Origin of the sequence: Leeuwenhoekiella sp. LLG6367-2.1 (assembly GCF_045055775.1) — a bacterium.
GTDB classification, from domain to species: domain Bacteria; phylum Bacteroidota; class Bacteroidia; order Flavobacteriales; family Flavobacteriaceae; genus Leeuwenhoekiella; species Leeuwenhoekiella aequorea.
Genome location: NZ_CP159331.1, coordinates 370,172 through 600,857, shown reverse-complemented (window position 1 = coordinate 600,857; position 230,686 = coordinate 370,172). Strand labels below are relative to the sequence as shown.

Annotated in this window: 179 protein-coding genes, 2 tRNA genes, 2 other RNA genes and 2 pseudogenes (1 of these 185 only partly in view); 96 read left to right on the top strand and 89 right to left on the bottom strand. The window is 35.8% G+C overall.

Features of this window, described 5'->3' with window-relative positions; translation table 11 throughout:
* The 4 genes from ABVM53_RS02635 to ABVM53_RS02620 all read right to left on the bottom strand — a co-directional run.
* On the bottom strand, positions 1-195 hold the beginning of the coding sequence (locus tag ABVM53_RS02635) for a Na(+)-translocating NADH-quinone reductase subunit F (RefSeq protein ID WP_405329171.1). 258 nt of this gene lie to the left of the window's left edge; 195 of the gene's 453 nt are visible here — the first part of the coding sequence; its start codon is at positions 193-195; its stop codon lies beyond the left edge, outside the window.
* Between the two features lie 54 nt (positions 196-249).
* Positions 250-2,676, bottom strand: a complete 2,427-nt coding sequence (locus ABVM53_RS02630; RefSeq protein ID WP_405329169.1) for a DUF4982 domain-containing protein — start codon at positions 2,674-2,676, stop codon at positions 250-252.
* A gap of 79 nt (positions 2,677-2,755) precedes the next feature.
* The gene (locus ABVM53_RS02625) at positions 2,756-2,986 is read right to left on the bottom strand and encodes a hypothetical protein (RefSeq protein ID WP_405329166.1); all 231 of its coding nucleotides are present in this window, start codon (positions 2,984-2,986) and stop codon (positions 2,756-2,758) included.
* Positions 2,987-3,001: 15 nt separating this feature from the next.
* Positions 3,002-4,633 carry a dihydroxyacetone kinase subunit DhaK gene (locus ABVM53_RS02620; RefSeq protein ID WP_405329163.1) on the bottom strand — a complete coding sequence of 544 codons (1,632 nt, stop codon included), beginning with the start codon at positions 4,631-4,633 and terminating at the stop codon, positions 3,002-3,004.
* Between the two features lie 224 nt (positions 4,634-4,857).
* Between ABVM53_RS02620 and ABVM53_RS02615 the strand changes: the two genes are divergently transcribed.
* From ABVM53_RS02615 to ABVM53_RS02590, 6 genes are all read left to right on the top strand, one after another.
* Positions 4,858-5,382, top strand: coding sequence for an RNA polymerase sigma factor (locus ABVM53_RS02615; protein WP_405329160.1), 525 nt, complete (start codon positions 4,858-4,860; stop codon positions 5,380-5,382).
* 102 nt (positions 5,383-5,484) lie between these two features.
* Positions 5,485-6,648 (top strand): FecR family protein, encoded by a 1,164-nt coding sequence (locus ABVM53_RS02610; RefSeq protein WP_405329157.1) that lies wholly within the window; start codon positions 5,485-5,487, stop codon positions 6,646-6,648.
* 87 nt (positions 6,649-6,735) lie between these two features.
* Positions 6,736-10,203 carry a TonB-dependent receptor gene (locus ABVM53_RS02605; protein WP_405329154.1) on the top strand — a complete coding sequence of 1,156 codons (3,468 nt, stop codon included), beginning with the start codon at positions 6,736-6,738 and terminating at the stop codon, positions 10,201-10,203.
* Positions 10,204-10,213: 10 nt separating this feature from the next.
* Entirely contained in the window at positions 10,214-11,560 is a 1,347-nt protein-coding gene (locus tag ABVM53_RS02600) for a RagB/SusD family nutrient uptake outer membrane protein (protein WP_405329151.1), read from the top strand.
* Positions 11,561-11,644: 84 nt separating this feature from the next.
* Complete coding sequence (locus ABVM53_RS02595; protein ID WP_405329148.1) at positions 11,645-14,464, top strand: M16 family metallopeptidase; 2,820 nt, start codon at positions 11,645-11,647, stop codon at positions 14,462-14,464.
* 183 nt (positions 14,465-14,647) lie between these two features.
* Positions 14,648-16,384: an ABC transporter ATP-binding protein gene (locus ABVM53_RS02590; protein WP_405329145.1), complete on the top strand. Its 1,737-nt coding sequence runs from the start codon at positions 14,648-14,650 to the stop codon at positions 16,382-16,384.
* 13 nt (positions 16,385-16,397) lie between these two features.
* Here ABVM53_RS02590 and ABVM53_RS02585 read toward each other — a convergent pair whose 3' ends face one another.
* The 9 genes from ABVM53_RS02585 to ABVM53_RS02545 all read right to left on the bottom strand — a co-directional run bounded on the left by ABVM53_RS02585 (position 16,398) and on the right by ABVM53_RS02545 (position 24,493).
* Positions 16,398-17,552 (bottom strand): porin, encoded by a 1,155-nt coding sequence (locus ABVM53_RS02585; protein WP_405329142.1) that lies wholly within the window; start codon positions 17,550-17,552, stop codon positions 16,398-16,400.
* 250 nt (positions 17,553-17,802) lie between these two features.
* A tRNA-Arg gene (locus ABVM53_RS02580) sits at positions 17,803-17,876 on the bottom strand.
* Positions 17,877-18,014: 138 nt separating this feature from the next.
* Positions 18,015-18,884, bottom strand: coding sequence for a M57 family metalloprotease (locus ABVM53_RS02575; RefSeq protein WP_405329139.1), 870 nt, complete (start codon positions 18,882-18,884; stop codon positions 18,015-18,017).
* 174 nt (positions 18,885-19,058) lie between these two features.
* Positions 19,059-19,334: an ATP-dependent Clp protease adaptor ClpS gene (locus ABVM53_RS02570; RefSeq protein ID WP_128757579.1), complete on the bottom strand. Its 276-nt coding sequence runs from the start codon at positions 19,332-19,334 to the stop codon at positions 19,059-19,061.
* Positions 19,335-19,359: 25 nt separating this feature from the next.
* Positions 19,360-20,196 (bottom strand): 50S ribosomal protein L11 methyltransferase, encoded by an 837-nt coding sequence (prmA, locus tag ABVM53_RS02565; RefSeq protein WP_128757578.1) that lies wholly within the window; start codon positions 20,194-20,196, stop codon positions 19,360-19,362.
* A gap of 9 nt (positions 20,197-20,205) precedes the next feature.
* Positions 20,206-20,955, bottom strand: coding sequence for a triose-phosphate isomerase (tpiA, locus tag ABVM53_RS02560; protein ID WP_371456997.1), 750 nt, complete (start codon positions 20,953-20,955; stop codon positions 20,206-20,208).
* A gap of 195 nt (positions 20,956-21,150) precedes the next feature.
* Positions 21,151-22,227: an ABC transporter permease gene (locus tag ABVM53_RS02555; RefSeq protein WP_405330841.1), complete on the bottom strand. Its 1,077-nt coding sequence runs from the start codon at positions 22,225-22,227 to the stop codon at positions 21,151-21,153.
* The gene (locus tag ABVM53_RS02550; RefSeq protein WP_405329134.1) at positions 22,224-23,936 is read right to left on the bottom strand and encodes a BT_3928 family protein; all 1,713 of its coding nucleotides are present in this window, start codon (positions 23,934-23,936) and stop codon (positions 22,224-22,226) included. Before ABVM53_RS02550 ends, ABVM53_RS02555 begins: the two co-directional genes overlap by 4 nt.
* An 8-nt stretch (positions 23,937-23,944) precedes the next feature.
* The gene (locus ABVM53_RS02545) at positions 23,945-24,493 is read right to left on the bottom strand and encodes a DUF1599 domain-containing protein (RefSeq protein ID WP_405329131.1); all 549 of its coding nucleotides are present in this window, start codon (positions 24,491-24,493) and stop codon (positions 23,945-23,947) included.
* A 149-nt stretch (positions 24,494-24,642) separates the two neighbouring features.
* Between ABVM53_RS02545 and folP the strand changes: the two genes are divergently transcribed.
* Complete coding sequence (folP, locus tag ABVM53_RS02540) at positions 24,643-25,470, top strand: dihydropteroate synthase (RefSeq protein ID WP_405329128.1); 828 nt, start codon at positions 24,643-24,645, stop codon at positions 25,468-25,470.
* 92 nt (positions 25,471-25,562) lie between these two features.
* Positions 25,563-26,516, top strand: a complete 954-nt coding sequence (locus ABVM53_RS02535) for a calcium/sodium antiporter (protein ID WP_371457001.1) — start codon at positions 25,563-25,565, stop codon at positions 26,514-26,516.
* Positions 26,517-26,576: 60 nt separating this feature from the next.
* On the opposite strand, the gene ABVM53_RS02530 is transcribed toward ABVM53_RS02535, so the two are convergent.
* Entirely contained in the window at positions 26,577-27,593 is a 1,017-nt protein-coding gene (locus ABVM53_RS02530; protein WP_128757571.1) for a glutamine synthetase beta-grasp domain-containing protein, read from the bottom strand.
* A 201-nt stretch (positions 27,594-27,794) separates the two neighbouring features.
* Between ABVM53_RS02530 and ABVM53_RS02525 the strand changes: the two genes are divergently transcribed.
* From ABVM53_RS02525 to ABVM53_RS02475, 11 genes are all read left to right on the top strand, one after another.
* A complete protein-coding gene (locus ABVM53_RS02525) occupies positions 27,795-29,978 on the top strand; it encodes a glutamine synthetase III (protein WP_405329123.1) in 2,184 nt (727 codons plus the stop codon).
* A gap of 420 nt (positions 29,979-30,398) precedes the next feature.
* Positions 30,399-31,640, top strand: a complete 1,242-nt coding sequence (locus ABVM53_RS02520; RefSeq protein ID WP_405329120.1) for a hypothetical protein — start codon at positions 30,399-30,401, stop codon at positions 31,638-31,640.
* A gap of 89 nt (positions 31,641-31,729) precedes the next feature.
* Positions 31,730-32,266 carry a hypothetical protein gene (locus ABVM53_RS02515; RefSeq protein ID WP_405329117.1) on the top strand — a complete coding sequence of 179 codons (537 nt, stop codon included), beginning with the start codon at positions 31,730-31,732 and terminating at the stop codon, positions 32,264-32,266.
* Positions 32,267-32,275: 9 nt separating this feature from the next.
* Positions 32,276-33,052, top strand: a complete 777-nt coding sequence (locus ABVM53_RS02510) for a CsgE family curli-type amyloid fiber assembly protein (protein ID WP_405329114.1) — start codon at positions 32,276-32,278, stop codon at positions 33,050-33,052.
* A 1-nt stretch (position 33,053) separates the two neighbouring features.
* Positions 33,054-33,461: a curli assembly protein CsgF gene (locus ABVM53_RS02505; protein ID WP_405329111.1), complete on the top strand. Its 408-nt coding sequence runs from the start codon at positions 33,054-33,056 to the stop codon at positions 33,459-33,461.
* A 6-nt stretch (positions 33,462-33,467) separates the two neighbouring features.
* The gene (locus ABVM53_RS02500; protein ID WP_405329108.1) at positions 33,468-34,904 is read left to right on the top strand and encodes a CsgG/HfaB family protein; all 1,437 of its coding nucleotides are present in this window, start codon (positions 33,468-33,470) and stop codon (positions 34,902-34,904) included.
* A 4-nt stretch (positions 34,905-34,908) separates the two neighbouring features.
* Positions 34,909-36,432, top strand: a complete 1,524-nt coding sequence (locus tag ABVM53_RS02495; RefSeq protein WP_405329105.1) for a carboxypeptidase regulatory-like domain-containing protein — start codon at positions 34,909-34,911, stop codon at positions 36,430-36,432.
* Between the two features lie 84 nt (positions 36,433-36,516).
* Positions 36,517-37,695 carry an AIR synthase related protein gene (locus ABVM53_RS02490; protein WP_405329102.1) on the top strand — a complete coding sequence of 393 codons (1,179 nt, stop codon included), beginning with the start codon at positions 36,517-36,519 and terminating at the stop codon, positions 37,693-37,695.
* Between the two features lie 21 nt (positions 37,696-37,716).
* Entirely contained in the window at positions 37,717-38,715 is a 999-nt protein-coding gene (locus tag ABVM53_RS02485) for a DUF3078 domain-containing protein (protein WP_405329099.1), read from the top strand.
* A gap of 81 nt (positions 38,716-38,796) precedes the next feature.
* The gene (locus ABVM53_RS02480; protein ID WP_405329097.1) at positions 38,797-39,537 is read left to right on the top strand and encodes a hypothetical protein; all 741 of its coding nucleotides are present in this window, start codon (positions 38,797-38,799) and stop codon (positions 39,535-39,537) included.
* Between the two features lie 77 nt (positions 39,538-39,614).
* The gene (locus ABVM53_RS02475; RefSeq protein ID WP_405329094.1) at positions 39,615-40,151 is read left to right on the top strand and encodes a hypothetical protein; all 537 of its coding nucleotides are present in this window, start codon (positions 39,615-39,617) and stop codon (positions 40,149-40,151) included.
* Between the two features lie 87 nt (positions 40,152-40,238).
* On the opposite strand, the gene rhaM is transcribed toward ABVM53_RS02475, so the two are convergent.
* The 10 genes from rhaM to ABVM53_RS02425 form a co-directional block, all read right to left on the bottom strand.
* Complete coding sequence (rhaM, locus tag ABVM53_RS02470) at positions 40,239-40,559, bottom strand: L-rhamnose mutarotase (RefSeq protein WP_405329091.1); 321 nt, start codon at positions 40,557-40,559, stop codon at positions 40,239-40,241.
* Between the two features lie 93 nt (positions 40,560-40,652).
* The gene (locus tag ABVM53_RS02465; RefSeq protein WP_405329088.1) at positions 40,653-42,053 is read right to left on the bottom strand and encodes a sulfatase-like hydrolase/transferase; all 1,401 of its coding nucleotides are present in this window, start codon (positions 42,051-42,053) and stop codon (positions 40,653-40,655) included.
* 20 nt (positions 42,054-42,073) lie between these two features.
* On the bottom strand, positions 42,074-43,456 hold the full coding sequence (locus ABVM53_RS02460; protein ID WP_405329085.1) for a DUF4998 domain-containing protein: 1,383 nt from the start codon (positions 43,454-43,456) through the stop codon (positions 42,074-42,076).
* Positions 43,457-43,493: 37 nt separating this feature from the next.
* Positions 43,494-45,245 (bottom strand): RagB/SusD family nutrient uptake outer membrane protein, encoded by a 1,752-nt coding sequence (locus tag ABVM53_RS02455; protein WP_405329082.1) that lies wholly within the window; start codon positions 45,243-45,245, stop codon positions 43,494-43,496.
* A gap of 34 nt (positions 45,246-45,279) precedes the next feature.
* On the bottom strand, positions 45,280-48,471 hold the full coding sequence (locus tag ABVM53_RS02450) for a SusC/RagA family TonB-linked outer membrane protein (protein WP_405329079.1): 3,192 nt from the start codon (positions 48,469-48,471) through the stop codon (positions 45,280-45,282).
* 20 nt (positions 48,472-48,491) lie between these two features.
* The gene (locus ABVM53_RS02445) at positions 48,492-49,976 is read right to left on the bottom strand and encodes a fasciclin domain-containing protein (protein WP_405329076.1); all 1,485 of its coding nucleotides are present in this window, start codon (positions 49,974-49,976) and stop codon (positions 48,492-48,494) included.
* A 15-nt stretch (positions 49,977-49,991) separates the two neighbouring features.
* The gene (locus ABVM53_RS02440) at positions 49,992-51,680 is read right to left on the bottom strand and encodes a fasciclin domain-containing protein (protein WP_405329073.1); all 1,689 of its coding nucleotides are present in this window, start codon (positions 51,678-51,680) and stop codon (positions 49,992-49,994) included.
* 9 nt (positions 51,681-51,689) lie between these two features.
* The gene (locus ABVM53_RS02435; RefSeq protein ID WP_405329070.1) at positions 51,690-53,183 is read right to left on the bottom strand and encodes a RagB/SusD family nutrient uptake outer membrane protein; all 1,494 of its coding nucleotides are present in this window, start codon (positions 53,181-53,183) and stop codon (positions 51,690-51,692) included.
* A gap of 10 nt (positions 53,184-53,193) precedes the next feature.
* Positions 53,194-56,478, bottom strand: a complete 3,285-nt coding sequence (locus tag ABVM53_RS02430) for a SusC/RagA family TonB-linked outer membrane protein (RefSeq protein ID WP_405329067.1) — start codon at positions 56,476-56,478, stop codon at positions 53,194-53,196.
* A 1-nt stretch (position 56,479) separates the two neighbouring features.
* Positions 56,480-58,711, bottom strand: coding sequence for a fasciclin domain-containing protein (locus ABVM53_RS02425; protein WP_405329064.1), 2,232 nt, complete (start codon positions 58,709-58,711; stop codon positions 56,480-56,482).
* 612 nt (positions 58,712-59,323) lie between these two features.
* Here ABVM53_RS02425 and ABVM53_RS02420 point away from each other — a divergent pair.
* The 12 genes from ABVM53_RS02420 to ABVM53_RS02365 all read left to right on the top strand — a co-directional run bounded on the left by ABVM53_RS02420 (position 59,324) and on the right by ABVM53_RS02365 (position 72,370).
* Entirely contained in the window at positions 59,324-60,547 is a 1,224-nt protein-coding gene (locus tag ABVM53_RS02420; protein ID WP_405329061.1) for a glycoside hydrolase family 105 protein, read from the top strand.
* A gap of 22 nt (positions 60,548-60,569) precedes the next feature.
* Positions 60,570-61,577, top strand: a complete 1,008-nt coding sequence (locus tag ABVM53_RS02415; RefSeq protein WP_405329059.1) for a DUF4861 family protein — start codon at positions 60,570-60,572, stop codon at positions 61,575-61,577.
* 168 nt (positions 61,578-61,745) lie between these two features.
* A complete protein-coding gene (kduI, locus tag ABVM53_RS02410) occupies positions 61,746-62,579 on the top strand; it encodes a 5-dehydro-4-deoxy-D-glucuronate isomerase (RefSeq protein WP_405329056.1) in 834 nt (277 codons plus the stop codon).
* 1 nt (position 62,580) lies between these two features.
* Positions 62,581-63,342 carry an SDR family NAD(P)-dependent oxidoreductase gene (locus ABVM53_RS02405; RefSeq protein WP_405329053.1) on the top strand — a complete coding sequence of 254 codons (762 nt, stop codon included), beginning with the start codon at positions 62,581-62,583 and terminating at the stop codon, positions 63,340-63,342.
* A 52-nt stretch (positions 63,343-63,394) separates the two neighbouring features.
* Positions 63,395-64,822, top strand: coding sequence for a glucuronate isomerase (gene uxaC, locus ABVM53_RS02400; RefSeq protein WP_405329050.1), 1,428 nt, complete (start codon positions 63,395-63,397; stop codon positions 64,820-64,822).
* A gap of 5 nt (positions 64,823-64,827) precedes the next feature.
* Positions 64,828-65,835, top strand: a complete 1,008-nt coding sequence (locus ABVM53_RS02395; RefSeq protein WP_405329047.1) for a sugar kinase — start codon at positions 64,828-64,830, stop codon at positions 65,833-65,835.
* Positions 65,836-65,845: 10 nt separating this feature from the next.
* Positions 65,846-66,517 (top strand): bifunctional 4-hydroxy-2-oxoglutarate aldolase/2-dehydro-3-deoxy-phosphogluconate aldolase, encoded by a 672-nt coding sequence (locus ABVM53_RS02390; protein WP_405329044.1) that lies wholly within the window; start codon positions 65,846-65,848, stop codon positions 66,515-66,517.
* On the top strand, positions 66,514-67,506 hold the full coding sequence (locus ABVM53_RS02385) for a TRAP transporter substrate-binding protein (protein ID WP_405329041.1): 993 nt from the start codon (positions 66,514-66,516) through the stop codon (positions 67,504-67,506). Before ABVM53_RS02390 ends, ABVM53_RS02385 begins: the two co-directional genes overlap by 4 nt.
* Before the next feature lies 1 nt (position 67,507).
* Positions 67,508-67,978: a TRAP transporter small permease gene (locus tag ABVM53_RS02380; protein WP_405329038.1), complete on the top strand. Its 471-nt coding sequence runs from the start codon at positions 67,508-67,510 to the stop codon at positions 67,976-67,978.
* The gene (locus tag ABVM53_RS02375) at positions 67,975-69,261 is read left to right on the top strand and encodes a TRAP transporter large permease (protein WP_405329035.1); all 1,287 of its coding nucleotides are present in this window, start codon (positions 67,975-67,977) and stop codon (positions 69,259-69,261) included. Before ABVM53_RS02380 ends, ABVM53_RS02375 begins: the two co-directional genes overlap by 4 nt.
* 25 nt (positions 69,262-69,286) lie before the next feature.
* Positions 69,287-70,729: a tagaturonate reductase gene (locus ABVM53_RS02370; RefSeq protein WP_405329032.1), complete on the top strand. Its 1,443-nt coding sequence runs from the start codon at positions 69,287-69,289 to the stop codon at positions 70,727-70,729.
* Between the two features lie 24 nt (positions 70,730-70,753).
* Entirely contained in the window at positions 70,754-72,370 is a 1,617-nt protein-coding gene (locus ABVM53_RS02365; protein ID WP_405329029.1) for a UxaA family hydrolase, read from the top strand.
* Between the two features lie 30 nt (positions 72,371-72,400).
* Here ABVM53_RS02365 and ABVM53_RS02360 read toward each other — a convergent pair whose 3' ends face one another.
* Positions 72,401-73,447, bottom strand: coding sequence for a LacI family DNA-binding transcriptional regulator (locus ABVM53_RS02360; RefSeq protein ID WP_405329026.1), 1,047 nt, complete (start codon positions 73,445-73,447; stop codon positions 72,401-72,403).
* A 238-nt stretch (positions 73,448-73,685) separates the two neighbouring features.
* On the opposite strand from ABVM53_RS02360, the gene ABVM53_RS02355 reads away from it, so the two are divergent.
* The 18 genes from ABVM53_RS02355 (at position 73,686) to ABVM53_RS02270 (ending at position 100,829) form a co-directional block, all read left to right on the top strand.
* Positions 73,686-76,973: a SusC/RagA family TonB-linked outer membrane protein gene (locus ABVM53_RS02355; RefSeq protein WP_405329023.1), complete on the top strand. Its 3,288-nt coding sequence runs from the start codon at positions 73,686-73,688 to the stop codon at positions 76,971-76,973.
* A gap of 41 nt (positions 76,974-77,014) precedes the next feature.
* Positions 77,015-78,838, top strand: a complete 1,824-nt coding sequence (locus tag ABVM53_RS02350) for a RagB/SusD family nutrient uptake outer membrane protein (RefSeq protein ID WP_405329020.1) — start codon at positions 77,015-77,017, stop codon at positions 78,836-78,838.
* 30 nt (positions 78,839-78,868) lie between these two features.
* Positions 78,869-80,545 (top strand): DUF4957 domain-containing protein, encoded by a 1,677-nt coding sequence (locus ABVM53_RS02345; RefSeq protein WP_405329017.1) that lies wholly within the window; start codon positions 78,869-78,871, stop codon positions 80,543-80,545.
* 64 nt (positions 80,546-80,609) lie between these two features.
* The gene (locus ABVM53_RS02340; protein ID WP_405329015.1) at positions 80,610-82,859 is read left to right on the top strand and encodes a pectinesterase family protein; all 2,250 of its coding nucleotides are present in this window, start codon (positions 80,610-80,612) and stop codon (positions 82,857-82,859) included.
* Between the two features lie 233 nt (positions 82,860-83,092).
* Positions 83,093-84,490, top strand: a complete 1,398-nt coding sequence (locus tag ABVM53_RS02335) for a glycoside hydrolase family 28 protein (RefSeq protein ID WP_405329012.1) — start codon at positions 83,093-83,095, stop codon at positions 84,488-84,490.
* Positions 84,491-84,539: 49 nt separating this feature from the next.
* Positions 84,540-87,647 (top strand): SusC/RagA family TonB-linked outer membrane protein, encoded by a 3,108-nt coding sequence (locus tag ABVM53_RS02330; protein WP_405329009.1) that lies wholly within the window; start codon positions 84,540-84,542, stop codon positions 87,645-87,647.
* A gap of 3 nt (positions 87,648-87,650) precedes the next feature.
* Positions 87,651-89,279 carry a RagB/SusD family nutrient uptake outer membrane protein gene (locus ABVM53_RS02325; RefSeq protein ID WP_405329006.1) on the top strand — a complete coding sequence of 543 codons (1,629 nt, stop codon included), beginning with the start codon at positions 87,651-87,653 and terminating at the stop codon, positions 89,277-89,279.
* 88 nt (positions 89,280-89,367) lie between these two features.
* Entirely contained in the window at positions 89,368-90,999 is a 1,632-nt protein-coding gene (locus ABVM53_RS02320) for a glycoside hydrolase 43 family protein (protein WP_405329003.1), read from the top strand.
* Between the two features lie 7 nt (positions 91,000-91,006).
* Positions 91,007-92,905 (top strand): pectinesterase family protein, encoded by a 1,899-nt coding sequence (locus ABVM53_RS02315; protein ID WP_405329001.1) that lies wholly within the window; start codon positions 91,007-91,009, stop codon positions 92,903-92,905.
* A complete protein-coding gene (locus ABVM53_RS02310) occupies positions 92,902-93,684 on the top strand; it encodes a rhamnogalacturonan acetylesterase (protein ID WP_405328998.1) in 783 nt (260 codons plus the stop codon). The genes ABVM53_RS02315 and ABVM53_RS02310 overlap by 4 nt, the downstream gene beginning before the upstream one ends.
* 22 nt (positions 93,685-93,706) lie before the next feature.
* Positions 93,707-94,522, top strand: coding sequence for an SDR family oxidoreductase (locus tag ABVM53_RS02305; protein ID WP_405328995.1), 816 nt, complete (start codon positions 93,707-93,709; stop codon positions 94,520-94,522).
* Between the two features lie 74 nt (positions 94,523-94,596).
* Positions 94,597-95,763, top strand: a complete 1,167-nt coding sequence (gene uxuA, locus ABVM53_RS02300; protein ID WP_405328993.1) for a mannonate dehydratase — start codon at positions 94,597-94,599, stop codon at positions 95,761-95,763.
* 138 nt (positions 95,764-95,901) lie between these two features.
* Positions 95,902-96,951 carry a flavin monoamine oxidase family protein gene (locus tag ABVM53_RS02295; protein ID WP_405328990.1) on the top strand — a complete coding sequence of 350 codons (1,050 nt, stop codon included), beginning with the start codon at positions 95,902-95,904 and terminating at the stop codon, positions 96,949-96,951.
* A 229-nt stretch (positions 96,952-97,180) separates the two neighbouring features.
* Positions 97,181-97,903, top strand: a complete 723-nt coding sequence (locus tag ABVM53_RS02290) for a DsbA family oxidoreductase (protein WP_405328988.1) — start codon at positions 97,181-97,183, stop codon at positions 97,901-97,903.
* A gap of 215 nt (positions 97,904-98,118) precedes the next feature.
* Entirely contained in the window at positions 98,119-98,889 is a 771-nt protein-coding gene (gene modA, locus ABVM53_RS02285; protein ID WP_405328985.1) for a molybdate ABC transporter substrate-binding protein, read from the top strand.
* The gene (locus tag ABVM53_RS02280; RefSeq protein ID WP_405328982.1) at positions 98,882-99,286 is read left to right on the top strand and encodes a molybdopterin-binding protein; all 405 of its coding nucleotides are present in this window, start codon (positions 98,882-98,884) and stop codon (positions 99,284-99,286) included. The genes modA and ABVM53_RS02280 overlap by 8 nt, the downstream gene beginning before the upstream one ends.
* Positions 99,283-99,954, top strand: coding sequence for a molybdate ABC transporter permease subunit (gene modB / locus ABVM53_RS02275; protein WP_405328979.1), 672 nt, complete (start codon positions 99,283-99,285; stop codon positions 99,952-99,954). Before ABVM53_RS02280 ends, modB begins: the two co-directional genes overlap by 4 nt.
* Positions 99,951-100,829: a sulfate/molybdate ABC transporter ATP-binding protein gene (locus tag ABVM53_RS02270; protein ID WP_405328976.1), complete on the top strand. Its 879-nt coding sequence runs from the start codon at positions 99,951-99,953 to the stop codon at positions 100,827-100,829. Before modB ends, ABVM53_RS02270 begins: the two co-directional genes overlap by 4 nt.
* Before the next feature lie 147 nt (positions 100,830-100,976).
* Here the strand turns inward: ABVM53_RS02270 and ABVM53_RS02265 are convergent, their stop codons facing one another.
* Together ABVM53_RS02265 and ABVM53_RS02260 are read right to left on the bottom strand one after the other, a co-directional pair.
* Positions 100,977-104,582, bottom strand: coding sequence for a ShlB/FhaC/HecB family hemolysin secretion/activation protein (locus ABVM53_RS02265; protein ID WP_405328973.1), 3,606 nt, complete (start codon positions 104,580-104,582; stop codon positions 100,977-100,979).
* 175 nt (positions 104,583-104,757) lie between these two features.
* On the bottom strand, positions 104,758-105,618 hold the full coding sequence (locus ABVM53_RS02260) for an SdiA-regulated domain-containing protein (RefSeq protein ID WP_371457020.1): 861 nt from the start codon (positions 105,616-105,618) through the stop codon (positions 104,758-104,760).
* A gap of 201 nt (positions 105,619-105,819) precedes the next feature.
* Between ABVM53_RS02260 and ABVM53_RS02255 the strand changes: the two genes are divergently transcribed.
* The 6 genes from ABVM53_RS02255 to ABVM53_RS02230 all read left to right on the top strand — a co-directional run bounded on the left by ABVM53_RS02255 (position 105,820) and on the right by ABVM53_RS02230 (position 114,251).
* Positions 105,820-106,695: a DUF808 domain-containing protein gene (locus tag ABVM53_RS02255; protein WP_371457021.1), complete on the top strand. Its 876-nt coding sequence runs from the start codon at positions 105,820-105,822 to the stop codon at positions 106,693-106,695.
* 25 nt (positions 106,696-106,720) lie between these two features.
* Positions 106,721-106,945, top strand: a complete 225-nt coding sequence (locus ABVM53_RS02250) for a hypothetical protein (protein ID WP_371457022.1) — start codon at positions 106,721-106,723, stop codon at positions 106,943-106,945.
* A gap of 118 nt (positions 106,946-107,063) precedes the next feature.
* Positions 107,064-107,261 carry a cadherin-like domain-containing protein gene (locus ABVM53_RS02245; protein ID WP_405330840.1) on the top strand — a complete coding sequence of 66 codons (198 nt, stop codon included), beginning with the start codon at positions 107,064-107,066 and terminating at the stop codon, positions 107,259-107,261.
* 312 nt (positions 107,262-107,573) lie between these two features.
* Positions 107,574-109,394, top strand: a complete 1,821-nt coding sequence (locus tag ABVM53_RS02240) for a sodium:solute symporter family protein (RefSeq protein ID WP_405328968.1) — start codon at positions 107,574-107,576, stop codon at positions 109,392-109,394.
* A 253-nt stretch (positions 109,395-109,647) separates the two neighbouring features.
* Positions 109,648-112,839 carry a carboxypeptidase regulatory-like domain-containing protein gene (locus ABVM53_RS02235; RefSeq protein WP_405328965.1) on the top strand — a complete coding sequence of 1,064 codons (3,192 nt, stop codon included), beginning with the start codon at positions 109,648-109,650 and terminating at the stop codon, positions 112,837-112,839.
* Positions 112,840-112,892: 53 nt separating this feature from the next.
* Complete coding sequence (locus tag ABVM53_RS02230; protein WP_405328963.1) at positions 112,893-114,251, top strand: alkaline phosphatase family protein; 1,359 nt, start codon at positions 112,893-112,895, stop codon at positions 114,249-114,251.
* A gap of 11 nt (positions 114,252-114,262) precedes the next feature.
* Here the strand turns inward: ABVM53_RS02230 and ABVM53_RS02225 are convergent, their stop codons facing one another.
* Both ABVM53_RS02225 and ABVM53_RS02220 read right to left on the bottom strand, forming a co-directional pair.
* Positions 114,263-114,883 carry a Crp/Fnr family transcriptional regulator gene (locus tag ABVM53_RS02225; RefSeq protein ID WP_405328961.1) on the bottom strand — a complete coding sequence of 207 codons (621 nt, stop codon included), beginning with the start codon at positions 114,881-114,883 and terminating at the stop codon, positions 114,263-114,265.
* A 99-nt stretch (positions 114,884-114,982) separates the two neighbouring features.
* Entirely contained in the window at positions 114,983-115,825 is an 843-nt protein-coding gene (locus ABVM53_RS02220) for a helix-turn-helix domain-containing protein (RefSeq protein WP_371457030.1), read from the bottom strand.
* Between the two features lie 185 nt (positions 115,826-116,010).
* Between ABVM53_RS02220 and hxlB the strand changes: the two genes are divergently transcribed.
* The 5 genes and pseudogenes from hxlB (at position 116,011) to ABVM53_RS02195 (ending at position 120,505) form a co-directional block, all read left to right on the top strand.
* The gene (gene hxlB, locus ABVM53_RS02215; RefSeq protein WP_405328957.1) at positions 116,011-116,592 is read left to right on the top strand and encodes a 6-phospho-3-hexuloisomerase; all 582 of its coding nucleotides are present in this window, start codon (positions 116,011-116,013) and stop codon (positions 116,590-116,592) included.
* A gap of 33 nt (positions 116,593-116,625) precedes the next feature.
* Positions 116,626-117,255: a 3-hexulose-6-phosphate synthase gene (gene hxlA, locus ABVM53_RS02210; RefSeq protein ID WP_405328954.1), complete on the top strand. Its 630-nt coding sequence runs from the start codon at positions 116,626-116,628 to the stop codon at positions 117,253-117,255.
* A 436-nt stretch (positions 117,256-117,691) separates the two neighbouring features.
* Positions 117,692-118,447 carry a hypothetical protein gene (locus ABVM53_RS02205; RefSeq protein WP_371457033.1) on the top strand — a complete coding sequence of 252 codons (756 nt, stop codon included), beginning with the start codon at positions 117,692-117,694 and terminating at the stop codon, positions 118,445-118,447.
* A 5-nt stretch (positions 118,448-118,452) separates the two neighbouring features.
* A complete protein-coding gene (locus ABVM53_RS02200; protein ID WP_405328951.1) occupies positions 118,453-119,544 on the top strand; it encodes a cadherin repeat domain-containing protein in 1,092 nt (363 codons plus the stop codon).
* Positions 119,545-119,872: 328 nt separating this feature from the next.
* Positions 119,873-120,505 (top strand): annotated as a pseudogene (locus ABVM53_RS02195) (5-methylcytosine restriction system specificity protein McrC).
* On the opposite strand, the gene ABVM53_RS02190 reads toward ABVM53_RS02195, so the two are convergent.
* The 6 genes from ABVM53_RS02190 to ABVM53_RS02165 are packed head-to-tail and all read right to left on the bottom strand — an operon-like array spanning position 120,476 to position 128,575.
* On the bottom strand, positions 120,476-120,856 hold the full coding sequence (locus ABVM53_RS02190) for a response regulator (RefSeq protein ID WP_405328948.1): 381 nt from the start codon (positions 120,854-120,856) through the stop codon (positions 120,476-120,478). The pseudogene ABVM53_RS02195 and the gene ABVM53_RS02190 sit on opposite strands and share 30 nt — an antisense overlap.
* A gap of 5 nt (positions 120,857-120,861) precedes the next feature.
* The gene (locus tag ABVM53_RS02185) at positions 120,862-122,409 is read right to left on the bottom strand and encodes a hypothetical protein (protein WP_405328946.1); all 1,548 of its coding nucleotides are present in this window, start codon (positions 122,407-122,409) and stop codon (positions 120,862-120,864) included.
* Positions 122,406-124,301 carry a glycosyltransferase family 2 protein gene (locus ABVM53_RS02180; protein WP_405328944.1) on the bottom strand — a complete coding sequence of 632 codons (1,896 nt, stop codon included), beginning with the start codon at positions 124,299-124,301 and terminating at the stop codon, positions 122,406-122,408. The genes ABVM53_RS02185 and ABVM53_RS02180 overlap by 4 nt, the downstream gene beginning before the upstream one ends.
* A gap of 2 nt (positions 124,302-124,303) precedes the next feature.
* The gene (locus tag ABVM53_RS02175) at positions 124,304-125,188 is read right to left on the bottom strand and encodes a hypothetical protein (protein WP_405328941.1); all 885 of its coding nucleotides are present in this window, start codon (positions 125,186-125,188) and stop codon (positions 124,304-124,306) included.
* Positions 125,178-127,214 (bottom strand): cellulose biosynthesis cyclic di-GMP-binding regulatory protein BcsB, encoded by a 2,037-nt coding sequence (locus ABVM53_RS02170; RefSeq protein WP_405328939.1) that lies wholly within the window; start codon positions 127,212-127,214, stop codon positions 125,178-125,180. Before ABVM53_RS02170 ends, ABVM53_RS02175 begins: the two co-directional genes overlap by 11 nt.
* A 35-nt stretch (positions 127,215-127,249) precedes the next feature.
* Entirely contained in the window at positions 127,250-128,575 is a 1,326-nt protein-coding gene (locus ABVM53_RS02165; RefSeq protein WP_371457040.1) for a sensor histidine kinase, read from the bottom strand.
* A gap of 29 nt (positions 128,576-128,604) precedes the next feature.
* Between ABVM53_RS02165 and ABVM53_RS02160 the strand changes: the two genes are divergently transcribed.
* Positions 128,605-129,642 carry a glycoside hydrolase family 5 protein gene (locus ABVM53_RS02160; protein ID WP_405328935.1) on the top strand — a complete coding sequence of 346 codons (1,038 nt, stop codon included), beginning with the start codon at positions 128,605-128,607 and terminating at the stop codon, positions 129,640-129,642.
* Between the two features lie 83 nt (positions 129,643-129,725).
* Complete coding sequence (locus ABVM53_RS02155; protein ID WP_405328933.1) at positions 129,726-131,540, top strand: ChbG/HpnK family deacetylase; 1,815 nt, start codon at positions 129,726-129,728, stop codon at positions 131,538-131,540.
* 23 nt (positions 131,541-131,563) lie between these two features.
* Here ABVM53_RS02155 and ABVM53_RS02150 read toward each other — a convergent pair whose 3' ends face one another.
* Complete coding sequence (locus ABVM53_RS02150; protein ID WP_405328931.1) at positions 131,564-132,451, bottom strand: AraC family transcriptional regulator; 888 nt, start codon at positions 132,449-132,451, stop codon at positions 131,564-131,566.
* Between the two features lie 170 nt (positions 132,452-132,621).
* On the opposite strand from ABVM53_RS02150, the gene ABVM53_RS02145 reads away from it, so the two are divergent.
* From ABVM53_RS02145 to ABVM53_RS02125, 5 genes are read left to right on the top strand one after another with little or no spacing between them, the layout of a single operon-like run.
* Complete coding sequence (locus tag ABVM53_RS02145) at positions 132,622-133,608, top strand: zinc-dependent alcohol dehydrogenase family protein (protein ID WP_405328929.1); 987 nt, start codon at positions 132,622-132,624, stop codon at positions 133,606-133,608.
* Between the two features lie 16 nt (positions 133,609-133,624).
* Entirely contained in the window at positions 133,625-134,158 is a 534-nt protein-coding gene (locus ABVM53_RS02140; protein WP_405328927.1) for an LLM class flavin-dependent oxidoreductase, read from the top strand.
* A 9-nt stretch (positions 134,159-134,167) separates the two neighbouring features.
* Positions 134,168-134,578, top strand: a complete 411-nt coding sequence (locus ABVM53_RS02135; RefSeq protein WP_405328924.1) for a hypothetical protein — start codon at positions 134,168-134,170, stop codon at positions 134,576-134,578.
* 5 nt (positions 134,579-134,583) lie between these two features.
* Positions 134,584-135,387, top strand: a complete 804-nt coding sequence (locus ABVM53_RS02130; RefSeq protein WP_405328921.1) for an SDR family NAD(P)-dependent oxidoreductase — start codon at positions 134,584-134,586, stop codon at positions 135,385-135,387.
* Positions 135,388-135,424: 37 nt separating this feature from the next.
* A complete protein-coding gene (locus ABVM53_RS02125) occupies positions 135,425-136,294 on the top strand; it encodes a DUF4437 domain-containing protein (RefSeq protein ID WP_405328918.1) in 870 nt (289 codons plus the stop codon).
* Positions 136,295-136,676: 382 nt separating this feature from the next.
* Here the strand turns inward: ABVM53_RS02125 and ABVM53_RS02120 are convergent, their stop codons facing one another.
* Genes ABVM53_RS02120 through ABVM53_RS02110 form a run of 3 tightly spaced genes read right to left on the bottom strand, consistent with a single transcriptional unit; the run spans position 136,677 to position 138,264 of the window.
* Positions 136,677-136,976 carry a hypothetical protein gene (locus tag ABVM53_RS02120; RefSeq protein WP_405328915.1) on the bottom strand — a complete coding sequence of 100 codons (300 nt, stop codon included), beginning with the start codon at positions 136,974-136,976 and terminating at the stop codon, positions 136,677-136,679.
* A gap of 38 nt (positions 136,977-137,014) precedes the next feature.
* A complete protein-coding gene (locus ABVM53_RS02115) occupies positions 137,015-137,923 on the bottom strand; it encodes an NAD(P)/FAD-dependent oxidoreductase (RefSeq protein ID WP_405328912.1) in 909 nt (302 codons plus the stop codon).
* A complete protein-coding gene (locus ABVM53_RS02110; protein WP_405328909.1) occupies positions 137,920-138,264 on the bottom strand; it encodes a MerC domain-containing protein in 345 nt (114 codons plus the stop codon). The genes ABVM53_RS02115 and ABVM53_RS02110 overlap by 4 nt, the downstream gene beginning before the upstream one ends.
* A gap of 79 nt (positions 138,265-138,343) precedes the next feature.
* On the opposite strand from ABVM53_RS02110, the gene ABVM53_RS02105 reads away from it, so the two are divergent.
* Positions 138,344-138,721 (top strand): Fur family transcriptional regulator, encoded by a 378-nt coding sequence (locus ABVM53_RS02105; protein ID WP_405328906.1) that lies wholly within the window; start codon positions 138,344-138,346, stop codon positions 138,719-138,721.
* Between the two features lie 192 nt (positions 138,722-138,913).
* Entirely contained in the window at positions 138,914-140,761 is a 1,848-nt protein-coding gene (locus ABVM53_RS02100) for a metallophosphoesterase (RefSeq protein ID WP_405328903.1), read from the top strand.
* A gap of 199 nt (positions 140,762-140,960) precedes the next feature.
* Here ABVM53_RS02100 and ABVM53_RS02095 read toward each other — a convergent pair whose 3' ends face one another.
* Both ABVM53_RS02095 and ABVM53_RS02090 read right to left on the bottom strand, forming a co-directional pair.
* Positions 140,961-142,730, bottom strand: coding sequence for a RagB/SusD family nutrient uptake outer membrane protein (locus ABVM53_RS02095; RefSeq protein WP_405328900.1), 1,770 nt, complete (start codon positions 142,728-142,730; stop codon positions 140,961-140,963).
* 3 nt (positions 142,731-142,733) lie between these two features.
* Positions 142,734-145,781, bottom strand: coding sequence for a SusC/RagA family TonB-linked outer membrane protein (locus tag ABVM53_RS02090; protein ID WP_405328897.1), 3,048 nt, complete (start codon positions 145,779-145,781; stop codon positions 142,734-142,736).
* A 401-nt stretch (positions 145,782-146,182) separates the two neighbouring features.
* Here ABVM53_RS02090 and ABVM53_RS02085 point away from each other — a divergent pair, with 401 nt between their 5' ends.
* Positions 146,183-147,253, top strand: a complete 1,071-nt coding sequence (locus ABVM53_RS02085; RefSeq protein WP_405328894.1) for a phosphatidylinositol-specific phospholipase C1-like protein — start codon at positions 146,183-146,185, stop codon at positions 147,251-147,253.
* Between the two features lie 373 nt (positions 147,254-147,626).
* Here ABVM53_RS02085 and ABVM53_RS02080 read toward each other — a convergent pair whose 3' ends face one another.
* From ABVM53_RS02080 to ABVM53_RS02060, 5 genes are all read right to left on the bottom strand, one after another.
* Positions 147,627-148,028 (bottom strand): response regulator, encoded by a 402-nt coding sequence (locus tag ABVM53_RS02080; RefSeq protein ID WP_405328891.1) that lies wholly within the window; start codon positions 148,026-148,028, stop codon positions 147,627-147,629.
* Positions 148,025-151,159: a PAS domain S-box protein gene (locus ABVM53_RS02075; protein ID WP_405328888.1), complete on the bottom strand. Its 3,135-nt coding sequence runs from the start codon at positions 151,157-151,159 to the stop codon at positions 148,025-148,027. Before ABVM53_RS02075 ends, ABVM53_RS02080 begins: the two co-directional genes overlap by 4 nt.
* Before the next feature lie 633 nt (positions 151,160-151,792).
* On the bottom strand, positions 151,793-151,966 hold the full coding sequence (locus ABVM53_RS02070) for a relaxase/mobilization nuclease domain-containing protein (protein WP_405330839.1): 174 nt from the start codon (positions 151,964-151,966) through the stop codon (positions 151,793-151,795).
* 992 nt (positions 151,967-152,958) lie between these two features.
* Positions 152,959-153,360: a transfer-messenger RNA gene (gene ssrA, locus ABVM53_RS02065) on the bottom strand.
* Positions 153,361-153,439: 79 nt separating this feature from the next.
* A complete protein-coding gene (locus tag ABVM53_RS02060) occupies positions 153,440-154,261 on the bottom strand; it encodes a GIN domain-containing protein (RefSeq protein ID WP_405328885.1) in 822 nt (273 codons plus the stop codon).
* Positions 154,262-154,420: 159 nt separating this feature from the next.
* On the opposite strand from ABVM53_RS02060, the gene ABVM53_RS02055 reads away from it, so the two are divergent.
* Complete coding sequence (locus ABVM53_RS02055; RefSeq protein WP_405330838.1) at positions 154,421-155,626, top strand: NAD(P)-dependent oxidoreductase; 1,206 nt, start codon at positions 154,421-154,423, stop codon at positions 155,624-155,626.
* 95 nt (positions 155,627-155,721) lie between these two features.
* Here ABVM53_RS02055 and ABVM53_RS02050 read toward each other — a convergent pair whose 3' ends face one another.
* Genes ABVM53_RS02050 through ABVM53_RS02035 form a run of 4 tightly spaced genes read right to left on the bottom strand, consistent with a single transcriptional unit; the run spans position 155,722 to position 159,791 of the window.
* Positions 155,722-156,105, bottom strand: coding sequence for a DUF2809 domain-containing protein (locus tag ABVM53_RS02050; RefSeq protein ID WP_405328883.1), 384 nt, complete (start codon positions 156,103-156,105; stop codon positions 155,722-155,724).
* A 46-nt stretch (positions 156,106-156,151) separates the two neighbouring features.
* On the bottom strand, positions 156,152-157,009 hold the full coding sequence (locus tag ABVM53_RS02045; RefSeq protein ID WP_371457061.1) for a universal stress protein: 858 nt from the start codon (positions 157,007-157,009) through the stop codon (positions 156,152-156,154).
* A gap of 2 nt (positions 157,010-157,011) precedes the next feature.
* Positions 157,012-158,622 carry a BCCT family transporter gene (locus ABVM53_RS02040; protein ID WP_405328880.1) on the bottom strand — a complete coding sequence of 537 codons (1,611 nt, stop codon included), beginning with the start codon at positions 158,620-158,622 and terminating at the stop codon, positions 157,012-157,014.
* 23 nt (positions 158,623-158,645) lie between these two features.
* The gene (locus ABVM53_RS02035; protein ID WP_405328877.1) at positions 158,646-159,791 is read right to left on the bottom strand and encodes a hypothetical protein; all 1,146 of its coding nucleotides are present in this window, start codon (positions 159,789-159,791) and stop codon (positions 158,646-158,648) included.
* 138 nt (positions 159,792-159,929) lie between these two features.
* On the opposite strand from ABVM53_RS02035, the gene ABVM53_RS02030 reads away from it, so the two are divergent.
* Entirely contained in the window at positions 159,930-160,274 is a 345-nt protein-coding gene (locus ABVM53_RS02030) for a DUF1801 domain-containing protein (RefSeq protein ID WP_405328874.1), read from the top strand.
* 132 nt (positions 160,275-160,406) lie between these two features.
* On the opposite strand, the gene kdsA is transcribed toward ABVM53_RS02030, so the two are convergent.
* The gene (gene kdsA / locus ABVM53_RS02025) at positions 160,407-161,222 is read right to left on the bottom strand and encodes a 3-deoxy-8-phosphooctulonate synthase (protein ID WP_405328871.1); all 816 of its coding nucleotides are present in this window, start codon (positions 161,220-161,222) and stop codon (positions 160,407-160,409) included.
* Between the two features lie 383 nt (positions 161,223-161,605).
* On the opposite strand from kdsA, the gene typA reads away from it, so the two are divergent.
* From typA to ABVM53_RS02000, 5 genes are all read left to right on the top strand, one after another.
* A complete protein-coding gene (gene typA / locus ABVM53_RS02020) occupies positions 161,606-163,399 on the top strand; it encodes a translational GTPase TypA (RefSeq protein ID WP_371457066.1) in 1,794 nt (597 codons plus the stop codon).
* A gap of 127 nt (positions 163,400-163,526) precedes the next feature.
* Positions 163,527-163,871: a hypothetical protein gene (locus ABVM53_RS02015; protein WP_128757514.1), complete on the top strand. Its 345-nt coding sequence runs from the start codon at positions 163,527-163,529 to the stop codon at positions 163,869-163,871.
* A gap of 133 nt (positions 163,872-164,004) precedes the next feature.
* Positions 164,005-165,006: a GNAT family N-acetyltransferase gene (locus tag ABVM53_RS02010; protein WP_405328867.1), complete on the top strand. Its 1,002-nt coding sequence runs from the start codon at positions 164,005-164,007 to the stop codon at positions 165,004-165,006.
* On the top strand, positions 165,003-166,103 hold the full coding sequence (locus ABVM53_RS02005; RefSeq protein WP_405328865.1) for a DegT/DnrJ/EryC1/StrS family aminotransferase: 1,101 nt from the start codon (positions 165,003-165,005) through the stop codon (positions 166,101-166,103). Before ABVM53_RS02010 ends, ABVM53_RS02005 begins: the two co-directional genes overlap by 4 nt.
* A complete protein-coding gene (locus ABVM53_RS02000) occupies positions 166,093-167,394 on the top strand; it encodes an O-antigen translocase (RefSeq protein ID WP_405328862.1) in 1,302 nt (433 codons plus the stop codon). Before ABVM53_RS02005 ends, ABVM53_RS02000 begins: the two co-directional genes overlap by 11 nt.
* On the opposite strand, the gene ABVM53_RS01995 is transcribed toward ABVM53_RS02000, so the two are convergent.
* Positions 167,391-168,527 carry a glycosyltransferase gene (locus ABVM53_RS01995; protein ID WP_405328859.1) on the bottom strand — a complete coding sequence of 379 codons (1,137 nt, stop codon included), beginning with the start codon at positions 168,525-168,527 and terminating at the stop codon, positions 167,391-167,393. The two genes, ABVM53_RS02000 and ABVM53_RS01995, sit on opposite strands and share 4 nt — an antisense overlap.
* Between ABVM53_RS01995 and ABVM53_RS01990 the strand changes: the two genes are divergently transcribed.
* Complete coding sequence (locus tag ABVM53_RS01990) at positions 168,503-169,669, top strand: glycosyltransferase (RefSeq protein WP_405330837.1); 1,167 nt, start codon at positions 168,503-168,505, stop codon at positions 169,667-169,669. The genes ABVM53_RS01995 and ABVM53_RS01990 overlap by 25 nt on opposite strands.
* The gene (locus ABVM53_RS01985) at positions 169,656-170,054 is read left to right on the top strand and encodes an FdtA/QdtA family cupin domain-containing protein (RefSeq protein ID WP_371457073.1); all 399 of its coding nucleotides are present in this window, start codon (positions 169,656-169,658) and stop codon (positions 170,052-170,054) included. The genes ABVM53_RS01990 and ABVM53_RS01985 overlap by 14 nt, the downstream gene beginning before the upstream one ends.
* Here ABVM53_RS01985 and ABVM53_RS01980 read toward each other — a convergent pair.
* From ABVM53_RS01980 to ABVM53_RS01965, 4 genes are read right to left on the bottom strand one after another with little or no spacing between them, the layout of a single operon-like run.
* Positions 170,041-170,976 carry a glycosyltransferase family 2 protein gene (locus ABVM53_RS01980; protein WP_405328856.1) on the bottom strand — a complete coding sequence of 312 codons (936 nt, stop codon included), beginning with the start codon at positions 170,974-170,976 and terminating at the stop codon, positions 170,041-170,043. The genes ABVM53_RS01985 and ABVM53_RS01980 overlap by 14 nt on opposite strands.
* The gene (locus tag ABVM53_RS01975; RefSeq protein ID WP_405328853.1) at positions 170,969-171,859 is read right to left on the bottom strand and encodes a glycosyltransferase family 2 protein; all 891 of its coding nucleotides are present in this window, start codon (positions 171,857-171,859) and stop codon (positions 170,969-170,971) included. The genes ABVM53_RS01980 and ABVM53_RS01975 overlap by 8 nt, the downstream gene beginning before the upstream one ends.
* Positions 171,860-171,874: 15 nt before the next feature.
* Complete coding sequence (locus tag ABVM53_RS01970; RefSeq protein ID WP_128757506.1) at positions 171,875-172,558, bottom strand: cell division ATP-binding protein FtsE; 684 nt, start codon at positions 172,556-172,558, stop codon at positions 171,875-171,877.
* 35 nt (positions 172,559-172,593) lie between these two features.
* On the bottom strand, positions 172,594-172,734 hold the full coding sequence (locus ABVM53_RS01965; protein WP_405328849.1) for a hypothetical protein: 141 nt from the start codon (positions 172,732-172,734) through the stop codon (positions 172,594-172,596).
* Between the two features lie 165 nt (positions 172,735-172,899).
* On the opposite strand from ABVM53_RS01965, the gene ABVM53_RS01960 reads away from it, so the two are divergent.
* The 3 genes from ABVM53_RS01960 to ABVM53_RS01950 all read left to right on the top strand — a co-directional run bounded on the left by ABVM53_RS01960 (position 172,900) and on the right by ABVM53_RS01950 (position 179,464).
* Positions 172,900-175,917: a tetratricopeptide repeat protein gene (locus ABVM53_RS01960; protein ID WP_405328846.1), complete on the top strand. Its 3,018-nt coding sequence runs from the start codon at positions 172,900-172,902 to the stop codon at positions 175,915-175,917.
* 50 nt (positions 175,918-175,967) lie between these two features.
* The gene (locus ABVM53_RS01955; protein ID WP_405328843.1) at positions 175,968-177,716 is read left to right on the top strand and encodes a TonB-dependent receptor; all 1,749 of its coding nucleotides are present in this window, start codon (positions 175,968-175,970) and stop codon (positions 177,714-177,716) included.
* 113 nt (positions 177,717-177,829) lie between these two features.
* Positions 177,830-179,464, top strand: coding sequence for an amidohydrolase (locus ABVM53_RS01950; RefSeq protein ID WP_405328840.1), 1,635 nt, complete (start codon positions 177,830-177,832; stop codon positions 179,462-179,464).
* 117 nt (positions 179,465-179,581) lie between these two features.
* Here the strand turns inward: ABVM53_RS01950 and ABVM53_RS01945 are convergent, their stop codons facing one another.
* The 3 genes from ABVM53_RS01945 to ABVM53_RS01935 all read right to left on the bottom strand — a co-directional run bounded on the left by ABVM53_RS01945 (position 179,582) and on the right by ABVM53_RS01935 (position 182,169).
* Complete coding sequence (locus ABVM53_RS01945) at positions 179,582-180,706, bottom strand: lactonase family protein (protein ID WP_405328837.1); 1,125 nt, start codon at positions 180,704-180,706, stop codon at positions 179,582-179,584.
* A 134-nt stretch (positions 180,707-180,840) separates the two neighbouring features.
* Positions 180,841-181,638: an MBL fold metallo-hydrolase gene (locus tag ABVM53_RS01940; protein WP_405328834.1), complete on the bottom strand. Its 798-nt coding sequence runs from the start codon at positions 181,636-181,638 to the stop codon at positions 180,841-180,843.
* Positions 181,639-181,713: 75 nt separating this feature from the next.
* Positions 181,714-182,169, bottom strand: a complete 456-nt coding sequence (locus tag ABVM53_RS01935) for a GNAT family N-acetyltransferase (RefSeq protein ID WP_405328831.1) — start codon at positions 182,167-182,169, stop codon at positions 181,714-181,716.
* Positions 182,170-182,309: 140 nt separating this feature from the next.
* Between ABVM53_RS01935 and ABVM53_RS01930 the strand changes: the two genes are divergently transcribed.
* The 3 genes from ABVM53_RS01930 (at position 182,310) to ABVM53_RS01920 (ending at position 184,519) form a co-directional block, all read left to right on the top strand.
* Positions 182,310-183,485: a PLP-dependent aspartate aminotransferase family protein gene (locus ABVM53_RS01930; protein ID WP_371457083.1), complete on the top strand. Its 1,176-nt coding sequence runs from the start codon at positions 182,310-182,312 to the stop codon at positions 183,483-183,485.
* Positions 183,486-183,640: 155 nt separating this feature from the next.
* Positions 183,641-184,357 carry a bacillithiol biosynthesis deacetylase BshB1 gene (bshB1, locus tag ABVM53_RS01925; protein WP_405328827.1) on the top strand — a complete coding sequence of 239 codons (717 nt, stop codon included), beginning with the start codon at positions 183,641-183,643 and terminating at the stop codon, positions 184,355-184,357.
* A gap of 86 nt (positions 184,358-184,443) precedes the next feature.
* A tRNA-His gene (locus ABVM53_RS01920) sits at positions 184,444-184,519 on the top strand.
* Positions 184,520-184,665: 146 nt separating this feature from the next.
* On the opposite strand, the gene ABVM53_RS01915 is transcribed toward ABVM53_RS01920, so the two are convergent.
* The 12 genes from ABVM53_RS01915 to ABVM53_RS01860 form a co-directional block, all read right to left on the bottom strand.
* Positions 184,666-184,902 carry a hypothetical protein gene (locus tag ABVM53_RS01915; RefSeq protein ID WP_371457085.1) on the bottom strand — a complete coding sequence of 79 codons (237 nt, stop codon included), beginning with the start codon at positions 184,900-184,902 and terminating at the stop codon, positions 184,666-184,668.
* A 209-nt stretch (positions 184,903-185,111) separates the two neighbouring features.
* Positions 185,112-185,993 (bottom strand): DUF5694 domain-containing protein, encoded by an 882-nt coding sequence (locus tag ABVM53_RS01910; protein WP_405328824.1) that lies wholly within the window; start codon positions 185,991-185,993, stop codon positions 185,112-185,114.
* Positions 185,994-186,195: 202 nt separating this feature from the next.
* A complete protein-coding gene (locus ABVM53_RS01905) occupies positions 186,196-186,753 on the bottom strand; it encodes a hypothetical protein (RefSeq protein ID WP_371457087.1) in 558 nt (185 codons plus the stop codon).
* Positions 186,754-186,910: 157 nt separating this feature from the next.
* Positions 186,911-187,414 carry a hypothetical protein gene (locus ABVM53_RS01900; protein ID WP_405328821.1) on the bottom strand — a complete coding sequence of 168 codons (504 nt, stop codon included), beginning with the start codon at positions 187,412-187,414 and terminating at the stop codon, positions 186,911-186,913.
* A 1-nt stretch (position 187,415) separates the two neighbouring features.
* Positions 187,416-188,327, bottom strand: coding sequence for a helix-turn-helix domain-containing protein (locus ABVM53_RS01895; protein WP_405328818.1), 912 nt, complete (start codon positions 188,325-188,327; stop codon positions 187,416-187,418).
* Positions 188,328-188,336: 9 nt separating this feature from the next.
* Positions 188,337-189,290 carry an SDR family oxidoreductase gene (locus tag ABVM53_RS01890; protein WP_405328815.1) on the bottom strand — a complete coding sequence of 318 codons (954 nt, stop codon included), beginning with the start codon at positions 189,288-189,290 and terminating at the stop codon, positions 188,337-188,339.
* Positions 189,291-189,508: 218 nt separating this feature from the next.
* Positions 189,509-190,231, bottom strand: a complete 723-nt coding sequence (locus ABVM53_RS01885; RefSeq protein ID WP_405328812.1) for a DUF2490 domain-containing protein — start codon at positions 190,229-190,231, stop codon at positions 189,509-189,511.
* A 199-nt stretch (positions 190,232-190,430) separates the two neighbouring features.
* The gene (locus ABVM53_RS01880; RefSeq protein ID WP_405328809.1) at positions 190,431-191,477 is read right to left on the bottom strand and encodes a M28 family metallopeptidase; all 1,047 of its coding nucleotides are present in this window, start codon (positions 191,475-191,477) and stop codon (positions 190,431-190,433) included.
* Positions 191,478-191,576: 99 nt separating this feature from the next.
* A complete protein-coding gene (locus ABVM53_RS01875; RefSeq protein ID WP_405328807.1) occupies positions 191,577-192,281 on the bottom strand; it encodes an HAD family hydrolase in 705 nt (234 codons plus the stop codon).
* Between the two features lie 144 nt (positions 192,282-192,425).
* Positions 192,426-193,757, bottom strand: a complete 1,332-nt coding sequence (locus ABVM53_RS01870; RefSeq protein ID WP_405328804.1) for a hypothetical protein — start codon at positions 193,755-193,757, stop codon at positions 192,426-192,428.
* Between the two features lie 441 nt (positions 193,758-194,198).
* Complete coding sequence (locus ABVM53_RS01865; protein WP_405328802.1) at positions 194,199-195,743, bottom strand: hypothetical protein; 1,545 nt, start codon at positions 195,741-195,743, stop codon at positions 194,199-194,201.
* Between the two features lie 6 nt (positions 195,744-195,749).
* Positions 195,750-196,808 carry a glutaminyl-peptide cyclotransferase gene (locus tag ABVM53_RS01860; RefSeq protein ID WP_405328799.1) on the bottom strand — a complete coding sequence of 353 codons (1,059 nt, stop codon included), beginning with the start codon at positions 196,806-196,808 and terminating at the stop codon, positions 195,750-195,752.
* Positions 196,809-196,897: 89 nt separating this feature from the next.
* Here ABVM53_RS01860 and ffs point away from each other — a divergent pair.
* The 3 genes from ffs (at position 196,898) to fsa (ending at position 198,626) form a co-directional block, all read left to right on the top strand.
* An RNA gene (gene ffs, locus ABVM53_RS01855) (signal recognition particle sRNA small type) lies at positions 196,898-196,997 on the top strand.
* Positions 196,998-197,042: 45 nt separating this feature from the next.
* Positions 197,043-197,846: an SDR family oxidoreductase gene (locus ABVM53_RS01850; RefSeq protein WP_405328797.1), complete on the top strand. Its 804-nt coding sequence runs from the start codon at positions 197,043-197,045 to the stop codon at positions 197,844-197,846.
* A gap of 123 nt (positions 197,847-197,969) precedes the next feature.
* Complete coding sequence (fsa, locus tag ABVM53_RS01845) at positions 197,970-198,626, top strand: fructose-6-phosphate aldolase (protein WP_371457098.1); 657 nt, start codon at positions 197,970-197,972, stop codon at positions 198,624-198,626.
* An 80-nt stretch (positions 198,627-198,706) separates the two neighbouring features.
* On the opposite strand, the gene ABVM53_RS01840 is transcribed toward fsa, so the two are convergent.
* On the bottom strand, positions 198,707-200,122 hold the full coding sequence (locus tag ABVM53_RS01840) for a TlpA family protein disulfide reductase (protein WP_405328795.1): 1,416 nt from the start codon (positions 200,120-200,122) through the stop codon (positions 198,707-198,709).
* A gap of 171 nt (positions 200,123-200,293) precedes the next feature.
* Here ABVM53_RS01840 and ABVM53_RS01835 point away from each other — a divergent pair, with 171 nt between their 5' ends.
* A complete protein-coding gene (locus ABVM53_RS01835; RefSeq protein ID WP_371457100.1) occupies positions 200,294-201,919 on the top strand; it encodes an ABC-F family ATP-binding cassette domain-containing protein in 1,626 nt (541 codons plus the stop codon).
* A gap of 56 nt (positions 201,920-201,975) precedes the next feature.
* On the opposite strand, the gene ABVM53_RS01830 is transcribed toward ABVM53_RS01835, so the two are convergent.
* The 5 genes from ABVM53_RS01830 to recG form a co-directional block, all read right to left on the bottom strand.
* Positions 201,976-202,566 carry a hypothetical protein gene (locus ABVM53_RS01830; RefSeq protein WP_405328792.1) on the bottom strand — a complete coding sequence of 197 codons (591 nt, stop codon included), beginning with the start codon at positions 202,564-202,566 and terminating at the stop codon, positions 201,976-201,978.
* Between the two features lie 145 nt (positions 202,567-202,711).
* The gene (locus tag ABVM53_RS01825) at positions 202,712-203,218 is read right to left on the bottom strand and encodes a hypothetical protein (RefSeq protein ID WP_405328790.1); all 507 of its coding nucleotides are present in this window, start codon (positions 203,216-203,218) and stop codon (positions 202,712-202,714) included.
* Entirely contained in the window at positions 203,215-203,937 is a 723-nt protein-coding gene (locus tag ABVM53_RS01820) for a hypothetical protein (RefSeq protein WP_405328788.1), read from the bottom strand. Before ABVM53_RS01820 ends, ABVM53_RS01825 begins: the two co-directional genes overlap by 4 nt.
* A 70-nt stretch (positions 203,938-204,007) precedes the next feature.
* Positions 204,008-206,434, bottom strand: coding sequence for a phenylalanine--tRNA ligase subunit beta (gene pheT, locus ABVM53_RS01815; RefSeq protein WP_405328786.1), 2,427 nt, complete (start codon positions 206,432-206,434; stop codon positions 204,008-204,010).
* Between the two features lie 166 nt (positions 206,435-206,600).
* On the bottom strand, positions 206,601-208,706 hold the full coding sequence (gene recG, locus ABVM53_RS01810; protein ID WP_405328785.1) for an ATP-dependent DNA helicase RecG: 2,106 nt from the start codon (positions 208,704-208,706) through the stop codon (positions 206,601-206,603).
* 111 nt (positions 208,707-208,817) lie between these two features.
* Between recG and ABVM53_RS01805 the strand changes: the two genes are divergently transcribed.
* Both ABVM53_RS01805 and ABVM53_RS01800 read left to right on the top strand, forming a co-directional pair.
* Positions 208,818-210,887 (top strand): M1 family metallopeptidase, encoded by a 2,070-nt coding sequence (locus tag ABVM53_RS01805; RefSeq protein ID WP_405328783.1) that lies wholly within the window; start codon positions 208,818-208,820, stop codon positions 210,885-210,887.
* Complete coding sequence (locus tag ABVM53_RS01800; RefSeq protein WP_405328781.1) at positions 210,887-211,810, top strand: patatin family protein; 924 nt, start codon at positions 210,887-210,889, stop codon at positions 211,808-211,810. Before ABVM53_RS01805 ends, ABVM53_RS01800 begins: the two co-directional genes overlap by 1 nt.
* Positions 211,811-211,815: 5 nt before the next feature.
* On the opposite strand, the gene ABVM53_RS01795 is transcribed toward ABVM53_RS01800, so the two are convergent.
* From ABVM53_RS01795 to ABVM53_RS01765, 7 genes are all read right to left on the bottom strand, one after another.
* Entirely contained in the window at positions 211,816-212,214 is a 399-nt protein-coding gene (locus tag ABVM53_RS01795; protein WP_405328779.1) for a hypothetical protein, read from the bottom strand.
* 100 nt (positions 212,215-212,314) lie between these two features.
* Complete coding sequence (locus ABVM53_RS01790) at positions 212,315-213,775, bottom strand: potassium/proton antiporter (protein ID WP_371457109.1); 1,461 nt, start codon at positions 213,773-213,775, stop codon at positions 212,315-212,317.
* A gap of 87 nt (positions 213,776-213,862) precedes the next feature.
* Positions 213,863-214,381 carry a DUF3124 domain-containing protein gene (locus ABVM53_RS01785; RefSeq protein ID WP_405328777.1) on the bottom strand — a complete coding sequence of 173 codons (519 nt, stop codon included), beginning with the start codon at positions 214,379-214,381 and terminating at the stop codon, positions 213,863-213,865.
* Between the two features lie 135 nt (positions 214,382-214,516).
* Positions 214,517-215,035, bottom strand: a complete 519-nt coding sequence (locus tag ABVM53_RS01780; protein ID WP_405328774.1) for a hypothetical protein — start codon at positions 215,033-215,035, stop codon at positions 214,517-214,519.
* A gap of 3 nt (positions 215,036-215,038) precedes the next feature.
* Positions 215,039-216,652: an FMN-binding glutamate synthase family protein gene (locus ABVM53_RS01775; RefSeq protein WP_405328771.1), complete on the bottom strand. Its 1,614-nt coding sequence runs from the start codon at positions 216,650-216,652 to the stop codon at positions 215,039-215,041.
* 169 nt (positions 216,653-216,821) lie between these two features.
* The gene (locus tag ABVM53_RS01770; protein WP_405328769.1) at positions 216,822-218,102 is read right to left on the bottom strand and encodes an amidohydrolase; all 1,281 of its coding nucleotides are present in this window, start codon (positions 218,100-218,102) and stop codon (positions 216,822-216,824) included.
* Between the two features lie 9 nt (positions 218,103-218,111).
* The gene (locus ABVM53_RS01765; RefSeq protein WP_405328766.1) at positions 218,112-218,657 is read right to left on the bottom strand and encodes a DsrE family protein; all 546 of its coding nucleotides are present in this window, start codon (positions 218,655-218,657) and stop codon (positions 218,112-218,114) included.
* A gap of 197 nt (positions 218,658-218,854) precedes the next feature.
* Here ABVM53_RS01765 and ABVM53_RS01760 point away from each other — a divergent pair, with 197 nt between their 5' ends.
* Entirely contained in the window at positions 218,855-221,182 is a 2,328-nt protein-coding gene (locus ABVM53_RS01760; protein ID WP_405328763.1) for an ATP-dependent helicase, read from the top strand.
* Between the two features lie 90 nt (positions 221,183-221,272).
* Here ABVM53_RS01760 and ABVM53_RS01755 read toward each other — a convergent pair whose 3' ends face one another.
* Positions 221,273-222,097: a UDP-2,3-diacylglucosamine diphosphatase gene (locus ABVM53_RS01755; RefSeq protein ID WP_371457115.1), complete on the bottom strand. Its 825-nt coding sequence runs from the start codon at positions 222,095-222,097 to the stop codon at positions 221,273-221,275.
* 158 nt (positions 222,098-222,255) lie between these two features.
* On the opposite strand from ABVM53_RS01755, the gene aroC reads away from it, so the two are divergent.
* From aroC to ABVM53_RS01740, 3 genes are all read left to right on the top strand, one after another.
* A complete protein-coding gene (gene aroC, locus ABVM53_RS01750) occupies positions 222,256-223,320 on the top strand; it encodes a chorismate synthase (protein ID WP_405328761.1) in 1,065 nt (354 codons plus the stop codon).
* 226 nt (positions 223,321-223,546) lie between these two features.
* Positions 223,547-224,992, top strand: a complete 1,446-nt coding sequence (locus tag ABVM53_RS01745; protein ID WP_371457117.1) for a dicarboxylate/amino acid:cation symporter — start codon at positions 223,547-223,549, stop codon at positions 224,990-224,992.
* 139 nt (positions 224,993-225,131) lie between these two features.
* Positions 225,132-226,256, top strand: a complete 1,125-nt coding sequence (locus ABVM53_RS01740) for a lamin tail domain-containing protein (RefSeq protein ID WP_405328757.1) — start codon at positions 225,132-225,134, stop codon at positions 226,254-226,256.
* On the opposite strand, the gene ABVM53_RS01735 is transcribed toward ABVM53_RS01740, so the two are convergent.
* The 3 genes and pseudogenes from ABVM53_RS01735 to ABVM53_RS01725 form a co-directional block, all read right to left on the bottom strand.
* Complete coding sequence (locus ABVM53_RS01735; RefSeq protein WP_371457119.1) at positions 226,236-226,898, bottom strand: haloacid dehalogenase type II; 663 nt, start codon at positions 226,896-226,898, stop codon at positions 226,236-226,238. The two genes, ABVM53_RS01740 and ABVM53_RS01735, sit on opposite strands and share 21 nt — an antisense overlap.
* Positions 226,899-227,011: 113 nt before the next feature.
* Positions 227,012-227,410: pseudogene (locus tag ABVM53_RS01730) on the bottom strand (thiol-disulfide oxidoreductase DCC family protein).
* On the bottom strand, positions 227,411-229,585 hold the full coding sequence (locus ABVM53_RS01725; RefSeq protein ID WP_405328754.1) for an endonuclease MutS2: 2,175 nt from the start codon (positions 229,583-229,585) through the stop codon (positions 227,411-227,413).
* 140 nt (positions 229,586-229,725) lie between these two features.
* Between ABVM53_RS01725 and ung the strand changes: the two genes are divergently transcribed.
* Positions 229,726-230,391: a uracil-DNA glycosylase gene (ung, locus tag ABVM53_RS01720; RefSeq protein ID WP_371457122.1), complete on the top strand. Its 666-nt coding sequence runs from the start codon at positions 229,726-229,728 to the stop codon at positions 230,389-230,391.
* 72 nt (positions 230,392-230,463) lie between these two features.
* On the opposite strand, the gene ABVM53_RS01715 is transcribed toward ung, so the two are convergent.
* Positions 230,464-230,625, bottom strand: a complete 162-nt coding sequence (locus ABVM53_RS01715) for a hypothetical protein (RefSeq protein WP_164916310.1) — start codon at positions 230,623-230,625, stop codon at positions 230,464-230,466.
* Positions 230,626-230,686 lie beyond the last annotated feature (61 nt).

Here is a 230,686-nt window from a genome sequence, read left to right as displayed (position 1 = left end):
AAAAGCCTCATTTACTTTACCCACATAGGTGAGATTTAAAGATCCGTGTCCTTCGGTAAGATGTTTCCAGGTATCTGTATTATCAAGTATATTACCTACAGCACAACTTTTACAACACTCAGGATTAAGTGTATTGTTGTGAAATGCCGTATAAAGCTTACTAATAGCTTGTTCTAAGCGTGCAGATGTTTTCATAGCTTACTTTTTTTCTTTTTTATAAAGTTACAAAAAAGGAGTTAAGCTCACTTATTAATTGATAGGTGTACTTTTGAGTTTTAACACCGCAGATTTTAAACTTGTTCCACTAACCTTTAGGCGTATGTCACCACTGGTAGTGTCACTTTGAACTAGAACTACTAGTTTACCGCTAAATAATTTCATAGTAGGTTTATAAAATGCTTCTAGTGAAGTAGGATCGCCATTGGCAACTGCTTTGAATTCTCCGTTGCCGGTAACTTTAAAGTTTAAGCGATTAGTCGCGGTAGGGCAGATGTTGCCCTCTTTATCAACGACAGAAACTGTTACAAATGATAGATCATTACCATCGGCAGTGATAGTCTTACGGTCAGCTTCTAATTGTATAGCGTAAGGTTTTCCGGCAGTTTCAACTTTTTTTTCAGCAGCTACAGATCCATCTTGAGTATATGCAATGACTTTTAATGTGCCGGGCTCATAAATCACATCATTCCACATAAGGCGATAACGCGTTTGTGATGTAGAATTATTTTTAATCTGAATTCCCTGACTTTTACCATTTACAAATAATTCTGCGCGATCATAGTTTGTGTAAACAAAAACAGGCGTTTTCTCGCCTTCACGTCCTTCCCAGTTCCAATGTGGTAAGATATGTAAAGTTTCCTTTTCTGTATTCCAGCGGCTGCGATATAGATAGTAACGATCTTTAGGAATACCCGCAAGATCAACCATCCCAAAGTAAGAACTTCGTGCAGGCCAACTTGTATCATAGGGTGTAGGTTCGCCTAAGTAGTCAAATCCTGTCCATACAAATTCACCTATAACCCAGGGCTTATCATCTTGCAAAATAAAATCATCTTCGGGTAAATTTGACCAACTGCAATACTCCAGATCGTAAGATGAACTTTGGAAATCTGGATATTCTTTCATACTCGCTTTTTTAACCGGAAACTTATAAATTCCGCGCGAACTCACGGTAGATGCGGTTTCTGAACCAAGTATAAATCCCTGCGGAAACTTATCATAAGCTTCTTCATACAAATGCACACGGTAATTAAGTCCCGGAATATCCAAGATAGCTCCAAAGCCAGATTCCATAGTAGCTTTTACCTGATCCATACCTACGGTAACCGGTCGTGTAGGATCTTCTCTATGAAAGATGTCCTGCAACCATTTTGCCCGCTTTACGCCTTCACTTCCATATTGATCTGGCACTTCATTGCCCGCACTCCACATTACAATTGATGGGTGATTGCGAGTAGCTCGTACTAGATTTGTAATATCTTTTTCTGCATAATCATCAAAAAATCGATTATACCCATTTTCAACTTTCGGCTTTTTCCATTCATCAAAACTTTCAGCTAAAAATAAAAATCCCATTTCATCGGCGAGTTCAAGTTGCTCAAAAGAAGGCATATTGTGCGCGCTGCGTATGGCATCACAACCTAAATCTTTTAATATTGTCATTTGTCTTCTTAAAGCCGCTTTATTAACTGCAGTGCCCAACGGACCTAAATCGTGATGCAGACAAACGCCTTTAAATTTGCGCGTTTTGCCATTAAGCTGAAAACCGTTTTCAGAAGAATAGGAAATACTGCGTATTCCAAATGTAGTTTTTACTTCGTCTGTGAGTTTATTTCCGGCATATAAGCGAGAAACTGATGTGTATAAATACGGATTCTCAGGACTCCATAAGTTGGGATTATTCACTTTAATATTCTGTTCAAATTCAGAATTATATAGTGTAGAAGTAGAATCACTGGCTATCTTTTTTCCAGTTTTATCATAAATACTGGTGACCATTCTGAGATCACTACCCGTTACAGCTGTTTTAATATTGACTTTAGCTTCCTTTTCAGTTACTAAAGGAGTAGTAATAAAGGTTCCCCATTGATCTATGCTCTGAGCATTTTTTGTAATCAAACTTACTTTGCGATAAAGTCCCGCTCCAGGATACCATCGTGAAGAGAATGACTCATTAGAAAGTTTAACTGAGAGTGTATTTTTACCTGGTTTAAGATGTTTAGAAATGTCAAAATAAAAATAAGAATAACCATAAGCCCACTCTCCAATTTTTACACCGTTGAGGTAGACTTGAGGTTCACTCATAGCTCCCTCAAAAAGGAGCAGCGTTTTCTTATTTTCTGTGTGCTCAGGAATTTCAAATGTATTGCGATACCAGGCGTTGCCAATAAATGGTAATGATCCAGTACGACCTGTTTTTTCAGTAGCGCTGGTCTCACCATTTTGTGAGATAGCCACAGTTTGCTTATCAATTTCCTTATCAAATGGTCCATAAATAGCCCAATCATGAGGTACGGTTACATTTTGCCAACCAGTATCATTAAAGTCTATTTGGTATGCATTTTCAAAATCACCTTTTTTAAATTTCCATCCAGTGTGAAGTTCGATAATAGATCGTGACTGAGCCAGAACCGTAGTAGATATTACTAAAAGGATGAATAAAAATGGAGTTCGCATAATGACTGTATTTTTAGCAAATGATAATGCTAAAAATACAGTATTAAATGTAAATATTACGCTTTATAATTTAAAAGCATTACTGCGGAAACATATCACATCGACACGCATACCATTGTTTTGTAAAGCTTTCTAAATCGTCGAGATAATTATTTATCGCATCTACGCCAGAAATCAACTTATTATTATCAAGCACCTGCGGAACTGTCAAGGAGTTATCTCTACAAATTTCTGAAGGTATGAGAAGGGAGTTAACCCGATCTTCTAGAACCTGATAATCTTGAGAATTATCAATCTTTAATTGCAGCATAGCAAAAGTTTTTAATTAGTTGGTACTTGTCAAGCGCTCAAAAACACGTGCAACAGCTTCAGCACCGGGATCAGGAATTCCTTTTAGTGAATTTTCACCTAAATAAGACGAACGACCAAATTCAGTTTTAGTGATTTCTTTAGTCTTATCGGCTCCATCTCGTGCAGCTTTCGTAGCCTCTTTTAAAGAGCCACCATCGCTCAACACGTTAAAAGCAGGTTGCATTGCATCGATCATAGTACGTTGACCTTCTGATGCGCCACCAAACTCTTTCATTTTCTCGAGTCCGGCAACTAAAGATTTACCCAGGTCACTATTCTCTTTATAGGCGTTACCGGCGCGTGTAAAAAGTATAGATAGAAGTACACCGCTAGATCCACCGGTTTCTCGAGCCAAAATGCGACCTATTGTTATTAATAACTTCCCGGGATCATCTAGTGGAAGTTTGTCTAATAACTCTTTAATTTTCTTTGCACCTGTAGCGAAGGTTGAGCCGGCATCACCGTCACCTACTTTTTCATCAATGGCGTTGAGTTCTTTTTCGGTGCTAATTAACTCATCTAAGATATTCTCTAAAGATTTTAATGTTACAGCATTAGAAGAAGAATCAAACTGAAGCATTTTTGGCAATTCTGGAGATTCAACAGCTTTTTGATTTTCATATGATACAATAGACCAGGAAACCGGGGCAGCATTTTCTAGAAGCGCTTCTGTAATTTCATCATCTAATTCTAACACTGTTACCGAAAATCCTTTCATATTAAGCGAAGTCATTAATGCTGCCGGACCCACTAAATACGATACTTTTTTTGCTAAATCAGAATTATTGAAAGCACGCAATAAAATATTCATTTCTAATGGCGTAACGCTTCCTAAATTATTAAGCAGCAGTGCATAGTTTTGGGATTGTTTTTCGGGTAAATATTCTAATAATTTGTCGAGAGCCTGATTCATTAATTCATCTGCAGCAGCCATTTTTATTTTATCTACTCCGGGCTCTCCGTGTATTCCCAAGCCTAATTCTGCTTCATCTTCTGCAAAACGCGATTCTTCGGCATCTTGAAATTTTTGACCTTCTTCAAGTGATAATCCTATAGAATAGGTGTTATCTGCCACTTTGCGAGCGATAGCTGTTACTTCCGATAAAGATTTACCAGCTTGTGCAAGAGCACCAGCAGCTTTATGTACAAAAAGCGTTCCTGCCAGACCACGTTGTTCTACATCCTCACCAAGAGAAATATCGTCACCCACAATCACAGTTTCAACTTGAATGCCCATATCCCGAGCTTGTTCTGCTGCAAGTCCGAAATTAAGTCGGTCTCCGGTGTAGTTTTTGATTACCAATAAACAGCCGGCATCACCAGTGGTAGCAAGAATTGCTGCTAATACGGCATCTACTGAAGGAGATGCAAATATATCTCCGCATACAGCAGCACTTAACATACCATCCCCTACAAATCCTGCATGAGCAGGTTCATGACCAGAACCGCCACCAGATATGACTGAGACTTTAGATTTATCAATATTCGTTTTTAAAATTACACGTATCTCAGGAAAGCTATCAAGATAGGTAAGATTAGCATTTGTAAGCAGGCCTTCCAGGCCTTGATTAACTACTTCTTTTGGATTATTTATAAAGGATTTCATCAGATTATATTTTAAAATAGAAGTTACCAAATGTGAAATGATATTATTTCAAATAAAATGTTAAGCCTGTTATTTATGATTTAAAGGTATTGGCTGTTTTAAAAATGTAAACGCTCATTACTTTGCGGTATTCATTGCATTCCTCGTAAAAATTCGAATAGAGATCTACTTTTTGCGAGAACTAAACTATATTTAGCCTTTAACATAAAGAAGCCCTAACTTTTTTGAATACCTCAACGCGAGAAATAAAATCTGTTTTTCAAGAGAATTACACGAGCCTTTGCATCTTTGCTTACAGTTATGTTCTAGATAAAGACAATGCAAAAGATGTTGTGCAGGATGTTTTTGTAAAACTTCTAGAGGCTGATTCGCTTGCTCACATCAATAATCTGGAGGCATATATAAAGACAAGTGTTTACCACAGTTGCTTAAAATTTTTGAAGCAAAATGCCGTTACAGACTCACTTACCAAGGCTGAAGAACGCTTAGCTTCTAAAAATCTATCCCAAGAGTCACAACTAATTAAAGAAGAAGAATCTGTACTAGTTTTAAAAGAACTGAATTTGCTTCCTAGCGAATGTCGAAAGGCATTTGAACTGTGTGTTATACACGGCTACAAATATTCTGAAGCTGCAGAAAGTTTAGAAATTTCCAAGAACACATTAAAAAGTCAGATAAAAAAGGCGTACAGAATTTTGCGTGAATCAATGAATTATGTTCAGATATTATGGATATTGTTTGATGTTTAAATGTTAAATTTTACTTTTTTATAAATTTTTTCGCAATTCACGTCACCCCAAAGAAACATTTAAGACTCTTACTAGTAGAACCTGATTTTAATTGGTGCTGCTATGAAGAAAGAAATACGCTTACTCTTAAAGAATCTCAACGGAAGGATTAGTCCGGAAGATCGTATTTGGATTGAAGAGTGGATAAATAAAACTCCAGAGAACAGAGCGTTTTATAATAAGCTGAAAGAATTAAAAGCAGCAGGAACAGATTTGCATACATTGCAAAATCTAGATGTTGATTCTGCATGGGAAGAAGTTTTAGCTAAAGTCGAAGACCGAAAAGCGGTCATTCCATTACAAACCTCACGCAGAAAATCTTTTTATCGTTATGCTGCCGTCGCTGCAGTTGCAGGTATTTGTATACTCCTCAATTTTTATTATCAGCCATTTGCATCAGATTTTGATTCTTCAAGTACAGTGAATTCACTAAGTGTAGAAACGGGTGATGGAAAAGTCGAATTTATAAAAACCGAATCTACTAAACAGCTCTTTAACTCGGCAGGAGAAGCAATTGCTTTGCAAAATGCAGACACACTTATTTATAAGCCAATACTTAATTCTGATGCCATTACTTACAACACATTAAACGTTCCGCACGGTAAAATGTTCACACTTAAGCTTGGAGATGGATCTTCTATAAGACTTAATGCTGGCAGTCGTATTACCTATCCTATTGCTTTTAAACGTGGAGAGAAACGATTAATCACCTTACGTGGTGAAGCCTATTTTAATGTAAGTAAGCGGGAAGATCAGCCCTTTGTTATAAATACACAGGGTGTAAATGTTGAGGTATTGGGTACTTCTTTTAATGTGAATTCTTATACTGAAAATGCAGAGGTAACAGTAGCTCTAGTAGAGGGTTCTGTAAAAATGTATAATGAGAAATCTACTCAAAATCCTTCGGTTTATTTAAAACCTAATCAATTAGGGTCGTTTAATATTAAAGCAGGTTCTCTACAGGTAGCTGATGCGAATATCTGGGAACATATCGCCTGGTTAGAAGGAAGATTAATAATTAGAGAAGCCACATTTACTGAAATTCTTCAGAAGTTAGAACGTAAATATAATGTGACAATCATTAATAAAAATACCAGTATTAAGACAGATCAATTTAATGCAAGTTTTGATGTAGAAACTATTGATGAGGTCCTAGAAGCTTTTGCTCTGGATGCACCTTTTAAATTTACACGCACCGATACTTTAATTACGATAACGAATAAATAAAAAAAATCAGGAAATGCGCCAACATTCCCTGATCTAATAAATGCAAAGTCAACTAGTTCAAATTAATTAACCTAACAACGTAAATGTATGAAAATCCCTATTTGTACGAGGCATATAATGTCTCGTTTACACAAACATTCTCTAGCGATGAAAATCACTACGCTATTACTTTTTGTATCCTTATTCAGTTTGCAGGCAAATTCTTATTCCCAGCGGAATAAAGTTACGCTCCATCTCAGCAATGCCAGCGTTGAGCAGGTACTACAAAAAATAGAATCGATCACCGATTTTAAATTTATCTATAATGTGAAAACATTAAGCGCAGATAAATTGCTGAATATAAATGTGAATGAAGAAAACATTCAAGTAGTTCTTGATAAAATTCTAGCATCTTCAAACACAGATTATATTATAAGAAAGAATCTTATTGTACTCAAGCCATCGGCAGATGTTGCTATAAGTACACGTATAGAATCTGCTAGTTCTACAGTGCAATCACAAATTACCGGTGTTATTAAAGATGGCAAAGGTGTGCCGCTTCCAGGCGTGACTGTAAAGATAAAGGGATCTAATACCGGTAGCGCATCAGATTTTGATGGTAGATATCGTATTAATGCTGGTAGTGAAAGCACCTTAGTATTTACCTATGTGGGTTTTGAGAAATTTGAAACCCAAGTAGGAAATCGCACCCAGATAGATGTGACTTTAAAAGAATCACTTGAAGAGATGAGTGAGGTGGTAGTCATAGGTTATGGAGAAGTTAAAAAAGAAAACATCACCGGCTCTGTAGGAGTCGTTGATATGGAAAGTTTTCAGAATCAATCTCCTACTATAAATGTAGATCAGGGTTTACAAGGCTTAGTTGCTGGTGTAAATGTAAGTTCGCCTAATGGCCAACCTGGATCGGCATCAAAAATTCGTATTCGAGGAACCACTTCTTTATTTGGATCTAACCAACCCTTATATGTGATTGATGGTATTCCCGTTGTATCTGAAAGTAATATTCCTATTGGAGGAACTGAAGGTAGTAATCTGGGGCAAGAATTAGATAATCAAGGCTTAAGTACCCCAATAGGAAATATTAATCCTAGTGATATTAAATCTATAACAGTCTTAAAAGATGCATCTGCAGCAGCAATCTATGGTTCCAGAGCTGCAAACGGAGTTATCGTAATAACGACTAAGCAGGGAGGCAAAGACGGCAAAACTCAGTTTGAGTTTAATGCTTCAACCACTGTACAAAATACACCAACATTAGATGTTTTAAATGCAGAACAATTTAAAGCAGTTTGGCTTACTGCGGTGAATAACAGCTCAAGCACAGATGCTTTTTCGCAAAGTGTGAGAGATGGATCATATTTTGGAACAGCAGATACAAACTGGGAAGAAGAATTAAATCCTTCTAATCAGGTTTCAACAAACTATAATTTAAGTATTCGCGGTGGTAATGGAACGACTCAATATTCGTCATCATTATCTGCTTTAAATGAGCAAGGAGCCCTTGAAGGATCTAATAGAAAGCGATATACGTTAAATTTAAATTTAAATACAAAAGCGACAGATAAATGGACTTTTGGTACACGTCTGCAAACCACTTACTCAGATCAGGACGCTACAGACTCGGGACTCTTTGATCGTATTTATATTTACAGACCAGATTTGCCTGTACTGGATGAAGATGGAAATTATTCATTTTCAACAGGGAGTAACTTTGAAAATCCTGTAGCATTATCTCAAGCTATTAATACCAATAAAACCTTTTTATTTTTAGGAACATTCTTTACTCAACTAGAATTAATAGATGGTTTGAAGGCTGAAACCAGACTTTCTGTAAATTATAATACAGGAAATCAAAATAGCTACTATCCAGAATATCTAGGACGTGGAGGCTGGAGCCGTTTACAAGGTGATGGTGATGGATATGCTCAAGACAGTAGAACACAGTCTTCTGTTATACAATGGAATTCTAATCTTACTTATTCTAAAACCTTTAATGATGTACACAGTATTGAAAGTGTTTTAGGTACCACTTTTGAAAAAGTGAGTTCGTCTTATAATAAAGCCTTTGGTGAAGGTTTTAGCAATGGCGTTTTAAGCAATGTAAGTAGTGCAACCTCGAGCAATGGTGGTTTATCTACAAGTCAGGGATCTGGATTGCATTCTTATTTTGGAAGAGTTCATTATGATTATGACGATCGTTATTTATTAACCGTTTTAGGTCGAGTAGATGGATCTTCTAAATTTGCGGTGGAGAATAAATATGCATTTTTCCCTGCTGCTGCAGTTGCTTGGAGAGTTTCCGAAGAAGCCTTTTTACAAGGTAATAAAACACTTAACAACTTAAAGTTCAAAGCTAGTTTAGGTACTACCGGGCAACAAGATTTTGGCGCATATCAATGGCGTACACTCTATGAGACATATACCTATGGAGGTAACAGTAGTGTGATTTTGACGCAATTAGGAAATGATAAATTAAAGTGGGAAACTACCCAGCAACTTGATTTTGGTGTTGAATTCGGATTTTTAAATGATCGTATTTCAGGAGAGTTTGGATATTATGAGAAAAATACTAAAGATGCTATTTTCCCGGTAATTCCTCCAGGTAATACAGGTGCCGGTTCAATACTTGCAAATGTGGGTGAAACTAAGAATACCGGTCTTGAACTTTTGTTAAACCTAGCGGTAATAAGATCAAAAGATTTTAGCTGGGATCTGCGTATTAACGCTACAAAAAATAAAAATCAGTTAACAAAAATCGCCGACGACTACAAAGATGATGAAGGTTTTGTAACTGGTATACCCGGTAATGGTGGACGCCTTAGAGAAGGAAGTCCTATCGGTTTAATTTACGGATATAGAGCAGATGGTATTTTTCAAGATCAGGCTGTGATCGATGCGCTTAATGCAAGTGCCCCTGCAGGTGTATATCAAGATGATGAGACTGCTCCTGGTGACATTAGATTCAGAGACATTTCTGGACCAGATGGAGTTCCAGATGGTATAATTTCTTCATTTGATCAGGAGGTTATAGGAGATGCGCAACCAGACCTATATGGTGGTTTTTCAAGTACATTTAGATACAAGCAATTTTCTCTAGCTGCACAATTTAGTTATTCAATAGGAAATGATTTATTGTGGTTTGCACAGACACGAAATGTGAATTTCCAAAGTTCGTTTTTTGCTGAAAACAAAATAACAGATGTTCTTAATGCGTGGACACCAGAAAACCCTACTAATGTACCGAGATCAGTTTATCGTGATCCCAATGGTAATGGCAGTATCTCTAGTTTTTATGTTCACGATGGCTCGTATTTGAGGTTAAATACGCTTAATCTACGGTACGAGTTTTCAAAAGAATTTTTAAACCGTTTTTCGTTTATAAATGGCTTAGCTATTTACGGAGTTGCTCAAAATCTGTTTACAATAACTAATTATCCCGGAGCAAATCCGCAGGGCGGAACCTTATTTAATAATGATATCTCAGGGTCTGGTAGAGATACAAACAGATATCCATTACAAAGTGCATATACCTTAGGTATTAACTTAAGATTCTAAAATATAAATCATGAAAAAATATATAATATATAGTTTATTGGCTTTGCTTACGGTCTCTTGTGAGATTGTAGATGCAATAGATCAAGATCCACCTAACAATCTGGTTCCAGATAATGTTATTGAAAATAGTGATGATGCAGAAGCACTCCTTAATGGAGCATATGGACAAATGGTTTCCTATACAGTTTCTCATTATTATATGTATTCAGAATTAATACCAAGTGCTCTTATAGGTACGATGAGTACAGCCGGAGGAGGTACAGCAAATGGAGAGTTTGCAGAAAATGATTTGCAATCTGATAATTCTAATGTAAATAATTTCTGGAAAATTATTTACGCTGTAATGGATGCTTCAAATAATAGTATAGACCTTACTCAAAAGCTTCCGGATACTGAAATTAGTGACGCACTAAGATCAGAAATTATAGGTGAAGCTCATTTTTTAAGAGCGATGACTACATTTGATGTACTTCGTTATTTTGGTCAGTTTTACGATAGATCAAGTGAATTAGGTATTGTTTTAAGAACAGAGCCTGTAAATTTTGTTACGCGAAGTAAAGCCCGAAACACTGTAGAAGAATGTTATACGCAGATTCTTTCAGATTTAGATTTTGCTATTGCAAATGCTCCGGATTTTAATGTGAACTACAGAGCGTCTAAAGTAGCAGCTCAAGCATTGAAAGCACGAGTTTTACTTTATATGGGCGAATATGAAGCCGCTGCTGCCGCTGCAGATCTTGTTATAAATAATAGTGCAAGATCTTTAGAGCCTACTTTTTCCGAAGCTTTTAGTAAAGGTAATTCTTCATCAGAAATAATTTTACAATTATATCGGGATGAAAATTCTGATACAGATCAAAACAACAGAAAGCGTTTTTATACTGGTAGAGCTGGTACAACCTGGTTTCCAGAATTAATGACTGGCGATCCCAGACAACCCATTACCTATTCCGGATTGACGGTTCTGAAAACCAATAATACGGCTACCTATAGACCCACGTATTTTATGAGACTTTCAGAAATATATCTAATTAAATCTGAAGCACTTGCCAGAAGTGGTGCTAGTGTTGAAGCGAGCCTTACACCCCTAAATGTAATACGCAACAGAGCCGGTAATGATGATGCTACTGCGACCACCACAGCAGAAGTACTGGATTTAATTTTTGAAGAAACCATAAAAGAACTGGCTTTTGAAAATGGTGCAGATTGGTTTGCAGCAATTCGTTTTGATAAAGCAATGGAGTTAAAACCTACAATTACAAGTGTAGATCAATACATACTTCCTATACCACTTCCTGAAATTGAAGGAAATGAGTTTATAAACTTTGAAAACCAAAACCCAGGTTACAATTTTTAATAATTAAGGATTAGCCAACTATATTCCTAATTACAGGATTGCTTGCAATTGCTGTGAGCAATCCTTTTACCCTAAAAAATAAATATGATTCGATTAGTAAAGACACTTAGTGTCGCGTTATTATCACTTTGCGGTACAGTAGCTACTCAAGCGCAAACCAATTTTTCTAACCTGGAGCAACAGCTGCCTCTGGATCCTTCTGTTATAAAAGGGACTTTAGATAATGGGTTAACCTATTATATTAAAGAAAATTCAAGACCAGAAGATAAAGCAGAATTACGACTTGTAATAAATGCGGGTTCAATCTTAGAAGATGAAGATCAATTGGGATTAGCCCATTTTGTGGAACATATGGCCTTTAATGGTACAGACAGTTTCAAAAAAAATGAGCTTATCGATTACCTGCAGAGTATAGGAGTGGAGTTTGGTGCAGATTTAAACGCACATACAGGATTTGACGAGACTGTATACAAACTTACCGTACCTACAGATGACCAGGAGATTTTTGATACCAGCATGCAAATATTAAAAGACTGGGCAGGAGGTATTACATTTTCTAATGAGGAGATCGATAATGAGCGTGGAGTAGTAGCAGAAGAATTAAGAGCGCGTAGTGGTGCAGGATCTAGAATGTATGATCAATCTATACCGGTTATTACAAATAATGCACGATATGCAAGTAGGCTTCCTATAGGTAGTCTCGATGTAATAATGAATTCAGATTACGATGCGATGAAGCGCTTTTATAGAGACTGGTACAGGCCAGATTTAATGGCTCTTGTTCTTGTTGGAGATTTTGATGCAAAAGAGGCAGAAGCTCAAGTCAAAGAATTATTTAGTGATCTTGACGTAGTTTCAGAGGCAAAAGATCGTACCGTTTATAAAATTGAAACGTCAAAAAAACCGGTTGCAAAAGTAATTACAGATGAGGAAACTCAAAAAACTACTGTAGCCTTTTACTTTAAAAAAGAGCACGAGAAGACGTTGAGTTATAAGGATTATAAAACGTCCCTTTTAGAAATATTATACTCCGGAATGTTACGGGAGCGTTTAAGTGAGATAACCCAGGATAGTGATGCGCCATTTTTAAGTGCAACTGCAGGAATAGGATTTTTCTTAGGAAATAAGGACAGCTACTATTTGAGAGCAGACTTAAAAGAAAACGGCATAGAAAAAGGTATTAAAGCGGTAATTGCTGAAAGCGAGCGTGCAAAACGATTTGGGTTTACAGCATCAGAGCTGGAGCGATATAAAGCAAAAGTTCTTCAGAATGCAACTCTGTTTAAAACCGAATCTGATAAAATACCTAATCGCGTATATGTTGAAGCATTAATAGATAACTTCACTTTTGAAGATCCCGTTGTTAGTGAAGATTTCAGATTTGATTTTTATGAGCAAATCTTACCTACAATTACATTAGAAGAAGTAAATGCAATTGCTAATACTTGGGTAAATTCTACTGATGTCGCTATTATATTAAATGCGGCTGATAAGAATGCTAGCAAACTTCCTTCAGAAGCTCAACTTCTAGACATTCTCGATGAAGCCGGAACATTAAAATTACAGCCTTATGTAGATAATATGGCGAATGTGGCTTTAATGAAAACTAAACCTCAAGCAGGTAAATTGAGTAAAACATCCTATAATAAGAAAGTTGATGTTACTACCTGGAAATTTGAAAATGGTGTAACGGTTATTGTAAAACCTACAACCTTTCAAAATGATATGATTGCTGTGCGTGGTTTTAGACCGGGAGGTAGCTCTGTAGCTCCAGATGAGATGTATGTATCTGCACGTGAAGCTGGACGAATTATTTCTGAAAGTGGTGTAAATGGAATTTCGAATGTACAGCTACAGAAATTAAATATGGGTAAGGACGTATCTGTAACTCCATATATAAACTATTACGATGAGCTAATTTCTGCAAGTAGTAACCGTGAGGATTTAGAACGAATGTTTCAAATGATTCACCTATACTTTACAGCGCCTAATAAGGATGCTAATACTTTTGGTTCTCATAAAAAGCGATTAATGTCGCTTTACAAAGATTCTGATGACAATCCTGGTTCTTACTTTGAAAAAGTAATTGCAAAAACAATGATGAATAATCATTTAAGAGCAATTCCTCTTGAGGAAGAGCAGATAGAAGCAGAGCTTAATCTCGATGAGGTATTTGCATTTTACAAAGAACGTTTTTCTAATGCAAATGAATTTACGTTTATACTTTCAGGAAATTTTGATCCTGATCAAATTAAGGAATTAGCAACTACTTATCTCGCTAGCTTGCCTTCTAACGTAGAAGAAAAAAGTAATTGGAGAGATATAGGATTACGTCGTGCCACCGGTAAGATAGAAAAAACGGTTAAAAAAGGAATAGATGATAAAGCTCAGGTAGATATGCGTTTTACCGGAACTCTCGATTATTCTCCAGAAAAATTGAAAAAGCTTAACCTTCTTGCAAAGGTTTTAAAAATAAGGCTTACTGAAGAATTACGTGAAAATATGGGTGGTGTTTATGGTGTGCGCGTAAGTGGTTTTACAACAGACAGACCTTATGACTGGTACAGAATGGAAGTACGTTTTACGTGTGCACCAGAAAATGTTGAAGCGCTAAAACAGAAGGTTTTTGAGGAGATTAATGCGATGAAGAAAAACGGAGTCTCTCAAGAAAATGTAGCTAAAATTAAAGAAGCAGAATTAAGCAATACAGAAGAGTTTTTAAAATATGATTCATTCTGGATTTCAAAAATTAGAGAAGCATATGAGCTAGGTCTTGAGTATGACAGCTTTTTAAATTATGAGGAAGAAATTGCTAAGATTGATTCTGACTTTTTTAAGCAAGCAGCTCGCACCTATTTTGACGAATCAAATTATGCGGAGTTTATTTTACTACCAGAAGAATAGGCTAAGATCCTACTAGAATTAAACCCCTACGATAACGTGGGGGTTTCTTTTTTTTAATAGTTCTCTTGAATCTGATAATATTCATCAAGTATAACGACTATTAAGTAGACGTTCTACGTAACATCAAATACTTGTAGGATGGAAATAAAATTATAAAGCCCTTTTGCTCCAAATAATAGCTATATGTCAAAAGAAAAAGTAAGCATTTTAAGTGCTTTTAAAACGATTATCTGGCCCAGAAGAAAGCTGGTATTTATTGGTTTACTCTTAATCGTGATTAGCAAAGCAGCTAGTTTTGTTGCTCCGTTATCTTTAAAATATCTAATGGATGATATCATCCCCAATAAAAATGTAGATCTACTTAAACTACTTGTGGCTGCTGTAGGTTTTGCAATTTTAATACAGGCTATCACCTCGTTTCTTTTAACAAAAATTCTCAGCGTACAAGCTCAGTATATGATTTCAGAGTTGCGCGCTCAAGTTCAAAAAAAGGTGCTGTCTCTTCCTATTCGCTTTTTTGATAATACAAAATCAGGAGAATTAGTCTCTCGTATAATGAGTGATGTAGAGGGTGTACGTAATTTAATAGGTACAGGCTTAGTGCAACTGGTAGGAGGTACGGTTACCGCAGTCGTTTCACTCCTCTTATTATTGCGTATTAGTTGGACAATGACGCTTTTTACTCTAGTACCATTAGCGGTGTTTGCATTGATTGCACTAAAGGCATTTAAAAAGATACGTCCCATTTTTAGAAATAGAGGGGTGATAAATGCGGAAGTCACCGGTAGACTTACCGAAACTTTAGGAGGTGTACGTGTTATTAAAGGATTTAATGCTGAAGAGCAAGAAAACAAAATATTTGAGGAGGGTGTAGAACGTCTTTTTCAGAATGTAAAGAAAAGTCTAACCGCAACTGCATTAATGACCAGTTCATCTACTTTTTTATTGGGTCTTGCAACGACTGGAATTATGGGAATAGGTGGTTATCAAATTATGACAGACCAGCTTACGATAGGTGATTTTCTTACGTTTACTTTTCTATTGGGATTAATGATTGCTCCCATTGTACAAATGAGTAATATAGGAAGCCAATTAACGGAAGCCTTGGCAGGTCTTGATCGCACCGAGGAACTCATGAATATGACTCCGGAAGCTGATGCGGATCTGCGTACAGAGGTTTTGGAAAACTTTAAAGGTCATATAGTTTTTGAGAATGTTCGGTTTTCTTACGAGGAAAATAAAGAGGTTTTACATAATATAAGTTTTGAAGCAAAACCGGGAGAAGTAGTGGCATTAGTAGGTAGTTCTGGTTCGGGAAAAAGTACAATAGCAGGTTTAGCAGCAACATTTCTAAATCCGCAAGAGGGTATAATTTCTGTAGATGGTCACGATATTACTAAAATAGATTTAAATAGTTTCAGAAAAAACCTAGGTGTGGTTTTACAAGATGAGTTTCTTTTTGAAGGAAGTATTAAGCAAAATATTTTATTTCCAAGACCTCAAGCGACCGAAGAGGAGTTACAGGCTGCGGTACGTGCAGCTTACGTTAATGAATTTACAGATCGTTTTGAAGATGGCCTAGACACCTTAATAGGGGAGCGCGGAGTTAAACTTTCTGGCGGTCAGCGACAACGTATTGCCATTGCCAGAGCCGTTTTAGCAAATCCTAAAATTTTAATTCTGGATGAAGCCACTTCAAATCTGGATACTGAAAGTGAAGCGTTAATTCAAAAAAGTCTTACAACACTTACAAAAGGTAGAACTACATTTGTAATTGCTCACCGCTTGAGTACTATTAAAAAAGCAGATCAGATTCTGGTAATTGAAAATGGTCAAATTGCAGAACGCGGTACACACGACGAACTTATCGCTTCTGAGGGGCGTTATCATAATTTGTTTACCTATCAGGCTCGCATTTAATAAATTCTATCTTTTATAGCAGAAGTAGCGGTGCTATAAAACCTATACGCACTTCATTCTTATTAAAACTAGAAGCTCCGAGTTCGTTTATAGCGTAATCAGAATAATCGTAATATCTTCCGATATAGGCAAAGTAAAATTTGACGTTGAGGTCTTTAAACGGACTGTAATAAACGGTTGGGATTATTCCATAGCTTGTTCTTATATGGTCTTTTCCCGTTTCGGCATTGTCGTAGGCGCTACTTGTCATTAAGGTCAGCAAACCTTCAAACTTAGGATTTATACGATATTTTCCTCTAAACCAGTTTTCGATATACGTCACATTTTCAGCAATTATTTCATCGCTGGTTACGCTTGTTACGATGCCTTTTGTATCAATTTCTTCATAACTGTAATGAAAATCATACATAAGTGTCAGGTTCTTATTCTCATACTTATTACCTAAAGTGAAAAACGTTGTGCCACGATCTTTTACTTCCGTAGAATGACTTAAACTGTAAATAGTTTCAAGTTTTCCGTCAAAGAAACTTCCGCCCCAGTTTCCCACAAATGATACCGGCCAGTCTGGTTCTTGTATATTTTCTGCGATTACATCTCCGTAGAGGTCTTCATAAAGTGCTGTGCGGGAGTTTAATATTTGTACCCCAAATTTATGGTTGTCAAAAGCCTTGTACGACAAGCCGGCTCCAGTAACAAAGGCGAGTGCATTACCATATATATCATTATATTCAAGAACATCACGTGCTATAAACTCATACTCATAACCTCCGTAAAAAGCGGTCATTTTACCCAGATACATATTAAGCGAGTTGCTTAATTTGACATCTATGTAGGCAAGTTCGATGTTACTTCCTAATCGATCGAGACTTTGTACATCACTATCTTTATTGAATCGGTTTCTGAAATTAATTTTTAGCTTATCATTTATTTTAGCAGCAATTCCGAGAGCAGTAAATCCGTTTTCAAACTGAAAACCGTTGTAATAATTATCGCCACCCCTAAACGTGTAAGCTTGAAAATCCATACGCATATCAAATGTGATATCTATATTTTTTAGTAAACCCGCTTTATTAATAGGGATTATAGGCTCATCCGGACTATCATCTTCTTGAGCAACCATTACCGAAACTGTAAATAGTAATAAAAGACTGAATACGATTTTTAACATAGTATTTTTTAAGGATTTGCTCTTTCTGATTTGTATACGGAAACTGATGCATTCTTGCCCCAATGTATAGTGTTTAAGGCATTTTGAGGAAAATACTAAAATTTATTGAAAGCAATACTTACAATACTCTGAAGGATAAAAAATTTTAATTGGAAATAATAACCGAACAGAGAGTAAGCAAATATTCAGATATCTTGTGATATGAAGTATATATAGCAAAAAAAACCACACTTAGAAAGTGTGGTTTTTGTGACCTTGCCAGGATTCAAACCTGGAACCTCCTGAGCCGTAATCAGGTGCGCTATTCAGTTGCGCCACAAGGCCTTTATTTTTGCAAAATAGAAACATATATTTGTCTCATTTTGCGGGTGCAAATATAAGTCTTTTTTAGATATCTACAAGGATAAATTAAAAAAAAGCCATTTAATTTTTAAATGGCTTTTCTAGGGGAATTAAGTATTTCTAGTACATGTTATTTAATGCCGTAATATCATTAGCATTAAATTCTCCACTAGCATTTGAGCTAAAGCAAGATAACATTATAGAAGTTGCGTCATAACCGGTTGGGGTTCCCGAAATATGATTTGCATCTCCACCTTCATTTACGTTGTCTCCACAACTTTGTCTGCTAAACCAGTCTGTATGTCTAAATCCTACAGAATGACCAATTTCATGAGTAAGTACATGCTCTACAACGTCTGTGCTATAATTTGCAAGACCATAAATCTGTACATATTTATAAGGTAATCCATTACTTGGGAAACCGGCACTACCACCAGTTCCAGAAGGATTATTTACGGTATTGTTATAAACAACCATATCACGGCTCTGGTAGCTCGTACCAAAGGTTAGGTTGAATGTTATAGATACACCACTCAAATTATTGTAATTATCTACCGCCATTTGTAGTGCTGTACGTTCTTTAGAACTTAGAGCCTGGCTACCGCCGGTGTAACCCACAATTGTAATTGTGCGGCCTTGACTAACCAGTGCAGATGTTCTGTACTGCTTGTCTGTGCCTTTTGCACCTTTCTCTGCGCTTTCAAGATTTACCATAGCTGTCAACTCTTCTGGAGTAACTACAATGTCATCTTCTAAAAATAAGCGCATTTCTGAAGTACCGTCGGGGAAAAAGAACGAATCCCACTTTACATATCTGGTATTCATTCCCAAAGTTTCTACTTGATCAAGGATCGCTTGTGATACTTCGAGGTCTGCAGCGGTTTCAGTAACAGCTACACCTTCTTCGGTTTTATCTTCAGAGCAAGAGGCAAGCACTAAAGAACAACCTAACCCAAAAAGGGCTACTTTTTTAAATGTGTTTGATAACATAGATTTGATATTTTATTAATGATTTCTGAAAACTATTAAAAAATACCTGATAAACAATACCGTTAAACGTTAAATAATTACATTTAATCGACTAAATCCATTTATCTACCGAATTATCTATAAGAAAAAAGCCTCCTGAATAAGGAGGCTTTTTGTGTAAAAATTCTGTTTTTTCTAAATAATTTCTGCGCTAAGTCCGGCATCTAATAGTGCACTACATCTTGGCTCGAGGTATTCATAGCTACCGGTTTTTACCGTACACTTACCTTTATAGTGAACAATAAGTGAGCATTGTTCTGCTTGTATAGGAGTATGCTCACACACGTGTATTAATGTTTCTATAACGTGATCAAATGTATTTACATCATCATTGTAAACAATGATTTCGTTATTTCTATCTTCCGCTTCGAGGACATCAACTTCTTCTTGTACCTTTTCTTTAGTGCTCATATGCAAAAAGCTTAAATTCAGTATATTAATTTTTTACAAATTTACAAGCTACCCAATTATTTTTTTCAAAATTCATGATAAAATTTAGACCGTGTTGATTACAAACTTCTGTAATTGCCGGAATATCCTGAGTGTAAAAACCGCTGAGTAATAGAGTTCCTGATTCAGTGAGGCAACTTGCGTAGGTAGGAATATCTGCTAAAAGTATATTTCTATTGATGTTAGCAATGAGTAAGTCGTATTGTTTACCATCAATTAGTTTAACATCACCTTCAAATGCTTCAATAAATTCAACTCCGTTGCGGGCTACATTTTCCATCGTGTTTTCGTAACACCAGGGATCAATGTCTATAGCTTCTACAGGCCGTGCACCTTTTAGAGCTGCCAAGATTGCCAGAATACCGGTGCCACATCCCATATCGAGCGTTTTTAATCCTTCTACATCCAGTTTAAGCAAATGCTTAATCATTAAATGTGTGGTCTCGTGATGACCAGTACCAAAGGACATTTTTGGTTCAATAACAATATCAAACTCGGTATCGGGTTTAGGGTGAAAAGGAGCTCTTACAGAGCAAATACCATCAACTTCAATAGGTTCGAAGTTCTTTTCCCATTCTTCGTTCCAGTTAACCGGCTCTATAAGATTCACCGAGTAACTGATTTCGAATTCCGGATTTTGAAGTAAATAAATATCTTTTAATAAATCAGTTTTATCTAATGCAGAAAGAATATAGGCTTTCACGCCATCTTCAGTCTCATCAAAACTTTCAAAATCAAGTTCACTTAGTTCGGCAATGAGAATTTCTGCCCCGGGATTTACGGGATTTACTTTAAACTCGTATTCAGAATATGCTTCAGCCATTTATATATATTAAAATGCGTTTACAATAGCCATAAAGTCTTCAGCCTTAAGAGAAGCACCACCTATTAAACCACCATCTACATCTGGTTTAGAAAAAATTTCTTCAGCATTATTAGGTTTAACACTTCCTCCATAAAGAATGGTAACTTCCTCAGCAACATCTTCAGAATACTCATCTGCAATTGTTTTGCGTATATACGCGTGCATTTCCTGAGCTTGATCGGGACTTGCTGTTTCTCCAGTTCCTATAGCCCAAACTGGTTCATAGGCTAATACAATATTTTCCCAGGCAGAAGCATCTAGATGAAATAATGCATTACTAATTTGCTTGTGTACAACCTCAAAGTGCTCGCTAAACTTTCTATCTTTTAGTTCTTCACCAAAACAATAGATAACTGTCATATCGTTTTCTAGTGCAGTATTTACTTTTTCAGCAAGCAAATCTTCTTTTTCGTGAAAAAAGGCTCTACGTTCACTATGTCCTAAAATTACCGTGTTAACGCCTATACTTTTCAACATACTAGCACTTATCTCACCAGTAAAAGCTCCTGAGTCTGATTGATGCATATTTTGTGCTGCAACTGTAATGTCTAAGCCTTTTACAGACTCAAATGCGCTGTATAGATTAACAAAAGGAGGGGCAATAATAACCTCTGCGTTAGAAGTTTTTGCTATTTTTTTTAATCCTGAAATCAGATCTTGTGTTTCGGCGAGATCGGTATTCATTTTCCAGTTACCGGCTACGATATTTTTTCTCATGGTATATAGGTTTGTAGTTGTTGTATTTATTTATATCTATTTTAATTATTGTTCGTCAACCTCATCCTGTCTTTTATCTGCAAAATGATAAAGTACTTTTGAATAGGGGAATTTTTCTCGAAATAAGAGATTAAAATATAGAAAAATGATAAGATATAAAAATAACGTTAGTCTATCTATTCTACAACATTTGCATTACTTAATGCGGACTTTAGGATCTAAAAGACCATAAATAAGATCGACAAGGATATTAATCAGAATAAACATTGTCGCAATAACTAAAACAGATCCCATTATTATAGGAAGGTCTAAGGTGTTTAACGCATCTACAATTTCTTTTCCTAATCCATTCCAGCCAAAAATATACTCTACAAATACAGCTCCGGCTAACATTGAAGCAAACCATCCAGAGACTGCTGTTACCACAGGATTTAATGCATTTTTTATAGCGTGGCGCCAGACTATTTGCCATTTACTTAATCCTTTTGCTTGTGCAGTACGTATATATTCTTGATTATAAACCTCCAGAAGTGAATTGCGCATAAGCTGGATTACTACTGCCAGCGGACGTATACCTAGAACAATGGCCGGTAAAATTATATTTTTCCATTGTATGGTTATTGCTTCACCAAAATCATCCATCTCGTATAAACTACCCGTCATATTAAGATTTGTAAACTTGTGAAGTACATACCCAAATAGCCACGCAAAAAGAATAGCGCTAAAGAAGCTGGGAACGCTCATTCCCAAAGTACTAATTACTTGTATTATTTTGTCTAGCCAGGTATCTCTAGCATTTGCAGATACGATACCTAAAAATATACCTAGAAAAATAGCGAGACTAATTGCGCTTAAAGCAAGTACAATCGTATTTGGTAAGGTTTCTGAAATAACATCTACAACCGTTTTGCCGGTTTTCTGAAAAGATTCTCTTAAGTAGGGTTCTTTAATAACAAGATTGTATTTATTTACTGTGATTAGAGGGGTGTAAGTGTACTTTCCTGTTTTAAGACTTGTATAGTTTTTGGAATTTGTTGAATGCAATGAAAGCGGAGACAGATCATTGAGATAATAGATGTATTGCGTAATTACGGGTTTGTCAAAACCGTATTTGTGTTTAATAATTGCAAGCTGCTCAGGATCTTCATTTTGATCAAGCATCATACGCGCGGGATCTCCGGGAAGGACTGTAAATAATAGAAAAACGACTGTTATCACCCCAAAAAGGGTCAACAGGGCATACCATACTTTATTTAAGAAAAAAGAAATCAGAGTGTTTTAATATCAGATAATTTTAAAACTTTGTAGGCAGTTTTTTCACCCATTAATTCGGCTGCGTATTCCTCGATAGTACGATCAAAACCAGCATCTGCACGTCTCCTATTTACCCCCTCAGGATCTTTAATAGGCCATATGAAAAAACCATTTGCTGCGGTTATCTGTGCTTGCGTACCATATATTTGTTCTTTATGTTGCTGCATAAGATACTTGTCTTCTAAGGCCGCGACACGCGTCATTGGCAGCTCTCCCTTAGCCGCGGCTTCTTTAAATAAGTCGATGTACTGATCTATGTGAATGGGATTATGTTCAATAACATCTAAGGCTATAAGATTTGTAGGTTCGCCTACAATTGATTTACCCGGATACCCATAGTTATCTAATATATTTTTGACGACTTTTAAATTACTCGTATCGAGTAGCAATTGTTTTTTCCATAGATCACCGGTGTAATCCTCTTTAGCCAGCCCTAATTTTTGAGCGAGTGCTTCGCGTTTTTCGAGGTCTGTTTCTTGAAGTAAAGGGCGATACAATTGATCGTATTTTGCAATACTATCAAGTCGGTTTTTTAAATCAAAGTCGATAGCAGCATTAGTAGAAGATATAGTTTGGAGTTCAATTTCTTCCGCATCGTTCCAATGTTTTTTCTGAAGAATTGTACCCTTATTTAACTTCAGAATTCCAGGATTGCTGCGTACAATCGTTTTTAAAACAGTAGCATCTGTAAAGTAAAATTCAAAGTTTAGATTTTGTTTTTCTAATAGATCATTAACTTCTGCTTCACCCGAAGAGGTAAGGCCAATTACTTTATATCCCTTTTTAATAGCTTCATTGGTCAGTTTTTTGATAACAGGCCAGCCATTCCATTCGGTTTTATTTAAATCGTAGGCGATTACTACTATAACATTAGGAGTGCTTAAAAACTCTTCAGCATAATCTTCACCGTCTCTTTCAATAGTGAAATCGTGAATAGGAGGGGCGTAACCTTGAGATACTACTTCGGTATCTACTTCTATAAATGTACCTTCAGAAGCAGGATATTCTCCTTGAGTTGTGATTATTTTCTCTGTACCGTTTACATCAAATTTCCAATTATAATTAAAAATGGCTTTCTCGGCATCCTCAGGAACAGTCATTCCTTCTTTAATGTTTATTCCTACTTTATAGGCCCTAAAGTCAAATACAGGAAGGTGCATCAACACGTAATACCCAAAGCTTAAACAACCTATGAAAGTAGCAAAGATCACAATTGATCTGCCAAAATTTGTAAAGAATGGCTGGATGTATTTTAAATTAAAAAATAAGATAAGAATTAAAATAAGTAAGACTACATCTTTAGAAAATGATTGCCAGGGAGTAAGTGGTAGTGCATCACCAAAACAACCGCAATCTGTAACCTTATTAAAGTACGCCGAATAAAATGTGAGAAACGTAAAAAAGAGAATCATTAATAGCAAAAGCCACATAGTAGCTTTTTTATAATACCCAATAATTAAGGCAACCCCTAAAACCAATTCTACAATAACCAGGATTATGGCCAGACCCAATGCAAACGGACTCATAAACTCGATGTTTAAAACATCTGGAGAGAAATATTCCTGTAGCTTAAATGAGAAACCTACAGGATCATTGAGTTTAATAAACCCTGATATTATGAAAAGAATACCTACAAAAATTCGAATTACTCCAATTAGTTTTTTCAATGTTTTCTTTATTTAGCGGAATCTTCCTCCATTAATATCAACGCAAAAACGGCATAGTTTACCATATCTTGATAATTTGCATCTATACCTTCAGAAACTAGGGTTTTACCTTCGTTATTTTCAATTTGTTTTACACGCAGTAACTTCTGTAAAATAAGATCTGTTAAAGAGCTAATGCGCATATCACGCCAGGCTTCACCATAGTCGTGATTCTTATTCTCCATAAGATTTTTTGTTATGGCCACTTGCTGATCATAACTTGCTAAGGCTTCATCAAGGCTTAGATCTGGCTGTTCTACCACACCTTTATCGAGTTGAATTAAAGCCATAATAGAATAGTTAATTATGCCTATAAATTCTGAAGCTTCTCCTTCATTAACTTTATGCACTTCGTTTTGCTGAAGTCCGCGTATGCGCTGTGCTTTTATAAAAATCTGATCGGTAAGTGATGGTAATCGCAATATGCGCCAGGCACTTCCGTAGTCACTCATTTTTTTTGAAAATAGATTACGACAAGCGGTTATAACATTATCGTATTGCGCTGAAGTTTGCTTCATTTATATAGATTAAATCCTTAAGGATACTAATTGATAAGGAATAAAGCCTGCAAATTTTAATTCTGAAACATTCCTCAGGAATTAGGCTCATTCATTTTCCGTAAATTTCGCTTAAAATACGCAATCTAAAAAAAACATAGTTCTAATTCATGAAAAGCATTAATTGTAAAGGCAAACTCATAGATCTTTCTATACCTCGCGTTATGGGTATTTTAAATATAACACCAGATTCTTTTTATGACGGCGGAAACCTTAAAAATGACTCAGAAATTTTAAGTCTAGCGGAAAAAATGCTTACCGATGGAGCGACATTTATAGATATAGGTGGATATAGTTCTCGGCCCGGCGCGACAGATATATCGGTAAATGAAGAGCTTGAGCGTGTACTTCCGGTAGTAACGCTATTATTAAAGAATTTTCCAGAAGTCTTATTGTCTATAGATACTTTTAGAGCTGAAGTAGCGAAAAAAGCTATTGAAGCAGGTGCGGCAATCATAAATGATATATCTGCAGGAATTCTTGATGATCAAATGCTCAAAACAATTGCAGATTATCAAGTTCCTTACATTATGATGCATATGAAAGGTTCTCCTCAAACAATGAAAGAATTTGCAGATTACAAGGATGTGGTGCGAGAGGTACTCTTGTATTTTAGCGAGCGCATAGCTACTGCCCGATCTTGTGGCATTAACGATCTCATTATCGATCCGGGATTTGGATTTGCTAAGACAATCTCTCATAATTTTGAATTATTAAGAAATACCGAAAAGTTGCAAATTGCAGATTTGCCAATTTTAATAGGAGTTTCTAGAAAATCTATGATTTACAAAACGCTTGACACTTCAGCAGCAGAAGCCCTTAACGGAACCACTGTTTTAAATACAATAGCATTACAAAAAGGAGCTTCTATATTAAGAGTTCACGATGTGAAGGAAGCGGTTGAAACTGTAAAACTTTTAGATGCATTAAATGGTTAAAAATATAAGTAAGCTAGTTATTTAAAAACCATCGCAGATCAAAAAAAATGTTAGTAAGCGGTTATGTATCTTCGCGATTTTAAAAATTGTAAATGAGTATTGTATTTATTTTATTAGGTCTTACACTTCTAGTAATCGGAGGTGAGTTTCTTGTTCGTGCATCGGTAGGTTTATCTTTTAAACTTAACCTTTCAAAAATGGTAATCGGACTTACGGTAGTTTCTTTTGCAACATCTGCTCCAGAACTACTGGTAAGTTTACAGGCTGCTTTAGAAGGCTATTCAGACATTGCCCTGGGGAATGTTATAGGGAGTAATATTGCAAATATTGGTTTAGTACTAGGTCTTACAGCAATTATTTCTACTTTGGGAATTGACCGCGATTTTTTTAGGTTTAATTGGCCGGTGATGGTTTTGTATTCTTTAGGCCTTTATCTCGCTCTGGTAAATGATAATCAAATTTCAAGAATTGAAGGTGTTGTCTTGTTAGCTTCTCTGGTAATATATCTCATAGTCCTTATACGCAGAGCTAAAAACGCTAAACCCACAGAAGAAGGTCAAAACGACGAAATTGATGCAGGCCTCTCAACCACTTCCTATTTTAAAATTACGGTATGGCTACTTATAGGAGCCTTAGCATTATATTTTGGATCTGAATGGCTGGTGCGTGGAGCAAAAGACCTTGCGGAAATGGCAGGTGTGAGTGATTATGCGATTTCGGTAACGGTGATAGCTATAGGAACCAGTGTTCCAGAATTAGCTGCATCTATCATTGCGGCTCTCAAAAAAGAAAAAGCAATATCACTTGGGAATCTTATAGGCTCTAACATCTTTAATATAGCCTCGGTATTAGGACTCACTGCTTTAATAACACCTATACAGGTTATTGATCCTCAAATACTGGATACAAATATGTTTTGGTTACTAGGGTTTGCTTTATTATTACTGCCGTTAGGATTACTTCCCCTGAAATTAGAACTAAACAGGTGGAAGGGATTTATATTATTTGCAGCATACTGTGTATTTATAGGAATGGCTTTTAGTTAAGGTCTTAAAAATAAAAATGCCCGCATAAAGCGGGCATTTTTTATATTTTCAGAACGTAAATTATAGATGCTTTTCTGCTCCTTTTACAGTTTTTACAATTCTACCTGCAATACGGTAAGGATCACCATTAGAAGCTGGACGACGATCTTCTAACCATCCTTTCCATCCTTTTTCTACAGCGATAATTGGAATACGTATTGAAGCACCACGGTCTGATACTCCGTAAGAGAAATCACTTATAGATGCAGTCTCGTGTTTACCAGTTAAACGTTGATCATTGAACTCACCATAAACTTCGATGTGTTCTTTAACAAGAGGTCTAAAAGATTCACAAATTGTGTCGTAAACATCTTTTGAGCCAGCAGTACGTAACGTTGTATTTGAGAAGTTAGCGTGCATACCAGAACCATTCCAGTCACCTTTAATTGGTTTAGGGTGAAATTCTATATAGTATCCATAATCTTCAGTAAGTCTTTGTAGTAAATAACGAGCAATCCAGATTTCATCACCGGCTTTCTTAGCGCCTTTAGCAAAAAGTTGGAATTCCCACTGTCCACTTGCAACCTCTTGATTGATACCTTCAAAGTTAAGGCCGGCATCAATACATAAATCTGCGTGCTCTTCTACAAAAGCTCTTCCGTGTGTATTTTTACCACCTACAGAACAATAGTACATACCTTGAGGACCAGGGTAACCACCTACCGGAAATCCTAAAGGTAATTGCGTGCTTTTATCCATAATAAAGTATTCCTGCTCAAAACCGAACCAGAAATCATTGTCATCATCATCAATCTGTGCTCTGTAGTTAGATTCATGCGGAGAACCGTCTGCATTTAAAACTTCAGTCATTACTAAATAACCATCTCTACGTGCAGGATCAGGATAAATTGCTACGGGCTTTAATAGGCAATCAGAAGATCCACCTTCAGCTTGCTTCGTTGAAGAACCGTCAAAAGACCATACTGGACAATCTTCTAGTTTACCACTAAAATCGTCTTCAACTTTGGTTTTACTTCTTAGATTGGCAGTTGGAGAATAACCATCTAACCAGATATACTCTAATTTTGATTTGCCCATAATAAAATTAATTTTAAATTTTTTGAATTAAACTAATTACAAATATAACAAATCTTTAATATCTAGCATTCTTGTTTTAGGGGGTCTTAATTAAAAATCTATTGAATAAATTTAATTTACCCCTACCTATAGAGGGGTGTATTACGAAATTATATATTTTTACCGCTTAGAATTTTCGAATTCATAAAAATCTATCCAAAAATGAATACTTTACGATTTTTTGCACTGAAAGAAAGTCTTTCAAGAAAACCAGTAGTTATTGAAGAAAATGAGCGCAGATCTGCACTTTATGGTAAGCATGTTTTTGGGAAACAAGCTATGCGTCAGGTTCTTTCTAGTGATGCCTTTGAAGCTGTTCAAGATGCAATAAATACAGGTTCTAAGATTGATAGATTGATGGCAGATAGTATTGCTGCCGGAATGAAGCAGTGGGCAATTAGTTTAGGAGCAACCCATTATACGCATTGGTTTCAACCTCTAACAGGTGCAACAGCAGAAAAGCACGATGCCTTTTTTGAAAGTTTGTCTGATGGAAGTGCCATTGAAAAATTTGAAGGTGCAAAGCTGGTTCAACAAGAGCCAGACGCATCCTCATTTCCACATGGTGGAATTCGAAATACTTTTGAAGCACGGGGTTATACCGCCTGGGATCCTACATCTGCGGCATTTATTTTAGATACGACTTTGTGTATACCTACTGTGTTTGTTTCCTACACAGGTGAAGCTTTAGATAACAAAACTCCATTACTAAGAGCGCTAAACGCAATTGATAATTCTGCTACAGAAGTTGCAAAATATTTCAATAAATCGGTGACTAAAGTGACTGCAACTTTGGGATGGGAACAAGAATATTTTCTCATTGATGCGGCATTAGCAGCTTCGCGACCAGATATTATGCAAACAGGAAGGGCCTTGCTGGGTCACGCACCTGCAAAAGGACAGCAGTTAGATGATCATTACTTTGGATCCATACCTTCTAGAGCTTTAAATTTTATGAAGGATCTAGAGCAGCAGTGTATGCTTCTTGGAATTCCGGTAAAAACCAGACACAATGAAGTGGCACCAAACCAATTTGAGTTGGCACCTATTTTTGAAGAGGCAAATTTAGCAGTCGATCATAATTCATTAATTATGGATCTAATGGCCCGTGTAGCTGACAAACATAAACTCAAGGTTTTATTTCACGAAAAACCATTTGCAGGTATTAATGGTAGCGGAAAACATAACAACTGGTCACTGGCAACAGATACCGGAGTTAATTTGTTGAGTCCCGGTAGTACTCCTATGAAGAATCTCCAGTTTCTTACTTTCTTCATAAATACAATTAAAGCGGTTCAAGATCATGAAGAATTATTAAGAGCCTCTGTGGCATCTGCTTCAAATGATCATCGATTAGGGGCAAATGAAGCGCCACCAGCAATAATGTCTGTTTTTATCGGAAAACAATTAACGAAGGTACTTGATGAGTTAGAAAAAGTATCAGATGGAAAATTATCTCCGCAAGAGAAGACAGATCTTAAACTCAATGTTGTGGGTAAGATCCCCGAAATTTTGTTAGACAATACAGACCGTAATAGAACATCTCCATTTGCCTTTACAGGTAATAAATTTGAATTTAGAGCAGTCGGCTCAACAGCCAACTGTGCAAAGCCAATGGTGGTTTTAAATACAATTGTAGCAAAGCAATTAAAAGATTTTAAAATCGAAGTTGATACACTTATAGACAGTAAGGGTATGAAGAAGGATGATGCTATTTTCAATATTCTTCGTGAGTATATAAAAGCGTCAAAGAAAATACGCTTTGAAGGAGATGGTTATAGTAAGGAATGGGAAGCTGAAGCAAAAAAGCGAAAGCTTAGCAATAATCGTACGACACCACAAGCTTTAGATATTCAATTAGCTAAGCAGACATTATCCTTATTTGAAGAAATGGATGTTATGAATTCTATCGAACTCAAAGCACGACATGAAATTGAAATTGAAGAATATATTAAGAGAGTTCAAATTGAAAGTAGAGTCCTGGGAGATATGGCTCGCAATCATATAATTCCTACATCAATTAGATATCAAAATTTATTGATTAAGAATGTAAAAGGTTTAAAAGAAATCTTTGAAGGAGATTATAAAACTATGGCCAGTGAACAGCTAAATATAATTGAGCAAATATCTTCTTATTTAAAAATTGTTAACGAGGCTATCACAGAGATGATAGCTGTAAGAAAAGAAGCAAATCTACTAGATATAAAGGATAGAGCTAAATCGTATAACGAATTAGTAATTCCATATTTTAACAAAATTAGATATGCTTCAGATAAATTAGAATTATTAGTAGAGGATAAGCTTTGGCCTCTTGCAAAGAACAGAGAATTACTCAATTTGAGATAATTTAGAGTTTCAGAGACAAATCCATGAGTCTAAAACGTTAATTTAACTTTACATAATTATCTTTTACCTACAAATGATGTAGGTAAAAGACTACACATATTTTTTTGATATTAGAAAGGGTGTTTTTCCCTTTTTGCTGCGGATGCCTTTATCTACAAGGCTTCAGATTCTACATCGTTATAGTCTACTTGTACTTTCATCGAAAAGTTATAGAATTCATAAAATCAGCACATTAGTTTTTCCTAATTTAGCCTTGCGTTGAAAGAGTAAAGGATGATGAAAATTGATTTCTACGCAGGCTATAATCCCTTATATAGCTAGAATTTGGTCTTTTGATCTTTCCCTATGATCTAAGCCAAATATTATTTACCAAGTATATTATTAACCATTCTATATATTATTAATTTAAAACTTTCTATTATGAAAAAAGTAGTATTAAGCGCAGCAGCGCTAATGATCGGGGCTGTTGCTTTTGCACAGCAAAATACCTCTACAGGTACCCAAACTGGAAGTTCAAACGTTGGACATGCTTATCAAGCAGGAACAATGAACAATGCCGATCTTACACAAAATGGAACAGCAAATAATTCTGTGTCAACTCAATTTGGTGCAAGTAACCTTGTGAAAGTTGATCAAGTAGGTGAGAAAAACGTATCTGCTGCAACTCAGGAAGGAGGATCTTTTAACAAGGCTTATGTTGATCAGGATGATCTTGGAAACAAGTCTACTATCATTCAAGGTACAGGTATGGCAGCTGTAGGAAACTGGGCCAAAGTAACTCAATCTGGATCATCTGATGTTTTAACAGGGAACACTGCTACAGTAAAGCAAACATATGACCAGAGTAAGGCAGACGTTATGCAAACAGGTGATAGCAACCAAGCGAAAGTTACCCAAGTAGGAAAGCCAAATCAACCTTCTGCACCTAATGCAAATTTCCCTAGAAACGAGGCGGATGTAGACCAAACTGGTACTGGAAATAAAGCTCGTGTAGATCAGGAATCTTACGCAGTTGCCGGTGTTAAAAACATGGCTACAATAAGCACAACTGGTATGGATAACTTAGCTATTGTTGAGCAAATTAAAACTCAAGGCAATAAAGCAACAGTGATACAGGATAATAATTATGCTGAAGCTTATGTTTACCAAGATTCTGATGATAACACTGCAAAAGTTACTCAAACTGGTGATGATGTTGATTTAACATCAGGAAGTGGAGATGTAGCTATCGTTCATCAAATGGGTTCTACAGGTAACACCGCTAATGTTACTCAAGAAAGTATAGATCCTTATGGTGATCCAGGTAGTTATTCTGAAGTTCTTCAAGACGGATCTGATAACAAAGCAACTGTTAAGCAAACGACTAGAGGTCAAGAAGCATTTGTACATCAGTTAGGAGATAACAACATGGTTAATGTAGATCAGTCAGGTTATAGCCAATATGCAGATCTTTATCAAGAAGGTTCTGACCATAAAATTAATTTGACTCAAAAGTGGTCTCAAGGTTCTGCAATAATATCTCAGTTTGGTAATGGTCATTCTGCAACTTACACTCAAGGTGGTGGCGGAAATAATACTATAACTACTTTACAAGAAGATTTTGCAGGTCAAGGAAGTTTAGATATGACTCCTGAAACTCAAATGACACCATCAGGTTACTAATACATAAAAATATTAGTAGTTAAATAAGAGGAAAGGGTGTGCATCAAAACACGCCCTTTCTTATTTAAATAATTGTAAATAAATTAAATATGATACATACAATCAAATTTCGAGAGAGTAAACTTAATTTCTGTTTTTTACATTATATGTTATTGTCATTAATTACTTTACCAGTTATAACTAGCCAAACTTATATAGATCCCAATCAATCTAGTACAGATCCTAAAGCATTAATGGAGTCATTAGGAAGTGCATTTGTATCAAATGTCAACTTAAAAAATATTCAGGGAAATTCAGTTTTTTTAACCCAAATAGGATCATATAATGATTCAACAGTCAATACTAATACTGCAAATAGTTCCATAACAATACTACAAGATGGTAGCTACAATATTACAAATCTTGACTATACTGCTAGAACAGCTTATGCTAATATTGAACAGCGAGGAAATTCAAATACGATTATTGATAATATTAATAATGTATCACTTGATGTATCACTTGAACTTTCGCAACAAGGAAATAATTTAAATTTTATAAGGGATAATGCGAATGAACTTACTAAAACTTTAAAATTTTCGCAAACTGAAGCTTCGCCAAATCTTATTGTGAGAAGTATTAATTAATAGAATAAAATGTTTTTTAGTACCCCCAAATACCTAATTATATTTAGTATTACTTTAATCCCTTTATTGGGATTTAGTCAGTTTATAAATAAAGAAATTAAAGCAGAAGTATTAATTGAAAAAAATAGTGAATTCTATAATTTTATAGGTACAGCTGAAAACCTTACAAATACAGACTTTAATTTAAAGTATGACCTCTTACTTTTTACTACAGAATCTGATGGACAAATTACCAAAGAAACTAAATCTGATCGAATCTTTATTCAGGCTCATCAGAAATTAATTCTCCCTTCTATAACTGTAAATTACAGTGTAAGTAATAAAACTATTATAGTCCTCATTATTTATGACCTTGATGATAAACCACTCGGTCAAGACCGCATAGTTTTAGAAAATGGAGGGCAAACTGATTTAAGCACTCTTAAAAAGGATACTCAGATGGCTGTGTCAAATGAAGATCAAGCGGCGCCTTCAGATGGTTTTGTCATGGATGGTTTCGTTCTTGAAAATACAATTACCAAAGCAGGCAAAGATTTTTACCGATATTTTTATTCTGAATATTTTAATAAACAAATTAGATCTTCTAAAGATATCTTAATAGAAGAAGTTCCTGGTAGAGGAATAAACACACGTATTTCTGTATTTGTAGCAGACCAATTAGTTTGGCAATTTTTTGCTCAACCCAGAAAAGCATTTCTAATTAGAAATGCGTCAATCGCATTAAATAGATCAATTGCCTATCTCCAAGAACTTGATCAGCGAAAAAATGAATTTATAAGATATTAATATGACAAAATGTTTACTTTTTTTATTGCTATTTAGCTCTGCAAGTGTATTCGCTCAACAGTTTTCGTATAAACCTATAAATCCAGCATTTGGGGGAGATACTTTTAATTATACTTGGATGCTAAGTTCGGCTTCGGCACAAAATGGTCATACCGCCCCTCGAAATGAATCTGAACAACAATCGGAATTAGAAGAATTTGGTGATAATCTAAACCGTCAACTGTTAAGTCAGATTTCAAGAACACTACTTCAACAACAAATCGATGGGATAGGAAATTTTGATCAAGAAGGAACTTTCACATATGGTTCTCTGGCTGTGGAAGTCTTTGAAAGTGAAGAAGGATTAGTAATTAATATTCTAGATACATCTACTGGAGAACAAACCCAGGTAATTGTCCCAAATCAATAATCATTTATGAAGTATTACAAATTACAACTTTACTTAATGAGCGTGTTTCTACTTTCATCGTGTGGAGCATACTTTAATCAACCATTTGATCAAACTCCCGCACGATTAGGAGAGTATTCAAAATCGACAAAAACTCTTTTGGGATTACCTCCCGCACAATCCCCGGTAGAAGTTGCTGTCTACAACTTTAGTGATCAAACAGGGCAATACAAAGCAGTGGAAAACGGAAGTACATTTAGTACTGCAGTAACCCAAGGCTCAACAGCAATTCTCTTAAAAGCTTTAGAAGATAGTGGCTGGTTTATTCCTATAGAACGTGAAAATTTAAGTAATCTTTCTACAGAACGAAATATTATACGGAATACAAAACAGGAATATATTAAAAATCTTAATCCTAACGAGCCACCATTACCACCACTTAAATATGCCGGAATTATATTAGAAGGAGGTATCGTATCTTATGATACAAATATTATTACCGGAGGAGTAGGAGCGCGATATTTTGGACTTGGAGGTTCAGCAAAATACCGTCAGGATCGAATAACGGTATACCTGAGGATGGTATCAACTAGCAATGGTGAGATATTAAAAACTGTATATGTATCTAAAACCATATTATCTCAAGCTTTAGACGCCAGTCTTTTTCGCTTTGTGAAGTTTCAAAGATTGCTAGAAACTGAGATGGGAATTACACGTAATGAGCCGGTACAATTAGCTATAAAAGATGCTGTAGAGAAAGCAGTTCACGATTTAATTGTTGAAGGTATAGAAGGCGGATTTTGGTCAGCAAAAGGTGGTAATCAAGTTAACGAGGAGGTCGTTGCTAATTATAATGCAGAAAAAGAAATAGCAGAATCTACAGGTATCTATAATAGAATTTTCTTTCAGCAAAAATTTAAGAATTCAATTAATTTCTCCTTAGGGACTTCTTTACTTGATGCAGATTATAGTGATACACATTTTGGGCCTATGGCTAAGATAGGATACAATCTTGGTTTGAGTGAGGTCGTGAGTTTAAATGTGAATGGGGCATATATGAGATTTAAAACGGGTAGTACTTTTGAAGAAAGTTTTGCTAGTATAGATCTCAACGCAGAGTTTAGATTGTTGCGTAACGATAAATTGTCTCCCTATATATATGGGGGTGGCGGAATTCTATTGGGATTTGAAAATGATGGGTTTTTAGGACTCGATGCAGATCAAACAGATGCTAAAGTTCAATATGGCGCTGGGATAGAATATGCTCTTTCTCCAAGAATAGGAATGCGTATTTGGGGGGAACACAATATTACATTTTCAGATAAGGTAGACAATCTCGTTAATGGCAAGCGTGATGATTTTTATTTCAATTTTGGAGTGGGACTCAAGTACTATTTCAATTTCACAAATAAAAAGAAGGATGGTTTAAGTGATGATTCTCAAGTAAAATCCCCAAAAAATTAAACAGATGAAGAATAAAATATTTTATTTAATTGTTAGCACACTTATTATTCTTGCAGGTTGCAGTGAAGATACTATCGAAGAGAATGGAGTTGGCCGTCTAACGGGTACCGTTGTTGCAAAAACTACAAATACACCACTCGAAAACATCAAAATTGTAACTAGTCCCGCATCAAGTACAGTATTTACAGATGCATCTGGTAATTTTGTTATAGAAACAATAAGTGTAGGAGAATATTCAGTGCAAGCAGAATCCGATATATATGCGGATGCTTTTGAAGCTGTATCCATACTTAATAATGAGACGAGCATTGTAGTTTTTGAATTAGAAGTAAGTAAGACTAATAATATAGAGCCTTTAGTTCCAGAACTGTTGACTCCCACAGATGGTGCATCAAACTTAGAACCTAATATCCAATTTATTTGGTCTTCTTCAGAAAGTGATACCGATGAAATAATTTATAAATTTCAACTAAGAAACGGTACAACTAATGAAATTATATCCAGAGAGGTGGTTGCAGATACGACCGTAACAATTGAGAATCTTAATTTAGGTACAAATTATTTTTGGCAAGTAAGTGCTTCAGATGATAGCAGTGAAGTACAAAGTACAGTGAGCCAATTTAGCACAAATAGCACACCGCAGAATAATTATTTCTATGTTAGGTCTGTTAATGGCAATAGTGTTATTTACTCAGGCAATAAAAAAGATGCAAGTAATGAAGAAGATGCTGAAGTTAACTTTAATGAGTTTAAACTAACATCTGAATCATTTAATAGCTTTAGACCTCATAAAAACAACGAAACTTCAAAAATAGCATTTCTTCGAACGGTTAATGGTGCCACTCAATTGCATACTATGAATCTCGACGGTTCAGGTGTTAAGCAAGTAACAAGCACCATTCCTGTAAATGGCTTTAGAATTGATGAAATAGATTATACGTGGGCACAAAATGGAGGGAAATTATATTATCCTAATTTTGATAAACTTTATAGTATAAATCCAGATGGAGGAGGAAGTACTTTAATTTACAAAACCACAGATGGGAGTTTTATATCTGAGGTTAGCGTGTCCCAATTCGACGATAATTTAATTGCTTTAAAAACAAATAATAGTGATGGCTATAATGTGAGAGTTTATACTGTTAGATTATCATCTGGAACTGAAGAACGTGTGATTTTTCAAAATGGGATGGGTGCAGTAAAGGGAATTGATTTAAATGCCAATGGGACCCAACTTTTATATTCTAAAGATACTTCCGGCTCTCAAAATAATGAATATCGTCAATTTGCTAATAGAATTTTCATTTATGATTTAAATACCGGTGTCGAGCGTTTGTTTGATAATGGTGCCGTTAGTGGATCTAATGATATACAACCACGATGGTCCCCTTCTGAAGGAGCAATCATATTTACTAGAAAACCAAGTAATATTAATTCTGTACCTAATGTTTTAGTTAGTCCGTTGAGCGAATATACCTCAGATAATATTTTATTTACAAATGCTTCTATGCCCGACTGGGAAGAATAATTTTTAAATAACTAATCAACCTTAAGAACGTCCTGAAATATCAGGACGTTTTTATTTCTTACTTTTGCAAAATAACTGACAAAAATGAGCCAAGAGATTTCAAAGAGGTACGCAGATCGCGGAGTTTCCGCAGGAAAAGAAGATGTGCATAATGCTATTAAAAATGTAGATAAGGGACTGTTTCCGCAGGCTTTTTGCAAAATTGTACCCGATTATCTTACGGGAAGCGAGGAGCATTGTCTAATTATGCACGCAGATGGTGCTGGCACAAAATCTTCTCTGGCTTATATGTACTGGAAAGAAACTGGGGATATATCAGTATGGAAAGGGATCGCACAAGATGCTTTAATTATGAATGTTGATGACTTGCTATGTGTAGGAGCAACAGATAATATTTTGCTTTCATCCACCATTGGTAGAAACAAAAACCTAATCTCTGGAGAAGTTATTTCTGCTATAATTAACGGTACCGAAGAATTAATAGATGACCTCAAAAATCACGGTGTGACTATTAATAGCACCGGTGGAGAAACTGCAGATGTTGGAGATCTTGTACGTACTATTATCGTAGATTCTACAGTAACTGCGAGAATGAAACGGGAGGATGTTATAGACAATAAGAACATCAAGCCTGGTGATGTTATTGTAGGTCTGGCAAGTTTTGGACAGTCAACTTATGAAAAGGAATATAATGGTGGGATGGGAAGTAATGGTCTTACATCGGCACGCCACGACGTCTTTGGAAAATATCTGGCAGAAAAGTATCCAGAAAGTTTTGATCACGCTGTTCCCGAAGATCTCGTATATAGCGGGTCAAGAAAATTAACAGATTCGGTAGCTCATTCACCTTTAGATGCTGGTAAACTGGTTTTATCTCCGACACGTACGTATGCGCCGGTGATTAATAAAATTCTACAAGATGTAGATAAGAATCTCTTGCATGGTATGGTGCATTGTAGCGGAGGTGCACAAACAAAAATTTTACATTTTGTAGAGAACTTACATATTATAAAAGATGATCTTTTTGAATTACCTCCACTTTTCAAATTAATCCAAGAGGAGAGTGGTACAAATTGGAAAGAGATGTACCAAGTCTTTAATATGGGGCACCGTATGGAACTTTATGTAGATCCTCAATTAGCTCAGGAAATTATAGATATTTCAAAGTCTTTTAATATTGAGGCTAAGATTATTGGACGCGTAGAATCTGCAGATTCAAAAAAGTTAACAATTAAAAGTACTTTTGGCACGTTTACCTATTAACAGTAATTAAACAATTTCGGTTTGTATAAATTTTTATTCTCCTTATTTCTAATTTCAGGTTTTATTGGTAGTCAAAATGCAGCTGCTCAACACGTGGCTTTTCCTTTACCTATTAAAAAGAATTTAGTAAAGAGATTAACTGAACAAATTATTATTGTAGAACCCACAAACTGGTCAGAATCAAATCGTATTGGCTTAGATCTTAGTGAGGTTGCTTTTGTTAATTGGAATTCTGGAGGTAGTAACTCCATCTCAGGATTAGCAGAACTTGTGGTAGAAAGAAATTATAGCGACAATAAAACTAAGTGGAGAAATAAATTCTCAGGTAGATTTGGTATTAACAGTCAGGAAGGACGCGAACTTCGCAAAACCGATGATTTTTTAGAAATTACTTCAGATTACGGTTATAGAAAAGATACATTATCAAATTGGTATTATTCTGCTAAATTTAGATTTGCATCTCAATTTACAAATGGGTACAAATATCCAGACACCAGCGTGCCTATCTCTCAATTTATGGCTCCGGGTTATGTATTTCTGGGTGTAGGTGGTGAATATGGGAAATATATCGAGAATTTATCTATCTACGCATCCCCACTTACATATAAGTCTACTTTTGTTTTAGATCAGGAGCTGGCAAATAATGGTTCTTTTGGGGTAACACCTGCAGTGCGCGATGCAGATGGGAATATTATAAAGAATGGAGAGAAGGTAAATAGCGAGCTTGGTATTCTTTTACAAAGTGTGCTTAAAGCTACTATTATGGAGAATATAAACTTCACAAATTCAATAAACCTCTATACAGATTATTTAAATAGCTTCGGAAACATTGATGTAGATTGGGAATTGAACTTAAATTTCAAGGTTAATAGTTTTGTATTGGCACGATTAGGATCTCATTTAAAGTATGATAATGACATCAAAATTACGGAAACAAACATTGATGGTGAAGAGATTACTATGGGTGCTAGAACGCAATGGAAACAACAATTAGGGATAGGCGTTATTGTTGATTTTTAAATTACTTTAGAAAACCTAAAACTCTACCTTCTGTTTTATCGTAAGTTTAACAAGTAATTCGTTTACACGATAATTCGTTTCATGAGTATCTTAAATTCCATAAAAACTAGAAGTAACATTTATTTTGTACTTCTAATTACATTGGCTACTGCTGTCAATCTTCTAGTTATAGGATTTTCCGATTTAGAAACTAGTAGACTCGCCCGCCTCACAACTGTTATTTTATTCAGCTTATATTTTATTATAAAGAAGAGATATTACAGTTTCTGGATATTTTCAGCATTACTTTTTTTATGCATAAAAGATGTCTTTTTTCAATTTTATGAAGAATCCTGGGGTTACAAGCTGTATTTAATATTTGGCACATTAGCATACGTTACCATAGTTTTAGAGCGGTTGCCCAAGATTTCTGAAATAAGCTTTAAGCCGGGTATAGTTTTAATAACTTCAGTCCTGGTTGCTGCAAATACGTATACCTTGTATATAATAATGAATATGGTGAGTTATACTTTCCACGATGGTGTCGAGCCTATTTTATTATATCTATACGGTGCATCAATGATGCTATTAGGAGTAGAAGCCATAGCCTACAACAATAAATATAATAGCTCCAGGTCATTGATATATACATTCTTCGCGTTTGCATTTATCTTCTCAGATATTGCAGCCTTATTTGCTTATTATTTCAATTTCGAAATCTTTTACTTTTTTGATCGCTTTTTGTTTTTGTGTGCTCTAGGTATGTATATCCATTACAGTCTTAATTACGAGAGTATTAAAGAAGAGTATTTTCAATTCAATATGATTGATAAGAAACTGTAGTAATCTCTTTTCACTTTTCTACATCATTGTTTATCCTATAAAAACTTTATATTCGATGTAGTATAAATACAATTGAAATGAAAAGTTTACTTGGAATAGGATCAAGAATTAAGCACGAAAAATTCGGAATGGGAGTAGTGACTAATGTAACATCAAAACTTTATTGGGTTACATTTATTGATAGTGGTTTAGAAACTATTGAACTAGACTCGGAATTTGATACCATAGAGGCCGTTGAAGATGAGGTTGATAGTGTGTCTTTTTATGAAGTTGAAAGCACCTTGAGAAATTTACTGAAACAATATTCTGATATATCTGAAATTGTTCCTATAGCAGATAAATGGAAAGGTGGATCTATCACTTTAAATTCTGGTGATCCCAATCTTGCCAGCAAGGAAATAGCAATCGATGCTTTTTTTCATAAAATAGTTATGGTGAGAGATCGTATACGAGTTATGGAGCAAAAGATAAACTCAAGTAAAAATCTTGACGATCAGGAAAAAGTAGATTTACAGCAATACCTTACCCGTATCTACGGGAGTCTAACTACATTTAATATTCTCTTTAAAAATAATTCACAGAACTTCAAAGGAGAAGGGAAATCTAAATCTTAGTAGTCATTTGATTTTTAATTTATAAATAAATAAGAGCTAAGTGATTACAACTATACCCTATTATTAAAGAAGTGAAATACTTGTTTACTATGAGTTTGTTTTTAGCCTAAAGACTTCTTTCAAACTTCCTTCAACAGGAGAGTTATCAGTATTCGTTTCCATGATATCTGCCATATAAGCCCACCATTTTTTAACTACTGGATCATTAGGTAAATCTGCTGTGCTATGATTTGATTCTAAATGCTGAAATCCAAAAAGTGTTCCCGTTGATTCATCGAGATAAATCAAGTATTCTTTGATTCCAGAATTTTTTAAAAGTTGCTCTAATTCTGGCCAGATAAAATCGTGACGACGTTTATATTCTTCTTGAAAACCCGGAAGAAGTTTCATTGTAAATGCATGTGTCATTATAGAGGAATTGGTATTTTAATGGTATGACTGAGAATCTCATTTTTTTTATTTCATGATTTATGCGCTTCTCAATTATATTTTAGTTTAATGTTAATCTCTAAGTTCTACATTAACTTCTGGAGTATCCTTGCTAAATTCTGTGTTAAGCAGGTCTTGAAGTTCTTTGAACTTTTCTGTATTCGAGGTGCTTAAATTATTGGTTTCTGATGGGTCTTTTTCAATATCATAAAGTGCATAGCTGGACTCACCTTCTAAACGCCTGGTGCGAATAAGTTTATACGGTTTTTTTATAAGACATTCTTGCAAATGACCTCTTATGTATATTGGATTTGATCTATCAATTAGTTTGAGACTTAGAAGGGCTTGAGCCGCTTCACCCTCAATCGAAATGGGTGTTTGAGTAGCTCCTGCCCATTTTAAAAATGTGGGCATCCAGTCTGTAACCTGAATGTAATTCTCGCTTTCGCCTTGATCTAAATGATTTTTCCAAGATATTATAGCCGGTACACGTATAGCTCCCTCATAATTTGAAGTTTTATAATCCCGCAGTGGTAAGTTGCTTCCCAACGTTAAATTAGGGCCATATTTTCCATCATAAAGTTCTTCTGAAGGTAACCATTTTTGCTGCGCTCCGTTATCGCTAATAAATAGAATAATGGTATTGTTTAATAGGTTTTGATCTTTTAAAGATTTCAAAACTTGACCTATTCCATCATCCATATGACTCATCGCAGCAGCGTATGCTTTACGACTGTTATCTGTAATCATGGGATACTCGTCTAGCCAAAGTTTAGGTTCTTGTAAGGGTATGTGAGGTGCACTGTATGCTAATTGCAGGTAAAAAGGTGTAGAGGAGTCCTGTTCTTTAATATACTCGATTGCAGCATTTGTAAGTAAGTCTGTAACGTGACCCTTTTCAGCAATAAACTTTCCGTTTTTATACCAGGTGCTATCCCCATTTTTGTAGGTGTGTGCATATTGATCGAGTTGCCCATGAAGAAAACCGTAAGAGGTTTCAAAGCCATAAGCTTCTGGTCCATTTTCTGGGTTTAAACCTAGATGCCATTTACCCATTAAGGCGGTTTTATACTTTAATTCTTTTAAAGACTGCGGAAGTGTTTTTATTGTGTCTGGTAGACTCAGTTCACTACGGCCGCTTATAGGAGCTACAATTCCCATTCTACTTGCTGGTCTACCGGTTAAGAAACTTGCACGTGCAGGCGAGCAAGTGGGGTAGGTGTAGAACCTATCTAGCTTGAGACCAGATTGTGCAAGACTATCTAATGTAGGCGTGTTAATTTCTGAGCCATTAAAACTAAAATCATTCCAGCCTGCATCATCAGCTATGATTACCAGAAAGTTAGGTTTCATTGTGTTTTTTAAACCCTCTTTAGAATCCGTTGTAGTTTTATTTTGACAAGAGCTAATAATAGAAAATAATAGTGCTGCAGCAAATAACTGCAGTATTATTAATTTACTGATATTTTTCATTTAGAATTAAATTTTAAGATTTAGCTTTTTAAATCGATCATTCTCTTAATTTCAGCTAAATAGATTTGTTTAGCATCTTCTGTAAGCTGAAAATAAAAAGAACCGCCAGAATCTGCTCCAAAACCAAAATAAGTGCGTGGTCCTGCAGCAGATTCACCAGCACCTTCATAAAATTCAACATTTGCATCAAAGCGTACATATAACATTGCGCCACCTTCATTATTATTAGCCTCACCCGGAGCGCTTGTAACCATCACCTTGCCATTTGTATTTGAAGCAGTATATAGAAGATTTATAGGTGTACTTAACCAAGGTAGCAAATCATTAGCTTCTAAAGTTACATTTTGAAAAACAGGGTCTGTAGAATCCTCAATCTTTGCTTTCATTATTGTTGTAGAAACTGTAAATGGGACTGGATCACTTGCTTGATTAAACCAATTAATCCGACTGTTTCTTGCTATCCATTGCGAATTTAATATCAAAGGTACTGTTAGCGCATTCCAGGCTGTTTTGCTCGAGCCATTAAAATTACCTGAACTACAGGAGCGACCTATAATTACCAAATCTGCATTATTGAGGTCATCGATTTTTTCTTGAGAAGCTTCTTCTAATCGATCGTGACCATATGTGCTTACAAAAAAGTCATTAGAGCGTAACCATTCTATTTGAGCATCATCAGCAGAGCCATTTGCAATAAATACTATTTTAGGATTAGCTTTAAATGAAGTTTCTGTGAACTTACTGTATATGGTGTCTAGTGCATTAGGTGAGGGAATATATGCCGATCGAAATTTAAGAATTGATTTATTTTTATAATCGGGTATTGAAACTGAATTTTGTTTAGAATCTATATATAAATTAATTGAAACTCCAGCCGTATTTATATAATTGATTTCAGTATCTATTATGCCGCTACCGGTGGCGACAGGAGCATATTCAAAATCTAATTTATTATCTAATACAAATCCAGAAAGAATCTCTCGGTTTAATGCTTTATCGGCATATTGAGCACCAAAAACATCTGCACCTCCCTTAAGTATCTTAGAACGTTCACCTGTACTACTTAATGTTTGAACTTCAAAACTGTAAAATTTTTCATCTAAATTTTCTATAAGTGCACGTATAGTGTCTGGACTAGTAGTTGCATTTACAGGAATTGACATTGAATTTATACCAGCATCCCAAGATATTTTAACTTCAGATATATTTGCATCTTCAACAATACCTTTAACCAGTACTCTGTTCTCTCCAGATTGAATTTCAAAGAATTTTAATTCTGCTAAAACATTTGATTCATCGTTGGGACTTAATAAATATTGATCATCAGATTTACAAGAGCTGCTACTAATGACTATGACCGTCAAGAATAGTAATAGTGTTGAAATTTTCCGTATATGTTTCATAGTAACTCGTTTAATAATTAAGTTTTAATCTCAGATCTTAATCTTCTAAACTCCAAACAAAGGGTAAATACCAGTTTTCCTTTGACATTAATTTTGTACGTATAGATGCAGCTTGAGAATTACCGTCTGCAGATAATTTAGCAAAAACTTTATCTGCTAAAAATGAAGGATCATTTCGCCTTAATGCAATACGCAAAAGATCTCCCCATCTATTCCCTTCGTAGGCTAATTCTAATGCGGCTTCTTCTATAATATTATTCTCTAGAGAAATTAAACTATCACCTATTATTGGCGCTCGTTCTAAATAAGCACGACCTCTTAATCCACCATTACGATGCCAGTCTGCTCTAAATCTTGGAAAGTCACCATTGCGTGCGTCAAAATTGTAAGGAAAGGGCTCAAAGGTTTGTTCTATATCTGTTTTATCGGTAACTCCGGAAACGGTGTATTCATTTTGAATTCCAAAATTGAGCAAGGCATCTGCAATTCTATGTTGATTATCTCTGTTTGCAGCTTCTGCATAGCGTAGGTGTAAGGTTGCTGCTCGATACAAAAACCAATTTCCATCAGTTTGAAATAGATCTATTGGAACCTGTCTAATAGGATCTAGGAAATTGTATAAATATTTCATAATTACTTCATCATCATCTATAATATTATAAGAAAATCGCTTTCCTCTAGCATCATACGGAAATCCATTCTGTTGTTTTTGATTTTCCCAAAGATTTATGGCATTCTGAGAAGGCTTAACCAAGTAATCACCTCCACGATTAGCAAATAAATTTATAAATGGATTTTTAGGAGCAAAGTCACTATCAAATGGTAGCGACCAAATCCACTCCGTATTCCATAGAACATCGCGTTCTCTTGCAAAAATTGAACGCCATCCCTGTGTGTTATTATTGATGAGAGAACGTGCATCTTGCTCACTGTATCTACTATATCCCACAGCTAAATCATTGTTTGAAGCAATCTCTGCATATTTAACACGGTAGACATCAAAACGATCAATATCATTTCCGCTCATTGAGCCAGTTTCCATTACATTTTTATAATGTATTGCTGCTTGGGTATAATTGTTATTCCACAACTGTAAATCACCCAATATGCATTCTTTATTAATAAAAAATTTTGCGGTATTATAGCCATCAACATCTATAACTAATGTACTGTCTTCAGAATAAGGGCTAGTATAAGTGAGTCCTTCTGTAAACTCTACAAGATTTCTAATTAATTCTTGAAATGGAATTTTAGGATATTTCGAGGTATCCAAGACATCGTTGAGATTCTCTAAAGGTTCAGTAATATAAGGCACCTCACCATAGTGGATACCTAACTGCAAATATACCCATGAACGCAAAGCACCAATGTCTGAATAGCGCTGATTATACTCAGTTTGTGTAAATTTTTTATCAGCCAGCATAACATCAAAATTTTTCAAATTGTCATTACAATTTTGAATAACCTCATAGAAGTCCTTAGGATTTGCAAACCTATTTTCTGCGGTAACTGAATGCTGAGAGAGTTCGATAAGTTCTGGATCTGAGTTGCGTGTTGTAGTCATTAAATCAGCACGTAATTCGTTAAGTAATACATATTTTTCAGCTAACTGCATAAATTTCCCGTAGGTACCTACAATTGCTGCATCTGCATCAAAAACATCTCTATAAACCTGATCAGAATTTAATTTATCTTGAGGTTCAACATCTAGATATTCTTGACATGAGGTAAAGCTTAGTATTAAAGCAAATATTCCAAGAGTTACAGTTATTCTGGTATGTTTAGTCATTGTTATCATTTTTCTTAGCTCTAAAAAATTATTATTATAGCCCCAAGCGTACGCCTAATTGTATTGTAGTAAATTGAGGTACAAGACCTATGTCTGCCCCTTGTCCAAAAATGGATGATGTAGCACTAAACTCAGGATCATAACCTAAATAATCTGTGAGTGTAAATAAATTATTTGCTGTTGCATAAATTTTTACAGCATTTAAATAATCAAGATCTAGAGGTATATCATAAGCAAGAACAAGTGTTTTAAGTCTTAAATAGGAACCGTCCTCAATCCAACGATCTGAAAAAGAAGCATTACCCATAGGGTCTCCCCAGACTGCTCTGGGTATTGAAGTTTGCTGTCCTTCTGCAACCCAACGATTACGTACCGCTATACTTTGATTTTCATAACCACTCATTTTTTCTAAGTTGTTGCGAAGACCATTATAAAGATCATTACCTACTGAAAAGTTGAATAGTGCAGAAAGACTAAGTCGTTTATATTTAAAACTTGTACTCACGCTTCCTGTAAAATCTGGATTCGGATTTCCTATTACGGTGCGGTCTTTTTCATCAATAACTTGATCGCCATTGAGATCTGTAAATATTACATCTCCACCTTGAAATGGAGCAAAATTACCATTGCCTAAAGGTATTTTTAAATTGGCTGCAGTTGCTTCTGCTGTTGATGCATACACGCCATTAGTTTGATAACCAAAAAAGAGGTTAGCATCCTCACCCTCTTGGGTTATGTATGTGGCACCACCAAACTGAGATAGGATAAATTCATTTGGAATGTCTGTAACTTCATTTATATAGTGTGATAAGGTAAAACCTAAATCAAAATTTATATCTGGTGTATTTACTAATCTACTATTTAAGGACAAATCAATACCTCTAGTTCGCATGGTCCCACTGTTTGAGACTATATTGTCAAAACCACTGGTTGGGTTAATAGTCTCATATGTAATCATATCTGTTGTTCTGTTCTCATAAACATCAACAGAAGCATTAAAGCGTTCATCAAAAAGCGCTATATCTGCACCGAGATTTATTTTGCGAACCGTTTCCCATTTTAATTCGGGATTTCCTATATTATCCCGTACAAGACCTTGGAGCCCTAATAAGTTCTGGGAAACATAAAGTTGTTGTGCTGTATAATTACCGATGTCATCATTACCCGAATATCCTATACTCCCTCTTAATTTTAAAAGATTAATTACTTTTATGTTTTGAAGGAAATTTTCTGAGGACACCAGCCATCCTGCAGATATTGAACCCATAGTTGCAAAACGTGAACCTCCCAGAGTAATACCGCCATCATTTATCGCATCACCAAAACGGCTAGAACCATCTAACGCGGCATTAAATTTCACAAAGTATTTGTTTAAATAATTGTATTCTGCACTTAGATATGCGTTTACCCAGTTCCATTCTCCCAGAGCACCACCTACAAACCGCAACAAGTTACTTCCCGCACCTACACTTGTAAAATCATCGGTAGCTGAGTTATAACCCAAGCCCAGATCGCTTTCAGAATTATTATTTTGTGAACGTAGTCCCAGGCGCAGATCAAGTTTATTTTTGAAGTCTAATTGTTTTGCATAATTAATGTAGGTATCTGTAAAAATGCTATATAAACGCTGTACCTCGCTACCACTTCTATTACTAGCAATGGCAGTAGGTAATACGACATCTGCTACTCCAAAATCTGGAATGAAGAAACTCTCGCGCTCTTTATTATAATTGATACCTACTAGTGTATGAGCACTAAAATTTTTATTAAACTGATACTCAAAATTAAGGTTTCCGAAAAAGCGGTAGTTCTTGTTCACTCCAAATCCATTATCTAGAATAGCTAGGGGATTACTCACATCAAATAAATCTACATCATCTAGATTAGGTGATACTTCACCTGAAGCATTTATGGCATTTATTGCCATAAATGGGGATTTAGTTAACGATAAATATAAAGGGCTCGTTTTATAAGCCAGTCCTTGATCGTTTTGATACTCCGTATTGTGTATAAAAGAAAGATTAGCATCTACAAAAAGCTTTTCTGTAAGTTTTAATGATGCATTTAAACGCGTATTGTATCGCTCAAGACCAGAATTTTTTATGATTCCATCACTGTTTAAATACCCTACTGAAAGGCCATATTTAGCAATATCATCACCACCTCTAATTTTTAGGTAATAATTTTGATTTCCACTGTTTTTATAAACCTGTTCCTGCCAGTCTGTATTATTTTGATATTTAAAATAGTTACCTGTAGAACGGTCATCACTTATCCAAGGTTGATTCTCAATCTGGGTTTGACTGTCTCCACGGGTAGCCACTAACTGCGATAAATAACTGCGATATTCGCCAGAATTTAATACAGGAAGACGATCTGGAATTTGGTTAACACCGCCATACATTGTAAAATCTATTTTAGTACTTAAATCTACAGCACGGGTTGTGGTGATAATTATAACACCATTAGCGCCTTTTGTACCGTAAAGTGATGAGCCATCTTTAAGTACGCTTACATCTTGTATGTCTTTAACATCTATCATAGATAATGGTGATGTACTATTATGTTGAATGATACCAAATCCATAATCTTCATCATCGTAAATCATACCATCTACGACTAGTAAAGGCTTATTAGTTGCATAAAGTGAATTAAAGCCTCTCAACGTTAGATATGCTCCAGTACCTTGCACTCCAGATCTACGTATACTGTTAAGACCTGCAACCTTACCTTGTAAAAAGTCACCTACAGATTCATTAACTGGATTACTCCACTGTAATTCATCAAAATCTATAACATTTGTTCCTTGCGTACCGGTATACTGTAATTGTTCACCTCCAGGTAACCTAGCTACTTCATAAAATGAGGAATAATTTGCTTCAAACAGCTCTATTTCAAAACCATTATCTCTATTATTTATGGGAAAAACTTTTGCTTGATAATCAAGACCGCTTACAAGTAGTAAAGCATTCAAATGAGGTGCTTTTATAGAAAATGTACCATCTTCATTAGTGATAGCAGCAGAAAAATTTTCTATAGCAATACTTATTCCAGAAATTCCTTTGCCTGTCTTTGCATCTTTAATAAGACCTCTTACATTAATACCATCCTGACTTTGGATTTTAACCGAAGTAGAATCAGGAGAAATTTGTGCATAAAGTCCGACATCTATTCCACCGAAGAACAGTATGCTAAGAAGACAGGTTAGTTGTAATTTTTTGAGCATAGCGATTGGTTTAAAAGACTTTATTTAATTACAGGTACTAGTTTTAAATAATCCAGGCTTAGGGTGTTTACACCGTCTGAAGTTGAATTTGCAGCCATAAGGGAGACAAGTGTTTGGCCGCTGCCTTTAACAGTTAATTCAAATTCGCCCACAAAAACTTCTTCATATACATTGGGCTCTACATTCGTATAAGGCAGTTCTGCAAAAGGTTCATTTAAACTACCATCAACTTCAGATATAAAACCTCCTATATTAACCCGTTGTTGAAAGATGTTTGTTTGTATATCATTTATGGCACGCCAGTATACCTTATAGGAAGTTGTGTATAAATTAGAAACACCATAATAAATAGTGAATCTATTTATACGATGATTCTGTACCATTATATCATTAAAAACAATGCCATTAGGATCTTCCTTTTCACGGTAAAATGTATTAGAGCGTTTATCACCTTGGCTAAATTGAAAAGGTTCCTCTCCTTGAATGGTAGATGTAAGCAAGCGGGTTTCTAGCGGAATTTCTAATTCACCCATCACATATACAACTCCGTTACTTAACTGGATTTCCTCTGCAATCGTAGCCTCATTTAATGGTACTTTCACTCCAAATTTAGACACCAAAGTATCGGGTAAATTTTCGCGAGTAATTGCTTTATGGAAGGCTAGATCCCTTACTGTGAAATAATTAGTGTAGGTAGTAGTAGAGTCTTCACTAATACGATTCATATACGGTCTTAAGCGTTCTGTTTCTGTTACAAAACTTCCGTCTTCTAAGAGAAAAAAAGTGTATTTATTTTCCTCATTATTAAGATTATAGACGTTTGTAAAATAGGAGTTCGTTAATGAATCTGCATAAATACCTGGTAGGGATAAAGACTTTTGAACACTATCTCTAGTATAAATATTAACTTCATTAAGGTCTATTAAATACTTGCTCATAGCATTAGTAGAAGCTCTTTCTTGTACATATTCCCAGATATTCTTTTTAGGAGCTAGAGCTTTATCGATGATATGATATAAGCCATTAGATGTGTACTTATCTGCTTCAATAACATTTGCATCTGCAATTGTTTTACCGAATTTAAACTCTAAGTATTTATTAGAATACATTTTTACAGTAACCGTATCTTGCTGTGTTATGGAAGAGAATGCGGTTAATGCAATGTGATTTTCTACAAATAGTTTTTTTGCAGCTGTACTTGCTAACGCTGACGCTTCAACCTGAGCGAAAGCCTCATTAGTAGGAGCCCAGACTGTAAAAGTTTTTGAAGAAGCAAGTATTTTATCATAGCCGGTTTCCGTGAGTAATTTGCCAAATTCTGAAGTTTGAGCAGAAGCGGTGAGTGCCTCACTTAAATTAAAATTTAAATTAGCGTCACTGGTCTCCGCATGTTCTTCCCAGGGATCAGAACAGGAGAATGCTCCAGCAAGCAGTATACAAGCAAAAAACAGCTTAAAATTGGTTTTTATTGAATTCATCCTAAAGGGATTAAGTTTTGTATTCATTTTATTTTTTGTGTTCTATTCAAAGATTAAACCGTCTCCACCAGCTTCAAATTTTGGGTAGAGCTGGTCCATATCTATAGGTCTGAATTCGATGACATCTATCCAGGTGTTTCCGTTACTACTATCTTGAATGGCTTCAAGAGTAACTTGGTGAGTTCCCGTAGTTTCTATATTTATAATACCTACTAGTCTACAGTTAAATCGGTTAGTACTGGGTTCTATATGCCGCTTATAGCCTTGTGATTCTAACACTCTTTCTGGAAGATCTGTGTTGCCGTACTCTCTAAAATTTATTAGTCTTGGCAAAGCAACACCATCTACTGAAATTTGTGCGGCTGCAGAAGAGCGTTCATTTGTTCTGTAGGATACCCAAACTTTATATTGGCCCTTTATAATCACAGGTGTAGTAAAAGTCATTGGATTGAGGTGACCTTGTCTAAATCTGTTTAAATCAATTACATCTCCATGCCAGGCTCTATCAAGTTGAGAACTGCTACCTATCGCTGAAGCAACATAGCCTAATGATTGACTATCTGGCCAAGATACTAAGCTTAGTTCTTCATTTTTTAAGTATACACTCGGAGCGCCAGGGGTTCTAAAGACTGAACTCAGTTGTCTGAATTCTGGTTGATCTGCAACATCAAAATACACTGGAGCAGGTAATCTTTTCTTTATAAAAAAATTCTCATTTACCAAATGTAAGGCACCATTAGAAGCCGTTATGTCACTGGTAATACGATCTATTTCTACACCCTTTTCAAGAACTCCATTAAAGGTTTCTTCATTGAGTAATAATGTGTCCAGAGCGAGATTTACAGTAATTACTTCAAGAGGTGCTTTTGTAAGTACTGCAGGTGTATCAGCAAGGTCTGCCAGATAATTAAGCCCTGGAATAATGCGATAAGCCACAAAGAGATTGAGACTATCTTGAGGGTTTGTAGGATCTCCTAAATGACTGTACTTGGTTTTTAACTCTTCAAGAGTATTCAAACCAAATTTTTGAAACACTTCATTGGATTGGGCTATAACTGTGAGATAACTAGGAATACTATCTGCATCATAGGTGACTGGTAAATTTAATTTGTCATACCAGCCTGTAGCTTTAACAGCTTCAGTAAATAAGCTGAGGGAGGTATCGCTAGATAATGTTTGCGCAAGGGTTTTATCTGCAACCCGAAGTACTTTGTCGATAACATGAATTACTCCGTTACCTACTTCAATATTAGAAGAGATAATACTTGAAGTTTTATTTACAGTAATGCTTGATGTTCCATTTTTATTAGATGCTCCCGTAATTAAAAATTGACCTTGCAAACTGGGAGCAGCAATCTTACCATCGGTAAATTCTGTAGTTTTTATTGTTTGCTCTAGAATGTGAAGTTTAGTCAAATCCTGCAATTCATCAAGAGGTATGTCAGAGATTGAACTTACACCCAAATCAGAAAGTAATGCGGCTACAGCATCATTATCTGGTAAAAACAAAGTGTAGGTTCCGTATGTATTCATAAAAGAGGCATAATCTGTAATCTCCATAATTTCTAGAAATGAAGAATATTCAGGATTTGCCTTTAAGAACTCAGTTATATTAAGAGTTTCATCTGTAGATTCTTTAAACTTTTCGGTAGTACAGTTTAGGACAGAACAAGCCAGTATGAAGACCAGTGTAAGTCTGAGCAAAATGGATAAGCTGTGTATTTTTTTCATGACTTAAGATTATTTATAAAATGGATTCTGTATTAAGGCTTTATTCGTAATCAACTCATTTTCACTTATAGGTAAGTAATGGCTGTTAGGATCTTGTAATTTTGTAGTAATACTTTGCTGTTGATTTGCAGGGGCACTTTGTAAAGCAACGCTTAGTAATATATCGAGATGCGCATAATTCTCTTTACGAGCATTGCGTAGAATATCAAACCAGCGCTTGCCCTCAAAGGCTAATTCACGAGCGCGCTCTGCAAGGATATAGAGTCTAATGCCGTCTTGATTATCTACGCTCAATTGCTCTTGAGTTTGACGTATCGCATTGCGTTTTTCACGTAGTTCATTAACTATAGCGAGGGCCTCTTCTCCGCGGTTTAACTCATTAAGAGCTTCCGCTTTCATGAGTAATACATCTGCGTATCTGTAAACAAACCAGTGTGTATCTGATTCTTGTAATGATTTTCTAACGACTGTATTGAGACCGGTATATTTATAAATTTCATTAGTCCCCGGTACTAATGAACCACGTTCTCCACGAATATCTTTATTTTCAGGGTTATTAAAATCTACTCCAAAAATTTGCTCTAATACGGGAGTGGCAGCCAGATACTGTGGACGCTGAAAAAATAAAGTGTAAAACGGATTAAGATTTTGAGTTGTGTACTGAAATTCAAAAATGCTTTCAGAAGAATTTCCTTGTGCATAGACAATGTTTAACCATTGCGAATTACCATTAATTAGTGCAAAATTACCTGTATTTATAATCTTGTTTGTTGCGTTTAAAGCCTCGTCATAATTTTCCATCCACAGATAAACATCGGCCTGCATTGCATTTATTGCATGCTTAGTAATGCGGCCTTTGTTTTGATCACGAGTACCATAGTCTTCAACACCTAGTCGTTCTGCTTCATTGAGGTCCAAAAGAACCTGAGCAAAAACTTCGGCTTGTGTGGAGGTAGGTATTTGAAAATTTTCTTTGTCAGATAAGGTTGCTGATAACTTAATAGGAACATCCTTAAATGTACGGGCTAGTGTAAAATACAAATAGGCACGTAGTGCCAAAACTTCAGACAGATAATTATCGAGTTGTTCTTGTGTTAAAGTAGGATCCTGATCTATAACACCAGGTGCCAAGTCAATTACCGTATTGCAATAGTTAATAACGCGGTAAAAAGAAGACCAGTTTGATGTTGTATTAGAGGGTAAAATATTTGTAGTTAACACATCACGCTGATCTTCTGTCGCAAAGGCACCAGGACTAACCATACCGCCACGTAACTCGCCATACATGAAAATGTATTCTGCAATTGTTATATCGCTTTCAGACGGGGGTGGGTTAAGTAATGAAGAATACACCCCTATTACACCAGCTTGTATATCTTCTTTTGTTTTCCAGAATTCATCACGTACTGTACCATCTTCTGGTTTTAAGTCTAGGTACGTATCACAAGACTGGGTAAGTATGGTAAGTATTACTAGTAGTGTATATATTAGATTTGTGCGCATAACATAAATTTTAGAATCGTGTTTGAATACCTATGGTGAATCTTCTAGTAGGAGGTGTTCGTGAATAGTCTATCGCAATAGAAAATGGATCGCCGCCGCGCATACTTACTTCAGGATCTTGTCCACGATAGTTTGTAAATGTGAGAAGGTTATCTGCAGTTAGAAAAACACGCAGATCATCAATTTTCATTTTATTTAAAAAAGGTTTGCCAAAATTGTAACTAAACGTCGCCGATCTAAATCTTAAGAAGGAAGCGTCTTCTACATAGCGATCAGATCCTAACCAGTTATATCCACCGCGGTAAATTGCCCTAGGAATATTAGTCTCATCTCCTGGGTTACGCCATCTTGACAAAACTGCTGTACTTTGATTATCGTAAGAGTATAGATTAGTAGTACGCATATCTGTCCCGTTTATAATATCATAATTTAGTCTGTAGGTAAAAAACATTAAGAGTTTAAACTGTTTGTTAAAGGTTATTGTAGGACCAAAACCTCCTGTAAATTTTGGGTTGCTATTTCCTAGGTATACTACATCCCGACTATCTATATTACCATCCTTATTGATGTCTTCATAAATAGCATCTCCTGGTTGGAACACGTAATCAGTAGCTGGAAAATTAAAACGCATATAAACGTCCTGACCATTAGGACCTATTATGACATTGTTATTTGCATCTCTGGCCTTAGTTGCTTCCAGATCTGTATATACTCCTTTAAAACGATAGCCATAGAAAGATCCAAATGGATTATCAATTTGTAAGAAGCGTTTAAACTCTCCGTTGCGATCGATGTTACCGCTTTCACTAGGAAAGAATTCTGAAATCTCACGTATTATATTTTGATTTTGAGAAATATTAAAATTAAAATCTACTTGCCACTTATTAGATTTGTAAGGGGTGGTATACAAACCTACTTCCCAACCTTGATTATCTATAGTCCCTACATTTTGATCAGAAACACTCCCATAACCCGAAACAGAAGAAATGGCGAGGTTTTCAAAAAGAAGATTAGTTGTGCGGTTTTGGTATACATCAACATCAAGTATTATTTTTTTATTAAAAAGTTGAAGATTTAATCCTAGGTTTTTCCCGGTTAAGGTTTCTGAACGTAGGTTATCTAACTGAACATTTTGAGGATAAACACCGTTTAATCCTAAATATTCAGTGTCAAAATTTCCATATATATTAAAATACCGGTAATCATATCTGGGTGTCCCTCCAGATTGACCATAACTGGCTCGTAAGCTTAAATCGTCCAAGTAATCAAAATTTTTCATGAACGACTCACCCGAAACTCTCCATCGTGCTGAAATAGAAGGAAACAGGGAATACCGATTGTCTGCACTAAATTTTGAATTACCATCACCGCGTATTCCAACATTCAAGATATACCTATCAAGTAGACTATATTGAGCGCTTACTAAAGCAGCAACACTTCGAGACTGACTGTTATTAGTGTACAAGCGTAAGTCAGAATTTTGTGTTCTCGATGGTACGGAAGGATCTGTTAATAATGATGAGGCGGTATTTGCAGTTAAAGCTTGATGTGACTCATATCTATAATCATTTGTTTGTAAGCTAAAAAGCGCTTGTAAACTTTGATTCACACCTAAGTCTGGGGTATAAACTAAATTTGTTTTTGAAGTTACGGTTGATGCATCGACATCTGCATCAGAGGCTTGATTTACGACCGTTTCTGTTATGGGTCGTCCGGTAGCGTTTTGAGGTAAAAATGCTTTTGCTTTGGTGCTGTTGAAGTCAAACTGAAGGTCAAATGTTGATATTAAGCGCTTAGGAATCAAATCTACCTGTAAATTAAAATGCGGTACAATACGGTCTCCTGTTTGTTTGTTGCTGGCATATTCAGCAAGTGCGACAGGATTATACGTACTGGGATATGCACCCTGTATATTTATAGCCGGTGAGAAATAATTAGGTGTTAGATCACCTACATCGTCATACTCATAAATACTCATGTTAGGCATCTTGGTATAGGCAACACTTCTTAATCGATCACGGTCTGATGTACCAAAAGTATTTACATAGTTACGATCTGTGTCTGTATGTGTATAGGAGATATCTGTCCTAAAACGTATACGGTCTGAAACAATATAATCTAAATTTAACCTACCATTTATACGTTCAAAACCGGTTCCCTTAGTGACTCCTTTAGAATTGTAATATCCTACCGAAGTGTAATAACGTGCTTTTTCACCACCACCTTGAAGAGATAAGGTATGTTCACCGGTCAACCCAGTTTGAGAAATTGCATCTACCCAGTCTGTATTATTTCCATAGTTTTTAAAGAAATAGACCTCTTGAGGATCATACTGAAATTCTTTGACCGTAAGAGTATTTAGAGGGATACCATCGCGATTCATAAATTCTTCGGGGATCAATTGAGAGTATTGATCACCATTAAGCATAGGTATGGTGTTAGGTAATTGAGAGTAGGTGCCAGTAAAATTATACCCTATTTTTGGAGATCCCACAGACCCCCTTTTTGTATTTATAACTAAAACACCACCTGAAGCACGTGACCCCCACATTGCTGTTGCTGCAGCATCTTTTAAAATGGTAATGCTTTCAATATCTGAAGGTGCAATATTTAATAATGCTGCATACCCTTGTTGATCTGCTGTTCCAAAGTTGAAATCTTGAGGAATTGAGGTTTCATAAGGCATCCCATCTACAACTATTAAGGGATCTGAGGAGCCCGAAATTGATGAGGTACCTCGTATTCTAATTTGCATACCTGCACCGGGATCTCCAGAACTAGCAACAATATCAACTCCCGGAACACGACCCTGTAATGCTTCATCAATTGAAGCAGCTTGTGTATTTTCAACTTCACTTGCATTTACAGTGACATTACTGGTTGTTTGATTGCGCTCTGCTATATTAAGTAAACCGCTTTCAACTTTTTTATCAACAGTAATCATTACAGCTTCCAATTCATCAATAGATGTAGAAAGTTTTACAATATAACTGCTTTTTCCTGTAAGCGGTATCGTTTGCGAGGTATAACCCAGAGTTGAAATTACCAGTTTGTTAGAAGGGCTTTTGACACGTAGAGCAAAGTTTCCGTCAAAATCAGATATAACACCAGTTACGGTACGATTATCTGTATCCTGTTCTGCAATAGTAGCTCCCGGAATTGGTTGGCCATTTGAAATATCAATTATTGTTCCCCGCACTACTAAATCACTGTTTTGAGCATTCAAAGCAGCGCTTGAAAAAATCAGCAATAGGAGTGTGAAACAATAGAAAAAATAGGTAGTTTTTTGTCTCATCTTACTCTGTATATAAAAGATAGTTGTCAACTAGGTGAATTAAGGTTCGATCTGCCAGATTATTACTTAAGGCAGGGATATAATTTGCTACTCGATTTGCAGCATCTGTAAAAAATAAATCCTCTTGAGCACTGCTAATATTGATGTATGTCTTTTCGCCTAGTTCGTCTTTTAATAAAGTTTCAGTAAGGCCATTTATCAGCCCGTCGTCAGACGCCGTACGTGTCGCTAAAATGTGATATTTAATGAAGTCTGATACATTATCCTTTTCCCCTTGTGTGCTTGGATTGTAATTGGGGATTCCTGTAGCTGTATCTCCCGGAAGTACACCATCTCTTACTGCTTGTATAATAGCATCATTATTAGGTATGGCAAACGTGTATGATGTACCCAACTCTATACCATCTATAACACCTGCATTTCTATCATATAGTGTAGCATTCTCCAAGTAACTATAGAAATTTGCATACTCAGATCCAGGTACTTCTGCGAGTCTTTTTAAGTCTAAACCTTGTGGTTCTTCACTAAATTCTAGAAGTTTATCTATATAATATGTTCGACCATTGCGCTGATCTTCAGAACCGATTATATTTACACGATTATTTAAAACCTCATTTCCAGCCGCGTAAACCTGACCATTTTCCCACTTAATGTATTCTCCCGGTAGATCAAAATCTCCAGAGCGAATGATACCTGATCCTGACAAATCATTTAGTTCATCATTAGGAGTAGGTACAATTCCATTAAATAGAACACGTAAAAGACGTGATCTGGCAATGTTAGCCGGTAAGGTATTGCCTTCAGGAGAGGTATATGTGTAGGAAGACGTAGGTATATCGTAACCAAAACCAAGATCTGCTAATACGGTATCAGAAGGTAAAAACAATGTATATCTTGCAGATAGGTTACTTATAATTTCACGAAAACTTGAACCATCATTAAAAAGGCGTGTAGCTAACGTGAATTTTGGGTCTAAATATGCTGAAGTGTAAACACTATAGAAGAGGTTTGATTCTTGAACTTTATTCGTTCCATAGAAAAAGCCATTACTTAATACTTTAGCTTCAATAACATTAGTATTGAAATCAATACGTAAATCTTCTCCAAGTTCATTATTATAACCTGAAGCTAGTGTGGGCCAAACGGCGCTTTGCACCATGTGCGCATTAAAAAAGTCTTCAAACACATATTTTGGTAGCTTATTAAGTGCTGTGTAGTGCTTAAGTAAAATGTCATCAACAAACCCTTGCAGAACTGTATTTTCGGGTACTATTAGGGTGTAGGCCTCACTTTGGCCATCATTGTCAGACTCTTTAATATAGTTTTCATTATTTGGAGAAAACGACAAAGCAGCGTCATAAACTTTCACAAACACATTGTCTGAATTACGAGTGAAGTTTTGATAAGTTGTTGTAGCTTCTTGATCAAATACGTAATTCACCAGATTATTTTCAAGCATACTTCTAAAGAGGCTATAATTACTACTCTCTTCAAGTTTTTGATCGAGGTTAATTAATGGTAAAGAAACTTCACTTACCTCGTGAATAATACCATTTTCTGCAATGATATCTTTTTCTACTGCTTCCGCCTTAAGCACATTAAAACCGGTATATGTTGAATTAGGGAAGAAATAATTATAGTCGCTAGCACCTAGGCCTGCATTGGTCATGTATTCCTCCAAAAAATAGGTGATGTGTTTATTATTGTTGTCGCCAGGAATATAGGAATCTCCACCAAGTGAATTGTTTCTGTTTGATCCAACAACTACCATAGATTGCCCATTTACAATTTTTGTTTGAAAGCCATCATAGTAAGCAGTTCGCCTTCTAAAAGAAGTACTTTCTTCCCACCCTATTCGTGATTGATAATCACTTAGACGTTCAGTTCTAAACGCATTATAAATAAGTGCATAGCGTACAATTTTCGCTGCAGTTATTGAATCTATTTCAGAAACGGTAGAAATATTATTTTCAGCAAAATATTTAATAAATGCGGCATCATTAGGAGCCATCATAGTCCAATATCCAGACTTGCTTAAAATGTTTTTATAACCTGCTTTATTAATAAGTGCAGTAAAGTTTGAAAAGTTACCTCGCGCTTCTAGTTGTTGAAAAATAGGATCCTCTAGATCATCAGGACGTGCGTAATACTCATTTACTTCTTCTCTGCTACAACTTGTTAGAGTAATTAGTACAGACAGGAGTAATAAATAATGATGTAATTTTTTATTCATTCTTAAAATTGTTAAGACATAATGAGTTTAATGCTTGAAACAATTGCGAAATCGTTTGCATTCAAATGTAATGGGCAGTTATTAGCTTGGCGTCCTGTACTTTCCTGTTATTAAATAGATTAAACGTTTTACCTGCTATATTTTAACAAGAAAGGGTCGTGAGTGAAGTGATTTGTCGGAATTTTTGACACTTTTGAAGAGATGCTTGTGTTTTTAATTTCTTTAATTATGAAAAATTAATCTATAATTATAAGTTTTTATACGCGAGAATGAGCTATGAATGATGATTTTTTAGGAATTATGTTAATTATGTGGAAATACTTAAGTCGATGATTATCTTAATATTTATACTGTTTTAATCAATCGTAAAAAGTGTTAATTGGGAGGAAGCTTATTAGATTATATATGTAGTAAAAAAATCAAGTAAGCGAGTAATTATAGAAAATTCTATGAGAAATGAAATAATTTTAGATTTTATGAAATAGTTTATAGAATTAACGTGCAATTCTTTGTTTTATTTATAAACTATGTTATGTTTGTGTAATCGATTGTATAAAATTTTATTTAGTTTCAATCGTTTTAGTCATCCCGTTAAATCGAGTTTGTTAGATTATGAAAGTCCATCCAATAAATTATTTTGCATTTGTATTTCTTATTGTAAGCATTGCTTCGTGCAAGAATAATTCTGCGAAGAGCGAAGAAATGTTAAACGAGCAGAAGGTAGATACATTGGCTCAGCAACTCTGGTCTGTACAAATGGCAGAGTCTATTATGCTACGTAATCCTAAAGCTTCTCAAATTGATGGGAGAGAAGATGCTAAATGGGATTATGTACATGGCTTAGTATTAAAAGGGTTTTTAGATTTATACGATGTATCTAAAAATCAAAAGTATTACGATTATGCAGAACATTACGCAGATTCACTTATTGAAGACGATGGTGCTATAGCTACCTACACTATAGAAGACTATAATATAGACATGATTAATGCAGGGAAGCTATTATTCCCTATATATACTAAATCAGAAGATGAAAAGTATTTAAAAGCCATACAGCTTCTAATGAAGCAACTTCAAGAACATCCTAGAACATCTCAAGGCGGTTTTTGGCATAAAAAGCGTTATCCTTCTCAAATGTGGTTAGATGGTTTATATATGGGAGCACCATTTTATGCAGCATACACTAGTAAATTTGAAGAGGGTAAGAATCTCAATGATGTTGCGCTACAATTTGAATTAATTCAAAATAACGCTTTAGATTCAAAAACTGGTTTGCTTTATCACGGTTGGGATGAAAGCAAGGAACAAAAATGGGCTAACCCTGAAACGGGTGTTTCACCTCATTTTTGGTCCAGATCATTAGGCTGGTATGCAATGGCGTTAGTTGACGTACTTGATTATTTCCCTGAAGATCATCCTAAGCGAACTGAACTTATTTCTTATTTAAAGGAGTTGTCCGTAGCAGTGGTTTCATTTCAAGATGAGAGTGGCTTGTGGTATCAGGTAACTAATAGGGGAGATAAAGATGGAAATTATTTAGAAGCTTCAGGTAGTGCGATGTTTGCATATGCTTTTGCTAAGGGTGCTAATAAAGGCTATTTAGATGATAAATTTAAAAATGCTGCAAACAAAGCATTTGACGGTTTAATAAACCGGCTTATCGTGAGGGGTAGTGATGGTACAATCACCTTAACTCAAGTTTGTGCAGTGGCTGGCCTTGGAGGTAACCCATACCGCGATGGTTCTTTTGAGTATTACGTTAATGAGCGTAAACAAGACAACGATCCTAAAGGAACAGGCCCGTTTATTATGGCAGCATTACAATTAGAACGATAAACACCATTCAAATAAAAAGGATATGAAAACAAAATTTTTAGTTGGGGCTTTTGCATTTTTAACATTAGCAGCTTGTAAAGAAAGTAATGAGGATAAAGCCGAAATTAAAAAAAAGGATATATCTGAAGAAAAGATGGGGGCTACCTATGCAGAACTTTCAATTAAAGAAGGTGGAAGCTGGAACACAGAGACTAGAGAATATGTAGAGGGTAGTTTTAAAAATGTTGATTACTTAGAGGTGCCTGCAGCGCATACAGATCACTCTTGGTACATACGTTATGAAGGACCAGGTTGGGAGAATAAGCAAGTTGCTTATCGGTTATATTTAGATTGGCGTAATGCACTTGATATTTTTGGAAAACGTGTAGATACGTTGGTATTACCTTACGTGGGGCAAGATGGGTTTGATTCTTATCACGAGAATGCACCTTGGGGGCAAGATATCTTGAAAGCCGGTAAATCTATGGGAATTGGCGGCTATGGTCGTTTTACGGGCGATACGATAGCTCATTTTAATACAGTTGAAAAAACTACAGCTAAGGTCGATAATTCAGATACAGTTTCTACAATAACCATAAATTATACAGGGTGGAAAACTGGAGAGGTTAGTACAAATTTAAAATCTGAAATAAGTATTTTTCCGCAAGATCGTTTCTTAAAAATAAGTTTAACGTCAGAGTCGGAGATAGAAGGTTTAGCAACAGGAATCGTGAAATTCGATGATATTCCACTTATTGAGCAGGCTAGTGAAAATGGAAAGTGGGCGTATTTAGCTACTTACGGTAAACAAACACTTGCCGGTGCAGACGATCAGCTAGGGATGGCACTGTTTTATAATACAGCTCAAGCCACTCTTGCAACTGGACCAGATGATCATTTGGTAATCTTTAACCCCTCGGTTAATACACAGACTTATTATATTCTAGCAGCTTGGGATCAAGAAAAGGGAGGCATAACCAGCAAAGAAAGTTTTATGGCAGATTTAAATTTAAAGCTTCAAAAGCTAGAGGCAGAAGGGGTACTGGAATAAAATTTAAATTTTACCACATAGTACAGGATAAACTGCCAAAAAACATAACGTAACTTTCAAAAAAGATTAATACTATAAAAGCAGCCTAAAAATAAAATGTATTTTTTACATTTAAAAAGGATTCCGTAATTTACGATCTTTAAGAAAATTACAATTAAAAAATTAAACATGACAAACTCAGAATTTAGATTCGCACACCATCCAGAAGATGTAAAAAGATATACTACTAAAGAACTTAGAGAGCATTTCTTAATCCCGGATGTATTTGTAAAAGATGAGATTAATTTAACCTATACCATGTACGACCGCTATATCGCGGGTGGTGCATTCCCCGTTAGTAAGGCGCTAAAATTAGAGGCTATAGATGACTTAAAGGCCCAGCATTTCTTAGATCGCCGTGAATTGGGTGTTATCAATGTAGGAGGTAAAGGTAAAATAACAGTTGATGGTACTGTTTATGAACTTGGTAATAAGGAAGCTTTATATGTAGGGAAAGGAGTAAAAGAGGTGATTTTTGAAGCTACCGAAGATCAACCGTATTTTTATATCAACTCTGCGCCGGCGCACCATGCGTATCCTACAAAAAAAGTAACTAAAAATGAAGCGGAAATTGTTGAACTAGGTGATTCTAAATATTCTAACAAAAGGGTAATTAACAAACTTCTTGTAAACAGTGTTGTAGATACTTGCCAACTGCAAATGGGAATGACGGAGTTAGCGCCGGGCAATGTATGGAACACCATGCCAGCACATACGCATACCCGCAGAATGGAAGTATACTTCTATTTTGATCTTGAAGATGGGCAAACTATTAGCCATTTTATGGGACAACCAGATGAAACACGTCATATTTTTATGAAAAACCATCAGGCAATTATCTCTCCAGAATGGTCTATTCACTCTGGAGCGGGTACTTCTAATTATACTTTTATTTGGGGTATGGCTGGTGAGAATATGGATTATGGTGATATGGATGGCGTTTCACCAGAAGATTTAAAATAAAATGAGTTTATTCAATTTAGAAGGTAAAACAGCTTTAGTAACAGGCTGTAAAAGAGGAATAGGTTTCGCAATGGCGGAAGCTCTTGCAGAAGCAGGAGCAGATATACTGGGAGTTTCAGCATCTTTAGAAATTTCAGGATCGGCAATAGAAAAAGCGGTTTTAGCAACCGGAAGAAAATTTACGGGATATCAATGTGATTTTTCAGATCGTAAATCATTATATGCGTTTATAGAAAAAGTAAAAGATGAAAATCCTGTAATCGATATATTAGTTAATAATGCGGGTACGATATTGCGCGCTCCTGCAGCAGAACACAGTGATGAATACTGGGATAAAGTAATCGAGGTAAATCAAAATGCACAGTTTATACTAAGTCGGGAACTGGGCAAAGAAATGATTAAGAAAGGTAGTGGTAAAGTAATTTTCACTGCCTCATTATTAACTTTCCAAGGAGGGATAACTGTTCCAGGTTATGCTGCCTCAAAGGGTGCAATAGGTCAACTTACAATGGCTTTGTCTAATGAGTGGGCAGGAAAAGGTGTACAAGTTAATGCTATAGCACCGGGTTATATCGCAACAGATAATACCGAAGCTTTACGGGAGGATCCAGAGCGTAGTTCTTCAATATTAGGGAGAATTCCTGCGGGCAGATGGGGACAGCCTGATGATTTTAAAGGTCCTATAATATTTTTAGCTTCAAAAGCCAGCGATTATATGAGCGGTCATGTAATGACTGTAGATGGTGGCTGGATGGGTAGATAATTTTTTTTATTCCATAGATAAAATCTCTTTTAGATCGAAATACGTTAATACAATGAGTTCAATTAAGACCTTAAATCCATTAAATAGCACATTTATCACAGATAATTTTTTACTGCAAAACAAATTTGCAGAAGAATTATATCATAATTATGCTGCTTCACAGCCTATAATAGATTATCACAATCATTTACCACCAGAAGAGATTGTAGCAGATCACCAGTTTAAAAATCTTACGCAGGTATGGTTAAAGGGAGATCACTACAAATGGCGTGCTATGCGCGCATTGGGCGTAGATGAGTATTTTATTACAGGAGATGCTACGGATGAAGAAAAGTTTTTAGCTTGGGCAAAAACGGTTCCGCATACTTTGCGTAACCCATTATATCACTGGACACATTTAGAATTAAAACGCTACTTTGATATTGATGAATTACTTAATGAAGAAACAGGCCCTGCAATTTATGAAGAAGTAAACCGCAAATTGCAAATGCCAGAATACAGCTGCAATGGTTTACTTAAAAAAATGAATGTAGAGACAGTTTGTACTACAGAAGATCCGCTTGATTCATTAGAATATCACAAAGCATTTGATGCTGAAAAAGCTGGTTTTAAAATGAGTACTGCATTTAGACCTGATAAAGCAATTTTAATAGAAACCGATACCTACAACACATACCTTAATGATCTGGCAAGTGTTGCGGGAGTAAGTATTAACTCGTATAATGATTTAAAGGCAGCATTACGTAAACGTATAGAGTATTTTAATCAAAATGGATGTACACTATGTGATCATGGTTTAAACTATGTGTCATGGGAGCCAGCAACCGATAGTCAAGTTGATGAAATTTTCAAAAAACGTAGAGATAGCGCTAAGTTAACCAAACTCGAAGTAGAGCAGTTTAAAACAGCAATTCTTGTGTTTCTGGGAGAAGCCTATCATGAATTCGGTTGGGTACAACAGTTTCATCTGGGTGCTTTACGTAATAATAATAAACGTATGCTTAGTCAGCTAGGTCCGGATACAGGCTGGGATTCTATAGGAGACTATAAGCAGGCAGAAGGGTTGTCAAGCTTTTTAAATGCACTTGATAGTAAAGATAGATTAGCAAAAACTATTATTTATAATCTAAACCCCGGAGAGAATGAGATTTTTGCTACGATGATAGGAAACTTTAATGATGGTAGTATACGTGGTAAAGTTCAATGGGGGTCAGGCTGGTGGTTTTTAGACCAGAAAGATGGTATGGAAAAACAACTAAATGCCCTTTCAAATATGGGGTTGGTAAGTTGTTTTATTGGAATGCTTACAGACAGTAGAAGTTTTTTATCGTTTCCGCGTCACGAATACTTTAGACGCATACTTTGTAATTTATTAGGTAAGGAAATGGCCTCAGGAGAGATCCCAAAAGATATGAATCTGGTAGGTGAGATGGTAGCAAACATTAGTTATCACAATGCTAAGAATTATTTCAACTTTTAAAATTAATGATTGATACAAAAAAGATAGTAACCTTTGGCGAGGTATTATTGCGACTTTCTCCTCCTGAAAATCGGAAATTAATGCAATCGAAATCATTAGATTTTTTCTTTGGTGGCACAGAGATGAATGTTGGTGCTTCGTTATCATTTTTAGGTGAGTCCGTAAAGCATATTACCGCAGTTTCTAATGATATTGTAGGGGATGCAGCTATTTATAATATGCGTCAATATGGTCTTGATGTTTCTGCTGTACAAAAGGTTAATCATCCTATAGGGCAGTATTTACTTGAAGTTGGCTCGGGAATGCGAAGTAGTCAGATTGCTTACAATAGGCTAAATGGGTCTTTTGCTAATATTCAAAAAACAGATTGGGATACAATATTTGCAAATGCGGATTTCTTTCACTGGACCGGGATAACTCCAGCAATCTCAGAAGCCGCATATCAAGAATTAAAAGTCGCTTTAATTTCAGCGAAAGCAAAAGGAATACAAATTACAACCGATCCTGCATACCGCAGTAATTTATGGCAATATGGGCGTAATGGCCAAGAGGTTTTAAAAGAATTAGTAAGTCTATCAACGATTTTTATAGGCGGCGTAAATGAAATTAATGAAATATTAGGAACTTCATTTACTCTTGATAAAGAAGGCTTTATCGAAGCCAGTAAGCACCTCATGACTGCTTGCCCAAATATCACTCAAATTTTTGATAAAATACGTACTGGCTTAAGTGCCTCTTGGCAAAAAATTTATGGGAGAGCCTGGGTGGATGATATCTACTTTGAAACTTCAGAATTAGAAATTACACAAGTTGTAGATCGTATAGGTACCGGTGATGCCTATGCTGCAGGACTTATCTATGGTTTAAGACATTATGATACAGAAAGGGCACTTGCTTTTGCTAATGCAGCTTGCGCTTTAAAACATACCATTTTGGGAGATGTTAACCTAGTTTCTGTTGCTGAAATTACAGAAGTGATGCAAGGAAATACAGGAGGAAGAATTAAAAGATAATAAAAACAAAATGGCAAAATATACGCGAATAGAAGCGGTTACCCGAATGCAGGAAAATGGAATTGTACCGGTTTTCTATCATGAGGATTTAGAGGTCTGTAAACAGATTTTGAAAGCCTGTTACGACGGTGGATCTCGTGTTTTTGAATTTACAAATCGAGGAGATTATGCCCATGAAGTTTTTGGTGAACTGAATAAATATGCCAAAGCAAATCTTGAGGGTATGATTCTAGGTATTGGGTCTGTTTTAGATGCCAGTACGGCCTCTTTATACCTTCAATTAGGAGCAAATTTTATCGTCTCTCCTATTGTAAATGCAGAAATGGCAAAAGTTTGCAACCGTAGAAAAGTAGGGTGGATGCCCGGTTGTGGATCGGTGACAGAAATATCGTATGCAGAAGAGTTAGGTGCAGAAGTTGTAAAGATTTTTCCGGGTCAACAAGTAGGTGGGCCAGACTTTGTAAGAGCAGTAAAGGGACCATTGCCATGGGCAAGTATAATGCCTACCGGTGGGGTAAGTCCTACCGAAGAAAATCTAAATTCCTGGTTTAATGCTGGTGCTCACTGCGTAGGAATAGGATCAAAACTCTTTATTAAAAACGCTGAAGGCATATTTGATTATCCTGCAATAACGGTTAAAATTAGAGAAGCTCTTGATCTGGTTAAAAAAATTAGATCATGAAAAATTACTTAAAATATATTTTATTCTCTGTAAGTATAGCATTGCTGCTAAGTAGTTTCAGTTGTGCAGAAATAAACGAAACGCGTGTTATCAAACTGGCACATGGCTTAGATGTTACGCATCCCGTACATAAAGCCATGATTTTTATGGGAGAGCGGCTTAAAGAAAAATCTAATGGCACATTATCACTGGATATATATCCCAGTCAGCAATTGGGTTCTGAACGTGAGTGTCTAGAGCTTTTACAGATAGGTAGCCTAGGAATGACTAAAGTTTCAACCGGAGTTTTAGAAAATTTTGCACCACAATTAAAAGTTTTCGGTCTTCCTTTTTTATTCAGAGATGCAGAGCACCGTTTTGCAGTTTTAGAAGGTCCTATAGGTGAAGAATTATTAAATGCTAGCATTCCGCAGCGACTCAAAGGCTTAACCTTTTATGATGCAGGAAGTAGAAGTTTTTATACTAAAAAACGAGTTGAAAATCCTGAAGATTTAAAGGGATTAAAACTACGTGTGATGGAAAGCCAGACTGCTATGAATATGGTTAAAAGTCTTGGCGGATCTCCTACTCCAATCGCTTGGGGAGAGTTGTACACTGCATTACAACAAGGTGTTGTAGATGGTGCCGAAAATAACTTACCTAGTTTTTATCTATCCCATCATTACGAAGTCTGTAAATATTTTATTGTTGATGAACATACCGCTTTGCCAGACGAATTATTGATAAGTACCGTAATCTGGAATAAACTTTCTGAACAGGAACAAAAGTGGGTAAAAGAGGCTGCAATGGAATCTCTTGAATATGAGAAAAAAATCTGGCACGAGGCCGAAATGGAGGCTTTGAGAGAAATACAAAAAGCGGGTGTAGAAATTATTAGACCAGAGAAGGAGTCGTTTAGAAAATTAGTACAACCTATGTATGAGGAATTTGAACAGAACCCTGAAATGAAAAGATTAATTAAGGCCATTCAAGCTGTAAAGAACAATTAATATGAAAAGAGCATTAGATAAAATATTAGGTTCGATTTTAGTTTTTTTAATGGCCTCAATCGTTATAGCGGTCTTATGGCAGGTATTTTCAAGATATGTATTACAAGCTGCAAGTTCATTTACCGAAGAAATTGCACGATATCTTTTAATTTGGATAGGCATTTTAGGAGCTGCATATGCTTCAGGTCAGCAAGAGCATTTGGCTATTAATATTCTTCCACCAAAATTAAATCCCGAAAATCGTATAAAACTGCGGATAGGTATTAATATTCTAATTATACTCTTCGCATTTTTTGCACTGATTATAGGTGGGGGAAATCTAGTCTATGTTAATTATGAGCTGGGTCAATACTCCGCAGCTTTAGGCCTGCCTTTAGGTATCGTATATATGGTACTTCCTATAAGTGGAGTCTTAATAATATTATATAAATCTATAGAATTATCAAATCCTAAAAAATACTTGTTGTCATGATTGAGATTTTAATTCTTGTGCTAGTGTTTTTTGTACTCCTTGCTATCGGAGTTCCAGTAGCATGGTCTATCGGTATTTCGTGTCTACTTACTATTATGGTTTCTATAGACTCATTAGCTAGTTTTACGACCATCGCCCAGCGCATGGCAACAGGACTTGATAGTTTTTCACTACTAGCTATACCATTATTTGTATTGGCTGGGCAGATTATGAATCAAGGAGGTATAGCTCTGCGCCTTATTAATTTTGCCAAAGCCTTAATGGGGGCATTACCAGGAGGACTTATTTATGTAAATGTTATTGCGGCAATGCTTTTTGGTGCAATATCGGGTTCTGCAGTGGCTGCGACTTCTGCTATAGGTGGTATTTTAGGACCATTTATGGAAAAGGAAAATTATTCCAAAGAATTTGGGGCAGCGATAAATATCACGGCCTCTACAACTGGTCTAGTAATACCGCCGTCGAATGTACTTATTGTTTATTCCCTAGCAAGTGGAGGTGTTTCTATTGCATCATTATTTCTAGCAGGATATATACCAGGAATTTTAATGGGGTTAGCATTAATGTTAGTTGCTGCAATCTGGATTAAGAAAAAAGGTTATCCTGCTGGAGAACGTAGTAATATGAGTGTTGTTTTGCGTACCTTTTTTGACGCTTTACCTAGTTTATTTTTATTAGTTGTGGTTATTGGGGGTATTGTGACAGGAGTTTTCACCGCCACAGAGGCTTCTGGTATCGCTGTATTATATACCCTAGTACTTTCATTTGCATATCGTGAATTAAAAGTTTCAAGTTTAAAGAGTATATTCTTAAGTTCAGTAGGTACCACGGCTATTGTTATGTTATTAATTGCAACTTCTATGAGTATGTCGTGGGTCATGTCTTTCGAAAATATTCCTCAAAATGTAAGTGCGGCATTATTAGCATTAAGCGACAATAAATTTGTAATTCTTATTATTATTAATGTTTTACTACTTTTTGTAGGTACGTTTATGGATATGACTCCTGCAGTTCTCATATTTACGCCAATTTTCTTACCCGTGGTAACCAGTATGGGTGTAGATCCTGTACAATTTGGAATAATGATGGTGATGAATTTATGTGTAGGTTTATGTACACCGCCAGTAGGAGCTGTACTTTTTATTGGAGTTGGAGTAGCAAAAACTTCAATCCAGAAAATAATGAAGCCCTTGCTACCACTTTATGCGGTAATGGCTATCGTATTACTTTTAGTAACATTTATTCCGGCAATCAGCCTTTGGTTACCTTCTTTATTTGAATAAATAATATTTCTAACGTAGATAAACAATGAAAAATTTAACTAGACAAAATTCAGGATATACAGAAAAACTACCTATAAGAGTTATTCAATTTGGGGAGGGTAATTTCTTGAGAGCTTTTGTAGATTATATTATAGATAAACTTAATAAAGAGGCTCATTTTAATGCAGGTGTTGCAGTAATTCAGCCGCTTGCAAACGGATTAATCAAAATGCTTAACGAGCAGGATGGGTTATATAATCTATTTTTAAAAGGAATAAAGAATGGTAGTGAGACTGAAGAGATTCACACAATATCGTGTATTCAGCAGGGGATAAATCCCTATGAAGATTATACATCCTACTTGGCTCTTGCGAAAGAAGAGGCATTAGAATTTATGATATCAAATACCACAGAAGCAGGTATCAGCTACGATGATCAGGATACATTAGAAGGTGCTCCGCATAATAGTTTTCCTGCAAAGGTTACTGCATTGCTATACAAGCGTTTTAGTCATTTTGAAGGAGCTGCAGATAAAGGATTGACGATAATTCCATGTGAATTAATTAATCATAATGCAGATACGCTTAAAAAAATAATTTTGCAGTATGCAGATTTATGGAAATTAAGCGATGCTTTTAAATCTTGGATTGAAAATCACAATAGTTTTCATAATACTTTGGTTGATCGTATCGTGCCTGGTTATCCTAAGGATGATATAGAATCGTATCAAAGTCAGCTTGAATTTAAAGATAACTTAATAGTTTCCGCTGAGACATTTTTACTATGGGTGATTGAAGGCGGAGCTGCTTTGAAAGAAAAAATTCCATTTCATAAAATTGAAGAGAATATACTTGTAGTAGAAGATATGCAACCTTACAGAACCCGAAAGGTGCGTATTTTAAACGGAGCGCATACCACTATGGTTCCATTCTCTATTCTATATGGTAATGATACGGTTAAAGAAACTATAGATGATACATTTACTGGAAGGTTTGTACGGGATGCAGTATTTAATGAAATCAACCCTACATTAGATTTGTCTGATGAAGAACTAAAAGTATTTGCAGATGCTGTATTTGATCGTTTCAGAAATCCGTTTATAAAACATCAACTTTCTAGCATTGCTCTAAATACAGTTTCTAAATTTAAGGTTCGAGTATTACCCAGTTTATTAGAATATAAAGAAAAATACAATCGATTACCTTTTAATCTTACCTTTGCATTCGCGTGTTTAATTCGATTTTACAAGGGCAATTATAAAGAGCAGCCTTTACCAGTCCAAGATGATGCAGAAGTTGTTGCTGTATTTAATAAGGCATGGTCGTCAAATAATTTTAATCACATTGCTCATGAAGTTCTAAGCTATGTATCATTTTGGGATCAGGATCTAAGTAAAATTGATGGTTTAGAAGCTAGTATTGTCAAGGCTTTGGAACTTATTGATATTCACGGCATAGAAGAAGGATATAATAATTTTAAAGAGTTATGATTAACTCTCTTAATAATGAATAAAATGAAAAGTAAGCTTATAAAAGTACATCCCGATGATAATGTAGCCGTAGCACTTGTAGATTTATATGCGGGAGATAGCTTACAATTTGAAGGAATGACAATTTCAGTTCTTGATGACTGTAAGGCAAAACATAAAATTGCATTAGCCAATCTGGCTGCAGGAGATTCAATTTATATGTATGGTGTTCTGGTGGGGAAGACTTTGAGTCAAATACCCTTGGGAGGAGTTCTAACCACTGAAAATATAAAACACGAGGCGAACACGGTTTCAAAAAAAACAGAGACTGTCTCATGGACAGCACCCGACATCACAAAGTGGAAAGACCGTACGTTTATGGGATACCATAGAGAAGACGGACAAGTAGGTACTGCAAATGTTTGGTTATTTTTTCCACTGGTATTTTGTGAAAATCGAAATATTGAATTACTAAAAGATGTTTTTGAAAAAGAACTTTCTTTTCACAAAGCAAGTAGGCAGCGTCAGTTATTGCGTAACTTAATTCAGGGGATGCCCGAAGATACCGCTATACTTGAAATAGAAGAAGAACAGGCTATCTTTGACAATATTGAGGTAAAATTTATTACTCATCAAGGTGGATGTGGCGGAATACGACAAGATTCTGTAGCGCTTTCAAAATTACTTGCAGGTTACGTTAATAACCCCAATGTTGCTGGAGCAACTGTTTTAAGTTTAGGTTGCCAAAACCTGCAGATTGATATTTTTAAAAATGCACTTGCAAGCATAACTAATGATGTTAAAAAACCGGTTTTAATTTATGAACAACAAGCCGAGGGAACTGTAGATGCGATGCTTGCCAAAATTATAAAAGACTCTTTTGAAGGTATTAAAAATGCCAATAAGATACAGCGCAAACCAGCCTCTATAGCTAAATTAAAAATGGGTCTAGAATGCGGTGGTTCTGATGGATTTTCTGGCATTTCGGCTAATCCTGCATTGGGATATGCTTCAGATCTTCTGGCAGCAGTAGGTGGTTCACCTATTTTATCAGAATTTCCTGAATTATGCGGAGTAGAGCAGGAGTTAGTAAATCGCTGTACCAGTGATGCAGATGCAATGCGTTTTATGCAGTTAATGAAAGCATATGAAAAATCTGCTATAGATGCCGGCTCAGGTTTTGATATGAATCCCTCGCCAGGAAATATTAAAGACGGTTTGATTACAGATGCTATGAAGTCTGCAGGTGCAGCAAAAAAAGGAGGAACCTCACCTATACAAGCAATACTAGACTATGGGGAGTATGTGACTAATCCAGGTTTAAACTTGTTGTGCACGCCAGGTAATGATGTAGAAAGTACCACAGCTATGGTGGGTTCTGGTGCTACTGTGGTGGTGTTTACAACCGGTCTGGGAACACCTACGGGAAACCCGATTGCTCCGGTTTTGAAGGTTGCTTCAAACAGTACGCTCGCCAGACGTATGCCAGATATTATTGATATTGATAGCGGCGGTGTTATAAGGGGCGAAAAAACCATTGAAGAAATGGGTGAAGAAATATTAGAATATGTAATTCAAGTTGCAAGTGGTGCAATTGAATCTAAAGCAGACACTTTAGGGCAAGATGATTTTATTCCTTGGAAAAGAGGCGTCTCCCTATAATGTAAACAGCATTAATTAAAACTAAGGGAGTTACAGATTTACTGTAACTCCCTTTTTTGATGATGTCTCCCGTTCATAGAGCTCGGGCATTAAAACTACTTTTTTTTCTACTTTGACACTTTTAGATTGATCATTAATTTGCTCTAAAAAAACCTGAGCTGCAATTTGACCCATTAGCATCGGAGTTTGCCCAACGCTGGTCAACGGACACTCTAAATATTTTGTAAAAGGTTCATTACTAAAGCCTACAACACCAACCTCCTCGGGTATTTTTATTCCGCGGCTACGCAATTCTCTTAATCCTCCTAATGCTACATAATCACTGGCAGAGAAAAATGCATCAAATTCAATATTTTTATCAAGGAGCTCTTTTACAGCTTCAATGCCCGCTTCAACAGTACTACTAACTTCAAGTATAAGATTGTTGTCTATAGCTATATCATATTCTCTTAATGCTGCTATATAACCATCGTAACGGTGCTTATAAATCTCCAATTTAGAATCTCCTCCTATATGGACTATATTTCTATATCCCTGTTTGATAAGATGTTCTGTAGCCATAAATGCACCTTCATAATCGTTTATGGTAACCGAACTCACCCCTCTTATATCTTTTTTACGGTCAAAAAAGATAAGAGGCACCCCATCATCTTGTATTTCTTGAATATGCGATAAGTCTTCTGTTGTTTTAGAAACTGAAATAAATATTCCATCTATATGCGTATTGAGTAATGTTTTAATCTGGCGGGCTTCATTAGCCACGTCTTCGTGTGACTGGCAAATAATGACGTGATAACCCTTAGGAGTCAGCTCTTCTTCAATGCCACGTATTACAGAGGCAAAAAAAGTGTGATTAATATAGGGTACGATAACACCTACGTTAAAAGTACGACCACTTTTTAATGCTAGAGCTAACGTATTTTGTTGATAATTTAATTCTTTTGCCATTTTTAAGACTAGTTCTTTCGTCTTAGGACTTACCCGGTTACTATCATTTAATGCTCTTGAAACCGTCGCTGCACTGATATTTAATTTTTTTGAAATATCATAAATGGTAATCTTTTCTTTTTGGCGCATGTTTTTCTAATAAATACTAGTTACCAATATAAAATTATTTTTCTTTATAAATGTCTTATCACGTCGATCATAATTGTACTATTTAAACCGCAAGCTTAAATATTTAACTGTTAAAAGTCTCATATTTCATAATTTATAAAAGTTTTTAATTGTTTCTTAACATAATTTATATATTTTTATACAATCGATTACGCAAAAATAATATTTGAGTAAACTAACAGCGTAAATAGTAAAACTTATGAGAAAAACAGCACACACAATGCCTGCTTGTTCGTTACTGCTTTATTTAATTCTTTTATTTCCACTATTAGCCAATGCTAACAATCATTCAAAAATTTTTAGTATCAGAATGAATAATAGTGCGTCAGAATTTGAGGAAATAAGCGGAACAGTTACAGATGCAGATGGAATTCCTTTAGGAGGCGTTACCGTATTAGAAAAGGGTACTACAAATGGAGTAGTGACTGATTTTGATGGTAATTACTCAATCGATGTAGTAAGCGAGGACAGTATTTTAGTCTTTTCTTACATAGGTTTTCAAACGATTTCGGAAGAAGTAGGAGAGCGGAGGATCGTTAATATCACCCTACAACCAGATACTGTTGCACTGGATGATTTAATAGTCGTAGGCTATTCTAAAGTCTCGAGGGAAGAATTGACTTCAGCAGTTTCCTCAGTAAATTCTGAACAAATCAAAGATATTCCTTTAAATAGTGCAGCAGAGGCTATTCAAGGTCGTCTTGCGGGGGTTCAAGTTTCTACAACTGAGGGAGCTCCAGGAGCAGATGTCACCATTCGTGTGCGAGGTGGTACTTCTATAACACAAGATAATAGTCCATTATATATTGTTGATGGAATTCAGGTTGAAAATGCCTTATCTATTCTTTCTCCTCAAGAAATAGAGTCAGTAGATGTACTTAAAGATGCGGCTTCAACATCGATTTATGGTGCCCGCGGTGCTAACGGTGTTGTTCTAATTACAACAAAAGGAGGGAAAGCTATTCCTACGCAGGTTACTTACAGCGGGTATATGGGTGTACGTCAAATCGTAAACAAATTACCAGTTATGAATCCGTATGAATATGTAAATTATCAATACGAACTTTATAATTTTCCCGGAGATGAATCTTTGTCCAATACATTCACACAACGTTATGGGACCTATGCAGACTTAGAGAATTACAGAAATATTCCTTTTCAAAATTGGCAGGACGAAGTTTTTGGTCGTGAGGCTTTTAATCAAACGCACAACTTAAGCGTAATAGGTGGGTCTGAAGTAACAACATTCAGTCTTACGATGAATCATGTTGAAGAAGAAGGAATTATGCTTAACTCAGGTTATAAGCGTGATGCCGCAAATTTTAAATTTGATCATAAAATAAATAGTAAAGTAAAATTTGGTGTTAATGCCAGATACAGCCGCAGAAAAATAGACGGAGCAGGGACTTCTTCAACTGGTTCACAAGGTTCAAACCGATTGAGAAATGCGGTGCGTTATCAACCCTTTACAGGTCCTGGAAATGAAAACTTTGTGGATGAATTTGATCCCCAATATGCAACACTGACAAATCTTACAAGTCCGGTTTTGTTAGCTAATAATGAGCTTCAATTTGATTACCGCAATGATTTAATTCTTAATAGTTATTTAAGTTATGAGATTTTTAAAAATTTAACCTTTAAAAGTGTAATTGGTTATGTTCAGAATGATCGGAAAACAAATATTTTTAATGGTAAAGTGACTAGTGTTGCGCGGGCTAATGCAGATATGCCCGTGGTTGATCTACGTAACAGTCAAACGCGCAGAGTAACTAATTCAAATACACTTAACTACAATTGGAAAATTAATAATCTACATAGACTGGATGTTTTATTAGGTCAAGAAACAGTACGTACTGATGGAGAATCTGGAAGGACATATGTAAAATGGTTACCTTCAAATATAACAGCTCCTGAGGCATTTGCAGGTATTCAACGTGCAACTCCTCCGGCCGGCCAAGTACAAGATCCTCCAACTTCAGAAGTGTATATTGATAGAATTATATCCTTTTTCGGGCAAGTTCATTATTCTTTTGATAAAAAGTATCTAGCAACATTATCAGTAAGAACAGATGGCTCTAGCGTATTTGATCCTAATTATGGTTATGCTACGTTTCCATCTATTCAACTTGCGTGGAATGCTAAAAAGGAAGCCTTTTTACAAGATATAAACTGGTTAAACTCACTAAAAATAAGAGCGAGTTATGGTACTTCTGGAAACAATCGTATTGAACCATTTTTATATCGTACTTTCTTTGATGTGTCGAGTACAAATGGTTATGCCTTTGATCAAAGCATTACTCCGGGTGCTGCGCCTCCATCTGAATTAGCAAACCCTAATGTAAAATGGGAAAAAACAATTTCTAAGAATGTCGGGATTGATTTTAGTTTCTTTAATGATCGTCTTTTTGGAAGTATAGATGCTTATGTGACAGATACTGATGATCTGTTACTGAGAGCCAAAATACCTCAGACTAGTGGCTATGAATTTCAGTTTCAAAACAGTGGGGCTACACGTAACAAAGGGGTAGAATTAGCCCTTGGAGGTGATATAGTTCAAAATCAAGATTTTAGATGGAGTGCTAATTTTAATATTGCAACTAATAAAAATACAATTAGAAGTCTAGGTCAGAATACAAATGGGGGTAATGTGGACTCCTATTTAGAATCTTCTGGCTGGGTTAATAATATTCGCGATTTTAAAGTTGAGGTTGGGCAGCCTATAGGTCAATTTTATGGTTATTTAACAGATGGTTTTTATACCGTCGACGATTTTAATTATGACGCAGGGACACAAACCTATACACTTAAAGATGGTGTGCCAAGTTCTAGTGCTGCGGCTTTAGGATCTAAAGGAGTAAACCCTGGTGATCTTAAACTGAAAGATCTTGATGGAGACGGAGTCATTGGTGATGAAGATAAAACTGTACTAGGTAATCCACAACCTAAATTCTATGGAGGCTTAAATCAACAAATAGCGTACAAGAATTTTGATATGAGTGTATTTGTAAATTTTTCTGTCGGTAATAAAGTTTATAACGCTAACAAAATAGAGTTTACCAGTCAATACTTATATCGTGATAATAATATGTTAACCGAAGTTAACGGTCGATGGAGGAATTTTGATGATCAAGGTCAGCGTGTTATGGATCCTACTGCACTGGCAACTCTTAATCAAAATGCCACCTTCTGGACACCTCCTAGTGGGCAATACATTCTGCATTCTTATGCTATTGAAGATGGTTCTTATTTAAGGTTAAGTAACATTACTCTGGGGTACTCATTACCGGACACAGTTCTTGATAAGCTTAAAGTATTTTCAAACTTTAGATTTTACGTAACTGCGAATAACTTGCTTACATTAACCGGTTATTCTGGTTATGACCCTGAGGCAAATACAAGACGAGGCAATCCATTAACACCTGGTGTAGATTATGCTGCATACCCACGTAGTAGATTTATTCTTAGTGGAGTTAATATCACATTTTAAATAATCTTAAAATGATACATACAAAACAAAATATATATGCTATGAAAATTATTAGAAGATTTGGCATTTTAAGTGGTCTGTTAACAATAATCACGCTTGTTGTTTCATGTGAGGACTATATAGATCTTGATAATCCTTCAAAAACGTCAGAGATCGCTCTTTTCAATGATGTATCTTATACATCTTCAGCAGTGACGGCAATTTATGGGGAGCTTATAGGAGATAATGGTTACGGTAATCGTTTATCTTCAATCTTACCCCTTGCCGCAGACGACTTTGAAACTTCAGGCGATTACAATTGCAATGACCGTAGAGGTATAAGTATGTTTGAAGCTTGCTCTTCAAATTCAGAACTTAATAACCCATTTAAACAGTTGTATAGTGGGATTGAGCGTGCAAATTTATGTATTAAAAATATACCTGGATCTACGGTATACACTACAGGTTCTGAATCTGATAAAGCGATGATGGATAAGTTTTTAGGAGAAGCACTTACCCTAAGAGCACAATTCTATTATGAGCTGATACGTAATTGGGGTGATGTTCCTTTTCATGACAGACCAGCGGCCGATCTTGAAGATATTTTTTTACCTAAAACAGATCGTGATGTTATTTATGAACAACTTTTAAGCGATTTAGAACAGGCCTCTCAATTAATTCCGTGGCGATCTGAAATAGGTTCAACACCTACACGACTCTCCAAAGCAGCCGTGAAAGCCCTACGCGCGCGTATTGCACTGGCACGAGCAGGATATTCTTTGCGCCGAGATCCGGTGCAAATGATTCAGGGTAGCAGTCCCCAAACATATTATCAGATTGCATTTAATGAATGTAAGGAAATTATAGCTCGTAGGGGAGAGCATGATTTAAATCCAGAGTTTGAGGACTTATTTAGATCACTGCACGAAGGTCGAGCAGATGCAACAAATGAGATAATTTTTGAGGTAGGAGCATTTGGAGGTAATTCAAGCACAGATAGTAAATTAGGATATTACAATGGTTTGCGTCACGATCGTGCTTCACAATGGAACGGTGGGGGTGGTATTAATGCAATCCCAACATATTTTTATGAATTTGGCCGAAATGATTTGCGTAGAGATGTAACCATTACATTCTTACAGATTAATAAGGATGAGCAGACTGAAGTAGCTCAAGCGGGTAGTTGGACAGATGGTAAATTCAGAAAATCTTGGACTTCCATAACTGGTCCCTCTCAAAATTTAGCTGTAAACTGGCCGTTAATACGTTTTGCAGATGTGCTTCTTATGTTTGCCGAAGCTGATAATGAAATCAATAATGGCCCTTCTGCAGAAGCCGTTTCTGCCTTGGAAGAAGTGAGAATACGTGCATATGGTGGTAACGCATCACAAATAGGAACAACCCCTACATCCAAAGATGCATTTTTTGAGGCTTTAGTTCACGAGCGCTTATTAGAATTTGGTGGTGAAAGTATCCGTAAATATGATTTGATTCGCTGGAATTTAATTAATGATAAAATACAGGAAACCAAAGCAAAACTCACAGACTTCATGAATGGAACCGGTGATTACACTAATGTTCCTGAAGTAATTTATTATAAAGTAGCAGATTACAACCCAGAAGCTAGCGCTCAAGAGGTAGTGGAAAACCTAGATATTTATTATAGTGGTAACGATCAATCAACAGTATATTATAATCCCACACCTTCCACGGTACCTTCAGGTTATTCTCAGGCACGCTGGAGAGATGGGGTGGATGCAGATTATATTGATAGCGAGCGTAAAGGTTTTGCTCAATATTTTGAACCTAACCGAAAGGAGTTGTTACCTCTTTTTGATGATATTTTGAATACCAATTATAATCTTACCCAAGATTACGGATATTAAACAATAGTGATCATTAAAACATACACGCAAATGATAAATTTTAAATTTAAAAGATTAGCGGGAATTACATTGATAGTACTGTCACTGCCTTTGCTTATCTCTTGTGATAGAGACGATGATGCTAATCTGGGGCCTATTAAGATGTTTACTCCAGGAACTGTAAATACCCAAGGCTTTGATAATGAAGCTCGATTAACGTGGGATCCTTCTTTATTTACAGGAAACATAGGTGAAACATATACTGCTCAAGTTTCTCTAGACTCCTTATTTACTAATGAAGCTGAAATAATTCTCGAAAAGCAAACCGATACAACAGGAATAGTCTTTACAGATGCTGAGCTTGAAGTGCGTAAAACATATTTCGCTCGAATAAAAGCAAACGCTTATGAAGACCGTCCAGAATCAAATTGGACACCAGGATACAGTTTCAGAATAAGAGGTATTCAAATCCTATATGATGTTTACGCTCCAGAAGTGGGAGCAAACTCTGCTACAATTCGTTGGATGCCAAGAGATGGAGTTTCTTCGGTTTCAATTCAGGAGTTTACGCAAGAAGCAGGCGAAGAACGTGTGCTGGTAGGCGATCCTATCGATGTTAGTGTAACTCCTGCTGAAGCAGCTGAAGGAGTAAAATTATTAACCGATTTATCTCCTGAAACTAAATATCAGATTGATCTATATCAAGGTTCTATCAGCGTAGGGTATCGTGCTTTTACCACTTCAAAAATTTCAATTTATACCACGACACTTTCTCCAGGTGATGATTTATCTGATGCTATTGATGCAAGTGTAGATGGTGATGTGATTGCATTAAATCCAGGGAGTTATGATGAGAGTGATTCTAATTTTAATATAACAGGTAAATCTATTTCCATAGTTTCTACATCTAGTAATCCTAGAGATACAAAAGTTATGTTCAAAGAATTTACTTTAAATGGTGATGGAGCCGGTATTACTATAGATGGTATTGAGTTGGATGGTAGTAATGGTGCACTGTATCTTATAAATCTTACCGGAGGAGAAACTAATTTTGGAAATGTAAGGTTCAATAATTCCATAATTCACGATGTATCAACGAGTGCTTTCCGGGCAAATCGAGGGCCTAATAGTGGTTACTTTATGGATAGTTTTACTATTGATTACTCTTTAATTTATAATATCTCACCTAGTAATTATGGCTTTTTCCATCTTGATGAGCTGATTTTTAATGAAATTAATATCACAAATTCTACAATTTACACTTCGGCAGATTTATTAATAAGAAGAAGGCAAAGCCTTGATGCTCCAGGACCTACACCAACTGTGCTAATAGATTATTGTACTATTAATAGTATAGGTTCTTCAAGTAATTATACTTTATATGACGGAGGAAGTGTAGATGTGAATCTTATAATAACTAATTCCATTATTGCAAATATTCCACTCCCAGGTTCTACGGTTGGAGAATCTCTGTTACGTTTAGACGGTTCTGGATCCTCGGCACGTATTGCTAATAACAACTTTTTTAATCTGAAAAATTCAAGTGAAGCAGATGCAGTTGATCTAACAATACCCGAGCAACCTTATATCACAGTTGAGAATATTTTCAGAATAAATTTAGGCTGGGATGGGACGACTACAAATTTTACAGTATCACAAAATCCGGGATTACAAAGCGCTTCATCAGTGGGTGGTTTGATAGGAGATCCTAGATGGTGGTTTAACTAAATTAACAATCTAAAAGAAGTTCTGATTTTGAATGAAATCAGAACTTTTTATTTAAACGCTTTCTATGAAAAATAAACAAATTAGATTTTTATTTATTCTATATATGGTGTTGGGCCCTATGGCTCATGCGCAGCAACTGGCCTTTCCTACTGCAGAAGGTTTTGGCAGGTTTGCTACAGGTGGACGGGGAGGAGAAGTTTATATTGTAACAAATCTAAATGACGATGGGGAAGGTAGTTTGCGTAAAGGTGTGGTAAAACATGGTCCCAGGATTATTGTATTTGCTGTTTCTGGCACTATTGCTTTAGAATCTACATTAGATATTAACAATCCAGATATTACCATAGCAGGACAATCTGCACCAGGTGATGGTATTTGTATAAAAGGATATCCAGTTACTGTAAAGGCAAATAATGTTATTATTCGATATATGCGTTTTAGACTTGGGGATGTCAATAAAGTTGAGGGAGATGCATTGGGCGGTAGAGATACAAAAGATGTAATTATAGATCATTGCTCAATAAGTTGGGCCACAGACGAGAATACATCATTTTATAGAAATGAAAACTTTACAATGCAGTGGTGTATTATATCAGAATCGTTAAACAGCTCTGTTCATAGTAAAGGGGATCATGGATATGGGGGAATCTGGGGAGGCGTAAATGCTTCTTTTCATCATAATTTATTAGCCAGTAATCACAGTAGAAACCCACGTTTTAGTGGCTCAAAAACTACTGCTAATACGGCTAATGAATTTGTTGATTTTAGAAATAATGTGATTTATAATTGGGAAGATAATAGTGCTTATGGAGGAGAGAAAGGCACCTATAATATGATTAATAATTACTTTAAATCGGGTGTTTCCACAAAGAAAACCACACGTAACAGAATTGTAAATCCTTCAGAGCCTTACGGAAAGTTTTACGTAAATGGAAATATAGTGGAAGGATTCCCGGAAATTACAAAAGATAATTGGGCTGGTGGTATTCAATGTGAGAATCCTGAAGAAACACGTCTAATAGAAGCAATTGCAATAGATAATAATGTAATTACGCAAGACGCGAAATTGGCATTTGTTAAAGTACTGCACGATGCTGGTGCAAGCCTCAAAAGAGATTCGGTAGATCATAAAGTGGTACAAAGTGTTGCCACTGGTAAGCCTCATTATAAAGAAGGGATTATAGATTCACAAAATAATATAGGGGGCTGGCCTATTCTCAAGTCTAAACCTACTCTTAAAGATACAGATGCAGATGGTATGCCCGATTCTTGGGAAGAACAAAGAGGTTTAAACTCGGTAATAAATGATGCTGATCAAAACGACTTAGATGAAGTTTATACGAATGTTGAAGTTTATTTAAACAGTTTGATTCCTTCACATTTACAAACCTCTAGCATTTTCAACAAGGATTATCACTTTGTTGTAGACGCAGCCGGAAATGGAGATTTTACAAATGTGCAGGATGCGATTGATGCGGTTCCTGATTTTAGAAAGAATGAAACACGTATACAAATAAAATCTGGTGTTTATAAAGAAAAATTAGTGCTTGCGGCTTCTAAAATTAATGTCACACTTATAGGTGAAGATATGGAAACCACGATTCTTACTTATGATGATTATGCGCAAAGAATTAACCGATTTGGAGAAGAAATGGGAACGACAGGTTCTTCCTCTTTTTTTATTTTTGGTGATGGCTTTAGAGCGGAAAATATTAGCTTTCAAAATACTGCAGGACCTATAGGTCAGGCTGTGGCAGTGCGTATAGATGGGGATAAAATAGTTTTTAAGAATTGTAGTTTTATTGGAAATCAAGATACCCTTTACACTCATGCAGCTTTAAGTAGGCAGTATTATGAGAATTGTATTATTACAGGAACGGTCGATTTTATTTTTGGTTGGTCAACGGCAGTATTTAATAAATGTACACTCATAGTTAAAGATAAAGGGTACATAACAGCCGCGAGTACTCCAAAAGACCATGCTTATGGTTATGTGTTTATAGATTGTACTATTAAAGGAGATGGGGTGGCAACTCATTATTTAGGAAGACCTTGGAGAGACTATGCAAAAACGGTATTTATAAATACTATTACAGATGCAAGTATAAAAGACGAAGGGTGGCATAATTGGAACAAACCACAAGCTGAAAAAACCACATTTTATGCAGAATATAATACTATGAGCTCTATGAAAAATAGCGCACAACGTGTTAATTGGGTAAAGGATCTTTCAAAAAATGAAATTGACGAGTATTATACAATAGACCATATCTTAAAAGGAGCAGATAACTGGAATCCTTTAATCAAAGGCTAATACACATGTAGTGTACTCCCATTTCTTAAATGATTAAAATTTGAGAGATAAATTAGTATTTCAATAAATTTTTAGGGTTTTAATTTGGGTACTAATAATATTTAGTTAATTTAGTGTAATCGATTGCACGCTTTCTTCTATTCAACATTTAACCAGCTATGATCCAAATAATTTTTAATGTTTTTTATTATAAATATCGATTTCGTAAATCGATGTTTTTAGTATTGGTACTAATGGGTTTCACACTAGTATCATGTAAATATCAATCTCAAACAGAAGCGAATCAAGACGTAGTCATACAGGAAAATCCCTGGGATGAAGCAGAACGTATTATTGAAAAAATAGGGAAGATAAATTTCCCTGACACCGAATTCATTGTGACAGATTTTGGAGCCATGGGAGATGGTGAGACTTTAAATACGCAAGCTTTTAGAGACGCTATAGATAAATGTAATGCTGCAGGCGGTGGACATGTAATTGTACCAGCAGGAAATTATTTAACAGGTCCGATTCATTTAAAAAGTAATGTTGACCTGCATCTAGAAGAAGGTTCAGAAATCTTGTTTACAACAGATTATAAAGCTTATTTGCCTGCTGTACATACTTCTTATGAAGGCATGGAGATTATGAATTACTCCCCATTAATCTATGCAAAGGGGCAGAAAAATATTGCTGTAACCGGTAAAGGTACCCTTAATGGTCAAGCTAACAATCAAAACTGGTGGCCTTGGTCTGGTGCAGCACGTTATGGTCATCAAGAAGGTACCCCACAACAGAAAGATAATCATAATTTACCTAAGCTATTTAAAATGGTGGAAGATGGCGTTCCTGTAGAAGATAGGGTGTTTGGAGTAGGTCATGAGCTACGTCCATTATTTTTTCAGACTTTAGAATGTGAGAATGTTTTAATTCAAGGAGTAACCTTTACAAATGCTCCTTTTTGGGTAATTCATCCTTTAAAATCAAAATATATCACTGTAGACGGCGTAACGGTGAACAGTCACGGTCCTAATAATGATGGTTGTGATCCAGAATATTCAAGTTATGTGCATATAACCAACTGCAAATTTAATACTGGTGACGATTGTATTGCTATAAAATCTGGTCGCAATGCAGACGGACGTCGTGTCAATATACCCAGTGAGAATATTGTAGTAGAAAATTGTGAAATGAAAGATGGTCACGGGGGTGTGGTAATGGGAAGTGAAATATCGGCAGGTGTGCGTAATGTTTTTGTACGCAACTGTATAATGAACAGTCCTAATTTAGATAGAGCAATTCGTATTAAGACAAATACACTACGCGGAGGTTTTGTCGAAAATTTATATGTAAAAGATATTGAAGTTGGGCAGGTTAAAGAAGCTGTACTCAAAATCAATTTATATTATGGAATCTATGGAGTTCAAGAAGGAGAGTTTATACCTACTATAAAAAATATAAATCTTGAAAATATTACTGTAGAAAACGGAGGTGAATACGGGATATTAATCAAGGGAAGACCAGAAAAGTTAGTTTCGGGAATCACGTTGAAAAATGTGGTTATTAATGGAGCAGAACAACCTACATCAATAGAAAATTGTGAACCTATTACATACTTCAACACAAAAATCAATTATATCATTATGCAATAATCCAAACTACTCATTCAAAAATTTACATACACAATTAAACTTATTATAAATGAATTATTTAATTACTCATCTCCTCATTCGAGGAAAAAAGAGAAGCATTTTTGTACTTGTTTTCAGTCTCTGCTCTTTCATAGGCTTTGGTCAAAATATTCGCACCATTACCGGAACAATTTCTGCTGCTGACGATAGCATGCCATTGCCTGGCGTTAATGTACTAGTAGAAGGTACAAATGCGGCAACTGTTACTGATTTTGATGGAAATTTTCAGTTAGAAATTCCAAGTGGCGATGCTACTCTTGTTGTAAGTTACGTTGGTTTTATAACAAAACGAATACCAGTTAGCTCGCAAAGTAATTTTACGATATCGTTAGAGACCGATGTGCAATCTCTTAGTGAAGTTGTTGTTGTGGGCTATGGTACCGTTAAAAAATCAGACCTTACCGGTGCAGTAGGTACGGTCGACTCAGAGAGTTTAACCGAACGTAATCTTACAAATCCTGTTGAATCTTTACAAGGACTGGTTGCAGGTGTTGAGGTAAGTAATTCAACTGGTCGTATTGGGGACGGTTACAATATTACTATAAGGGGTCAAAATTCAATTGGCGGAGGTGGTAACCCATTATTTGTCGTTGACGGTGTTCCTACAGATAATATAGATTTTCTAAACCCTCAAGATATTGAGCGTATGGATATCTTAAAAGATGCATCATCTACAGCAATTTACGGATCCCGTGGATCTAACGGGGTTGTAATTGTGACGACACGTAGCGGAGCAAGCGCAAAAGGTGGTCTTTCTGTAAGTGTTGAATCCTTTGTAGGAGTGAAAGATGTTGCACGCCTTCCCAATTTTATGGATCCTCAAAAATGGTGGGAATACCATCAAGGTGCCTATTTAGCTACAGCAAGTAAAGACCCAAATACTGGTGCGGTAACAGAAGCAACTTTATTTGATGCTGTTGCAGGAAGTGGAAACTCAGAATTATTTAGACGGGTTGCCGCAAACCAGTCTTTTGATTGGTATGATGCAGTTTTAAGAACTGGCATACAGCAGAACACATATGTTAACGCTTCGGGAAGAGCAGAAAATGGCTTGGGATATAATTTAGGTTTAGGTTATCAAACGGAAACTGGAAATATCGATAATGAGGAATTAAATAAGTACACTTTAAAACTAGGAGTTGATCACAAAATTAATGAGAAGTTTACATTAGGTACTAATGTTACAGTTACATTAACAGATCAGGATCAAGGAAGTGATATAGCTATGCAGGAGGCTTTTCGTCTAAATCCATTTCTAGATCCATATGATTTTGATGGGAATACTTTGTTTCCATTACCCGGAAAATTAACTGGACCAGACGGAAATCTTATTATAGATAAGACCAGCACCTATAATCCTCTTTTAGAAATTGAAAATGCAATCGATAACACTCGTAGTTGGAATATAATTGGAAATACGTATTTTGAATATAAGCCTTTAGAATGGTTGTCATTTAAGACGTCATTTGCTGCAGGATATTCAGATAATCGCCGAGGTAGATCGTGGGGACCACTCACAGATACTGGGAGTAAAAATAATAACCTATCTTCAGCTCGTTTAGATCAGATACAGAATTTCAATTATACTTGGGATAATCAGTTCAATATAACCAAGACATTTAATGAAATTCATAATGTAAATCTTTTAGGTTTATACAGTATGTTTTCAGATCGTAATGAGAGTTCATTTGCTTCTTCTCGAAATATGCCTTTTGACACCAGCTTTTTTAATATAGGTAGTGGAGAGCAAGGAACTTATGATTTGGGTTCTAATTATTTCAAAACTACTTTAAGATCTTATGCATTACGTTTTAATTATTCATACGATGATAAATATTTAGTAACCCTATCTAACAGATGGGATGGTTCATCGGTATTTCCAGAAGATAATCGCTGGGATTCATTTCCTTCTGCAGCATTGGGTTGGAATATTTCGAACGAAGATTTTTTAACAGAATCTGCTGTAGTGAGTAACTTAAAATTACGTGCTAGTTTTGGGTACACGGGGAATAACAAAATAAATCCTTACTCATCATTAAACACACTAGATACACAAACCTATTACGATTACGCAGGTCAAGCTTCAAACGGATTTATTTCTAATCAAATTGCTAATGCACAATTGAAGTGGGAACGTACTCGCGAATTTAACATTGGAGTTGATTTCGGATTATATAGAGATCGTATTACTGGAAGTTTTGATGTATATGACCGTCTATCAGATGACTTATTATTTACTCAAGACTTACCGAGTGAAACAGGATTTGAAAATATTGCAGCAAACGTTGCTTCTGTTAATAATCGGGGGATTGAGATCGCTTTGACTACTCGCAATATTCAAACAGAGGATATCACTTGGACAACTTCATTCACATTTACAAAAAATACAAATGAGTTAAGATCAATTTACGGTCAAGATCAAGTTGACGATGTAGGTAATAACCTATTTATTGGGGAGTCTCTAGATGCTCTTTATAACTATAAATTTACGGGTATATGGCAAGCAGACGAGAGAGATGAAGCAGCCGGTTATGGCATGAATGAAGGTCAAGAAAAGCTTCTTGATGTTAATGGTGATGGTAAATATACACCAGACGGTGATCGAGTTATTTTGGGTTCTACAAATCCAGATTGGACAGGAAGTTTCTTCAGTTCATTGCGTGTTAAGAATTTTGACCTTTCTACTTCCGTAATTGTTACTCAAGGAGTTTTAGTTTATAGTAACTATCACGCTAATTTTGCTGATACCCGTGACCGAGGTCGTCAAAAATTAGATATAGACTGGTATATACCAGCAAATGATGCCGGTATTCCCGCCAGAGCTTCTAATACATATCCACAACCTCGTAATGAAGGAAGCTTTTGGAGAAATAATGGAGTGGGGTATTACAGAGATGCTTCTTTTGTTAAAGTGAAGAATATAGCCTTAGGATATAACTTAAACAGTAAGGCACTAGAATCTTTAAACCTATCACAACTACGTGTGTATGCTAATGTACTTAATCCATTTGTATTTACAGAGTACGACGGCTATGATCCTGAGTGGGCAGGAGCATCACTTCAAACAGGAAGACCTGGTTATGTAACTTATCAGCTAGGGTTTAATTTAAAATTTTAAAAAATGAAAAATACAAGATATATTATAGGATGTCTGCTGCTTCTATTTGCAGTGACCAGTTGTCAAGACTTTTTAGATGAAGAAAATGAGTCGTATGCAGTTGCAGAAGAATTTTATTTAACTGCAGAAGGATATCAATCATTAATTAATGCTAACTACGCACAACTTCGAGAACTTTATGGTAATGAACCGTGGTTATATGCTTTAGGAACCGATTTATATGCCGAGGGGCGTGATGCAGAACCTACAGGATTAAGTCAATATACAGATCTTAACCCATCATCTGAAGGTGTTGCTGCATTATATGATAACGCCTACAAAGCTATACAGATAGCTAATACAGCTATTTTTTATGCCGACTTAACTGCTAATACTAGTGTACTAACACAGCAAATAGGGGAAATACGTTATCTAAGAGCAAATGCATATTTTCTATTGGTTCAAACTTATGGAGGGGTTCCACTTGTCACGGATTATTTTAAAGAGCCGGTTCTTTCTTTTGATCGTGATTCCGCAGAGAATATTTATAATTTTATTATAGCTGAATTAGAAGGTGCCTTAAGTCAAGTTAGTACCGGTGCTTTTCAAGGAAAGGTAAAACAACGTGCTGTAAATCATTTATTAGCTAAAGTTTATTTAACAAGAGGTTACGAAGATTTTGGTACGCAAGCAGATTTTGATACAGCAGCAACTTATGCCGATGCAGCAATTGCAGGTGAGAGTTTGACAATACCTTTTGACGAATTATGGGCTCCTGGTAATCCCACCTATGCAATTAATTCAGAAACATTATTTTCTGTACAATATGATCCAAAATCGGTAAGTACAGATCCTCAAGCTTTAGGACATCAACAAACTTCATATTTTGGTCCGTATCAGGGTGGGAGCGAAGTAGCAGGTAATGCACCTAGTAGAAATTATTTACTTTGTCCTACTCAATTTGCTATTGATTTATTTACTGAAGACGATGCACGTTATAATGCAACGTTTATGGTTGAGGTCTACAATCGTTATTTTGATTTTTATGATGTAGAAGATACCAGTACTTTACCGGTGGCTCACTATTATGCTCCGGCTTGGGAAGCTACAGCAGCAGATAAGGCGGCTTATATGGCTGCGCATCCCGAAGCTGTTTACCATGATTACGGTAGCTATGTTCCTTCTGTAAATCCATCAACAGATTATCAGACAATTCCAGTTAGAAAATTTGACGATCCTTCCGCTCCATTTGGCGAAAGCACCAGCAGAAGAGATATTATTCTATCTCGCTTGGGAGAAACCTATTTAATTGCTGCAGAAGCTTACTTGAAAGCGGGCGATCCTGGAACGGGATTAATTCGTCTTAATGAAGTACGTAGGCGTGCGGGAGTGGCTGCCGCGCAAGCAGGGGATTTTGATATAGATTATATTCTTGATGAACGTGGTCGCGAGTTACTAGGCGAGTACCACCGCTGGTTTGATTTAAAGCGTACTGGTAAACTCGTCGAGCGTGCTTCTGCTTATCATTTTTTAATTGAGGAAGCTAATTTTCAAGGTGCAAATGGCGAATTAAAGATTTTAAGACCATTGCCACAAACGGCCATCGACTTAAACCAAAATAGAGATTTTAAGCAAAATCCTGCTTATCAATAAAACTTAATTAAGGATAAAAAGTTAAGAAAAAGGCTTACCGACTTCGGTTAAGCTTTTTTCTGTTTTAAAAAAGTATAAACTTAAGCTGATGAAATTTTTAAAACAGATACCATTCGTGGCCTATATACTGATCTTAAGTCTTACGTGTAGAGCTCAGGAAAGCACTTCGGAAGTTTGGGTAGCAGATCAGAAAGACGGTACTTATAAAAATCCTATTCTTCATGCAGATTATTCAGACCCAGATGTGGTAGGTGTAAACGGGGATTATTACATGACATCTTCAAGTTTTAATGCTGCTCCAGGATTACCGGTATTGCATTCTCGTGATTTAATAAATTGGCAATTAATAAATTATGCACTGCCCAGGCAGTTTCCAGATGAGATGTTCAAAATTCCGCAGCATGGTAATGGAGTTTGGGCTCCAAGTATTCAATACCACAATGGTGAGTTTTATATTTTTTGGGGAGATCCAGATCAAGGAATTTTCCGTGTAAAAACTAAAGACCCACGAGGTCAATGGGAAAAACCTGTTTTGGTTTTAAAGGCCCAAGGAGCAATAGATCCTTGTCCTCTTTGGGATGATGACGGGAACTCTTATTTAGTTCATGGTTGGGCAGGGAGTCGTGCTGGTGTAAAAAGCTTACTTACGGTGCATAGAATGAATAAAGAAGCAACACAGGTTCTCGATGCTGGTAAACATGTTTTTGATGGTCACGAAAATCATCCTACTGTAGAAGGTTCTAAGTTCTACAAGCGTAATGGCTACTACTATATTTTTGCACCTGCAGGTGGGGTTAGTACGGGGTGGCAATTAATTCTTCGGTCTAAAGATGTGTATGGCCCTTATGAAGAAAAGGTGGTTTTAGAACAGGGAAGTACAGCAATTAACGGTCCGCATCAGGGGGCCTGGGTGTCAACACCGCAGGGTGAAGATTGGTTTTTTCATTTTCAAGATAAAGACGCTTATGGTCGCGTAGTTCATCTACAACCCATGTCTTGGGAAAATGATTGGCCGGTTATGGGTGAGGACTTTGATAAAAATGGAATAGGAGAGCCAGTATTAACCTATACAAAACCTAAAATAGACATAAACAATCCTATTGTCACTCCCCCCGAAACAGACGAATTTAATACCGATACCTTAGGAATACAATGGCAGTGGCAAGCAAATCCTAATGTCTTGTGGAGTGCACAAATTCGTGGTAAAGAATACCTACGTCTATTTTCTATAAAGCCAGAAGTTCAACAAAAGAATTTGTGGTTGATGCCAAATCTTCTACTTCAGAAATTTCCGGCACCTCAATTTACAGCGACTACGGTTGTTAAATTAGAACCTGAAGAGGCTACTACAGGAAAACGGGTAGGCTTAATGATTTTTGGGATGCAGTATGCGACACTCACTTTAACACATGATAAAAATGGTTTTTTTATTGAACAAACACAGGCGCTAGATGCTATGGATGGGGTAAATGAGGTTACAAATGAGCTCAAACGAGTTAAATCAAATACTGTTTATTTTAAAGTTGAAGTTAGTGCCCCAGATGCGACTTGCTGGTTTAGCTATAGCGAAGATGGAAATTCGTTTAAAAAGATAGGAAAAGCATTTACAGCTAAACCTGGAAAATGGGTAGGTGCAAAAGTAGGTGTCTTTAGTGTAAGCAGTCTAGATGCCAAAAGAGGTGGTTACGCCGACTTTGATTTTTTTAGAATTAAAAAATAAAAAAGCGATGTCAAGAAGTTCAAGTCTGTTAATTTTTTTTCTAATAGTTGCTGGCAGTTGTTTTGCGCAGAAAAAAGCGATTGAGGTGAAGCCGTACACGATAAGAACCACCTATGAGAAATTAAAAAAGGATTACCCCTTTATTTCGCCTATTAAGGAGTTAAAAGAAGGCGAATTTAAATCTGAAGAAGATATAATTTACACGAGGATAGGTGATAAGGAGTTGAAAGCAGACATATATTATCCTAAGAACCCAACAACTTCAAGTCCGGCGGTTTTGCTGGTTTTTGGAGGCGGGTGGATTAGCGGAAGTAAAGAAAACGTGAGACCAATGGCACAGCATTTAGCTAACAATGGGTTTGTGGCGGTTACTGCAGAATATCGCTTGAGTTCAGATAAGCCTTATCCTGGTGCTATTTTGGATTTAAAAGCGGCACTACGATTTATGCGCGATAATGCTGAAGCCTATCACATTAATCCTAATAAAATTGCAGTTTTAGGTAATTCTGCCGGCGCACAACTCGCCACTTTAGTAGGCGTAACCGGTAATTCAAAAATGTATAGTCTTACTAATTATAAGACATCAGATGCGGTTCAAGCGATTATAAATATTGATGGTATTGTTTCTTTTATTCATCCGGAAGCTGAGGAAAGTGAACTTGCAGGGAAATGGCTGGATGGTTCAATTGTAGAAAATCCTATAAATTGGAAAGAAGCCTCCCCTTTAGAATATGTAAATTCCACTACACCTCCCACACTTTTTATAAACAGTACTATGTCTCGTTTTCATGCTGGTCGTGATGACATGACTTCTATTTTACAGGATCACGGGATTTACAATGAAGTGCACACAATCCCCGGAACACCACATTCATTTTGGTTGATGCATCCCTGGTTTGAAAAAACATTACAGTTCAGTTTATCGTTTTTAGATCGGGTATTTAATGCGGAAACTGCACGTATTTATCGTAGGATTACGGTAGCTCAGGATGGTAGTGGTGATTTTAAAAGTATTCAAGAAGCTGTAAACAGCACGCGTGACCTAGGTCCTGATTATGTGCGAATATTTATTAAAAAGGGAATTTATAATGAGAAAATCACAATACCGGCTTGGAAACGCAAAATAGCCTTAATAGGAGAAAATCGTGATGAAGTTGTTCTTTTACACAGCGATTATTCTGGTAAAATTGATACACTTAATCAAAAAGTAATAAACACATTTACTTCGGCTACTTTAAAAGTCGAAGGGCGTGATTTTTATGCTGAAAATTTAACCATACAAAATACATGGTGTGAGAATGGGCAGGCCGTTGCCTTGCATGCAGCAGGAGATCGTTCTGTATTTAAGAACTGCAAAATATTAGGATGCCAAGATACCGTATATTCTGCCGGTGAAGATAACCGGATGTTGTTTGAAAATTGTTATATCGAAGGTACTACCGATTTTATATTTGGACAGGCAACAGCATTTTTTGAGAACTGTGAAATTAAAAGTTTGGCAGATTCATATGTAACGGCAGCATCAACACCTGCAAGTCAGCAATTCGGCTTAGTGTTTTCAAATTGCACACTTACCGCAGATTTTGCAGTTTCAAAAGTATATTTAGGAAGACCGTGGAGACCTTATGCAAAAACTGTTTTTATAAACTGCACATTGGGAGCCCATATACTCCCAGAAGGCTGGGAAGTTTGGGGTGGCGATGCGATGTTTCCACATAAAGAACGTACAGTTTTTTATGCAGAATATAATAGTAGCGGTAAAGGGGCAAAACCCGAAAAACGAGTGTGGTGGTCTCATCAAATCTACGAAAATGAGTTGCCTCAATACACTAAAGCTTCCGTTTTAAAAGGTCACGATAATTGGAATCCTAATGCAAATTCTTCAATCTTAAACAATCTAAAATGAATTTAAAGCAGTCAATTTATGGACTTTTATTTATCTGGTGTTCGATAGTTTCAGCTCAGGATAATATTACCCTGTACCTCATAGGAGATTCTACAATGGCAAATAAAAGCAATCCTGATGTGAATCCTGAACATGGATGGGGGCAAATGCTTCCCAATCTTGTGAGTGATTCACTAGTGATAAGCAACCACGCAGTAAATGGGCGCAGTAGTAAAAGCTTCATTACAGAAGGTCGTTGGCAGGTAGTGTTAGATTCATTGAAGACGGGTGATTTTTTGTTTATACAATTTGGTCATAATGATGAAAAAATTCTAGACAGCACTCGCTATACATTTCCATATACGCAATACCGCTACAATCTGCAGCGTTTTGTAAACGAGGCGAGAACTAGAGGTGCAACTCCCGTTTTGCTATCGTCTATCGTGCGACGCAATTTTAATTCTGCTGGTGTTTTAGTTGATACGCATGGAAATTATCCACTAGTGGTACGTATGACTGCAAAGGATCTTGATGTACCCTTTATAGATATGCAATTTTTAACCGAGCGTCTCGAAAAAAAATATGGGGTGGAGGGTTCTAAAGAATTGCATTTGCATTTGGAAACCGGGGAAAGCCCTTATTATAAAATGGAAAAACATGATGATACCCATCTCTCAAAAAAAGGAGCAACACTGGTGGCTATATTGGCTTTACAGGAAGTTGCACGGCAGGATTTAGCTATAAAAACCTATATAAAGGATTCCGTTTTAACTCAAGAAATTGTTTCTTTAAAAGACTAAATAATCACCTAAAACCAAAAATATGAAATCGTTGATTTCTGTAGAAAATAAAATTATTGTTATTAGTGGCGCAACAGGCGTTCTGGGCGAATCTATGACTCGCTCACTGGCCCGATGCGGTGCTCACGTGGTAATTTTAGGGCGTAATAAAGACAAAGTTAATACCTTAGTAAACAGTATTAGAAAGGAGGGGCAAAAAGTTACTGGTGTTGTGGCAGATGTCACTAATAAAGAAGCACTAAATCATGTTAAAGATGAGATTGCTGAGCATTTAGGTTATATAGATGTTTTAATTAATGCAGCAGGAGGCAATATGGCCGGTGCTTTAATTATGCCTGAACAAACATTAGCAGACGCAGACTTAGAGCAGATGCGCAAGGTGATCGATTTGAATTATATAGGAACTTTTTTGCCTACTCAAATTTTCCTCCCGTTGTTAGAAAAATCGGTAAAGGCTAGTGTCATTAATATTTCTTCTGTAGCAGCACACTTACCTTTAACTAGGGTAATGGGTTATGCTTCGGCAAAATCAGCCATTGAAAATCTTACGCAGTTTTTAGCAGTAGAATTTGCACAAAAGCAAGAAAACCCAGTTCGGGTAAATGCTTTAGCTCCAGGTTTTTTCTTAACAGAACAGAATCGAGATTTATTAACTAATAAGGATGGTAGTCTTACTAATCGTGGGGAGAAAATCATAGCGCATACACCGCTGGGTAAATTTGGTGATCCCGAAGATTTAAATGGAGCTATACATTGGCTTTGTAGTGATGCTGCAAGCTTTGTAACTGGTACGGTTGTTACTGTAGATGGTGGTTTTAAAGTTTTTGCTGGTGTTTGATGCTATATTTTAGTTTCTATTGTGAATTTGACAGATACAAATAAAGAATGTTTTCGTTATAAAAAATTAAAGAAATGATTCAGACAATGAGATGGTATGGGCCTAAAGATTCTGTATCCCTACGAGATATTAGACAAGCAGGCGCAACTGGTGTAGTACACGCAATGCATGAAATTAAAAATGGAGAAATCTGGACTCTTGAAGCGCTTGAAAAACGTAAAGCCGAAATAAACGCAGAGGGTCTAGACTGGCATGTGGTAGAAAGTTTACCTGTTACCGAACCTATAAAAACCCGTACAGGAGTATTTGAGCAGCACATTGAAAATTATAAAGTATCACTTCAGAATTTGGGAAAAATAGGTGTAAATGTGGTGTGCTATAATTTCATGCCAGTTTTAGATTGGACACGTACACAACTCACATTTCCTTTGAAAAATGGAGCCACAGCATTACGTTTTGATTGGGCGCTTTTAGCCGCTTTTGATTGTTTTATACTTAAGCGTAAAGATGCCGAGAAAGACTATAAGGAGTCTATAATGGTCGATGCAAAACAATTTATGGACACAGCTTCTAATGTAGAAAAAAGAAAATTAGAGAGCGCAATAGTTGCCGGCCTTCCGGGAGCAGAAGAGGGGTATACTTTAAATGCTTTTCAAGAAGCTTTAGATAACTATGCAGCTATTGATGAGACTAAAGCACAAGAGCATTTAAAGCTCTTTTTAAATGCAGTTTTACCTACTGCAGAACAAGCAGGTGTAGCGATGGCCATACATCCTGATGATCCGCCACATGTTTTTTTTGGATTGCCACGTATTATGAGCAAGGCTTCAGACGTTGCCCGTTTACTGAAAGATAATAATAGTGCTTTTAATGGAATAACATTTTGTACTGGCTCATTTGGTGCTCGAGCAGATAACGATTTGGTACAAATGGTTAAAGACTATGGAAGTCATATTCATTTTATTCATTTACGCAGTACCAAATGTGAAGCTAACGGCAGTTTTTATGAAGATAATCATCTAGAAGGTGACGTACCAATGCCGGCTGTGATTTATGAATTACAAGAGATAGAGATGCAACGCAGCAAACAACTACCGATGCGTCCTGATCATGGGCATCAAATGCTTGATGATCTAAAAAAACCTTTAGCACATCCTGGTTATACTGCTATTGGCCGTTTAAAAGGGCTTGCAGAATTACGTGGTGTTATTGCCGGAATCCAATTTATGCAAAGTAGATAGTAACTATCATCAATCACCCCCAAAGCAATAATCCCCTTATTTTAAATTTATTTTAAAGCCTGCATTAACTTTGCCGTTGGTTTAATTTTACTTTTTACCCAGGCTAATAATAATTATTACCTTACTTATTTTTAGAATATGATTTTAATAATTGGAGCAGGTTTGAGCGGTTTATTAACCGCATATCGTTTACAGCAAAAGGGAATTGCCTTTAAAATTCTTGAAGCTAGAGAGCGTGTGGGTGGCAGAATACATACTTCCTATGACCAGTTAGACACCCCAGTTGAGCTAGGCGCTACATGGTTTGGAGAGCAGCACGTAAATCTGAAAGATTTACTTAACGAACTAGATTTAGATTATTTTGAGCAGTATATGTCAGGAACGGTTTTTTTTCAGCCTTTTTCGACATCGCCTGCGCAATCTATACAAATACCAAATCAGCCGGCGAGCTATCGAATTTCAGGTGGTTCTTCAACTTTGATTAACGCATTATATTACAAATTTAACAAAGCAGACATTCTTCTCAATCAAACTGTAAAAGAGATAAAATTTCACCTTGATAAAGTAGAAGTGGTTGCCAATGAAACTTTTACTGCCAGCAAAATAGTTCTTGCGTTACCTCCCAAATTAATCGTAAACCGTATTGATTTTATGCCCTGCTTACCAGATTTAGTCTGCCAAACCGCAAGGCATACACACACGTGGATGGAAGACTCTATAAAAGTTGCGCTTACGTTTGAGGAGCCATTTTGGGAACAACAACAAATCTCAGGAACTTTATTTAGTAATACTGGGCCTATTACAGAGTTCTACGACCACTGTGATCATAAGCGATCTAAATATGCTTTATGCGGTTTTATGAATGGTTCCTATATGGTATTGGATCCGGCAGAACGTCAGTCGCGGGTTTTAAATCAGCTAATTGCTGTTTTTGGTGAGGCAATTACCCAATTTATATCCTACAAAGAATGTATTTGGGCACACGAGGCATTTACATATGAACCTTCCCAGACTCCTTTATTTCCACATCAGAATAATGGGAATCCTATCTATAATGATATTCTGTTTGACGACAGACTTTATTTAACCGGCTCTGAAACCAGTCCTCAGTTTCCGGGTTATATGGATGGAGCAGTATACGCGGCAAATCTTACTGCTCAAAAGCTAATTGAGAGCAAAGACAATTAGAAATAAATTCGTCCTCATCAGTTCTACTTTGGCGGGCTAAAAGAAACATTACAGATACAAATTGGGTTAATTAAAATTTCAATTTTCTTTATAACTGTTTCGACTTAATATTTTTAGTTTCGATGGAAACAATGATATATGAAACCTTCATTTTGTCGAATCTGAAGTGCTATTTTGTAATTTACATCGATTTTTTTCGACTATATAACGGTAATTATAAACTTATAAAATGACACCAAACACGATGAAGGTAGAAATATGGAGTGATATCATGTGTCCGTTTTGCTACATTGGGAAACGTAATTTTGATAAGGCTTTAAAACAGTTTTCACACCGAGATAATATAGAAGTAATCTGGAAAAGTTTTTCTCTTGCTCCAGATCTAAAAACGAATACTGAAATTAACAGTCTTCAGTATTTAAAAGAACGCAAAGGGATGACAGACAGCCAGGCGCAAGATGCTATTGAGCATGTTACCGCATATGCAAAATCTACAGGACTTGACTTTGATTACAATAAGGTGGTTGTTGCCAATACACAAAGAGGGCATCAGCTAATACATTTAGCTGCACATAACGGACTTCAGAATCAAATGAAAGAACGTTTGCTTAAAGCTTATTTTATTGAAGGTTTTAATATTGATGCTACTGATGTTCTTGTTAAGCTAGGTCTTGAAATGGGGTTAACAGAAGAAGATATTCAAACTGAATTACGTGAAGAGAATTTTCTGCCCTATATAGAACAAGATATTGCAGAAGCTCAAAAACTGGGAGTTAACGGTGTACCTTTTTTCGTCTTTGACCGAAAATATGCTGTATCAGGAGCTCAACCAGAGGAGCAATTCAGTAATGTTTTAGATCAAGCATATAGCGAATGGTACGCAAGCCAGGACACGTTAGCTTATGATGTAATGCAAGGCCAAAGTTGTGATGCTAGTGGCGATTGTTGCTAATTGCTATTAAAAGATTATAAAACTCCCGTATTTTTAATATGGGAGTTTTTTTATGTAGAAACCTAGTGAAAATATACTATCAGATAATCCTTGCTGGTTTTTTGATTTAGGTATTTGGATGAAAATCTACTATTTTATTTCTTAAACAGAATTCGCATCATATAACGATTCTATTTAAATTGTAGTTATATATTGAATGCTCTTAAACAAACTATATGAACGGGCGATCTCAGGTTGCACTTATACTTTTAGCTATTTGCTTATGCAGTCTTTTTTCTTGTACCCAACACTCAGATAAAAAGTTACGTATAGCCACAGCGGCAAATATGCAATTTGCTATTCAGCAGTTAACAGCAGATTTTACAGCTAGAACAGGAATTGAATGCGAACTTGTTATAAGTTCGTCAGGTAAGTTAACTGCCCAAATTAAAGAGGGCGCTCCTTATGATCTATTTGTAGCAGCAGACATGAATTACCCACAGGCAATTTATGAAGCAGGTTTTGCACAACAAAAACCAGAAGTATATGCCTACGGCAAATTGGTACTTTGGTCTTATAACGATGATTCATTACCACTATTACGTATGCTTACAGATTCTACAATAAAGCATATAGCAATTGCTAATCCGCGTACAGCACCTTATGGGAGTGCAGCTATTGCTGTTTTAAACGCACAAAAATTATACGACAGCATTAGTCATAAATTAGTATTTGGAGAAAGTATCTCTCAGACTAATCAATTTATAACTTCTGGCGCTGCAGATATAGGTTTTACAGCTTTAGCAGTAGTAAAATCTACTAATTTTAAAAATAAAGGCAATTGGGCAGTTATCGATCAAAGTTTATACGATCCTATCGCCCAAGGTGTAGTTATTTTAAAAAGGGATAAGAAATTTGAAAAAGATGCTCAGGCTTTTTATTCTTATCTTTTCTCTGCGGAAGGACAAAATATTCTCAAAGATTTTGGATATTCGGTAGATGAATAATTTTGAAGGGTTCATAAAAACGGTCCACGTAAATGGAAACTTATCAATAGTTGATATTGAGGTTACTTCAGATATATTAATGAAAGCAATTATCATTGATACTCCGGAAACGGCTTCCTACTTGAAGAGTAATGCAAAGGTGAGTATCCTATTTAAAGAAACTGAAGTAATAATAGGTTTAGGAGATCAAAGTGGTATTAGTTTACAAAATAAAATCCCTGCAGTAATTACGTGCGTAGAAAGCGGAAACTTGCTCTGTAAATTAGATCTCAAGTCTGATGCAGGTATTTTCACGGCAATTATAAGTGCGGCAGCTGCTGTGGCTCTTAATTTAAAAGTTGAAGACGAGGTGACTGCGATGATAAAGTTAAACGAAGTAATGCTACGTAGTTTATGAATTGGGAACCGCTAATCCTTACTTTTCAACTGGCACTGGTAGTTACCTTAATTTTACTTCTGGTCGCCACGCCTATCGCCTACTGGTTAAGTCATACAAAATCTCGTCTCAAACCTGTTATAGAAACATTGGTAAGTATGCCACTGGTATTACCACCTACCGTAATAGGTTTTTACTTTTTAATCGCATTTAGTCCCAATTCGGGTTTAGGATCTTGGCTCAATGCTATTTTCGGATTAAAATTGGTATTTTCTTTTACGGGTCTGGTAATAGCTTCCGTTATTTATAGCTTACCATTTATGGTACATCCCTTACAATCTGGCTTAAGCTCCATTTCAAAATCGATTACCGAGGCTTCATATGTTATGGGAAAGTCTAAATGGCAAACGCTTTTCAAAATTCAGTTGCCACAGATAAAACCTGCAATTCTTACCGGTATAGTATTATCTTTTGCACACACAGTAGGGGAGTTTGGCGTTGTTTTGATGATAGGAGGAAACATACCGGGTAGAACTAAAGTAGCTTCCATTGCAATTTATGATGAGGTTGAAGCACTCAATTATGATGCAGCCAATTATTACTCACTCATACTTTTTGCTATCACATTTTCTATACTTCTTGTGGTTTATCTCGTAAACGGAAACCTCTTAAAAGGCATCGTTAAATGATACAAATCGATCTTAATAAAAGACTTCAGGCGGCAGAAGGCGAGATGCTTTTAAAACTGAAAATTGATATTGAAAAAGGCGAATTTGTAACATTATACGGAGCTTCAGGAGTGGGTAAAACATCTACTCTACGTATCATAAGTGGATTACTCAATCCAGATGTCGGAAAGATTATAGTAAACGATGAAGTTTGGTTTGACCAGTCCAAAAAAATAAATCTGTCACCTCAAAAGCGAAAAGTAGGTTATGTCTTTCAGGATTATGCATTGTTTCCGCATATGACCGTGTTAGAAAATTTAAAGTTCGCACAAATAAAAAAGGATGGAACCAAGGCAATAACCAGTCTCATCGAATTGATGGAATTAGGCCAATTGCAAAATCGTAATCCCGAGACTTTAAGCGGTGGTCAAAAACAGCGTGTGGCTTTAGCTCGTGCTCTGGTACAGCAACCAGAAATTTTACTCCTTGATGAACCACTTGCCGCGTTAGATACCACCATTAGGTATAAATTACAGGAATATCTCAAGCAAATTCATTCGGAATTTAAATTAACTACGATTCTTATTTCTCACGATGTAAGCGAAATTGTAAAACTTGCAGACCGGGTTATCTGTTTAGAAGATGGGAAAATTATAAATCAAGGAACACCAGAACATGTTTTTATCAATCAAAACCTTAGTGGAAAATTTAAATTTACTGGTGAGGTTCTTAAAGTGAGTAACGAAGAATTGATAAGTATTGTAACTGTTCGTATCCACACCGAAGTTGTGAAGGTTGTGGTGCAACCCAAAGAAGCACAAAATCTTAATGTGGGTGATAAAGTGCTCGTAGTTTCGAAAGCCTTTAATCCATTGCTTTATAAACTAGAAGGGTAGAACACTATCTTTTTTGTGATATAAAGTAATATGTAATACTGGAATATATTTATCTCAAGAGGTAAGTATTGGAGTTGCGTTAAATAACATAAAACAAAAAATCCTGCTTTGATAAAGCAGGATTTTTGTTTTTATTTCGGTCATTAATTAAAAGGCAAAGCCTAAAGTAAATAATAATCGGTTTGATTCATCGCTCATATAATAACCCACATTTGCAGTAAGTGCTTTGAATCCATTTATAAAAACAGATCCACCATAGCTATTGTGCCATTTTTGAGAATTGTCGTCTTCTACCCATACACGTCCATAATCGAATCCTGCTGAAACACCGATACGAAGCGGTATAAAATTTGTTTTTATTTCAGAAAGACCTACACGTAAATCGGTACTTTGATAAAAAGCAGTCTCACCATTAAAGCGTTCATTACGGAAGCCTCGTAAACTTTGATTTCCACCTAGTGTTGCACCGTGGTAAAACTCATAATCGCCTCCAAAATTCATATGCGCGCCTACTTTCGTAGCTAATACCGCCATTCCGCTTGGGTGTAATGGGAAATCTACAGATAGAGTAGGTTTTAAATATGTAAACTCATTATTATACTCATCAATATTGGTTTTATAACCGGCAACTAAGTCAAATTGATATCCACGTCTTATAAACGCAATCTCACCTGTTTTATTTTTGTACTGAAAACTAGCTTCTGCACCGGCATAGGTTTGATTATTAAAAACATCATTTGTAGGATCAAACGATGCTGGCGTAGTAACGTCGCCGGTAACATTATTTAGATCGTAATTAACATTTAAAGCTTCAATACCACCACCTATACTAACCTGCACGTGATCGCCTCGGTATTTTAGTGATGGTTTTACGCTCCACTGTTTAATCTGAATTCGGTTAAAATCACGATCTCTTAAATCATCATCATACGTAGTTTCGTTACCAATTCCGAAGTAATTAATAGCATAATTCGGACTTGTATAGCGTGCATCTAATGCAAAATTCCAGTTGTAAAATACGTGAGCAAATTCTCCCGAATACATAAACTCAAATCCACTCGTTGCAGAATAAAATTTAGCAGTTAATGATTGTTGAGTTTTAAATGGGTTGTTAGCTAATCCATAGGTAGTATAGGTATCTTTAACGCCTACTTTAAATCCTGCGTCAGGATCAAAACCTATACTTGGAAAAACAGTATTTGCATCAAGCTTACGAGAAGCATCATTATAGTTATTTATGGTATAACTATCAACTAGCCATTTATTTGTACGATCATTTACAAAAGTGTTTTTCTTACTTTTATAGTCATACACTTTAGCACGTTTTGTATTTTCAAAATCATATATATCATTGTTTTCCCCACCTAATATTTTAAGCGGAATGTAATGATCTCCAGTACCGGTGATTTTAAAAGTATCTTCATCGTCTAGGCCATAAATCCACAGTTCTTTAGTTAAGTCTTTATTGTAAGTTCTTTCAAAAACTATATCTTCTGAAGTGGTCAACTTAACTGTAGTTTCTCCATTTTCTTTTCTTGTAATTAAAAAATCATCTTTTTCGCTGGTACCCGTAATTATTTGATGACTCATTAAATACTCATAATAACGTTTTGCTATGTTCATAAGATTATCTCGGCGCTCTTTTAAACTAGTTTTTATAGAAGTGATGCTCTCATCTTGAGCTGCTTCTGGTAAAGTTTTGAAAGCTGCTTCGATCGTCTCATCAGTTAAATTTTCTTGAATAAAACTTACTTGCTCCTCCCATTCTTCCCAGGTGATTTCTTTTAAGAATGCCTGATCAAGAGGATAGGCGTATCTACTCATCCACTTTACACTATTTACGTCACCATCATATTTTTCCATAGATCTAAAGTCGATCATTCCCATTTTTAAAACAGACAGTATTAATCCGTCATATTTTGGGAATGCTTGATCACGGTCACGTCTTATAGTTTTGTAAGTTTTGGTATCGTTTTCTCCTTCGTATTCTGCCCAACGCCATTGATCGTAATGACGGTCATAATCACCAACAACAAAATCCATTAATCTTACTTTCAGATAATTTCCTTCGTCAACTTGCGTCTTTTTAGACTCACGTGTTTCAGCTAATAAATCTTTAGAACTTATTATATCATCGGCTTCGCCAAAACGTTTGAAGTCCTTATTTTCATCCCCAGCGTGCGCTTCAAACATATATAGTTTGTCGCCATAATCTTCATTGTAAATACCTAACTCTTTTTGCTTTGGTAAATACACAATTTGAGGCTCGGCATTATAAATATCCAGTTTCTCAAAAATGGGATTCAAGGCAAAAGGGGCATAAGGTTGTGCAGTGGTATAAAAATCCTGAACAATATCTTCTGCAATTGTATTTTGCATAAAATCCTCAACGTAATGATCTTTAATTTTTGACTGAATAAAGCGTACTGCACTTTTACGTATTTCACGTACTGTGTATTCGTGCTCATTGTCATCAATAAGACGTAACGAGCGAGACTGATTTCCGCCACCTTCTGAAATGGCACGCACATTATTTGGTAGTTTTGAAAGATTTAAAACCGGAGCTTCAATTTCTTTGCTATATAAGTCACGGTAGTGATTTCCCCATAACATACGGTAAAATCCGCTTTTTTTAGTTTCTTCCTCTGTATAGATTGAAGCTTTATAAGTAGCTCCTAATCTATTAATATCAGGATAATTAAGTGTATCTGGATCGATACGCTCACTTCTTATTTTTTTACTAAATAATTTTTCGGTTGCATTTTGTGAAGTAGCAAAAAATTCTACTTGAGAACTACGATCTTTATAAACTGTAAGTCTTGCAAAACCGTTTGTTTTAGCAGCAAATTCGCCTTCATCTACTTTACGTACATTATCCAGTTTTGCTGAAGCAGCTCCGCTGATAATTTGAGGCACATCGTGGTGTGTTAAATACTGTAAGTTTCGGTCACTTGCTGAAACAAATAGTACGTCAGGAAACATACCTGCAAGTGTTTCTAAAACACCACCTAATTTTTCACGCTGGTTACTATGAAAATCTTCTTTCTTAGTACCACCTATACTTTCTAATAAACTTTGACGAGAATTTGTAGATACCGAATGGTAAATAGCAACAATTACAGTCTTATTTTGCTCATCTTTAAGATCATCCTTAAATTTTGCAATAAAGTCCTCACGGGTTTTTATGTCGCATTTGTTGTTAATATATAAATGATCATCCCAGTCTTCAAGAAACCATTGAGAATCTACCATTAATAATACCGTATTGCTTGTTCCTAAGTCCTCTATTTCTCGTGGACAACCATCGTTAGGCCAAAATTTAACTTTGCTGTTATCTTGAATATATGATTCCATATCATCAAGATTTTCGTGGCCATTTTTATTCCATTCATTTTCACCCGGCATAAAAATAAGATTGCCATTAAAGTTTTCAAGGGGTTGCATTAAACTTTGCTGAAGAAGTTCTTCAGTTTTTTCTCGTTTATCTTTTTTAGGAGAATATCCATTTTTAGTGATATTTCCTAGCGCTACAAAGGTTGCTTTTTTGTCATTTTGTGACATAGCAGTTATAGCTTTTAAAACATCCTGTGCAGGATTTCCGGTTTGAAGTTCTGTATTTCCGGTAAAGTAAAAAACTTGTTCAATTTCTTTGTTTTGAGCAAAGCCAAGCTGGCTTAAACCAATTAAAAGAAATAATAATGTACTGGCTTTACTTACAAATGCGGTTGGTGCAGGTGCGTATTTCTGAATCATATGGAGGTCGTGAAAATTTTAAAAACCGAAAGTATATTAAAATTTTCTATGCCTATTAACTTTTAACCCTATATAACACTGTTTTAATGAAGTGTTAAGAGTTTTTAATTGTCTACGACCTTATGATGTACTATTTAGTCGGCAAATTATAGATTAATGGACTATCAATAGAAAGTTAATCAAAGGTGACTTCCATAATAGTTGCTACTCCATTTGCAGCTTCATTAGCAATATATAGTTTACCGTCAGGACTAAAAGTTATTCCTTCGGGTTGCGCAAAATGAAACTTATTAAGTTGGTGTAAATCTTTAAATGTTCCGCTTGCGCTAAGAATTAGAAGTTTTGGGTTTTTACCATCTACAATATAATAATCCCCGCTTTTTGGATGAATGGCAATATCTGATGGATTGAACGTCTTCTCTGCCTTTTTCTTTTGGAAAGAGGCAAAAGCTTCGGCATTCATATCAATTTTTATAACGGGTGATTTTTTTTGAATTTTGGTTGCTATAGGTATTTCATAAAGTCCTTTAAAATTCTTTTCCTTTAGATCTTCATCTTTCGATACGGTAATTAGATTTTTAGTTTTTGGATTATAGGTCAGACTTTCCAGATTGTTGTCTTCGTTAAAAGGTGTATCAAAATGGCTTACGCTTATCGAATCGCTCATAAAATTTAGGACCTCATAGATACGCCCATCACTGCGCAATACGTAGGCATCAGTATCATTTAAAGCAACTCCTTCATAATCTCCGGCTTCAGAAAATTGTACATCAAAAACAATTTCTTCTGTTTTTAAATTGTAATTGTAGATTACCCCTTCTTCATCTTGAATGCAGGCTAGAATCGAGTCATTAATCCAGGCGATACCGCTAACTTCATTGAGTAATTCTGGAAGTTCCCAGGTTTTCACAAGATTGTAAGTTGCATTTTCAAGAATCTCCTTTTCTTCAGAAATAGATTTTTTATAAAATGCATAAGACAAAATGCCAGAAAAGCATAATGCGCCAATAATTACGTAGTGCGCAAGATATTTCATAATAGGGGTTTCAATTTTTACTATGGGTAACTGAGTAAAGCTATAAAATCAATAGCGATAGCATAGCGGCTTTAAAATAACTTTAAACTTTAGGTTTTCACAAGAAGTCTCAACGCATGTATTTCATATAAATTATAAAATATTTAATTCGATTTTTAAAAAGGGCAACTTATATTGCCGGTCTAACCAAATAATAGCTTTATGGCCTCAGGATTTTTTGCGCTTTTAGACGATATAGCAACCTTAATGGATGATGTTGCAGTAATGAGTAAAGTCGCCGGAAAAAAAACAGCAGGAATTCTAGGAGATGATCTGGCGGTAAATGCAGAGAAGGCATCAGGTTTTATGTCTTCAAGAGAATTGCCGGTACTATGGGCAATTACTAAAGGTTCATTATTAAATAAAATCATCATACTGCCGGTCGCATTTGTGCTCAGCGCATTTGTTCCTACAGCTATTACGGTCATTTTAATTTTAGGCGGACTCTATCTTGCCTATGAAGGAGCAGAAAAAATTTATGAGTTTATCTTTCCGCACGCTCATAAATCTGAAAAACCAGCGCTAGAAGAACTTTCAGAAGAAGAGATTTTAAGTCGTGAAAAGGAAAAGATAAAATCTGCAATTCTTACCGATTTTATATTGTCTGTTGAAATTGTAATTATCGCATTAGGAACTGTAGCTGAAGAAGAATTAACCATGCAAATCATAGTGGTGAGCATCATCGCACTTATAGCTACTATAGGGGTTTACGGTATTGTAGCCCTAATTGTGAGAATGGACGAATTTGGAGCAAAATTAATTGCTCTTAATGAAGAAGATAACAGCTTTTCAGATAAAATAGGAAGATTACTTGTTAATGCGCTGCCGTGGGTTATTAAGAGTCTGGGAGTTATAGGTACCATTGCATTGTTACTTGTCTCTGGAGGAATTTTTTCTCATAATATCCATTTCTTTCACGATTTCTTGGAAAGTCTTCCAAGTATGCTAGTCGAATTTTTACTGGGACTTGTAATTGGCTTTCTGGTTTTACTTCTTGTAATGGGAGGAAAAAAAGTATGGAAGTCTGTAAAAGCATAAATTATTTTAATTAAAATATACTGAAATGCCACATATAGTACTTAAAAGCTTTCCATTAACTGAAGAAGAAAGAGTAGCTGTAACCACTGCTTTATCTCAGGCATTACAACAATCTTTAGGTAAATCTGAAGCGTCAATTTCTATCGCAATAGAGGAAGTCTCTAAAGAAGATTGGAATGAAACAGTATATCAACCTGAAATTTTACCCAACTTAGAAAAACTGACTAAAAAGCCGGGATATTCTTATTAGAAATTCCATAATTCCGCAATCTTCCAACCTTTAAAACAATTTGTTTTTAGCAGAATTTTTTCTCTTTCTTTTTATAAAAGTAAGACGGGTTACTTATGCTACAAACTAAGTAGAGCAAATCCCTCAAAATGGTTGGCTCGTACGTGGAGCCACTATTCTTAAAGTGGGAGATCGATTAACTCAATTAGATATCAATTCAAAAAATTTGGTTTATATCAGTAATGGATCGGGTACTGAAGATAGTTTAACCTTATCTGCTCGTGATCGTGCGGGTGCAAGTCTGGACCCATTTAACATTGCTATTAGCATTCTATAGAACCAAGCTTTGTAGATTTTAAAATCGCCTGCATTATAACCTAATTGTTATTTAATGCAGGCGATTTCTGTTTATCAACTTCTTTGAAACCAATTTTCTAGGATCTCATTTGCTTAAACCTTTAGATTTATGATTAAATAGAACTATAAATTACCACCTATATAAGTGGTTAATACTTTTATTAATAAGGTGTTATTCTATAATCATAGTTGTTGTTTTAAGCAGAAATGGTTAGTTCGGTGCGATATTATTCCTAAAAGAGATATCTTTTCCTATTGAATTACATTAACCCCTAACCATCACATAAATTTTATGGTAGCTCTAGAAATACTCGATTATGCTATTATCATCAGCTTTTTTGCAATCACTTTAATTATTGGGCTGCTAGTCGCAAAGAAATCAGGTAAAAGTTCTTCTGAGTATTTTTTATCGGGTAGAAATATGCCGTGGTGGTTGCTGGGAATATCGATGGTAGCTACTACATTTTCTACAGACACGCCTAACTTAGTTACTGATATTGTTCGGAATCAAGGAGTAAGTGGTAACTGGGTATGGTGGGCTTTTCTAATTACGGGTTTACTTACCGTTTTTGTTTATGCCAAGTTGTGGCGAAAATCTGGCGTAAATACAGATATCGAGTTTTACGAATTACGTTATGGCGGGAAACCAGCTAAGTTTTTACGTGGGTTTAGGGCAATTTATCTAGGTGTGGTATTTAATGTACTCGCAATGAGTGCGGTGACACTTGCAGCGATAAAAATAGGTCAGATTATGCTGGGGTTGAGTCCGTTAGAAACAATTGGTTATGCGGGATTAGTTACTGTTATTTTTAGTACAATTGGCGGTTTTAAAGGTGTGGTATATACCGATTTCATCCTTTTTTTCGCCGCTATGGCTGGCGGAATAGGAGCAGCTTACTACTGCGTTAACTTACCAGAGGTAGGCGGCATGGGCGAATTAATGACACATCCACTAGTAATTGATAAGCTGGCAATTCTACCAGATTTTGACGATACCAGTTTAGTAATTACACTTCTAATTATTCCACTTGCAGTACAATGGTGGAGTGCGTGGTATCCCGGAGCCGAACCCGGTGGTGGTGGATATATCGCACAGCGTATGCTAGCTGCAAAAGATGAAAATCACGCTATAGGAGCGACATTCTTTTTTAATGCTTTGCATTATGCTTTACGCCCGTGGCCGTGGATTTTAGTTGCCTTAGCTTCATTAGTAGTTTATCCCGATATCGCGAGTATCCACGAAGCATTTCCAAATATTGTTGAGAGTAAACTAGGAGACGATTTAGCCTATTCTGCAATGCTAACCAAATTACCTACCGGATTATTGGGATTGGTAATGGCATCTCTAATTGCCGCATACATGTCTACTATATCGACGCATTTAAACTGGGGATCCTCGTATGTGGTGAATGATTTTTATGCGCGCTATGTAAAAAAAGAAGCCTCACAAAAAGAGCTGGTAAACGTTGGGCGAATTTCTACCGTACTATTAATGGTGGTGAGCTCAGCGCTGGCGCTAGTACTTACAAATGCGTATCAATTATTCAATATCATTTTGATGTTTGGTGCTGGTACAGGATTGATATTTATTCTACGGTGGTTTTGGTGGCGAATTAATGCGTGGAGTGAAATCTCTGCAATGTTCTCATCAGGAGTAATTTCAATCTTATTTAATTTTAGTCCGTTGGGTTTGGTGTTATTTGGTACCAACCAAGAAGATGGGTTGCTCCCTAACTGGTCAACGTATCCATTAGTGGTATTGTTAACTACGGTGGTTTGGGTTGCGGTTACTTTTTTAACCAAACCTGAAAAAGACACAACTTTATTCGATTTCTACAAACAAACACAACCCGGCGGCCCGGGATGGCAGCGTATAATTAACAGAGCAAAATTACAAGGCCATACGCTTATTACTAATACTCAAAAATGGTCTGTACCTGCGGGCATATTAGCCACATTAGTAGGTTGTATCACTATATATGGAGCTCTTTTTAGCACTGGATATTGGATATATGGATATTTTACCCAGGCAACTATTCTTACAGCCCTTACCCTTATTTCCATTCTTACTTTAGTTAAACTTTGGAAACGCGTTAAATCCAGTATTTTTTAAGAATTTAGAGTCAATCTGCTATCGATATCAACTAAGCGAATATCCTTTACAATTAGTTAGAAAGTCTCCTTATTTTAATGAGACTTTTTTTTTGGTTTACGTTTCAATTTCATATTTGCACAGAACACTGTTGGTAAATGCTCTGTTATCAAAAAGTAAAAAGAGCGTTAAGAGAAGGGTTCATGTTAAAAACTAACATTTGAGGAAAAGTTGCTAATATATTTTCGCCGGTAATTAATTCAACTATCCACAAATGAAAAAAATTACCAGTCACCGCACTTTATTTAAAGATCGGTTTTTAATCAAATTTTTAAGCACAACCCTGCTTTTGCTTGTGTTTGCATCAAACTTGTTAGCCCAATCGACTAACACAAAAATCAAAGGAACAGTATTAGATAATACCGGTATTCCGCTTATGGGAGCCGAAATTATAGTAACAAATACATCTACCGGTTTTGTATTTGGTGCAGTTGCAAACGAAGACGGAGAGTTCTCTTTAAATCAATTACCATTAGGTGGCCCTTATAAAGTAAATGCCAGATATATGGGTTTTCAAGAGGTAGTAAAAGAAAACATTACACTTAACTTAAGTGATGTTGTTGTATTGGATTTTATACTACAAGAGGAATCCACTTCGCTAGACGCTGTAACGATCAAAGCGACTAATCTTACAAAACGTATCGATCAATTAGGAGCATCTACAAAAATAAGCAGTACTCAAATAAAAAACCTTCCTACTGAAGGTAGAAACTTTACAAACTTAACCAGTCTTTCTCCACTTCAGGGTGGTGGTTCTATAAATCTGGGAGGACAGCGTAGATCCTCTACAAATGTTACTATTGATGGGGTTAACTTTAGAAATCAGCTTACAGCGGGTGAAGTAGGGCAAGGGCCTTATACCATATCACTAGAAGCCATTCGTGAATTTGAAGTAAGTACAAATGATTATAATGTTACTCAAGGTCGCCAGGGAGGTGGAGCAATAACATCGGTAACAAAATCGGGTACCAATGAATTTACAGGAAGCACTTTTTTCTATCACCGAGCAGATGCTTTACAAAGTAATTACAATATACAAGGAGAGCGAAGAGAAGCCGATTTTTATAATTCGCAATATGGTCTGAGTTTAGGAGGTCCGCTTGTAAAAGACAAGTTGCATTTCTTTTTGGTTTATGAACGTCAAGATGCCGGAAATCCGTTGAGTATTGCAGATATACAAAGTGATGACGATGCAAATCGTCTGGGAATTACACAAGCCAATTTAGATCGTTTTTTACAGATAAGTAGAGATAGCTACGGGTTGGGCAATCAGCAACAAATAGGACAATTTGATAGAGAAACTCACGCAAATAATTTATTTGTACGTTTAGATTGGCAGATTAATAACAAGCACACGCTTACACTTAGAAATTTATTTAATAAATGGGAAAACCCAATGAGCGTGAGTGATAATAGCAATATCGAAATTGCAGAAACCTATTCTGATTTTGAATCTCAGGAGAACAGTACATTCCTTTCGTTGCGTTCTGTATTTTCGCCAAAAGTAACTAACGAACTAAAATTTCAATATCAACACGCAGAGCGCGCGTATACACCCAGCTCTCAATTACCATCATCAAACATACCTCGTGCAATTGTTCAGGTTGCATCAGAATTGCCTAATGGTTCAAACCGTACGCAAAGTGTACAGTTAGGAGGACAGCGTTACACACCAGAAACTAACGTTGAAAATCAATTTCAAATTAGCAACATTACTTATGTAAATGCAGGTAAGTTTGATTTCACTTTTGGTACAGATAATATGATTACCTCCTTAGAAACTCTACTTTCTAATGAACAAAATGGCCGATTCTTCTTTGATTCGTTAGATGATTTTGCAAATCTAAATCCGTCTCGATACGCACGCGAAGTTCCTCTTCAAGGGTTACCTCTTGTCAAGCAGACTGTTTTAGACCTTTCTCTTTTTGCTCAGGTAGATTTTGATATTACACCAGATTTAGAGTTTACCGGAGGTGTGCGCTGGGATGCAACATATTTTCAGGATGCAGCAGAGTTTAATCCGGTTGTATTTAATGAGCTAGGAATACGCACCGATGAGCGACCTAATGATTATGATAATATTCAGCCTCGTTTTCAACTTACGTGGAATGTAAAAGGAAAAAATAAAGACATTTTAAAATTAGGAGGAGGTATGTTTACTGCACAACCTCATTATTACGCACAGGTAAATAACATACAAAACAGCGGTACGTTACTTGGAGCCATTGATGTTAGTGGTGCTAATGTGCCCGTTCCTAATTTTCCGGGATATCGTGAAGACCCTGCTACAGTACCGGGAATTCCGGCAGGAGCTTCAGCTTTTTCTACAATAAATGCTGTAGCAGATGATTTTGAAGTGCCTACCATTTTTAAAGGAAACCTGAGCTATACACACTTCTTTGGTAATAGATATAGTCTGGGCGTAAATGCGCTGATAAGTCATACTAAAAACAACTATGTCTATCAGGAAACAAACTTGGTAACAACACCTTATTTTGTTACTCCAGAAGGACGACCGGTATTTGTACCTGCTGCTACTATAGGAGAAGATGGCAGAACAGACTGGACGAATTCACGAATATCTGATGAGGTAGGGAGAACTTTAGTCTTAAGACCAGATGGAATTTTAGATAATGCTTCGTTAATTGTTGAAGGATCTGCACGTATTGGCGATGACGGGTATGTAAATGCAAGTGTTACAGTAAACAGAGCAAAAGATAATTCGTCCTACAACTGCTGTGTAGCAAACACATCGACATTTCTACCGGTGACAGGAGATCCCAGAGCGTTGAATTACGGGTATTCAGACAACCAATTTGGAAGCAAGTTTGTTATTAATGGTGCTTCCCCTACTTGGAAAGGTTTTGTATTAGGAGCTACCATTACAGGAACTGGAGGTACCCGTTACAGTCTGATGACAGCTAGTAATACCAGCGCAAATGGTGACTTTAACCTGAGTAACGATATTGCCTACATTTATGATCCCAACGATCCCGCAACTCCACAAGATATCCGTGATGCGTATAACCAGATATTAGCAGATCCTGAGACCTCCTCTGGCTTTAAAGAGTATCTGCGGGAAAGTTTTGGCGGTTTTGCAGAGCGTAATGGTGGTAAAAATCCGTTTTCTGCAACAATCGATTTGCGTTTGCAAAAGAAGTTTACGTTTAAAGGAGCCAAAACACACGCGCTAGAACTGTCTGCAGATGTGTTCAATTTTGCTAATCTTTTAAATAAAGATTGGGGGAATGATAATAATTACGGCAATCGGGATCTTATGCGTATAAACGGCTTTGATTCTACAACACAAGGCTATACCTACGGAGTACAAACAGGAACAGGAACCGAACCTATAAATGGTACACCCTGGAGGTTGCAATTAGGTATGCGCTATTCTTTCAATTAATAAATAAAATTTCAGAGGCTGCAAGTACAGCAGCCTCTTTTTAAACTTTACATATGAGATTATTAAAATCTATTCTGCTTGTAGTAGCAGGTTCTACGTTGTTTACAAATTCCATTCAGGCACAAGAGCGCATTAGCGATCACGTAATTTTGATATCGATAGATGGTTTTAGACCAGAATTTTACAACGAATCAAAATGGCCGGTGCCTAATATGAAAGACCTGAAGAATCACGGTGTTACGGCTAGTGGTGTGCGAGGTGTTTTTCCATCTGTTACCTATCCATCACATACCACACTAGTTACAGGAGCTTTACCGGCAAATCACGGTATTTATTATAATAGTCCGTTTGAATACGACATGCCTTCAGAAAAGTGGTACTGGGAATATAATTTAATACAAACGCCCACCCTTTGGGATGCGGTAAAAGCGAAGGGTTTAACCAGTGCAAGTTTTATATGGCCAGTTTCAGTAGGTGCACCCATTACGTATAATATTCCGGAGGTATGGACATTGGAAAGTGACTACGGAAGAATCGAACCTATGCGAGATAATGAAACTCCTAAAGGCTTGCTTGCTGAAATGGAAACAGCCGTTCTTGGCAAATTAAATGAGCGTACGTTTAATGGTGACTATTTAAACAGAGAAGATCGTACTGGTGAGATGGCTGCTTATGTTCTTGAAGAATACAAGCCTAATTTTATGACGATACATCTCATTGCTAGTGATCATTTTCAGCACGAAGAGGGTAGAGAAGGACATAAAGTTCCTTTTGCACTTGCTGCAATAGACAGAGCTATCGGAAAAATCAAGGAAGCGGCAGAGCGCGCAGGTGTTCTAGATAAAACAACATTCATTATTACAGGAGATCACGGTTTTGTAGATATTCATTCCGCTCTAAAACCAAATGTATGGTTAAGCGAACTGGGAATTGTAAATGCAGATACAGAACGCAAAGAGTGGAAGGCTTACTTTAATACTTCTGGTGCAGCTGCCTTTCTACATTTGAAAGATAAAAATGATACAAAAACCCTACAGGCAATTAAATCAAAATTAGCCAGCTTACCGCTATCAACTAAGAAGTTATTTAGAATTGTAGAAAAGCAAGAATTGCAAGATATAGGTACAGATCCTAATGTCGTATTGGCTATAAATCCTGTACCGGGTATTGCAATGTCTGGTAAAGCAACCGGAAACTTATTAGAAGCACGTTCTGGTGGAACTCACGGTTATTTTCCTGATATCAAGCAAATACAAACCGGATTTATAATTTCTGGTGCAGGAATAAAAACCACACCTAAAGAAATTGATGTGCTAGGCCTTGAAGATATAGCGCCTTTAATTTCAAAACTTTTAAACCTTGACTTTGCCGTTAAAGATGGGATATATCATCCCGGGATTATTTCAGAATAGTAAGATTGATTTTAGAGTTTCTGAGCAAGGGATATTGTCTGGCGTGAAGCACCAGCAATGTCCCCCAGCTCTTGCTGGGTTAGTAACTCATACAAATTATAGGTTTCATTATCAGCATCGAGAATTGGTAGATTATATAGAGATCGCAAGCTCTTAATTTTATGCTGCGGATTCTTCTCTTTGATAATTTTTATTTTCTTCTCACTCTGGCACCAGCGCTTCACTAAGTACGACATAAACCACTCTGCCAAAAAAGAATCTTTAGGAACAATCTCTTTAAAAAAATCGAGTTTGTACATTCTAATGGTAGAACTCACAAGTGTTTTAGAGAATTCAAAGAACTGATTGTTTAAATACTTTAAATTTCCAAAGTAGTCTCCAGTGTGTATGATATCGTGTACAAATTCAGTACCTGTTTCGGTATATGAACCCAGCTTTACAGCACCGGTTATAATCTCATAAATATAACCTTGGTTTGCTGGAGGTTGATAAATATAAGTGCCCTTTTTAAAGGTCTCTGTTTTAATTTTTAAGTCGAGGTCTTTAAGATTTTTAGTCCTTAAATAGTCAAATAAGGAAAATTCATCAAAGTTGAGGTACTCATTTCTAGGAGCTGTAAGTAGTGTATGCATAACCTTTTTTTTAAAAGTAGGCTTTTAAAAAAAAGACATTGTTACCTACAGGTTAATCCTAGGTTAATAAGAATTACAGATATGTGTAATACTGAAAAATTAAGAATACAAAGTATTGTCGCGTGTAATCACGTGGTTAGTGACTTTATCTTGAAATTCATTTGGAGTCTGGTTTGTGTGTAGTTTAAAAAACCGACTAAAATAACTGGGATCTTTAAACTGTAAATTATAGGCGATCTCCTTAATTGTATTTTCACTATGTATTATTTGCCTTTTAGCTTCCAGAATAATACGGTCGTGTATAAGTTGAACCGCAGTTTTGTCAAGCTTCTCTTTCAAAATTTGATTGAGGCGTTTTGTGCTTAGATCAAGTTTGTTTGCATAGAAATCTGCTTTGCGCTCCTCGTAAAAATTCAGTTCGATGAGCATCATAAATTCGTAAATACGTTTTTCATTGATGTCCTGTCGTGTAAAATGCTGTTCTTTTAACTGTATTAATTTCAGTAAAAAAACCTTTAGAAGTGCCTTTATCATAATGAGATTCACTTCCTCATGATTGTATTCTTCCTGAAGCAGATTAAATATCGAGACGAGTCCTTTCTCACTTTCTTCGGTTACTTGTAAGCACGAGAATTCTCCCTGAATATTGAACATTCTAAAAACATCCAGTAAAAATTCTTTTATATCATCTTCCAGCAATTCTTGCTTAAAGGACAACAAAACTCCCTTTTTACCGGCTTTATTGAGTTGGTGTACCCGATACGGCGGAATCAAATAGATCCAATCGCCACGCAAGGTTTCAAAGTCGTGATAGGGTTCGTGCAGGGCTTCTTCATTATTGAGCCAAACGATTTCAAAAAATTCTCTTCGGGCAGGATCTTCCAGATAGGCAGGTGGGCAATTTGCCAGATCGCGTATATATATCGTTTTGTCGCTAAGCATAGTATAGGGATTTTAGAAAACTTACAAGTTATGCAAAGAGAAGATTATTTCCATATTGTACCACGTTATAATATATCATTAACAAAATATTATACATACTTGGCAAATTGTACCAGACAACTATCACATTGTAACACCGGTTAGCTAATGTGCTCGATATCTTTGCAGCGTACAAAAATTAAACTATGAGCGCACAGCAGATAGATATAAATAAGAAGAGTGAAGAGGCAATGAATAGCATTCTCAACGAACACAAACAGCTGTTAAAACAATTTGATTTTCAGCAATTAAGTGCTTTAGTAGATCCTATTCAAAAAGCAAAAGCCATTTTTTTAATAGGAATGGGCCGCAGCGGATTGATGATGAAAGCGGCAGCAATGCGCTTGATGCACTTAGGATTTACCGCTTATGTTGTGGGAGAAACTACAACACCGGCGATAGGATCTGGAGATTTATTAATTGCAGGATCTGGCTCTGGAACAACAAGTACAGTTATACGTGCAGCTAAAACAGCAAAAGACCAAAATGCACAGGTGGCTTGCTTTACAACCGATGCAGCATCTGAACTGGCAGCGTTAAGTGACTATATCGTGACCATTCCTGCAGCTCAAAAACAGGCACATGAAAACACGGTGTCTGATCAATATGCAGGCAGTTTGTTTGAACAAGCCTTACTCTTATTTTTTGATGCATTGATGCAAACCTTGTGGTCAATAGATGGGAGTAGTGCAGAAGAACTCTATAAAAGACATTCTAATTTAGAATAACACAAATAATAAATAATTTAAATACAGCATATTATGACTAAGTTACAAGTAGCAATCGATTTATTAAACACAAAAGATGCGTTAGCTCTTGCAGAGAAAGTAGCGCCTTACGTAGATATTATAGAATTAGGTACTCCGCTTATTAAAAGTGAAGGAGTTTCTGTAATACGTGCAATGAAAGATGCATTTCCAGACAAGCAAGTTTTTGCAGATTTTAAAACTGCAGATACTGGTGAGTTAGAAGCAGGATTAGCTTTTGATGCAGGAGCAGATTTTGTTACGATTTTAGGATCTGTAGATGATGCAACAATAAAAGGTGCAGTTAAAGCAGCTAATGAGCGTAATAAAGGTGTGGTTGTAGATACTATAGGTGTAAAAGACCGTGTACAACGCGCAAAAGAAGTATCTGCATTTGGAGTGAAATTTGTGGAATTACACGCCGGTTTAGACGAGCAAGCTCTTGACGGTTATTCTGTACAGGTGCTAATCGATGAAGCTATAAGCGCCGGTGTACCGGTATCGATCGCAGGTGGTGTAAACAAAGATACCATCAAAGCAGTAAAAGAATCTGGAGCCGTAGTAGCCGTTGCCGGTGGAGCAATCTACGGAGCTGAAGATCCTGCAGCAGCAGCAAAAGAATTACGTGATATACTGAATACATAATTGAAGCAGCATTGAAAAGAAAAACCCCCTGCAAATCGAAAGGTATGCAGGGGGTTTTTTTTGTTGTGGTGAGCTATTATTGGAGTTGGTAGAGTTGTAATTATCCCATCTCACAACTTTATTGCTTTTCTTAGCAGGTTCAATTTCATTCTGATTTTCAGAAAGCGTATAGTCGTCATGTGAAATATGACAATGATCTAAATAAGTATCAAATATTCACTCCTAAAATATATGTGTAAATAGCGTTTTTAACCTGATCAATTTAAATGAAGTTTTTACTTTATTTAAAATGCTAATAATTAGTTTTTTATTCTTCGTAATAAGATAAATTTTCAGTTGAATGAGGAATTCTGTAAAATAATTCTTTTGACAGTCATTAAGTTTATCACGGCTAAATTAGCCAAATCCCAAATCTATTTTAACTAATAAATCAAAAATGAGAAAAAATTATTTTACTAAGGCATTAATCGTATTGGCTATTATAACTATAAGTTGTGATGACACAGTTTCTGATGAGTTTGAAGAAGCTAATGGAAAAGTTGCTGAAAAATTAGTAAGTAGTGCCATCATAACTTCAATTGGTGATTCTTCAGATAAGACAACACTTTTTTTAGAATATGATGCAGATAAACGTCTAAGTAGTGTATCAAATGGTGAAGATACAGACCGTTTTATTTACTCAAATGGAGATCTAGTAAATGTTACTGGTCAAGGAGATAATTTGAGTATTGAAGAATTTTACCAATCGCCATACGATGCCTTCGAAATCGGACAAATTGAGCAATATGACTCCAATCTTAATCCAACAAAGCTTGTATTTTTTCAGGAAATTTATGAGAATAATACGGCACGTAAGGTTGAATATACTGCTGAGATAACTTATGATGATGCTCCAAATCCTTATTTTTTCACGTTAAAGTCTGCTGGAATAATTGATGTACTAGATGGAATACAACTAAACTTTTCAATGACTCCTCAAGCTTCAGAAATAATTAAAGCACGAAAACTATTGTTCAAGAATAATCCTTCTAAGGTTTTATACAGAGATCATAATAACCAACCTCTAGTAGAGATTGATGTTGATTATGTTTATGATGCAGATAACTATCCAGTTTCTGCTACCGTAAAAGCAGTAAATTTTGATGAAAATGAAGAGTCTTTTTATACAGCTACTTTCAACTATTTGCAGTAAGCAGCATGAGAGAATTATTTTTTGTCTTTGGTATACTAGGCTTGATAAGTTGTGATGTAGAGGAAGTAGATGTTGATAAAACTGAAGATCGCAACTTTATTGAAGTTGCAGATCTCTTTGTAATTTTAGATGAAAATCCTCAAGCAGAGACTTATCTGGGCTTAATTAGAGCTTCACAAACAGACACTACTCTGCTCAAGTATAAAATTAAGAATGATTCACCACAAGGAGCTCTGGCCATACAGGAGAGAACCGGTAAACTATTTGTTAAAGACTCGTCTTTTTTTGATTTTGAGATCTATACAGAATTATATGCAGAAGTAGAAGTTTATACAGATTCTTTGAGTGCAACGGCAAAGGTGGTGGTAGAATTAAGAGACGTTGCAGAAGCTATACTTAATGTTGAGAATTTAAATATATCAATAAATGAAAACCCTGCTGTCAATCAATCTTTAGGCAGCATTAAAACAACTACAAATCTGGATGTTTTAAGCTATCGCATTCTTAATCAGGAACCGGAGGGTGCGATATATATTGATGAGGCAAATGGGAATCTATATGTTAGTGATGTTTCCCTATTCGATTTTGAAAGAAATCCGGTAATATCTGCTGTTATACAAGTGAGTAGTGGGGATAATTTTAAAAATGCATCCGTAACGATAAATTTAAATGACGTTGAAGAACCTGTAGCAAACTATAGTATTTTATTTAGAGGCTTTAGTGATTACATATTTTGTGGGATACCGCCATCGTCTAGCTATTTTTATATAGAAACAACTAGTGATACAGGATATTTTAGAGGAGCCGAATCGTTTACAAAAAATGGTGAGGAGATTACATTTTCGTCTACAGAAATTACAGGAACTATTATCAAATTAGAATTATCTATTCCTGAATTTGATGAGAATGACGCTAGTGCCGCTAGAGGCACTCATATGGAAGGAATATTCTTTTCAATAAATAAGGATGGTGTTGAACTCTCAACTATTTCGGCAGAAGAACTTTTTATTTGTACAGATTCACGGTATAAGTTAATACTTACTTATGATACACGTGATAATACGTATGACATTAAATATTTTAATTACGGTTTCTAGATAGAGATTTTAAATAGGCTTCGAAACCTGCCAATTTTATTATTGGCAGGTTTTTTTATTGTCTTTTTTCCAAACCCCTCAATCTTTTCTATAGATAGCCCTAAAAATTTTTCGATCTCCCATTCAATCACCGCCGCCTCGTATGTCTAAAAAGAGGTTGAAGTGCTTTTATGCTAGATAATTTAACAATTTTCTTAAAATTGCTTTAATACTAAGTAGGTGCTGATGCTTTTCGAACTAGTTGAGCATTAAACAGCTACTAACAAGTGCTGAAATCTAGAGTATAAACAAAAATTAATGAGGGTATTTGTAGGGAAAGTGCAAGTCCATCCTATTAAATTTCCCGGAAGCAAAAGCGATACAAGCCACAGCAGCCACTTTTGATAAATTGGTTTTGGGTCGTAAAGAACATTCTTATGCTACAGCTTTAGAAATTGCGCGTCTCATTATTCTAAATTTTGCCCCCAGTGTCAAGAGTGGTTCAGAAAAGATGATTGCGTTACTTTTTGATATGAATAACTTGTGGGAGAAGTATATTTTGGTTCAGCTCAATAGAGCCTTTCGGGATGATGAAGTTCAGGTATTGGGACAACGCAGTAAAACTTTGTGAAACAATATCACTATTCGTCCTGATATTGTAATTAAAAGAGGCGAAGAAACGCTAATGCTTATTGACACTAAATGGAAAATAATTGACCACAATAAACCTTCTACAAACGATTTACGTCAGATGTATGTGTACAATGAGTATTGGAAGGCACCGGTTGCCTTGTTGTTGTATCCCGGCACTGGTGAAGCAAAAGTTGATGTTAGTCCGTTTAACAAAATAGGAACTACTGATAATCATCTTTGTGGTTTAGCCTGGGTAAATGTATTGGAGGATGACAAGCTAAATCATAAACTAGGCCACGATTTAAAACAAATATTAATCTCAAATAAACTTATCGATAATAGCTTTTAGAGAATCATATTTAATAGGCTTATCTACAAAATCATCTATAAGATTTGATGATGCATCGTATCCCGACTCTTCAGCGTTATTTGCACTTACCACTACAATAGGCGTACGCTTATCAGAATCTGTAGCTCTTATAATTTTGGCTACCTCGAGTCCGTGAATATCGGGTAATTTAAGATCGAGAAATAGCAAATCGGGTGCGTTTTGCTTATAATATTCCAGCGCTTCGGCTCCATTTTTTGCCTCGTAAACAATAGCATGTGGGCAAATTTTCTTTACAATCGTAGAAATTAGAAAAAGATTAACCGGGTTGTCATCTACGGTGAGAATTTTCACCTGCTGTTCTAATTCCATAATTGTTATTTTTTAATCTGTATTAAGCTGAAAAGTGTATTTGTATAGTGAGTTTGCAGCTCAATATCAGTTTGATCTACCACATATTTTACACCGTCTTTTTGATCGCGTTGTTTGGCATTATTCAGAATTAAAATATAATCTGCGTGAACTTGTGGTGCCTGTAAAGCGTTGTAATAATTGGGATCAAATTGATCTACATACTTCACATGATCACGCGACAAGGCAATTGTAGGATAAAACAAAGTGTTATCTGTAAGTATGGTAGCATCTTTAGGTAAATTCTCATTTATAAAATTTGCCATATCTGCGGTAGCATCACTATTTAAAGGCTCTTCCTGTTTTAAGAAAGCCAGCATATTCTGCTCTTGGTTGGTATACGAATGTGTAAGATAAAAATACTCACCACCCAAATTGATGAGGAGTAAGATAAACGTGATTAGGTGGAGCAGCTTACTTTTTGAAAATACAGGGAGTAAAGAGGTATGAAAAAAATGTATGAATGCTGCGATTCCGGCTGCAGTAATAATTAGAAAATCTGACAGAGAGAGTAAAACTGCCGAGTTAGAATTTTTTGAATATAATATCCACACCGGTACAAGAAGCATAATTAATTGAAACAACAACTTTTTTCTTCCGATCAGAAAAGCGGTAAGAAACACCGGTGATAATGCAAGTATTGAGATGGAGAGATAATCCCAACTCGTTCCAAGATCTATAAAATTTTCAGAAGTATTGTAGAATACAAAATCTAAGAAGGGATGCTGATCCCAAGATGCGGTTTTGGTAGTGCTAAAAAACATAAAGTCACCCGTAAACCAGTAATTGATTGTGAGAAAAAATAACAAACTCACCAGTGGTGTAAAAACGATCACTAATACGGTAGAAAGCGAACTCCCAACAAGTTCTCTGGCGGTAACTCTACTCTGAGTAAGTTCAGTAAAAATACCCAGATACGACTTTTGAATTCCCGGCGAATTGAACAAACTAAATAGAAAAATGAGCGGAAGCATAAAAACAACCATCCATAAAAAGGAATAGTTGAGAAATACAAATAGCGTAAGACACAAACTGAGTATTACAAAATTATAGGTTGTATAATCTCGAGTATATCTAAACAGAAAATGAAAAAAGAAATAATACAGTATAAGATATAAATACAGCGATGTGCCTGATGTCGCGACTGATATTATCACCGGACTACACAAAAAATACATTGTAATAATTACAGAAACTATAGGGAGCTTTTGCTTGAAAAGTATGACTACAATATAGGCAGCAAAAAAACCTACAGTAATCCCAGAGGTGATCATAGGTGCCAGCAGTGGATCTATTAATCCGGCCGGGATTGTAATTAATTGAGAAATAACCGGATAGGTGAAGTAAAAAAGTTCTAGTGTTTTAATATCATTAGTAAACAGCAGCTGCAACCGGTCACTCATAAATAGCGGTTCCAGATATTTAAATCCTAAGGAATATTCATAGTAGCCCAGTCCCACGTAATACGCAGAAAAAAACAAACCGATTATAAATATTGAAAAGACATTTTTCATTTAATATCAGGGTTATGCGATTTTGTAAGACCGTGATTTGTTTTTTCCCAATAAAATGGTTTCGATATAAGCTGAAATAATCCTTTGTAGGCAGATATAGAGTGCATCAACCAATATACGGGGTTTGTGATAGCAAAAAGGATAAGGCTGTAAGATTTTCTACGGAAGACAGCAATCATATTAATGTAAATCATCAATAGATTACCGGCCATAAAATTAAAGACCGATAAGATAATCACCCAATCTGGAAATATTATTTTAAAGAAATTGATGATATCAGTATTAAAGGAACCCATCACAGATTCACTAATGTCTAAAGTGAGGAAAAAGTAAAACAGAAATAAAAGCAGTAAAATAGGGTAGGCAAGAAATGTAAAAAAGGTACCTCCTATAAAAAACTGAAATCCCCAGAAGCCACTCCATCCTACTTCTCTAAATAACTTCATAGGATTACGCATATGCACCAGATAGGTTTGCATATAGCCTTTAATCCATCTGGAGCGCTGCCGTATCCAGTTGTAAAAAGCATTGTTAGCTTCTTCATAGGTAGTAGAATTAAGCACCGTAACCTTATAACCTTTGGCGTAGGCTCTAATTCCTAAATCTGCATCTTCAGTAACATTAAAACCATCCCAGCCGCCTAACTCTATAAGTTTGTCAAATTTAAAGTGATTACTAGTACCCCCTAGCGGAATGGGAACTCCCAGACCATCAAGTCCCGGTAGCATATAATCAAACCAGTATGAATACTCAAGCGTAAACATTCGGGTTAAGAAATTTTCAGTCTTATTAAAATAATTTAGAGCACACTGTACCACGATGTAATTGTCAGGTAACTTATTAAACAGTGCGTTTACCATTTTTAACTGGTCACTATCTGGGATGTCTTCTGCATCGTAAATAGTGAGGTATTTCCCTTTGCTGAAATGTAACCCATAATTACAGGCTTTGGGTTTTGTTTTAGGCTGCGAATAAGGGATTATAACCGGATCAAAAATACAAGGGAATTTGAGGTTTTTTACCGCATTAAAAGTAACCTCGTCATCAGATTCTATTAATAATTTTACATCTAATTTATCTTTAGGATAATCGAGATTCTGAAGATTAGAAGCCAGTTTGTAAATAACTTCAGATTCTTTAAATACTGGTAGTTGTATCGTGTAGTAGGGGAGTTCGTCATCTGGATAGTTGCCCAACTCGGCCGGTGATATTTTCTGAATAGTTTCAGACTTGGCGCCTACTACGGTAAGTAAGAATTTAAACCCTATAGCAAATAATAGAAAAAGGTTTATAAACAGGTTAATACTAATAATGGTAAAAACCGGAAATATAAATAATAATATCAGTAAAATAACCCCGAGTCCGCCCAATACCAGCACTTGCCTAAGTGTAAAAGTTTCTAACGCAGAGCTTTTATTATCCCGCTCATACAAATCAAAAACAGCTTTATGCAGAATAGCATCCCCATAAGTCATGTGTAATGCTTTTACAATATCGAGATCTTCGGCAATGTGTATAGTTTCTATCTCTAGTAAAAAGTACTCTTTAAATTTTGAGATACTAATGTCATCAGAAGGATCTGCAATTATAAGATCTACTTTACCATTTTCTAGTTTTACAGGATATAGATTGTGATCGAGTAAAAAATCAAAATCGGCTTTAGAAAATTCGCTTTTCAGTTTAAAAAGCTGTGTATAATCAAATTGATAAAAACTGATATTGTTTTTAAGAAGATGCTCCTTGTAAGCTAGCCTGGAGAGAAATGCATAATTAAGCGTGACCTTAAGAAACGACTTATTCATACTTTTGCTCATTTTATCTATTTGAGCATAGGTACTTTCTGGTAGTAGGCCAGATTTCAGAAATAAATCATTTCTATAGAGTAGCTGCATTATTAGTTGAGTTTTATCACGCTAAATACTTGAAATCCGTGACCTATTGCGGCATTGCGGTTATACACATCGTGAAAGGCACCGGCATATAGCGCAAATTCTGGCGTGAATTCATAACCCACATTAAAAGTTGCTTTGATAATTTTATACTCCTCGGTATTCTGTAAGTTATTAGTAAAAAAGTCATCGTTTTTACTATAAGAAAATAAGCCTTCAAATTCGCCCATAAGTATTAATTGATCGGTCACTCTAAATCCTTCAGAGAGTAAAAAACGCAACTGCGTAGGATCGTTAGGGAAGAAGTAGCGCAAACCTAATTCTACTTTATGAAAGTTATTGTAATCTCCTAAAAACTTAAGACTTCCTACAAGTGCAAGTCTGGTTTCTAAGCCAAATAGATCATAACCGGCTACCGGTTGTGTGGTGTTTGAATAGGCTGGGATATAACTTATTAAACTTCCCATAAGATAATTGTCACCCATTTTTGCCAGATGCAATCTCAGTCCCAGCTCAATATCTCCAAAATCTGCATTGTAATCAGATGAATTTGAATTCTCATACCTATTGAAAAAATAAGGTATGGAAGCTATCACATTTAATTTATCTGAAATTAATGGAGCGGCTACAAAGAGTCTGGGATTGTAGTTTGTATACTTCCCATTGTCTGCAAAGTCGCTTTTGTTACCGTTGGCGTCTCTAAAAGATGTTGCTCTGTAGTGACTTACAAAAGGAGAAAATAAGAATTCGCCAGATGCTTGTTGCCAGGGATTTAACCGCTCTTTTTGCGTATTTAAAGTGTCTGCAGGCAGATCTGGCTGGTTGCTATGCTGGGCAGCAAGAATGCCAAAACTAAAGCAGAGTAGAAAAAGGGATAATCTAGTTTTCATCTACAATGTTGTTTTTAGATTCTTGTGATTTTTGAAAAATATAAATCAGTAGCACGGTCATTATAATAAACAACCCAAAGATGATAAACACTCTAAACTCTTGCCAAAAGAGATCAAACCCGTTTTGAATTTCCTGATCGCTAATCGCATTTGCCGTATCTCCTAAATTAAAGAAATACGAATCATCGGCACTGGCAAGAATTAAATCTCCTGTATTGTTAAACGTTTGACCGTCTATTTGATCTACAAGAAGTTCTAAAATTGCGGCATTCCCATCGGGAACAAATAAGAACATTCCGGTTAAATTGTCTTTTTTAAAGAGTTGGTTTACACCTATCTTGTCAGTATACGAGATATTAAAGTAATTTTCATAATCTTCTTTTTTGAACTTATAGTTCGTGTCATCAAGCTGAAAATATGCATTGTCTGAAGAAAATGCAGTCAACGAAGTTGCTTTAGATGAGATGATAATCGGACTGTATTTACCTGTATTTGCCTTAAGACTGTCTAAGGGTAGGATTTGAGGATATAGATAGCGGTGTTTGTTGAAGTTAGGGTTTAATAAATTTACAAACTTGCTCAATGCTGCGATATGAGTTGCATTAAGAGGAATGTCCAAATAAATTGCTGGTGTAGCAGATTGAAAGTTTTCAGGAAAATAAAAGAAACTTAGATTCTCATCATCTTTATACGAGATGGCTTTAAATTTTGAGCGATCTAAATTAATCTGTGCATAAAACGATACCGGATTTTCAACACACAACCCGCCAGACGGTATGTAATAAAATTCCACACGAAGTAGGTTGTTTTTCTTTAACTCTAAATGATCAAAAGTTATCGCTTCATCAAATTGACCCGAGTTATCCAGTTGATGACTGTATTTTAAAACATCATCCATATAAATATTTACATAGGCATTCTCTTCACTTTTAAGAGGACGGTATGTAAAATTTAATTCTAATTCAAGCTCCAGTAATTTAGAGCCAAAAATAGATCGAGGCAGTGTAATATCTTTCGTGAGTTTGCCTATACCTTCGGTGATCTCATCGGCGACTCCTAATTTTCTGAGACTTACCTGACGGTCATTTTTAAGTATTGGATAACTCATATCCATCCCGCTTGAAACCGCTAGACTTTTTGAATACGCGCTGCTAATAATGTCTTTAGAAAGCAAAGTTTCCGCAGCTTTTTTAAAACCAACTTTATCGCTGCCGGTTACAATAAGTGCCTGAGCCTGGCTAATGCTGTCTGTGTCATTTACAGTCAAGGGATAGAGTTCTAGCCATCCATTGCTTTTTGAGGTAGTTTTTGACGCAGAAGATAATTGTACAGAAGCCGGTAATTTATCTGATGTAGCCAGAAGTATGCTGTTGTTGTATGCGGCTGTAAAAGTTTCTGGGATATCTAAAACCTCGAGTTGTTGTGCAAATTCACGCTCAAAATAAAACTTGATATACGCAGCATAACTTATAAGCTCATAAGAAGCATTTTGAGGAAGTAAAATTTTATCTGCTTTGGAGATAAAACTACTAATGGTAGCCGTTGGAGGCGCCAGACTCGTGTCGTAATCTAAATTTATATACGATGAAGGAAGACGTTTAATCCAGAAAACCCCTTCATTGTAGCTATCGCAAATAGACTCATCAATATTAAAATTACTTAATACATCTACTTTTAAAAATCCTGACTTTATATCTTCTGCCGTAAATGGAATTGTAAATCGTAGGGTATGATCTTCTGCGGAAGGTGCTTTTGTAGCAACCGGCATATCTGATACAGAAACAGTGACAAAACTCTTGGATATATCCAATACGTCGGAAGCCTTAAAATCAAGTTGTAAAACGTTAGACTGAAGCAGTTTACTCGCTTTGACGGGAATGAAGTAGCTAACTTTACTGTGAGCTCCCCAGGTAACTGCTTCCTCAGGATAATCAAAATCTGAAAATTTGTAAGTGACTTGTGCTTGCACGCTAACGGCGCAAAAAACAGTCAAAACAGCAAGTATGAATAATAGTTTATTTCTCATAGGTTAAGTCAATAAGTGGGGGCGTTTGGGAATGGTTAACTACTAAATGTAAATTCAACTAGAAATTCAAATCCTAGTGTATTAGAGGCACTATATCGCAAATGGCCGTCTAAAAGTTCGATGTGATTTTTAGAAATACTTAGTCCCAGACCTTTATTCTGTTGCATTTCTTTCAATTTGTAATCGTTGATGTTTTTGAAATACGATTCCAGCTCTGTCATAGAAATACCGGTAGTTCTATTTACTATTTCTAAGATAATAAGATGCTCATAGTTACGTGTGGTAATAGCGATAACATCATTATTTTTAGAAAAGTCTAATGCATATTTCATCAGGTTGTAAATGGCAACATCGGCTATGTTTTTATCTACATAGATCATCGAGTTCTTTGCCTTAAGGTCTGTTTTAAGCTGAATGTTTTGTGAAGTTGTTTTCTCAAAAAACTTATATCCATTGGTAGTGACAAGTTCGTGTAAATCAACTATGCTTCTATTGAGTACAGCCTGCTCTTGAGTTACTTCTTCATTAAAATGTTTGAAAAAGGTGTTCTCTCCTGTCGCATCTGAAAGCGAATTTTTGATCATTTTTAAGTAGTCGTTTTGACCACTTTGTAGAATATAACGATCCTCTAATTCTATAAGCTCTATAAGCGACTCAATACTTCCTAATTTGTTTTTAAGATCGTGTCTAAAAACCTTAGCGATATTCTCATTTCTTTTAACCTGGGTAGTTCTGGTTTCGATTTCTTTCTCCAGATCTGTATTTTGAATTGTAAGCTGCTTTATTTTTTGTTTTTGCTTGTAGGTTTCTGTAATGTCATCCTTAAGACTTAATAACTTTATAGATGGGAACGTTATACTTACAGCAGCTATCGCTAAGGCGGTGTAACCCCCCGATTCTACCAGTAAGTCAAAATCAATAATCTTATAATAACTCAAACCTATAATGAGTAAGCAAAGTAGTACGAACTCAAAAACGGCGTGTGCGATAGGCCATATTGCAATGCTATTAAAGGTAACAAATGTTACGGCTATTAAGGGCAGGTAAAGATGATAGCCTATTTCATTTGTGAGCGAGAGACTATATAGAAACAGAAAAATTAAAATGATAAAAACCATATGTAGAAGCCACATCGGTTTTTGTTGTATTTTAGTTAATGTATAATTACACAAAACAATAAGCGCAAGTGCCGCTAGATTGAGCATAGTAAGCGTTACATATAAATCTTTAATCAATAAAAAGTCAAGAATTGAGATAAAGATTAAGAAGAAAATGGAGCCCCAAATGAGTTTGTTTGAAGCTTTCCACATTTGTAAACGAAGCTCTTCAGAAAAAAAGGAATGGGATAAAGATCTTTCCATACACTAGAACATTATTAGGTACTAAATTAATGATTAATATAAAAGATGTTGGTTTTATAAGGTTTTATTTCACAATTAGCTTGATTTTAGGTATAAATTTTATGCTACAGGCTCAAGGTGTGAACATTACAGGTTTAGAAAGGACGTGGAATTCTGACAATGAACTTGGCTTTAAGTCGTTTAAAACCGATTTTAAGCAGTTGAATGACTATAAAATCGATCGTGTACGCTTACCTATAGACCTTGATTATTACTTAAACGATGCATCGAATAGTGAGAAAAAATCTTTCTCAAAGCTTATTAATAAAATCCTTAGTTATGCAGCTAAAAAAAAGGTTCACCTCATACTTTCAAATTTTAACCATGATTTAAGTGAAACCAATTACAAGCAACAGACACTTAAGATTGCTAATAATTGGATTGAATTTTTAAAGCTCATAAATGAAAATGTAAACGCCGAAAGCGTATACCTCGATATCGTAAATGAACCCTTAGTTTATCCTAATTCGTGGGAAGAATCTGCTCCTATAATTATTGAAGCAATCCAAAATAAATATCCTAATCTCAAGCTTGTGGTGGGAGCGACAAATGCTAATAGTATGTATGAGCTTTCCCGGATGCAGCCTTTAAAGTATACTAACATTATATATAGTTTTCATTTTTACGAGCCATATATATTTACGCATCAGGGAACTGCGTGGACGGGAAATCAATATGCTACAACAGGAATTCCATTTCCTTATAAAGATAGCATCACGGTCATGCCACGCTTGGCTGATAAAGCATTGAAAACAGATGGTGAAATCAATTTTAGAGATTATCCGCAAACAGGAACTTATCAAGCAATAAAAGATAAGTTAAGCCTTATAAATGAGTGGAAATTAAAGAACGGTGTAGAGGTGTGGTGTACAGAATATGGTGTAACTGAAAATGCAGATGAAGAATCAAGAATTGAGTATATCAATCAAGTTACAGCTACATTAAAAGAATTGAATATTCCCGGATTTATTTGGGAATACGAAGGTAACTTTGGTATAAAGAATTTAAATTTAAAAATTATCAATTGAGGAATTAGGCTTCCGTAGGAAAGCTTTTTCTGAAAATTTTTATTTCATTACAACTTAAATAAACTGAAACCATACTCGCATTTATGAACTACCGTTTACTCGCATCGATCATACTATTTACGCAATTTCTTACTGCTCAGGAAGCGGCTAGTCAACTTATAATTAGAGGTGATGATATGGGATTTAGCCATAGCGGAAATCAGGCATTAATAAAATCATATAAAAATGGAGTAGTAACCGCGATAGAAGTTCTGGCACCGGCACCTTGGTTTCCTGAAGCTGTAAAAATGCTGAATGAAAATCCGAATGTTGATGTGGGAATTCATTTGGCGCTTAGCAGTGAGTGGGATCTTGTGAAGTGGAGACCGTTAACTGCCGGTAAAAGTTTTACAGATGCAAATGGGTATTTCTTACCGCAGATTTTTAAACATGCTGCTTACCCAGGTTTATCGTTAAGCGAAACTAATTGGAAGATCGAAGAAATAGAGGAGGAGTTACGAGCTCAGATAGAATTGGTATTGCGTAATCTTCCTCAGACTACCCACCTTTCAATACATATGGGATTTACAAGAGTAGATGAGGATCTTAATAACCTTGTCTTTGCGTTAGCTCAAGAGTATAATCTTATTTATAGTGGCAATCTAGCACTTGAAGGAGCAAACTATATAGGAGAGACAAAAACGCAACCGGAGCGTCTTGCTAGCTTTACCGCAATGTTAGACAGTATGAAACCGGGCCGCAATTATATGTTTTTAGAGCATCCAGCTATGGATTCTCCAGAATTACAATCCATATATCATACAAATTATGAAGATGTTTCTTCTCATAGGCAGGCGGTTTATGAATTTCTTACTAATGATGCTGTTTCCGAAGAAATCGAGAAAAGAGGAATTAAGCGCATAGGATATAAGGATCTTGAAGGCCAGTTACCGAGAAGTACGGGAATTCGTGAAAATTTTGAAATGCAGGCTTTTGATAATTATCTGAATGCTGTAGAAAAAAGTGGTCAGGATTTGCATAGTATTTTAGTGATGAGAAATGGAAGGGTCATTGCTGAGAAATGGCTAGGAGAACACAACCCTAAAGAGAATCATATTATGCACTCGGTAAGCAAATCGTTTACTTCGACAGCGATAGGCTTTGCAGTTCAAGAAGGACGCATTAAAGTGACAGATCCGGTATTAAAATTCTTTCCAGATTTGATAAATGCTGAAGAGCGAAAAAATTTGAAAGACCTCACTATTGAACATCTTCTTACGATGAGTCCGGGACACGCAGAAGGTGCAACTAGCAACATACGATCTACGGAAACCAATTGGGAATTAGCTTATCTTAAAACCCCTCTTGTTCATAAACCAGGTAGTCGATTTCAATATGATAGTTTAAACACATACATACTTGCAGCTATTTTAGAGAAAGAAACCGGATTGAGTTTAGTAGATTATCTTAAGACGCGATTATTTGATCCATTATCTATAGAAACTCCACAGTGGGACAAAAGCCCTACGGGAATTACTAATGGTGGATGGGGGCTTTATATCAAAACCGAAGATATGGCCAAGTTGGGTCAGTTTTATTTAAATAAAGGCAAATGGAATGATAAGCAACTTTTAAATACAGCTTGGTTTGAAAGTGCAACTGCAAAAAAGATACAGCAAGCTCCGTCTTGGGTTGATGCATCGACAGTTAAAGAAGCAGATAGCGACTGGTTACAGGGTTATGCTTATCAGTTTTGGAGATCGCGATACAATTCATATAGGGCAGATGGTATGGATGGACAGTTTATTTTAATTCTTCCAGAATTAAATGCGGTAATCGTAACCACCGCTAAGATTGAAGATATGCAAGCCGAAATCAATCTAATCTGGGAACATATATTACCCGGATTTAAAAATTAATGCTTGAATCTTAAAATTTCTAACTAATCGGTAGTACAGACAGCTCTCTTAAGAAGCTTGTAATCTCCATTATTTTTAAATTCCCGCACCGAAATGCCTACATACTTTTTGAAGGTTTTTGATAAATGACTTACATCGGTAAAGCTTAATTCATCGGCAATTTCATTTAAAGTATAATCAGAATTTAGCAATCGTATTTCGACTAATTTCAATTTCGCTTTTATAATATACTCGCGTAAAGAAACACCTATTTGTTTTCTAAAAAATTCACTTACATAGGTAGGTGACATCATAAAGGCATCAGCCAGATTTTCAACCTTTAATAAGTCTGGTTTACTTATGTGCTCATTTATATAAGTGAGCATTGCAGTAGCTCTTACATCATTATTCGAACTTACCACTTCATAATGACTCCCCATTTTAATATTGCGTATTAAAATTTCAAGTACACATACCATCAGGCTAGATACAAGTGCAATAGATTGCTCGCCATAATTTTTTGATTCTCGCAAGATCATTTTTATAAGCCGATTGATGTGTTTTCGGTCTAAGTCATTTTTGATGATATCACCCGGTAATTGATTGTAATTAGAAAGAATAAATGCAGCTTCTCCAAACCATTTTGACCGATCGAGGGATACTCGGTTAGAATTTTTAAAAAAAGTATCTGTAAATTTTAGAAATACAAATTTTGATGGCACATCTATATTAAAGGAGTGACACTTTAAAGGCGGAAGTAGAAATATATTATTCTTTTGATACGGGTATATGTTATAGTTAATACATTGAGTTCCGTGACCATCAACAACAAGTACAAGCTCAAAAAAATTATTTTTAACCGGTCTTTGTTTCCATTCAGTTAGGGTTATTTCTTGTATTTCAAAAGGTTTATTTGCTTCTAATATTTGCATAATGGCTGTTTAAGGCTGTAAATTTAGAGCTTATGAATGTAATTCTACTATTATTATATATACAAACCTCTATTTATACATACATTACCTCTAGATGTACAATTTGAAGGATACAAAAGTCCTTAATTTTGCTTTGTATAAAAACTTAATCAATAAAAATATAGAGAGTTATGAGAGCAATGCAAATTAATCAATACGGTGAAAAAGCGTCTTTTGAAGAAACTAATGTAGATAAGCCCAATCTTCAAAGTGGTCAGGTATTAGTAAAAATCGCTGCGTCAAGTATAAATACTGTAGATACAATGATTCGTACTATGGGTTCAGATTTACCTTTTGCGCCTGCTACTCCGGCTATTTTGGGGATGGACTTTGCGGGAACAATTGAAGCGGTTGCAGATGATGTTACCACTTATAAAATAGGTGATGAGGTTTACGGTTGTGCAGGAGGTCTTGGAGATTTACAAGGAACGCTTGCAGATTATATAGCAGCAGATATTCGATTAATTGCAAGAAAGGCAAGTACCATTTCGATGAAAGAAGCGGCTGCTTTACCCTTAGTAGGTATTACTGCTTATGAAGGTTTAAAGCGTGCGGCTATTCAAAGTGGACAAACTGTTCTTGTACACGGCGGGTCTGGTGGCGTAGGTCACGTGGCAGTACAATTAGCAAAGTATTTTGATGCAACGGTTTTTGCTACCGGAGGTGGAGCAAAGCAACTGGAGCGCATTAAAAGTTATGGAGCGACAGCTATTAATTATAAAGAAGAATCTGTTGAAGATTATGTAAATAAATATACTGCGGGTGCCGGTTTTGATCTTGTTTATGATACAGTAGGAAGTGAAAACTTATTAAAGTCATTTGAGGCAGCAGCCTTAAACGGACAAGTAGCTACAACAGTATCATTATGTGAATTAGACTTAAGTACAGCACATTTTAAAGGTTTGTCACTTCATGTGGTGTTTATGCTAATTCCTATGATTCACGATTTTAATAAATCACAACACGGAGAGATTTTAGTAAAACTTACTGAAATTATAGAGCTTGGTCACCTAAAGCCTTTGTTAGATGATGAAAATTTTAAATTAACCGATGTAGGTGCTGCTTATGATCGTCTAGCAAGCGGAAATGCAATAGGTAAAGTAGTTGTTGAAAACTAGATCAAATTCAGTATAAATGAAGGGGTTTGATACGTATAATGCTGCTTATTCACAGGTTTTTAAACCGAACAAATTAAGTATTAGTATAGTGGTTCCTATCGAAAGTTATTCGATGGGACCCGTACCTACTATGCAGGATCACGAGCTAAGAGTAAAGCTTGTAGAGAACTTAGGTTTTAGTGCGTTGTGGGTAAGAGATGTGCCTTTTAATGTTCCCACATTTGGTGATGCAGGTCAAACTTTTGATCCGTTTACATACTTGGGTTTTTTAGCAGGAAAAACTTCTAAAATTGCTTTAGGTATAGCGAGTGTCGCATTACCATTACACCATCCTGTACATATTGCCAAAGCAGCAGCTTCAATAGATGTGCTTTCTCAAGGAAGAATGTTGCTGGGAGTTGCTTCCGGCGATCGCCCAGACGAATACCCAGCAATGGGGATAGCTTATGAAGAACGGGGAGCGCTTTTTAGAGAAAGTGTTGAATATATACAAAGTGCACATCGGGATTTTTCAGTTTTAAACACAAAGCATTTTGGTGATTTAAACTGATTAGTAGATGTGTTACCAAAACCATTTGGTAAAAAAATCCCTCTTTTAGTAACTGGGGCAAGTCAACAGACACTAGCTTGGAATGCAGAATTTGGTGATGGGTGGATTTCCTATCCTAAAGATTTATACACTCAGGCAGCAACATTGAAGCAATGGCGGGAACTAGTATCCAAATTTCAAAAATTTGATAAACCATTTATGCAACCGCTTTATATTATACTCGAGAAGGATGCAGATTTTAAACCACAACCCATTCAGTTAGGGTTTAGAATAGGTAGTAATTATTTAATGGATTATTTGAAAAGTGCTGAAGAGATAGGTGTAAATCATGTCGCTTTGAATCTTAGATTTAATTCAAGACCTATTCCTGAAGTTTTAGCAGAATTGGGAGAGAAAATCGTACCCTACTTTAATACTTAACAGCTATGAAAAAGACAATTTTAATAACCGGAAGCACCGATGGAATAGGTAAACTGGCTGCAACTAACCTTGCAATAGCAGGACATACACTTTATATACACGGTAGAAATAAGGAGAAAGTTACTCAGACAGTACAGGAAATCGCAAAGCTTGCTAATACCGAAAATGTTTATGGATTAGTAGCAGATTTTTCTAATCTGGAGGAGGTAGTTCTGCTTGCAGACCAAATTAAGAGAGACAAGCTGATTATAGATGTTTTAATCAATAATGCGGGTGTTTTTAAGACTGCAGAACCTACTAATGACGCGAATTTTGATATGCGTATAGCGGTAAATTATTTTGCCCCTTTCGTATTTACTCATGCATTATTACCTCTTTTAAAATCAACTAGAAGCCGGGTTATAAATTTAAGTTCTGCTGCACAAAGTAGTGTTGAAACGACCGTTCTAAATGGGGAGCATCATACAAGTGAGCAGGAGAGTTATGCACAAAGCAAATTAGCTCTTCTAATGTGGAGTTTTTATCTCGCTAAAAATGTCTCTGAAGTAACGACGATTGCGGTTAACCCAGGATCCTTATTAAATACAAAAATGGTTCAACAGGCTTATGGTCAATTTTGGTCGTCGGCAGACAAAGGAGCGCATATCCTACAAGAGTTGGCTTTAAAAGTAGACTATCAGGAATCTTCGGGTTTGTATTTTGATAATGATAAAGGGTCGTTTTCAAGAGCCAATAGCGATGCCTACGATAGGGAGAAAATTGAGAAATTAATAAAAAATACCAAGAAGATTATTCAGCAGTATATCTAACCGTGACGGAATTCTTCCTCACTGAAAAAATCATAAAATGAAAAAACATTTAATATTCGGATTATTAATCTTGACAACCTATGCGGGTATATCTCAAGAAAAACATAATTCAATAAAAAACCAATCTAAAGAAACCCCTGAGTATACAGTAGTTTCAGCTTCAGATATAAAATGGGGAGCTCTTAATCCTGCTCGAGGTAAAATGGGGCCGCGAGCTGCAAATCTTTGGGGTGATCGCACGCAAACAGGACCTTCTGGAATCTTAGTTAAATTTAATGACGGTTTTTCTTCACCGCCTCACATTCATAATGTCACCTACAAAGCTATTGTGCTCTCCGGAAACATTCACAATGACGATCCTAAAGCCGAAAATATGTGGATGCCAGCAAATTCGTTTTGGATTCAGCCTAAAGGTGAGATACATATAACTGCAGCAATGGGAGCCTCTAATTTAGCATTAGTTGAGATCGAAGAAGGTCCGTATTTAGTAAAACCAGAATCAGAGAAATTTGATGCTGGAGAGCGACCTATAAATGTCGATCCGTCAAACTTGGTATGGGTTAGCACTGCTACAATTAATTGGTTGAACCATACAAGTACTGCAGATCTTAATGCGTATGTAGCTTATTTGTGGGGAAAACCAGGTGTAGAAGGTGAGCTGGGTGGTATTTTTTTGAGATTATCGCCAAACACAACTTCTAACATAGTTGTAAACGCATCAGATTTTAAAGCTGTTGTTGTAAAAGGAGAACCAACGTATAGTAATCCCGCTAATACTAATTCGCAAACATTATCCCTGGGAAGTTATGTGGGGTCTAATCAAAATACTACTCACACCTTTAGTACTCAAACTGAAGATGTGGTTCTATATATACGTGCAAACGGCAGCTTTCAACTTAGCAACTAAGAATATTTCAATGAAATGTAAATAGGCTAACCTCGATACTTTTTTCAACTAGTTGTAGTGATTAATCGAGGTTCTCGTCTTATTTACCATTTGAAAGGATTTTATAGTTAGTCCACAATTTTAATATCTACGGAAGTTCTACTTTGCCAGCCTACTTCATCAGTAGGAATAGGAGCTAAATCCGAAGAATAGCCCCATTATCAGTAATCTGATAATCATGATTAAATAATAAAATAATTAGTAGTTACTCCCGGTTTTGCGGGAGCTGGTGAATACTTGCATGTTTTTCGGGTATTACATTTAGGCATTAGATGTAATAACCTTTTAAATAAGGCAAACTAATAGCTGCCTAGTGAATTCTTTGCAAGAATAGAAATGTGATTTAGATAGATGGCGGAGGCCGGGAGAATAGGTAATACGAATAACGATCGGAAGTTAAAACTACTTTAGGAGTTAAAAAATCTGGCTCTTGAGGAATTGCAATTTCTGGTGTAGGTGTGAATTCTTGAATTTTGTCAAGAACCATTAAAGTTTGACTGTCTGAAATTAAAACCTGACAAATAGCACAATCCTCACTTAGATCTGAATCATCATGAGTTAGCACATGAAATCCTGCCATCTTCGTCATAAGGAAGAAAGCTAGAAATAGCAGTGATAGTGATTGTTTAATTTGTAACGACATATTTACTTAGAAGTAACTTTTTCTTATTATCGATTGTTTTAAAAGTCTTCCTGAGTCAGCTCGTAGTTAACCATTGCTCCAGAAACAGTTCCTGAAGCCACAGCACTAGATACAGACCGCATTTTTTGAGAGTTATCTCCGCAGGCATAAATCCCCGTAATTTCAGTTTTTTGAAATAGATCTGTTTTGATAAATCCTCCTTCATCAAATGTGCAACCTAACATTTCAGGTAGTTGCGTGTGATGCTCAAAAGGTAAAGCGGCATATATTGCCTTAACCGTTTGCGAGGTTCCATTTTCAAAAAGAACTCTTTTAATAGCACCTTTTGAATGTTCAAATGTTTTGATCGTATCTGTAACTATAGCAATATTATTGTTGCTCAACTTTTTAAGTTGGTCGTCTGTAAATTCAGGCTTTCCTTGTGTATAAATAGAAAGTTCGTTAGTAAGATTGTTTACAAGACTGGCGATATGAAAGGCGTGATCACCATTTGCCATAATTGCCGTTTTTTCATTTCTAAATTCATAACCGTGGCAATAAGGACAATGAATAGCAGAAATTCCCCAGCATTCAGAAAACCCCTCAATATTGGGCATTAGATCTTTAATTCCGGTTGCAAAAATGAGTTTTCTGCCTTCAAACTCTTTACCGGCAATAGTACGAATTGTAAAACCTTTCTCATTATTCTTTCCACTTATAGCCGTATCGTCTAGAAATTTTACGGTGTCGTATTTGAGCACTTGCTCTTTTGCTTTTTGAGCAATTTTATGAGGCGCTTCACCATCCTGAGTAATAAAATTATGAGAATGCGGTGTTTGTCTATTGCAGGGTTTATTAGCATCTATGATAAGCACCGAACGCAATGAACGACCCAAAGCCATAGCGGCTGATAAACCTGCATAACTTCCGCCAACAATTATTACTTCATAAGAATTTGACAGATTCATAATTCGTGCTTTTTATAATTATAATTTATAAGGTGCGATGAGATGACTCCCATAGCGCCTATAAATATTAAAAATGATTCTTGATGATAAAGTGCTTCTAAGCTTATAGAAAGTGCGATAAGCGCAAATGAAAATACTAGTAGTATCTTTAAAAATACTGGAGATTTACTGCGCACTACTTTATAAACAGGAAATAACCCAACTATGAGAAAAAAACTATCAAGTAATGGACTATGACTTATACCTAATGGAACTATAAAAAGAATAGGACCTAATATACAGTGTGCTAAACACAAAAAGGCAGAATAAACGCCAATTAAATCGTAATATTTCTCTCGCATAGTTTCATTATTGCAACACAGTTGCGAAAGTAAATATAATTTCTTTGTTAAAGCAACTTTGTTGCATTAAATTTGTATTATGAGAAAAACAATTGCTAAGGAAGCTATTTTAAAAACTATAAATGAGTCAGATACGGCATTATCACAAGCTGAAATTCAGGCTATTTTACCAGATGGCTTATGCAATCGAGTAACAATTTATCGCGTATTAGACCGGCTGGTCGAAGAAAAATCGGTGCATCAAATCACAAATATCGACGGTGTGGTAAAATATGCAAATTGTCATAGTTGCTCTACCGAGCATAAACACGATCATATACATTTTAATTGTGAAAAATGTAATGTTGTAACGTGTATTGAAGATGTGGAACCCACATTTAAGCTTCCTTCAAATTACCAAATTAATCAATTGAACTTTATGGTTTCAGGAGTTTGTCCAGATTGTTTGGCATCTTAATATGGCTCAACATATAGCTTTGATATTCTAAGATTTGTAAACGAATCAAAAGCCTAATTATGAACAGAACAGTTGTTTTTTGATCATTATTTAAAGTACTCTTCACGTAAACTTAAATAGCGATTATTTTTTATTATTTAGATTTGACTCTACTTAGGGCCTCATATAGTTCTGGAGGACAATAAAAAAAATATGATTTCACGTTGGCTTTTAAAGCATCTCGCAGTAGTGCTATGCATTCTCCTTTTCTATTCCTGTAAACCTTTAAAAAATACTCCAAGACCTGTAGAAGTTGCATTCCTGTCTGATGTACATCTAACCGATATCTATGGGGAATTTGCTGATTCTGATTTTAAAGGAGTTGTAAATCCTCAAACCGGCAGAAATACTATTTTAAGGACGATGCAGGCACAGCTGCATTCAACACGTTTGTTTAATGAAAACTACTTTGCGTTTCTGGCAGCCTTAAATGATGTGGTTGCGAGAGGCATTCGGTATGTTGTACTTCCGGGGGACTTTAGTGATGATGGGCAACGTTTTAACCTACGCGGATTAAAGAATATTTTAAGAAAATACACAACAAAATACGGTACTCATTTTATGCTTACGACAGGAAATCACGACCCTGTAAAGCCTTTTTTAACCGATGCGGGAAAGACCGATTTTATGGGTGCGGGAGGAAAGCAGCAACCTATATATAGTAAAAAAGGTCTGTATAAAACTAGAACCGATAACGATTTATCGATAGTGATAACTCAAGATATAGCACAGCTGGGTTATGAAGGCATACTTGAAGAATTAAAAGATTTTGGTTTTTATCCCACAGCTCAAGATGTGTATTGGGAAACTCCGTTTACGTCGTACAGTTATGATGGTTATACGTATCAAAAAGCTACAGAAAAAGTTGCAACTGCATCACGTAGCTATACCTTACCCAATACAAATTTACAAGTTCCAGATTTGAGTTATTTGGTCGAGAAAGGAGATGACATTTGGTTTTTGGCCATTGATGCAAATGTATATATACCGAAAACAAGTGACACAGATTCCAGTTCATCACAAACATTTGAAGGTGCAGGAACGGGTTATAAAAATGTGTTGACGCACAAAACACATCTACTCTCCTGGATCGCTTCGGTGACTAGACGTGCAAAAGAATTAAATAAACAATTAATTGTATTCAGTCATTTTCCGAGTGTAGAATTTAACGACAATTCTTCAGCTCTAATGGGGGAGTTCTTTGGCCAAGACAAAATGCAACTCTACCGGGTTCCTGATAAAGAGGTTTCTCAAGCATTAGCAGAGGCAGGAGTACAGCTTCATTTTGCAGGGCATATGCATATAAACGACACAGGAAGATTTGATAGTGATGCTTCTGTAAGCTTGTTTAATATTCAGGTTCCTTCGTTAGCAGCTTACATTCCGGGTTATAAAATTGCAACGATTAGAGGTAATAATATTTACGAAATTGAAACGGTTACTCTTGATGAAGTTCCTGATTTTGACAGTCTGTTTCCGCTTTATGCGCTAGAAATTGAATATTTGAAGCAGCAAGGAATTACCGATGCTTGGGATCCTGAAATTTTAAATGCAAAATCGTATAAAGAATTTGTTGAATGGCATTTACAAGAATTGGTGCGTTTGCGTTTTTTAACTAGTGATTGGTCACCTCAACTGAAAGAGTTATTGGTTAAAAAATCTGGTTTAGATTTGCTGAAATCGGCTTTTAAAACTGAGAAAGAATACGAACTTTTTAAAGCTGAAAACAAAAGTAAAATAACAGAAAAAGATTTAGAGAGCTGGACAGGGTTAGACATGATACAAGATTTTTATAAGCTGAAAAATGCCGATAAGCTAGCCATACAGGATATTGGAGAGCACCGTTTTAATCAATATGTTTTAGTTTGTGAGCAACTTGAAAAGTCTGACAACCCCAAATTAAAACTGTGGGCATCGATTTTTTTAAAAATTACTAATGGCTTACCCGCAACTCATTTTATTATAGATTTAAATACAAAAACCTTAAAAAATCTTAATTAAGGACTTTAATAATTGATATTTGTGACTAGGACACTTGCTTACCAATTTTCAAGATTTATGATTCAGTAAGAATGCTTTCAGAAAACGATACGTACCGAGTCGATAAAATGACAAAAGCTGAACGATACGTTGATCGTTCAGCTTTTGTAAATAATTAATGGAAATCTGTACTGCCAATTGAGTCAGCAGTGGTATGACCTTACTCAGTATAACCTTGATTTTGATTTATTCCATCTGTTACATCAATTGTTTCCTGAGGTATTGCAAAAACTCTTAAATAAGGCTGTGTTTCAGCTTTTGCGGTGTATGGCTTGTCGTATGTTCCAAAACGGATCATTTGTTTTCTGCGATACATTTCCCAATACATTTCAAATCCAATTTCATTATACAAAGTTTCTTCATTTAAGGAAGTTATGGCTTTACCGGGAGCATTATTATAAAGCGCTTCCCGTGTTCTACTTGTTCTCAGCGTGTTTATATCATTTAAAGCTAACGCAACTTGACCATTTCTAAAATACGCTTCAGCTCTCATTACATAGATTCCGCCTAAGCGATAAAGCGGAACATCTACTGCGCTAGATCCGTTACCATATTCAGGATCAAACTCCCATTTAAAATTGCGTACTCCACGATTAATTTGATCTTGAGAAAATACAGCGGCTAAAGGATTGTCAAAATTAAGATCTGGAGTATAATCCATCGGGATGGTGGTATTTTTTTCCATTACTAATTTACTAACCGCAATTCTGCCATCTGCAGTCATATTAAATCCGCCTTTACCATCAAGTGTAGGCCCGTATTGCTGCCCTACTTGAAGTCCGCGGTTAAAATGAAACCATAATCCGCCAGTGTCGGGACGAGTATCTTCTGCAGGTACGCTAGTGGTGGTGCCATCGTTCATAAACCAAGTTCCATCAGCATATTGATAATATCTGTGAAAGCGAGGGTCATCATGGTTATTGTCCCAGGTATAATAGAATTCGGGCTCTACGTTAGATGCATTAGTACCTCGATTATCAGGAGTAGGTTTTTGAGCTCTTCCTGTAGACATATATGCAAAATCATTATCACTGCTGCGTATATTGTCATTTTCCTGAGCTACAGCAAAAATTATTTCTGATCCATTTGTATTGTCTATAGCAAAATTATCGAAGTAATTACTTTCGAGACTAAAATTGCCATCAATGAGGAGCGACGTATAATAAATAACTTTCTCCATGTCATTACCTGAATTATCAACTGCAACTTCAGTAAAATTAAAATTAGAAGAGGTATTATATCGGTCTTTTAAAACAGCACGATTTAGATACATATCAGCCAGTAGGGCATAGGCAGCTTGTTTAGTAAACCGTCCATTGTATGTATTGTTTTCGCCTAGATTAGCAAGACTAGGAATTATTGATTCTACCTCGGCAATAAGATTATCTATTTCTGTATTTGCCTGAAGAAATACTAAGGGAGCATTATCTGTAAAAGGATCGCGATAAGGAGCTTGATTAAACAAGTCTAGCGTAGTGTAGGTATAAAACGCTAACAATCCACGCGCTTCTGCTAGAAATAGCTCGTAATTTTGATAATCAGGATTTTCTTCCAGCGATTCTATTGCAGTAAGTGTTTTTGTAATCCCACTGTTAAGCGCATTCCACGTACCAGAAACCTGAGCATTGTTAGTTCCCCAAGTAAATTCGGTTAAGGCTCTCCATTTACCGCCATCGCCCCAATCGCTACCTCGAGTAGGTAACATACATTCATCTGTAGGATATTCCTGCAGCCCAAAAACAAGACCGTGATCTGTAAACGTGCCTTCTGCAAGTTGACCATATGCTGCAGCCATTGCGCTCTCTGGATTAGAGCTTTGGCCACCTATTACTTCATCTATAACCTGCTCTTCAAGATCTGTACAGCTAAAAATGCTACCAGCAAGAAGTACGCTGAATACTGTTTGTGATAATTTATTTATAAAGTTCATTGCTTATAATTTTATTGTTGCACCTATCATAAAAGATTTTGAAGATGGGTAGGTTGTATAATCAATTCCTATAGACTGATTTCCACCTGAAGATCGTGGGCTATTAATCAATGGATCAAATCCTGAATAATTTGTTATAGTAAATAAATTCTGAGCACTTATATAGAGATTAAAGCCTCTTAACCAGTTAATAGTTTCGGTGTCAAAATTGTACCCTATTCGTGCATTATTCAATCGAATAAAATCAGACTTTTCTAAATATAGTGTGGATAGCTGTGGAGTGTTTTGCGTATTTGCACCCGCATCATAAAATTCTGAAAGTACATTTCTATCTGAAGCTAAGTTATTGATGTTTAGAGCCAGATTCGTATTATTTACTAAATAGCCACCTGTCTGACCAATAAATGCCAAACTTAGATCCCAGCGTTTATAATTAAGACTTGTGTTAATCCCAAAAGTAAAATTGGGTATAGCGCCTTCAAATATTTGACGATCATCACTGTTAATTACATCATCATTATTAAGGTCTTCAAAAATATCTACACCGTCTTCATCAAAACCCAGATGCTTTAGCATAAAAAATGAACCCGCTTCGTAATCACTTTTGTAAATATTAGCCGCTACGCCAGATAGTCCGGGGCCGGCAACGCTACCAGAAAACAGCTCTGAAACCGGTAAGTCTTTAACGGTATTCGCTAAAGTAGCTCCATTAATATCTAGCGACCAATTAAAATCTTCAGTGCTTACGAGTTGAGAACCTAATGTAAATTCGATACCTGTGTTTACAATTTCTCCTTCTATATTTTTCCAAACAGAGGTAGTAGGACTCAAAGGTTCTGAAGGAATATTTAGAATAGCATCTTTAGTGGTTTTATTATAATAATCTAAAGAGCCGTATAATTTATTTTCCCAAAGGCTAAAGTCTAATCCCAGGTCGAGTTGGGTTACAACCTCCCATTTTAAATCTGGATTTGCTGTACGATTTACTACAATTCCATTTATCAGGTTATAATCATTGTACAAATAGTAACCTCCACTTGCAGATTGCGAATAACTGGCTTGCGTGATCTTGTTCTGCACTTCCTGATTTCCAGTTTCTCCCCAACTCGCTCTTAATTTTAACTGGCTAATTTCTTCTATATCCTGAAGAAAATTTTCGCGGTCTATATTCCAGCCTAAAGCGAAAGAAGGGAAATAACCATATTTATTGTTTTCACCAAAACGAGTCGAACCATCGGCGCGTATCGAGGCGGTTAACAAATAGCGATTATCAAAAGCGTAATTAATCCTACTGAAATAGGATTGTAATTCATTCTCTTGCGCATACCCACTTACTCCAGCTTGTACTCCAGAATATCCCGGATTGTATTCTGGTGATACGCCTTCGCCTTGCGGACTTATATTAATAGTTGAAAAAGATGTTCCTGAAAATTTGAATTCCTGATAAGAATAACCTCCTAATATTTCAAAATTATTCTTTCCAATATCAAAATTATAAGTCAGGTAATGCTCTATAAGGGCACTTTGAGAATCCAGATTATTTTGAACATATGCACCAAGAGGAGTTCTATCTGTTAGGTTAGGATAAATAGTAGAATTTCGTTCAGAACTTGAACGGTCTATACCTAAGTTAAATTTATATTCCAGCCCGTCTATAATACGAAGACTTGCCTCGATATTACCTAGTACACGTAAGGTCTCCGTTTTATCTTCAACAATATCAAGTAAATAAAGAGGGTTGTAATGTGCGTTCATATTAAAATTAGTGTAATCACCATTTTCATCAAACACAGACCGAGTAGGGTTTGCCATTAAAGCATGCATAATCACTTGACCGTCAGAACCTGCATTCGCACCATTAGGAATACCATTTTCGTTAATTTGACTCGCTGTAAGATTCATCTTTAGCTTAAGCCTTTTATTGTCAAAGAATGACTCTTCTGCATTTAAACGAGCGGTAGTTCTTTCAAAATCGCTGGTTTCAACAATTCCTTCCTGATCCATATAAGATAAAGACGCGTAATAGTTTCCGCTATCTGTACGTTTAGAATAAGAGAAGTTATGATTTTGTGTGATCGCTGTTCTAAATAATTCATCTTGCCAGTCTGTACTAGCGCCATGATCGTAAGAAGGTTCTGTTATTGCATTTCTATATTCTGAAGCAGATAATACGTCGATTTTATTAATGACGTTTGCCGCGCTTAAATAAGAGTCTATCGTAATAGAGGCGTTGCCCTTTTCACCTTGTTTTGTAGTGATAATCACAACTCCATTAGAACCTCTAGCTCCGTAGATCGCTGCAGCAGATGCATCTTTAAGAACTGTTATAGATGCAATATCGCTGGTATTTAAGAAGTTTAAAGGGTTTTTTGCTGTCGAGCTTCCGAGACCAAAATTTGCTCCTGGGGCACTCACATTTTCATTACTAAGTGGCACACCGTCCACAACAAAAAGAGGAGTACTACCACTTCTAATTGATCCTATACCACGTATGGTAACATCAACTCCGGCTCCGGGTTCACCACTAGATTGTACAACGCGTACACCAGCAACTTTTCCCTGAATTAAATTATCTGGAGAAACATTTACTCCCTTTTTAAAATCTTTTGCTGAAAGTTGTGTAACAGATCCAGTAAGATCCTTTTTCGTTTTTTTACCGTAACCTATAAGAACCACTTCATCTAGATTTGCGGCATCGGCTTCAAGGGTTATCGACAAACCATCTTTAGCTTCAACTTTTAAAGATTTAAATCCTAAGTAGGATACTTCAATTTGTGATCCTGTTTTTACTTCTAAGGTAAATTTACCGTCAAAATCGGTGATAACTCCATTATCTGTTCCTACCTCACTAACTGCAGCTCCCGGTAACGGAGTACCGTTATTATCTAAAACTGTACCGGTGATTGTTTGTTGAAAGTAATATGAAGTATGGTTATAAGCTTTTAAAACAGACGGCATAGTTTCTGAAGCTATTCCTGTTTTTGAAAAAAGTAAAACCGAAAGGCCAATTAATATAGGCTTCGCTTTTAATTGTGTAATTTTAGAATACATTATTTTAAGTAATTGGTTTACAATGCTTAATTTTTTTAGCCACGGTTGTTCGCAGCAGCCGTGGTTTTTTATTGGTTATTTTGATTGAATGTTACATTTCTATAAATATTTTGAGATTGAATAAAGCGTTTGAAATTGATTTTTTAGAAGTAACTAAATAAGGGAATGTTAATTTTTTAGGATGCTAGTTTTGGGTTATCAATGAATTAATTTTTAAGAAAGCAAACTAGGTTCTCCTAACTATTAATAAAGAGTTTAGATACTATAATTTAATATACACGAGAACCCGAAAAGGTTGTAATTGTACGCAGCATTACAGTTTAGTAACATTGATTATTAATTCGTTTACATTGCTTATTGCACGCAAGGTTAGATTTGTTCTAACAACCATAAATCTTCAGATGAATAAAAAACATCAACTATTTTTCGCCCTTAGTCTTCTCGTATGTATAGGATCCTTTTCTGTGACCAATGCACAGGAAAAACGCATTAATCAAGTGCAGGTAATAGGATCTCATAATAGCTATAAACAAGCAATAGATCCTCAACTGTTTGAATACTTATCTCAAAAAGATACTACCGGAGGTATTAATGGATTACAGTATGAACATATTGCTATAATTGAACAGCTAGATATGGGTTTACGTAATCTGGAGATAGATGCTTATGTAGATAAACAGGGCGGTAAATTTGCTAACCCCGCAGGGATGCATTTAGTTTCTACACAGCGTGCTTACGATACTGAGCATTTATTAAATAAGCCTGGTTTTAAAGTCATACACATTCCCGATATTGATTACCGTACTCAATACTATTTATTGGAAGATTGCTTAAACGATCTTAGAAAATGGTCAGAATCAAATCCAGAACATGAGACCGTATTTATAACCTTAGAGCCAAAAGATGGATCAAAAAACAGGTTTGGGACTACTCCAGAACCTTATACTCCAGAAGTTTATGAGGAGTTAGACAAGCAGTTATTAAAAAGTCTGACTCGTGATCACTTAATAGTACCTGATGATGTGCGAGGATCTTATAATACTTTAAATGAGGCGGTAGTTAATCAAAACTGGCCAACAATAGAATCAGGCAGAGGTAAATTTTTATTTATTTTAGATGCTAAAGATGAAAAGAGAGCTATGTATATTAAAGGACATCCATCTTTAAAAGACAGAGTACTCTTTACAAACTCTGAACCAGGCAGTCCGGAGTCTGGAGCGCTAATCATGAATAATGCAAAAGATAGTCGTATTCCAGAAATGGTTAGGGCTGGTTATATTGTGAGAACCCGTGCTGATGCTAACACAGTAGAAGCCAGAAATATGGATTATTCAAATTTTGAAGCTGCAAAAAAATCAGGAGCACAAATAATTACTACAGATTATTATTTACCAAGTACCTTATTTGATTCAACATATAAGGTAAATTTTGGGGAAGGAAAATTTTCTAGAGCTAATCCTATAAACAACTAGGTAGCATATCTATATTTTTCAGCTTTTTAATAGGGTATCGTCATAAGCTTAAAGTCTATTCAATAAGTCGAGCTCTTTCTTAAGATTATGTGCTGTCTTGCTGTAGTATATATTTTGAACTAAAAACGATTCTGTCAACACGAATTAAAAACCCTTGTAAACACTGGGCTTACAAGGGTTAAAATTGGAGTCGGGCGAAGAAACCGAATATTAACCGTTTCAAAGTTTACTAGGCTTTACAAGGGGTATGAAAAAAGGGGAGTAAACTTTTATTCAGATTTCCACAATTCAATTACGCCAATACATTGTTAACTAATGAGCTAGGGATTAAAATTCTTAGTTGAATTAAATGGATGTTTATTTTTTCAAAGATTTAGCTAATACTGACCTCTTTTAAAATATTTTTCAATTGGCCTAATTGTACCGGTTTCACCAAGTAGTTACTTGTCAAACTATATCTTTCAGCTCTTTTAAAATCTTCTTCGCTATTTGAACTGGTCAAAATATAGATAATAACTTTTTGATCAGTTGGAATTTTAGTGAATTCATCTAGAAATTGCCAACCATCCCAAATGGGCATATTTAAATCCAGAAAAATTATTTGTGGTAACTTTTCACTATTTTGAATCATTGTTTTCAATGTAGTATAAGCTTCCATGCCATTTTTACAAACTAAAATTTTCTCAACAAATCCTGAAAGTTCAATATGTTTTTTAGTTATAAACAAGTGCATCGGATCATCTTCTACAATACATGCTAAATCTATTTTTTTCATAATGGTAATAATATTTTAAAGGTTGTGCCTCTGTTAACTTTACTTTCTACTTGTATTTTGCCACCCATACTTTCTACTTGATTTTTGGTGATAAACAAGCCGACTCCTCTTGAGTCGTTGTGTTCATGAAAAGTTTTATACATTCCAAATAGTTTATCACCATATATTTTTAAATCAATTCCCAATCCATTATCCTCAAAATATAGAGAGATCATAGATTCTTCTTTACCCGAATAAATTTTAAGGTAACACAATTTTTTTTCATCCCTGTATTTTATGGCATTTGTAATCATGTTTAGAACAATACTGTCAAGATATGCTGGAACCGCTTTGACTTTTAGGTCGTGATCAATAGTAGTGATGATTTTAATTTTGGCATCATTTATTTGTATTTTCAAGCTGTCAATATTTTTTTGAATGACTTCGTGAATATACACTTCTGATATATCTGACTGTATTAAATGTACTTCTACTATTTCTGTCAAATCATTAACAGTTTGATTCAGATTCTCGGTTCCTTTATTAAGATATTCAAATATTTCACTCTGAGAGATATCTGGATACTCCATTCGCATTAAATCAAGTATGCCTGAGATTCCTCCACTATGTGAACGCAGGTTATGTGACACTATATGCGCAAAATTTCGAAGTCGTTCATTTTGCTCGTTTGTTATATCAAGAAGCGACTTAATCTCTTTTTCAACTTTTTTTAACTCACTAATATCAGTTGCCACCTGTAGATAGCCTACTATATCCTTTTTATCGGTAATGGTGTCCATAGACAACAAAACAGGAAAGCTAGTTCTATCTTTACGAATATATGTCCATTCCTTTGTACTTGGCATTCCTCCATTGATTTCATAAATGAAGGTTTCAGATCCCTTCATCTCTTTTTTAAGTTTTTGAGACAAAACTTTACCCTCTCTATTAATCTCTGCATTTCGGTGAATTAGTTCCAAATAATTTTCACCAATAACTTCAAACGCTTTATATCCAAGAAGTTTCTCGGCTCCGGAGTTAAACATAGTTATTGCACCTGATTTATCGGTAGCAATAATAGAAACCTGTTTGCTAGCGTTTAAGATAGCTTGCAGACTGGATATGGCTTCTTGTAGTTTTTTTTCGTGCTCTTTTTCAGAACTAATGTCTCTTACAAAAGACCAAATGAGCTTTTTGCCATTGCTATCTATTATTACTATTCCTTGTAGAGCTATAGGATATCTTGAGCCATCTTTGCGGATGTATTCTTTTTCAAAGAGATCATAACTATCTTCTCTTTCCATTTGTTGTATTGCCAAAACTTCCAATGGTTCATATTTTTTGGGTGTAGTATCCCAATAACTTAGAGATAAAAACTCTTCTCTTCTATAACCTGTAGGCTCTAGTAACTTATCGTTCACATCTATGAATTTTCCAGTTTCATAATCATTTAAGGCTATACCTATAGGAGATAATTTGTACAGAGTTGATAGCAATTCTCTCTGATAGGTAATGTTTGAAAGAAGTTTTTTGCTTTCAGAAATATCTATTATTTGTGAAATAAAATAAAGCACCTTACCAGCTTGGTTCTTCACTATAGATACCGCTAATAATATATAAACGATATGTCCATCTTTATGAAAATATCGTTTATCCATTTGATAATGATCTCTCTTGCCATTAATAAGTTCTTGCAAAAGTGCCATATCTGTATCTAAATCATCAGGATGAGTTATATCTTGAAAAGTAAGTTTTATTAACTCCTCTTGTGTGTAACCCACTATTTCGCAGACTTTACTATTAACCTTCAACCATTTACCATTTTCGTCGAGCAATGCCATTCCAATAGCTGCATTCTCGAAATTACCTCTAAAAGCCTCTTCACTGATGCTAAGTCTCTCTTCTTTTTGCTTTCGTTCAGTAATGTCTTGATGGGTTCCATACATCATCAAAGCTCTTCCATCTTTCGTCCATTCAAAAATTTTACCCCTGTCATAGACCCATATCCATCGACCATCTTTGTGCTTCATGCGTGCTTCAAATTCGTAATGAGATGTTTCTTTCTCAAAACAAGCATTTAACCTGCGGTTAGATTCTTCCAGATCATCAGGGTGTGCTAAGTTAATCCAGGTATCAATACTTACAGGAGCTAGTTCTGCTAGAGTATAGCCTAAGATTTCTGCCCAGCGCTCATTGTAAACCGTCTTACCGGTTTGAACATTCCACTCCCATGTACCAATATTAGTCCCCTCAATTATTGATGTATATCTTAATTCGCTCTTTTTTATATCTGTAATATCCTGAAAACTTCCTTTGAGTTTATCTCCATCTTTCATGATTGTGATCTGCACCCAAATTAGGTTATCTTTTGCAGTAACTATTTGGCTTATAAGATTACTAGGATTTCCATTCTCACAGCATTGCGTTATAGCCTTAGAAATTAAAGATCTATACTCAGGGTGATAAAATTCTAAGGTGCTTTGAGTGGTGATTTTAACGCTCTTAGGAACTTCGTGCAGTTCGTATATTAGATCACTCCAGGTCATTTCACCCGATGCGATATCCATTTCCCACAAACCGATCTGATTGGCTTGCTGGATATTACGGAGGTGCTTAACCTTATTATTTAACTTATCATTTAAGATTTCAAGGGTAATGTTCTTTTTTCTGCTCTCAAAATAATTCATGACTTGTCTTGCCAATTTTTGAAGTGTTTTGAGGTTAGACTTGCTAAATTTCCTGGGAATATCATCTATTGTGCAAAGTAATCCCAGAACATATCCCTGGTGTGTTATTAAAGGGAATCCTGCATAAGAGGCGATTTCAGTATTGCCAATAATAGGAAGGGTGTCTTGAAAGTGATCATTTTTTCGAAAATCTTCAACAACAAGAGGCTCATTGGGTGCGTATATAGCTTGCGAGCAAAATGAATAATCTTTTGAGGCCTCTTGAATTCCCAATCCATAATTAGAAAGAAGCAACTGCTTATTTTCCATAATTAAGCTGATGAATGCTATTTTGGTACCACAGATGGTAGATGCCATAGAGGTAATTAGGTCATAATCTTCACCACCGGCGAATCCGACTAAATGGTAATTTTCCATTTCTCTTAGTCGCTTTATCTCATGTTTTTGTATTTCGGAACCTTTCATAAGGTATGATTTTCAAAAATTTGCAAATAGCAGATTTTTTATAGTTAGGTGTTATGTCCTTAAAAATAGTGAAGTGTAATAGATATCCAATAAAATTTTATAAAAGGGATATTTGTGATCCAACAGCATTAGATTATAAGAATAAATAGTAATAAATGCTTATGTACATATTCGCCAGCGTAATTTGGCTAAAGACGGAATGTAATTCTTCAACGAGAAGTTCTAAGATTAGTTCCAGCTTTGTCATATTTCAATTCCTTTATCGATTACATTTTTTAGAAACTTTTTGGCTATGGCTTTAGCCAAGTTTGGTGCAATGGGTACATTTGTTCCTAATAAAACAAATTTTTTGCCCGATTGATTTATTTAAGCAAATTATTGGCAGAAATCGGTCAGTGAACGGCACTGGCTTTTATACTTTGCCCGCGGTATTCAAACCGAATACCCTGAAGCCGTGTGGATTTTATTGATTACCGGAATTAAATCAATCTGTTTATTTCGCATTCGATTCAAATAGGTGTGTAGATCTTTAATTCCTTGTTAAATGGTACTTTGATGTGCTTTTTATATTTCAGTTCGGTGTTGCTTATTTCATCCTTTTTTCATATTGCACGTCTTTTACCGTTTGAAGCCCTAATTCTTTGACAATTCACTTGCTGCTAGCTGACTTTTTTTTTCGATAAAACTGTCATTATACGCACTACCATTTACGTTGAAACAATTGACATAAAGATGCACGTGAGTATGCGCTTTATCCCGATGTACAAACGTTACTGCCTGATGCTCCTGTAATTTCATATGTTGAATAAAGTCTTGTTAAGTTCTCCAAGCTCCTTATTACTCAGATTACCTCCACCACGGACCGTTGGGGTTTAGAATAAAACTCAAGGTGTCGCGCTCACAATATTGATTGAGCCCTTTTACGGCTTTAAATTCCTGAGAGATCTGTTGTTCCATTAAGCTATTTCTGCAAAAGACACTTAAAAAAGAAACTACAGCTTTAGCTTTAACCTGCAGTAGTTTTTTCTCATACACACTGCATCTGAATTTGTGCTCGTTTCATCGTTTTTATTTTTTGTTTGCCACCATCGGTAGCAAAAAAAAAGATGTGTGGCCACAGCCACACATCTTGACCTGCTTTCCAGAAATCAGTTTCACTTTGTTTTCATCAACAAAGCATTTAATTCCTTTTCAGCTTCATAGAGCTCTGGTTTATCGATACACTTAAAAGTTTCATTCAAGAAGTATATTGTGATTTTCCCTCCGGCTTTAACTTGATCTAAGGAGAGTTCAACAAGTTATAATGATCATAATAGGTGAGTGCTTTTTCCGCAAAAGCAATGGAGAAAAAATCACAAAATCAGTTTCTCGTATTAAATTTGGATAAATTGTAATCAGCAATAAGATGATCTGCATAGAGTTCCAGAATTTTGCTCAGCAACGTGTAGGAGGGGAATATTACTACGGATTTCGGTTTTGGTGCGGTGAATACGAATCCATTTGCTGCCGTCTATATCAATAGTAATATCAGGCTTTGAAAGTTATTCACATCACAATACGCCAGCCCGGTGTATTTAATTCAGCTTATGCCTATTGACTTGCGTATTTATCTCAAAATCCTCACGGCTATTGCACATTACCTTTCCTGACGTGAAATTCCATTTTCTAGGATTGACTCGCCTCGCTATGCTTACTTTTTTATTTTCTGTCAACAGTAAGTTATAATACGCATATATTTAATATCAATTGACATCAAATAAATTAAAAACCCTTGTAAACACTGAGTTTACAAGGGTTAAAAGTGGAGTCGGGCGGGTTCGAACCGCCGTGCAAACAGGCAACTAAATAGCTTTCTACACGCTTATTTGCCAATTAGTTTTCGAATAGTACCCGGTCGGCAACTACCAAGCAATACCTTATTCTCGATTAAGTTTCACTACCACATCAAGACCCTGCGATAGCTATGTTTACTTTTTCGGTACCTCTAAGCGAAACGCCGTAAACCAAGGCTTTTCAGAGGTATCATGGTCTCATACCTTGTATGAGATTAAGTAAATCCTACTGTAATTCGGATTATGCAGCCATGGCGTAGTTATTCTCGCCGTTTAAAAAGTGTGAAACATGAGATTTACGAGCTTTTGTCCCAGCGCTCGGCGTGCTTACTACTCAATTAGACCCGATGTCAAAACCAAATCGACCCCATTGTGATAATCCTCGATAATTTGAGGGGTGCAAAGATACTAAAGTTCTTTGGTATTCAAACTATCGAGAATTAATGTTTTATTTCTTTTCTATAGAAGCATCATCTTTGAGAGCTTCCATTTTAATATCGCCTTTTCCATATGCTTTAACTCGCGCTTTGTCCTGAGCATATACTTTTAAATTATTTGAAGCATATACCTCTGTTTCGGTGCGGCCACTCAAAGTCACATAACCATCTTTAGATTCAAATCTTGAACCATTATAATCAGATTTTCCAGAAGATGTAAGTTGTAATGTATTGGTTTTACCTCTGGGAGAAAATTCAGAATTATCAGCAAGGGTAAAAGTTACTTCTTCAGCATTATAATCGCCTTTAAGATCTGTGCGATCGGCCATTTTTAAGTTAAACTTCTTTGTGTTTAACCTGCAATCCCCGCCAGAATTCCCCATTAAATTGAAAGACGTATTGCTACTATTTAATTTGAATTCAAATTTTGATGAGTCGTATGCAGTAAGACTAAAGTCTGCTACTTCAAGAAGACCAGGAGATTCAAATTCTGCATCTTTCTTTAAAATTATATGTTGTGGGTTGTCTAATTTTAAATAAACTTTCAATTCTTTGGCCGCAGTAATTCGCATATTGGGCTTTATAACAAGAACACTGTCTGTAACTTTAAAATCTATAACACTTACCAGATTTCTATCTGTAGTTAAAATGTAACTGTTGTTAGGAGATTGGGCAAGTTCAAGTTCGATTCCTTCACCTACTTCAACAGTATTTATTCCAGATTCTAATTTACCCACTATAGACATGACATCTTTGTCGCCTTTAATTTTATTTTGAGCACTACATGATGTTGTAACCGCCAGCACAGCTAGCATAAGGAGTTTTAATTTCATAATTTATTTTTTGTAAAAATACGAAGAATGTTAACGTTTTTATCTCAATAAACTATTAAAACTTTTGAGGTTTTATGCTAGCTTAGCCTGTAAAACAAGCAGTTACAGAAGGTTTAAAAATTGTAAATTAGAAGTTCAAAACTACTATCGATGGCTAAAATAGAATTTGCATTATTAAAGGAAGGAAAAACACCACCAGATCACCGCGCGGTTTTGTCGCCTACTGCGATGACTCAGGCTCAACAGCTATTCCCTAAAGCACGATTTATTGTAGAATCTAGTGCTATTCGGGTATTTCCAGATGTGGCCTATGAGAAGGCTGAATTTGAAGTGAAAACCGATGTTTCTCAAGCTGATGTTTTTTTAGGAGTTAAAGAGGTGCCAATAGAAGACTTAATACCTAATAAGAAGTACTTCTTTTTTAGTCATACAATCAAAAAACAGCCTTATAACCGAAATTTGCTACGTACTGTTTTAGATAAAAATATTGAATTATATGATCACGAACTTGTCACAGACGAAACCGGTTTACGCCTCATAGGTTTTGGTCGTTATGCCGGATTAGTAGGTGCATATAATGGGTTTCGAGCTTATGGAAAGAAACATAAGATATATGATCTGCCCGCGGCATCAAGTCTTAATACCGTAGATGCATTGCATAAACAATTAGCAAAAATCGAACTACCCACCCTAAAAATAGCGCTCACAGGAACCGGCAAAGTTACTGCCGGGGCTATGGAAATTCTGGATGAGCTGGGGGTTAAAAAAGTTTCCGTTGAGGACTATTTGAGTGAAGAATATGATATGCCGGTTTATTGCCAATTAGGAGTAGCAGATTATGTAAAGCAAAAGGATGGATCAGCAGTTGTCGCTAGTCATTTCTTTAAAGACCCGGCTGGGTACGAATCTAATTTTATGCGATTTGCAGAAGTTACTCAGCTATTTATTGCAGGTCATTATTATGGAGATGGAGCACCATTTTTGTTTACGCGGGAAGATGCCAAATCAAGTAAATTTAAAATTGAAGTGGTGGCGGATATTTCTTGCGATGTCGATGGCCCCATAGCTTCTACATTGAGAGCATCTACAATTGCAAGTCCATTTTATGGGTATGATGCTCAAGCTGAACGTGAAGTGGCTTATGATGCTGAAGGTGCAATTACCGTAATGGCGGTAGATAACTTGCCATGCGAATTACCTAAAGATGCTAGTGAAGGTTTTGGAGATATGTTTGTTGAACACGTATTGCCAGCATTTTTTAATAATGATAAAGATGGAATTTTAAAACGTGCCCGTATGACTCAAAACGGAAAGCTAACTGAGCAATACAGCTACTTGCAAGATTATGTAGACGGAAAAGAATAGGGGAGTAACAAGCTGAAAACTTCCTATGAGAATAGAAAAAGCCTCATCTTACCTATCAATCTGGGTAAGATGAGACCTAATTTTATCTTTAAAAACTATAGTACTTTAGGTTGCTTAAGATATTCTATAGTCCATATTGTTATTATCCCGAAAGTATACATAAGTATATCTATCCACGAGAAATAATTTCCCAATACTAATGCTGCCCACTTTTCAGTTTGAGCTGAAAAGTATTGAGGTAATTTTAAAAGTTGCAAAATCTCTATAGCATACGAGAAAACTAGTGTAACTAATAGCCCTCTTTTTACTGAAAAATCGCAAACTGCCATTATCAGGCAATAAATTAAAATAACAACTAAAAAATCGCCAAGATTTTCACGTACAAAACCTGTGTTTAGCAAGGTGGCGATCATAATTTCTATAATCAATAAAAAAATAAACCCTAAGATATAAGCAAGACGTGTATTACGTTTCAACATTAGAATTTTAAGCTAGAAGGGTTACTCATATTATAAAACTAAGCTGTTATTTTACAACTAGTAATGGAGAGCTCAGACTTTCATTAAAAAGCTCTTCTGTAAGGCTACCTATTAAGAGTGAGGAGATATTGCTTCCACCTTTATCAGATAGCACAATTAGATTGGGTTTGCGCTTTTCAATTTCCAGTAAGAATTTCTGACCTATACTTTTATCCTTAGCAAACAAGAATTCCGATTGATCTGGTTCAGTTACGGCAAGCTTCTTAAAAAACTTAGCAGCTTTTTGTTTTAAATGGGTCTCAATTTTGGCAATTGCTGCATCACCAACAACATATGGAGAGAATTGAATGGGGATGTGATAGATATGAATCGAATTTAGTTTGATAGTTAATTTGTTTCGAAGTTCTTCGACAAAGAAAAATGATTTGCGTGAATGGCTCGAGAAGTCAGTAGCCACCCATACCTTATCAAGATTAATTTCGTCAGTTTTAGGAACGGTAAGAATACTGCATTTTAGTAGTCTCAATAATTTTGAGGTTACAACACCTGTACCATCCTTTGCAGTTTTATTTCCTACTAAGACCAGATTTATCTGATATTTATTGGCGATATAATGAATTAAAGATTCTGTATTTGAATCTTCAGAAATAAGAACTTCCCAGTTTGCCTTTGCAGTAAATCTGCTTTCAATTTTATCATTTAGTTCGTCACCAATTAATTGATCGAGATTTACGTTTTGTAATTCTTCTTCAAAAAGATCTGAAATCTCGTATTTCTTAATATTATGTACGAAATACACATTCTCAATAGCTAGTTTTTCAGCAAGAAATGAACTGTACTCAATTAAATGGTTGTCTATTGATGAAAGGTCTAGTGCGACCAATAAATTTTTAACTTTTTCCATCTTTATTCTTTTTTATTTCTACGTGCTACAATCTCTTTAACTACATCTTCGTAGTCGTCTCTTTGTTTTTCAGTCTTTTTCTTCTCTAATTTTTGATAATCTTCCCGCAAGCCAATGAAGAGGGAATAACACATTATGAGAAGAATAATTGCAAAGGGCAAACCGGTGACTATAGTTGCGGTTTGTAATGCTTCAAGACCGCCACCTATAAGCAATACAGCGGCTACAGTACCTTCAGTAATAGCCCAAAAAATACGCTGTCCTACGGGTGCTTCAATTTTACCGCCTGTTGTTAAACTATCTACCACTAAAGATCCTGAATCTGATGAGGTAATAAAGAATCCGGCGATAAGAATAACAGCAACAATATTAATAATCATGGAAAGCGGATAATCTTCAAAAAACACAAAAAGCGCTGTAGCCACATCATCTTGCACTGCAGCAACAATAGAAGAATCTCCTCCTAATGCCTGTTGAATAGCCACACTTCCAAAAGTTGACATCCAGAAAAATGTTACCAGAGAAGGAACTAATAATACGCCTAAAATGAATTCTCTAATAGTTCTACCTTTTGAAATTCGTGCAATAAACATACCTACAAATGGAGACCATCCTATCCACCATCCCCAATAAAACACTGTCCAATTATTTTGCCAGGAAGATCCTTCAAAGGTCTCACTCCAGGTAGCTATTTTTAAAAAGTTGAATAAATAACTTCCCGTGTTCTCCACAAAAGATCGGAATATAAATATAGTAGGGCCTAGAATTAAAGCTAATAATAATAGAACTACAGCAATACGCATATTCCATTCACTTAAAATACGCACTCCTTTATCAACTCCCAGTACAACAGAGGTGGTTGCTATTAAAGTGATACCTGCGATCAATAAAACTTGCGTTAGCGTTCCGTCAGGAACTCCAAACACATGATTAAGACCACTTGCAATTTGTTGTACACCAAAACCTAGTGAGGTAGCAAGACCAAATAAGGTAGCCAGAACCGCAAAAATATCTATGGCATCACCGATTTTTCCGTGGATTTTATCACCTAAAAAGGGATAGAAAATAGATCGAATCGTAAGCGGTAAACCTCTGGAATATGTGAAATAAGAGAGTGCTAAACCTACCAGTGCATAGACTCCCCAAGCGTGAAATCCCCAATGTAAAAATGTAAAGTTCATAGCCTCCTGAGCAGCAGCCACAGTATTAGGTTCTGCCGAAGGTGGTTTTATGAGATGAGTTACTGGTTCTGCTACGCCAAAAAAGAGTAATCCTATACCCATACCTGCACTAAACAACATAGCAAACCAAGACATAGTTTTAAATTCGGGTTTGGCTTTTTGACCGCCTATTCGCATTTTTCCATATTTGCTAATAGCCAGAAAAACAAGGAAAATTAGAAACAGGTTAATGCATAGAATAAAAAACCAATCTGCTTTTTCTGCAACTGCATGCTGAATGTCACTAAAGATTTTTTGCGCTTTTTTCTCAAATAATATGGTGAGCGTTATACTTATAACGATAATTATTGCTGAGGTAAAAAACACAGGTCCGTTGACTTGTAATCCAAAAATGGATTTTCTTTCGTCACTGCGTGTAATTTTTTTTGCCATAATTTTTTATTCTATCTATTCTATTAAAAGTAGTATCCAACATTTATATTAAAGCGCGCTTCCCATTTTGCGTCTGGATTTCCCACCGAAAAATCATCTACAAAGTTTCCGCCTAGCCAAGAATGGTTGTAGCCAGCAGCATAATCTATATAGGTGTAGACCTGCCCTGCAGTAACCAGAAGACCAGTGACATTTTGAAAAGAGTCTGTAAATTCTTTTTCCTTTTTCTGCATATAACCAAAATCATTGTAGAGTTCGATTTGCGAAATAGGTCCCCAGTTAACATCAATTGTTTTTGAAACAGCTGCGGTATACATATTAAAATCGCTCGCAATCTCATATGGAGTGCCATAAGCTCCCATTTTAATCCTGTTATTGGGTTCTCCTAAAGCATTTTCAGGAGCGTGAGAAACGGTAATTGCTTCGGTTTTGAAATTCCATTTTTTCCAATCTACTTCGTAGTGTAGCGCTAGCGCATAATGGCTTCCGTTTTTATCTGTGTCGATATTGTACAGACTACCATATTGTCCAGAAAATCCCAATCTGTGTTTAGCCTGTTGACCAAACTTACGCACCAGTTTTGCGTTAAATTGATTGGTTTCCTTGTTGCGTCCCACAACATCATAAGAATACCTACTGGAGCTATTTTCTACATCACCCCCAAAATTTAACTCTTCAGCATTTTTTAGAAAGGCAAAAGCATATTCCCAGTTATCATCTGTATGTATATACTTTAATCCCATATCGTGATCATCTTCGAGACCTACGTAATACGTGATATTAAAAAACCAGTTATGCGAGTTGTATTGTTTAATTCCAAAGGGCACATAGACCAGGCCGGCGTGGAGTTCATTATGCTCATTAAATTTATAGCCCACCCATCCTTGTTTTAAGAAACTACCACCAAAAGCATCAGAATAAAATCGGTATTCGGCATTTAAGAAAATATTTTTATAGGAAGCTTTAGCATTGATTCTAAACATATCATAACCAAATTCTCCACCTTTTGTTTTTTGTTCTTCTTTCCAAGAAGAATAAACATAATTCACACGGAATGCTCCACCTAATTGGAGCTGTGGTTTCTCATTTTCCTGCCCAAAACATCCAAATGGGATGAGTAGGGTAAAGAAAATTTTAAAGAGTGTAGAGGGCTTTAAAATTTGATACATTTTTGAATGTTAGGTAGCTTAATCGGGCAAAATAGGGCGATTATGTTAGAAACTTTCCTAAAGCATAGCATTTAATATTTATTTAGGGTTACTAACATTAACATTATAAATCTCTTTTAATTTACAACTATTATTTCTATGAACCCTGCGGAAAACTATATTCTACTAAAACCGGAACCCTATAGAAGTTTTTTGCTCGATTTGCAGGTGCTTATAGAACACACTGTCCCGGAAGCTGTTTTATTGTATAAATGGCATTTACCTTTTTATTATTTAAATGGAAAAATGTTCTGCTTTTTAAATTTTAGAAAAACCTTTGTAGAGCTTAGTTTTCCTAAAGGTGTTTTACTAGATGATCCCAACAATCAATTAACAGCCGGAGAAAACCGTAAAAATTTACGTTCGCTGCGTTATTACAAAGTGGAAGATATAATTGCCGAAATCGCAATTGGGTTATTAAAGCAGCTGAAAAATAAGTTGTAGTTCTTAGAGTCATTTATTTGATACTGATGACTTCGAGCCTAGCGAAAAGATTAGAAGATTGAATATAATTAAAAAAAAATCCGTGTAGAATTAATTTTTCACACGGATTTTTCATTTCTATACATTTTGTTGTTATTCGGCAACCACTTTGCGAATTGCTACCAGCTTGGTCAATAAATCCTCAAGTAAACTCAAGTCAAGCATATTTGCTCCGTCACTCTTAGCGTTTTTAGGATCAAAATGTGTCTCTATAAATAAACCATCTACACCTGCTGCAATACCGGCTTTTGCCATAGTGCCTATAAGTGCAGGACGACCGCCGGTTACGCCACTGGTCTGGTTAGGTTGTTGTAAACTGTGGGTTACATCAAGTACAGTAGGAGCATATTGACGCATCGTAGGGATGCCTCTAAAATCTACAATCATATCTTGATAGCCAAACATGGTACCGCGATCTGTAATCCATACGTTTTCATTGCCTGTTTCGGTTACTTTGGTCACGGCATGTTGCATAGATTCCGGACTCATAAATTGACCTTTTTTTAGATTAACAACTTTACCCGTTTCAGCAGCAGCTACGACAAGATCGGTTTGACGTACCAGAAATGCAGGTATTTGTAAAACATCAACATAGGCTGCAGCCATTGCTGCATCCTCATTAACGTGAATATCTGTTACTGTAGGTATATCAAAAGTTTCAGAAACTTTGCGCAGAATTTTTAGAGCTTTCTCGTCACCAATACCCGTAAAGCTATCCAGACGGCTGCGGTTTGCCTTTTTAAAACTTCCTTTAAATACATAAGGAATTTTCAATTTATCGGTAATTCCTACAATCTTTTCTGCAATGCGTAATGCCATTTCCTCGCCTTCTATGGCGCAAGGCCCTGCAAGTAGAAAGAAGTTGTTAGAATCGGTATGTTTTATTTTTGGAATATTTGTGAGTTTCATCGCTTAGGTTTTAAAGAGGTAAAGATAAAGCTTTGAAAATTTGAAATGAAGCATACAAATTACAAAGTTCTTACTGTGCTCATTAATGAAGAGAGGGATTTAGCAATTAGTATATGTATTTTAATAACAAGTAGAGAAGCCTTGCGGCAGGGATAGCAGCGGCATCCTTTTTTGTTACTCAGGACATTTTGCGCCTTTTGCGTATAACGTGCCGCTGATGCCAAAAAAGATATAGCGAATAGCCCGGTTGCTGCTTATGACTGATTTTCAATTTTTTAGAAGAATTTTGATCAGCAGCAAGCCGCCCGGATTATAATTGAAAATAAGTGCTTAAAAATCCATTAATTAACGTTATCTTTGCGCCCTTAAAATAAGGGCATCTTATGGAAATTAAAAACATTGCGATTATCGCTCACGTTGACCACGGTAAAACTACGTTGGTTGACAAAATCATGTACCATTGTCAATTGTTTCGTGAAAACGAAAACACAGGAGATCTTATTCTGGATAACAATGACTTAGAGCGCGAACGCGGTATTACTATTACGTCAAAGAACGTTTCAGTAATGTATAAGGGTACAAAAATCAACATTATAGATACTCCTGGTCACGCCGATTTTGGTGGAGAGGTAGAGCGTGTATTAAACATGGCTGATGGTGTACTTTTATTAGTAGATGCTTTTGAAGGTCCTATGCCACAAACCCGTTTTGTACTGCAGAAAGCTATTGACTTAGGTCTTAAGCCTTGTGTTGTAATCAACAAAGTGGATAAAGAAAACTGTACTCCAGAAGAAGTACACGAGAAAGTTTTTGACTTAATGTTTGAACTAGGTGCTGAAGAATGGCAACTAGATTTCCCTACAGTTTATGGTTCTGCTAAGAACAACTGGATGAGTGATCATTGGGAAAATCAAACTGAAAATATAGAACCACTTCTTGATATGGTTATGGAACACATTCCTGCGCCAAAAATCGAAGAAGGTACTGTTCAAATGCTTATTACATCTTTAGACTTTTCTTCTTTTACAGGTCGTATTGCTATTGGTCGTTTACAAAGAGGTCACCTTAAAGAAGGTATGCAGGTTTCTTTAGTAAAGCGTGATGGCTCTGTGAAGAAAGTAAAAATTAAAGAGCTACACACTTTTGAAGGTCTTGGCCGTTTAAAAGTTCCTGAAGTTCTTCCAGGTGATATTTGTGCACTTGTAGGTATTGAAGGTTTTGAAATAGGGGATACTATCGCAGATTTTGAAAACCCAGAAGCTCTTAAAACAATCGCTATTGATGAGCCTACAATGAGTATGCTTTTCACAATTAACGATTCTCCTTTCTTTGGTAAAGACGGAAAATTTGTGACTTCACGTCATATTAAAGACCGTTTATGGAAAGAACTTGAGAAAAACCTTGCATTACGTGTTGAAGAAACTGGTAGTGCAGATAAATTTATGGTTTTTGGCCGTGGGGTATTGCACCTTTCAGTTTTAATTGAAACAATGCGTCGCGAAGGTTATGAACTACAGATAGGTCAGCCACAGGTAATCATTAAAGAGATTGATGGTGTTAAATGTGAGCCTATAGAAGAGCTAACAATAGATTTACCAGACTCAGTTTCCGGTAAAGCTGTTGAGATGGTTTCTATGCGTAAAGGTGAGATGCTAAGTATGGAAGCTAAAGGTGAGCGTATGATTTGCCAGTTTATGATTCCATCACGTGGTATCATTGGTTTACGTAATCAATTGCTTACAGCTACTGCTGGTGAAGCGATTATGGCACACCGTTTTAAAGAATACCAGCCTTATAAGGGTACAATTCCAGGGCGTATTAGTGGTTCTTTAGTTTCTATGGAAAACGGAAATGCAATTCCTTATTCTATCGACAAGTTACAGGATCGTGGTAAGTTCTTCGTATCTCCAGGTGAAGATATTTATGAAGGTCAGGTAATTGGTGAGAATTCACGTCAAGATGATATGAATATCAACATTACTAAAGCGAAGAAGCAGTCTAACGTACGTTCATCTGGTGCAGATGATAAAGCTAAGATTGTTCCTGCAATTAAATTCTCTCTTGAAGAAGCATTAGAATACATTCAGAAAGATGAGTATGTTGAGGTAACTCCTAACCACTTGCGTTTACGTAAAGTATGGTTAAATGAAAATGATCGTAAACGTAACAAGATTTAATCTTACGTTTTAATTTATATTTGAAAGCACTTCCTTACGGAAGTGCTTTTTTTTTTACTTTAGTTTTACTTAGACGCAACCATGTATATGATTTTGTATCTTGTTTATATAATCTAACAATCACTTTATGAATATTCTATACAAAATAGCATTATCCACATTAGCTTTAGGTTCTCTTAATAGTTGCTCAGAGTCTAATGATGATTTTCCTACAACTAGTGCAGAACTTCAGGTACAGGTAAATGATACTTTGCTAATAGCTTCGCGCGATACTGCTCCTGTTGAGGGTGGTCGAGAGGTTTCAGTGGCTCCAAAAAACGGTGAGGTTCTTGTAGATGCTTTTACTATAAAATATATTCCCGGTACTAATTTTAAAGGTGAAGATTATTTAGAAATCACAAATAAAGGCTCGATAGGAGATGGTAACTATTTTACCACCTCAGTAGAAAAATATTCAATAACTGTTGAATAAACAAGCTCTTAAAATAAAGTTGCAAAGCATCTCACAGAGATGCTTTTTTAATTTTTAAATGTATAGTGAACCCCCTTAGGGTGCTGTAGCTCCTTTCAAATTTTGTACTTTAGCCTGTCTTAAAACTTTAGGCTTGCCAATTTATACGATCATAAAATATACTGCTGCTTACAAATCGCGATGGGATCGTTTTGTAGCATCGCTTAATGGAACATACAAAGGTTCTAAAAACACCTCTTTTCTATTTCAGCGTGATTTTATGGAGTACCATAAAGATCGTTTTAGCGATTATAGCTTATTGGTTTATGAGGAGGATAAACTACTTGCGGTATTACCGGCTAACCAGTTAGACGATACCTTATATTCTCATCAGGGTCTTTCTTATGGAGGTCTTGTGCTTGATGCAGAAATTCGTTTGGAAACGGTAATAAATATATTTGAGCAAGTGCTTAAATTTTTAGCTCAAGGCGGAATACATAAACTTTATTTAAAGATTATGCCGCAATTTTACCAAGAGCTCCCCGCAGATGAACTCGATTATGTACTTTTCTTAACTGAAGCGCAATTAGTGAAGGTAGAAACCGCTGCAGTTATTGATTTACGCAACCCAATACCGTTTCACAATTCACGTAAGGACGGTATTAGAAAAGCAAGTAATTCTAATTTGAGTATAATTGAAACTCGAGATTTTTCTGCATTTTGGAACACTATTTTAATTCCAAATCTTCAGTTGCGTCACGATACTTCACCAGTGCATACACTAGATGAAATTAGTACACTTGCCAATAAATTTCCTTACGCTATCAGACAGTTTAATGTTATAAACGCTACAAACGAATGTGTTGCGGGAGCCACAATTTTTGAAACGGCTACAGTTGCTCACGTGCAATATATCTCGGCAAACGAAGACCGTCAAAAGCTAGGAAGTTTAGACTTTCTCTTTGATCATCTTATTCATTCTGTTTTTGAGGATAAATACTATTTTGATTTTGGTACTTCAAATGAAGAGGCGGGTAGAAAACTCAATGGCGGTCTTCAATTCTGGAAGGAGGGCTTTGGAGCTCGCACCCGTGTTCAGCGGACGTATGTGGTTTCTACTTCAAATCACAACTTACTTAAAGAGGTTGTTGTATGATTCCGTTTCTAGATTTGAAGAAAGTAAATGCTCCTTATCACAATGAGTTTAAAGCTTGTTTTGCTACTTTTTTAGAAACCGAAAATTATATATTAGGAGATTCTGTTTTAGAATTTGAAAAAGCCTTCGCTTCGTATTGTCAGGTTCCTTTTGCTATAGGAACAGGAAACGGACTTGATGCTTTAAGACTCATTTTTGAAGGTCTTAAAATACAGAAAAAGCTAAACGTTGGTGACGAAGTTTTAGTAGCTGCTAATTCATATACAGCTACCGTTTTGGCAATTATTCAGGCAGGTTTGAAGCCTGTATTTGTTGAAGTTGAAACACAGTTTTTTAATATTGATTTAAATAAAATACCACCCGTATCAAAAACGGTTAAGGCAGTTGTAGTAACGCATTTATACGGACAAATGCAGCCTGTACGTCAGATTCTTGCTTTTGCAGAAGCTCATAATTTAATATTGGTAGAAGATGCGAGTCAGTCCCACGGAGCAAAATTAAATGGCAAGTATTCCGGGAGTTTTGGAATTGCAGCTGCTTTTAGTTGTTATCCAACAAAAAATTTAGGTGCTCTGGGAGATGCAGGAATTAGCATTACATCAGATCCGCATTTGGCTGAATTAGTATTAAAATTGAGAAACTATGGAAGGAGTTCTCTTAATTCGAATGAATATTTAGGCTTTAATTCAAGATTAGATACAGTACAGGCGCAATTTTTAAATCTTAAATTAAAAGATTTAGAAAACTGCAATAATAAACGTATAGCTATAGCTACACGGTATTTACATGAAATTAAAAACCCTCATATCGAACTGCCCTATTGGGATTATTCTCAAAGCCACGTTTTTTATGTATTTGTAGTAAGAGTAAAAAACAGAACTTCATTTATTTCTCATTTAAACAAATTGGATATCGGTTATGCGATTCATTATCCTGTAGTTGCTTACAAACAACCTGCGCTAAAATCGTATTCAAATTTAAAATTTGAGATTGCAGAGCAACTAGCCGATACGTGTATAAGTATTCCATTAAATACCTCATTAAGTCAACGCGATATAACCTTAATTATAGCTGCTTTAAACGCATATGAAGTTTAGGTTTTTAAGTCGGTTACTCACGCAAAATACATTGCTAAGAGTAAGTTCCTTTAACAGCCTCGGAATTATAATCCGTGTAGGTTGCGGATTAATCATGTCAAAACTTATCGCTTTTTATTTAGGTGCTTCGGGTATGGCAGTTTTAGGAGATCTTCGCAACTTTCTCAATTCGGTACAAAGTATTGGACAGTTAGGTTTCAGTAATGGAGTTATTAAATATGTCGCCGAGCATAAAGAAGATAATAACCAGTTAAGAATTAGTATTTCCACAGCATTGAAAACGAGTTTAATCGCTTCTATACTTGTTGGGATTTTACTTGTAGTATATGCAGTAGAACTGGATAAGTATGTGTTTAATAACACGTATAACTACGCTACAATTATAAAGCTTGTAGGTGTTGGGTTACCCTTATTATCCTTAAATGCACTTGTACTAAATATTATAAATGGCTTAGGTAAGTATAGGCAAGTAATTTATATAAATGTGATTACTAATCTGCTTGGAGTTTGCCTATCTGCTGTTCTAATTATCAAGTATAATCTATTTGGAGCGTTGTTGGCAATTGTAGTTTCCGGGATTATAAGTCTAATTATTGCTGGTTTATTTTTGCTCAAAAAGGCAAGTAACTTAAAACTAATTTTTACTGAAAAAATCGATTTCCGCATCTTAAAAAAGTTTTCTGCGTACGGAGTAATGACTTTATTTTCAGCGGTTACATCACCCTGGATTTATATGGGTATTCGTAAAACGATAATCGAAGTAGACGGTATTCAAAAAGCCGGTTACTGGGACGCAATGCTTAGGTTGTCTGATTATTATATGATGTTTGCAACGACATTAATGACACTCTATGTACTCCCAAAATTATCTGAAATAAAAACGAATAAAGATTTTAGGATTGAAATTTTCAACTTTTATAAAACTATTTTACCAGTATTCGGGATAGGTTTAATCATCATATACATCTTTAAAACACTTCTAATTAAAATTGTCTTTAATACTTCATTTCTTGAGATGCAATCAATATTCATATGGCAACTTTCAGGGGACTTTTTTAAAGTAGCAAGTCTGGTTATTGCTTATCAGCTTTTAGCTAAAAATAGATTTTGGACATTTATAATCACACAAATTATATCACTAAGTATAATCTATATTACCAGTACGCAATTAATAGGAACGTATGGTTTTGTAGGTGCGTCAATGGGACATTTAATAAGCTATGTCCTTTATTTGATTCTCTTACTATTTATTTTTAGAAAAGCTTTGTTTAGAAGGTCTTCATTAATTTAAGTGCTTATATCTAAAGATAACCACGCGTTAATATACTGCTGCGCAATCTTTTTACAATCGTGATTATCCTCTATAAATTTTCGGGCATTTTTTCCTATTTCCCTTATTAATTCTGGGTTGCATATTAAATTTTCTAAATCTGCGGCAATTTTATCCGCATCAGGTATAGTATGTATAGCAACACTGTTCAGCGGCAGATTGTAGTGCTTGGTAAACAATGATCCGGCGCCAGTAAATACTACTTTGCCTTGCGCCATTGCCTCCAGAGCATTATAACCCTGGTCTTGCGCATAGGTTTGGTCTAAAAGTATATGGGCTTCATTATAGGACTTCAAATATTCGGAATAAGGCAAATTAGAAGCCGAAATTATTTTTACACGATCGGGAAATTTCTCTTTAATTTTTAGCAGCGCCTGCTCAAAATGATCATTCCCTTTTTTATAATAATTAACCTCGTTAATACCGTGAAATATGACACGTTTATCTGTTGTTGCAGGTAGTGAATCCTCAAATTTTTCCAGTTGGATAGGATTGGGAATTAACCCATAATAGTCGGGGACATTTAAGTACGCCGGGTGATAATCGAGATCAGAACTTATTATTAAATCTTTTTGTAGAAAAACAAAGTCGTGATATTTTTTGTGGTCGTTAGAAATATATCGCTCACTATACGGAAATTCTATATCGGGATTTTGAAGAATGGGATGATGCGGTAGCTTATTTATATAACTTAAGGAGATATAATCATCACCACAGGCCAATATGACAAATCTTTTCGTGAGTGAGCGTAATCTCTTTATGATATTTCGCTCTATGAAATAGGGCGTTTTAATAGGGTATTCATTGATTAATTGGATTACATCGTAGGGTTTTTGATCTACCAGAAAATCAAGACACCTATAGCCAATTTCAAGCGTGGCAATATCTAATTGAGTTAATCTAAATAGGGCTTTTCTGTAAAAATTAAGAAGAGAATAACCTGTTACATATTTTGCTTTCAGTTTAACATCTGAGGGATAATTCTTAAAAGCATCTCCGGTACTCATCAAAGTTACCTCGTGACCTAAATGCTGTAGTCCCGCTTTAAGACTATTATGTAAATTGCTGTATTCACCTACAAGCAGAATTCTCATTATTTGCGTTATTTTTAGCTCGAAAAGATACACATTCTCTGAAACCAAAGCTTAAAAATATATGTATTCTCACGGAGTCTCTGGCAGGAGGAGGCGCAGAGCGTTCTGCAGCATTACTGTCTACTACATTAAATAATCTGGGGTACAATATACATCTCTGTACGATCACAGATAATATAGGATACGCGTATAGCGGAGACCTATTGAATTTAGGCTTACTGAAGAATAAAAGAAATGATGTATTTAATAAATTAAAACGACTTAGATATTTCAAAAAATACCTAAAACAAAATGAAATTCAGATAGTTCTGGATTTTAGAATGCGACAAAGTTTTTTTAAAGAATTGCTTATTCAGCAGATTTTATATCCAGATATTTTGCCAGTTTATATGGTGAGAAGTTCATTTATAGACTATTATTTTCCGAAGAATAATTTGTTATCCAAGATCCTTTTCAAAAATGAAAAATTGGTCGTTCTCACAGAGGCTACGCGTCAAGTGCTTAAGGATATTTACAGATTTGATGCTATCCACGTTATTCCTAATAGTATTGATGTAAATAGTTACGCGAAGAACTATCCTATGCCAGCAGGAATCGATTCTAAATTTATAGTCGCTTCCGGAAGACTCGAACGCGGTGTCAAGCAATTTGATAAATTGATAACTGCCTATTCTCAAAGTAAATTATCTCACTTAAAAATTGATTTAGTGATTCTGGGACAAGGTGAGATGCTTACCGAACTTCAGCAATTAGTAAAATCCCTTAATCTGGAGAATAATGTGAAATTTGCAGGTTTTATTGAATCGCCCGAAGCATTTGTGTCTAATGCATTGTTCACCGTTTTATGCAGTGCTTATGAAGGTTTTCCACGAGTTATTCTAGAAAGCTTAGCCTGCGGGACACCGGTTGTTGCGACAGACTGTCCCACAGGTCCTGCTGAACTTATAGACGGCACAAATGGAATTCTCGTTCCACATCAGGATTTTGAAGCGCTTACAGCAGCTATGAATTCGCTCGCCGAAAATGAATTACTTCGTACACAATTAAAAGCCGCTTCTAAAGACAGTATTCGTAAATTTGATACTGCAACAGTTAGTAAAGACTGGCAGCAGTATCTTGAGCATAGTTATGAGCACTCCTAAACGTATTGTATTACCTAAAATCGAAGATCGACGCGGAAACCTATCGGTTATAGAAGAAGATTCGCTTCCTTTTAAATTTAAACGGGTATATTATTTATATGATGTCCCTAGTGGCGCTTCCCGTGGTGGTCATGCACATCGCAAACAATCTGCTTTGCTTATTGCATTATCTGGAAGTTTTGATGTAAAAATTAAAAACGGAATAAGCGTTGAGATTTTCACACTTAATAAGCCCAATGAAGGTCTACTAATCCCAAATGGTTATTGGAGGGAGTTGGATAATTTTTCGAGTGGAGGTATTTGTTTGGTTTTAGCCAGTGGCGCTTTTGAAGAAGAAGATTATATACGAGATTATAAAGAGTACTTGAAATTTAAAAGGTCGTAATTCGCTTTCCTTTATCAAGCAAAATTTGCTTTACAAATCGTAAAGATTGTAGTAGCCATTTTGGAGCTTTAATTAAAAAGCGTTGCTTGTAATTGAGTAATTCTAAATCAATATTTTTATAGACTTCGTTATATTTAGAATGTGCAGCTTCAATTTTATAGTAATTGCTGAGGTAGTAATACTGTAAATTTATATACCTCCTCAAAGATTGATGGTTAGGATTTTCCAGCTTGTATTTTAAAAATTCTGGAGCTTTCTTAGAACTTAGAGAACTTCTTGTAATTTGATTTTCACTTTCTGATCGGTAATAACACGAAGGTTTATTATAATAAGCGAGCTGAAAATTTAAGTTTGCTCGTATAAAAAAATCAGTATCCTCTGCGTAGGTGATTTGGGTGTTAAAGCCTCCTATTTGATCAATAATTTCCTTTTTAAATGCAAAACTACTGGGTGTAATAAAAGGTTGATACAAACTACTTTCAAAAAAATCCTGGACTATAAATTTGGATGGGGTTGATGGTAGGTTAGTTTTTGGTTTTAGGGATTTTCCATTTTTAAAAAATTCTAAATAGGCAGTAGCGTATATTTTAGCTTCAGGAAAATCTGTTACCAATTCTATAATTTGCGCAAGGTGTGTGGGCAACCACAAGTCATCTGCATCAAGCAGACAAATAATTTCAGAATTTGCAAATTTAATTCCAGTGTTCCTGGCATTCGAAAGTCCGTGATTGGATTGATGAATTATTCGGGTATTTTTTTTGTCGATTATTTTTTCTACGTAGTGTGCGCTTAAATCTGTGGAACCATCATTAATTATAAGTACTTCATAATTGGTATAGGTCTGCGCATAAACAGATTTTAAGGTATCACAGATATAATTCTGTTTATTATATAGCGGGATTACAACGGTGATTCTAGGCATTGTCCTGCTTGATTTTTAAAAAATAATACAACCGGTACGAATCAAAAAGTTTTAAAGAAGGCCTTGGAGAGCATAGATTTTTTTCGGCTCTCTTTAGTACACGCTCAAACAATTTCAGAAATCCTCTCGACAATCCCGATTTTTGCATCCTACGTGCAATGCGTTGTATGGGTCTGTAAGTCTCAGAAATTAAGTTTTGCTTCTCAAGATGCGCTAGAGTTCGCAAACCTTCATATGTTTTTTGCAGATAGACTTCAGAATCTTCGATACCAAGATGTATCACAGAATTCTCAATATGCAGAATAGTTACTTCCTTTTTTTTTAATCTATACGTAAGTAAAATATCTAGTCCATAACTATTGTGAACAGGTATTTTTAAGCTTAAATACAGGTCTTTTTTGATAAAGAGAGCAGCTGGAGTAATGGAGAGGTGAGGCTGCTTTCTACGGATTTCTAACGATCTGTCTTCTCGCTTTATACCATAAATATACCGTAGCATTTTTTGTGGTTCAGGAGGTGTTTGTTCATATTGAATACCTCCAAATATTACCGAAGCTTGTTTATGGTTGTCTATGATATTTTTTAAAAATTGGGGAGAAGCCGGTAATACATCTGCATCTAAAAATAAAAGAAGCTCATAAGCGGCCCTTTTTGCAAGCCACTCACTTGTAGCCGTTCGGCCTTTGTTTGCTTTGGATTTTATATAGGTGCAGTTTTTAAGCTCCCATAAAAATTCATTAGCATCAAGTGTTTCAGAAGCGGTAGAGGCGTCATCTATCACAATTATCTCATAAGCGATAGTCAATGCTTCAGCCATTTTAGAAATGCTGGAAACCAACTCAAAAACAGATGTATTGTAAACAGGTATGAGTATAGATAGCATACCTACAAGATAGCTTTAAATGGTCTTTTGTACGACTTCAAAAATTTTATTTCCGTCGCACTTAAGAGTTTTAGAAGGGTATTTTAAAAGCAAAGCATAATCGTGAGTTGCCATAAGGATTGTATTTCCATTCTTGTTGATTTCCTGCAAAACACCCATAACTTCTACAGAGGTCTGCGGATCAAGATTTCCGGTAGGCTCATCGGCTAATATGAGTTCGGGATCATTTAATAAAGCACGAGCAATAGCCACACGTTGTTGCTCTCCACCAGAAAGCTGATAAGGAAATTTAAAACCTTTAGTTTTCATTCCTACTTTGTCTAAAACTTCATCAATTTTAGAATCCATTTCGGTTTGGTTTTTCCATCCTGTAGCTTTCAGAACAAATTTCAAATTTTCTTTTACCGTACGGTCATTCAGCAATTTAAAATCTTGAAAAACTACACCCAGTTTTCTGCGTAAAAAAGGGATTTGCTTTTCTTTTAATGTAACAAGATCAAAATCTACAATCGTTCCTTCGCCTTGCTGAAGTGGTAAATCTCCATAAAGAGTTTTCATAAAACTACTTTTCCCACTTCCGGTTTTACCTATGAGGTAAACAAATTCACCTTTGTTAATAGATAGACTTATATCTGAAAGAATAAGACTTTCTCTTTGAAAAATTGATGCATTTTTAAGTTGCAGTACCGGTGTTGACATAAATAGCAATAAATAAAACCCACAACTCGTGGTGATTAATTGGTTTTACAAGTGGTAATTAAAACAGACTTTGCATCGTAAACCGCAATTGTTAATGAGGTCATTGTTCTAAATGCGTGTTGTAAACCGAAATCAAAAGTACAATAACTATTTGATTTGATTACAGTAGTTGCCACAGCAAAGTGTTGTTGAAAACTATAAGAAAATAAGCACGTAAAGTTCTTTTGAAGAACTGTACTCTATATATAATTATCCTAGTTTTGTAGCGTTACTCATTATAGTCGCATAATTCAGGTAATGCTGATATATCGCTACTAGCTGAAATTAAACACAACCATTTTATGATTAAGAAATATGTACTTCTGGCATTAATAACGCTGGTTACGTTACCCGCAGTCACTGCACAGCAGTCTGAGGCATTTACAAGTGAACTTGCTAAGTATAATAAGGCTTTAACCCTGTACAATAGCAAACAATATCTGGCTGCTCAGGCTCTTTTTGGAGAAATTAAGCAAGAAACCACAGACCCTACCATTGAGGGAGATTGTGCGTATTATATCGCTAATGCAGCCGTAAGACTCAATCAAAGTGGAGCAGATGCCTCTATGGAGAAATTTGTTGAAAATTATCCTACCAGCACAAAACGCAATGCTGCATATTTTGATGTAGCCGAATATTATTTTGAAAATGGGAAATACGCAGCATCTAAACGCTGGTACGAGCAGGTAGATCTAGATCGTCTTAGTTATGTAGAATTAGAGCGTTTTAACTTTAATATGGGTTATGTTCATTTAAAAACAAATAGCCCAGAAGAAGCTAAAGAGTATTTTAGTCGTGTACGTAATTCTACAAAATATGGACCTCAGGCAAAGTATTATGAAGGGTTTATGGCTTATGAAAATGATGACTATGAAGAGGCAAGTCAGCTGTTTGAACAAGTAGAAGCAGAAGAAGGTACCCGGGAAGACTTGAGTTATTTTAAGGCAGATTTAAATTTTAAGCAAGGTAATTTTGAAGAGGCAATACGTTTAGCAAAAGAGCAGTTGCCAAGTGCTACCCGCATCGATGCTTCAGAATTAAATAAGATTATAGGGGAGAGCTATTTTAACCTAGGGAACTATTCCGAAGCACTTCCTTACTTAAAAGAATACAAGGGTAAACGTGGTCGCTGGTCAAATACAGATTATTATCAGTTAGGTTATGCTTATTATAAGCAAGGTGATTTTGAAAGTGCCATAGGAGAGTTCAATAAAATTGTAGATGGTAAAAATAGCGTTGCGCAAAATGCATATTACCATCTTGCTGATGCCTATTTACAAACAAATCGTAAGCAAGAAGCACTTAACGCTTTTCGTAATGCGTATCAAATGGATTTTGTTCCAAAAATTAAAGAAGATAGCGGACTTAACTATGCCAAGTTAAGTTATGAAATAGGTAATGCTTATGAACCGGCGCCGCAAGCGATAGGTAACTATCTGGAGGCTTACCCAAATACTACAGAGCGTCAGACTTTAGAGTCTCTTTTAATCGATTCTTATATCACTTCTAAAAATTATGAAGGTGCGATGGAGTTGATTGAAAATAATCGCAATTTTCAAGATAAAGAAGCCTATCAAAAAGTTGCTTTTTACCGCGGTATAGAATTATTTAATGATGGCAATTACAGTGAAGCAATAACCAATTTTGAAAAATCTTTAAAAGATCCGCGTACTGCAAGTTTTACGGCCCGTGCACTGTACTGGAAGGCAGAGAGTGAGTACACATTAAATAATATTGATGATGCGCTGCTAACTTTTAAGCAATTTGAACAAAGTAATGCTGCTAGTTCCTTACCAGAATACAAAGACCTTGGTTACAACCTGGGCTATGCCTACTTTAAAAAGAAAAATTATGATCAAGCGATTAAGTATTTTGAGAATTATATAAAATCTGGATCAACAGATAGTGGTCGCAAAGTAGATGCTTATATGCGCCTTGGAGACAGCTATTTTATAAGTAGTAAATATTGGCCGGCTATGGAAGCGTACAATGCTGCAATAGAAATGCCGGGTGGTGATCGTGATTATGCAACTTTTCAAAAAGCCATTAGTTATGGTTTTGTAGATCGTAATCCTCAAAAAATTGAAGCACTTACTAGTTTTACATCTCAATTTCCAAAATCAAGTTACCGCGATGATGCATTATATGAGTTAGGAAATACTTATGTAGCAACCGGTAATAATGAAAAAGGAATTGAAGCTTATGACAGACTGGTACGCGAAATACCTAAAAGTAAGTTTGCCGCTAAAGCACAGCTTAAAAAAGCACTTATTTATGACAATACAGACCGTAGCAGCCAAGCGCTAACATTATTTAAAAAGGTGGCGCAGGATTTCCCGGGAACACCAGAAGGAGTTCAGGCTGTTGCTTCGGCAAAACTTATCTATATAGATATGGGACAGGTTGAAGAATATGGGCGCTGGGCTAATGGACTGGATTATATTTCTGTAGAAGATTCAGAATTAGATGATGCAGCTTTTTCTTCGGCAGAAAAGCAATTTGTAAATAGCAATAATGCCGTTGCAATACAAAATTTTGAAAAATACTTAAGAGAGTATCCAAACGGACAACGTGCTATGGAAGCTCATTTCTATTTAGGTCAGTTGTATTTTGGAAAAGACGAATTTGCTAAAACAATTCCTCATTATAAGTATGTAATAGACAAAGAGCGTAGCGAGTTTACAGAGCAAGCGCTGGCACGTTTAGGACAGGTTTATTTAAGTGAGCGTAATTATGCAGCAGCTGTGCCTGTACTCCAGCGTTTAGAAAATGAATCAGACATTCCTCAAAACACCATCTTTGCTCAAAGTAACTTGATGAAGTCGCATTATGAGCTTAAAGATTATGTGCAGTCTGTGTCTTATGCAGAGAAAGTTTTATCAAATTCTAAGATTGATAATAAGGTTAAAAGTGATGCTCAAGTTATTATTGCACGCAGTGCGATGAAGACTAATAATGAGAGTCGTGCTGCTGAGGCTTATGCTCAAGTTTTAAAAATAGCAACCGGTGAGCTAGCCGCTGAAGCTTTGTACTATGATGCCTTCTTTAAAAATAAGAAAGCAGACTATAAAGGGTCTAACGTTCAGGTTCAGAAATTAGCTAAAGATTATAGTGGCTATAAAGAATATGGTGCAAAAGGTCTTGTATTAATGGCTAAGAACTTCTATGAACTAGGAGATGCTTACCAGGCGACCTACATTTTAGATAGTGTGATTAAAAATTTTACTACCTATCAAGATGTTGTGGCAGAAGCAAAACAAGAATTAGCACGTATTAAAGCTACAGAGTCTAAAACCAATTCATCTCTAGGAGATAATTAAATTCAGCATAAAAGATCCTTGTTGAATCAATTTAATTAGAACAATCAATCATGATTAGAAATATAAAATCAATTTTCACTTTAAGTTTAATTCTGGGAGCAGCAAGCTTTGCGCAGGCTCAGGATAAAGATAATTTAGGGACCGAAGTCGTAAATGTTGTTAAGCCTTACACTCCAGAAATAGGTGATGCCTTTAAAATTAAAGCTACACCAGCATTAAACGACTCTGTAAATACGGCTAAGAAAAAAGTTACCTACGGTATATTCAGCGTACCCGTAGCTTCAACATTTGCTCCTGCAAAAGGTAAGGCTACAGCAGTAAAGAAAGCCAAACCTATAAAGTTATATGATAACTATGTGACACTAGGTTTTGGTACATACACCAGTGCGCTTGCAGAAATGTATACCAATTTTGAGATCGACAGAAACTCAAATTTTGGGATCTATCTAAATCATAATTCGTCTCAGGGAGGAATCGAAGATGTGGTTCTTGATGACAAATTCTATGATACAGACTTAAATTTAAACTACAGTTCTCGTACAAACAACTTTAACTGGCGTACAGATTTAGATCTAGGACATCAATTATATAATTGGTATGGTTTGGATGCTCAAGTTGCGCAAACCCAGTCTATAGTTCAATTTATAGACCCTTCTCATAGTTTTTATAATGCGGGATTAAGTGGTTCTATAGAATTTAATGAAGGATTTTTTGAAGGCGCTTCTGCTGAGGTAGGTTATTTTGGAGACTCTTTTGAATCTAGTGAAATACGTGCGGTTGTGGCACCAGATTTTATGGTTCCTATTGCTAAGCAGAAACTAAGTTTAGATTTGAAATTAGATTATGTAAACGGAAGCTTCGACCGAAACTTTGATATTGATGAATCTCTTGAGTACAGCCATTTAATCGTAGGAGCAAATCCAAGTATTCAGATATTAAAAGAAGATCTTACTTTAGACCTTGGGGTAAATGTTGCAGCAGATTTTGATCCTAATGCTTCTAAAACTGATGTAAAAGTTTATCCTAGTGTTCGTGCTTCATACCGCCTTGTTGATGAATACTTTATTATGTATGGTGGTCTAGAAGGAGACCTTAAGCAAAATACCTATCAAGATCTGGCAACAGAAAATCCATTCGTATCACCTACCTTAGATACAATTTCTCCTACAGATCAGAAATTTGATTTATATGCGGGAATAAAAGGGAAACTAAGTAGCGCTATGAGTTATAATTTAAGAGCCAGCTACTTGTCTCAGGATAATAGACTTTTAATTAAAAACAACCCAAGATCACCAGATGCGGCCAATGCTTCGGCTGCGGAAGGTTATCAGTTTGGAAATTCATTTGGGATTGTAAATGATGATTTACGTACGCTTTCGTTATTTGGAGAACTAAACTTTGATGTAAACAGCAATTTAAAAATGCGAGTTAACGGGGAAGTTTTTAGCTATGAGACCGAATTATCAGAAGAGGCTTGGAATTTACCCGATTTTAAAGCATCGTTTTTTGCAGACTACCAGATCGATAAAAACTGGTTTGCGGGGATTACGCTATTCTACGTAGGGGAGCGTAAAGATCAAGAGAGTGTTATGACAAACACAGTACAAAATACTCTTGCGGTTGAAACTCTAGAAAGTTATTTTGATGCAAACGCACACGTGGGATACCGCTTTAATGATCAACTATCATTTTTTGCACGTGTAAATAATGCTTTAGGAAATAATTACGAACGCTATATTAATTATCCTGTACAAGGAATACAAGGTATGGCCGGTGCAACTTACCGATTTGACTGGTAGTATTTACACAGTATTTACACAGTATTTAAAACAAAAAAATCTCCTCAACAGGGAGATTTTTTTGTTTTAAAATATGTCTAGTTAATTTGTACTTTCGCTGAAAATTTAATGTTATGCGTATTTTGCTGTTAGGCTTATTAAGTCTGTTTTTTGTAATTAGTTGTAAAAATGAAACTGCTAATAAAGAGGAAGTTGATTTACTGGTAATCAATGCTCAGGTTTATACCGTAGATTCAGAATTTTCTAAAGCACAAGCATTTGCTGTGCGTGATGGAAAATTTATAGCTGTAGGAGCCACAGATTCACTACTAGCAAAATACACAGCAAAAGAAACTTTAGATGCTAAAGGAAAAACTATACTACCTGGATTAATTGATGCGCATTGCCACTTTTTTAGATTTGGGCAATCGTTACAAAATGTTGACCTCGTAGGCACAGAGAGCTTTGATGAGGTTGTAGAACGTGTTGTTGCTTTTCAAAAGGAAAATCCTTCAGAATTTATTTATGGTAGAGGCTGGGATCAAAATGACTGGGAGCTAAAAGAGTTTCCAAACAAAGCAAAGCTAGATTCATTATTTCCAGATACACCAGTTGCACTTCAGCGTATAGATGGTCACGCACTCTTAGTAAATCAAAAAGCACTTGATCTGGCAAATATTAATGCATCTACAAAAACTGAAGGTGGAGAAATAATGCGTGAAGGCAATCGTCTTACCGGTATTCTCATCGACAATCCTATGGATTTGATTACAGCGATTATGCCGCAAATGACACGTGATCTAAAAGTGAAAGCTTTACAAGATGCGCAGCAATACTGTTTTGATTATGGGTTGACCACGGTAAATGATGCGGGTCTGGATAAAAATACGATTCTGCTTATAGATAGCTTACAGCAAGCTGGTGGTCTGGATATGCGTATGTATGCGATGATAAGTAACACGCCTGAGGATGTAGATTATTTTCTAAATAGTGGCATTCTAAAAACAGATAAAATGAATGTACGCTCTGTAAAAGTTTATGGCGATGGTGCTTTAGGATCTCGTGGAGCTGCTTTAAGATTACCGTATTCTGATCGTGCAGATCATTATGGTGCTCTAGTGACACCGGTAGATAGTATGTACAATCTTGCGCAGAAACTGGCGAAAACTAATTTTCAAATGAATACGCACGCGATTGGAGATTCTGCAAATACTGTGATTTTAAAAGCCTATACCGAAGCTTTAAAAGGACAATCTGATAAGCGCTGGAAGATTGAACATGCACAGATAATAGCACAGGAGGACTTTGATTATTTTGATGATAATATTATTCCATCTGTACAACCTACTCACGCCACCAGTGATATGTATTGGGCAAAAGATAGATTAGGAGAACGCAGAATGAAAGGAGCTTATGCTTACAAAAAGCTACTTCAAGAGTCTGGCGTAATAGCACTCGGAACTGATTTCCCTGTAGAACAGGTAAGTCCGTTTTACACATTTTACGCTGCTGTAGCGCGTAAAGATTTAAAGCAGTATCCTGAGAATGGTTTTCAAATGAAGGATGCTTTAACACGTGAAGAAACGTTACGTGGGATGACAATCTGGGCAGCCTTTTCTAATTTTGAAGAGCAAGAAAAAGGAAGTATTGAAGTGGGTAAGTTTGCAGATTTTATTCTTATGGATGAAGATATTATGACTGTTGCCGAAGATTTAATTCCGAATCTAAAAGTAAACCAGACGTGGTTAGGCGGTAAAAAGGTAAAATAATAGATTATAAATGAAATTAAAATAAAAGCACCCTTTTGATAATCAAAAGGGTGCTTTTATTTTAAAGCTATGCGACAGGCTAAATAAGTTTATTATGAGTTTTGTTGACGTAGTATTTTAAAACAAAATACACACAGGAGCAGGAGCATTTACTTGAGCAACATAAGTAAGTAAACCGGTTTCTGAATCTCTTTTGTAAGAAACAAGGTTGTTACCATTTTGATTGGCCGCAACAATAAATTTCTCGTCTGGTGTAATCTGAAAATTACGTGGGTCTTTACCTCGTGTTGGTTCGTTTGCTAAAAGCTTTAAGCTGCCATCTTCTAATACCTCAAGAATTGCGATGCTATCGTGACCACGATTAGAAGCATAGATAAACTTCCCATCTTGAGAGATATGAATATCTGCCGCTTTAGAAAAATCTTTAAAGTCACCTGGAAGAATACTGGTGTTGTTTAAAATCGTATAATTTCCATCTTTATTCTCAATTTGGCTTATAGTATTATTGAGTTCATTAAGAACATACACGTAATTTTTCGTTGGGTGAAATACTAAATGTCGAGGACCTGCTCCCGGTTCAAAATCTAATTTCTGAGTAGGGTTGGGGTCGAGTTTATTAGTTTCGGTAATAATTGAAGAAAACCATAATTGATTAGTTCCTAAATCTACAGATATGATTCCGCTACCATCTGGAACAAACCAAGCCGAGTGTGCGTGTGGGCCTTCCTGACGGTCTGTAGTTCCTTTGCCTTTATGTTGCTCCAGATCTAGTAATTCACTTAAATTGCCGTCTTCATTCAGTTTTAATAAACCTACATTGCCACCGCTATAATTAGCTACTAAAACATAATCTTGATTGTTTGTAGTTACGTAACAAGGATGCGCTCCACCGGTATTACTTGAATTTATTTGTACCAGCGTATCGCCGTTAACCTGAAATGATTCTATTGTGCCGGGGTCATTTTCATTAACGGCCAGCAAAATATCTTTATTCTTATTAAATGCAAGAAATGATGGGTTTGCGGCTTCGGCTGCCAGAACAGGCTCGGTAAAGCTACCATCTTCTTTTAATGCTAATTTATAGATGCCTTTGCTCGCTCCATCAGTATACGTGCCAATGTAAAACGAGGTGTCTTTGTTTTCGCTTGTTGTGGATTGAGTCATGGAAGTTTCGGTTTTTGTTTCGGTATTTTTACAAGATATAATGCTGAACAAACTCAAAGCAAATACTATTGTTTTCATATAAATGGGATATTTCCGGTTTGATTTTCCGCTTATGCGAAATCTAAAATTACTGTATTTCTTTAGCCTTAAACAGCAGTAAAAAAAGCAAAAAAAATCCCAATACAGGTATCGGGATTTAAAAGTTATGCAAATTATTCTGCGTTATTGGGATACCAGTCTAGCATAATCACTTCGCTGTCAATATCTGCAGCATCTACCAGGCTTTTAAATTTATCGGTATCGCTTAATCCATCCTGACCTCTAAAATGGTACGGATAAACTTGTTTAGGAGCAAAAGCAATCACACCATCTGCAGCACGTTCTACAGTCATAGTGTAAGGTAAATTCATACAAACAAAAGCTTTGTCGATATCTTTAAGATTGCGCATTTCTGGGATGTCTTCTGTATCGCCAGAGAAATAAACACGCATACCTTCTTTTTCAATAACGTACCCATTACCGCGGCCTTTAGTATGAAATTGTTTTGCTTCTTCTCTCAGGTTATACATAGGTATAGCAGTGAGCTCATAACCATCCCAAGATTTAGTTTCATCATTGGCAATAGGTGTTACTCTATTTTTAAGATCGGTTTTTAAAGCGTCTATTACAGCCTGAGGAGCAAAAATGGTAGTTGTAGAATCTGCGATAGCATTAAGAGTCTCTTCATTTAAGTGATCTCCGTGAATATCTGTTACCAGGATTATATTGGGTTTAGGTTGCCCTTCAAAAGCAGCTGCGCCTCCTACAGGATCTATGTAAAATACAGCATCGCCAAAATCAAATACAGCCGTTGCGTGTTCAATAGGAGTGATGTTAAATTCAGTTTCTACCGCAGTGGAATCTGTTGTTGCTGCCATCTCATCCATATCTGAGTTAGCATCTGATTTGTTTTCATTTTTACAACTAAATATTAATGTAGCTGTTAACACTGTGAGTACTAATTTTCTCATTTTCAGTTTTTTTAAATATTATTTAGTAAAGAAAGCAAGAAATAGGCAATAGTCTTACTAAAGAAATTGTAAAGCTTAAAGTTTAATCTGCATTTTTATATCTGCACGTAAATACGGATTAGGCTGCTCCAACGGAATTTCTTTAAAACCAAATTTATGGTATAGGTAAATGGCATTTTCAAGCTTTCTACTTGAGTATAGAATCAAGGAATCAAGACCTTTTTTCCTAGCAAAATCAATGGCAAACTGAAGTAATTGCTGACCTATTTTTTGACCTCTGTAATGAGAATCTACAGCCATTTTAGTTAATTCAAAAACACCATTTTCATCGGGCATTAGTGCCACAACACCCACTACGTTATCCTCTAATTTAGCAACTAGGATATCTCCGCCAGTGTTAATTATATATTTTACGGGGTTGCCTAATACGTTTTGGTCGTGTTGCTCTACGGTAAAAAACTGTTCTAGCCAGTGAATATTCAGCGCTTTAAATGCTGCAGCATATTCTGGTTTATACGTGTCAAAATTCACAAATAATTATTTTAATTAGACCGCAAAGCTATGACACCTGCCGGTAATATTAATAAGCAATCAAGCAGTATTTGCGAGGGTCAAATTCTCGTTTTTAAGGTTGGTTTTTGTAAATTAGATTTTTAATAAAAATTGAATCCATGACCAATTCTAAATACGGAAAAAATACAATATGTACACACGTGGGTGAAGTGGAAGATACCCAGTTTAAGGGAGCCATATCACCATTATATATGTCAACTTCTTACGCGTATGAAGATGTGGATGTAAAACGTTACCCGCGATATTTTAATACGCCTAATCAAGAAATGCTAGGAAAAAAAATAGCAGCTCTTGAAGGTACAGAAGCAGGGATGATTTTTGGTAGCGGTATGGCCGCTGTGAGCACAGCCTTGTTAGCATTTCTAAATGCCGGCGATCACATAGTTCTGCAAAAAACACTCTATGGCGGTACGTTTAATTTAGTCGAAGAGGAATTCTCAAAAATGGGAATAGAATATACATTTACTGAGGGTCTTGCCCGTGAGGATTTTGAAAACGCAATAAAATCAAACACAAAGGTTTTATATATTGAAACACCATCAAATCCGTTAATGACTATAACCGATATGCAAATGATTGCCGAGGTTGCAAAAGCTAAGGGAATAGTCACAATGATTGACAACACCTTTGCATCACCGGTAAATCAAAATCCGGCTGCCTATGGGATCGATATAATTTTGCATAGTGCTACTAAATATATGGGTGGGCATAGTGATATTCTAGCAGGAGCAGTAGCCGCATCTAATGCACATATGGAGCAAATTTGGCATAAAGCTAAAAATTTGGGCGGCAGCTTGAGCGACTTTAGTGTGTGGATGCTTGAACGCAGTTTGAAAACACTTGTTTTGCGCGTAAAACAACAAAATAAAAACGCTAAGAAGTTAGCGAAGTGGTTAGAAACTAATGGACATATTAAAGCAGTGTATTATCCAGGATTGAAATCTCATCCCGATTACGAATTAGCAAAATCACAAATGAGTGGTTTTGGAGGTATGCTTTCTTTTGAGTTAGCAGACGAATTAAATACAGCTACATTTTTACAAGAATTAAAATTAATAAAGCCTTCCATGAGTCTGGCAGGAGTAGAGTCTACCATTTTATCTCCCACACAAACCTCACACGCCCTATTAAGTGCAGAAGAGCGTAAGCATCAGGGAATAAATGACGGTTTGCTGCGGTTTTCTGTAGGTATTGAAGACAGGAAAGATCTAATTTCAGATTTAGAACAGGCACTTGAAAAAGTGGTGAAAGATAGTTTAAATTTCAGTATTTAAATTTTAAGAATGCGGGTTGGATTTTACAATAAGCAAGAAGTAGTTGTCTCAGAAATCAAATAACTAGATGATAACGTAGGAAGTTTGGCAGGTTTCAAAAAGAAGGTTAGTTTTTGATATCTGTTACGACTTAATGAAATTATAAAAGCAAACTTTTGAAATTAGATATATTAGCCATAGGTGCACATCCCGATGACGTAGAGTTGTCTTGTTCTGGTGTATTGGCAAAAGAAATTAGCCGCGGAAAGAAATGTGGTATTCTCGATCTTACGCGAGGTGAGTTAGGGACACGTGGCTCTGCAGAAATTAGAGATCAGGAGGCAGCTGCAGCTGCCGAAATTTTAGGGTTAAGCATTCGTGAGAATATAGCACTAGCAGATGGTTTTTTTGTAAATGATAAAGATTCGCAACTGCGTATCATTGAGATTTTAAGAAAATACCGACCTGAAATTGTATTGTGTAACGCTATAGATGATAGGCATATTGATCACGGTAAGGGAAGTAGGCTTACAAGTGATGCTTGCTTTTTAAGCGGATTAAAAAAGATTGAAACAACCTTAGACGGAAAATCTCAGGAAGCCTGGCGACCTAAACAAGTTTATCATTATATACAGTGGAAAAACTTGAAGCCTGACGTAGTAGTTGATATTAGCGGTTTTATGGATGTAAAAATGAAATCTGTACTTGCCTATAGATCTCAATTTTATGATCCTAACACTGGAGAAGACAATACACCCATTAGTAGTAAAAACTTTCAGGAAAGTATTAAATACAGAGCTCAGGATCTGGGAAGACTAATAGGGACAGAATATGCAGAGGGTTTTACAACAGAACGTTATCCCGCTGTGGACTCTATATTTGATTTGATTTAATTTTTTTACTATAATGTATTGCGCATATTAGGTATTTGCCTTACATTTGCACCCGCATAAATCGCTAGCGAATTATGTTTTTATATGGTGGTTGTAGCTCAGTTGGTTAGAGCGCCTGATTGTGGTTCAGGAGGTCGTCGGTTCGAGACCGATCTTCCACCCGGAAGTAAAAATCCTTGCAGAAATGCAGGGATTTTTTCGTTATAGTATATACCTAAAAAATGCATCACGAATACTTGCAGGTACTTCTGCTAATTTGTTACAACATCTTAAGCGTTAGATTTAAAAGATCTTTACTCCAATACTAATTAATTTCTGCATTTACACGCCCTTTTACCGGCATTTTTTGCGTTAGATTCGGTCCAGGTGGTTATACCTGATGTACATCTTGATAGTGCCGAATGGGATTTAGTAGGGTGGTAAATAGTACTCTTTCCGCATACATAAACTGTGGTATATGCTTCTGATCGCACATTCCCATTTGTACCGGTAAAACTTACCAAGAGACAAGTCGTAAATAAGAAGATTAAATTTTTAATTTTCATAGTAAGCTTAAGCGTTAATTCAACTTTTTAAATTCTTTTGCGTTCGTAAAATAAAGCACGTAAATAAAGCTAAATATTTTGAATACTAACTACTTAGTGACTAAAATAAGTAATCCTATTTTGAACAATTTTTTAGTTGATCCTTGCCATTTTCAGTTATGCTAAATCATTGAAAATTTAACTTCTTTAAAAAATTTAGTGGTTGCATTTTAATTATTCAGATACTCTAAGGTATTAACCATCTCAAACTTTGGACTTCGGTTTATGAATTCCCTTAAAAAAGCAGTATGTGCGGTTCCCATTATGATAAATACCCGATCTTCTTTAGTCATAGGAATTCTATTAAGATTAGTATAAATCTTCATATTTCTGTGATAGAACAATGCTGCATTATCGGCACCTTCAAAGCCGCTTTCTATACCCACATATAATAACTTATCTGCATTTGTTGTTATGGAGTAGTCGAGATAAACCGGTTCATTAATCAATTTAAATTTTTCTAATAAAGAGAGATTGTCAGAATTAGCTTCGCGTTTTGCCAAGGCAGGAAATTCTTTAAAAGGTTCATTTGTAAGTTGTAAATAGGTAGCAGGATCTACAGCGTTTTTTAAATCTGCACTGTTTTCAATAAAATCTCCTACGCTATAATTATATCCCATATAATTGTCAATACCATAAATTGAATCGACTTGACTTAGTCTTCCTATTTCAAAACCAATCATACTACTCTCTCCATATTTAGAATTTAGGTTTATGGGATTTTTGAGATATTCTTGATAAGCTGCGTTAATTTCAGTATTGTATTCGGGTAAATTCTCAATACATATTATAGTGGGTCTGAAACGCGCCAATAATTTAGAAATAGTTCTAATTTCTTGGTGTGCAGCTTCTGTACTTTCATCAAACTCCGTTTTATGTGCATCAGTAGTATCTCCAAAATGAAAACTACCAAGGTTTAGAACTTGAATTTTCTCACTTTCAGAAGTCTCCGTTTTCTCTTTATTCTTTTCTAAAGGTTTGTTTTCTGTACAACAGATAAATACAACGCATAAAAGAAATATCATTTGCTTCATATAATCAGATTTCACCATTTATAATAGTTTAATTCGCTGATTAATATACGCTTATTCTCGTTTGAAATTTTAAAACAATAGGAGGTAGATGTAAGTTGGAGAGGATAGTATAGCTTATCCTGATTGTGTAAGATTTTACTGTTTTCTTAAAACCTTTTGTTCGCTACAGAACAAAAAGCCTATCTTATTACTGGTGTATCTTAGCAAGGCTAAGAATGCGCTATTTTTTACTAAGGTCAAATCCAAGATTGAGCTGTATCATTAATGGCCAGACATTGCCGTTACCATTGGTATCAAAATAATATTGAGGGCCTATGTCAACTAACAAATGGAAATTTTCACCATATTTTCTTTGAATTCCCCAGGTAGGACCTACGGCAAAATCAAAATTTGAAGTACGCGATACATTTTCTGCTATAGAGTTTCCACGTGTTATAAATCGTAGCGCTACAAAATTTCCCGAATTGTTATCAATGGTTTTGTTTTTACTTATGCGCTTGTTTAGATTATAAAACCATTTTTGTTGTATATCTACAAACGGACTTATAATATATATAAATCCATTTCCGCCGTAAGTTAAATCGGGATAGCCACCATTGTAACCAATTCCTATAGCTGATGAAAATGTCGAATATTCCCCAGTAGGTAATTCTAATTCTATTGCTGGATTTAAAAAATTAACTCGCCAGACTTTTTCGGTATTAACGCTGATCGTTTCCTGCGCGTAAAATGTAGTAAAAGATAAAATAAGGAATAAACTGAGTAGTGATTTTTTCATATTGACAAATGCATATTTTAGCACGTTAGTGTATATGCAAAGTAAGTCATAACTCTAGAAAAAAAAATAAAATTGATTTTTCTGAAATATAAATATCACAAGCAGAAATATTTTAAACTTCTATACCTTCAGACAAGATCACAAACCTGTAAGAGACTTACTGGTGTTTCTCTTGTAGTAAATAGCTATGATATTTTTCAAGCCTTGTATTCGCATTACTATCTACCAGCAGAATGATTATCATCATACCTATTGTAGTAATCCCAATAGCTCTCCACAGTGGTTTATCTATAAAAATAATTAATAATGCTGCGGTAATAATTATTACAGGAATAACCTTAAAAACAATGGTTTTATATTCTGCCATCGATTTTTCGGTTCTTTTAATTTCTGAATCAATAAATGTGGATGAATTGCTTTTATAGGCAGTAGCGAAGCTGGTAATTCGAGATTTATTTGCGTAAAAAATACCAATACCTACTATTAATAATAAGGCTCCTGCGATCAACATAGGATAAATGTATGATTTGGCGAGTTCTGTTTTGCCAAGCTGCCAAAATCCTATGCTCGCCGAAATAAAAAGAACACCAAACGCTATAAAAAATCTGGACGAAAAAACTTCAGCTTTTGCCCACTCGATTGCTAATTTTAAAATTTCCATATTAATTCATTTTATATTTTTCTCTGTATTCGGTAGGACTAATACCTTCTTTCTTTTTAAATAATCTTGAGAAATATTGAGGATACTCAAACCCGAGTTCGTAAGCAACTTCAGCAATACTCTTGTGGGGTTTTAATAAAATATTTTTCGCCTCATTAATCAAATATAACTGTAGGTGTTCTGTTGAGGTTTTTCCTGTTTCATTCTTAAGTGTGTCACTAAGATAACGTTGCGAGACATTTAAATGCGCAGCCAATTCTTCTACACTGGGAATTCCTGTTGTTTGCAATTTACCAGCATCAAAATAAGTAGATAATTGACTATTAAATTTTTCAAGTAAACTGGTGGATAGTTCTTTTCTGTTTAAGAATTGCCTTTCATAAAACCGATTGGCATACTTTAAAAGAGTACTCAACTGAGAAATGATAATATCTTTGCTAAATTCATCTTGGTTATTGTGATATTCTATCTCAATATTTTCAACGATCATTTCTATTTGTCTTTCTTCTTTAGGCGATAGGTGTAATGCTTCATTAGCGGAGTAGGAAAAGAAACCATATTTTTTTATTTGCTGAACCAGTTCTGTACCTTTTATGAAATCTTCGTGAAAGTTTATTGAAAAGCCCTTTTGTTCAAATACAACGCTGTTATCCCACTGTAATACTTGCCGCGGAGCTAGAAAAATTAAAGCGCCATTCGTAAAATCATATTTGGTTCTTCCATAATTTAAATCACCGGTTACAATTTTCTTTAAACTTATCGAATAGCAATCATTTGTAATAGGAGGCGAACTCGCTTTAGGACAAGGTAGAAATCCATCGCCGCTGGCGGAAAATATGCTCAGCATAGGGTGTTCTGGACCCGGAAGTTCTAGGTAATCTAAGTAAGAAGATAAGGTCTTAAAGTGTTTCATTTAACTAATTTAAAGATTCCATTTAAACTGAGTTTCTTTTTCTGATACTGTCCAAAGTTTAATCGCTGTTGTTTTGTCTTGAGCGTGAGATTCTAAATCACAAGCACCTACAGGACCCGTCCATTGCATTCTGCCGGTAGGACCATAGTATTCTTTCTGATTTAAATTTTCTTCAGATTCAGTAGCACACATTATTTCCGGGTAAGCGCCTTTTTCTGCAGATTGAACTAGGGGTGTCATCGACATTAACCCAAATATAATTTTTGACTTTAGACTACCACTATTTTTAATTAGAGAAGTGGCAGAGGCACCTGGATGACAAACGTATATTTTCACGTCTCTTTGCGCCGCTGCCGTTTTATCTTGCAACTCATAGGCAAACAGCATTTGTGCTAACTTACTATGACAATACGTATTATTGGGATGGTAATTTTTATCCCAGTTCATATCATCAAATTGTATTGTTTTAATTCCCATTTTGTATCCTTCGCTAGCCACAACTACTATACGACCTTTAGATTGATCTAATAAATCATAAAGCAAGCCGCACAACAGAAAATGCCCGTAGTGATTTACACCTAACTGACTTTCAAAACCGTCTTTTGTGAATTTTTGAGTAGGTACTTGCGCAATAGCTGCATTGCAAATAAGAGCATCAATTTTATGAAACTCACTCTTAACTTGTGCAGCAGCTTCCCGCACTGATGCCAGGGATGCCAAATCCATTTTAATGAAAGATACTTTTGAATCTGAACCACACTCTAACTTTAACTTAGCTATAGCATCGTTAGACTTTTGAGTATTACGATTAAGCATAATTACTTCTGCTCCCTTGCTTAAAAGTATTTTACTTGCTTCAAAGCCTGCACCGGTGTTTGCACCTGTTATAAGATATGTTTTACCTGTAAGATTATTTATTCTACTTGGTGTCCAACCATTAGCGCCAAATTTTGTTTTACTCATTTCGTTTACTTTTTAGGTTTAAAAGAATAAGACAAAGGACGCACTAATGGATTTTTCCTTAGTAAACACATTTTCATAAGTTGTATACTTTTTAGCAAAGCATACAAACTATCATCGCTACAACAATTCTACAGGCTGTTATGATGGCTTTTTATTTCTTTAATGATTAATTCGTAAGTATCTTTTAGAATGTCTTCGTTCAATACAAAAAATGGTAATTAGTTATTAAGTTTCAGCTTATGATGTACTGTAAACCGAACAATATTACGATCGTAAAAATCCACTCCTGTAGATCGTTGTTGATACCAATTAAAATAACCCACTTCAACACCTAGATTTTCTAGAAACATATACTGAGCACTAATACCTATTCGGTTTTGATCAAAAATATTTTGGACAACTTTATTACCGATGTTTACATGTAATTCTTCAAAAGCCTTAAATGTGAGCTGTGAGATAGGAGCGTAGCGAAGTTCTATTTTGTATCGTGCCCTAATAGTTCCGAAGTCATAATCTCCATTAGATTGTTCAAAAAACCGAAATTCGGTCCAGTATCGATGGCCTAGAGTAACTTTGGAAATTATATCGTGCGTATAAGCGAGTTCTGCTACAGGACGCAATTCTAATGAATTTTTAAAATCTTTTACTTCTGGATCTTGCGGTTGTGCTTGTTGCAAATAAACAAAGCCTAACGCTGTACTCCAGCCATTATTTAATTTGCGATCAAGCATGGTTCTGGAAATAAACTGGTGTTGTCTCCACGGAAACCAATAGGTGCGCTCTTCAAGCTCCTGCCGTAACAAATAGGTCTCATTAATTTGTACTTTTAAGGAGTATCCTGCCCATAATAACTGTTGTGATTCAATATTTTTCTGCGCATTAAGGGGGAGAGTTATCGCTATTAAAATAACAACAACAAAAGTTTTAAATGCGTGATGCATTAGAATTTAAAGAGCAATTTTAGTATCATAAGAGACAATTGAAAGGAAAGAATTTGAATTTAAAAGTTATTCCCAAAAAGCGAAATTATACTTTTTAATTATGTGATTACTTAATTTAGATCGGTTTATTTTTTTAAAAAAATTACATAAAAAAGCCCCTTACTTGTAAGGGGCTAATTTTTTTATTTGGCTGCGAAAATTATTTTTTGTCAACCACTATGCGATCTGCGCGATTGGCTAGTTCCCAAGCAGTCAAAAATACAAGTTGAGTTCTTTTTTGAAGCATTGGGTAGTTAATCTTATCTGGCGTATCTGATACTTTGTGGTAGTCTGCGTGAACACCATTAAAATAAAATATTATAGGCACTCCATTTTTCGCAAAATTGTAGTGATCTGAGCGGTAGTAGAATCGGTTAGGATCCTTATCGTCATTATACGTATAATCCAGATCGATATTCATATATTTCTCATTTACTGCAGTTGAAATACTATCTAATTCTGTACTTAATTTATCTGATCCTATTAGATAAATGTAGTTTTCATTATCCTTATGCGCATCATCAACGCGACCTATCATATCTATGTTAAGATCTGCTACAGTATTTGCTAAAGGGAAAATAGGGTTTTCTGCATAGTAACGAGAACCATACAACCCTTTTTCTTCGCCAGTTACGTGTAAAAATACTACAGATCGCTGCGGTGCATGACCTGCTTTTACTGCATCATTAAATGCTTCTGCAATTTCGAGTAAACCTACAGTACCAGAACCATCATCATCTGCTCCATTATAAACCTCCCCATCATCACTCATTCCCACGTGATCAAGATGTGCAGATATAATTATATACTCCTCTGGTTTTGTACTTCCTTTAATGTAAGCAACAACATTTTCAGATGCTTTTATTCCACTACCGGCTCTAAAAAAACTTTCAGGAACTGTTTGAAAATAGGTGCTGTCTAAAGCGGCAGCAATATCTTGATTTTCATAAAATTCTTTTAAGTATGCCACTGCCTTTTTCTGGCCCGGTTCACCTGTATTACGACCTTCAAATTCATCTGAAGCATAAACATATAGCATTTCTTTTAGCTCTTCTGCAGTAATGCTATTAGCATAAGGCATTGGATCTACATCTTCAATAGATACACCATCTGCACTTGAGCTTTTTGTGTTGTCATTCATTTTAGGACCACAATTCACCAGCAACACACTTGCCAGTAAACTGGTCATCAAAATAGTTTTTTTCATAAAAGATTTAAATTTTAAAGACCTTAAAAATACACTTTTGAAATATGTGTTTTAGGCTAATGGTTAAATTTTAGCTAAATTCTAACAACTAATTGCCGGTTATGTGTAGTGTAAATAAAATATTGCTTCATTTTCTTTGGATATCGCAATATTCTCATAATTGGTCATAAAGTGCAATGTCTGCGGAATATGCTCAAATTCTTGCTCGGTATGCGTAGTTGTTAAGATTATAGATTTTGAATCCCCATTTGCTGCTGCCTGAGCTCCCGTGGGACTATCTTCAAACACCACGCAGTCTGAGAGTTTAATTCCCAAATCATTTGCAACCAACTCGAATACTTGTGGGTCTGGTTTGCCACGTTGCACCATATCACTATGCACTACAGTTTTAAAATAGCTAGCTAACCCCAGAGCTTCAACTGTAAAATCAGCATTTTCTTTAGGAGCGGCGGTGCCAATGCCCATAGGTATATTTAGATGCTTAGCTTTTTCCAAAAATTCCTTCAATCCATCTAGGAGCTTTATATCAGGAGCGTACAATTCTCTATAATCAGCTTCTTTTGATCGAGCAATTTGAGTCATCTCGTCCTTGGAGTATTTGTCGCCAAATAAGCGGATGAGAATTTCGTCGTTAACGCCGTGAATATCGCGTTTAACTTCTTCCAGTGTCATGTCTAAACCTAAATCTTTCAACCTTTTTTGCCAAGCTCGATGATGTACCATCATATTATCTATCATCGTGCCATCCATATCAAAAACGAGAGCCTTGATCGCAAGCTTATTTTTATAAGTAGAATTTTTCAAAATGTAGTTTTATAAAGTTTCTACACAAAGGTAACTGGTTTGGCTACAAGGCAACTTTATAAATCAAATTCACTTAAATGTAATAAAGTACACGAATCAGATAAGCATTGATAGATTTTTCGACAGGTGATTTTTACGATGCAATTAATCTAATCCCGATAAAACTTCCTCTCCTTGAGGAGCGGTGGCACGCATCTCAAATTGTGTGATAAAATCTTGTTCGATTTTTTCTAAATATTCTGAAGGATTTTCTATGCCGCTCATACTGTCTACAAGCACTTGCATACTTCTTTTTCCAGAACGTAAGTTTTTAAATACATCTTGAATGAATACTGCCATTTTATCTTTACCAATTTCTTTTTCCATATCTAAAAACTGTTCTGGAGTAATAAGTAAGGCTTGTAGTTCTGGTTGATTAGTAGATTCTCTAGTATTCTGTGTACTGGCAACCGCCTGTCCCTGTACGTATGAAGTTAACTTCTCATACTGTTGCGGATTGCTTTCTTCAATGTATTTTAATTTGACATATTTTGCTAAAGATTGCAAGAGCATTTTATCCAAATTGTCTTCTGGTTTAAAAGCATTTGCTAAAAAATAATAAGCTTCATCCTCTTCAATGGTTATATCAATTTTATTAGGATTTACATTTTTTGTGGTGTTAAGTACCGTATTATAAACCACTTCATTACCATAAATAGGAGACTCTGCCTGAGCATAAACGATTTTACTGTTAGGGTCATCTACCTGAGTGATATTTTCTAAGTAGCCGCGTGTTCTTGCAAAACGTTCTTCTAGTTCTGGAATTTTGTCTGCATCAACGTTAATGTAGTTTGCGTACTTCCCTTTTTGAAAATTTAAATTTCCCGCAAGTAAAATCATATCTCCTTCTACACGGGTGTTCTCAAATAAAGATCCGCTCGGTTTTGGCTCTCCTTTACCTATATAAATGCTTTGACAATCCTCACAGTTTGCGGTAATAGCATACGTATAATTAAAAGGATCTAGATATTCTGCAGCATTACTATTACGTTTCATTACCTCAGGATACCATTTGTTACGCGTGCCTGCACGTAATATTCCGTTGGAGTAAACAAGTTCTCCTTTATATTTTTTAACTTCCTTAGGATCGTCTACTTTTTTTATTTTTCCTTCTGTGGTAATTCTCAATTCAGATTGCGGAGTAATAACAACCGCACATCCCACAATTACAGTGTAGATGAGACAATCTTCACAATTTTGAGGTACTTTACTCGAAGCGATACGATCACCATTTAACTCGATTGTTTTTACTTTTATATGCTCATTAAGCTTAAACGATAGCGTTTGCGTATTTACAGGAAGATTAGAAAGAGTAAAGACGCCTTCGATACTTTCATCTGCTAATGAAATATTAAGCTGTCCCTCTAAATGACTTGATTTTTGAGCTGAAATAAAGTGAGCTACAAATAGTAAACTTATACACACCAGTTTTCTCATTATTGGGTAGTTTTATTTATAGGGATTGGGTTTTTAAGTTGTTTTCTCAAAATGGAGACGATAAAAATGTTCCAAAATTGAAGTATGTTATACTCAAATGTAGACTAATTGATACTGAGCAAATTATATTTGGTAGAAGTGTGTCGTTTACCTTAAAAAAGAATATTTTAATCTAAAAGGGGATTTTTTAGATAGAAAACTGTTTTGAGATTGCAGTTTTATTTGCTATTAATAATCTCGTAAAAAGCTGATTTAATGCAATTTTGATTGATTAAATTCTATTTCTAATTAAAGATTTATTCATATCTACTGAATAGTATGTAAAATGAGAGAGTTGGCACTATTTTATTAAGAAAAAATTAACAAATTTATAGCGATGCGAGAAGCTAAGATTGCACGCCTAAAAATGAAGAAATGCCTAGATAGGCTATCTGAATAAGTTTAGTTCAGCTCAAATGAACTGGTTTGATACGCGCCTAAATCTATACTTTCTGCTCGGGAATTTCCCAGAAGGTCTACAGGTGCTTGTTGAAAGCCGTTGATGCTTCCCATATTTTCAGCAGGCGACTGCTCATTTATAAAATAGTGATTGTTTGCTGTGTCTTTAAATAACGGATTTTCATTTAAAAGAATGGCAGTATAAAATTCTTCATTGTCAAACTGATATTCTGGAGTTTCTGTAAAGTCATTAAAGGGATCTTCAAAGCGAATTAAGCAATTTTCAAACCTGAAATTAAATTCTGCAGTAGCTACTTTCTGAAATCCCAATTCCAGATTTTTATTCCCGTAAATAATACAATTTATAAAGTTGGCTTCTTTTAAATCGGCTACCTGAAGTCCATCGCCAACTTCTAGGTAATTATCAATTTGTACCGCAGGAGTATTCCTGAAACTTTGTGTCCAATAATTGGCAAACGTACTGTGAATAAAATTATAAGAGCCACCTTGACGTAACCATAAATTTGATAAGCCAGAATTCCCTATTACAACATTTTTACCTGAAATCGAACCGTTGATACCATACATACCCACAAACGCAGAATTATAAATCTGTGAATTTTGTATGCTGACAGCAGCACTTTGAGTCTGGGATAATCCTTCGGCTAATATGCCAATCTCATTATTTTTTATGGTTACATAATTGAGATTTCCGGTACTGCCAGAAGTAAACCAGATGGTTCCCCATTGTCCCGGTATGTCTTTATAATGTGGTTCAAGCCGATCTCCTTCAAAAATAATTTCATTTTCTAAAGCGTCCTGGTCTGTGCTAATTGTTCCATTTGCTTGTAGGTGAGCCGCATCTGCTATTAAGATTCCACTATTTTGATGAAAATAAATACGTGCACCGGCATCAATTTGAAGTGTTTTTCCGCTAGCTACACCAGCATAACCATAAATTACGTAGGGTTTTTGGTTTGTAAATTGTAATTCATCATCCTCTAAGAAGAAACCTTCAATCTCCACGGATTGCCCATTTTCATCGGTTCCCAGATTTAAAGTTTCTTTGATACCAGCAGCATTGCGCGACGGATATCGAAATATAGCATCACGTATAAGAGTCACAAGATTGATTTTTTGAAGATTTATACCACTATCAAATTCAATCTCATCTGTATATAAAAAGTCGTTAGCGTCTATAATGGAAGCATCAACGGTTACTTCAACAAAAACAAATATGCTGTCTTTAGGTAGAATTTCTATATTTTCAAAAATTTTACCGGCTTTACCATTAACATTCAATCTGTAGTTGGAGTTTTCGCCTTGAGCTAAACCTACTTGTGGAATGGTAATTAAATTATTTGATCTATTGTATACTTTAATAGAATAGGTGCTGCTGCTTGTGTTAGAAAACACCGTGTCAAGAAATAACGTGTCTCTAGAAAATTCTAATCTACCATTACTTAACGTTGCTTCAAAATCTTCCCGACAAGAACTTGCCAATATCATCGATAAAAAAGCAATGCATACATAAAGGTATTTTCTCAAAGTCGATTATTTTTTGATGATTTTGATTTCAAAAATTGTGTCCCAGTGCTTACCGGTAACGTATAACTTGTCTGTAGCTGCATTGTATGCGATTCCATTAAGAACTTCATTGCCATTATCTTTTATAGATTTGACTTCGTTCTTTAAACTTCTAAGATCAACTACACCTTCAATGGCCCCTGTTTCTGGATTTATAATTGAGATACTGTCAAACTGATAAGAATTTGCATAAATTTTACCGTTTACCCATTCAAGTTCGTTAAACTTAGAGCGTATTTTTTTTGAATCTACTACCTGAATGTAATCAAGCTCATTAAGATTTTTTGGATCGAGCATCCATATTTTTTCTGTACCGTCAGACTTGTAAATCATTTTTCCATCATTACAAAGTCCCCAGCCTTCTTTACTCTTGTTATATTGAAAAGAACCCTCTTTTTTAAATGTACTTAAGTCGTATATAAACCCTTGATTAGACTTCCAAGTGAGCTGAATAATTTTTGAATCTATAATTGTTAAGCCTTCGGCGAAAACAGATTTATCAAGATCTATACGTTCTAAGATCGCTCCGGTTTTCAAATCTGTTTTTAATAATCCAGAATGACCATATTCACCTACACTTTCATATAGTGTATCTTTATAAAATTCGAGTCCTTGCGTATATGATTCTACGTCGTGTGGATAGGTGTTTACGATCTCATAAGTATATAGTGCCGGAGCTTCTTTTGAAACAAAAGTTATAGGCATTGTAATAAAAGCAGACTTTCCTTCGGCAAAAACTTCAGCTTTCAGTTCTTTTGCCCCTAATTTTTTAATAGAAATTGGTGTCGTTAAAGAAGATAAATCTTTTTTAGAACCCAGCCGTGTATTATCTAAGTAGTACACCACAGAATCTACTTCAATTGTGCCTTTAGATTTTAAGTTTATGGCTAATGATTCACCATTAATTAAGGTTTGAGCAGGCTTATCTGTGTTAATTGAAAAGCTTTTGCTTAAATCTTTTCCGTTACCGCATGACCATGTAATTACAGATAAAACAAAGAGAGCGAGAAGGTTATAAATGCGCATAGGATCTTTAAATTTTGACGTCAAGATAATTCATTAAATTCAGTTTAAAAAACGTTTGGTTTGCTAGAGTATTACTGTATATTTGCAGCTGGCAAGTCCTACACAACCAGCTCCTGTCGAACTCCCCCAGGGCGGGAACGCAGCAAGGGTAGATGGTCGCAGCGGTGTGATGTAGGTAGCTTGCCTTTTTTTATGCCTTATATTTACGTAATTTCCCCGCTCTAAATTATATTTATGTCTCAAGTTATCTTGATCACAGGAGCATCTTCCGGAATAGGAAAATCTACAGCACATTATCTCGTTTCAAAAGGATTTACAGTTTATGGAACCAGTAGGTCGCCCAAACAACCCGAAGAAAATGGAGTTAAGTTTATTGCGCTTGATGTTACAGATCGTGCTACAATTAAAAGTGCAGTAGCTCAAGTTTTAAAAATTGAAGGACGTATTGATGTTCTTATTAATAATGCTGGAAAAGGTATTACCGGACCTCTGGAAGAAATTCCTGAAGACGAACTTAAATCAATTTTTGAAACGAATTACTTTGGTCCTTTAGCATTGATAAAAGAAGTCTTGCCAGCAATGCGGGAACGCAGATCTGGACTTATAATTAATGTGACTTCAATTGCGGGCTTTATGGGTCTTCCTTATAGAAGTGCTTATTCAGCTACAAAAGGAGCGCTAGGTCTTACTACAGAGGCATTGCGCATGGAGCTGAAAGAGTTTAATGTTAAATTGTGTAATGTAGCGCCGGGAGACTTTGCTACAAACATTGCCTCGGGTCGATATCACGCGCCACTATCTCCAACGTCTCCCTATGCAAATAACTTCGGAAAATCTTTAGCTTTAATGGATGAGCATGTAGATCAGGGATTAAATCCTGAAATTATGGGAGAAGCCATCTATAAAATTATAAAAACACCTAATCCTGATGTGAATTATAAGGTAGGTGCATTTATGCAGAAAATATCGATTTTTCTAAAAGGGGTTTTGCCGGGTAAAATCTATGAGCGATTGCTTTTAAATCACTATAAATTATAAGCAAGAAGTTAATTTTGAGTAGGAGTTAGATGCTTTTGTTTAATACCTTTCTTTCTAATAAATGACGTTTTAATTGCGTAAATTTGGAACTCAAAACAATTGATAATTCAAAAAAATCTTTACATGAAATTTTTTATTGATACAGCAAATCTTGACCAGATAAAAGAAGCCCAAGAACTAGGAGTTCTTGATGGTGTAACTACTAATCCTTCATTGATGGCTAAAGAAGGCATCACAGGTAGAGATAATATATTGAAGCATTATGTTGCTATATGTGATCTTGTAGATGGAGATGTAAGTGCAGAGGTGAACTCTACAGATCTTGAAGGAATGATTGAAGAAGGTGAAGAGCTAGCAGCTTTACACGATCAGATCGTAGTTAAAATCCCAATGGTTAAGGATGGGATTAAAGCATTAAAATACTTTAGTGATAAGGGAATACGTACAAACTGTACACTTGTATTTTCAGTAGGACAAGCATTATTAGCGGCAAAAGCGGGAGCAACTTATGTTTCACCTTTTATAGGTCGTCTTGATGATATTTCTACAGATGGTTTAGGTTTAATTTCAGATATACGCCTGGTATATGATAACTATGCATTTGAAACTCAAATCTTAGCTGCTTCTGTACGTCACACGATGCACGTTATTGACTGTGCAAAATTAGGTGCTGATGTTATGACGGGTCCATTATCTGCTATCGAAGGATTGCTTAAACACCCACTTACAGATAGTGGTTTAGAGAAATTCTTAGCAGACTATAACAAAGGAAATCAGTAGTTAATACTGTTTGAACTTAATAAATAAAAAATCCTGCTCATTGAGCAGGATTTTTTTTTTCTTGTAATTGAAAGGATAATTTATTTTTCAAGACCCTGAACCAGTTCATTTTCAAAATTCGAACTGTAAATATTTGCGTGGGCATTAATGATAAAACCTTTGCGATCTAAAATAAAGGTTTTCAGTAGTGAATTCATAGCGAGATCACGTGTTATTTTTTTATAACTATCTGTGAACTGTACTTGTTTTGATGGATCAAAATCATAACGTCTTATGGTATTTATCCAGTCTGTATAATCATCATTAACGTTGATTGATAAGTAGGTGTACTGTGGATATTTCTGAATTAGAGATTCTGCCAGAGCTTGTGAACGTTTAGCTTGAGATTTTTTAGAATTAGACCAGAAGAATATAAACGTTGGTTTCTTTATAAGGTCTCTTAAATTTAATGTGTCGTTATTAACATTAATTACACGCTCTTCAGGAATTCGTTTTCCAGTCTCGATGTTCTTATTTGCCTGATACAGTTTTTCGATTTCCGCTTTATCATTTTTAGAAGATATACGATCCATATAAATGTCGTAAAGTGTTTCTCCGCCCTTTTTATCATTACTATTTGCCAGATAATTTTTGATTGTACGAGTTAAAAGAAAGCTCTCTACGGTTTCATCTTTAATCTTAGTCTCTATGATACGTAGTTTATGCAAATTATGAGTAAAGGATTGCGGATTGTAAGGTTCAGACTTGTAATAAGCCTTGTAAGCCTCGTGATTAAAGTAATTGAGTAGAAAACGCTGATACGAAAATAGGTTTATTAACGATGCATCATTAAAATCTGCCTCTTTCCGGCAATCATAAAACGAGCTTGGCAATGAGTCCATATATTTTAAGCGATCTTCTCCAAAGTGTGAAGTAGGATATACCTCTTTACGAGCACAAAAGTCATATTTAATTATGGCTCTTGCGATCTTTTCAAATTCTTCACTTACTTCATTACGCTCGAGGAAAGTTTCTAAATAGGCCTCACGCTCTTGTTTCAGTTTCAGAATATTTTGATTGAAAGTTTCGGGATCGGTTTGATAAATATCACCACGAATCATCAAATTGTTTTCTTGCTCATTCTGAAGAAAAGATTGAATCATCAAATTGTTTTCTGCTTCACCATAACCGCTAAAGGTCAAGGTCTCATCAAATTCAAAAGTATTTACACGAAGTAGTAAACTATCTCCACTCTCTAAATAAATGAGTTGTTCTTCATTGTGAAAAATCTCGTAGAGACCATTATCTACGTTTTCTAATTTATAGAAAAACTTATTGTCCTGATCAAGAGGAATGCTGTCAACAAGGATATTGTTCTTGCGTAATAAAATGTGATTTGAAGTTGGGTTAACAATTTCTCCGCTTAAATACGTGCCAGATCTTGAAGATTTAGTGTCTTTAGCACATCCTATACTAAGTAGTATAGAAAAGAATGCCATAATTAGCTTAAAGCTCATATGTAATTTTTAGTCTATAGGAGAAATTTAGGTTAATACGCCAAATGTAGTTTTGCTGCTCGAAGTCTCTTGTTAATTAGAAGTTAAAACATATATTATAAAAGTTAATATTTCTTGTTTTAGGTTATAAGCTGTACTTTTGCAGATCATTAAAAAATCTGGGTTTAATCTATGTTATCAGTATCAAATTTATCTGTTCAATTCGGTAAAAGAGTTCTTTTTGACGAAGTAAATATTTCATTTACTCAAGGAAATTGCTATGGAATTATCGGAGCTAACGGAGCAGGAAAATCTACATTTTTAAAAATAATCTCAGGAAAGGATGATGCTACCAGTGGTAATGTGCATCTTGAACCTGGTAAGCGTATGTCTGTTCTAGAGCAGGATCACTATGCTTTTGATGAGTACACAGTTTTAGATACTGTTTTGCAAGGAAATAAGCCGCTTTATAAGATCAAAACTGAAATGGATGCTTTATATGCAGACTATTCAGATGAAAATGCAGACCGAATAGGGGAGTTGCAGGTGAAGTTTGAAGAAATGAATGGCTGGAATGCGGACAGTGATGCTGCAGCTTTACTTTCTAACTTGGGTATTTCTGAAGAGCATCATTATAATTTGGTAAAAGATCTAGATAGTAAGCAAAAAGTACGTACACTTTTAGCGCAGGCATTATTTGGCAATCCTGATGTTTTGATTATGGATGAGCCTACTAACGACCTTGACTATGAAACAATTAACTGGCTAGAGAATTTCTTAGCAAACTATGAGAATTGTGTAATTGTGGTGTCTCACGACCGTCACTTTTTAGATTCGGTTTGTACCCACATTTCTGATATTGACTTTGGTAAAATTTCGCATTTTAGCGGTAATTATACATTCTGGTATGAATCTTCTCAACTAGCGGCGCGCCAGCGTGCTCAGCAGAATAAAAAATCTGAAGAGAAGAAAAAAGAACTTGAAGAATTTATACGTCGTTTTAGTGCGAACGTAGCAAAGAGTAAGCAAGCTACTTCTCGAAAGAAAATGATTGAGAAGCTTAACGTAAATGATATTAGACCTTCTAGCAGAAGATATCCTGCTATTATATTTGAACGTGAGCGTGAAGCCGGAGATCAGATTCTTAACATAGAAAAGTTAGCTTCTTCTATAGATGGAGAGGTTCTCTTTAAAAATGTCAACTTAAATCTTGCTAAAGGAGATAAACTCATAGTTTATTCTAAAGATAGCCGTGCTACTACAGCTTTCTATGAGATTTTAAATGGAAAGCAAAAGCCACTCGAAGGTAAATTTGAATGGGGTGTAACTACAAATCAATCTTATCTTCCAGTAGATAATCAGGAGTTTTTTGAAAATGATCTTACGCTAGTAGATTGGTTACGTCAATATGCAAAAACCGAACAAGAGCGTGAGGAAGTTCATATTCGCGGATTCCTTGGTAAGATGATTTTCTCTGGTGAAGAAGCTTTAAAAACTTCTAATGTACTTTCAGGAGGCGAGAAGGTGCGTTGTATGTTGAGTAGAATGATGATGCAACGAGCAAACGTTTTAATGTTTGACGAGCCTACAAACCACTTAGATCTGGAGTCAATTACAGCTATAAACAATAGTTTGAAAAACTTTAAAGGGACGATTTTACTTACTACGAGCGATCACGAATTTGCTCAAACAGTAGGTAATCGTATCTTAGAACTTACACCTAATGGTGCAATAGATCGCTATTTAAGTTTTGATGACTATATGAATGATCCAAAAATTAAAGAGCAGCGTCAACAAATGTATACTGTTGAGGCATAGTAAGCCTTAAATAAAAAAAAGCCGCAAATTGATTTAATCAATTTGCGGCTTTTTTTTTATTGAGATACTACTTCATAACTAAATCTATTAGAAGGTGTTTGACCTGCAATAGTTGTTTTAAGTTCTACAATATCTAAGGTTCTTGAGTCTTGGAGAATAGCATAAAATGAGTCTGTAGTGCTTTGGTTGTACGGAGCTAAAAAGTAGCTACCTGCAGTTTTCAATTTTATTCCCGCGCGTAGTTTGTAAGTGTCTTCCTCTTTTATCGCAGTTAGAACCACGCCTTCGGCAGCAAGTCTACCTTGACCTTCACTTACAAATACATCCGTATTAGTAAAAGGGATTGGTGATTTACGTTCAATATCATCTTCTTCATATCTAAATAAAAATATTTCAGAAAAACGAGCATCTGGAAAAAGAGAATCGAGTTTAATAGGTGTGCCATTATCTGCTATAAGAGAAACAGGAACATTTAATTCTATGAATAATGTATCATCTACATTATAGGTTTCACTAGCTTCGGGGATTGTGATAAGGTCAGATACTTCAAACGAACTTACAACAGGTACGTAATTTGTATCATCTGAAGTAGAGCAAGCCGTAGTAAGAGCAATTAAAGAAAGTAGAACGAAAGATAATTTTTTCATTAGTTGAGATTTAAGATTATTAATTAATCTTTAGATGATCAACAACGAAATAGGTTGCGCTGAGTTTTAAATTTATTTAATGAAGCGCATAATTTTATCCTACGGTATTAAGTAGAATATATAATAAACTTAAAGCATTTTAGAATTAATTTCTAAAATGCTTTATAAGTGTGTAGCCGCAGAATACTGCGATAAATCCACTAAGAACTATTCTAAAAGTGGGTAATTCTTCCCCTTGAGTGAGCGGATATAATCGATATAGAGAATATAGCAAAAGGCCAGCATTTAAGGCCAGGTTCAAAACAGAGCGCTTGGGATTTTTCTCTTTTTGAATAAGTGTGTCTGTGGTTTCGGTTACATCAGGTTCTTCTTCAAGTCTGCTTTGTGTAGCTTGCTCCTCTAATTCGCTATCAGATAATTCGGTATTTGAAAAGATTTTCTCGACCATATGTTTAGCCTTTACCAGATTTTCTTTCTCTACAAATACCAATGCCTGATTGACATAGTTAGTACCAAAACCTGCACGTATCGCGCTTTCGCCATCATTGCGTACTACGCTATGAATACCGGCTTCTTTTAAGTGATTTTGAAGAAATTTTACGTTTAGTTCTGATCCCGTGTAAACACGCTCGTAGTTAGAATCTTTAATCATATTGCTTTATCAAATTTGCATTTCCAGATGGCATTATTAAAGTTTTTACCTAATGCAAAACCGTAAAATAGAACAACAGCTGCAATAGATTTAAACATAAAAAAGAATACCATAAGATCCTGACTAAATGTTTGTTTAGGTGAGAATAATCCGTCCGGTACTAAGAGTGTTGCTAGCACACTAGATAATAGGATGGTAACTATTAAATTTTCAAAATTTTTAAAGGGCCACATCATCAATTTTCGCAATGGATGTAAATCATTACCCCATTTATGAATTAAATAATAATACCCATTACCCATTGGCGCAAATAATAAAGGATCATCTGTTTTGTTAAGTACAAACATTTTTGATGGTGCCATTATTTTAAACCCCTGTAATTGTAAATTATGTTCTTGTTCAAGTTGCGTAATTTCTGAAAGGGCTTCTTGTGGGAAAGTACCTTTAAACAATCTAGAATCTAAGAATCTCAATCTATAATTAATACAGATTTTCTTTATACTGCTCTCACTAAATATGCGATCAGTATCTAAAATATCAAAGTCAAAATCATTGAAATCTTCAATCGAGTCACTAGCAAGATTTTCTAAGATACGTTCGTTTTGTGAAGGAGTTTTCTTTAGAAATTGGTGTACCCAATTAATAACTAAATCTCCTTTTGATTTTCTAAACTGTTCACGAAGTAATTTATCGTGAATATTAGTCTTCTTTAATAGCATTTTCTTTTTTTTTTAGCATTTAAAGTTAACTAATACATCAATAATTTACAAGATGGTAAATGCTAAAGTATTATCGTAGCGTCGCTTCAAATCGATCTTCAAAACGTCGCTGAAGTTTTTGCATTATCTTATCTATTTCTTTGTCTGTTAGTGTTTTGTTTTCATCTTGTAATGTGAAGCTCACAGCATAGCTTTTCTTACCTTCAGGTAGATTTGCACCTTCGTAAACATCAAATAGAGCCACATTTTTTAATAGATTTTTTTCTACATTATGCGCTTCTTGATAGATATCATCAAACAAAACATCTTTGTTAAGTAGTAATGCGAAATCACGACGAACAGCAGGGTTTTTAGGTATAGGTTTAAAACTAATTTTATTTTGTTTGATTAATTCGAGTACAACATCCCAATTAAAATCTGCAAATAGAATTTCCTGATCAAGATCAAAATGATTGCGTATGGTCTTAACTACTACTCCAAATTCTACAACAGTTTTTTTGTTTATAGTATAGCTTAATCCTTCAGAGAACTGAGCGTTTTTAACCGGCTTTACAGACCAATCGGATATGCCTAAACGAGATAAAACGGTTTCAACCGTACTCTTTAAATTAAAGAAGCTAGCTGGTTTCTGAGGTGCGTTCCAGCTTTCTGCATTATTGTTACCGCTTAAAAATACAGTCAGATGTTTGTGCTCTTCTCTTCCTCCCGGGAAATTGTGGTAACTCTTTCCGAATTCAAATAGTTTTAAATCTGGCTGTCTTCTGTTTGTATTAAAAGCAAGCACTTCTAAGCCTGAAAATAAAAGAGACTGTCTCATTACAGAAAGATCTGTACTCAACGGATTAAGCATCTTCACACTGTAATCTGCTTTAAATGCAATATTTAAAACAGCATACTCAGGATTAGTTAATGAGTTATTGAGAATTTCATTAAAGCCTTGATCTGCAAGTAGGTTTCCGATAACCTGTTGTACTTTATGATCTGCAAAACGACTGCTTTTTGATATCGAAGCATTAAGTTTTGCTTTAAACTTGATTTTATTATACCCATAAACTCGTAGAATTTCTTCTACTACATCTACTTCACGAGTGACATCATTACGATATGCAGGAATTGTCATCCCAATACCAGATTCTGTAATGTTGTTAATTTTAATATCTAAAGATGATAATATTGATTTTATCGTCTCTTTAGGAATTTCTTCTCCAATTAATTTTTCTGCGCGCTCAAAATTTAGAAATACCTGGTGATCTTCAATCTTTTTAGGATAGATATCAATTACATCACTTGTTACTTCACCGCCACCAGTTTCCTGAATTAAAAGAACCGCACGTATCAATGCATATTCAGTTAAATTAGGATCTATTCCGCGTTCAAATCTAAATGAAGCATCTGTATTGAGTCCGTGACGTTTTGCACTCTTACGTACACTCACCGGATTAAAATAAGCGCTTTCTAGAAATATGCCCGTAGTTTCTTCAGTTACACCACTATTTTCACCACCAAACACACCGGCAATACAAAGCGGTTTTTCAGAATCACAAATCATCAAATCTTCTTCGTGAAGTTCGCGCTCTATACCATCCAGAGTGGTGAATTTGGTTCCTGCTTCAACGGTCTTTACGTTTATTTGCTTTCCGCTTATCTTAGAAAGATCAAATGCGTGAAGCGGCTGACCGAGTTCGTGGAGCACATAATTTGTAACGTCAACTATATTATTTTTAGGAGTTAGACCTATTGCTTTAAGTCTATTTTGTAACCAAGCGGGTGATTCTTTAACTGTGATTCCACTTACTGTAATACCGCAATAACGCGGAGCACGCTCTTGGTTAAGAACTTGAACGCTTATTTTTTGTGTGCGATTATCTATTCTAAAAGCACTGGTAGAAGGGGTGATAAATTCACTGTTAACACCCATTTGTATAAGTCCTGCCCGAAGGTCGCGCGCAGTTCCCATATGGCTCATTGCATCGGCGCGATTAGGAGTTAGGCCTATTTCAAAAACCTCGTCATCTTCAATATCATATACTTCAGATAAATTTGTGCCGGGTACAAGATCTTGATCAAGTATCAAAATACCGTCGTGACTTTTTCCAAGACCTAATTCGTCTTCAGCACAAATCATTCCGTTGCTCACTTCGCCGCGTATTTTGCCTTTTTTTATTTTCCAGGCTTCTCCTTTTTCATCATAAAGTGTAGTGCCTACAGTAGCTACAGGTACTTTTTGCCCGGCGTCAACGTTAGGTGCGCCACAAACAATTTGAATGGGTTCTCCGGTTCCTATATCAACGGTTGTAATCTTAAGGCGATCTGCATTAGGATGTTTCACACAAGTTAAAACGTGACCTACTACAATACCTTGTAGTCCACCTTTTACACTCTGAAAAGCATTTATACCTTCTACTTCAAGACCTAAATCTGTAAGTAAATTGCCTGTTTTTTCGGCTTTCCAATCAATATTGATAAACTGTTTTAACCAGTTGTAGCTTATTTGCATTCCCCTTAATTTTAAAAGGGCAAATATAACATTTAAGCTGTTTTCTTTAGCACGAAGTTGCGTTTAATACGCGTACAGTTGTTCCTTTTTTATCTAATTTAATATCAGGAAATTTCAAAGATGATAACGATCCTCCTTGTAAAAAGCAAAGCATTGATTCAATTGCTTAGGATATATAATTCCATATATTTTTATATTTCATCAACTGCGCATACATCTGGCGTATAGGGAGATTTTCTTCTTTTAATAGCTGAGGATCCTCATCGAGTAACGCAGATGCATAATTGCGAGAAATTTTCATTATTTCATTATCTTTTATAATATCTGCAATTTTTAAATTGAGTACTCCGCTTTGCTGGGTTCCCATAATATCACCAGGACCACGTAGTTTTAAATCGACTTCGGCAATTTCAAAACCATCATTTGTGCTGGTCATCGTTTGTAAACGAGTTTTACTATCTTCAGATAGTTTGTGTCCCGTCATTAATATACAAAAACTTTGATCTGCACCACGTCCTACACGCCCTCGCAGCTGGTGTAATTGAGACAAGCCAAAGCGCTCTGCGCTCTCAATAATCATTACCGACGCATTGGGTACGTTTACGCCAACCTCAATCACAGTTGTAGCAACCATTATTTGTGTTTCTCCATTTACAAAGCGATTCATCTCATAATCTTTATCGGCAGGTTTCATCTGGCCATGAACAATCGAAATTTGATATTCTGGCATAGGAAACTCCCGACTTATACTTTCATAACCGTCCATTAAATCTTTATAATCCAGCGCTTCGCTTTCTTGAATAAGTGGATAAACAACATAAATCTGACGACCTTTTTTAATCTCATCCCGAATAAACCCAAAAACCTTCAGTCTATTATTATCATAGCGGTGAACCGTTTTAATAGCTTTCCTACCTGGAGGCAATTCATCAATTACAGAGACATCAAGATCACCATACACACTCATAGCCAAAGTACGGGGGATAGGTGTTGCAGTCATAATAAGAATATGCGGAGGCAAACTATTTTTATGCCACAGTTTGCTGCGCTGTGCTACTCCAAAGCGATGTTGCTCATCGATAATGGCGAGACCTAGATTCTTAAATTTTACTTTGTCCTCCAGCAGCGCGTGCGTTCCTATTAAGATATTTAAAGAACCATTTTCCAGATTTTCGTGAATAATCCTTCGGGCTTTAGTACGTGATGATCCGGTAAGCAATGCTATATTTATATCAAGATTTTTACAAAGTTCACTAAGCCCTTGATAATGTTGTATTGCTAGTATTTCAGTTGGTGCCATTAAGCAAGCCTGAAAATCATTATCTATAGCGATAAGCATCGTTAGAAGTGCAACAATGGTTTTACCACTACCCACATCTCCTTGTAATAAACGATTCATCTGTGCTGGCTTGCCCAGATCATTGCGTATTTCTTTAACTACACGCTTCTGTGCTTCTGTAAGTTCAAAAGGTAAATGCTCATTATAGAATTTGGTGAAGTAATTTCCTATTTGTTCAAAAGGGTAGCCTTTGATTTTCTGTTTATGTAGTTTATTTTTTACGAGTAGTTGGAGCTGAATATAAAAAAGTTCTTCAAATTTTAATCGAAACTGTGCCTTAGCTAAACTTTCTTGACTCTGCGGAAAGTGGATATTTAAATAGGCTTCTTTCTTCGGAATAAGTTTTAAGGTATCTAAAATGGAGTTTGATAATGATTCGTCAATTGCGTTATGCACTTCCTGAAATAAAGTTTGCATAAGTACATTAACAACGCGGTTAGTAATGCCTCGATTAGTCAATTTTTCGGTAGAAGGGTACACAGGTTGCATTGCAACGCGTAAACTTTTTTCATGTTCTTCTAACAATTCGAGATCAGGATGAGCAATAGAATACAAACTCCCAAAGCGCTGCACTTTTCCAAAAATCACATAAGGAATATTAATTTTTAGACTTTCTCGTATCCATTTAAGACCTCTAAACCAAACTAAATCCATAGATCCGGTTTGATCGATAAATGTTGCTACGAGTCGTTTAGCTCTTCCTTCCCCAGCCGTTTTTATATGTGTTATTTTGCCTATAATTTGTACATCTGCACTTGTAGGTTGTAACTGTGCAATTTTATAGTACTGCGTTTTATCTATATACCGGTTAGGAAATAGATTAAGAAAGTCCTGATACGTATGAATTCCTAATTCAGAACGTAATAAAGTAGCTCTGTTAGGTCCCACACCTTTGAGATAATCTATAGGGGTTTGTAGCTTGCCGGAGTTCATGATGACGAAGATATAAAACCCAACTATTTTATTCGCGTTTTACTTTGTCCTTAAGTGAGCGGTTTTGAAATCAAATCCTTAATTTGGCAGGCTATAAGATAGTATGACTTTATGAAATTGATTTTTACGGCTTTTTTCGCTTGCTTTACAAGTGTATTTTATAGCCAGCAGACCGAAACGGTTGACTTTGAGCGCATTTATGCCCTTTTAGATTTTGATTATCCCAATGGTACAGTTACCGGCGAATTAGAAGTGAAATTTACGATGCTTGACGATGCTGATTTTGTGTATCTCAATGCAAAAAACATCACTAAATATTCTTCTACCCTTAACGGTAAACTTATAAGTACGCATACAGATGATGGGCGTATGATATTTACCAAGAACTTTTTAAAAGGAGAAACGTATTCACTACTCCTAAAATATACTGCAAAACCCGATAAGGCGCTGTATTTTGTAAATAATGGAGGTTTTCAGCAAATATGGACACAAGGTCAAGGGAAATATACATCTAACTGGCTACCCAGTATTGATGATATGAATGATAAGATTGAGTTTGATCTTTCTATAATAGCATATCCCGGGCAGGAAGTAGTTTCTAATGGCGTTCTTATTGAGAAAGAAGAGAAAGGTGAGAAGTTTATCTGGCACTTTGAGATGACAGAGCCTATGTCTAGTTATCTGGTTGCCGTCGTAATGGGAGACTACCGTAAAATTAAATATGTATCTGATTCTGGTATTCCTATGGAGCTGTATTACTATCCTACAGACTCAATGAAGGTTTTAAGCACTTATAAATACAGTAAAGAGATTTTTAATTACCTAGAAGAGGAAATAGGTGTTAAGTTTCCGTGGCCAGTTTATCGACAAGTTCCTGTAAAAGACTTCTTATATGCTGGAATGGAAAACACGATGGCTACTATCTTTAGCGATCAATTTGTTGTAGATAGAAACGGCTTTATAGATCGTAATTATGTGAGTGTAAATGCACACGAACTGGCGCATCAATGGTTTGGCGATTATGTAACAGCAACCTCAGGAACACATCATTGGTTGCAAGAAGGATTTGCTACATATTATGCACTTCTTGCAGAACGAAAAGTTTTTGGTGACGACTATTACTACTGGCAACTTTATAAATCTGCGGAAGAATTAAAGGCGTTAAGCGATAAAGGCAAAGGGGAGCGTTTATTAGATCCCAAAGCAAGCTCTCTAACTTTTTATCAGAAAGGTGCTTGGGCATTACATATTTTACGTGAGGAAATAGGGGATGAGGCATTTAGAACAGGTATTAAGAGTTACCTTAATAACTTTAAATATAAGAACGCAAGTACCGAAGATTTCTTAAAAGAGATGCGCAAGTCAAGCGGAATGGATCTTATCGAATTTGAGAAAAACTGGTTGCAACAAACGGCTTTTCAAGACAAAGCAGCTTTAGAAGTTCTGAAAAAATCTCCAATCATTCAAAAATATATGCGCGTTGTTGCACTGCGTAATGTTCCTTTTAATCAAAAGCAAAATAAATTACTGGACTTACTTGCCTTACCAGATGAATATACCGGTCAGGAAGCTGTTTATCAATTAGCAGACGTATCACCTGCAGCTGCATCGCGAGTGTATGAACGTGCATTTTATACTAATAATCCGTGGGTGCGACAAGCCATTGCACGTACGGTTCAGAAAGTACCTGTAGAGATGAAGACTAACTATGAGCGCTTGCTCAATGATGATTCTTACATTACACGAGAACAGGCATTACTTAATTTATGGTCGTCTTTTCCTTCAGATCGTCACAAGTATTTGAACCAAATGAAAGGAGTTCAAGGGTTTTCTGATCACAATATCGAAATTACCTGGTTAGCGCTGGCTATTTCAACCTTAGATTATGAAGAAGCTTTTATACGCGATCACTTTTTTAGACTTACCCGATTTACAGGAAATCGAAATTCTTATGCTACACGCCAAAATGCATTTGAGAAGTTATACCAACTTCAACTTTTTGAACCTAAGAGTTTAGAAAATTTGGTGGATGGCTGTTTTCATATAAACTGGAGATTTTCAGAATCGTGTAAGAATATTTTAAATATGTTGCTGAAAGATCCAGAATGGAAGAAAGAGCTTAAAAAGCTTGATCTAAAAGATGAAAAGCAACGGAAATTTTTAGCTGAAAAATTAGTTTAATGCGTGCATTAGTAATATCTGGTGGAGGAAGTAAAGGCGCATATGCCGGAGGAGTTGCTCAATATCTTATTGAGGAGCAAGGGCATAAATATGATTTGTTTTTAGGAACATCTACCGGAAGTTTGCTAATCTCACAGCTTGCAAATAACAATATTAAACGGGCATACGAAGTATATACGAATGTCAATCAAAATACCATTTTTAATGTCAACCCTTTTAACATTAAATCTAAAGGCGATCGGGAATATGTTTCTATAAATTACTGGAATACAGTCTGGCAGTTTATGCGCCGCAAACGCACTTTTGGGGAGAGTAAAAATTTACTGAAAAACATTAAAAAAAATCTTTCTAAAAGCGAATTTGAGCATATAAAAAGAACTGCTGCAGATGTTGTAGTGACTGTGTCAAATCTCACAAAAAATACCGTTGAGTATAAATCTATTCGTAACTGGGAATATGAAGATTTTTGCGAATGGATCTGGATAAGTTGTAATTACGTTCCTTTTATGAGCTTGGTTAATAAAAAGGGATTTGAATATGCAGATGGCGGTTTTGGCTGTATCGTACCCATACGTGAAGCTATTAGAAGAGGAGCTACCGAAGTTGATGCTATTATCCTTGAATCTGAAAATATGGAATACAATAAAGTACTCGGTAAAAATCCGTTTTCTTTAATGGTAAATCTATTTGGATTTTTGATGGATCAAGTAGAGTATCACGATGTAATTGTGGGCAAACTTGCAGCAATTAATAAAGATGTACCACTTAATCTATATTACACTCCGTCTAGGCTTACAGAGAACAGTCTTATCTTCAATAAAAAGTTAATGACTAACTGGTGGCAGCAAGGCTGGGAATATGCTGAAGATAAAGCCAAACAAGCGCAGGATAATAGATTGAAAGAAATAGCTGAAACTGATTAAGCAGGTTAATTAACCGTAATAGTCTTTTCAATAAATGTATCTGTACTACTTTTAAAACGTAATGTATAAACGCCGGCTTCGGTAGGCGTAAAAGTGTATGAAGCTACCCGTATAGGTACATTCATCGTGCAAATACAACCTTTGTAAATTGCTTCAACACTTACGGTTATTGTGTTTCCATCTATGGTTTCTATAAATTCATTAAACAAACCGCAGCCATTAGTAACCGGAAAGAATACTTCTAAAATTAAGTCTTTATTTACCTCGGTTTCTGTTTGACCTTTAACATCAATGACGACAGCTTCTGCAGTGCTCTCGCAATCTTGATTTTCAGTATCTTTAGTAGTTGAGCATTGCAATGCGAGAAATGCTACAATAGCCAATAAGATAAATTTTAATTTCATTTGTTATTTTAAAGCAGATGTAAGAATTAGAAAGAGGTTGCGTAAGTTTGATAATTTTATCTTTCGCAATTCGAAAAAAAAGTATTGAATCCTTCAAAAATTATCTATTTAAGCATACTTCTACCTCTTCAATGCCTGCTTCATTTTCAGATAGAACAACGAGTGTATCATTCTTATTAATTACCGTAGATCCATTAGGTGTTAAGAATTTATCATTGCGTTTAATCATTGCAATAATTGCAGTTTTAGGAAAACCCAATTCAACAATTTTTTTATCTACAGCATAACATCGGGGCGTTATAACAATTTCTTTCATTGCTGTTTTAGGAATTTCAGAGATAAACCGAGCAACATCAGTATTAGCCTCCTTAGATTCTGGTAATGCCACACCAAGCCATTTTGCAACAATACCCAGTGTTGTACCTTGTATTAAAACAGATGTTACCGACACGAAGAATACAATATTAAATATAATACTTGCCTTTTCTATACCTGCTAGTAGCGGGTATGTTGCAAATACAATAGGCGCCGCACCTCTCAGACCAACCCAAGATATATAAAATCTTCTTTTCAATTTCATTTTAAAAAAGGCGAGACTTAGAAAAACTCCAACAGGACGGGCTACAAATATTAGAAATAAAGAAACAACAATGCCTATACCAAAGAAGGGTACAATTTGAGTAGGAAATACGAGAAGACCTAACGTAAGGAAGAGAACAATTTGCATTAACCATGCAAGACCATCAAACATTTTGAGAATGGTCTGTTTGTGTATGAGGTCTTGATTACCTAGATAAACAGAGCATATGTAAATTGCTAAGAATCCGTTTCCGCCTATAGATTCTGTCGCAGAAAATGTTATAAACATTAATGCGATTACGAGAACGGGATATAAACCTTCAAAACCGAGTTCGATTTTATTTATGATGAGCTTACTCAGTTTTCCGAAGACAAAACCTGCGACACCACCCACAATCATTTGACGTAGTAAAAGGGGAATCACCGAGAGTATACCTTGATCTTGATTAATGACCAGCGTTAAAAAGGCTATCGTTAATACATAGGCCATCGGGTCGTTACTTCCGCTTTCTAATTCTAGAGTAGGTCTCAAATTGGTCTTAAGAGCCAGACTTTTTGAACGTAATATTGAGAAAACTGCAGCTGCATCTGTAGAGGATACGATTGATCCTAATAACAGACTTTCATAAATTGTAAAATCAGTTAAATAAAAAACAAATAAGCCTAATGTAACTGCTGTCAAAAGCACACCGAGAGTCGAAAGCAGGAGACCTTGCTTAAGAATGGGTTTTACGCTTGACCAATGCGTATCTAGACCACCAGAAAATAAAATAAAATTTAAGGAGACGATACCTATAAATTGAGCGATCTCCATATCGTCAAAAATAATTCCACCTATACCATCTGATCCCGCGGCCATACCAATACCTAGAAACAGAAGAAGAGTAGGAACCCCAAATTTGTAGGAGGTTTTACCTACTACAATACTTATAAAAAGTAGTAAAGAGCCTATTAAAACAATATTTTCAATGGTGATATTCACGTTGAGAGCTTTAATTCGTAAAAATAGACATAATGCCTAAAGTCGGTTGAAAATAATGTAAATACTATTAATTCTATATGCTGAAAATTACTGAATTCTTTTTCCTTGCGTGGTAAATGAAAGTCCTTGTTGGCCACGTGTAGAGATCATTATAGCTTCAAAAATAGGATCTGTAAGCTCAGAATCATCAAGCCAATCTATTATAAAATTAGCACCTGTTCCTCCGGTATTATCAGATTCTTCAATGATTATATCTACCGTTTCTAGGGGTTTTATAAATATAGGATAATCAAAATAAGTACGTATTAGTTCGCCTGAAGTACTATAATAGGCTGCTTTGGTAAGATATATAAAATCTTCTGCACTTGTATTGCGTAAACTTACAGTAACAGTAAGATCGTGGGTATTATGTTCTGATGTACTATAGATTTCTGAATAAATCCCTAAGTAAGACTTTGCTTTAGTAAGAGAGTCATTTGCGGGTAATTCTGCACTTCGTTTTTGCCAATTTACCGGATTTACAGAACTCATTTCTTTCTGCTCGGTACACGAGCTCAAAAATATAGCTGAAAGAAAAACTACAAAAAGGGAGTGTATAATTTTCATAGTATCAAAAATAGCATAACAAACTTAGCAATGTGTTTTTAAAGTGAGCAACCTCACTAATTTCTTTGATTTATAATTTTGAATCAAAGCAAACTGCACAAAAAAAACGCTTTACTCAAAATAATAGCTTTTGTCCTAACTGAATAGTTCTTTAGCCTCCGTTTTTAAATAAGAAAGTGCGACATATATTGGATCTTCTGCTTCAGAATAACTGGTTATTAGATTTTCACGTAGAGCATCTGCAGAGGTCGTCTCTGTATTTAAAACTTGTTTTCTAAGCTGTGCAATTAACGTGTTCTTAGATGATTTAATAATATTCCAGCATTCATCAGACATATAAATCTGTTGCGATAAATTGTGATCAAATTCCTGCTGAATTTGAGATATAAGCAATTCAACGTAATTTTTTTTATCTGATGAGGTAGGTTTAACACGTATTAATAATTGAATAAGATTTACTCGTTCAAGAAATAAAGTAAGTCTTTCATATGCTTGTAAGCGCAGCGGAAGTGTTTCTGATTGAAATTCTTTATGAAGTATAAATCGTCTTCGTCTATCTTCATTTTTCAGAAAGCCATCAAAAAAATAATAAGCCAGACCACCTACGACAAGGGCAGGCAAAACCGGAATAAAAAAATCTAAAATATCATTCATAATTTAGTAACGCACTTCTTTCTTAGTTTCAACTTTGTTTTTTCTGCCGGCAGTCTCTTTATCATAATTTCCTCCAAGATATTTGCAATCCAGAATTTCATTCATTCCTGCAAATGGAACTTCAACTTTATGATAGGTAAAGCAAGCGGCAAGTGTTTGAGTTAGGTTTTTATCCCCTAGAGTCAAATCTACATCTTCTGTCGTTAATTGGCAGGGATGTTCATAGCCACAAGCGTGTGTGATCTCAATCAATTCTTTTCTAAAATTTTTAAAATAGAAATTTGTTCGTACCGCTTTATCTTCAATGTTGATTCCAGATTGCAACCATTTATTTTGTGTAGCAACGCCACTGGGGCAAGTATTATTATGACAGGCTTTCGCTTGAATACACCCAATAGAAAGCATAGCCTCACGAGCCACATTTATCACATCTACACCCATTGCGAATGCCATTGCACCTTTTGCAGGTAAACCTAACTTTCCACTGCCTATAAAAACTATACGCTCTGTAAGGTGGTGCTTTTTAAATATTTTATATAAATCACTAAAGGCATAAACAAATGGTAAAGAAACGTGATCTGCAAAGCTGGGAGGTGCAGCTCCGGTTCCGCCTTCGCCACCATCAACCTGAATAAAATCTGGTCCTTTACCAGACTTCGCCATAAGTTGGGCGAGTTTTTCCCAATCTTGTAACTTTCCTATTGCAGCCTTTATGCCCACTGGTAATCCTGTAGCTTCCGCAATATCTTCTACAAATTGCAATAATCCATCTACGCCTTCAAATGCAGCGTGGGTAGCAGGAGAGATCACATCTTTACCCATAGGCACGTGACGAATCTCAGAAATCTCTTGTGTGATTTTTGATGCAGGAAGTACACCACCTTTACCGGGTTTAGCTCCTTGTGATAGTTTTATTTCTATAGCTTTTACTTCTGGATTTGCTTCAACCAAAGCCACCAGTTTTTCCATAGAAAAATTACCTAATTCATCGCGTACTCCAAAATATCCAGTTCCTATTTGAAAGATCACATCTGCTCCTTGTTTATGATATGGAGAAAATCCGCCTTCACCGGTGTTATGATACGCGTGAGCCAATTTGCAACCTTTATTGAGGGAAGCAATTGCACGAGCAGATAGAGACCCAAAACTCATTGCAGAAACATTAATCGCAGATCCAGGTCTATAAGGCTTTCTACGCTTGTTATGCAACCCCATGACTTTAGCACACGGTAAAAAATAGGGGTTCTTAGAATTGGGATGATCTAGAGGAGCTTTAAACGCCATCATTGCGTTATTAATGAAAATATAGTTGGCTTCGTAAATATTTTGATCTGTACCAAAACCCTCGTAATTATTTTCATTTTTTGCAGATGCGTAAATCCAGCCACGTTCGATTCGATTGAATGGAAGCTCTTCGCGATTATTAGCAACGATATACTGCCTGATTTCTGGACCAATACTTTCTAGCATATATCGAATATGACCTACTATTGGAAAATTGTGGGTGATTATATGTTTCTTATTGAAAAAGACATCACGAATTGCAATAATTGCTAATACGAGAATAATATAAATCCACCACGGTATATTAGATAGAAATAAAAGAATATCGTTCATAAAAAAGTTTGAATTTCAAACGCCAAATTTACAGTTTCCATCAGCATCTATATTGATGCTTTTTGAGAATTCAGTATAATAAATTGTGATTTTTGCAATAAAGAGATCGTTCTAGTTTCATTTCTCATTATATGTTTAAAATGAAAGTAGTGTAGCTTCTGGTATTGAATTATTTTTTATTTAAATAATCAAGAGTAAGCTGACTCATAACTTTTACACCCAACAACATACCTTCATCGTCTATCATAAAATCTGGAGTATGGTGTGGATACGCCTCTGTATTGCCAGGTGTCATACCACCCAGAAAAAAGTAAAAGCCAGGCACTTCTTCTTGAAAGTAGCTAAAATCTTCACCTCCAGTAGTTGCTTTAACCAGATTTACATTAGTATCTCCAGCAACCTGTTTTAAAGTAGGCAGCATTTGTTCAGTAAGCTTCTCATCATTATACGTTATTGCCGTATTACTTTGAAATTCTATCGTTGCGCTTCCTCCATATGCTTTGGCAAGACCTTCTGCCATTTCAGTCATTCTACGTATTATAAGCTCGCGCATTTTAGGATCAAGGGTTCTTACCGTACCTATGAGTTCTGCACTTTCAGGAATTATATTAAAGCGTACACCAGAGGTAATTTTACCTACAGTAATTACAGCAGGCTCTACCAGTAAATTAGATTCTCTGCTTATTATAGATTGAAAACCGTCTATAATTTTTGAAGAAATATATATCGGATCAACTCCACCCCAGGGCTGTGAACCGTGAGTCTGTTTTCCTTTTACATTAACGACAAATCGTTCTACAGCCGCCATTATGCCACCCGGTTTATAATTGATTTGCCCTACTGGAGTTCCGCTATTTATGTGTAACCCAAAAATAGCATCAACATCGGGGCTTTTCAAAACACCTTCTTTGATCATTAGGGAAGCACCACCTTCTTCACCCGGAGGTGGACCTTCTTCTGCCGGTTGAAAAATAAACTTTACAGTACCATTAATTTTATCTTTGTGTTGTGCAAGAATTTCTGCAGTACCCATTAAAATGGCTACGTGAGTATCGTGGCCACACGCATGCATAACGCCGGTTTCAGCACCTAGAAAATTTGCCGTAACAGTGCTTTTAAACGGTAAATCATTTCGTTCGGTTACAGGAAGAGCGTCAATATCTGCTCGCAAGGCGACAACCTTACCGGGATTGTCTCCTTTTAAAATACCTACAACTCCCGTTTTGGCAATTCCCGTCTCTACTTCAATTCCTAATGACTTGAGGTGTTCTGCAATTTTTTCGGCAGTCTTGAATTCACGATTACTTAATTCTGGATTTTCGTGAATTTCATGCCTCCAGTTAATTACTTTGTCTTCGATAGATTCTGCTGCCTTCATTATTGAAGCATCCGGTGATTGTGCAAATGCGGTTATGCTGATGATAAAAATGAGAATGTTGAGTTTTTTCATAATGTAAGTTTAGAACGAGATTAAAGCGTAATTGAGGTTTTGATAATAAACAAGTGCATTCATAGCTGATAATGCCATTTGTGTATGTTGCCATCTTTTTTCTGAAGTGATACCGCGTGAACCAGCAGTTTGACCACATAGTACAATAGGAATATTCAGTGCGTGTAACTGCTCCAGAAGCTTTAAGTTGGGATTGTCTACACCGAACTTTTCTTTATAATATTGATTAGTTAATAACCCAAAAGCCGCACTTCCATGAACTACAAGTACTGGCTTAAGGTGATCTTGGGCAACTCCTGCTGAAGTATTCATATTTAAAAAACGCGCAACGGTATTAAAATAGGGATTTAGTTCTGCTGGGTTTTCAGGAGATTGTGCAATATCAAAAACCACTCTATAGGTTGCTGTTGTGTCTACAGGAATTTCAGGTTGAGGGACAGTATAGGTTTCACCAAACTCTGTCAATAACGGACCAGAAATTTTCTCTTGCGCGAAGCTAGTATTAGGAAATGAGCAAAGTAATAGTGTAAAGACAAGTAGAAATCTAAAACGCATAAGTTGTAGGTTAGCTTAAAGTTATTGAAAATTCATCTAAAGCTACGTTTAATGATTCGCATTTCAAATTTGCATACCAATTAATGGCAATGCTCTTAAATTTAGAACAAATCGATATTTCTTAATAACTATATGGCTAGTAATTCCTCTAAAAAGCCAAGATTCCTTAATTTTCACTTCTTAAAAAATCAATTGTTTTGGAGGCACTTTTAGAAGGATTAAATGACGCACAGCGTGCACCGGTTTTACAAAAAGATGGTGCAATGATGGTAATAGCTGGTGCGGGTTCTGGTAAGACACGCGTACTTACTATGCGTATTGCATATTTAATGCAACAAGGTGTAGATGCATTTAATATATTGTCACTCACATTTACCAATAAAGCTGCCCGCGAGATGAAAACGCGTATAGGTACTATCGTGGGTAATAGTGAGGCAAAAAACTTGTGGATGGGTACTTTTCATTCCGTTTTTGCTAAAATACTGCGTATTGAAGGACATCATTTAGGCTTTCCTCCTAATTTCACTATTTATGATAGTCAGGATTCTCAACGTCTTATTTCTGCTATTATAAAAGAAATGGGATTGGATAAGGATATCTATAAATACAAACAAGTTCATAGTCGTATATCTTCTTTTAAAAACAGCCTGATAACGGTAAAAGCCTATTATCAAAATCCAGAATTGATGGAAGCTGATGCAATGGCTAAAAAGCCTAGAATAGGTGATATATACAAGGAGTATGTAGACCGTTGCTTTAAGGCAGGTGCAATGGACTTTGATGATTTATTACTACGTACTAATGAACTTTTAGCGCGATTTCCTGAGGTTCTTGCAAAATATCAAAAGCGTTTTCAATATATATTAGTAGATGAGTATCAGGATACAAACCATTCTCAATATTTAATTGTAAAAGCACTTGCAGACCGGTATCAAAATATTTGTGTAGTAGGAGATGATAGTCAGAGTATATATGCATTCCGTGGAGCTAATATCAATAATATTTTAAATTACCAGAAAGATTATGAGGATGTAAAAGTCTATCGATTGGAGCAAAATTATCGTTCTACAAAGAACATCGTGGAGGCAGCAAACTCGGTTATTGAGCATAACAAAACAAAGTTGGATAAAATTGTATGGACTGCAAATGACAACGGTCCTAAGATCATTGTTCATCGATCACTTACAGATGGGGAAGAAGGGCGCTACGTTGCAAGTACCATTTTTGAAGAAAAAATGAATAAGCAGCTTAAGCCAAGTGATTTTGCCATTTTATATAGAACTAATGCCCAATCTCGTGCAATGGAAGATGCTTTGCGTAAGCGAGAGATTCCCTATCGTATTTTTGGTGGTTTATCTTTTTATCAACGTAAAGAGATTAAAGATGTACTCGCTTATTTGCGCGTATTAACAAATCCCAATGATGAGGAAGGCTTAAAGCGCATTATTAATTTTCCTGCTCGAGGAATAGGAGCAACTACCATAGATCGACTTGTTATTGCTTCGAAGCAATACAATAAATCAATTTTTGAGGTGATGGAAAATATCCAGCACATCGAGATACAAATTAATAACAGCACAAAAAACAAGCTTTACAATTTTGTAAATATGATTAAGAGTTTTCAGATCACCGCTGAAAACGCTGATGCTTTTCTTACCGCAGAAGAAGTTGCACGAAAAACCGGATTACTTCAAGAATTAAAGAAGGATGGAACCCCGGAAGGAATCGCACGTATAGAAAATATTGAAGAGTTACTTAATGGTATTCGGGATTTTGTAGAAGGACAGAAAGAAGTTGCAGATGCGACCGGTTCACTTGCAGAATTCTTAGAAGATGTTGCTTTAGCTACAGATCTCGATAAAGAGGTCGATGATGTAGATCGCGTGTCTATGATGACGATACACCTAGCTAAAGGATTAGAGTTTCCGTATGTTTTTGTTGTAGGAATGGAAGAAGATTTATTTCCTAGCGGAATGAGTATGAATACGCGAAGTGAACTCGAGGAAGAGCGCAGATTGTTTTATGTAGCCTTAACGCGTGCCGAGCATCAAGCTTATTTAACGTACACCGAATCACGCTATCGATGGGGAAAATTAATAGATGCTGAACCTAGTCGATTTATAGAAGAAATTGATGAATCTTTCCTGGATATTCAAACACCAATGGAGTCATACAGATACAAACCATTAGTAGATACAGATATTTTTGGGGAACCCGATAAAAGTAAACTTCGATTAAAGAAACCTATTGCAGGCAGTGCTCCTACAGTTGGGAAACCCTCGGCAGACCAACTTCAGAAATTAAGAAAACTACGTCCTCAAGGTTCAAGCACACCTCCATTGCAAACAGATGATTTAAATGGAAATTTAAAAGCGGGAAGCAGGGTAGAACACAATCGTTTTGGTCACGGAGAAGTACTAGGAATTGAAGGAATAGGTCAGGATCAAAAAGCTGAAATACGTTTTCAAACTGGCGGAATTAAAAAGTTATTATTGCGTTTTGCTAAACTGAAGATTTTAGAATAGTGATGGTATACGCAACCATTTAAGGATTTTAGTATTTTATATAAGAACAAACAATTTTAAAAATCCCAAACCTCTAGGTTTTGGGATTTTTTAATTAAATATTTTAATCGAAGCCAATAAAGCAACAGGATCTATTTCGGTATTTACAGAATCATCATCTTGTGATATGGGTAGATTTTGCTTTTCATACTCCATGAGTGACCAGGTTTTATCGTGATATTCCAGAGCAGTTAGATTTTCAATCCAGTCCCCGCTGTTGAGGTACAAACAGCTACCTGTTGCATTTATAACTTTACGCATTTGTGGTTGATGAATATGGCCACAGATTACATATTCAAATTTATTTTCTATAGCGAGTTCGGCTGCAGTTTCTTCAAAATCGGTAACAAAACTTACCGCTTTTTTTACACTGTTTTTTATTTTTTTTGAAAGGGAATATTTGGGTCTTCCAAGGCTTACGAGACACCAATTGATAAAACTATTAAGCACAATTAGAAAGTCGTAACCCCAACCGCCTAACTTGGCAATCCATTTAGTATGCTGTATTGAAGCGTCAAACACATCACCGTGAAAAATCCACGCTTTTTTTCCATCGAGATTCAATACCAGTTTATCAATTACAGAAATATTACCGAATTCTACCGGACTGAACTTACGCAGTTTTTCATCGTGGTTCCCTGTGATGTAATACACTTGAGTGCCCTTCGCGGCAAGTGAAATAATTTTTTTAATAACCTGCAGGTGAGATTTGGGAAAATACCGCTTTCTAAACTGCCAGATATCTATAATATCACCATTGAGCACCAGAGTTTTAGGCTTTATGCTTTGCAGGTAATTTACGAGTTCTTTTGCCTGAGCGCCATAAGTGCCTAAATGAACATCAGAAAGGATAACAAGTTCTACGTTACGTTTCAAAAACTATTATTTTAAACAAATAAAGGCCACAGGTGTTACTACACCTTTATCTGAATATTAAATTATTTTTTATAAATCGATTTTAGCAGGTTAATTAGATGCTTTATCACGCTAGTTTTTAACTAAAACATTTTAATTTCGCTAATTAAACTTTTGATATGGCTGGGAATACATTTGGTAAACTATTTACGCTAACGACATTTGGAGAATCACATGGAGAAGCTATAGGAGGCATTATAGACGGTTGTCCTGCAGGGATTGAATTAGATTTAGATGCTGTACACCGTGATATGGAACGTCGCAAGCCGGGACAATCAAAAATTGTTACCCAGCGTAAAGAGCCGGATAGTGTTCAGTTTTTTTCTGGAATATTTGAAGGAAAAACCACGGGTACTCCAATAGGATTTAATATTGTAAATACAAATCAAAAGTCTCACGACTACAGTCATATAAAGGATACTTATCGTCCCTCTCACGCAGATTATACATATGATAAAAAATACGGTGTGCGCGATTACAGAGGAGGAGGACGATCTTCTGCACGAGAAACAGCAAGCCGGGTAGCTGCTGGAGCAATAGCTAAACAGGTTTTAAAAAATATTAAAATTAATGCATTTGTAGATTCGGTGGGAGAAATCCATATGACTACGCCCTATCAGGAACTTGATTTTTCACAGATAGAATCTAATGATGTGCGCTGTCCAGATCAGGCTTTTGCCACAAAAATGATTGACAGAATTAAAGAAATACGCAAAGCAGGTGACACTATAGGAGGTACGGTTATGTGTGTGATTCAAAATGTACCTGTAGGATTAGGTGAACCTGTATTTGATAAACTTCATGCTGAATTAGGGAAGGCGATGCTTTCTATAAACGCTGTAAAAGGCTTTGAGTATGGTAGTGGTTTCCATGGAGCTTCAATGAAAGGAAGTGAGCATAATGATCTCTTTAATGCAGATGGCAGTACGACTACTAATCTTAGTGGCGGTATTCAAGGAGGAATAAGCAATGGGATGGATATCTATTTTAGAGTTGCATTTAAACCTGTGGCTACCATCATGCAAAATCAACCTACTATCGATAAAGAAGGAAACGCTGCAGAAATGCAAGGTAAGGGACGTCATGATCCTTGTGTTGTGCCCCGTGCCGTACCTATCGTTGAGGCAATGGCTGCTCTAGTATTAGCAGATTTTTTCCTTATAAATAAAGCATCAAAAATTTAATATAGTACTATACTATTTACAAAACGCTGCACGCTTTCGTGTGGCGTTTTTTTAGGTTTATTCTATTTTTTAAGCCTCTCCAATACAAAACCTATTTGCGCGCTTATTTTTTTCTCTACAATTTTAGCTTTTTACTAACAATACGGCATCAAAAGTCGTTGCGGGCTTATTCTAAATAAGGATTTTGTTTATCTTTCGCAATAAGGAAAAACACCTCTATTATTTTATGAAAAAACTAGCATTGCATTGGAAGATTATTATAGGTCTCGTACTTGGTATTTTATGGGCCTTAATTTCAAGCCAAATGGGATGGAGCCAATTTACAATTGACTGGATCGCACCTTTTGGAAAAATATTTATAAATCTTCTGAAGCTAATCGCAGTGCCATTAGTGCTTTTTTCTATAATAAGTGGAGTTGCAAATCTTGGTGATCCTGCGAGTTTAGGAAGAATGGGTGGTAAAACCTTGTTAGCTTACTTGTTAACTACAGTACTGGCTGTGAGTATGGGTTTACTTCTGGTAAATGTAATACAGCCCGGAAAGTTAGTTGATGATCAAAGTCGTATAGATAACCGTATTAGTTATGAAATATGGGCGGCTGATGAAGGGTATAAAATTAAAGACGGAATAAATTATCTCCAGGATCCTGAGTTTATGGAGCGTGCCAGAGAGATATCTGATTTATCTCGTAGTGAGTTAAAAGATGCTTCGGTAAGTGATAAGATGGAGACTGCTAATGCAACAAAAGATGCAGGGCCTCTTCAACCATTAGTAGATATTGTACCCGATAATTTCTTTGCCTCTTTAGCAGATAACGGACTGATGTTACAAGTAATATTTTTTGGTTTGTTCTTCGGTATAAGTATGCTATTTATAGATCCAAAAAAATCAGCTCCGGTAACACGTGCGGTAGACGGTATTATGGAAATCTTCTTGAAAATGGTTGACCTTACTATGCAAGCTGCACCGTTTTTTGTATTTGCATTGCTGGCAGGTGTTGTGAGCCAGATGGCCGGAAATGATATTAGCAAGGTTGTCGAGATATTTAAAGGATTGAGTTGGTATTCCTTAACCGTTGTACTGGGTCTAGCGTTAATGATATTTGTAATTTATCCTATCATTTTTAAAATATTTGTAAGGAAGGTATCTTACTTTGGCTTTTTTAAAGCTATGGGTCCTGCACAAACATTGGCCTTTTCGACTTCTAGTAGTGCCGCAACTTTACCAGTAACTATGGAGTGTGTGGAAGATAATCTTGGTGTAGACAAAAAGGTTACAAGCTTTGTATTACCTATAGGGGCAACCGTAAATATGGATGGTACTTGTTTGTATCAGGCGGTAGCTGTGGTATTTTTAGCTCAGTTGCATATGATAGATCTTACAATAGCACAGCAATTAACCATAGTTCTTACTGCTACACTTGCCTCTATAGGTTCTGCTGCGGTGCCAAGTGCTGGTCTGGTAATGCTTATAATAGTTTTAGAATCGGTAGGTTTAAATCCTGCCTGGATTGGAATTATTTTTCCTGTAGACCGTATTTTAGATATGTGTCGTACTGTAGTAAATGTTACAGGAGATGCAACAGTTTCTTCGGTGATCGCAAAAGGAGAAGGGCTTTTTAATTATAATCCTAACAAACATCCTGACGAGGCATTTGATGTCGAAGAATAAAAAATACCTGTAAATGATTAATTTATAGCGTATTACGTTTTTTATTTAAAATAATAGTTATATTTTGAGGGTCCCTCAATCTATGTGTTGATTAATATCAACGCCTTCACTTACCCCATTAAATCAAAAATGAGTAAGCATGAAAAGACTATTATTTTTATTTTTTACAGGAACATTAACCGCCAATGCCCAAGTAGGAATAGGAACTACAGATCCTTGTGATTCTGCTATGCTTGAAGTAAGCAGCCAATCTTCAGATGGCACTTACAAAGGATTTATGCCACCAAGAGTTACAGTTGCGCAGCGTGATCTTATCACTGCTGAAGGAGCTGACTCTGGTCTCATGATATTTGTAAGCGATCCTGATGCTTCTATCTTTGGTCTTCAAGTGTGGAATGGTGTTTTCTGGGAGAATGTACATCTTTTACAAAATTCTATACAACCCACCGAAGTAGCCTACACAGTCACATCTACAGAATTTGGGGAAAATTCAGGAGCTATTGATTTTGAATTCAATATTACAAATCCTTCACTCACAACCCCGCTTATTGTAACAGTCTCCGCATCAGATTACTCTGATTTAGACGAGACTTTATCTCAAACATTGACCATTCCTGAAAATACGGCTGTGTTTAATGCTACATCTATTTTTAATCTTACTAACGATGCTTTAGTAGAAGGTAATGAGCTGATTACTTTTACTATTACAAATGCAAGTGGTGGTTCTGGAGCACCTACTATTGGATTAAATTCCGTCTTTGACTTAACGATTATTGATGATGACCTTAAGTTATGGATTAATGAAATACACTACGATAATATAGGAGGTGATGAAGATGAACGTGTGGAAATAGCAGGATCTGCAGGTGTTGATCTTACAGGCTATTCTATTGTACATTATAATGGTTCAAATGGAACTATAATTAACTCTTCAAACATTATAGGAAGTATTCCCGATCAACAAGCTGGGTTAGGCACATTACCGATATCTGTGCCGTTGCAAAATGATGCCGAAGGTATAGCACTCGTAAATCCTGTGGGTACCGTTATTCAGTTTTTAAGCTATGAAGGAGTTGTTACGGCTACACAAGGTGCAGCAATGGGAATGACTTCTACGCAGTTACCAGTTGATCAAACAATAACTATGGCAGAAGGCTTCTCGCTACAATTAGTGGGGATTGGCAATGAATATGCAGATTTTGTTTGGAATGCCGGTGTTGTAAGTACTATAGACACTATAAATTTAGGGCAAACGTTCAACTAGCTCCAGTAAATCTTTACAATCAAATTCTGGATCAGCTGCTAAAGGGTATTTAAATTTACCCTCTCTCGCTATAAATGCAGTCTGCAGACCTTTACGCTGAGCACCGGTTATGTCCCAGCCATGTGCAGCAACCATAAGTGTTTCTTCAGGTTTTACATTTAATTTTTCCAATACATAGGAATAAGGCTTGGGATTTGGTTTAAAAGCCTGCGCTTCATCAACACTGTACACCGCTTTAAAATATGAGGTTAACTCAGCATTTTTAATTTGATCAGTTGCAACATGAGGATTCCCATTTGTTAAAGCTACCAATGTATAATCTCTTTTTTTTAAAATGGTTAAAGCTTCAACTACATCCTGATGAGGCTGTAGCTTAGATATCATACCCAGAATACTTTTTATTTCATCTTCTGCAATTACCTTTTTAAACTTAGCTGCAGTCATTTCAAATGTTGCTTGGGCAATTTTACTAAAATCTTCGTGATGGCCACTTACCGTCTCCACAAGTGAATAATGTAAAAGTGAGCTAAACCAAAGGTCAAATGCAAGGTCACTGCTTAAAGAAGCATTGATACGTCTGGCTAGTGGTTTTAGATCGAGTAGGGTCTCATTTACGTCAAAAAGGATAAGTTTTGGTTTCATAAAATAGTGTTTACAGATTAACTTTTGAAACAACACATAATTTACAAACCTCTTCAATAGTAGACGATTTGTTGTATTTAATTTAGTAACAAATTTGCAAAATTTGGGATTATCTAATCTAAAAACCTTGATTTAAGGTCTGGAGTAGGGATCATACAACTTTCTTTTTTTCCAAACCATTTATAGCGGTTACGGGCTATAAGATCATAAATAGAATTTCGTATAAAAGCCGGTATTATTATAAAACTATAGAGCAGGGGATAAGCGTCATCTAGGTCTTAAGCAATACCTAGTGCAGCATCAGATTTTAAAAAGGCTTTATTTGAATCTATCAAAACTATAGAATCTGTTTTAAGCGGATCTATGTTATACTCCTTGAGTAGCTGTTTGCCGGTATCAGATTGAAGTGAGGCAAATTTCAAATTGGCTTTAGAATTGGGCTTTATAATAAAATTAATTGCTCCATTACAGAGATTACAAACGCCATCAAATAATATAATTTTTGATTCCATCTATTGTTTTACGCGTTGCACAAGTTCAAGGGTTTCTACATCTACATTAGTTGTGAACATCCCGTAATCCACGATTGCTTTTCCTTTTTCAATATTATGGATTGTACCTACCGCTCGACCATCTGGTAAACGTACGCGATCACCTATTTTTAAAGTTACTTTAGGCTTTTCTTTCTCTATCTGAACCTCTTTTTGTTTAAGCTCTTTCTTTTTTTCTCGTATAACTTCAACCTTTTTCTCAGCCTCTTGTTTAATACGAGTTTCTCGTGCTTTCTGAGCCCGTTTTTCTTTTGCACTTTGTTTAGCACGCTTCGAATTTTCTATTTGCACCACTTTGAATAATTCGTCGAGCATAGACTTTTTATTCTTATTGGTATAGAATTTATCGCTTATATCATCTAGCTTTTGACCTAGATAAATGAGACGCTGATTACTGTCATATAACTCCTGGTAACTCTCTAATTTCTCTTGTATCTTAGTATTAATTTTAGAAAGCTCTTGTTTCTCCTTAGCAGCTTCTTGCTCCTTAGACTTTAATGAGGTGGTGGTTTTTGCCAGTTTACTACGTTCTTTTTGAAGATCTGCAATACTCTTATCAAACCGAATTTTGCCGCGTTCCACTTTCTTCTTTGATCGGTTTATCAGGGAATACGGAATTCCGTTTTTCTGTGCCACTTCAAATGTGAATGAACTACCGGCTTCACCTACGTGTAGTTTATATAGTGGTTCTAAGGTACGAGAATCAAAAAGCATATTTGCATTGGTAATAGCTTCAGTCTCATTAGCCATCATTTTTAAATTTGCATAATGCGTTGTAATAATCCCATAACTACCGCGCTCATAAAAAACTTCTAAGAAGGTTTCCGCAAGGGCACCACCTAATTCGGGATCACTACCTGTACCAAATTCATCGATTAGAAAGAGTGTACTTTCATCACATTTCCGAAGAAAATAATTCATATTTTTCAATCGGTAACTGTACGTACTTAAGTGATTTTCTATACTTTGATTGTCTCCGATATCGGTCAATATTTTATCAAATAAGCAAAATCTAGAATATTCATGCACAGGTATAAGCAACCCACTTTGAAGCATCACTTGTAGTAAACCTACCGTTTTTAATGTAATACTTTTACCGCCCGCGTTAGGACCACTTATAACAATAATTCTATTTTGCTCATCTAATGTTATGTCCTGAGGAAAGGTTTTTTCTCCTCGTTTTTTGTTATTTAAAAATAACAGCGGATGATAAGCATCTTTAATCTGTAACTCTCGATCCTGAGTAATTTTTGGTAGGACAGCATCTAATTTTTTGGCATATTTTGCCTTTGCTGAAATTACATCGATTGTACTTAAGAGTTTTTGATAATCATCTAATAAGGGGCTAAATGGTCTTACAAAATCTGTTAAGCCTTTTAAAATGCGCTTAACCTCTTCCTGCTCATCATACTGAAGATTATTAAGTTCGCGTTGATGATTTTGTGTAGCTTCGGGCTGAATATAAACAATGCTTCCGGTTTTAGAATTACCTAAAATGGAGCCTTTTACTTTGCGCCTGTGCATAGCACTAACGGCAAGTACGCGCACATTATCTACTATAGATTCTCTAATTTCATCAAGGTATCCATATGATGCATATTGAGACAGTGCCGAAGAAAAGCTACTATTAATTTTACCTTTTACGACATTTATTGCTCTTCGTGTATTTAATAACAAAGGAGAAGCATCATCTTTAATTTCTCCAAAACGATCTACAATGGTATTTATCTCATCGGTTAATGCCGATGTGTACTCTGTATCGTCAATTGTTTTATAAAGCGACGGATAATAAGATTGAAATTTTCTAAAATACTTTATATGTGTATTAGCAGTTTCAGACAAACTACCAATTCTTCTAAAGCTTCCTACCTCTAGGGTAGTATCTTCTATGCCTAACATTTTAAGTTCGTGATCAAGCGCATCAAAACCATGATTAGGAATGGGTGTCTCGTGTGTGTCTGAGTTTATATATTCTTGCGTTTGATTTAAAGCAAATAAGGTTTTTTTAAAACTGCGTTGCGGCGTAAGTTTAAGAGCCTTTACTTTCCCTTTATCTGTAATACACAATGCGCTTACTTGAGCACAAACCGTATGAAATTCTAAATCAGCAAGTGTTTTAGGATGAATCTTTATCATAGTAATGCCCCTTTTAAGGCGGGAGATAACTTAAGTTTTTTTTATTTTTATACTGAAATTTAATAAGTAATTTCAATACCGATTGAGTCTGTTTCTGTGGTCAAAAATTACAGATTGAGCTATACAAATTTAAGATATTCATGAATGTTGACATACATCCCAGCTGGAAAGCTATATTAGAACCTGAATTTGATAAACCTTATTTTAAATCCTTAATAACATTTGTAAAAGAAGAATATACGACACATACTTGCTATCCCAAAGGAGCAGCAATTTTTAAAGCTTTTGACCTTTGTCCGTTTGATGATGTTAAGGTAGTAATCTTGGGTCAAGATCCCTATCACGGGGTTGGTCAAGCGCACGGTTTGTGCTTTTCGGTACCTGAAGGAATTGGAGTGCCGCCCTCGCTGGTAAACATTTTTAAAGAGATAGCTACAGACCTAAACAACCCAATACCTAATAGTGGCAATCTCGAGCGCTGGGCAAAACAAGGAGTTCTCCTACTGAATGCAACTTTAACAGTACGTGCACATCAAGCCGGATCTCATCAAAAACAAGGATGGGAGACTTTTACAGATGCTGTTATCTCCGTTTTATCACAGCGAAGAGAAGGTGTAGTATTTTTATTGTGGGGTGGTTATGCAAAAAAGAAAGCATCAAAAATAGATGAAAACAAACACTTGATTTTAGAGAGTGGTCATCCTTCTCCCTTGAGTGCTAATCGCGGCCACTGGTTCGGGAATAAACATTTTAGTAAAGCTAACGCCTATTTGTCTGAAAAAGGAAAGTCGACAATTGAATGGTAAATAAAAAAAGGCTCAACTGGTTAAGTTGAGCCTTTTCTCTAAAAGTTTGATTTGAAAAAAATCAGGAATAAATTAAGAAGCTTGTTCTAGAACTACTCGCTGATTTAAGGCTGTTTGTTTAGGGGCTACACGCTTTTGCGATTTCTCAACTTTAGATCCGCCTGCTACACTGAATTTAAATAGTATTAAATTAATAAATAGCAAACATCCCAAAACGATTAGAAACGTAACCATAATTGAATTGTTTAATTAATAAATTAATATGGCGTAAAGATTGGCCTTTTTTTTTACTTAC

Excerpts from the sequence above, each read along its gene's own strand:
- ABVM53_RS02630 (WP_405329169.1), bottom strand. The coding sequence starts at position 2,676 with ATGCGAACTCCATTTTTATTCATCCTTTTAGTAATATCTACTACGGTT.
- ABVM53_RS02625 (WP_405329166.1), bottom strand. The coding sequence starts at position 2,986 with ATGCTGCAATTAAAGATTGATAATTCTCAAGATTATCAGGTTCTAGAA.
- ABVM53_RS02620 (WP_405329163.1), bottom strand. The coding sequence starts at position 4,633 with ATGAAATCCTTTATAAATAATCCAAAAGAAGTAGTTAATCAAGGCCTG.
- ABVM53_RS02610 (WP_405329157.1), top strand. The coding sequence starts at position 5,485 with ATGAAGAAAGAAATACGCTTACTCTTAAAGAATCTCAACGGAAGGATT.
- ABVM53_RS02605 (WP_405329154.1), top strand. The coding sequence starts at position 6,736 with ATGAAAATCCCTATTTGTACGAGGCATATAATGTCTCGTTTACACAAA.
- ABVM53_RS02600 (WP_405329151.1), top strand. The coding sequence starts at position 10,214 with ATGAAAAAATATATAATATATAGTTTATTGGCTTTGCTTACGGTCTCT.
- ABVM53_RS02595 (WP_405329148.1), top strand. The coding sequence starts at position 11,645 with ATGATTCGATTAGTAAAGACACTTAGTGTCGCGTTATTATCACTTTGC.
- ABVM53_RS02590 (WP_405329145.1), top strand. The coding sequence starts at position 14,648 with ATGTCAAAAGAAAAAGTAAGCATTTTAAGTGCTTTTAAAACGATTATC.
- ABVM53_RS02585 (WP_405329142.1), bottom strand. The coding sequence starts at position 17,552 with ATGTTAAAAATCGTATTCAGTCTTTTATTACTATTTACAGTTTCGGTA.
- ABVM53_RS02575 (WP_405329139.1), bottom strand. The coding sequence starts at position 18,884 with ATGTTATCAAACACATTTAAAAAAGTAGCCCTTTTTGGGTTAGGTTGT.
- ABVM53_RS02570 (WP_128757579.1), bottom strand. The coding sequence starts at position 19,334 with ATGAGCACTAAAGAAAAGGTACAAGAAGAAGTTGATGTCCTCGAAGCG.
- prmA (WP_128757578.1), bottom strand. The coding sequence starts at position 20,196 with ATGGCTGAAGCATATTCTGAATACGAGTTTAAAGTAAATCCCGTAAAT.
- tpiA (WP_371456997.1), bottom strand. The coding sequence starts at position 20,955 with ATGAGAAAAAATATCGTAGCCGGTAACTGGAAAATGAATACCGATCTC.
- ABVM53_RS02545 (WP_405329131.1), bottom strand. The coding sequence starts at position 24,493 with ATGAAGCAAACTTCAGCGCAATACGATAATGTTATAACCGCTTGTCGT.
- folP (WP_405329128.1), top strand. The coding sequence starts at position 24,643 with ATGAAAAGCATTAATTGTAAAGGCAAACTCATAGATCTTTCTATACCT.
- ABVM53_RS02535 (WP_371457001.1), top strand. The coding sequence starts at position 25,563 with ATGAGTATTGTATTTATTTTATTAGGTCTTACACTTCTAGTAATCGGA.
- ABVM53_RS02530 (WP_128757571.1), bottom strand. The coding sequence starts at position 27,593 with ATGGGCAAATCAAAATTAGAGTATATCTGGTTAGATGGTTATTCTCCA.
- ABVM53_RS02525 (WP_405329123.1), top strand. The coding sequence starts at position 27,795 with ATGAATACTTTACGATTTTTTGCACTGAAAGAAAGTCTTTCAAGAAAA.
- ABVM53_RS02520 (WP_405329120.1), top strand. The coding sequence starts at position 30,399 with ATGAAAAAAGTAGTATTAAGCGCAGCAGCGCTAATGATCGGGGCTGTT.
- ABVM53_RS02515 (WP_405329117.1), top strand. The coding sequence starts at position 31,730 with ATGATACATACAATCAAATTTCGAGAGAGTAAACTTAATTTCTGTTTT.
- ABVM53_RS02510 (WP_405329114.1), top strand. The coding sequence starts at position 32,276 with ATGTTTTTTAGTACCCCCAAATACCTAATTATATTTAGTATTACTTTA.
- ABVM53_RS02505 (WP_405329111.1), top strand. The coding sequence starts at position 33,054 with ATGACAAAATGTTTACTTTTTTTATTGCTATTTAGCTCTGCAAGTGTA.
- ABVM53_RS02500 (WP_405329108.1), top strand. The coding sequence starts at position 33,468 with ATGAAGTATTACAAATTACAACTTTACTTAATGAGCGTGTTTCTACTT.
- ABVM53_RS02495 (WP_405329105.1), top strand. The coding sequence starts at position 34,909 with ATGAAGAATAAAATATTTTATTTAATTGTTAGCACACTTATTATTCTT.
- ABVM53_RS02490 (WP_405329102.1), top strand. The coding sequence starts at position 36,517 with ATGAGCCAAGAGATTTCAAAGAGGTACGCAGATCGCGGAGTTTCCGCA.
- ABVM53_RS02480 (WP_405329097.1), top strand. The coding sequence starts at position 38,797 with ATGAGTATCTTAAATTCCATAAAAACTAGAAGTAACATTTATTTTGTA.
- ABVM53_RS02475 (WP_405329094.1), top strand. The coding sequence starts at position 39,615 with ATGAAAAGTTTACTTGGAATAGGATCAAGAATTAAGCACGAAAAATTC.
- rhaM (WP_405329091.1), bottom strand. The coding sequence starts at position 40,559 with ATGACACATGCATTTACAATGAAACTTCTTCCGGGTTTTCAAGAAGAA.
- ABVM53_RS02465 (WP_405329088.1), bottom strand. The coding sequence starts at position 42,053 with ATGAAAAATATCAGTAAATTAATAATACTGCAGTTATTTGCTGCAGCA.
- ABVM53_RS02460 (WP_405329085.1), bottom strand. The coding sequence starts at position 43,456 with ATGAAACATATACGGAAAATTTCAACACTATTACTATTCTTGACGGTC.
- ABVM53_RS02455 (WP_405329082.1), bottom strand. The coding sequence starts at position 45,245 with ATGACTAAACATACCAGAATAACTGTAACTCTTGGAATATTTGCTTTA.
- ABVM53_RS02450 (WP_405329079.1), bottom strand. The coding sequence starts at position 48,471 with ATGCTCAAAAAATTACAACTAACCTGTCTTCTTAGCATACTGTTCTTC.
- ABVM53_RS02445 (WP_405329076.1), bottom strand. The coding sequence starts at position 49,976 with ATGAATACAAAACTTAATCCCTTTAGGATGAATTCAATAAAAACCAAT.
- ABVM53_RS02440 (WP_405329073.1), bottom strand. The coding sequence starts at position 51,680 with ATGAAAAAAATACACAGCTTATCCATTTTGCTCAGACTTACACTGGTC.
- ABVM53_RS02435 (WP_405329070.1), bottom strand. The coding sequence starts at position 53,183 with ATGCGCACAAATCTAATATATACACTACTAGTAATACTTACCATACTT.
- ABVM53_RS02430 (WP_405329067.1), bottom strand. The coding sequence starts at position 56,478 with ATGAGACAAAAAACTACCTATTTTTTCTATTGTTTCACACTCCTATTG.
- ABVM53_RS02425 (WP_405329064.1), bottom strand. The coding sequence starts at position 58,711 with ATGAATAAAAAATTACATCATTATTTATTACTCCTGTCTGTACTAATT.
- ABVM53_RS02420 (WP_405329061.1), top strand. The coding sequence starts at position 59,324 with ATGAAAGTCCATCCAATAAATTATTTTGCATTTGTATTTCTTATTGTA.
- ABVM53_RS02415 (WP_405329059.1), top strand. The coding sequence starts at position 60,570 with ATGAAAACAAAATTTTTAGTTGGGGCTTTTGCATTTTTAACATTAGCA.
- kduI (WP_405329056.1), top strand. The coding sequence starts at position 61,746 with ATGACAAACTCAGAATTTAGATTCGCACACCATCCAGAAGATGTAAAA.
- ABVM53_RS02405 (WP_405329053.1), top strand. The coding sequence starts at position 62,581 with ATGAGTTTATTCAATTTAGAAGGTAAAACAGCTTTAGTAACAGGCTGT.
- uxaC (WP_405329050.1), top strand. The coding sequence starts at position 63,395 with ATGAGTTCAATTAAGACCTTAAATCCATTAAATAGCACATTTATCACA.
- ABVM53_RS02395 (WP_405329047.1), top strand. The coding sequence starts at position 64,828 with ATGATTGATACAAAAAAGATAGTAACCTTTGGCGAGGTATTATTGCGA.
- ABVM53_RS02390 (WP_405329044.1), top strand. The coding sequence starts at position 65,846 with ATGGCAAAATATACGCGAATAGAAGCGGTTACCCGAATGCAGGAAAAT.
- ABVM53_RS02385 (WP_405329041.1), top strand. The coding sequence starts at position 66,514 with ATGAAAAATTACTTAAAATATATTTTATTCTCTGTAAGTATAGCATTG.
- ABVM53_RS02380 (WP_405329038.1), top strand. The coding sequence starts at position 67,508 with ATGAAAAGAGCATTAGATAAAATATTAGGTTCGATTTTAGTTTTTTTA.
- ABVM53_RS02375 (WP_405329035.1), top strand. The coding sequence starts at position 67,975 with ATGATTGAGATTTTAATTCTTGTGCTAGTGTTTTTTGTACTCCTTGCT.
- ABVM53_RS02370 (WP_405329032.1), top strand. The coding sequence starts at position 69,287 with ATGAAAAATTTAACTAGACAAAATTCAGGATATACAGAAAAACTACCT.
- ABVM53_RS02365 (WP_405329029.1), top strand. The coding sequence starts at position 70,754 with ATGAAAAGTAAGCTTATAAAAGTACATCCCGATGATAATGTAGCCGTA.
- ABVM53_RS02360 (WP_405329026.1), bottom strand. The coding sequence starts at position 73,447 with ATGCGCCAAAAAGAAAAGATTACCATTTATGATATTTCAAAAAAATTA.
- ABVM53_RS02355 (WP_405329023.1), top strand. The coding sequence starts at position 73,686 with ATGAGAAAAACAGCACACACAATGCCTGCTTGTTCGTTACTGCTTTAT.
- ABVM53_RS02350 (WP_405329020.1), top strand. The coding sequence starts at position 77,015 with ATGAAAATTATTAGAAGATTTGGCATTTTAAGTGGTCTGTTAACAATA.
- ABVM53_RS02345 (WP_405329017.1), top strand. The coding sequence starts at position 78,869 with ATGATAAATTTTAAATTTAAAAGATTAGCGGGAATTACATTGATAGTA.
- ABVM53_RS02340 (WP_405329015.1), top strand. The coding sequence starts at position 80,610 with ATGAAAAATAAACAAATTAGATTTTTATTTATTCTATATATGGTGTTG.
- ABVM53_RS02335 (WP_405329012.1), top strand. The coding sequence starts at position 83,093 with ATGGGTTTCACACTAGTATCATGTAAATATCAATCTCAAACAGAAGCG.
- ABVM53_RS02330 (WP_405329009.1), top strand. The coding sequence starts at position 84,540 with ATGAATTATTTAATTACTCATCTCCTCATTCGAGGAAAAAAGAGAAGC.
- ABVM53_RS02325 (WP_405329006.1), top strand. The coding sequence starts at position 87,651 with ATGAAAAATACAAGATATATTATAGGATGTCTGCTGCTTCTATTTGCA.
- ABVM53_RS02320 (WP_405329003.1), top strand. The coding sequence starts at position 89,368 with ATGAAATTTTTAAAACAGATACCATTCGTGGCCTATATACTGATCTTA.
- ABVM53_RS02315 (WP_405329001.1), top strand. The coding sequence starts at position 91,007 with ATGTCAAGAAGTTCAAGTCTGTTAATTTTTTTTCTAATAGTTGCTGGC.
- ABVM53_RS02310 (WP_405328998.1), top strand. The coding sequence starts at position 92,902 with ATGAATTTAAAGCAGTCAATTTATGGACTTTTATTTATCTGGTGTTCG.
- ABVM53_RS02305 (WP_405328995.1), top strand. The coding sequence starts at position 93,707 with ATGAAATCGTTGATTTCTGTAGAAAATAAAATTATTGTTATTAGTGGC.
- uxuA (WP_405328993.1), top strand. The coding sequence starts at position 94,597 with ATGATTCAGACAATGAGATGGTATGGGCCTAAAGATTCTGTATCCCTA.
- ABVM53_RS02295 (WP_405328990.1), top strand. The coding sequence starts at position 95,902 with ATGATTTTAATAATTGGAGCAGGTTTGAGCGGTTTATTAACCGCATAT.
- ABVM53_RS02290 (WP_405328988.1), top strand. The coding sequence starts at position 97,181 with ATGACACCAAACACGATGAAGGTAGAAATATGGAGTGATATCATGTGT.
- modA (WP_405328985.1), top strand. The coding sequence starts at position 98,119 with ATGAACGGGCGATCTCAGGTTGCACTTATACTTTTAGCTATTTGCTTA.
- ABVM53_RS02280 (WP_405328982.1), top strand. The coding sequence starts at position 98,882 with ATGAATAATTTTGAAGGGTTCATAAAAACGGTCCACGTAAATGGAAAC.
- modB (WP_405328979.1), top strand. The coding sequence starts at position 99,283 with ATGAATTGGGAACCGCTAATCCTTACTTTTCAACTGGCACTGGTAGTT.
- ABVM53_RS02270 (WP_405328976.1), top strand. The coding sequence starts at position 99,951 with ATGATACAAATCGATCTTAATAAAAGACTTCAGGCGGCAGAAGGCGAG.
- ABVM53_RS02265 (WP_405328973.1), bottom strand. The coding sequence starts at position 104,582 with ATGATTCAGAAATACGCACCTGCACCAACCGCATTTGTAAGTAAAGCC.
- ABVM53_RS02260 (WP_371457020.1), bottom strand. The coding sequence starts at position 105,618 with ATGAAATATCTTGCGCACTACGTAATTATTGGCGCATTATGCTTTTCT.
- ABVM53_RS02255 (WP_371457021.1), top strand. The coding sequence starts at position 105,820 with ATGGCCTCAGGATTTTTTGCGCTTTTAGACGATATAGCAACCTTAATG.
- ABVM53_RS02250 (WP_371457022.1), top strand. The coding sequence starts at position 106,721 with ATGCCACATATAGTACTTAAAAGCTTTCCATTAACTGAAGAAGAAAGA.
- ABVM53_RS02240 (WP_405328968.1), top strand. The coding sequence starts at position 107,574 with ATGGTAGCTCTAGAAATACTCGATTATGCTATTATCATCAGCTTTTTT.
- ABVM53_RS02235 (WP_405328965.1), top strand. The coding sequence starts at position 109,648 with ATGAAAAAAATTACCAGTCACCGCACTTTATTTAAAGATCGGTTTTTA.
- ABVM53_RS02230 (WP_405328963.1), top strand. The coding sequence starts at position 112,893 with ATGAGATTATTAAAATCTATTCTGCTTGTAGTAGCAGGTTCTACGTTG.
- ABVM53_RS02225 (WP_405328961.1), bottom strand. The coding sequence starts at position 114,883 with ATGCATACACTACTTACAGCTCCTAGAAATGAGTACCTCAACTTTGAT.
- ABVM53_RS02220 (WP_371457030.1), bottom strand. The coding sequence starts at position 115,825 with ATGCTTAGCGACAAAACGATATATATACGCGATCTGGCAAATTGCCCA.
- hxlB (WP_405328957.1), top strand. The coding sequence starts at position 116,011 with ATGAGCGCACAGCAGATAGATATAAATAAGAAGAGTGAAGAGGCAATG.
- hxlA (WP_405328954.1), top strand. The coding sequence starts at position 116,626 with ATGACTAAGTTACAAGTAGCAATCGATTTATTAAACACAAAAGATGCG.
- ABVM53_RS02205 (WP_371457033.1), top strand. The coding sequence starts at position 117,692 with ATGAGAAAAAATTATTTTACTAAGGCATTAATCGTATTGGCTATTATA.
- ABVM53_RS02200 (WP_405328951.1), top strand. The coding sequence starts at position 118,453 with ATGAGAGAATTATTTTTTGTCTTTGGTATACTAGGCTTGATAAGTTGT.
- ABVM53_RS02190 (WP_405328948.1), bottom strand. The coding sequence starts at position 120,856 with ATGGAATTAGAACAGCAGGTGAAAATTCTCACCGTAGATGACAACCCG.
- ABVM53_RS02185 (WP_405328946.1), bottom strand. The coding sequence starts at position 122,409 with ATGAAAAATGTCTTTTCAATATTTATAATCGGTTTGTTTTTTTCTGCG.
- ABVM53_RS02180 (WP_405328944.1), bottom strand. The coding sequence starts at position 124,301 with ATGCAGCTACTCTATAGAAATGATTTATTTCTGAAATCTGGCCTACTA.
- ABVM53_RS02175 (WP_405328941.1), bottom strand. The coding sequence starts at position 125,188 with ATGAAAACTAGATTATCCCTTTTTCTACTCTGCTTTAGTTTTGGCATT.
- ABVM53_RS02170 (WP_405328939.1), bottom strand. The coding sequence starts at position 127,214 with ATGAGAAATAAACTATTATTCATACTTGCTGTTTTGACTGTTTTTTGC.
- ABVM53_RS02165 (WP_371457040.1), bottom strand. The coding sequence starts at position 128,575 with ATGGAAAGATCTTTATCCCATTCCTTTTTTTCTGAAGAGCTTCGTTTA.
- ABVM53_RS02160 (WP_405328935.1), top strand. The coding sequence starts at position 128,605 with ATGATTAATATAAAAGATGTTGGTTTTATAAGGTTTTATTTCACAATT.
- ABVM53_RS02155 (WP_405328933.1), top strand. The coding sequence starts at position 129,726 with ATGAACTACCGTTTACTCGCATCGATCATACTATTTACGCAATTTCTT.
- ABVM53_RS02150 (WP_405328931.1), bottom strand. The coding sequence starts at position 132,451 with ATGCAAATATTAGAAGCAAATAAACCTTTTGAAATACAAGAAATAACC.
- ABVM53_RS02145 (WP_405328929.1), top strand. The coding sequence starts at position 132,622 with ATGAGAGCAATGCAAATTAATCAATACGGTGAAAAAGCGTCTTTTGAA.
- ABVM53_RS02140 (WP_405328927.1), top strand. The coding sequence starts at position 133,625 with ATGAAGGGGTTTGATACGTATAATGCTGCTTATTCACAGGTTTTTAAA.
- ABVM53_RS02130 (WP_405328921.1), top strand. The coding sequence starts at position 134,584 with ATGAAAAAGACAATTTTAATAACCGGAAGCACCGATGGAATAGGTAAA.
- ABVM53_RS02125 (WP_405328918.1), top strand. The coding sequence starts at position 135,425 with ATGAAAAAACATTTAATATTCGGATTATTAATCTTGACAACCTATGCG.
- ABVM53_RS02120 (WP_405328915.1), bottom strand. The coding sequence starts at position 136,976 with ATGTCGTTACAAATTAAACAATCACTATCACTGCTATTTCTAGCTTTC.
- ABVM53_RS02115 (WP_405328912.1), bottom strand. The coding sequence starts at position 137,923 with ATGAATCTGTCAAATTCTTATGAAGTAATAATTGTTGGCGGAAGTTAT.
- ABVM53_RS02110 (WP_405328909.1), bottom strand. The coding sequence starts at position 138,264 with ATGCGAGAGAAATATTACGATTTAATTGGCGTTTATTCTGCCTTTTTG.
- ABVM53_RS02105 (WP_405328906.1), top strand. The coding sequence starts at position 138,344 with ATGAGAAAAACAATTGCTAAGGAAGCTATTTTAAAAACTATAAATGAG.
- ABVM53_RS02100 (WP_405328903.1), top strand. The coding sequence starts at position 138,914 with ATGATTTCACGTTGGCTTTTAAAGCATCTCGCAGTAGTGCTATGCATT.
- ABVM53_RS02095 (WP_405328900.1), bottom strand. The coding sequence starts at position 142,730 with ATGAACTTTATAAATAAATTATCACAAACAGTATTCAGCGTACTTCTT.
- ABVM53_RS02090 (WP_405328897.1), bottom strand. The coding sequence starts at position 145,781 with ATGTATTCTAAAATTACACAATTAAAAGCGAAGCCTATATTAATTGGC.
- ABVM53_RS02085 (WP_405328894.1), top strand. The coding sequence starts at position 146,183 with ATGAATAAAAAACATCAACTATTTTTCGCCCTTAGTCTTCTCGTATGT.
- ABVM53_RS02080 (WP_405328891.1), bottom strand. The coding sequence starts at position 148,028 with ATGAAAAAAATAGATTTAGCATGTATTGTAGAAGATGATCCGATGCAC.
- ABVM53_RS02075 (WP_405328888.1), bottom strand. The coding sequence starts at position 151,159 with ATGAAAGGTTCCGAAATACAAAAACATGAGATAAAGCGACTAAGAGAA.
- ABVM53_RS02060 (WP_405328885.1), bottom strand. The coding sequence starts at position 154,261 with ATGAAATTAAAACTCCTTATGCTAGCTGTGCTGGCGGTTACAACATCA.
- ABVM53_RS02050 (WP_405328883.1), bottom strand. The coding sequence starts at position 156,105 with ATGTTGAAACGTAATACACGTCTTGCTTATATCTTAGGGTTTATTTTT.
- ABVM53_RS02045 (WP_371457061.1), bottom strand. The coding sequence starts at position 157,009 with ATGGAAAAAGTTAAAAATTTATTGGTCGCACTAGACCTTTCATCAATA.
- ABVM53_RS02040 (WP_405328880.1), bottom strand. The coding sequence starts at position 158,622 with ATGGCAAAAAAAATTACACGCAGTGACGAAAGAAAATCCATTTTTGGA.
- ABVM53_RS02035 (WP_405328877.1), bottom strand. The coding sequence starts at position 159,791 with ATGTATCAAATTTTAAAGCCCTCTACACTCTTTAAAATTTTCTTTACC.
- ABVM53_RS02030 (WP_405328874.1), top strand. The coding sequence starts at position 159,930 with ATGAACCCTGCGGAAAACTATATTCTACTAAAACCGGAACCCTATAGA.
- kdsA (WP_405328871.1), bottom strand. The coding sequence starts at position 161,222 with ATGAAACTCACAAATATTCCAAAAATAAAACATACCGATTCTAACAAC.
- typA (WP_371457066.1), top strand. The coding sequence starts at position 161,606 with ATGGAAATTAAAAACATTGCGATTATCGCTCACGTTGACCACGGTAAA.
- ABVM53_RS02015 (WP_128757514.1), top strand. The coding sequence starts at position 163,527 with ATGAATATTCTATACAAAATAGCATTATCCACATTAGCTTTAGGTTCT.
- ABVM53_RS02005 (WP_405328865.1), top strand. The coding sequence starts at position 165,003 with ATGATTCCGTTTCTAGATTTGAAGAAAGTAAATGCTCCTTATCACAAT.
- ABVM53_RS02000 (WP_405328862.1), top strand. The coding sequence starts at position 166,093 with ATGAAGTTTAGGTTTTTAAGTCGGTTACTCACGCAAAATACATTGCTA.
- ABVM53_RS01995 (WP_405328859.1), bottom strand. The coding sequence starts at position 168,527 with ATGAGAATTCTGCTTGTAGGTGAATACAGCAATTTACATAATAGTCTT.
- ABVM53_RS01985 (WP_371457073.1), top strand. The coding sequence starts at position 169,656 with ATGAGCACTCCTAAACGTATTGTATTACCTAAAATCGAAGATCGACGC.
- ABVM53_RS01980 (WP_405328856.1), bottom strand. The coding sequence starts at position 170,976 with ATGCCTAGAATCACCGTTGTAATCCCGCTATATAATAAACAGAATTAT.
- ABVM53_RS01975 (WP_405328853.1), bottom strand. The coding sequence starts at position 171,859 with ATGCTATCTATACTCATACCTGTTTACAATACATCTGTTTTTGAGTTG.
- ABVM53_RS01970 (WP_128757506.1), bottom strand. The coding sequence starts at position 172,558 with ATGTCAACACCGGTACTGCAACTTAAAAATGCATCAATTTTTCAAAGA.
- ABVM53_RS01960 (WP_405328846.1), top strand. The coding sequence starts at position 172,900 with ATGATTAAGAAATATGTACTTCTGGCATTAATAACGCTGGTTACGTTA.
- ABVM53_RS01955 (WP_405328843.1), top strand. The coding sequence starts at position 175,968 with ATGATTAGAAATATAAAATCAATTTTCACTTTAAGTTTAATTCTGGGA.
- ABVM53_RS01950 (WP_405328840.1), top strand. The coding sequence starts at position 177,830 with ATGCGTATTTTGCTGTTAGGCTTATTAAGTCTGTTTTTTGTAATTAGT.
- ABVM53_RS01945 (WP_405328837.1), bottom strand. The coding sequence starts at position 180,706 with ATGAAAACAATAGTATTTGCTTTGAGTTTGTTCAGCATTATATCTTGT.
- ABVM53_RS01940 (WP_405328834.1), bottom strand. The coding sequence starts at position 181,638 with ATGAGAAAATTAGTACTCACAGTGTTAACAGCTACATTAATATTTAGT.
- ABVM53_RS01930 (WP_371457083.1), top strand. The coding sequence starts at position 182,310 with ATGACCAATTCTAAATACGGAAAAAATACAATATGTACACACGTGGGT.
- ABVM53_RS01915 (WP_371457085.1), bottom strand. The coding sequence starts at position 184,902 with ATGAAAATTAAAAATTTAATCTTCTTATTTACGACTTGTCTCTTGGTA.
- ABVM53_RS01910 (WP_405328824.1), bottom strand. The coding sequence starts at position 185,993 with ATGGTGAAATCTGATTATATGAAGCAAATGATATTTCTTTTATGCGTT.
- ABVM53_RS01905 (WP_371457087.1), bottom strand. The coding sequence starts at position 186,753 with ATGAAAAAATCACTACTCAGTTTATTCCTTATTTTATCTTTTACTACA.
- ABVM53_RS01900 (WP_405328821.1), bottom strand. The coding sequence starts at position 187,414 with ATGGAAATTTTAAAATTAGCAATCGAGTGGGCAAAAGCTGAAGTTTTT.
- ABVM53_RS01895 (WP_405328818.1), bottom strand. The coding sequence starts at position 188,327 with ATGAAACACTTTAAGACCTTATCTTCTTACTTAGATTACCTAGAACTT.
- ABVM53_RS01890 (WP_405328815.1), bottom strand. The coding sequence starts at position 189,290 with ATGAGTAAAACAAAATTTGGCGCTAATGGTTGGACACCAAGTAGAATA.
- ABVM53_RS01885 (WP_405328812.1), bottom strand. The coding sequence starts at position 190,231 with ATGCATCACGCATTTAAAACTTTTGTTGTTGTTATTTTAATAGCGATA.
- ABVM53_RS01880 (WP_405328809.1), bottom strand. The coding sequence starts at position 191,477 with ATGAAAAAAACTATTTTGATGACCAGTTTACTGGCAAGTGTGTTGCTG.
- ABVM53_RS01870 (WP_405328804.1), bottom strand. The coding sequence starts at position 193,757 with ATGAGAAAACTGGTGTGTATAAGTTTACTATTTGTAGCTCACTTTATT.
- ABVM53_RS01860 (WP_405328799.1), bottom strand. The coding sequence starts at position 196,808 with ATGCGCATTTATAACCTTCTCGCTCTCTTTGTTTTATCTGTAATTACA.
- ABVM53_RS01850 (WP_405328797.1), top strand. The coding sequence starts at position 197,043 with ATGTCTCAAGTTATCTTGATCACAGGAGCATCTTCCGGAATAGGAAAA.
- fsa (WP_371457098.1), top strand. The coding sequence starts at position 197,970 with ATGAAATTTTTTATTGATACAGCAAATCTTGACCAGATAAAAGAAGCC.
- ABVM53_RS01840 (WP_405328795.1), bottom strand. The coding sequence starts at position 200,122 with ATGAGCTTTAAGCTAATTATGGCATTCTTTTCTATACTACTTAGTATA.
- ABVM53_RS01835 (WP_371457100.1), top strand. The coding sequence starts at position 200,294 with ATGTTATCAGTATCAAATTTATCTGTTCAATTCGGTAAAAGAGTTCTT.
- ABVM53_RS01830 (WP_405328792.1), bottom strand. The coding sequence starts at position 202,566 with ATGAAAAAATTATCTTTCGTTCTACTTTCTTTAATTGCTCTTACTACG.
- ABVM53_RS01825 (WP_405328790.1), bottom strand. The coding sequence starts at position 203,218 with ATGATTAAAGATTCTAACTACGAGCGTGTTTACACGGGATCAGAACTA.
- ABVM53_RS01820 (WP_405328788.1), bottom strand. The coding sequence starts at position 203,937 with ATGCTATTAAAGAAGACTAATATTCACGATAAATTACTTCGTGAACAG.
- pheT (WP_405328786.1), bottom strand. The coding sequence starts at position 206,434 with ATGCAAATAAGCTACAACTGGTTAAAACAGTTTATCAATATTGATTGG.
- recG (WP_405328785.1), bottom strand. The coding sequence starts at position 208,706 with ATGAACTCCGGCAAGCTACAAACCCCTATAGATTATCTCAAAGGTGTG.
- ABVM53_RS01805 (WP_405328783.1), top strand. The coding sequence starts at position 208,818 with ATGAAATTGATTTTTACGGCTTTTTTCGCTTGCTTTACAAGTGTATTT.
- ABVM53_RS01800 (WP_405328781.1), top strand. The coding sequence starts at position 210,887 with ATGCGTGCATTAGTAATATCTGGTGGAGGAAGTAAAGGCGCATATGCC.
- ABVM53_RS01795 (WP_405328779.1), bottom strand. The coding sequence starts at position 212,214 with ATGAAATTAAAATTTATCTTATTGGCTATTGTAGCATTTCTCGCATTG.
- ABVM53_RS01785 (WP_405328777.1), bottom strand. The coding sequence starts at position 214,381 with ATGAAAATTATACACTCCCTTTTTGTAGTTTTTCTTTCAGCTATATTT.
- ABVM53_RS01780 (WP_405328774.1), bottom strand. The coding sequence starts at position 215,035 with ATGAATGATATTTTAGATTTTTTTATTCCGGTTTTGCCTGCCCTTGTC.
- ABVM53_RS01775 (WP_405328771.1), bottom strand. The coding sequence starts at position 216,652 with ATGAACGATATTCTTTTATTTCTATCTAATATACCGTGGTGGATTTAT.
- ABVM53_RS01770 (WP_405328769.1), bottom strand. The coding sequence starts at position 218,102 with ATGAAAAAACTCAACATTCTCATTTTTATCATCAGCATAACCGCATTT.
- ABVM53_RS01765 (WP_405328766.1), bottom strand. The coding sequence starts at position 218,657 with ATGCGTTTTAGATTTCTACTTGTCTTTACACTATTACTTTGCTCATTT.
- aroC (WP_405328761.1), top strand. The coding sequence starts at position 222,256 with ATGGCTGGGAATACATTTGGTAAACTATTTACGCTAACGACATTTGGA.
- ABVM53_RS01745 (WP_371457117.1), top strand. The coding sequence starts at position 223,547 with ATGAAAAAACTAGCATTGCATTGGAAGATTATTATAGGTCTCGTACTT.
- ABVM53_RS01740 (WP_405328757.1), top strand. The coding sequence starts at position 225,132 with ATGAAAAGACTATTATTTTTATTTTTTACAGGAACATTAACCGCCAAT.
- ABVM53_RS01735 (WP_371457119.1), bottom strand. The coding sequence starts at position 226,898 with ATGAAACCAAAACTTATCCTTTTTGACGTAAATGAGACCCTACTCGAT.
- ABVM53_RS01725 (WP_405328754.1), bottom strand. The coding sequence starts at position 229,585 with ATGATAAAGATTCATCCTAAAACACTTGCTGATTTAGAATTTCATACG.
- ung (WP_371457122.1), top strand. The coding sequence starts at position 229,726 with ATGAATGTTGACATACATCCCAGCTGGAAAGCTATATTAGAACCTGAA.
- ABVM53_RS01715 (WP_164916310.1), bottom strand. The coding sequence starts at position 230,625 with ATGGTTACGTTTCTAATCGTTTTGGGATGTTTGCTATTTATTAATTTA.